This is a genomic window from Sphaerospermopsis torques-reginae ITEP-024 (genome assembly GCF_019598945.1).
Lineage (GTDB): Bacteria > Cyanobacteriota > Cyanobacteriia > Cyanobacteriales > Nostocaceae > Sphaerospermopsis.
Genome location: NZ_CP080598.1, coordinates 1,211,101 through 1,441,786, shown reverse-complemented (window position 1 = coordinate 1,441,786; position 230,686 = coordinate 1,211,101). Strand labels below are relative to the sequence as shown.

Annotated in this window: 197 protein-coding genes, 1 tRNA gene and 6 pseudogenes (2 of these 204 running past the window's edge); 97 read left to right on the top strand and 107 right to left on the bottom strand. The window is 37.7% G+C overall.

What is annotated here, in order from left to right; translation table 11 throughout:
• Nucleotides 1-1,635 carry the 5' portion of a phosphoribosylformylglycinamidine synthase subunit PurL gene (gene purL, locus K2F26_RS06615; RefSeq protein WP_220610836.1) on the bottom strand. The gene continues 771 nt to the left of window position 1, outside the view, so the window shows 1,635 of its 2,406 coding nt (coding positions 1-1,635); it begins with the start codon at nt 1,633-1,635; its stop codon lies off the left edge, out of view.
• A gap of 88 nt (nt 1,636-1,723) precedes the next feature.
• On the opposite strand from purL, the gene K2F26_RS06610 reads away from it, so the two are divergent.
• Nucleotides 1,724-1,918: a hypothetical protein gene (locus K2F26_RS06610; RefSeq protein WP_194056412.1), complete on the top strand. Its 195-nt coding sequence runs from the start codon at nt 1,724-1,726 to the stop codon at nt 1,916-1,918.
• A 120-nt stretch (nt 1,919-2,038) separates the two neighbouring features.
• Here the strand turns inward: K2F26_RS06610 and K2F26_RS06605 are convergent, their stop codons facing one another.
• The 3 genes from K2F26_RS06605 to K2F26_RS06595 form a co-directional block, all read right to left on the bottom strand.
• The gene (locus tag K2F26_RS06605; RefSeq protein WP_220610835.1) at nt 2,039-2,866 is read right to left on the bottom strand and encodes an Rpn family recombination-promoting nuclease/putative transposase; all 828 of its coding nucleotides are present in this window, start codon (nt 2,864-2,866) and stop codon (nt 2,039-2,041) included.
• Between the two features lie 67 nt (nt 2,867-2,933).
• Complete coding sequence (locus K2F26_RS06600; RefSeq protein ID WP_246605539.1) at nt 2,934-3,587, bottom strand: hypothetical protein; 654 nt, start codon at nt 3,585-3,587, stop codon at nt 2,934-2,936.
• Between the two features lie 494 nt (nt 3,588-4,081).
• Nucleotides 4,082-4,567, bottom strand: coding sequence for an allophycocyanin subunit alpha-B (locus tag K2F26_RS06595; RefSeq protein ID WP_096567504.1), 486 nt, complete (start codon nt 4,565-4,567; stop codon nt 4,082-4,084).
• Nucleotides 4,568-4,782: 215 nt separating this feature from the next.
• On the opposite strand from K2F26_RS06595, the gene rlmD reads away from it, so the two are divergent.
• Together rlmD and K2F26_RS06585 are read left to right on the top strand one after the other, a co-directional pair.
• Nucleotides 4,783-6,153, top strand: coding sequence for a 23S rRNA (uracil(1939)-C(5))-methyltransferase RlmD (gene rlmD / locus K2F26_RS06590; protein ID WP_220610834.1), 1,371 nt, complete (start codon nt 4,783-4,785; stop codon nt 6,151-6,153).
• A gap of 464 nt (nt 6,154-6,617) precedes the next feature.
• Entirely contained in the window at nt 6,618-7,067 is a 450-nt protein-coding gene (locus K2F26_RS06585) for an ATP-binding protein (protein ID WP_220610833.1), read from the top strand.
• Nucleotides 7,068-7,158: 91 nt separating this feature from the next.
• Here K2F26_RS06585 and K2F26_RS06580 read toward each other — a convergent pair whose 3' ends face one another.
• A complete protein-coding gene (locus tag K2F26_RS06580) occupies nt 7,159-7,419 on the bottom strand; it encodes a DUF6439 family protein (RefSeq protein ID WP_137667430.1) in 261 nt (86 codons plus the stop codon).
• Between the two features lie 94 nt (nt 7,420-7,513).
• Between K2F26_RS06580 and K2F26_RS06575 the strand changes: the two genes are divergently transcribed.
• Both K2F26_RS06575 and asnS read left to right on the top strand, forming a co-directional pair.
• Nucleotides 7,514-7,858 carry a sll0565 family protein gene (locus K2F26_RS06575; RefSeq protein WP_220610832.1) on the top strand — a complete coding sequence of 115 codons (345 nt, stop codon included), beginning with the start codon at nt 7,514-7,516 and terminating at the stop codon, nt 7,856-7,858.
• A gap of 166 nt (nt 7,859-8,024) precedes the next feature.
• Entirely contained in the window at nt 8,025-9,416 is a 1,392-nt protein-coding gene (gene asnS / locus K2F26_RS06570) for an asparagine--tRNA ligase (protein WP_220610831.1), read from the top strand.
• 167 nt (nt 9,417-9,583) lie between these two features.
• On the opposite strand, the gene K2F26_RS06565 is transcribed toward asnS, so the two are convergent.
• A complete protein-coding gene (locus K2F26_RS06565) occupies nt 9,584-11,368 on the bottom strand; it encodes a DUF3685 domain-containing protein (RefSeq protein WP_220610830.1) in 1,785 nt (594 codons plus the stop codon).
• Between the two features lie 97 nt (nt 11,369-11,465).
• Nucleotides 11,466-11,936, bottom strand: coding sequence for a Fur family transcriptional regulator (locus K2F26_RS06560; RefSeq protein WP_220610829.1), 471 nt, complete (start codon nt 11,934-11,936; stop codon nt 11,466-11,468).
• 577 nt (nt 11,937-12,513) lie between these two features.
• Between K2F26_RS06560 and K2F26_RS06555 the strand changes: the two genes are divergently transcribed.
• Nucleotides 12,514-12,996: a CRR6 family NdhI maturation factor gene (locus K2F26_RS06555; protein WP_220610828.1), complete on the top strand. Its 483-nt coding sequence runs from the start codon at nt 12,514-12,516 to the stop codon at nt 12,994-12,996.
• A gap of 157 nt (nt 12,997-13,153) precedes the next feature.
• Here K2F26_RS06555 and K2F26_RS06550 read toward each other — a convergent pair whose 3' ends face one another.
• Nucleotides 13,154-14,113, bottom strand: a complete 960-nt coding sequence (locus K2F26_RS06550) for a glycosyltransferase family 9 protein (protein WP_220610827.1) — start codon at nt 14,111-14,113, stop codon at nt 13,154-13,156.
• A 242-nt stretch (nt 14,114-14,355) separates the two neighbouring features.
• Here K2F26_RS06550 and ispD point away from each other — a divergent pair, with 242 nt between their 5' ends.
• The 3 genes from ispD to K2F26_RS06535 all read left to right on the top strand — a co-directional run bounded on the left by ispD (nt 14,356) and on the right by K2F26_RS06535 (nt 16,283).
• Nucleotides 14,356-15,054 (top strand): 2-C-methyl-D-erythritol 4-phosphate cytidylyltransferase, encoded by a 699-nt coding sequence (gene ispD, locus K2F26_RS06545; protein WP_220610826.1) that lies wholly within the window; start codon nt 14,356-14,358, stop codon nt 15,052-15,054.
• A gap of 170 nt (nt 15,055-15,224) precedes the next feature.
• On the top strand, nt 15,225-15,764 hold the full coding sequence (gene scpB, locus K2F26_RS06540) for an SMC-Scp complex subunit ScpB (RefSeq protein WP_220610825.1): 540 nt from the start codon (nt 15,225-15,227) through the stop codon (nt 15,762-15,764).
• A 174-nt stretch (nt 15,765-15,938) separates the two neighbouring features.
• A complete protein-coding gene (locus K2F26_RS06535; RefSeq protein ID WP_220610824.1) occupies nt 15,939-16,283 on the top strand; it encodes a DUF760 domain-containing protein in 345 nt (114 codons plus the stop codon).
• A 40-nt stretch (nt 16,284-16,323) separates the two neighbouring features.
• Here the strand turns inward: K2F26_RS06535 and K2F26_RS06530 are convergent, their stop codons facing one another.
• On the bottom strand, nt 16,324-17,526 hold the full coding sequence (locus K2F26_RS06530) for an HhoA/HhoB/HtrA family serine endopeptidase (protein ID WP_220610823.1): 1,203 nt from the start codon (nt 17,524-17,526) through the stop codon (nt 16,324-16,326).
• Nucleotides 17,527-18,046: 520 nt separating this feature from the next.
• Between K2F26_RS06530 and K2F26_RS06525 the strand changes: the two genes are divergently transcribed.
• Complete coding sequence (locus K2F26_RS06525; protein ID WP_220610822.1) at nt 18,047-18,928, top strand: LysM peptidoglycan-binding domain-containing M23 family metallopeptidase; 882 nt, start codon at nt 18,047-18,049, stop codon at nt 18,926-18,928.
• Between the two features lie 91 nt (nt 18,929-19,019).
• Here K2F26_RS06525 and K2F26_RS06520 read toward each other — a convergent pair whose 3' ends face one another.
• Both K2F26_RS06520 and K2F26_RS06515 read right to left on the bottom strand, forming a co-directional pair.
• A complete protein-coding gene (locus tag K2F26_RS06520; protein ID WP_220610821.1) occupies nt 19,020-20,051 on the bottom strand; it encodes an isochorismatase in 1,032 nt (343 codons plus the stop codon).
• Between the two features lie 879 nt (nt 20,052-20,930).
• Complete coding sequence (locus K2F26_RS06515) at nt 20,931-21,503, bottom strand: hypothetical protein (protein WP_220610820.1); 573 nt, start codon at nt 21,501-21,503, stop codon at nt 20,931-20,933.
• 234 nt (nt 21,504-21,737) lie between these two features.
• Here K2F26_RS06515 and K2F26_RS06510 point away from each other — a divergent pair, with 234 nt between their 5' ends.
• Nucleotides 21,738-23,225 carry an IS1380 family transposase gene (locus K2F26_RS06510; protein WP_220610819.1) on the top strand — a complete coding sequence of 496 codons (1,488 nt, stop codon included), beginning with the start codon at nt 21,738-21,740 and terminating at the stop codon, nt 23,223-23,225.
• 319 nt (nt 23,226-23,544) lie between these two features.
• Here the strand turns inward: K2F26_RS06510 and K2F26_RS06505 are convergent, their stop codons facing one another.
• Nucleotides 23,545-23,967, bottom strand: a complete 423-nt coding sequence (locus tag K2F26_RS06505) for a hypothetical protein (protein WP_220610818.1) — start codon at nt 23,965-23,967, stop codon at nt 23,545-23,547.
• Nucleotides 23,968-24,000: 33 nt separating this feature from the next.
• Entirely contained in the window at nt 24,001-24,198 is a 198-nt protein-coding gene (locus tag K2F26_RS06500; protein WP_220610817.1) for a type II toxin-antitoxin system HicB family antitoxin, read from the bottom strand.
• 54 nt (nt 24,199-24,252) lie between these two features.
• On the opposite strand from K2F26_RS06500, the gene K2F26_RS06495 reads away from it, so the two are divergent.
• Nucleotides 24,253-25,452 carry a Coenzyme F420 hydrogenase/dehydrogenase, beta subunit C-terminal domain gene (locus K2F26_RS06495; protein ID WP_220610816.1) on the top strand — a complete coding sequence of 400 codons (1,200 nt, stop codon included), beginning with the start codon at nt 24,253-24,255 and terminating at the stop codon, nt 25,450-25,452.
• Between the two features lie 52 nt (nt 25,453-25,504).
• Here the strand turns inward: K2F26_RS06495 and K2F26_RS06490 are convergent, their stop codons facing one another.
• Both K2F26_RS06490 and K2F26_RS06485 read right to left on the bottom strand, forming a co-directional pair.
• Entirely contained in the window at nt 25,505-25,882 is a 378-nt protein-coding gene (locus K2F26_RS06490; protein WP_220610815.1) for a GxxExxY protein, read from the bottom strand.
• 51 nt (nt 25,883-25,933) lie between these two features.
• Entirely contained in the window at nt 25,934-27,157 is a 1,224-nt protein-coding gene (locus tag K2F26_RS06485; RefSeq protein ID WP_220610814.1) for a methionine gamma-lyase family protein, read from the bottom strand.
• Nucleotides 27,158-27,243: 86 nt separating this feature from the next.
• Between K2F26_RS06485 and K2F26_RS06480 the strand changes: the two genes are divergently transcribed.
• The 3 genes from K2F26_RS06480 to K2F26_RS06470 all read left to right on the top strand — a co-directional run bounded on the left by K2F26_RS06480 (nt 27,244) and on the right by K2F26_RS06470 (nt 30,601).
• On the top strand, nt 27,244-28,065 hold the full coding sequence (locus tag K2F26_RS06480; protein ID WP_220610813.1) for an acyl-CoA desaturase: 822 nt from the start codon (nt 27,244-27,246) through the stop codon (nt 28,063-28,065).
• Nucleotides 28,066-28,319: 254 nt separating this feature from the next.
• Nucleotides 28,320-29,393, top strand: coding sequence for a fatty acid desaturase (locus tag K2F26_RS06475; protein ID WP_220610812.1), 1,074 nt, complete (start codon nt 28,320-28,322; stop codon nt 29,391-29,393).
• Nucleotides 29,394-29,521: 128 nt separating this feature from the next.
• Nucleotides 29,522-30,601 carry a DUF3474 domain-containing protein gene (locus tag K2F26_RS06470; protein ID WP_220610811.1) on the top strand — a complete coding sequence of 360 codons (1,080 nt, stop codon included), beginning with the start codon at nt 29,522-29,524 and terminating at the stop codon, nt 30,599-30,601.
• A 589-nt stretch (nt 30,602-31,190) separates the two neighbouring features.
• Here K2F26_RS06470 and K2F26_RS06465 read toward each other — a convergent pair.
• The 6 genes from K2F26_RS06465 to psbZ all read right to left on the bottom strand — a co-directional run bounded on the left by K2F26_RS06465 (nt 31,191) and on the right by psbZ (nt 35,462).
• Nucleotides 31,191-31,625, bottom strand: a complete 435-nt coding sequence (locus K2F26_RS06465; protein ID WP_220610810.1) for a DUF29 domain-containing protein — start codon at nt 31,623-31,625, stop codon at nt 31,191-31,193.
• Between the two features lie 168 nt (nt 31,626-31,793).
• Nucleotides 31,794-33,059, bottom strand: coding sequence for a glutamate-5-semialdehyde dehydrogenase (locus K2F26_RS06460; protein ID WP_220610809.1), 1,266 nt, complete (start codon nt 33,057-33,059; stop codon nt 31,794-31,796).
• 67 nt (nt 33,060-33,126) lie between these two features.
• On the bottom strand, nt 33,127-33,534 hold the full coding sequence (locus K2F26_RS06455; protein ID WP_220610808.1) for a hypothetical protein: 408 nt from the start codon (nt 33,532-33,534) through the stop codon (nt 33,127-33,129).
• 309 nt (nt 33,535-33,843) lie between these two features.
• Nucleotides 33,844-33,915, bottom strand: a tRNA-Gly gene (locus K2F26_RS06450).
• A 233-nt stretch (nt 33,916-34,148) separates the two neighbouring features.
• A complete protein-coding gene (gene ribH, locus K2F26_RS06445) occupies nt 34,149-34,700 on the bottom strand; it encodes a 6,7-dimethyl-8-ribityllumazine synthase (protein ID WP_220610807.1) in 552 nt (183 codons plus the stop codon).
• 573 nt (nt 34,701-35,273) lie between these two features.
• Nucleotides 35,274-35,462: a photosystem II reaction center protein PsbZ gene (psbZ, locus tag K2F26_RS06440; RefSeq protein ID WP_096568955.1), complete on the bottom strand. Its 189-nt coding sequence runs from the start codon at nt 35,460-35,462 to the stop codon at nt 35,274-35,276.
• Nucleotides 35,463-35,743: 281 nt separating this feature from the next.
• Between psbZ and K2F26_RS06435 the strand changes: the two genes are divergently transcribed.
• The 3 genes from K2F26_RS06435 (at nt 35,744) to K2F26_RS06425 (ending at nt 39,394) form a co-directional block, all read left to right on the top strand.
• Nucleotides 35,744-38,461 (top strand): CBS domain-containing protein, encoded by a 2,718-nt coding sequence (locus K2F26_RS06435; RefSeq protein ID WP_220610806.1) that lies wholly within the window; start codon nt 35,744-35,746, stop codon nt 38,459-38,461.
• A gap of 466 nt (nt 38,462-38,927) precedes the next feature.
• A complete protein-coding gene (locus K2F26_RS06430) occupies nt 38,928-39,152 on the top strand; it encodes a 2-oxoisovalerate dehydrogenase E1 subunit beta (RefSeq protein ID WP_220610805.1) in 225 nt (74 codons plus the stop codon).
• Nucleotides 39,149-39,394, top strand: a complete 246-nt coding sequence (locus tag K2F26_RS06425) for a type II toxin-antitoxin system HicA family toxin (RefSeq protein WP_220610804.1) — start codon at nt 39,149-39,151, stop codon at nt 39,392-39,394. The genes K2F26_RS06430 and K2F26_RS06425 overlap by 4 nt, the downstream gene beginning before the upstream one ends.
• Nucleotides 39,395-39,582: 188 nt before the next feature.
• Here the strand turns inward: K2F26_RS06425 and K2F26_RS06420 are convergent, their stop codons facing one another.
• Complete coding sequence (locus K2F26_RS06420; RefSeq protein ID WP_220610803.1) at nt 39,583-42,687, bottom strand: type ISP restriction/modification enzyme; 3,105 nt, start codon at nt 42,685-42,687, stop codon at nt 39,583-39,585.
• A 450-nt stretch (nt 42,688-43,137) separates the two neighbouring features.
• Between K2F26_RS06420 and K2F26_RS06415 the strand changes: the two genes are divergently transcribed.
• The 4 genes from K2F26_RS06415 (at nt 43,138) to K2F26_RS06400 (ending at nt 46,886) form a co-directional block, all read left to right on the top strand.
• Complete coding sequence (locus K2F26_RS06415) at nt 43,138-43,461, top strand: DUF6825 family protein (RefSeq protein ID WP_194053237.1); 324 nt, start codon at nt 43,138-43,140, stop codon at nt 43,459-43,461.
• Between the two features lie 210 nt (nt 43,462-43,671).
• On the top strand, nt 43,672-45,357 hold the full coding sequence (locus K2F26_RS06410; RefSeq protein ID WP_220611807.1) for an ABC1 kinase family protein: 1,686 nt from the start codon (nt 43,672-43,674) through the stop codon (nt 45,355-45,357).
• Nucleotides 45,358-45,375: 18 nt separating this feature from the next.
• A complete protein-coding gene (locus K2F26_RS06405; RefSeq protein WP_220610802.1) occupies nt 45,376-46,110 on the top strand; it encodes a Stp1/IreP family PP2C-type Ser/Thr phosphatase in 735 nt (244 codons plus the stop codon).
• 578 nt (nt 46,111-46,688) lie between these two features.
• The gene (locus K2F26_RS06400) at nt 46,689-46,886 is read left to right on the top strand and encodes an NblA/ycf18 family protein (protein WP_220610801.1); all 198 of its coding nucleotides are present in this window, start codon (nt 46,689-46,691) and stop codon (nt 46,884-46,886) included.
• A 408-nt stretch (nt 46,887-47,294) separates the two neighbouring features.
• Here K2F26_RS06400 and K2F26_RS06395 read toward each other — a convergent pair.
• Nucleotides 47,295-47,606, bottom strand: a pseudogene (locus tag K2F26_RS06395) (serine/threonine protein kinase); the annotation flags it as partial.
• A 747-nt stretch (nt 47,607-48,353) separates the two neighbouring features.
• Here K2F26_RS06395 and K2F26_RS06390 point away from each other — a divergent pair.
• The 5 genes from K2F26_RS06390 to K2F26_RS06370 all read left to right on the top strand — a co-directional run bounded on the left by K2F26_RS06390 (nt 48,354) and on the right by K2F26_RS06370 (nt 53,589).
• A complete protein-coding gene (locus K2F26_RS06390) occupies nt 48,354-49,025 on the top strand; it encodes a glutathione S-transferase family protein (RefSeq protein ID WP_220610799.1) in 672 nt (223 codons plus the stop codon).
• A gap of 93 nt (nt 49,026-49,118) precedes the next feature.
• Complete coding sequence (locus tag K2F26_RS06385; protein WP_220610798.1) at nt 49,119-50,078, top strand: sulfurtransferase; 960 nt, start codon at nt 49,119-49,121, stop codon at nt 50,076-50,078.
• 27 nt (nt 50,079-50,105) lie between these two features.
• Nucleotides 50,106-50,258 carry a hypothetical protein gene (locus K2F26_RS06380; protein WP_220610797.1) on the top strand — a complete coding sequence of 51 codons (153 nt, stop codon included), beginning with the start codon at nt 50,106-50,108 and terminating at the stop codon, nt 50,256-50,258.
• An 11-nt stretch (nt 50,259-50,269) separates the two neighbouring features.
• Complete coding sequence (locus tag K2F26_RS06375; protein WP_194057033.1) at nt 50,270-51,247, top strand: formylglycine-generating enzyme family protein; 978 nt, start codon at nt 50,270-50,272, stop codon at nt 51,245-51,247.
• A 200-nt stretch (nt 51,248-51,447) separates the two neighbouring features.
• Entirely contained in the window at nt 51,448-53,589 is a 2,142-nt protein-coding gene (locus K2F26_RS06370) for an arylsulfatase (RefSeq protein ID WP_246605538.1), read from the top strand.
• Nucleotides 53,590-53,715: 126 nt separating this feature from the next.
• Here K2F26_RS06370 and ssuE read toward each other — a convergent pair whose 3' ends face one another.
• The 9 genes from ssuE to K2F26_RS06325 all read right to left on the bottom strand — a co-directional run bounded on the left by ssuE (nt 53,716) and on the right by K2F26_RS06325 (nt 64,461).
• A complete protein-coding gene (gene ssuE / locus K2F26_RS06365) occupies nt 53,716-54,282 on the bottom strand; it encodes an NADPH-dependent FMN reductase (RefSeq protein WP_220610796.1) in 567 nt (188 codons plus the stop codon).
• Nucleotides 54,283-54,316: 34 nt separating this feature from the next.
• Nucleotides 54,317-55,486 (bottom strand): FMNH2-dependent alkanesulfonate monooxygenase, encoded by a 1,170-nt coding sequence (gene ssuD / locus K2F26_RS06360; protein ID WP_220610795.1) that lies wholly within the window; start codon nt 55,484-55,486, stop codon nt 54,317-54,319.
• A 164-nt stretch (nt 55,487-55,650) separates the two neighbouring features.
• Nucleotides 55,651-56,490, bottom strand: coding sequence for an aliphatic sulfonate ABC transporter permease SsuC (gene ssuC / locus K2F26_RS06355; protein WP_220610794.1), 840 nt, complete (start codon nt 56,488-56,490; stop codon nt 55,651-55,653).
• A 147-nt stretch (nt 56,491-56,637) separates the two neighbouring features.
• Nucleotides 56,638-57,681, bottom strand: a complete 1,044-nt coding sequence (locus K2F26_RS06350; RefSeq protein ID WP_220610793.1) for a sulfonate ABC transporter substrate-binding protein — start codon at nt 57,679-57,681, stop codon at nt 56,638-56,640.
• Between the two features lie 244 nt (nt 57,682-57,925).
• Nucleotides 57,926-58,789 carry a TauD/TfdA dioxygenase family protein gene (locus K2F26_RS06345; protein ID WP_220610792.1) on the bottom strand — a complete coding sequence of 288 codons (864 nt, stop codon included), beginning with the start codon at nt 58,787-58,789 and terminating at the stop codon, nt 57,926-57,928.
• A gap of 72 nt (nt 58,790-58,861) precedes the next feature.
• Nucleotides 58,862-59,977 (bottom strand): aliphatic sulfonate ABC transporter substrate-binding protein, encoded by a 1,116-nt coding sequence (locus K2F26_RS06340; RefSeq protein ID WP_194057046.1) that lies wholly within the window; start codon nt 59,975-59,977, stop codon nt 58,862-58,864.
• 233 nt (nt 59,978-60,210) lie between these two features.
• A complete protein-coding gene (locus tag K2F26_RS06335; RefSeq protein WP_220610791.1) occupies nt 60,211-61,017 on the bottom strand; it encodes an ATP-binding cassette domain-containing protein in 807 nt (268 codons plus the stop codon).
• A 686-nt stretch (nt 61,018-61,703) separates the two neighbouring features.
• Complete coding sequence (locus tag K2F26_RS06330) at nt 61,704-62,525, bottom strand: NADPH-dependent oxidoreductase (RefSeq protein WP_220610790.1); 822 nt, start codon at nt 62,523-62,525, stop codon at nt 61,704-61,706.
• Nucleotides 62,526-62,703: 178 nt separating this feature from the next.
• On the bottom strand, nt 62,704-64,461 hold the full coding sequence (locus K2F26_RS06325) for an iron uptake porin (RefSeq protein WP_220610789.1): 1,758 nt from the start codon (nt 64,459-64,461) through the stop codon (nt 62,704-62,706).
• A 457-nt stretch (nt 64,462-64,918) separates the two neighbouring features.
• Here K2F26_RS06325 and K2F26_RS06320 point away from each other — a divergent pair, with 457 nt between their 5' ends.
• From K2F26_RS06320 to K2F26_RS25120, 10 genes and pseudogenes are all read left to right on the top strand, one after another.
• Nucleotides 64,919-65,959 (top strand): NADP(H)-dependent aldo-keto reductase, encoded by a 1,041-nt coding sequence (locus K2F26_RS06320; protein WP_220610788.1) that lies wholly within the window; start codon nt 64,919-64,921, stop codon nt 65,957-65,959.
• Nucleotides 65,960-66,039: 80 nt separating this feature from the next.
• Nucleotides 66,040-67,020 (top strand): threo-3-hydroxy-L-aspartate ammonia-lyase, encoded by a 981-nt coding sequence (locus K2F26_RS06315; protein ID WP_220610787.1) that lies wholly within the window; start codon nt 66,040-66,042, stop codon nt 67,018-67,020.
• Nucleotides 67,021-67,229: 209 nt separating this feature from the next.
• A complete protein-coding gene (locus tag K2F26_RS06310; RefSeq protein WP_194057082.1) occupies nt 67,230-67,886 on the top strand; it encodes a class I SAM-dependent methyltransferase family protein in 657 nt (218 codons plus the stop codon).
• Nucleotides 67,887-67,889: 3 nt separating this feature from the next.
• Nucleotides 67,890-69,101 (top strand): glutathione S-transferase family protein, encoded by a 1,212-nt coding sequence (locus K2F26_RS06305; RefSeq protein ID WP_220610786.1) that lies wholly within the window; start codon nt 67,890-67,892, stop codon nt 69,099-69,101.
• A gap of 27 nt (nt 69,102-69,128) precedes the next feature.
• Nucleotides 69,129-69,569, top strand: a complete 441-nt coding sequence (locus tag K2F26_RS06300; protein WP_220610785.1) for a protein tyrosine phosphatase family protein — start codon at nt 69,129-69,131, stop codon at nt 69,567-69,569.
• Nucleotides 69,570-69,779: 210 nt separating this feature from the next.
• A complete protein-coding gene (locus K2F26_RS06295) occupies nt 69,780-70,580 on the top strand; it encodes an SDR family oxidoreductase (RefSeq protein ID WP_220610784.1) in 801 nt (266 codons plus the stop codon).
• Nucleotides 70,581-71,029: 449 nt separating this feature from the next.
• Nucleotides 71,030-72,295 (top strand): annotated as a pseudogene (locus K2F26_RS06290) (FAD-dependent oxidoreductase); the annotation flags it as partial.
• A gap of 205 nt (nt 72,296-72,500) precedes the next feature.
• Nucleotides 72,501-72,647, top strand: a pseudogene (locus K2F26_RS06285) (DUF4277 domain-containing protein); the annotation flags it as partial.
• A 138-nt stretch (nt 72,648-72,785) separates the two neighbouring features.
• A pseudogene (locus K2F26_RS06280) lies at nt 72,786-74,370 on the top strand (IS1634 family transposase).
• Nucleotides 74,371-74,595: 225 nt separating this feature from the next.
• The gene (locus K2F26_RS25120; RefSeq protein ID WP_302850043.1) at nt 74,596-74,721 is read left to right on the top strand and encodes a hypothetical protein; all 126 of its coding nucleotides are present in this window, start codon (nt 74,596-74,598) and stop codon (nt 74,719-74,721) included.
• A 4-nt stretch (nt 74,722-74,725) separates the two neighbouring features.
• On the opposite strand, the gene K2F26_RS06275 is transcribed toward K2F26_RS25120, so the two are convergent.
• The 8 genes from K2F26_RS06275 to K2F26_RS06245 form a co-directional block, all read right to left on the bottom strand.
• The gene (locus K2F26_RS06275) at nt 74,726-76,351 is read right to left on the bottom strand and encodes a PAS domain-containing protein (protein WP_220610782.1); all 1,626 of its coding nucleotides are present in this window, start codon (nt 76,349-76,351) and stop codon (nt 74,726-74,728) included.
• The gene (locus tag K2F26_RS06270) at nt 76,293-76,856 is read right to left on the bottom strand and encodes a phosphate/phosphite/phosphonate ABC transporter substrate-binding protein (protein ID WP_220610781.1); all 564 of its coding nucleotides are present in this window, start codon (nt 76,854-76,856) and stop codon (nt 76,293-76,295) included. The genes K2F26_RS06275 and K2F26_RS06270 overlap by 59 nt, the downstream gene beginning before the upstream one ends.
• A gap of 333 nt (nt 76,857-77,189) precedes the next feature.
• Nucleotides 77,190-77,720 (bottom strand): MgtC/SapB family protein, encoded by a 531-nt coding sequence (locus K2F26_RS06265; RefSeq protein WP_194057100.1) that lies wholly within the window; start codon nt 77,718-77,720, stop codon nt 77,190-77,192.
• Nucleotides 77,721-77,897: 177 nt separating this feature from the next.
• Complete coding sequence (locus K2F26_RS06260) at nt 77,898-78,542, bottom strand: HAD family hydrolase (protein WP_194057102.1); 645 nt, start codon at nt 78,540-78,542, stop codon at nt 77,898-77,900.
• 91 nt (nt 78,543-78,633) lie between these two features.
• Nucleotides 78,634-79,242 carry an MFS transporter gene (locus K2F26_RS25050; RefSeq protein ID WP_251073315.1) on the bottom strand — a complete coding sequence of 203 codons (609 nt, stop codon included), beginning with the start codon at nt 79,240-79,242 and terminating at the stop codon, nt 78,634-78,636.
• Between the two features lie 16 nt (nt 79,243-79,258).
• Complete coding sequence (locus K2F26_RS25045; protein WP_251073312.1) at nt 79,259-79,936, bottom strand: MFS transporter; 678 nt, start codon at nt 79,934-79,936, stop codon at nt 79,259-79,261.
• A 34-nt stretch (nt 79,937-79,970) separates the two neighbouring features.
• A complete protein-coding gene (locus tag K2F26_RS06250) occupies nt 79,971-80,720 on the bottom strand; it encodes an SDR family NAD(P)-dependent oxidoreductase (RefSeq protein WP_194057165.1) in 750 nt (249 codons plus the stop codon).
• 73 nt (nt 80,721-80,793) lie between these two features.
• On the bottom strand, nt 80,794-81,864 hold the full coding sequence (locus K2F26_RS06245; protein ID WP_220610780.1) for an Mrp/NBP35 family ATP-binding protein: 1,071 nt from the start codon (nt 81,862-81,864) through the stop codon (nt 80,794-80,796).
• A 201-nt stretch (nt 81,865-82,065) separates the two neighbouring features.
• Here K2F26_RS06245 and K2F26_RS06240 point away from each other — a divergent pair, with 201 nt between their 5' ends.
• The 7 genes from K2F26_RS06240 to K2F26_RS06210 all read left to right on the top strand — a co-directional run bounded on the left by K2F26_RS06240 (nt 82,066) and on the right by K2F26_RS06210 (nt 89,260).
• On the top strand, nt 82,066-83,121 hold the full coding sequence (locus tag K2F26_RS06240; RefSeq protein WP_220610779.1) for a sulfonate ABC transporter substrate-binding protein: 1,056 nt from the start codon (nt 82,066-82,068) through the stop codon (nt 83,119-83,121).
• Nucleotides 83,122-83,251: 130 nt separating this feature from the next.
• On the top strand, nt 83,252-84,967 hold the full coding sequence (locus tag K2F26_RS06235) for a fumarate reductase/succinate dehydrogenase flavoprotein subunit (RefSeq protein WP_220610778.1): 1,716 nt from the start codon (nt 83,252-83,254) through the stop codon (nt 84,965-84,967).
• 82 nt (nt 84,968-85,049) lie between these two features.
• Nucleotides 85,050-86,360 carry an O-acetylhomoserine aminocarboxypropyltransferase/cysteine synthase family protein gene (locus tag K2F26_RS06230; protein ID WP_220610777.1) on the top strand — a complete coding sequence of 437 codons (1,311 nt, stop codon included), beginning with the start codon at nt 85,050-85,052 and terminating at the stop codon, nt 86,358-86,360.
• 77 nt (nt 86,361-86,437) lie between these two features.
• Entirely contained in the window at nt 86,438-87,499 is a 1,062-nt protein-coding gene (gene metX, locus K2F26_RS06225; RefSeq protein ID WP_220610776.1) for a homoserine O-acetyltransferase MetX, read from the top strand.
• A gap of 30 nt (nt 87,500-87,529) precedes the next feature.
• Nucleotides 87,530-87,757 carry a 4Fe-4S dicluster domain-containing protein gene (locus tag K2F26_RS06220; protein WP_027401230.1) on the top strand — a complete coding sequence of 76 codons (228 nt, stop codon included), beginning with the start codon at nt 87,530-87,532 and terminating at the stop codon, nt 87,755-87,757.
• A 10-nt stretch (nt 87,758-87,767) separates the two neighbouring features.
• Complete coding sequence (locus tag K2F26_RS06215) at nt 87,768-88,727, top strand: HEAT repeat domain-containing protein (RefSeq protein WP_220610775.1); 960 nt, start codon at nt 87,768-87,770, stop codon at nt 88,725-88,727.
• A 2-nt stretch (nt 88,728-88,729) separates the two neighbouring features.
• Nucleotides 88,730-89,260 carry a protein-tyrosine phosphatase family protein gene (locus tag K2F26_RS06210; protein ID WP_220610774.1) on the top strand — a complete coding sequence of 177 codons (531 nt, stop codon included), beginning with the start codon at nt 88,730-88,732 and terminating at the stop codon, nt 89,258-89,260.
• A gap of 46 nt (nt 89,261-89,306) precedes the next feature.
• Here K2F26_RS06210 and K2F26_RS06205 read toward each other — a convergent pair whose 3' ends face one another.
• Nucleotides 89,307-89,849 (bottom strand): DUF2808 domain-containing protein, encoded by a 543-nt coding sequence (locus K2F26_RS06205; RefSeq protein WP_194057120.1) that lies wholly within the window; start codon nt 89,847-89,849, stop codon nt 89,307-89,309.
• Nucleotides 89,850-90,163: 314 nt separating this feature from the next.
• On the opposite strand from K2F26_RS06205, the gene K2F26_RS06200 reads away from it, so the two are divergent.
• Nucleotides 90,164-90,934 carry a DUF4058 family protein gene (locus tag K2F26_RS06200; RefSeq protein WP_220610773.1) on the top strand — a complete coding sequence of 257 codons (771 nt, stop codon included), beginning with the start codon at nt 90,164-90,166 and terminating at the stop codon, nt 90,932-90,934.
• Between the two features lie 65 nt (nt 90,935-90,999).
• Here the strand turns inward: K2F26_RS06200 and K2F26_RS06195 are convergent, their stop codons facing one another.
• A complete protein-coding gene (locus K2F26_RS06195) occupies nt 91,000-91,794 on the bottom strand; it encodes an HNH endonuclease (protein WP_220610772.1) in 795 nt (264 codons plus the stop codon).
• 175 nt (nt 91,795-91,969) lie between these two features.
• Between K2F26_RS06195 and K2F26_RS06190 the strand changes: the two genes are divergently transcribed.
• The 6 genes from K2F26_RS06190 (at nt 91,970) to K2F26_RS06165 (ending at nt 96,053) form a co-directional block, all read left to right on the top strand.
• Entirely contained in the window at nt 91,970-92,191 is a 222-nt protein-coding gene (locus tag K2F26_RS06190) for a hypothetical protein (protein ID WP_220610771.1), read from the top strand.
• Complete coding sequence (locus K2F26_RS06185) at nt 92,188-92,607, top strand: type II toxin-antitoxin system VapC family toxin (protein ID WP_220610770.1); 420 nt, start codon at nt 92,188-92,190, stop codon at nt 92,605-92,607. Before K2F26_RS06190 ends, K2F26_RS06185 begins: the two co-directional genes overlap by 4 nt.
• A 71-nt stretch (nt 92,608-92,678) precedes the next feature.
• Nucleotides 92,679-93,533 (top strand): ATP-binding cassette domain-containing protein, encoded by an 855-nt coding sequence (locus K2F26_RS06180; protein WP_246605537.1) that lies wholly within the window; start codon nt 92,679-92,681, stop codon nt 93,531-93,533.
• On the top strand, nt 93,490-94,344 hold the full coding sequence (locus tag K2F26_RS06175; RefSeq protein ID WP_220610769.1) for an ABC transporter permease: 855 nt from the start codon (nt 93,490-93,492) through the stop codon (nt 94,342-94,344). Before K2F26_RS06180 ends, K2F26_RS06175 begins: the two co-directional genes overlap by 44 nt.
• Before the next feature lie 19 nt (nt 94,345-94,363).
• Nucleotides 94,364-94,822 carry a MarR family winged helix-turn-helix transcriptional regulator gene (locus tag K2F26_RS06170; protein ID WP_220610768.1) on the top strand — a complete coding sequence of 153 codons (459 nt, stop codon included), beginning with the start codon at nt 94,364-94,366 and terminating at the stop codon, nt 94,820-94,822.
• The gene (locus K2F26_RS06165; RefSeq protein WP_220610767.1) at nt 94,788-96,053 is read left to right on the top strand and encodes an MFS transporter; all 1,266 of its coding nucleotides are present in this window, start codon (nt 94,788-94,790) and stop codon (nt 96,051-96,053) included. Before K2F26_RS06170 ends, K2F26_RS06165 begins: the two co-directional genes overlap by 35 nt.
• A gap of 156 nt (nt 96,054-96,209) precedes the next feature.
• Here the strand turns inward: K2F26_RS06165 and K2F26_RS06160 are convergent, their stop codons facing one another.
• From K2F26_RS06160 to K2F26_RS06135, 6 genes are all read right to left on the bottom strand, one after another.
• The gene (locus tag K2F26_RS06160; RefSeq protein ID WP_220610766.1) at nt 96,210-97,049 is read right to left on the bottom strand and encodes a hypothetical protein; all 840 of its coding nucleotides are present in this window, start codon (nt 97,047-97,049) and stop codon (nt 96,210-96,212) included.
• Nucleotides 97,039-97,554, bottom strand: a complete 516-nt coding sequence (locus K2F26_RS06155; RefSeq protein WP_246605536.1) for a helix-turn-helix domain-containing protein — start codon at nt 97,552-97,554, stop codon at nt 97,039-97,041. The genes K2F26_RS06160 and K2F26_RS06155 overlap by 11 nt, the downstream gene beginning before the upstream one ends.
• A gap of 170 nt (nt 97,555-97,724) precedes the next feature.
• A complete protein-coding gene (locus tag K2F26_RS06150) occupies nt 97,725-98,519 on the bottom strand; it encodes a TIGR04255 family protein (protein ID WP_220610764.1) in 795 nt (264 codons plus the stop codon).
• Between the two features lie 356 nt (nt 98,520-98,875).
• Nucleotides 98,876-99,475 (bottom strand): thioredoxin family protein, encoded by a 600-nt coding sequence (locus K2F26_RS06145; RefSeq protein WP_220610763.1) that lies wholly within the window; start codon nt 99,473-99,475, stop codon nt 98,876-98,878.
• Between the two features lie 85 nt (nt 99,476-99,560).
• The gene (locus K2F26_RS06140) at nt 99,561-100,469 is read right to left on the bottom strand and encodes a TauD/TfdA dioxygenase family protein (RefSeq protein WP_220610762.1); all 909 of its coding nucleotides are present in this window, start codon (nt 100,467-100,469) and stop codon (nt 99,561-99,563) included.
• Nucleotides 100,470-100,513: 44 nt separating this feature from the next.
• Nucleotides 100,514-101,185 carry a glutathione S-transferase family protein gene (locus K2F26_RS06135; RefSeq protein WP_220610761.1) on the bottom strand — a complete coding sequence of 224 codons (672 nt, stop codon included), beginning with the start codon at nt 101,183-101,185 and terminating at the stop codon, nt 100,514-100,516.
• 407 nt (nt 101,186-101,592) lie between these two features.
• On the opposite strand from K2F26_RS06135, the gene K2F26_RS06130 reads away from it, so the two are divergent.
• Together K2F26_RS06130 and K2F26_RS06125 are read left to right on the top strand one after the other, a co-directional pair.
• Nucleotides 101,593-101,937, top strand: coding sequence for a DOPA 4,5-dioxygenase family protein (locus tag K2F26_RS06130; protein ID WP_220610760.1), 345 nt, complete (start codon nt 101,593-101,595; stop codon nt 101,935-101,937).
• A 146-nt stretch (nt 101,938-102,083) separates the two neighbouring features.
• Complete coding sequence (locus tag K2F26_RS06125) at nt 102,084-102,737, top strand: HAD family hydrolase (protein ID WP_220610759.1); 654 nt, start codon at nt 102,084-102,086, stop codon at nt 102,735-102,737.
• A gap of 41 nt (nt 102,738-102,778) precedes the next feature.
• Here the strand turns inward: K2F26_RS06125 and K2F26_RS06120 are convergent, their stop codons facing one another.
• The 3 genes from K2F26_RS06120 to K2F26_RS06110 all read right to left on the bottom strand — a co-directional run bounded on the left by K2F26_RS06120 (nt 102,779) and on the right by K2F26_RS06110 (nt 104,389).
• The gene (locus K2F26_RS06120; RefSeq protein WP_220610758.1) at nt 102,779-103,162 is read right to left on the bottom strand and encodes a hypothetical protein; all 384 of its coding nucleotides are present in this window, start codon (nt 103,160-103,162) and stop codon (nt 102,779-102,781) included.
• Nucleotides 103,159-103,701, bottom strand: a complete 543-nt coding sequence (locus K2F26_RS06115; RefSeq protein ID WP_220610757.1) for a hypothetical protein — start codon at nt 103,699-103,701, stop codon at nt 103,159-103,161. Before K2F26_RS06115 ends, K2F26_RS06120 begins: the two co-directional genes overlap by 4 nt.
• Before the next feature lie 109 nt (nt 103,702-103,810).
• Nucleotides 103,811-104,389 carry a hypothetical protein gene (locus tag K2F26_RS06110; RefSeq protein ID WP_220610756.1) on the bottom strand — a complete coding sequence of 193 codons (579 nt, stop codon included), beginning with the start codon at nt 104,387-104,389 and terminating at the stop codon, nt 103,811-103,813.
• A 695-nt stretch (nt 104,390-105,084) separates the two neighbouring features.
• On the opposite strand from K2F26_RS06110, the gene K2F26_RS06105 reads away from it, so the two are divergent.
• A complete protein-coding gene (locus tag K2F26_RS06105) occupies nt 105,085-106,428 on the top strand; it encodes an LLM class flavin-dependent oxidoreductase (RefSeq protein ID WP_220610755.1) in 1,344 nt (447 codons plus the stop codon).
• Nucleotides 106,429-106,958: 530 nt separating this feature from the next.
• Nucleotides 106,959-108,497 carry an amidohydrolase family protein gene (locus tag K2F26_RS06100; protein ID WP_220610754.1) on the top strand — a complete coding sequence of 513 codons (1,539 nt, stop codon included), beginning with the start codon at nt 106,959-106,961 and terminating at the stop codon, nt 108,495-108,497.
• Nucleotides 108,498-109,285: 788 nt separating this feature from the next.
• Here the strand turns inward: K2F26_RS06100 and K2F26_RS24625 are convergent.
• The 9 genes and pseudogenes from K2F26_RS24625 to K2F26_RS06060 all read right to left on the bottom strand — a co-directional run.
• Nucleotides 109,286-109,783 carry an RNA-guided endonuclease InsQ/TnpB family protein gene (locus tag K2F26_RS24625; protein WP_246605535.1) on the bottom strand — a complete coding sequence of 166 codons (498 nt, stop codon included), beginning with the start codon at nt 109,781-109,783 and terminating at the stop codon, nt 109,286-109,288.
• Nucleotides 109,777-110,367, bottom strand: coding sequence for an RNA-guided endonuclease InsQ/TnpB family protein (locus K2F26_RS24620; protein ID WP_246605534.1), 591 nt, complete (start codon nt 110,365-110,367; stop codon nt 109,777-109,779). The genes K2F26_RS24625 and K2F26_RS24620 overlap by 7 nt, the downstream gene beginning before the upstream one ends.
• A 61-nt stretch (nt 110,368-110,428) precedes the next feature.
• Nucleotides 110,429-110,611 carry a MerR family transcriptional regulator gene (locus K2F26_RS06090; RefSeq protein ID WP_375539909.1) on the bottom strand — a complete coding sequence of 61 codons (183 nt, stop codon included), beginning with the start codon at nt 110,609-110,611 and terminating at the stop codon, nt 110,429-110,431.
• Nucleotides 110,612-110,642: 31 nt separating this feature from the next.
• Nucleotides 110,643-111,809, bottom strand: coding sequence for an anhydro-N-acetylmuramic acid kinase (locus K2F26_RS06085; RefSeq protein ID WP_220610753.1), 1,167 nt, complete (start codon nt 111,807-111,809; stop codon nt 110,643-110,645).
• Between the two features lie 749 nt (nt 111,810-112,558).
• Nucleotides 112,559-112,738 carry an adenine nucleotide alpha hydrolase family protein gene (locus tag K2F26_RS06080; protein WP_220612032.1) on the bottom strand — a complete coding sequence of 60 codons (180 nt, stop codon included), beginning with the start codon at nt 112,736-112,738 and terminating at the stop codon, nt 112,559-112,561.
• 446 nt (nt 112,739-113,184) lie between these two features.
• Nucleotides 113,185-113,787 (bottom strand): K(+)-transporting ATPase subunit C, encoded by a 603-nt coding sequence (gene kdpC, locus K2F26_RS06075; RefSeq protein ID WP_220610752.1) that lies wholly within the window; start codon nt 113,785-113,787, stop codon nt 113,185-113,187.
• Between the two features lie 213 nt (nt 113,788-114,000).
• A complete protein-coding gene (gene kdpB / locus K2F26_RS06070) occupies nt 114,001-116,109 on the bottom strand; it encodes a potassium-transporting ATPase subunit KdpB (RefSeq protein ID WP_220610751.1) in 2,109 nt (702 codons plus the stop codon).
• A gap of 120 nt (nt 116,110-116,229) precedes the next feature.
• Nucleotides 116,230-117,915 carry a potassium-transporting ATPase subunit KdpA gene (kdpA, locus tag K2F26_RS06065; protein ID WP_220610750.1) on the bottom strand — a complete coding sequence of 562 codons (1,686 nt, stop codon included), beginning with the start codon at nt 117,913-117,915 and terminating at the stop codon, nt 116,230-116,232.
• 626 nt (nt 117,916-118,541) lie between these two features.
• Nucleotides 118,542-118,892 (bottom strand): annotated as a pseudogene (locus K2F26_RS06060) (helix-turn-helix domain-containing protein); the annotation flags it as partial.
• A 476-nt stretch (nt 118,893-119,368) separates the two neighbouring features.
• Between K2F26_RS06060 and kdpA (K2F26_RS06055) the strand changes: the two are divergent.
• From kdpA (K2F26_RS06055) to K2F26_RS06035, 5 genes are all read left to right on the top strand, one after another.
• Nucleotides 119,369-121,048, top strand: a complete 1,680-nt coding sequence (gene kdpA, locus K2F26_RS06055; RefSeq protein ID WP_220610749.1) for a potassium-transporting ATPase subunit KdpA — start codon at nt 119,369-119,371, stop codon at nt 121,046-121,048.
• 93 nt (nt 121,049-121,141) lie between these two features.
• Nucleotides 121,142-123,208 carry a potassium-transporting ATPase subunit KdpB gene (gene kdpB / locus K2F26_RS06050; RefSeq protein ID WP_220610748.1) on the top strand — a complete coding sequence of 689 codons (2,067 nt, stop codon included), beginning with the start codon at nt 121,142-121,144 and terminating at the stop codon, nt 123,206-123,208.
• A 36-nt stretch (nt 123,209-123,244) separates the two neighbouring features.
• Nucleotides 123,245-123,463, top strand: coding sequence for a K(+)-transporting ATPase subunit F (gene kdpF, locus K2F26_RS06045; RefSeq protein WP_246605533.1), 219 nt, complete (start codon nt 123,245-123,247; stop codon nt 123,461-123,463).
• 86 nt (nt 123,464-123,549) lie between these two features.
• Nucleotides 123,550-124,158, top strand: a complete 609-nt coding sequence (kdpC, locus tag K2F26_RS06040) for a K(+)-transporting ATPase subunit C (protein ID WP_220610747.1) — start codon at nt 123,550-123,552, stop codon at nt 124,156-124,158.
• Between the two features lie 18 nt (nt 124,159-124,176).
• A complete protein-coding gene (locus K2F26_RS06035; RefSeq protein ID WP_220610746.1) occupies nt 124,177-125,298 on the top strand; it encodes a sensor protein KdpD in 1,122 nt (373 codons plus the stop codon).
• An 83-nt stretch (nt 125,299-125,381) separates the two neighbouring features.
• Here K2F26_RS06035 and priA read toward each other — a convergent pair whose 3' ends face one another.
• Nucleotides 125,382-128,042, bottom strand: coding sequence for a primosomal protein N' (gene priA, locus K2F26_RS06030; RefSeq protein WP_220610745.1), 2,661 nt, complete (start codon nt 128,040-128,042; stop codon nt 125,382-125,384).
• Between the two features lie 990 nt (nt 128,043-129,032).
• On the opposite strand from priA, the gene K2F26_RS06025 reads away from it, so the two are divergent.
• Both K2F26_RS06025 and K2F26_RS06020 read left to right on the top strand, forming a co-directional pair.
• Nucleotides 129,033-130,202, top strand: a complete 1,170-nt coding sequence (locus K2F26_RS06025; protein WP_096569022.1) for an RpoD/SigA family RNA polymerase sigma factor — start codon at nt 129,033-129,035, stop codon at nt 130,200-130,202.
• Between the two features lie 114 nt (nt 130,203-130,316).
• On the top strand, nt 130,317-130,808 hold the full coding sequence (locus tag K2F26_RS06020) for a GNAT family N-acetyltransferase (protein WP_220610744.1): 492 nt from the start codon (nt 130,317-130,319) through the stop codon (nt 130,806-130,808).
• On the opposite strand, the gene K2F26_RS06015 is transcribed toward K2F26_RS06020, so the two are convergent.
• Nucleotides 130,794-130,943 carry a hypothetical protein gene (locus K2F26_RS06015; RefSeq protein ID WP_194053259.1) on the bottom strand — a complete coding sequence of 50 codons (150 nt, stop codon included), beginning with the start codon at nt 130,941-130,943 and terminating at the stop codon, nt 130,794-130,796. The genes K2F26_RS06020 and K2F26_RS06015 overlap by 15 nt on opposite strands.
• 368 nt (nt 130,944-131,311) lie before the next feature.
• Here K2F26_RS06015 and petJ (K2F26_RS06010) point away from each other — a divergent pair, with 368 nt between their 5' ends.
• The 5 genes from petJ (K2F26_RS06010) to K2F26_RS05990 all read left to right on the top strand — a co-directional run bounded on the left by petJ (K2F26_RS06010) (nt 131,312) and on the right by K2F26_RS05990 (nt 136,730).
• Complete coding sequence (gene petJ / locus K2F26_RS06010; RefSeq protein ID WP_220610743.1) at nt 131,312-131,644, top strand: cytochrome c6 PetJ; 333 nt, start codon at nt 131,312-131,314, stop codon at nt 131,642-131,644.
• A 350-nt stretch (nt 131,645-131,994) separates the two neighbouring features.
• On the top strand, nt 131,995-132,336 hold the full coding sequence (petJ, locus tag K2F26_RS06005) for a cytochrome c6 PetJ (RefSeq protein ID WP_220610742.1): 342 nt from the start codon (nt 131,995-131,997) through the stop codon (nt 132,334-132,336).
• Between the two features lie 116 nt (nt 132,337-132,452).
• A complete protein-coding gene (locus tag K2F26_RS06000; RefSeq protein ID WP_220610741.1) occupies nt 132,453-133,799 on the top strand; it encodes an energy transducer TonB in 1,347 nt (448 codons plus the stop codon).
• 108 nt (nt 133,800-133,907) lie between these two features.
• Nucleotides 133,908-136,010 (top strand): TonB-dependent receptor plug domain-containing protein, encoded by a 2,103-nt coding sequence (locus K2F26_RS05995; RefSeq protein WP_220610740.1) that lies wholly within the window; start codon nt 133,908-133,910, stop codon nt 136,008-136,010.
• Between the two features lie 423 nt (nt 136,011-136,433).
• Nucleotides 136,434-136,730: a hypothetical protein gene (locus tag K2F26_RS05990; RefSeq protein WP_220610739.1), complete on the top strand. Its 297-nt coding sequence runs from the start codon at nt 136,434-136,436 to the stop codon at nt 136,728-136,730.
• Between the two features lie 44 nt (nt 136,731-136,774).
• Here the strand turns inward: K2F26_RS05990 and truB are convergent, their stop codons facing one another.
• The 4 genes from truB to ligA form a co-directional block, all read right to left on the bottom strand.
• Nucleotides 136,775-137,653, bottom strand: a complete 879-nt coding sequence (gene truB / locus K2F26_RS05985; RefSeq protein WP_220610738.1) for a tRNA pseudouridine(55) synthase TruB — start codon at nt 137,651-137,653, stop codon at nt 136,775-136,777.
• Between the two features lie 122 nt (nt 137,654-137,775).
• Complete coding sequence (locus tag K2F26_RS05980; protein ID WP_220610737.1) at nt 137,776-139,542, bottom strand: alpha/beta hydrolase; 1,767 nt, start codon at nt 139,540-139,542, stop codon at nt 137,776-137,778.
• A gap of 523 nt (nt 139,543-140,065) precedes the next feature.
• Nucleotides 140,066-140,989 (bottom strand): DMT family transporter, encoded by a 924-nt coding sequence (locus tag K2F26_RS05975; protein WP_220610736.1) that lies wholly within the window; start codon nt 140,987-140,989, stop codon nt 140,066-140,068.
• A 525-nt stretch (nt 140,990-141,514) separates the two neighbouring features.
• Nucleotides 141,515-143,560 carry an NAD-dependent DNA ligase LigA gene (ligA, locus tag K2F26_RS05970; protein ID WP_220610735.1) on the bottom strand — a complete coding sequence of 682 codons (2,046 nt, stop codon included), beginning with the start codon at nt 143,558-143,560 and terminating at the stop codon, nt 141,515-141,517.
• Nucleotides 143,561-143,633: 73 nt separating this feature from the next.
• Between ligA and K2F26_RS05965 the strand changes: the two genes are divergently transcribed.
• From K2F26_RS05965 to K2F26_RS05955, 3 genes are read left to right on the top strand one after another with little or no spacing between them, the layout of a single operon-like run.
• Nucleotides 143,634-144,638, top strand: coding sequence for a glycerophosphodiester phosphodiesterase (locus K2F26_RS05965; RefSeq protein WP_220610734.1), 1,005 nt, complete (start codon nt 143,634-143,636; stop codon nt 144,636-144,638).
• A gap of 60 nt (nt 144,639-144,698) precedes the next feature.
• Entirely contained in the window at nt 144,699-145,892 is a 1,194-nt protein-coding gene (chrA, locus tag K2F26_RS05960) for a chromate efflux transporter (RefSeq protein ID WP_220610733.1), read from the top strand.
• Between the two features lie 60 nt (nt 145,893-145,952).
• Nucleotides 145,953-146,690: a class I SAM-dependent methyltransferase gene (locus K2F26_RS05955; RefSeq protein ID WP_220610732.1), complete on the top strand. Its 738-nt coding sequence runs from the start codon at nt 145,953-145,955 to the stop codon at nt 146,688-146,690.
• Nucleotides 146,691-146,718: 28 nt separating this feature from the next.
• Here K2F26_RS05955 and K2F26_RS05950 read toward each other — a convergent pair whose 3' ends face one another.
• Nucleotides 146,719-148,128: an MFS transporter gene (locus K2F26_RS05950; protein WP_220610731.1), complete on the bottom strand. Its 1,410-nt coding sequence runs from the start codon at nt 148,126-148,128 to the stop codon at nt 146,719-146,721.
• A 73-nt stretch (nt 148,129-148,201) separates the two neighbouring features.
• On the opposite strand from K2F26_RS05950, the gene K2F26_RS05945 reads away from it, so the two are divergent.
• Nucleotides 148,202-148,723: a phosphoribosyltransferase gene (locus tag K2F26_RS05945; RefSeq protein WP_220610730.1), complete on the top strand. Its 522-nt coding sequence runs from the start codon at nt 148,202-148,204 to the stop codon at nt 148,721-148,723.
• Nucleotides 148,724-148,844: 121 nt separating this feature from the next.
• Here K2F26_RS05945 and K2F26_RS05940 read toward each other — a convergent pair whose 3' ends face one another.
• Both K2F26_RS05940 and K2F26_RS05935 read right to left on the bottom strand, forming a co-directional pair.
• Nucleotides 148,845-149,288: a DUF29 domain-containing protein gene (locus K2F26_RS05940; protein ID WP_194057504.1), complete on the bottom strand. Its 444-nt coding sequence runs from the start codon at nt 149,286-149,288 to the stop codon at nt 148,845-148,847.
• A gap of 494 nt (nt 149,289-149,782) precedes the next feature.
• Nucleotides 149,783-150,700: an AEC family transporter gene (locus K2F26_RS05935; RefSeq protein ID WP_220610729.1), complete on the bottom strand. Its 918-nt coding sequence runs from the start codon at nt 150,698-150,700 to the stop codon at nt 149,783-149,785.
• A gap of 299 nt (nt 150,701-150,999) precedes the next feature.
• Between K2F26_RS05935 and K2F26_RS05930 the strand changes: the two genes are divergently transcribed.
• The 4 genes from K2F26_RS05930 (at nt 151,000) to K2F26_RS05915 (ending at nt 155,379) form a co-directional block, all read left to right on the top strand.
• A complete protein-coding gene (locus K2F26_RS05930; protein WP_220610728.1) occupies nt 151,000-151,794 on the top strand; it encodes a M15 family metallopeptidase in 795 nt (264 codons plus the stop codon).
• 98 nt (nt 151,795-151,892) lie between these two features.
• On the top strand, nt 151,893-152,330 hold the full coding sequence (locus tag K2F26_RS05925) for a DUF29 domain-containing protein (RefSeq protein ID WP_246605532.1): 438 nt from the start codon (nt 151,893-151,895) through the stop codon (nt 152,328-152,330).
• A 164-nt stretch (nt 152,331-152,494) separates the two neighbouring features.
• Nucleotides 152,495-153,247 (top strand): S-layer homology domain-containing protein, encoded by a 753-nt coding sequence (locus K2F26_RS05920; protein ID WP_220610727.1) that lies wholly within the window; start codon nt 152,495-152,497, stop codon nt 153,245-153,247.
• Between the two features lie 224 nt (nt 153,248-153,471).
• A complete protein-coding gene (locus K2F26_RS05915) occupies nt 153,472-155,379 on the top strand; it encodes a WG repeat-containing protein (RefSeq protein ID WP_220610726.1) in 1,908 nt (635 codons plus the stop codon).
• A gap of 69 nt (nt 155,380-155,448) precedes the next feature.
• On the opposite strand, the gene mrdA is transcribed toward K2F26_RS05915, so the two are convergent.
• A complete protein-coding gene (mrdA, locus tag K2F26_RS05910; RefSeq protein WP_220610725.1) occupies nt 155,449-157,260 on the bottom strand; it encodes a penicillin-binding protein 2 in 1,812 nt (603 codons plus the stop codon).
• A gap of 230 nt (nt 157,261-157,490) precedes the next feature.
• On the opposite strand from mrdA, the gene K2F26_RS05905 reads away from it, so the two are divergent.
• The 3 genes from K2F26_RS05905 (at nt 157,491) to K2F26_RS05895 (ending at nt 160,800) form a co-directional block, all read left to right on the top strand.
• Entirely contained in the window at nt 157,491-158,639 is a 1,149-nt protein-coding gene (locus tag K2F26_RS05905) for an ABC transporter ATP-binding protein (RefSeq protein WP_220610724.1), read from the top strand.
• 15 nt (nt 158,640-158,654) lie between these two features.
• A complete protein-coding gene (locus K2F26_RS05900) occupies nt 158,655-159,752 on the top strand; it encodes a polyamine ABC transporter substrate-binding protein (protein WP_220611802.1) in 1,098 nt (365 codons plus the stop codon).
• A gap of 172 nt (nt 159,753-159,924) precedes the next feature.
• A complete protein-coding gene (locus tag K2F26_RS05895) occupies nt 159,925-160,800 on the top strand; it encodes an ABC transporter permease (RefSeq protein WP_246605594.1) in 876 nt (291 codons plus the stop codon).
• 266 nt (nt 160,801-161,066) lie between these two features.
• Here K2F26_RS05895 and K2F26_RS05890 read toward each other — a convergent pair whose 3' ends face one another.
• The 9 genes and pseudogenes from K2F26_RS05890 to surE all read right to left on the bottom strand — a co-directional run bounded on the left by K2F26_RS05890 (nt 161,067) and on the right by surE (nt 173,237).
• Entirely contained in the window at nt 161,067-162,209 is a 1,143-nt protein-coding gene (locus K2F26_RS05890; protein WP_220610722.1) for an IS4 family transposase, read from the bottom strand.
• 207 nt (nt 162,210-162,416) lie between these two features.
• Entirely contained in the window at nt 162,417-163,559 is a 1,143-nt protein-coding gene (locus tag K2F26_RS05885) for an IS4 family transposase (protein WP_220610571.1), read from the bottom strand.
• 568 nt (nt 163,560-164,127) lie between these two features.
• On the bottom strand, nt 164,128-166,917 hold the full coding sequence (gene secA / locus K2F26_RS05880; RefSeq protein WP_220610721.1) for a preprotein translocase subunit SecA: 2,790 nt from the start codon (nt 166,915-166,917) through the stop codon (nt 164,128-164,130).
• Nucleotides 166,918-167,274: 357 nt separating this feature from the next.
• The gene (locus K2F26_RS24615) at nt 167,275-167,748 is read right to left on the bottom strand and encodes a cytochrome C (RefSeq protein ID WP_437441053.1); all 474 of its coding nucleotides are present in this window, start codon (nt 167,746-167,748) and stop codon (nt 167,275-167,277) included.
• A 255-nt stretch (nt 167,749-168,003) separates the two neighbouring features.
• Nucleotides 168,004-168,465, bottom strand: a pseudogene (locus K2F26_RS24610) (AAA family ATPase); the annotation flags it as partial.
• A 108-nt stretch (nt 168,466-168,573) separates the two neighbouring features.
• On the bottom strand, nt 168,574-169,482 hold the full coding sequence (locus tag K2F26_RS05870) for an AAA family ATPase (RefSeq protein WP_220610719.1): 909 nt from the start codon (nt 169,480-169,482) through the stop codon (nt 168,574-168,576).
• A 194-nt stretch (nt 169,483-169,676) separates the two neighbouring features.
• Complete coding sequence (locus K2F26_RS05865) at nt 169,677-170,762, bottom strand: bifunctional riboflavin kinase/FAD synthetase (protein WP_220610718.1); 1,086 nt, start codon at nt 170,760-170,762, stop codon at nt 169,677-169,679.
• Nucleotides 170,763-171,104: 342 nt separating this feature from the next.
• Nucleotides 171,105-171,995 carry an MBL fold metallo-hydrolase gene (locus K2F26_RS05860; protein WP_220610717.1) on the bottom strand — a complete coding sequence of 297 codons (891 nt, stop codon included), beginning with the start codon at nt 171,993-171,995 and terminating at the stop codon, nt 171,105-171,107.
• A 444-nt stretch (nt 171,996-172,439) separates the two neighbouring features.
• Nucleotides 172,440-173,237 carry a 5'/3'-nucleotidase SurE gene (gene surE, locus K2F26_RS05855; RefSeq protein ID WP_220610716.1) on the bottom strand — a complete coding sequence of 266 codons (798 nt, stop codon included), beginning with the start codon at nt 173,235-173,237 and terminating at the stop codon, nt 172,440-172,442.
• 488 nt (nt 173,238-173,725) lie between these two features.
• Here surE and pheS point away from each other — a divergent pair, with 488 nt between their 5' ends.
• From pheS to K2F26_RS05840, 3 genes are all read left to right on the top strand, one after another.
• A complete protein-coding gene (gene pheS, locus K2F26_RS05850; protein ID WP_220610715.1) occupies nt 173,726-174,718 on the top strand; it encodes a phenylalanine--tRNA ligase subunit alpha in 993 nt (330 codons plus the stop codon).
• Nucleotides 174,719-174,848: 130 nt separating this feature from the next.
• A complete protein-coding gene (locus K2F26_RS05845; protein ID WP_220610714.1) occupies nt 174,849-175,964 on the top strand; it encodes a DUF262 domain-containing protein in 1,116 nt (371 codons plus the stop codon).
• Nucleotides 175,961-176,632 carry an MAE_28990/MAE_18760 family HEPN-like nuclease gene (locus K2F26_RS05840; protein WP_220610713.1) on the top strand — a complete coding sequence of 224 codons (672 nt, stop codon included), beginning with the start codon at nt 175,961-175,963 and terminating at the stop codon, nt 176,630-176,632. Before K2F26_RS05845 ends, K2F26_RS05840 begins: the two co-directional genes overlap by 4 nt.
• Before the next feature lie 41 nt (nt 176,633-176,673).
• Here the strand turns inward: K2F26_RS05840 and K2F26_RS05835 are convergent, their stop codons facing one another.
• From K2F26_RS05835 to labA, 6 genes are all read right to left on the bottom strand, one after another.
• Nucleotides 176,674-178,119 (bottom strand): RecQ family ATP-dependent DNA helicase, encoded by a 1,446-nt coding sequence (locus K2F26_RS05835; RefSeq protein WP_220610712.1) that lies wholly within the window; start codon nt 178,117-178,119, stop codon nt 176,674-176,676.
• A 91-nt stretch (nt 178,120-178,210) separates the two neighbouring features.
• On the bottom strand, nt 178,211-178,873 hold the full coding sequence (locus K2F26_RS05830) for an ester cyclase (protein WP_220610711.1): 663 nt from the start codon (nt 178,871-178,873) through the stop codon (nt 178,211-178,213).
• Between the two features lie 181 nt (nt 178,874-179,054).
• Nucleotides 179,055-179,765, bottom strand: coding sequence for an HNH endonuclease (locus tag K2F26_RS05825; protein WP_220610710.1), 711 nt, complete (start codon nt 179,763-179,765; stop codon nt 179,055-179,057).
• 5 nt (nt 179,766-179,770) lie between these two features.
• Nucleotides 179,771-181,072 (bottom strand): AAA family ATPase, encoded by a 1,302-nt coding sequence (locus K2F26_RS05820; RefSeq protein WP_220610709.1) that lies wholly within the window; start codon nt 181,070-181,072, stop codon nt 179,771-179,773.
• Between the two features lie 174 nt (nt 181,073-181,246).
• Nucleotides 181,247-182,839, bottom strand: a complete 1,593-nt coding sequence (locus K2F26_RS05815) for a 2-isopropylmalate synthase (protein WP_220610708.1) — start codon at nt 182,837-182,839, stop codon at nt 181,247-181,249.
• A gap of 269 nt (nt 182,840-183,108) precedes the next feature.
• Entirely contained in the window at nt 183,109-183,630 is a 522-nt protein-coding gene (gene labA, locus K2F26_RS05810) for a low amplitude/bright protein LabA (RefSeq protein ID WP_096572205.1), read from the bottom strand.
• A 1,073-nt stretch (nt 183,631-184,703) separates the two neighbouring features.
• Here labA and K2F26_RS05805 point away from each other — a divergent pair.
• The 3 genes from K2F26_RS05805 (at nt 184,704) to K2F26_RS05795 (ending at nt 187,309) form a co-directional block, all read left to right on the top strand.
• The gene (locus K2F26_RS05805; protein WP_375539909.1) at nt 184,704-184,886 is read left to right on the top strand and encodes a MerR family transcriptional regulator; all 183 of its coding nucleotides are present in this window, start codon (nt 184,704-184,706) and stop codon (nt 184,884-184,886) included.
• Between the two features lie 61 nt (nt 184,887-184,947).
• The gene (locus K2F26_RS05800; protein WP_220610707.1) at nt 184,948-186,027 is read left to right on the top strand and encodes an RNA-guided endonuclease InsQ/TnpB family protein; all 1,080 of its coding nucleotides are present in this window, start codon (nt 184,948-184,950) and stop codon (nt 186,025-186,027) included.
• Between the two features lie 523 nt (nt 186,028-186,550).
• Nucleotides 186,551-187,309 carry a hypothetical protein gene (locus K2F26_RS05795; RefSeq protein ID WP_220610706.1) on the top strand — a complete coding sequence of 253 codons (759 nt, stop codon included), beginning with the start codon at nt 186,551-186,553 and terminating at the stop codon, nt 187,307-187,309.
• Nucleotides 187,310-187,424: 115 nt separating this feature from the next.
• Here the strand turns inward: K2F26_RS05795 and K2F26_RS05790 are convergent, their stop codons facing one another.
• A complete protein-coding gene (locus tag K2F26_RS05790) occupies nt 187,425-188,558 on the bottom strand; it encodes a quinone-dependent dihydroorotate dehydrogenase (RefSeq protein WP_220610705.1) in 1,134 nt (377 codons plus the stop codon).
• Between the two features lie 546 nt (nt 188,559-189,104).
• On the opposite strand from K2F26_RS05790, the gene K2F26_RS05785 reads away from it, so the two are divergent.
• Nucleotides 189,105-189,260 carry a DUF2256 domain-containing protein gene (locus tag K2F26_RS05785; RefSeq protein ID WP_220610704.1) on the top strand — a complete coding sequence of 52 codons (156 nt, stop codon included), beginning with the start codon at nt 189,105-189,107 and terminating at the stop codon, nt 189,258-189,260.
• Nucleotides 189,261-189,322: 62 nt separating this feature from the next.
• On the top strand, nt 189,323-190,276 hold the full coding sequence (locus K2F26_RS05780) for an isoaspartyl peptidase/L-asparaginase (protein ID WP_220610703.1): 954 nt from the start codon (nt 189,323-189,325) through the stop codon (nt 190,274-190,276).
• 199 nt (nt 190,277-190,475) lie between these two features.
• Here K2F26_RS05780 and queC read toward each other — a convergent pair whose 3' ends face one another.
• On the bottom strand, nt 190,476-191,150 hold the full coding sequence (gene queC, locus K2F26_RS05775; RefSeq protein WP_220611801.1) for a 7-cyano-7-deazaguanine synthase QueC: 675 nt from the start codon (nt 191,148-191,150) through the stop codon (nt 190,476-190,478).
• A 532-nt stretch (nt 191,151-191,682) separates the two neighbouring features.
• Between queC and K2F26_RS05770 the strand changes: the two genes are divergently transcribed.
• From K2F26_RS05770 to fcmC, 4 genes are all read left to right on the top strand, one after another.
• Entirely contained in the window at nt 191,683-192,762 is a 1,080-nt protein-coding gene (locus K2F26_RS05770) for a Gfo/Idh/MocA family protein (protein ID WP_220611800.1), read from the top strand.
• A gap of 175 nt (nt 192,763-192,937) precedes the next feature.
• Nucleotides 192,938-193,561 carry a DedA family protein gene (locus K2F26_RS05765; protein WP_220610702.1) on the top strand — a complete coding sequence of 208 codons (624 nt, stop codon included), beginning with the start codon at nt 192,938-192,940 and terminating at the stop codon, nt 193,559-193,561.
• Between the two features lie 251 nt (nt 193,562-193,812).
• Nucleotides 193,813-194,958, top strand: coding sequence for a filament morphology actin-like protein FcmB (fcmB, locus tag K2F26_RS05760; protein WP_220610701.1), 1,146 nt, complete (start codon nt 193,813-193,815; stop codon nt 194,956-194,958).
• A gap of 8 nt (nt 194,959-194,966) precedes the next feature.
• Entirely contained in the window at nt 194,967-195,455 is a 489-nt protein-coding gene (gene fcmC, locus K2F26_RS05755) for a filament morphology membrane protein FcmC (RefSeq protein WP_220610700.1), read from the top strand.
• Between the two features lie 548 nt (nt 195,456-196,003).
• Here the strand turns inward: fcmC and K2F26_RS05750 are convergent.
• The 5 genes from K2F26_RS05750 to K2F26_RS05730 form a co-directional block, all read right to left on the bottom strand.
• A complete protein-coding gene (locus K2F26_RS05750; protein WP_220610699.1) occupies nt 196,004-196,585 on the bottom strand; it encodes a CPBP family intramembrane glutamic endopeptidase in 582 nt (193 codons plus the stop codon).
• Between the two features lie 142 nt (nt 196,586-196,727).
• A complete protein-coding gene (locus tag K2F26_RS05745; RefSeq protein WP_220611799.1) occupies nt 196,728-197,765 on the bottom strand; it encodes a DUF3326 domain-containing protein in 1,038 nt (345 codons plus the stop codon).
• Between the two features lie 236 nt (nt 197,766-198,001).
• Nucleotides 198,002-198,184 (bottom strand): DUF8621 family protein, encoded by a 183-nt coding sequence (locus K2F26_RS05740; protein ID WP_220610698.1) that lies wholly within the window; start codon nt 198,182-198,184, stop codon nt 198,002-198,004.
• Between the two features lie 120 nt (nt 198,185-198,304).
• Nucleotides 198,305-198,622: a 2Fe-2S iron-sulfur cluster-binding protein gene (locus K2F26_RS05735; RefSeq protein ID WP_194054965.1), complete on the bottom strand. Its 318-nt coding sequence runs from the start codon at nt 198,620-198,622 to the stop codon at nt 198,305-198,307.
• A 109-nt stretch (nt 198,623-198,731) separates the two neighbouring features.
• Entirely contained in the window at nt 198,732-199,607 is an 876-nt protein-coding gene (locus K2F26_RS05730; RefSeq protein ID WP_220610697.1) for a hypothetical protein, read from the bottom strand.
• A gap of 39 nt (nt 199,608-199,646) precedes the next feature.
• On the opposite strand from K2F26_RS05730, the gene K2F26_RS05725 reads away from it, so the two are divergent.
• Nucleotides 199,647-200,549 carry a metallophosphoesterase family protein gene (locus K2F26_RS05725; protein WP_437441047.1) on the top strand — a complete coding sequence of 301 codons (903 nt, stop codon included), beginning with the start codon at nt 199,647-199,649 and terminating at the stop codon, nt 200,547-200,549.
• Nucleotides 200,550-200,766: 217 nt separating this feature from the next.
• On the opposite strand, the gene K2F26_RS05720 is transcribed toward K2F26_RS05725, so the two are convergent.
• From K2F26_RS05720 to K2F26_RS05710, 3 genes are all read right to left on the bottom strand, one after another.
• Nucleotides 200,767-200,985: a PIN domain-containing protein gene (locus tag K2F26_RS05720; protein ID WP_220610696.1), complete on the bottom strand. Its 219-nt coding sequence runs from the start codon at nt 200,983-200,985 to the stop codon at nt 200,767-200,769.
• Entirely contained in the window at nt 200,985-201,260 is a 276-nt protein-coding gene (locus tag K2F26_RS05715) for a hypothetical protein (RefSeq protein ID WP_194054969.1), read from the bottom strand. Before K2F26_RS05715 ends, K2F26_RS05720 begins: the two co-directional genes overlap by 1 nt.
• Before the next feature lie 445 nt (nt 201,261-201,705).
• Nucleotides 201,706-202,275: a TM2 domain-containing protein gene (locus K2F26_RS05710; RefSeq protein ID WP_220610695.1), complete on the bottom strand. Its 570-nt coding sequence runs from the start codon at nt 202,273-202,275 to the stop codon at nt 201,706-201,708.
• A gap of 217 nt (nt 202,276-202,492) precedes the next feature.
• Here K2F26_RS05710 and K2F26_RS05705 point away from each other — a divergent pair, with 217 nt between their 5' ends.
• Nucleotides 202,493-203,851, top strand: coding sequence for a helix-turn-helix domain-containing protein (locus tag K2F26_RS05705; RefSeq protein WP_220610694.1), 1,359 nt, complete (start codon nt 202,493-202,495; stop codon nt 203,849-203,851).
• 429 nt (nt 203,852-204,280) lie between these two features.
• On the opposite strand, the gene K2F26_RS05700 is transcribed toward K2F26_RS05705, so the two are convergent.
• Nucleotides 204,281-205,120: a prephenate/arogenate dehydrogenase gene (locus K2F26_RS05700; RefSeq protein ID WP_220610693.1), complete on the bottom strand. Its 840-nt coding sequence runs from the start codon at nt 205,118-205,120 to the stop codon at nt 204,281-204,283.
• 84 nt (nt 205,121-205,204) lie between these two features.
• Between K2F26_RS05700 and K2F26_RS05695 the strand changes: the two genes are divergently transcribed.
• Together K2F26_RS05695 and K2F26_RS05690 are read left to right on the top strand one after the other, a co-directional pair.
• Nucleotides 205,205-205,798, top strand: a complete 594-nt coding sequence (locus K2F26_RS05695) for a DUF1517 domain-containing protein (RefSeq protein WP_220610692.1) — start codon at nt 205,205-205,207, stop codon at nt 205,796-205,798.
• 165 nt (nt 205,799-205,963) lie between these two features.
• The gene (locus K2F26_RS05690; protein ID WP_220610691.1) at nt 205,964-206,848 is read left to right on the top strand and encodes a hypothetical protein; all 885 of its coding nucleotides are present in this window, start codon (nt 205,964-205,966) and stop codon (nt 206,846-206,848) included.
• A 96-nt stretch (nt 206,849-206,944) separates the two neighbouring features.
• Here K2F26_RS05690 and aroF read toward each other — a convergent pair whose 3' ends face one another.
• The 11 genes from aroF to K2F26_RS05635 form a co-directional block, all read right to left on the bottom strand.
• Complete coding sequence (gene aroF, locus K2F26_RS05685; RefSeq protein ID WP_220610690.1) at nt 206,945-208,003, bottom strand: 3-deoxy-7-phosphoheptulonate synthase; 1,059 nt, start codon at nt 208,001-208,003, stop codon at nt 206,945-206,947.
• 224 nt (nt 208,004-208,227) lie between these two features.
• The gene (locus K2F26_RS05680; protein WP_220610689.1) at nt 208,228-208,698 is read right to left on the bottom strand and encodes a PAM68 family protein; all 471 of its coding nucleotides are present in this window, start codon (nt 208,696-208,698) and stop codon (nt 208,228-208,230) included.
• Nucleotides 208,699-208,710: 12 nt separating this feature from the next.
• On the bottom strand, nt 208,711-208,980 hold the full coding sequence (gene rpsO, locus K2F26_RS05675; protein ID WP_220610688.1) for a 30S ribosomal protein S15: 270 nt from the start codon (nt 208,978-208,980) through the stop codon (nt 208,711-208,713).
• Nucleotides 208,981-209,182: 202 nt separating this feature from the next.
• Nucleotides 209,183-209,986, bottom strand: coding sequence for an SDR family NAD(P)-dependent oxidoreductase (locus tag K2F26_RS05670; protein ID WP_220610687.1), 804 nt, complete (start codon nt 209,984-209,986; stop codon nt 209,183-209,185).
• Between the two features lie 74 nt (nt 209,987-210,060).
• The gene (locus K2F26_RS05665; protein ID WP_220610686.1) at nt 210,061-211,578 is read right to left on the bottom strand and encodes a thioester reductase domain-containing protein; all 1,518 of its coding nucleotides are present in this window, start codon (nt 211,576-211,578) and stop codon (nt 210,061-210,063) included.
• Nucleotides 211,579-211,580: 2 nt separating this feature from the next.
• Nucleotides 211,581-213,251, bottom strand: coding sequence for a PfaD family polyunsaturated fatty acid/polyketide biosynthesis protein (locus K2F26_RS05660; RefSeq protein ID WP_220610685.1), 1,671 nt, complete (start codon nt 213,249-213,251; stop codon nt 211,581-211,583).
• Between the two features lie 153 nt (nt 213,252-213,404).
• Nucleotides 213,405-216,725, bottom strand: coding sequence for a PfaB family protein (locus tag K2F26_RS05655; protein WP_220610684.1), 3,321 nt, complete (start codon nt 216,723-216,725; stop codon nt 213,405-213,407).
• A 31-nt stretch (nt 216,726-216,756) separates the two neighbouring features.
• A complete protein-coding gene (locus K2F26_RS05650) occupies nt 216,757-218,109 on the bottom strand; it encodes a beta-ketoacyl [acyl carrier protein] synthase domain-containing protein (RefSeq protein ID WP_220610683.1) in 1,353 nt (450 codons plus the stop codon).
• A gap of 79 nt (nt 218,110-218,188) precedes the next feature.
• Nucleotides 218,189-218,353, bottom strand: a complete 165-nt coding sequence (locus tag K2F26_RS05645) for a hypothetical protein (protein ID WP_220610682.1) — start codon at nt 218,351-218,353, stop codon at nt 218,189-218,191.
• A 47-nt stretch (nt 218,354-218,400) separates the two neighbouring features.
• Nucleotides 218,401-220,131 (bottom strand): SDR family NAD(P)-dependent oxidoreductase, encoded by a 1,731-nt coding sequence (locus K2F26_RS05640; protein ID WP_220610681.1) that lies wholly within the window; start codon nt 220,129-220,131, stop codon nt 218,401-218,403.
• 316 nt (nt 220,132-220,447) lie between these two features.
• The gene (locus K2F26_RS05635; RefSeq protein ID WP_220611797.1) at nt 220,448-225,925 is read right to left on the bottom strand and encodes a type I polyketide synthase; all 5,478 of its coding nucleotides are present in this window, start codon (nt 225,923-225,925) and stop codon (nt 220,448-220,450) included.
• A gap of 1,642 nt (nt 225,926-227,567) precedes the next feature.
• Here K2F26_RS05635 and K2F26_RS05630 point away from each other — a divergent pair.
• The 3 genes from K2F26_RS05630 to K2F26_RS05620 form a co-directional block, all read left to right on the top strand.
• Entirely contained in the window at nt 227,568-228,776 is a 1,209-nt protein-coding gene (locus tag K2F26_RS05630; RefSeq protein ID WP_220610680.1) for an ABC exporter membrane fusion protein, read from the top strand.
• Between the two features lie 126 nt (nt 228,777-228,902).
• Nucleotides 228,903-230,081, top strand: a complete 1,179-nt coding sequence (devC, locus tag K2F26_RS05625; RefSeq protein WP_220610679.1) for an ABC transporter permease DevC — start codon at nt 228,903-228,905, stop codon at nt 230,079-230,081.
• A 41-nt stretch (nt 230,082-230,122) separates the two neighbouring features.
• Nucleotides 230,123-230,686, top strand: the 5' portion of a protein-coding gene (locus K2F26_RS05620) for an NAD-dependent epimerase/dehydratase family protein (protein ID WP_220610678.1). The gene runs 441 nt beyond the window's last position; the window shows 564 of its 1,005 coding nt (coding positions 1-564); its start codon is at nt 230,123-230,125; its stop codon lies beyond the right edge, outside the window.

Sequence of the window (230,686 nt, the reverse complement as noted above, 5' to 3'; positions counted from 1 at the left end):
TAATCCTTTACAAGCTGATGCTAACTGCCAATAACCGATAGGTTTTTCAGGACTGCCAAAATTCAGATTATCAGTCACCGCTAAAGGTTCAGCACCCACACAACTTAGATTTCTTGCAGCTTCAGCTACCACCGCCTTAGCTCCCTCATAAGGATCTAAATAAACATAGCGAGAATTACAATCAACTGTAGCTGCTACACCAGATTTTAGATTTTGGATTTTGGATTTTAGATTGGGGTTTGCTTCTAAAGGACGTAAGCGCACTACAGCCGCATCTGCCCCACCAGGCAATAATACAGTATTATTCTGCACCTGATGATCATATTGGCGATATACCCAACTTTTAGAAGCAATGGTAGGTGTATCCAGCAAAGTTAATAAAACATCCTGCCAACTTTGTAACTTACCATTAACTGTAATTCCCGTAATATCACAACTTGGCAAACTATCTACACTCCAAGCCCAGGCTGCTTTTGCATATTCTGGCGGTTCGGCTAACAGTTCTCTTTCATACAAAGGCGTATTTTCAGCCAAAGCATCCGCAGGAATTTCCGCAGCAACTTCACCCTTGAATAAAATTCTCACCATCGGTTCAGCAATTACCGTACCTGCAACCACCGCTTGCAGTCCCCAACGGTGGAAAATATCAATTAATTCCTGTTCTCTACCTTTTTCCGCGACAAACAGCATTCTTTCCTGAGATTCGGAAAGCAGATATTCATAAGGTATCATTCCATACTCACGTGCCGGAACTTTATCAAGGTCAAATTCAATACCTACGCCGCCTTTAGCTGCCATTTCCGAAGTAGAACAAGTGATACCCGCAGCACCCATATCTTGAGCCGCTACCACTGCCCCGGTTTTAAATGCCTCTAAACAGGCTTCAATTAAAGACTTCTCTAAAAATGGATCGCCCACTTGCACCGCAGGACGGTTATCCATTGATTCATCGGTTAATTCTGCACTGGCAAAACTCGCACCACCCATACCATCCCTACCAGTGGTTGAGCCAACATATAATACAGGGTTGCCAATTCCTGAAGCACCGGATTTTACTATTTCTGGTGTTTCCATTAATCCCAGTGCCATGACGTTAACCAAGGGATTTCCTGAATAAGCTGGATCAAAATAAACCTCGCCGCCTACCGTGGGAACACCGACACAGTTACCATAATGTGAAATACCCGCTACAACGCCATTAAATAATCTTTGAGTTTTGGGATCATCCAAACTACCAAAACGCAGAGAATTTAATAACGCAATTGGACGCGCCCCCATTGTAAAAATATCTCTTAATATACCTCCTACACCTGTAGCAGCACCTTGGAATGGTTCAACTGCTGAGGGGTGGTTATGGGATTCTATTTTAAATGCTAGTTGCAGTCCATCGCCTAAGTCTACCACACCGGCATTTTCACCGGGTCCGACAAGAATGCGGGGTCCTGTGGTGGGAAACTGTTTGAGGAGGGGACGGGAATTTTTATAACAACAATGTTCTGACCACATTACCCCAAACATACCTAGTTCGGCTTTGTTGGGGTGACGGCCTAAGCGGCGGACAATTTCGGTATATTCTTGTGGTTTAATGCCTTCTGAGGCGATTTCTTGGGGAGAAAAGGGACTTTCGGTGGTCATGGTTTGTTATGCACCAAGAGGACAGATGATTATTGTATCTGAGAACCCTAACTTCTTTATAATTAATTATGTAGATCGCTGATCCAATATGCAAGATACTTTAACCATTACCATTAACCCAGAACTAAAAGCAGCACTTTTAGAAATGACTCAAGCTGAAGGTATATCTGCTGATAGTTTAGTTGGTAAAGCTATTGAGGATGGCATCTTTACTCACAAATTCCGTGCATTGCGTTCTTATTTGATGCAGAAGAATAAAACGGTAGGAATTTGCTGTTTCTGAAGAAATGAATATGCGGTAGAAATTAGTCTGGGTGTGGGGTATGCTAGGAGAGCGATCGCCATTTTTAATATTAGCGATCGCCTATCATATTAAACAGTAAATTTTAATTTCTCTCTCAACCTACTCCACAGAATTTTGATCCCCAGATTTTTCCGCAACCTTCCTCACTGCTTCAATATCTACATCTAACCTTGTCGCTATTTCTTCCACCGTCAAACCTAACTCTATTAATAGAGGTACTGTTTCTAACCTACCTTCTAACCTACCTTGTAACCTACCTTTTTTTCTTTCTTCTTCCGCAACATCTCGGAAATATCTTGTTTGCTTTAAATCTTCAAAAGTAAACATTGCTTCTATCTCCTGACGAGTTAAATTATTGAATTTATAAACTAAGATCGTCTCTAACAATTGTAAGACTTTTTGCCTTTGGGCTGCATCTGTAAATTGTTGTCGAGATTTGTCCATTAACTGTTGACTGTGATCAATTGCAGTTTCTTCTTTCTCTACTACTAACTGTACCATACCCAACCCTACAGAGTTATCATTTGTGACTTCTAACTCATCTAAATAAATGATTGTTACTTGCTGACTCATTAGCAAACCTCGATACTGGATAGGTACACCAGGATCTAAACTGCGTTTAGCAAAAATTGCCACTGCATGAAAATCATTTTTTGGTTTATATTGATTGAGGTAAACAAAGATTTCCGCAAATAATTTCCAGTAAAAATCCGTTTTTGGTTGAAATTGCACCTCAACAAAATAAATCGGTTGTTGAGGTATATCTGAATTTGGTATGAATAACCCATCAAACCGAAATGCTAACTCTTTTATTTCTACAGATGTAAATTGATAATTTTCTGCTTCTGTAGCTGGTTTACCAATCAATTCAAAAAGAATATTTGGTAATGTTTGAAAGAGTTGATAGAAGATAGTATCTGTTTTCACCCTGCGAAAAATTCCTATTTTTTAAACTACGACAAAAATAAAAAGGTGCCAGTTAAACTATTTGACATTATCCACCTATTTCCAAATTACTTAAAATCAAATCTGCTCTTGGTTCAAAACCATCTCCATATTCTGCTGGATAATGGGTAATTACATAAAATACTTTACCCTTTTCTTCTCCAATATAAATATTACCAAAAATCTCTTGACCTTTACTAAAAGTAATCTTTTCTTTTGCCCAAGGATAGGTTACTGTATCGCTACGACTGCCAACTTTCCAACCATTAGATGCAATTATCCCATCTTTACTATTAATAAAATTTTTGACTTCTTCTAAAGTTTTTAAATCATCAGGAAAAACAAATTTAACATAAGCATCTTCATTTTTTACACCCCCAAAATTAACAATAAACTTCGCTGCTTTTCTTTGATTTGCATCTTCTGATTTAACTACAAAATCTTCTTCAGGAAAGTAGGTACTGAACACATTTTTCTCCTGGTAAAGTTTTAAGGAAATGCTGGTTTTTTCCCCTTCCACAGAAATAGTAGCTGTTTTATTATTTGGTCTATTTTGTGCAGATTTATTACTATCTACAATGGGTTTATTTTCGGTAATGCGGCTATTGTCCGCAGAAATTTGGTTTTGGGTAGGTGTAGTACAAGCAGTAATTCCACTTAATAAGATTGTTGCTGCTACTACTTTAATAAGATTCAGATACATTTTACAAAAATGTGTTAGTGTTTACAGAAATTTGACCCATATATGCAATTGACTGTTGCTGCTGCCATCAAAATGATGTATTGTCCTCTTTCAATCAATTGCTCAAAGGTATACATTTTTTCTTCAATTCTTCAGTGATTAAAATCACCAATGAATATGATTACAATCACCATTATCCATGATGAAGATCCTCCTCTAAGAATGAGCATCTTGGGATAATTACTTATAACTGAACTCTAGCCGAGTCATTAATAGGGAACACAACTAATGTCCGACAGCCTCCTGTCGGTCTTTTTTGTTTTTGGTGAGTGTCAGTAGATGCACATAAAATATCCCCACAACTTTATAATAACTTGACAAATATGTTGCCATAATTTTGCCATAGCAACTATCAAGTGTGGGGAAAGAGTGATCAAATGAGCAAGATCACCAGTAGCTTTACGCAAAGCGTCAGCCGTGATGGCGATCGCTAATGTTGCAGAGAAACCTTATGATTAGGACATCGCTTGAATGATGTAATCAAAGTAAGGCTCTGCTGCTGCTGCATCTTCACCACTTAGTAAGCCCAAGGATGCTTGTTTAAGGCAGTTGATAGCTTCTACCATTCCCGGTACAGGAACACCCAGAGAATTGTACATTTCCCGTACACCAATCAACCCAATTTTTTCAATTGGTTCTTTGTCACCTGCAAGCACACCATAGGTAATTAAGCGCAGATACCAGCCGAAGTCACGGATACATAAAGCGCGTTGCTTATCTCCGTAAGCATTGCCACCGGGAGCGATAAAGTCAGGGCGCTTTTGCCAAAGTTTTTTGGTTGCTTCCTGAACTATCTTTTTTTCGTTTTCTGACAGGGTAGCAGCGATTCTAGTCCGCTGTGCGCCTGTTTGCAAAAATTCTTTGATACTTTTGAGTTCGCCACTGCTAGGGTAACGCAGTTCGTCGTCAGCTTGGAGAATAACTTGGCTAATTACAGTCATGATTATGTAATCACGGAAATTATATTATTTGTTAGTTTAACCAGTTCGCGGTACAGAAGTGAAGGGTATATTGGTAATTGGTAATTGGTAATAGGTAATTGGTAATTGGTGTAAATTATGCAAATTAAATTAATATTTTGTAACTTTTGCCTATTCTCTATTTCCACCAACTAATAACTAATGACTAATGACTAATAACTAATAACTAATAACTAATGACTAATACAGTTTGGCAACAGGGTGAAGTAATAGAACTGGAAATTTCTGATTTAAGCGACACTGGCGATGGTGTAGGGCGCTTTGATCAGCGTGTGGTTTTTGTTCCCGATACAGTAGTGAGCGATCGCACTTTAGTCAGACTTACACACGTTAAACCCAAATATGCTCATGCTACCCTCAAACAAATCCTCCAACCCTCTCCACAACGTATCCGACCTAGTTGTATTGTTGCTGATAAATGTGGTGGTTGTCAGTGGCAACATATAAATTATGATTATCAGCTTACAGCAAAGCATAATCAAGTCACTCAAGCTTTAGAAAGAATAGGCGGTTTTGTTAACCCCCCAGTAGCTCCCGTCTTATCAACATCATCATCTTTAGGTTATCGCAACAAAGCCACCTATCCCGTCCGTATCTCAGCTACCGGACAAGTTCAAGCCGGTTATTACCAAAAAGGTAGCCATCAACTCATTAACTTAAATCAATGTCCAGTTCAAGACTCCCGTTTAAATCCTTTATTAGCTGAAGTCAAGCAGGATATTCAAAAGCGGGGTTGGTCAATTTATGACGAAAACCGCCACCAAGGACAAATTCGCCATTTAAGTTTACGCATAGGTCGCCGCACAGGGGAAATGCTACTAACTTTAGTAGTCAAAGATAGAAATTTACCAGACATTGAAACCCAAGCACAGCAATGGTTACAGCGTTATCCCCAGTTAGTAGGAGTTTGTTTAAATCGCAATAGCGATCGCACAAATGCTATATTTGGAAAAGATACAACTTGTATTGCAGGGATTCCTTACCTGCGAGAAAAATTCGCTGGTTTAGAATTTCAAATCCGCCCGGATACATTTTTTCAAGTTCATACAGAAACGGCTGAAGCACTGTTACAAGTCATTCAGTCAGAATTAAATTTACAAGGTCATGAAGTTTTAGTAGATGCCTATTGTGGTATTGGTACTTTAACTTTACCCCTAGCAAAACAAGCACGCCAAGTTATTGGCTTGGAAGTGCAATCAGCAGCCGTAGAACAGGCAATTTTCAATGCCCAACAAAACGGAATTAATAATGTTACATTTCAAGTAGGAGCAGTGGAGAAAAATTTACCAAATTTGGGAATTATACCAGATATTGTCTTACTTGATCCGCCACGTAAAGGATGTGAAGCTAATGTCATCAAATCTTTACTGAACCTGAAACCTTCGCGCATTATTTACGTCAGTTGTAAAGTAGCCACCTTGGCTCGTGACCTAAAATTATTGTGTGAACATGGACAATACCATCTTACAAGAGTACAGCCAGCCGACTTTTTTCCCCAAACCGCTCACGTAGAAACAGCAGCCTTTCTCCAGCGATATCCATGCTAAAAGCAACTATTAACTTTGGCTTATATGTTAACCGATTGTTTACAAAAACTTAAATGGAAAATTTGTAGTCCAGTGCATACTAATAATGCTAAAATAAAATTAACCTAAAAATAGAAACTTCTTTTTTAACCATTAAAGTTGCATGACTCTGATTTGAAAAAGTGAAATAAATTGTGCAAATTATGAAGCGGCTACAAAGAAAGTTGAATATTTATATACTTTCCCAAAGTAATAAATAGCAACACAGAAGTTGTTAATTGTATTAGCAAAACAATTACAGCCAAATTTTAATTAGGCAATTTTCACACATTCACACATATTTTAGAGTCAATGCTCCCTAGCAATTTCATAAATTTAGTTTTACAGACGCAAGTTTAAAGACAGCATGACTACCTTTATTTTTATCAGGGTGTCTGTAATAGCGAACTGATGTCTAGCTAACTAAAAGCTACGGGGTTTCTCTTGTGATTACCATTTCTCTTCGTCCACTTGGGCGCTCTTGGGGTACTATTAGTTTTGCCTCCACTCTTTATCTATGCCCAATATTAGATTTATTATTGGCAGATATTCCCACAAAATTACACGCCGAACTGCGTTTAGGACTTCAAGAAGCCCTAGTAAACGCAGCTAAACACGGCAATAATCTTGATCCCAGTAAACTAGTAGTAGTTCGTTTTTCCTTGATAGATAATCAATATTGGTGGATTATTTCCAATCAAGGTAATGGTTTTACTCCCTGTTGTAATCCTGATAGTGATCCCACTGACTTTTTACCACCAGATGAATCAGAAAATGGTCGAGGAATGTCTCTACTGCATCTAATTTTTGATCAAGTACAATGGAACCGTAAAGGAACAGAATTAAGACTTTGCAAGCAAATAGAAAATCGGCGTTTGTTATCTTTAAGAAGATAGAAAATGGGTAATTGGTAATGGGTAATGGGTAATTGGTAATTGGTAAATTGGTAATATTATTCCCAATCACCAATCACCAATCACCAATCCCTCAATGTTTACCGTGAGTGGGACAGGGAGGGGCAGAAATAGACTTATCTAACCAGCCTATAGCCTGTTCTAACCTAGCTTGAGCCTCTTGAGGCTCATTTTTGACCAAAAACACCATAGCAGCCGCTACAAGCTCACTAGCGCGGGCATTGCGGTTAGACTTGAGACGATGCCAGTCATCAGGAGAAATAGTCAATTTTTCCATCAAAGCTTGGGCAAGTTCCAGAGTAGTAACATCATTTAATTGACTGGTTTGATACATAAGACTAAGTGCTGAGTTAAGAGTAAAAGTTATGATGTAATTATCATAGCCAATCACCCATCACCAATGACCCATCACCAATGACCCATCACCAATGACCAAACCAGAGGAAAACCAGCAACCCGACTTTGAACAGGAACTAGAGGAACTAGAAACCGGACTGCGACTCTTAAAAGAAAGATATGCCCAAGTGCAACGGGATCAACAGCAAAAGGCACAATGGCAACAAGAAATTAAAAATCTCAAAGAAAATAAAAATCAGACACCAGAAATCAAAGCCGAGTTAAAACGCCTGGAAAAAGAGTTAGAAGCCCTAGAAATTAACCTAGAAAGCCAATTATTTTCCTGGAAAAGCCTAAATCGGCCTTTTTGGCAAGCAGTCCGTTTTGGTGGTTTAGGAATTATTATAGGATGGGTGTTAAAATCTTTAGCTGGGTGATTGGTGATTGGTGATTGAAAAAGAAGGCAAGAGGCAAGAGGCAAAAGGCAAAAGTTTCTTAACTTTGACGTTTGACTTTATATCTTACCTGTTCCCTGTTCCCTGTTCCCTGTTCCCTGACTAAAATTAATGTTATATATAGTTAAAAAAATCCAAACTGTAAAAAATGATTAAACATCGAATTGCCGAAATATTAAGAAGTGGTCAACCAGAAGAAACCTTAACAGTACAAGGTTGGGTAAGAACCAAACGCGAATTAAAAGGATTTGCCTTTTTAGAAGTTAACGATGGTTCATGTTTAGCCAACTTACAAATAGTTATCAATCAAGAATTACCAAACTACGAAGCCATATTAAAACAGATAAATACAGGTGCTTCTGTCGAAGTTGCAGGAATATTAGTTGCATCTCAAGGAAAAGGACAGAGAATAGAACTAAAAGCAGATGCAGTAAAAGTTTACGGAGATGCTGATCCCGAAACTTATCCTCTGCAAAAGAAACGTCATTCCTTTGAGTTTTTAAGAAGCATTGCCCATTTAAGAGGTAGAACTAACTCCTTTGGATCAGTATTTCGGGTAAGAAATGCTTGTGCAAATGCCATACATCAATTTTTCCAAGAACGGGGTTTTATGTGGGTACATACTCCCATTTTAACCGCCAGTGATTGTGAAGGTGCAGGAGAATTATTTAGTGTTACAAGTTTGAATTTAAAAAATATTCCCCGCACAGAAAATAAAGAAGTTGATTATAGTCAAGACTTCTTTGGCAAACCAACTTATTTAACAGTAAGTGGACAATTAGAAGCAGAAATAATGGCAATGGCGTTTAGTAACGTCTATACTTTTGGTCCCACATTCCGGGCGGAAAATTCTAACACTTCTCGTCACTTAGCCGAATTTTGGATGGTAGAACCAGAAATGGCATTTTGTGATTTAGAAGGAGATATGAATTTAGCAGAAGATTTCTTAAAACATATTTTTAAATATGTGATGGAAACCTGTGCTGAAGACATGGAATTTTTCAATCAAAGAATTGATAATACTGTTTTAGAAACTGCTAACAATATTATTAACAATCAATTTGAAAGATTGACTTATACCGATGCAGTCAAACTTTTAGAAAAAGCGGATGTAAAATTTGAATATCCTGTAAGTTGGGGTGCGGATTTACAGTCAGAACATGAGCGTTATTTAGCGGAACAATTGTTTAAAAAACCTGTGATTGTGACAGATTATCCAGCGCAAATTAAAGCCTTTTATATGCGGTTGAATAATGATGAAAAAACCGTGAGAGCGATGGATATTTTAGCACCGAAAATAGGTGAAATTATTGGAGGTTCGCAACGGGAAGAAAGATTAGATGTGTTAGAAAAACGGGTTTTAGCACAGGGAATGAAAACAGAAGATTTGTGGTGGTATTTAGATTTACGTCGTTATGGTACTGTACCTCATGCTGGTTTCGGTTTAGGGTTTGAAAGACTGGTGCAGTTTATGACAGGTATGGGGAATATTCGGGATGTGATTCCTTTCCCCCGTACACCACAAAGCGCGGAGTTTTAATAGTTAGGAGTCTTAGGGGCGAAGCATTCGGAAAATAACCTGTGATAAAAATTGATAATTTATCGCCCGAATGCTGATGCTTCCAGCACGCTTCGCGAACGCCCTTACAGGAGTCAGGAGGAAAAATTAGCAGCGGCTAAGAATAGTCTCTTATAGATCAATCCCCGTTACAAAAACGGCCTCCTACCTTCGTTATTGTTTTGCTTGTCGCTATTACGTTTTAAAGTTTTTTCTGTTAAGGAAACACTACCAATACCTTGAAGAATACCACGGGCAACTAAACCTAAACCACGACCAATGATTTGTGTTAATACAAATACAATTCCATTACCGAAAAAAGATAATAGAGATTGTAACCGAGGTGCGATCGCATCCCGACATTCTAACAGTAATGTAACCGCTAAAGGAACTCCAGACAGTTTTGCTAACTCTTGGTTACGAGGAGAATAAATTGATATTTTGGCAATACCACGAGGTGCAAATACAAATAGTTCATAGCGACTTTCAAAAATTGCCTGGGCTTCATTCACATAATTATTCAATCTGTATTTCCAAGATAAATTATTTCTAAATCTTTCAATTTCTCTTGTAGAAATTAAATGACGATCATAAAAATTTTGTTTGATGGTTTCTACATCTGCCAAGGAATTTAGCAATGGTTGTAATACACCATTAGCAACTTGAATTAGTACATTCTCTAAAATCATTGATGCTTGAGAATTTGCAGGTTCAGTTCCTGCGGAATAAGAGATATTATCAACATATAAATCTGTTTGCCAAAGGAGATAAGAAAACAAGTCTTCGACTAAGGGAATTTTATTGAGGATTTCAGTTTCTACACCTGCTGCATTTTTCAATAAAAAAGTGACTATTTCTATATTGATATCTCCGACATTTATCCGGGAAGATTTACCGTAAAATTCGGTAATTGCTGATTCCCATAAATTATTGAGAATCTGATTTTTTAACTCAGGTATTTGTTGAATTTCGACTTTTGAGCTACGTAGATCATCTAATTTTTGAGATACTTTTTGTAAGATGATATAAAGAAGTTCTCTTTTTTTGTCTTCACGCAGAATATCAATTTCTAAAGGTATGTCTGTCAGATTTTGTAAAGGAAACTGGAGTTTATTAGTACAAGATGTAAATATTATAGATTGTAGTGCTTTTGGACTCAGTAAAGGCGGTATAACAGTTTCCATTTGTTGTGATTCTGCTTTACTAATGGCGCTATTTGAGTAAGAAATGGGTAGCGGTAATGGTTGAGATTTTTGTATTTCTTGTCTTTCTTCTGGTGCAGACAATAAGTTATTTACTACCCAACGCGCTGCTAAAAGTTCTCTTCTTTGTCCTGCAAGAATAGCTTTATCTAATAATGGTAATCCAGGAATTTTTAATTGTGCGGTAACTGCGGACAGATTATTATTAATATGATTAATTCCTGTTAACCTGATATTATTTCTGAGTCTGGCAAAAGGTAAATGAGATAAAGGGGAATTTATTCCTGTTGATCCTAACCAATAGTAACCACCTGATGCTATTTCTTGCATGATGGGTACTAATTCAGAAATAGATATACCTTTAGGACAATAGCCATTTACATCTGTATTTTTTGCTGCTGATAACAGTTCTGGTGTAGATATAGAACTAAGCAACAAAATGGGTATATGAGGGTATAAAGCTTTAAGTTGTCTGCAAAATTGTAACCCTAGCTGTTGAGATTCGCTAGAACTGCCATTTCCTAATTCTAAAACTATTAGATTGACTTGGTTTTGATCAGGTGCTACAATTTCCGCTAAAACCTGTAAGGCTGCGGTATCGGTGGGAACATCGGCTATTACTTGTAGGTGGGGGATTGTTTCTAGAGCTACCCTTAGTCCTAGACGAAAGATGGGGTCTGGGTCAATTAATAATAATTGTAAATTTAAACTACTTAAAGGGCGATCGCTCATAGTCAGGTCAAATAAAAATGGAATTTTTTCCCAGCCAAAAAACCGCAGTCATCCCAGCTGAGTCATTCCTATTTTCACCTGTTTTTGTCACTTTAATTTATTGCTGATGATAATGACCATTGTGATCTGGATGTAAGTTACGGTGTCCAAAAAAGTTGATGGTGTAGCCACTAATCTTCACTCCGGTTTGTGCCTCAACTTGCTGGATCAATTCTTCTGGTATTTCTATATGCACATCTAAAATTTGATTTGTATCTAAGCAGTTAACATGACTGTGAGCATCAGTCACATTACCATATAACCGCCCATCACAATGTTCAATACACTCAATAATACCTTGACTGGATAGAGCTTCTAAATTTTGATAAACAGAAGTATGGCCAATCTCTTTACCTTGTTGGTTCAAGCGATCGTAAATCTCTCTAGCGGAAAGATGTTCTTTAGCTTGCCATAGTAATTCTAGTATAAATCGGCGCTGGCGGCTAACACGCATACCTAGTATTTGACACCGATCTAGAGCATCTTCTAAAGAACGAATTGCTTTTGTAGAAATAGCTGGTTTTTGCATATTTCAGTTTTAACTGTAGGAACTGTAGGAATAGTTTTCTGCTTTAATGAAATAAATGTTGATTTTTATACGCAGGTATATTACATATTTACAATATATTCTTTGCTTATCCTGTGTATTTGATACTGACATCTTTGATTAACTACAGGTTTGAGCCGGTTTGGTTTTGGGTTATTTTATAATTAATTACATCTTAACTCTAAAACAAACTCATTACAACTTTAGCTTATCAAGACCATAAATGTCCAGGTGAGGGGGTTGTAGTTTGGGAAAATGTATATAAAATTATCAAATGTCAATAGTACAACTACGCAAAATAGAAAAAATAGCACATTCAATAATGGACAATTAACAATGAACAATTGACAATTACCTCTCCCTTGAAGGGAGAGGATTGAAAAATCGGAATTTTGCTCTTTTTTCCCCTTGAAAGGGGAGGTTTTAAACCTTGAATGAAACAATTATCAATTATCAATTGTCAATTATCAATTGATAAAGTAGCATTAATGCCTAAAAACTGCTACTGTGGATTCTGGATACCACATTTGAGCAATCAAAAAAGCAGCCAAAAAAGTCAATGACAATCACAATCAGCCTTCATAACGACTCTATAAATAATCTAGATTTGTCACCTGCATTAAAGGTAATTGAACCATTGCTGCAAGAGGAATCCATTACATCCCAGGAACAGCAATTGCGCTTTGAAATCAATTACTCACGGGAAGCAAATGATCCACGGGAGCTTTCGGAAATTCCAGAGGTCAGGTTGTGGTTTGTGCGTTTAGATGCCAAATATCCCTGGTTGCCGTTTTTACTAGATTGGAAAGCTGGGGAATTAGCCCGTTATGCTGCTATGCTAGTACCCCATCAGTTTATTAAAAAAGAAGGTATACAGTACAACCCTGAAGCCTTAGAAATCTTTTTGATGCACAAAATTTTTATTTTAAGTGATTGGCTAAAACAACAAAGTATTCCTACACCATTCCGACTTAAATCTTTCGCGCAAGTCTTGGGCTATGAATTAGAAGATGGCTTTTTTGAAATGATTGAAAAAAGATAGGAATTTAGGAGTCAGGAGTCAGTAGGGGCAATCCCCCTGTGGTTGCCCCAAGAGTCAGGAGTTAGAATGTTTGTCATCTGCTATATAAATTTCGGATTTTAGATTTTTCAATCAATCCAAAATCCAAAATCCAAAATCTAAAATCTAAAACTAATAGTTAACCGCCCCAGATTTTTTCTAAGACGGTTGCAGGTGCTATGTCAGCGGTTTTGCCAGTGGGGGATTTAATGGCGAGGAATTTATCACTGGTTGGTAATATCTTTCCTGGGTCTGTAGAACCAAGTAGGGCGATAGTATAGGTTTGTACAGCTACAGCCACTTGTAGGGGCGCACTGTTGAGAGAAAGCATTAAACTTGCTCCACCAATTATGGCAGTTAATTTGCCCACATCATCAATGGCAATTACTTTAATACCGGGACAAGATTGCACCAGGGAAGAAACAAATTTATCATCCTCAGTTTCTTTAATAACCACCACTGGTAAATCTGGTTGTTTGCGTTGACAATCTTGAATAATTTGTTGCCAACTAGCTACAGGATAGCTGGTATCAGCACCATTGATTTGGGACAACTTACCAGAACCGCCATAAATCAGGATGTAACCTGTGTCATTGATACCCAAACGTTTTTGTTGCTGTTGCGCCCATTCAATATCTGGTTTCAGTAGATTTACTGCTAACGGTGGGCAAGGTGTCTTGATTCCCAAAGGTTGCAACAAATCATGATACATGGAGGGTATATATTGGGATGTGTTGGGAGATACAACATTGGTGAGAAAATTTGCACCACTACCTTGGAAGCCAATGCGAGTGGGAATACCAGTCAACCAGAGAAACAAACCGACAAACCAACTTTCTCCAGCAGTGATGGCAACATCATATTCGCGATCGCGGATTGTTCCCACCAAGTTACCCCAATCTGCTAAACTATTACGATCCTTGTAATCAAAGGTCAATACCTCGTGAACTGACTTGCTCACTCGGTAGGCAGCCTTAGACCGGGGTTCCACAACGACATCTATCAAAGCGTCAGGATAGGAACGCTTGAGATCATCCAAAGTGGGGAAAAAAAGAACTTGGTCGCCAATTGAACCAGGTGCAAAAGCTACTACTCGCATAAATAATATATTTATTGAAGCTTATCGTCCTTATTTTAGGTGAAATGGGGAATGGTAATTGGTAATGGGTGATTGGTAATTGGTGATTGGTGATTGGTGATTGGTGATTGGTGATTGGTGATTGGTGATTGGTGATTGGGGACTGGTGATTAGGGAGAAGAAAATACTTTATCCTGACTCCTGACTCCTGCCTCCTCCCTCCTGCCTCCTGCCTCCTGCTATTTAAAACATCGAGGAAAGTTGTGTATTTATTAATTCCGGCCGCAGGTAGCGGTAAAAGAATGGGTGCTGACCGCAATAAACTGTTATTACAGGTTCGCTCAAAAACTCTTATTGCTTGGACTTTGTTAGCTGCGGAAGCTGCTAGTGCTATCAGTTGGATCGGAATTATTTCCCAACCTCATGACTGGGAGGACTTTAAGGCAATTTTGGCTGATTTAAAGCTAACTAAACCTGTGGAGTTTATTCCTGGTGGTGCTACCCGCCAAGAGTCGGTTTATAACGGATTACAGGCATTACCAGAAAATGCTGAACAGGTATTAATTCATGATGGGGCGCGATGTTTAGCTACACCGGACTTATTTAATGCTTGTGCAGCAGCTATTCTTCATTGTCCAGGGTTAATTGCGGCTATACCTGTAAAAGATACAATGAAAGTTGTGGGGGAAAGTGGCATAATTCAAAGTACACCTAGCAGAGAGCAACTTTGGGCAGCGCAAACTCCCCAAGGATTTGATGTGAAGTTGTTAAAAGAATGTCATGCTGAGGGTGTGCGTCAAGGTTGGGAAGTGACAGATGATGCCGCTTTGTTGGAAAAATGCGGGATTGAAGTACGGATAGTACCAGGAGAGGAGACTAATTTGAAAGTGACAACTCCTCAAGATTTGGCGATCGCAGAATTTATTCTCTGTCACAGGGAACAGGTGACAGGTGACAGGTGACAGGTGACAGGTGACTGGGGACTGGGGACTGGGGACTGGGGACTGGGGACTGGTGATTTTATTTTGGATTTTTGATTTTGGATTGTATTTCATGAATCCAATCTAAAATCTAAAATCTAAAATCTAAAATTCTCCTGCCTCCTGACTCCTGATTCCTATAACTTTTAAATATGTCCAAGAATATAGCCATAGCAATCAAAATAGAAGCGATTTTGTATTTAAAGGGTAAACCTTTGTCTGTGAGTGAAATAGCCGAGTATGCTGGGTGCGATCGCCATACAGCAGAAGAAGGTATAATTGAACTGATGGATAATTATGCCCGTCGAGATAGTGCGCTAGAAGTTGTCGAAACCGCAAATGGTTATAGTTTGCAACTGCGGTCAGATTTTCATGATTTAGTACAGACTTTGATCCCTGTAGAGTTGGGTGTGGGAGCTTTACGGACTTTAGCAGCGATCGCTCTTAACAGTCCCATTTTGCAAAGTGAGTTAATAGAACTGCGGGGTTCAGGTGTATATCAGCACGTTCCTGAACTGGTAGAATTAGGATTTGTGCGTAAACGACGAGACAATGAATCCCGGTCATATTCATTACAAGTCACGCCAAAATTTCACCAATATTTCCAAATTGATCAACTTCCCGAAATTATTCCCAAAACCGACAAAGAACAACAATTAGAACTAGAGTTAGATGGGACAGGTGATGGGTGACTGGGGACTGGTGACTGGTGACTAGGAAGATGGGGTGATGGGGTGATGGGGAGAAAATTCTTTACCTGTTCCCTGTTCCCTATTCCCTGTTCCCTGTTCCCTATTCTGATAAATGCGCTAGGCTTGTGATATGGTTTAAAGTAGAATTAGCAACTAAGCTAAGAAGAATTGCCAATGGTGTTTGATCCTGATTTTTTGAATAACAACTCTGAGGAACACACTCATCAGCTTCTGAACGAACACTTGGGGGAAAATCCGAATCAGTTATTGAAATATTTACAGCATCAATCTCCCGACGTTCTAGCCCGTGTAGCCCAGTCTGCCAGTCCAGAAATTAAACAAATCATTTCCCAAAATGTCCAAGGACTGGTAGGAATGCTCCCAGGAGAGAGTTTTAATGTGCAAGTTACTACAGACCGAGATAACCTCGCAGGACTGTTAGCATCAGCAATGATGACTGGTTATTTTCTGCGGCAGATGGAACAAAGAATGCAATTAGAGCATTTGTCTAATCAATAGTTTCGAGTACAGACGTGATCAACTACGCCTGTACTAATAACTAATTTGGGGTCTCAGTTCCTGAGCGTACTTTAAAGGTTTGAATTTTGCCATTACGGTTAACTTCAATTTTGAAAATGTCTCCGACTTGACTTGAATCAATCATTTTCTGCAATTGGGCTGTAATTTTCACTGGTTTACCGTTGATTTTTTGAATCACGTCTCCGGGGAGCAGTCCTCCCTCCTCTGCCGGTGAATTTTTGAGAACTTTCTTAATCACAATCCCAACATCTGGCTGAATGTTGAGTGTATTGTCTTGATTCAATTGCTGTTTTTTGGTCGGTGAAAGGTCTACCATTTGAATGCCCAAAAAAGGGTGATCTGCTTTTCCTTTGGTAAATAGTTCATGAGCTATGCGGGCAGCGGTTTCAATGGGAATAGCAAAACCCAGTCCTTGAGCATCGGCACGAATGGCAGTATTAACGCCAATCACTTCACCTTGGGCATTTAAAAGCGGTCCACCGGAATTACCAGGGTTAATTGCCGCATCGGTTTGAATAAAACTAACTCGCTTATCGGGAACGCCTACTTGGGCGCTGGTGCGGTCGGTGGCACTGATAATACCAATGGTGACGGTATTATCTAAACCTAAAGGATTACCAATGGCGATCGCCCACTGACCAGGAATTAAGTTTTGTGAATTACCTAATTTAACGGTAGGCAATTTATCCGCAGGAATTTTGACCACTGCTACATCGGTGACAGTATCAACTCCCACCACCTTACCTTCAAAAGTGCGACCATCTTTGAGGGTGACTAATACCGTATCTGTTTGGGCGACTACGTGAGCATTTGTTAATAATTGACCATCTTCGCTGAGTATAAACCCTGAACCAGTACCGCGCTCAATTCGTTCTTGGGGAATTGGTTCTTCATCCTCACCAAAAAAACGCTGCCATACAGGATTTTTCAAAGCGTCAAAAATTGGATTTGCTACTTTACGAGTAGCATTAATTCGCACAACCGCAGGACCTACTTTTTGTACAGCAGCAGCAATAAAATTTACATTATCGCCACCAGAAGAATTAGGCAAGCCCTTAGAAGGATAGGTAATCACAGATTCTGAAGGTAAAGCCGCTGTAACATTTTTCAACTCTTGAAACGAACCATTACTGGGCAAAAATCGACTACCAAGTACACCCAGACTACCACCCATAGCCACTAAAAACAGATAAACTGCTAATTGCTTTATGGACAACTTCATATTAGATATTAGTTAATTACGAATAATTGCGATCACAGTCAGACAGTTACTAGGTAAGAATTCAGGAGTCAGGAGTCGTAGGGGCGAAGCATTCGGAAAATAGCCTTGGACGAAAATTGATAATTGATTGCCCGAATGCTTCGTCCGTAAAGGAGTCAGGAGGCAGCTTTGCTGGAGGCAGGAGGTATAGGTGGAAATGTTTGATCAATCAGTAGATAATCAAATAGTGGGTTTGGAAGTAAGCTGGAAAAAGCTGACTGCTGACTGCTGATAGCTGAATGCTTACATTACTAATTTCTAAGTTTAGTCAAGTAAATGATAAGTGAACAGATTAGTTAACAGAAATTGAATACATTATTTGGGATCATCTTCAGTTTTCGGATTTTGGATTTTGAATTGACTCTGGGGTTAAGTTTGGGGACTTATACCATGAAAGAATTATCGGTCAAGCAAAAAAATGATCCCATCTTGAAAATTCCCCAACTAAAATCTAGAATTAGCTATTTCTTTCTTAGTTGACATGACTTTTCGCTATCGTCCAATGTTTCTCTGTAGCTTAATTAGCAGCTTGGGGCTAATTTCCACAATGCTACAACTGCAAAGCGCGAATGCAGTACCAAGTTGTCCAACTCCAGCCTTATCGAGAATTCAAAAACATCAAGTTACTGGTGGTGAGACTTTAGATAGCATAGCCGAGCGATATAAGCTCATGCCAGAAACAATTATTAACATGAATCCCTTTGTTAATAACGGTACTTTGACACCTGGTACTCAATTGCAAATTCCCCCCTTTGATGGAATTGTGGTACAAGTTCCCAGTGGTCAAAATTGGAGACAAGTGGCAGCAAAATACAAAGTTCGTCCAGATACATTGTTTGAAATTAATGGTTGTCAACAAAACCCCAGAGTTGTTTTTGTTCCTGTTTTACCAGGAATGAGAGAAAGACAAAATCGGATAATTGCTAGTTCTCCTGTACAAACTGCATCATCAGCAAGTATAACCGGATATCCTTTAGCTAATTCTACAAATGTAGCCTTACCTTATGGGTGGCAAATTCACCCGATTACAGGTAAAGTTTTTTTTCATAGTGGTGTAGATTTAGTAGCAGAAGTTGGTACATCTGTGCAAGCGATCGCTCCTGGGATTGTAGTCTTTGCTAAAGATCAAGCCAGCTACGGAAAATTAGTGATTATTAATCATGCAGGTGGACTACAAACTCGTTACGCTCAATTAGAAACCATACAAGTTAAACTGGGACAAAATGTAAAACCAGGTGACATATTAGGAACTGTTGGTGCTACAGGTCAACCAACTTCTAGAGAACCACATTTACATTTTGAAATTCGTGCTAATGAACCCCTTGGTTGGACTGCAAAAGATCCAAAAAAATATTTGAAATAGAGGAGAGGTGACAGGTGACAGGTGACAGTAATAATGCAAGAAGTAAGAGGCAAAAGTTTATTCTTCCCAATTACCAATTACCAATTACCAATTACCAATTACCAATTACCCATTCTGTTGATTTAATCATGTGCATTCCTGCTGCTGCAAATTTAGCAAAAGTAGAGTTAGCTTGTTCTGTGTAGTCAACAACTCCCGGTACAACAACAGGTGAGGTGCAATCTTCTAACAAATAGATTTTATTTGTCAGGGTGCTATCTACCTGTTGAATTTCTGTTAATAAATCGTCAATTGTCCACGCCACACAATGACTTTTTGCTTGTCCTGTAATAATCACTGCATCATATTCTAAAAGTTGTTTAATCAAATTTGTGTTTTTCTGTGCAATTGGTTTTTCATCAAATCCTGTTAAAACTTCGGGACGTAAAATAGAATAATTTTCTGTTAAAGCATTTTCTCCTTTTAATTCAAATTGGGTTTGACTTTGACGAGCAATACTATGAAAAAATATTGCTTGTTCCACTGCGGAAACTAAAGCATGACCAATTCCCCCTAACATAGAATGATAAGGCCAAATTGTCAAGGGATATTTACCATCTTTATCTAGTTGTTTAACATAGTGAACAGCTTGTTTTTTCAGAAGTTCATAATCTCCATTAGTCACACTATGAGCAACTGCTGGGTTAACTTGCCAAATCCCTTTTTCAATATCTGCGAAAGTGATATTAGTTGCTGCTGGTGTGGGATGTTCTCCATTTGCATTGATCCAAAAAATCGGATGGAAAATTTGCATTGCTGTGTGAGTATCTAAGGTGGGGATAATTTTGGTAATTCTTCCCAAGTTGCGATAAATAAACTCACACAATCTTCTGTTATCATCAACAGCACCAGTTCCAGTTTCTCCACCTACAAATAATTCAAATTCTGGAATACAAAAGGTGTTTTGGACATCTATTAATAATAGACAAATGCGGTTTTTATCGGTTGCTGCTGGGGGAATATTATATTGTTTTGTCCATGCTTCTGCTTCAGATGCTAGTTGTTGATAAGGTACGCGGTATATTTCACCGACTTTACTGGGGTGGAAGTGGGGAGGAATAGGGAGTAGGTTTGGTTGTGTCATGGGTTTATTTAATCTTTTTCTATTTACAGCTATTTTCAGGTAAATGAACCACATTTTGATCCAGATTGCGCGCAAAGGTACAAAGGTGCAAAGGTGCAAAGGCGCAAAGTTAGAATTAATCTCGCTTTTTCAAAACTCGTATATTTTTAGCCTTAATAAATCCCTATAATATATAAAAGCAGACTGCAAAAAAGCTGATTTTAACTTTGTTGGTTAATTGAGTTATAATTTAAAGTTATAATAATACTATTAATAGTTTAAATATTCCTAACTTTAGAAATTTCCTCTTTATATTTTCTTAACAATTACTTGAGAATTATTTTTATTTATCCACGATCTTGCAATACTTTCGGCGATTTGCTATAATTTTTCAAAATTTCATAATCAAGGCTTAGTATGTCATTTAGTAAAAACAAGGTTTAGATATAGCCAAAACCCTTGATTTTACGTTATTTGAGAAATGCTCAAAATCTGCATAGAAAAAAAGCAGTGATTTCGTAAACTTTTTTTCGGGTGAAATGAGAGGTTGATTCATGTCTTGTAAAAAGGTGGGTTGACAAAATAGACATTCTATGTATCAGGGGTGAGTGAGAGTCAAGATCAACAGTGGGAAGCGATACATAGCCAGATCCCCAACTTTTTCAAGAAGTCGGGGATCTATTCGCTCTCTCTTTATTCATATTTCAAAAATCATAATTCATAGATTATAAATGGCGAATTTTTTGGATCTGTAATTTATTGATAAAAACAGATATCTTGCTTTCAGGTTTGACACCAAATTAAAGTAATTAGAAAATTTAAAGAGGTAAGGAAGTAGAGAAATAAATTTATTATAATTCAAGATAATTCTATATTTCTCTACCTCTGTTTTTTCTACTATTACTCTTGTGATGTTGGTAATTTAGAATTAACTAAATTGGTAAATTCTTCCAAAGAAGTAATCGTAATTGATGATACAAATAATTCTTCTAAAGCGGTTAGATCATCAATCTTCTGAATATTTTTGCTCAGTATTTCGGGAACATCACCAAACTTGACTTGCAGAAGTTTAATAATATCTTGTTTGCGACCTTTTTTTTCGCCTCTTTCTAGGAAAATTTCTTCAGTGGGTGTTAAAAAAGGCATTTCTCTCTCCTTTTCATACTCGGTTATTTTGGTGAGCAATTTCTGTTGCAATTCCTGAGTTAATGACATCATTTTGTCAATAAATATAAAGAGGTTTTCAATGTCATATCTGCTTAAACCTCGCTCATATAAACTTCTAATTAATTGCCATTTCCACTGCTCCCTATCTGTGAGTTTGTTGGTAGTAGTTTTGGTTTTTAAATGTGCCATTACTAATATAGCAAAGAGATTGCTGCTTTGCTCTAGTTCTTCCCATTTGTAATCTATGAGTTTGACTAAACCATAACCCGACTGGGAATGAATTCCCAGTCTAATAGCAAAAGTCATCTAAAGATGACTAAATACAGAAAAAATCTTCTAGTAAACTTTAGTTTACTTTGGTTATTAGCCCTGAAATTCATTTCTGGGCGGGTGTGGAAGCTAACAGATCAGCCATTTTTTGATTAAGTTGACACCACACCATTAAGCATTTTTAACCCGGATTTCTCACAAAGAAAAAGAAAAAAAGGGTCAAAAACTGAGAAAATGTATATGTAGAAACCATTTCAACAGTTATAAAGTATGACCCAAGTATCAACAGATTGTACACCAAAACAGTTCAAATTTGAAAGAGAAAAAACCCGCCCAGTAGTAGTAAATTTCCAAGGTGGGAAAGTAACATCAGATGCAGGACTAAGTTTAATTGCGGAGATAGACAGGAAACTACAGATCACAGCAAGACTAGCACAATGTTTCCAAGATTACAGGCAACCAAATAAAAGACAACATTCGATAGAAGACCTAATAGCACAAAGAATATATGGGTTAATCATGGGATATGAAGACCTAAACGACCATGAAGAACTACGTCATGACCCCATGTTTGCCATAGCAGTAGGAAAAAGAATAGGGCAAGAAAAAGAACCAGTAACATTAGCTTCAAAAAGTACATTAAATCGGTTAGAACATTGTCCTCTAAACATAGAACAGGGAGCAGAAAGTAGATATCATCGCATCGGACATTCTACCGCAGAAATAGAAAAATTATTTGTGAAAATATTCCTAGAATCATATTCTAGTGAACCGAAACAAATAATCCTAGACTTAGACGTAACCGATGATTTAGTACATGGGAATCAAGAACAAGTATTTTTCAACACATATTATGGAGCATATTGTTATGCACCACTTTATATATTCTGTGGAAAACATCTATTAGCAGCCAAATTAAGAGCGTCAAACGTAGACCCAGCAGAAGGGGCATTATCAGAACTCCAGAGAGTAATTAAACAAATAAGAACAGAATGGAAAAACGTAGAAATATTCGTGCGAGGAGATAGTGCTTACTCCAGAGAAGACATCATGAACTGGTGTGAATTACAAAGGGGAGTAGAATATGTATTTGGGATGCCACAAAATAGTCGGTTAATCAAAATGACAAAAAATACTCAAAATCAAGCCCAGCAAGAGTTTGAGCAGAAGCTGTTTAAAGTAGTTTCATTTTTAGAAACCCTATTTACCCCAGATGTTCAACTCAAAGAAATGGCATCTCAACTCATTGACAATTCCATTTGGTATCGGTCTATAAATTATCAAACTATTACTTCTTGTAGTCATCCTCGTCGTGTAGTTGCCAAAGTCGAACATGGGTCAAACGGAACTAATGTTCGCTTTGTTGTCACATCAATTCCCACAAATAAAATACCTCCTGGTGAACTTTATACTCAAAAGTATTGTCCCAGAGGTGAGATGGAAAATCGGTTTAAGGAACAACAGTTAGAACTGTTTAGTGATAGAACCAGTACCCATACATTTGCGGGTAATCAATTACGTTTGTGGTTCTCTTCTATTGCTTATGTTTTGATGAATGCTTTGCGAAATAAATGTTTGGTGAAGACGGAATTAAAGAATGCTCAAGTTGGAACTATCCGTACCAAGTTGTTGAAGTTAGGGGCTTTGATTACTGTCAGTAGCCGCAGAATTTTGATTGCAATTAATAGTTCTTGTCCTTACCAGGATATTTATGCTGCTGCTTACCGTTGTTTGCAGTTATTACCCAATCCTGGTTAATTATTCGGCAATTCAATAGCTCATTTTTAGTTTTTATTTAGGGTTGAGAAATAAGTTTTTTCTTAACTCTGTTTTCTGATGTCTGATTTCACTAAAAGAGTCTTTGTCTCCGTATTTGGGTGCTAATTTACATAGAATTTATTATAACTTTTATTGAATTTATACTGTGGCATCTATTTTTTATCATCGCTGCGCTTCATGTATCAAATAAATTTCACTTGGTGTAGCTTTTCATCAATTATTTTTCCTCTTGTGAGAAATCCGGGTTAAAAAATTAGTGATTTACAAAATTGTACAAACTACAGGAAATAAGAAACTGCTAATTTGCATTTTGACTGTGGTTATCATTGAAACTGTTTACTACCTGAGATGCAACGTATCCACCTACTGCTCCTACTGCTACTGTTGCTGCTACAGGAACTAGAACTGGTGCTGATACAACAGTTGTAGCAGCAGTACCTAATGTAGCTAAAGCTGTTACAGCTGTTTGTCCAATAGCAGCCCCAGTAGCAACTAAACTTGTTGTATTAGTAGTAAGAGCAATAATCGTTACTGCGCTACCAGAAACCATTCCGGTTACAAATGAAAAGATATTACCGCAGTCTGAGGTACATTCGATTTTTACCACATTATTATCTGCACTAGCTGTAGATGGAAAAATAGTTATAGTGCTTACCACAATTAGCAATGTAGCTAGGCACACTGATATTAAGCGTTTTGCATTTTGGAATATACGCAGCATCTAAATTCCTTGGTGTATTAATTTGCTTACTCATTAGAGAGTAATTGAATATAAATCATATTTTAACTTATCATGTGCCAGTTTATCAGCTACAACACGCAAAGCCAAAGCCTGAACCTTAGCCACCGCTTCCTGTCTTGTGCTTCCGTAGGCCAAAACACCGGGAATATCAATCACCTCAGCAATAAAACGCCCGTCTTCCTCTTGTTCAATCTCAATCTTCAAGTTCATAGCTTGTAACGGTAAGGTAATAAAAGCAATATTTGAGTAAAACAAACAAAATAAATGACATCCATAGACACCAACAAACACAAAAAAGCCAAAGCCCTCAAACCCGGAAGCGTGCGCCCCGCCAAAGAACTTTGTAGCGAATGCGGACTATGCGACACCTACTATATCCACTACGTCAAAGAAGCGTGCGCCTTCATTACCCAAAGAATAGACGAACTAGAAACCAGCACCCATAACCGCCCCCGCAACCTGGAAAACGAAAACGAACTATATTTTGGCGTACATCAAGAAATGATGGCTGCCCGCAAAATACAACCCATAGAAGGCGCACAATGGACAGGAATAGTCAGCACCATCGCCATAGAAATGCTTAACCGGGGCTTAGTAGAAGGAGTAGTCTGTGTGCAAAACTCCAAAGAAGACCGCTTTCAACCCATGCCCATCATCGCCCGCACCCCCGAAGAAATACTAGCAGCTAAAGTAAATAAACCTACATTATCCCCCAACCTATCCGTATTAGAACAAATCGAAAAATCGGGAATGAAACGCCTCCTAGTCATCGGAGTAGGATGTCAAATACAAGCATTACGCGCCGTAGAGAAAAAACTCGGACTAGAAAAACTCTATGTCCTGGGTACACCATGCGTAGATAATGTTACCCGCGCTGGACTGCAAAAATTCCTAGAAACCACCAGCAGATCCCCCGAAACCGTAGTTAGTTACGAATTTATGCAAGACTTCCGGGTACATTTTAAACACGAAGACGGATCAGAAGAAAAAGTACCCTTCTTTGGCCTCAAAACCAACGTACTTAAAGACATCTTCGCCCCATCATGTATGAGTTGCTTTGATTACGTCAACTCCCTAGCAGACATAGTAGTGGGATACATGGGCGCACCCTTCAACTGGCAATGGATAGTAGTGAGAAATGATACCGGCAAAGAAATGCTAGAACTCGTCAAAGACCAACTCCACACCCAACCGGTGATGTCCAAAGGAGACAGAAAAGCCGCCGTACAACAAGGAATAGAAGCCTACGATAAAGCCGTCACCTTACCGATGTGGGTAGCGAAATTAATGGGAGTCGTCATAGATAAAATCGGACCACAAGGACTGGAATATGGTAAATTTTCAATGGATTCCCACTTTACGAGAAACTACTTATATGTTATGCGGAATCATCCAGAGAAATTAGAAGATCATATACCGGAGTTTGCCAAGCGGATCGTAGCGCAGTATAAATTACCGGAATAAAAGCTCACGCAAAGACGCAAAGGTAAGAAGTCTTTGTGTCTTTGGTGTGATTTTACAAGTTATTGACAACGCGGCAGATTCCGTCTTTGATCAGGGATGCACCGAAGTTGATCAGTAAACCGAGACGTTTATCAGCTACAACAAGGTAAGTGAAAAGTTGCTTTTTGTGTACAGGATGTATATTTTCCACAGACTTTAGTTCAACAATCACCTTATTTTCCACAATCAAATCTGCTCGAAAACCATCACCCAGATGTACACCATCATAAACTAAAGGTATGACTTTTTCCGCCTCTACCCTTAATCCCCGCTTTTCCAACTCATATTTAAGAACCACTTGATATGCAGATTCCAACAACCCAGGACCAAACCTGGTATGAATCTTGTAAGCAGCATCAACAACTTCCTTACCGATCTCATTCTCATTCATCTTCACTTCTTACCTTTGCGACTTTGCGCCTTTGCGTGAGCTTTTTTAAGCTTATTCCACAGCCTCAATAGCAGCCTGTAACGCAATAGATACATGAGTCCAATGTGTACCACCTTGGCAATAAACAATATAAGGTTCTCTTAATGGTCCATCGGCTGATAACTCCAAGGTGCTACCCTCAATAAATGTACCCCCAGCCATCACAACCTTGCTTTCATATCCCGGCATCGCATCAGGTACGGGATCTAAATAAGAGCCTATGGGCGAATATTGTTGAATCGCCTTACAAAAGGCGATCAGTTTTTTCGCTGAACCGAGTTTAATCGCTTGAATGACATCGCCTCTTGGTGCTAAGGGTGCAGGGTTTACAGGATAACCCAACTTATCAAATACGTATCCTGTGAGGTATGTTCCTTTCATTGCTTCCCCAACTATTTGGGGTGCTAAAAATAATCCTTGGTATAATAAGCGGTTTTGATCAAAGGTTGCTCCTCCCGCACTACCAATACCTGGGGCGGTAAGTCTACACGCTGCTGCTTCTACTAGGTCAGCTTTTCCGGCTATGTATCCCCCTGCTGTAACCAGTGTACCACCTGGGTTTTTGATTAATGACCCGGCCATGAGGTCTGCACCTACGTGTGTGGGTTCTTTTGTGTCTATAAATTCTCCGTAACAGTTGTCTACAAAGCAAACTGTATTGGGGTTTTGTTGTTTGACTATGTGAACTATTTTTTCTATTTCAGCTATGGAAAGACTTGGCCGCCATGAGTATCCGCAGGATCTTTGAATCAGAACTAAACGAGTATTTTCTTTGATAGCAGTGCTTAAAGCCAGCCAATCTATTTTTCCTTCTGGGGTTAGTTCTAATTGACGGTATTTTATGCCAAAATCAATAAGAGAACCTTGGTTTTGCCCCCGCAAGCCAATTACCTCTTCCAGTGTATCGTAGGGAGAACCAACTACTGCTAACATTTCATCCCCAGGACGGAGTACACCATACAGCGCACAGGCGATCGCGTGAGTTCCTGAAACAATCTGCACTCGCACCACAGCAGCTTCTGCCCCCATCACTTGGGCAAAAACCTGATCTAAGGTATCTCTTCCTAAATCATCATGTCCATAACCGCTGACACCTGCAAAATGGTGCGCCCCCACACGATGATCACGAAAGGCATTCAGAACTCTTTGTAAATTATGCTTGACCTGAGCGTCAATACCATAAAAAATTTCTAATAGTGCCTGTTCTGCTTCCCGAAGCTGCTCTAAGCTGTTCATTGTTTCCTCATTAAAAAAAATAATCTAAATATGCGGATTCCTAAATCACGCAGATTAGGCTAGACAATTCCTATAAAGGTTACTGCATGACAATTGCTACTTCAACTAAACTTAAAATTAACTGGGTTAATACCCTGTTTTTCATTGGCCTGCACATCGGCGCTTTATTTGCTTTAATTCCCAGTAACTTTAGCTGGAGAGCAGTTGGTGTTGCATTATTCCTCTACTGGGTTAGCGGTGGTTTAGGTGTGACTCTGGGTTTTCACCGTCTTGTTACCCATCGCAGTTTTCAAACTCCTAAGTGGTTGGAGTATTTCTTGGTCTTCTGTGGAACTCTCACCTGTGAAGGTGGACCAATTGAATGGGTGGGTATACACCGAATCCATCATTTACATTCCGATACAGGTAATGATCCCCATGACTCAAATAAGGGTTTCTGGTGGAGTCATCTTGGTTGGATGATTTATCACTCACCCGCTCATGCTGAAGTTCCTCGCTTCACAAAAGACATTAGTGATGACCCAGTTTATCAGTTTTTACAGAAATATTTCATTTTCTTACAAATTGCCCTGGGATTGGTACTGTTTTTCTTGGGCGGCTGGTCTTTTGTGGTTTGGGGTATTTTTGTCCGCATCGTTTGGGTTTATCACTGCACTTGGTTGGTAAATAGTGCGACTCACAAATTCGGTTATCGCACATATCCAGATTCTGGTGACAATTCTACCAATTGCTGGTGGGTAGCTTTATTGGTATTTGGTGAAGGGTGGCACAATAATCACCACGCTTTTCAGTATTCAGCCCGTCACGGTTTGGAATGGTGGGAAATTGATATCACTTGGATGACTATTCAATTACTTCAATTGCTAGGTTTAGCTACAAATATCAAGCTGGTAGAGAAAAAAGCATAACGCATAATTGATGTTTAAAGTCAATAGTTTTAGTCTCATTTTTTGGTCATGAAACTATTGACTTTTTGCGTGTAATTACGGAAATTAAAAATAGAAATTATGAATTTTTGAATTTTAATTTTTTATTTTGAATTTTCATCTATCCTAAGTTGCTCTTAGGTTGCTATAATCTCAGAAATTAATGTTACAAAACTTTGCTGTAAGCTCATTTTCTAAATGAATTTGCAGTTCATTTTGTTGTTGTTTAGGTATTCATGACTACATCACTTATCAAAGACCAGGAAACTTTCGTCTACGCAAACCTTGGTAAAGACGAAATCAAACTAAAACATATTATCAAAAGTCTACCCAAGGAATGTTTCCAGAAAAATAGCCGCAAAGCGTGGACTACTGTAATTATCAGTTTATCTATGGCAGCGTTAGGCTATTATTTTTTGGCCATTTCTCCCTGGTTTCTTTTACCCATAGCATGGATTTTTACAGGAACGGCTTTAACAGGATTTTTTGTTATTGGCCATGACTGCGCCCATCGTTCATTTTCCAACAGTCGTCGGGTAAATGATGTGGTTGGTCATTTTTTCATGATGTTTTTAATTTACCCTTTTCACAGTTGGAGAATTAAACATAATCATCACCATAAACATACAAATAAATTAGATGAGGATAACGCTTGGCATCCCATCAGACCAGAGGTTTTTGAAGGTTGGGATAAAAATAGACAGTCTGCTTATGAGTTGTTTATTCGCAAGCGTTTTTGGTGGGTAGGTTCTATCGGACATTGGGCGGTGGTGCATTTTGATGCGCGGAAATTTCAACCCAAAGATAGAGCTAATGTAAAACTTTCTGTGGCTGTAGTTGTAGCTTTTGCAGCTATTGTTTTTCCCACTTTGATTATTACAACTGGTGTTTGGGGCTTTATTAAATTCTGGTTTATTCCTTGGATGGTTTACCATTTTTGGATGAGTACCTTCACCATTGTTCACCATACAACCGCAGATGTTCCTTTTAAAACTGCTGATAAATGGAACGAAGCAATGGCTCAATTATTTGGAACTATTCACTGTGATTATCCTCGTTGGGTAGAAATTCTTTGTCACGATATTAATGTTCACGTTCCCCATCATATTTCTACTGCTATTCCTTCCTACAATTTGCGGATGGCTTACGATAGCATTAAGAAAAATTGGGGTGAATATCTCCATGATGAATGTAAATTCTCTTGGGATTTAATGAAAAAAATTACTAACGAATGTCAACTTTATAAAACTGACATTGGTTATACAAATTTTGATGAATATTACGCGGAGAAAGCTAAATCTCTAGCTTAATTTCCAGATTTACCCTAATGATTTAATCAAGCAAAATTTATTAAATCATTTTTCTCAACTTTGACTGTTTTGGTGGGCAATGCCCACCCTAACTTAATTCCTGTTCGTTTTAGAGATTCACAAATCCAGTGCAATTAGAATCAATTCAATTCAATCAAAATTCTGCGGTTAACACTGCTCAGGGTGAAGATACACTTCCGTTTACTCTTGCAGATTTAAAAGCTGCTATTCCGGCTGAATGTTTTCAGCCGAGTGTGGTTAAATCACTCTATTATTTTTTCCGTGATGTTGCCATTGTTGCTGGTCTTTATGCACTGGCAAATTATCTAGATTCTTGGTATTTTTGGCCAGTTTTCTGGGTGATGCAAGGAACTATGTTTTGGGCTTTGTTTGTAGTAGGTCATGACTGTGGACACCAATCTTTTTCTAAGCATAAATGGCTGAATGATTTGGTTGGTCATTTATCCCATACACCTATTCTTGTACCTTATCACGGTTGGAGAATTAGCCACAGAACCCATCACAAAAATACTGGCAGTGTGGAAAATGATGAAAGCTGGTATCCTCTGAGTGAATCTCAATATAAGCAATTACCTTGGCTACAAAAGCTAATCCGCTATTATCTGTTTTTGCCTCTAGCTTATCCTATCTATTTGTTTCAACGTACTCCTGGTAAAAGTGGTTCACATTTTGACCCCAGAAGTTCACTGTTTAAACCTTCCGAAAAGTGGGATATTATCACTAGCACTACCCTTTGGATAGGTATGGTAGGTTTGTTAGGTTTCCTCACCTATCAATGGGGTTGGATGTGGTTACTTAAATACTACGCTGGTCCTTACGTTGTGTTTGTGATTTGGTTGGATTTGGTTACATATTTACACCATACTGAACAAGATTTACCTTGGTATCGTGGTGATAATTGGACTTTTTTAAAGGGTGCAATTTCTACCATTGATAGAGACTATGGCATTTTTAACCATATCCATCATGATATCGGTACTCATGTTGCCCATCATATCTTTTTGAATATGCCTCATTATAATTTGTTGAAGGCAACTGAGGCTATTAAACCTGTGATGGGTGAATATTACCACAAGTCTGATGTTCCCATCTGGAAGGCGCTATTGCGTTCTGCTCAAGTTTGTCGTTTTATTCCAGATGAGGGTGGTAAGGTTTATCACACTTATTATCAAGAGAATGCGAAGTAATATCTAACCCACATTCCGCACCCTCAACTGTCACACAACGAAAATTGGTCATTTGGAGATTTAGAATTGGCGATCGCCTACCAATATTCATTATCTTTGGTACAAAATACAACATTTGGTCGTAATGAAATTACGAAAAAACCGATTGTGACACCGGGGGGTGCGGAAGGTAGGATCTAAGTGATTGATATTTATTAAGTCCGCCGAGTGCGGGCTTTTTTTGTCTGAATCAGGATTGGAGGATTTTGTTTATTTTTTTGATTTTTGATATTTGTTATAGTATTTGATATTTGTGATAGTGAAAAAAATCAAAGGATATAAAGTTGGAAAATGAACAACATTCATTTTTCTTATTATTAAATAGATAACTGTATAACTTTCAGCAATAGCAAAAAACAAATCCTGAAAATCCTTAAATCCTGGATATCCTGATTCTGACAATATTTAATATTTGATTCTCATACCCAATTTAAAAAATCAAATCCTGTACATCCTTATAGTTTACACTGTTTTGAAAATTTTACTTAGTTGTAAAATTCGAGTTAGGGTTACACAACCGGAGTCAGAAGACTAGATTTTACAGCTATAGCTATGATTCTGGTAAAAACTCATTATCTAATATTTGTGAAATTCCATAATTACAACTCTGTGAAAATGTCTCATAAGGTAAGTTAGTTTCCTTAACAGCTAAGTTAATTCCATCTTCATAACTTAATTGCAAAGCTTCTTCTAAATAAGATTTTAAACTGGGACTATCTGTTAATATTCTTTTGACTTGAGTGCGCTGTTCTCGAATTGTTGCCAACCAACTATTACTGCGTTTTTCTGGTTGGTATTGCCATTTTAGTAAATGTCCTAATAACAAAGCTAAACGGTTAACTAATTCCCTTCTTTCTTGTCTTCCCAAGGCTTCTATTTCCTCAATTACGTTTAACTTATCAAGTATTTCCCATTTTTCTTCTCTTAGTAGTTGGGCTTGTTCTTTTGTCCATCCATAAAAATCAGAGTTGTAAAGTGTATTCATGGATTTTATCTATAAACTACGCTATAAACTACTACTTAGGACTTACGCAAGATCAGACTAAAAAACTGATTCTTGCTTAGGAGTAATTCATGAATTACCCCTACGTTCGTTCTGTTTTGCGTAAGTCCTGTACTGTTGATGATAGAAGATTAACCACAAATTCATCTGTTAAAACCTTCCATTTCCCTGAATGATATGCTTCACCGTCGTCAATGTTTCCAAACTAATAAACCCTCTACGGTGTCCTTTTTGATTGGACATTCCCAAAAATACGGAATCTCCCCGTGAGGGGTTACGGGCAAAACGAGGGGAAGCATTAATATAAGTAGAGGCGCTATTGACTCCTAATGCAAATTGGCGACTTTCTTGGTAAGAGTCTGTAACTATTGCATCTGCATGACTGCTACTATATTGATTAATCCAAGCGATCGCACTTTCTAAGCTATCTACTAATTTAAACGCTACGGTTTTATTTAAATACGGTGTTCCCCATTCTCCATCTTTTGCTAGTTGTAATTGGGGAAAGGCTTCTACTAATTCTGCATCTGCTTTGAGTTCAAAGCCTTTTTCTTTTAAGCTATTCCACAGCACAGGCAAGGAAGATGGTAAAGCTTGACGATGAATTAAAACTTTTTCAATGGCATTGACTGGATCTGGTTCGCTTTCATGGCTATCTAAAATCATCCAGCGTACCATCTCTAAACTACCATTGAGTGACCAGTACAGGTAACAATTGCCCATTGCTGATTTTAATACTGGACAAGTTGCTTGTCTAACTACCTGTTGAATTAAGCTAGAACGTCCGTAGGGTATGACTAAACTTAAATACTGGTCTTGAGTGACTAAATCCCGTAAAGAAGTACCATGTTCAGTGGTGACTAATTCTATACAACCTGGGGGTAAACCAACTTCACTAATGGCTGTTTGCAGAACTTCGGCGATCGCCGCATTGGAATGACTAGCTTCTGTACTGCCTTTGAGAATCACTGTATTACCAGTTTTCAAACAAAAGCCAGCGGCGATCGCCCCTAGTTCTGGAAACGCCTCATAAATAAATCCAATCGCACCCAAGGGCATCAACTGAGTATAACTTTGAGAATCTTCCTGCTGATAATCAGCATTTCTCACCCGTCGCAGGGGATCGGATAATTCTCCCAAGCGTTGCAGAATCTCAACAGTATTCTCTAACCGAGAGGGAGTTAATTTCAACCAATCCAAAATTAATTCTGGTACTGCCATTTCCCGACTCGCTTCTAGATCCAGGGTATTGGCTTCGAGAATGTCGTCAAATGAGCGTTTTAGCGCCCGTGCCATTGCCAACACAGCGCGACTTCGGTCTGCCCCTTTGGTAGTTCCTAACTTCAGGGAAGCTTGATAAGCGCGTTTGGCGCTGTTCATTGGTTCGGGATAATCATCAAAAGCTTCAACAGTCATCCGATTTTGGATTTTAGATTTTAGATTTTGGATTAGTTCCTCGGATAAATCCGGGGCGCTGATGCAGTTAACGTCTGTAAGTAAGCCAGACCATAATTGCTGGCAGAATAGCTAATAGTACCGCCACTATTGCCCAAGCAATAACACTCGAACCATTTGCCAAGCGTAATGCTAATGGTAGCCATATAATGACTAACACGAAAATAATGCCCAACGCTATCGGCAGATAACTTTCTCCAAATTTCGGTTGAACCAAATTCCAACTTTTCCCTGTCCAGCGCCAAGCCCGCTTATAGGGATAGGTGGTAGAAAGTTGCTCTAGTACATATCCATTATCTTCAACGACAAATATTTGCTGACAGCGATCGCAGCCAAATGCTTCTGTCAGGGTAATGGGAATTAACCGCCCCCGACGACGACAAGGACAAGTATAATCCGTATTTAAGTCTATTTTTTCAGGTTTTTGAGATGGCACAAGCAGTCTAAATAACTTGAGCGAGTTTTTGTGAACGGTTTTGGGTGGGGATGACAAAAATTGCTTTTTGGTCAACATACCCACACTTAGCACTATTTCTAGTATATTTCTGTCAACATGGTAGCCGCTATTTTTAATTAGACAAAATAGGAAGGAGGCAGTAGGGGCAATCCCCCCGTGGTTGCCCCAGGAGGCAGTAGGCAGGGGGTAGGAGTTTATAAAATTAAAAATTTTAGGTCTGAGAATCTAATTATGATTTCCCAGACCTAATGATTTTGTTTGTTACTTATTTTGATATTATTTTTTCAGAGCGGGTAACGCGATTCGAACGCGCGACATCAACCTTGGCAAGGTTGCGCTCTACCACTGAGCTATACCCGCGACCTCAACATAATCTTAGTATTTCAGATTTATTTTGGTTTGTCAACCCCTCTTTGAAATTTTTTTTTGGAAATGGGAATAGGTGACAGGTGACAGGTGACAGGTGACAGGTGACAGTAGAGATGGGGAGGTAGGAGAGGTAGGGGAAGTAGGGGAAGTTAATAACCCAATCACCAGTCACCTCTTCCCCAATCACTAAAACTGTTCTGCTAGGTTGGAGCGTAGTTGACGCATCAAACTTCTCTACCACCTTCACTACCACCAAACGCAGCCAGAGCTTTTGAAAGTTCATCAGGGTCTGGTAGGTTGGAACGTAGTTGACGCATTAAACTGGCCATTTCTATGGCGTTCATGGCATAATCCCAGCCGTGATTACTTTTAATCCCTGCTCTTTCCAATGCTTGCTGCATGGTATCTGTGGTCAAAATGCCAAAAATTACGGGTACACCAGTTTGAAAGCTGGCAGCAGCAATACCCTTGGCTACTTCAGCAGATACATAATCAAAATGGGGTGTTTGTCCTTTAATTACCGCACCTAAGCAAATTATGGCATCATAACGTTGAGAGAGTGCCAACTGACGGGCGACGGTAGGAACTTCAAAACTGCCTGGAACCCATACATAATCTACTTGATTGCCTTGGGGGTCAGGATCTATACCGTGACGTTTTAGGCAATCTTGACATCCTTCTAAAAGCTTAACGGTAACTAGGTCATTGAATCGACCGATCACCATCGCAAACTTTAAAGGTGCTGTTTGAGTAAAGTTACCCTCAAAAACTGCCATGACTGCCTCTTATAACTATAAATTCTTAGCCAATACTCTTTTCTGGAAGGAAATAGAGGAGCAGGAAAGCAATATCAGCACGGAAAAAGAACCAGGACTTACGCAGAGCAGAACTAAAGTAGGGGTAATTCATGAATTACCCCTACGCAAGAATCAGGTTTTGAGTCTTATCTTGCGTAAGTCCTAAGAACAAAGAAATTTTTGCTTTCCTTTCCTGTGAGTTCAGCTTTTCTGCTGCTATATAAAACCTAGACAAAGCTAGACTTTACTTTCTACTTCAACGGGAGCATGGGAGCGGTTATCCCTCAGTAGACTTGCACGCTGTAGCCCAACGCGACTTTCTCAGGTTAAGATTTGGAAACAGACTATCACTATCAATGCTTGGTTTTCGCGTCGGTAATAGTCTTATTCAATACTTGATATCTGAGGATTATATATCAAGTTGGCATTTTTCTGAGCTAACTTATGTCAATGTTTGTCAACATAAGTATAGTTTGGTCTATAAAATTGTCAACTTAGGACAAGCTCCTCTGGTTTTTATGTTATGTGTGAACGCTTGTGTGCAGCCGTTGTCTACACCACAAAAAAGTTTAATAAACCAACTAAAAGCACTAAAGCAATCCAAACACCAGAACCAACCCACAGCAGCTTTTTAGATTCCACCCAGTTTTGAGGGGTTGCGTAAGCAACAGGAACACCAATAACCAGGACGAAGGACATGAGAACGAGAGATACTAAAGCAAATTGAAATACTATGGTCATTTTTACTTTTCCCAACACAGCGAAATCGTAACTTTCACCAAGGCTGTCACGATATGATAGACAGACAAGGTTGATCAGTGACCTTTGTAAACTCACTTGGTCTTCTGAACAATTAATATTTTACGTCCGGTTTGTAACAGTTGATCAGTTATTAGGAAATAGGGAACAGGGAACAGGGAACAGGGAATAGATAATTATTTATTCTCCCTATCTCCCCGCTTCCCCACCTCCCCTGCTCTCTTCACTGTCACCTGTCACCTGTCACCTGTCACCTACTCCCTATGGATATAATTCTTTGTCACACAACTGCTGATTTTGATGCTTTAGGGGCGGCTGTGGGGTTAACTTGCCTCAAGCCGGGTAGTAAGATTGTCTTGACTGGGGGAGCGCATCCACCGGTGCGGGATTTTTTGGCTTTGTATCGAGATGAATATTCCCTGATTGAAAGGCGTTCTGTCAATCCTGAAAAAATCCGTTCTTTGATGGTGGTGGATACTCAACAGCGCGATCGCCTGGGTAAAGCTGCTGCATGGTTCGATTTACCCAATGTCCAAGAAATTGTAGTTTACGATCATCATCTCGGACAAGATAGCGATATTCCCACGACAAAATTATATGTTGATAAAGTGGGCGCTACCACAACTTTAATGGTGGAAGAATTACAAAAACGGCATATTTCTATTAATGCTGCTCAAGCAACAGTGATGGCGTTAGGTATTCATGTTGATACTGGTTCTTTAACATATAACCAATCTACATCTAGAGATGCTTTTGCTTTGGCTTGGTTGATGCAGCAAGGGGCAAGTTTATCTGTAATTTCAACTTATCGTGAGCCGGGTTTATCGCCTCAGTTGCAACAATTATTATCTGAATCTCTGGAAAATTTAGAATATGTTTGTTTGCGGGGATATACCATTGGTTGGGTTATTCTAAAAACTGATAATTTTGTACCTGGTTTATCAGCTTTAGCATCAGAATTGGTAGAGTTAACAGAAATTGATGCCTTACTTTTAGCCAATGAATATCTTTTAGATGATGGAAAATTTAGATTAACAGTAATTGGTAGAACCCAAATTCCCCATACAAATCTTAATAGTTTATTCCAAGTTTTTGAAGGTGGTGGACATTCTCAAGCCGCATCTTTCAATATGAAAACCACTCAATCACAATCAATTTTACAACAATTATTAGCAGGATTAAAATCACAAATTCCCCATCCTCCCACAGCGAGAGATTTAATGTCTTCACCTGTGCGAACTATTCGCCCAGAAACTACTATTGCTGAAGCCCAAAGAATTTTACTGCGTTACGGACATTCTGGGTTATCTGTTGTGAATAATCAAGATAAATTAGTAGGTATTATCTCTCGACGTGATTTAGATATTGCTTTACATCACGGCTTTAGTCATGCACCAGTCAAAGGTTACATGACCACTAGTTTAAAGACAATTACACCAGATGCTACCCTACCACAAATTGAGTCTTTAATGGTGACTTATGACATTGGACGTTTACCAGTTCTAGAAAACGAAAATCTTGTTGGTATTGTCACTCGCACCGATGTTTTAAGGGAACTACATCAAGCTGATGTAACTGATGAAGAAATAGATCAAAAAAGTGAAAATAATATTACTTTACCGCAATTACAAGCTAAATTAAAACCCGAACTTTGGCAATTATTAAATATAGCATCTCAAGCAGCAGAAAAACGCGGTTGGCATCTTTATTTAGTCGGTGGTGCAGTCCGAGATTTACTATTAGCAGAAGCCCAAACCGGCACATTAATGATTAATGATATTGATTTAGTAGTTGATGGTTTTCATCAAGCAGCGGATGTGGGTGCAGGTGTAGAATTAGCAAAAGCATTGCAATCAATTTATCAAGATGCTCGTTTAGAAATTCATGGAGCATTTCAAACTGCTGCTTTATTATGGCATAAACACCCAGAATTAGATTCATTATGGGTAGATATTGCCACTTCCAGAACAGAATTTTATCCTTATCCTGCTGCTAACCCAGAAGTAGAAGCTAGTTCTATTCGGCAAGATTTATATAGAAGAGATTTTACCATTAATGCGATGGCATTAAGATTAACATCTCCTCGCAGTGGTGAATTATTAGATTTTTTTGGTGGTTTATTAGATTTACAAGCCAAGGAAATCAGAGTTTTACACGCTAACAGTTTTATAGAAGATCCGACTCGTATTTATCGCGGAGTGCGCTTTGCAGTACGGTTTGGATTTGCCATTGAACAGCGAACAAAAGAGTATATTAACTATGCCATAAATAGCGGAGTTTATGATAGAATAACTCAAGAAAATGTCAAAACTCCCGCTTTACAAACTCGGTTAAAAACCGAATTAAAACATATTCTTGAAGCTACCTATTGGCAATCTACTTTACAGTTATTAGATAACTTGGGGGCTTTACAATGTATCCATCCTAGTCTAAAATTAGATATTGATATTTTACGAGAACTACGTTTATTAGAAAAATTAATTATCATCTATTTGCGAAGCTGTGAAAAACAACAAATATTACATCCTTTTTCACATCCTTGGCAAATGCGTTTAGAGTTATTAATTGCCCATTTAGAACCGCAATATCGAGCAAAGGTAGCTAAAAACCTACAATTAGCTGATGATAGTATTAATAGATTAAAGAAATTAGCAGAAATGCAAACAGAGGTAATTCAATTATTACCAAGTTGTGAATTACCGAGTCAAATTGTCCACTTATTGAAAAAATATGATGCACCAGCTTTGATGTTAGTTGCTTTGAAAAGTCCCCGCAAAGTTAGACGTAAAATCTGGTATTATTTAACTAATTTGGCAAATGTCCAACCTTTGTTAAATGGCAATGATTTAAAAAAATTGGGTTATAAACCCAGTCCAATTTTTAAGCAAATATTGGATAATTTATTGACTGCTACTCTTGATGGTACAATTAAGGATGAATCTGAAGCGCGGGAATTTTTAGCTAAACATTATCCTCGTTAATTTTAGTTAATTTTCATCTTGTCAGAATCAGGATGTCCAGGATTTTAAGATTTACAGGATGTTGATTTTAAAATTTTTAATTTGAATTAGTAATTTATATTTAGAAAAATGCTGTTATCTAATTCTGAAAAATACTACCTTAAACACCAAACAAAAATTAATCAATTACCATCATGTAAATCCTTTAATCCTGGTTATCCTGATTCTGACAATTTCTATTTTTTTATCTCACGCAGAGACGCAGAGAAAACAGAGAAAATGCAAAAATTATCTGCGTTTATCTGCGTTTATCTGCGTTTAATTTTTGATATTTCATCCTGTACATCCTTTAATCCTGGATATCCTGATTCAGACAATTTCTATTTTTTTATCTCACGCTCCAGACGTAGATAGAAAAAGAGATAAAATATCAATAATATGATATTATAATTATAACCTAAAATTTCATGATTGAAAATTACACATCATGCCAGAAAATAACATTAAAGAAATTATTTTTTTAGTGGAAGAAGATGATGAAGGTGGTTATATTGCTAAAGCAATTAATCAATCAATTTTTACTCAAGCTGACAGTCTTCCAGAACTACGAGAATTAATTAAAGATGCTGTTCATTGTCATTATCCTGATGCACAAAATCGTCCTCAATTAATTCGTTTACATATTGTGAGAGATGAGGTAATTGCTTCATGAAATTACCTAGAGATTTATCAGGGTCAGAACTTGCTCAAGCTTTGCGTAAACTAGGATATATGATTGATCATCAAACAGGTAGTCATATTCGCTTAACTACTCAAGAAAATGGTGAACATCATATTACTATCCCTAATCACAGTCCTATTAAAGTTGGAACTCTGAGCGCAATTTTACGAGATGTGGAAAATCATTTTAATTTGACTCGTGAACAATCTATAAATCTATTATTTTATAGCTGAAGAAATAGAGATCAATTACATCCTGTACATCCTTTAATCCTGGATATCCTGATTCAGACAATTTCTTTTTTTTATCGAACCACTCCAGACACAGAGAACACAGAGAAAATACAAAAATCATCCGCGTTTATCTGCGTTCATCTGCGTTTGATTTTTGATATTTCATCCTGTACATCCTTAAATCCTGGTTATCCTGATTCAGACATTTCTTTAATAATATTCATCGTCTCTACACTCACTGTACACACTCTCATCAACAGTTTTATTACCTGTTCTTTATAATCTGCAAACCGATAGGTATTAAACTTTTCCGCAATGGTGGGATCTTTGGGTTTCTTTTCTTTATATTGATCTAATATCCATTCTAATGCACTCCGATTTCCTAGCATATATTCCCAAGCTATTTCAGGAACTCCTGTTAATGTGGTGACATCATCTAAGATAATGACACCTTGATTTTTATCTGCTTTCAATTTGACTTTAATGGTTTTTTGGGTGTCTTTTAAGGGAATGTCAACACGGGTTAAATTATAAGGTGTGACTGTTTCATAATTTATATGTAATTCCATAAGTTGTTTTCCCCAGTTCACCCATTTTTGGAAGTTTTCATAATAGGGTAAACGGGGAAATTCTCGTTTTAAATTTAGTTCGTATTTTTTGCGGTATTCTGGGTTATGTAATACTGCATAAGTATAATGGAAGATGTCTATTTTGGTGATTGTTTCATCTTGATAATGGGTTTGAATTTGTTTTAATCCCCAGTCTGTTATATTATCAATGCGGTTTCCTTCTTTGTCGTAACGGTAGAGTGGGAGACATTGATTAGCACCCGTAAAATGAACTTCTGGAAGTAAATCACTAGCTAAAGTATTGAAAGGACGGTTACTACCAAAACTCTGAAAGGTAATCACAATATTAAAACTATTCAAATTATTTGAAAACATATCATAGTGATTTTGAGTTAATCTATGACTAAAGATTTTTTCTGTATATAAATAAAGTTTACAAAATGGTCTATATGCAGAGAATATAATTAAATTTTCATGACGGGAATTATAAAGAAATATAATCCCAGCTATACAGTTTATTTCACCAAAAAGTAGCCAAATTATAGGTATAGTATTAAGTTTAAAGTCAGTAAGTTTACTTTTAACTTTAGAAATCATAAATTGTTCTAAAGAAGAATTCCATTTAATACATAAGTCTTTTTCTTGATTATCTACAGAATAATTATATTTGACACTCAAAAAAAGTATTTTATTTTTTAAACTAGCTCTGTTAAAATCATAAACCCATTCATCTCGATTTGTTTCTATACCTCTAGAAAATAACTTAAATACTGCTGCTTCTGCTTTACCTGCTTTTACATCTTTATCAACCAAAGGTAAAAGATCATCAAAATCATTATCCGCTTGATTTATCCAATTACCATTAGCATCTGGTTTAATATGAGTAAAACCTAAATCCCTAAATTTCTGAGAACTAAAATATTTTTTCTTCTCCTCTGCATCTATATAATCATCAATTGCATTATAATAAACCTTGAAACCATCTGCTTTTTCATTCCTGACTAAAAAATAAACAGCTACACCTACTCTAATTTCATTACTAAAAACATTACCTCCTTCTTTTCTTCTTCGTTCTCCGCTAGTTCTCGCATTACCTTTAGTGTCAATAATATAAATTTCACTAAATTCTTTAGCTACAACTTTTCTGAAACCATCATAAGTCAAAGAATCTATAAATGAACTATTGGAAACAAATGCAATAATCCCATTTTTACCTAGTCTATCAGAAGCCCATCTAATAAATCTAGTGTACATATCATAAAGTACAATATTATTTTGCGCCTTACTATATTTTACATAACTTTCCTTAATCAACTTATCAATATTCTGATAACTCCGATTTGCATTATTATCATTAAAATTTTCCTGCTTTGCATTATAAGGAGGATTCCCAATAATAACCGAAATAGTCCGATCATTCTGTCTTTTAATCCTCTCCGTATTCTCCAAAGTCATCGCAAACAAATCCATTTGCTTACCTGCAAACAATGTATTATCTAAAGTATCGACAAAACAAATATTTTCAAACTCCTCATACACCCCCATCTTCTGTTTATAAGTATATTCAATATTCAAATTCGCTATATAATAAGGTAAAATTGCCACCTCATTACAATGAATCTCCTGTTTATATTTATGCTGTAAACAATGGGGAGGTAAATAATCAATCAACTCTGTAATAAAAGTACCCGTACCCGTCGCAGGATCTAAAATTTCTACATCTTTATCTGCTAACAACTTACCAAAATGCTTATGTACTAAAAAATCCACACTTTCTATCATAAACCTGACAATTTCATTAGGAGTATACACAATACCCAACCTATCCGCAGCTTTAGGATTATATGCTTTATAAAAATTCTCGTATAATGCTTTTAAAAACTTCTGTTTTTCTTGATGGTTGACAATATTAGCAGCAGTTCTTTTAATTACCGCATAATATCTTTCAATACTTCCTAAAGTATTCCGCTTTAAACTTCCCGTGAAAAACGTCGAAATTACCCCTTGTAACTCCCTTGCAACATTATTTTCTTGATGAAACTGCGACTCACTGAAAATATTAATAAAAATATCCTCAGTCAAAATATGTTGAATCATCATTTCCCGAATATCTAATAATGTAATTTCCGGGTTAATAGACTTTTTACAAAGTTCCCAAAATTTGTTTCTAGCAGTTTCAAATAAAGTATTATTTCCCTCTTGACAATCAATCAATTTTCTGAGAGAATCTAATATAATGGGAATATCCTGTTTAAATACCTCTATCGCTGATCGAAAGTCCTGCACTTCAGGACGAACAAAATTTATAAAATTATTAATAATACCATCTAGCGCGTCTGCGTCTTGCATAGAAACGCGCATAGTTTCCGTACCCGCTTGAATTAAAACGGCGGTTTGGGAATCTTCAAATAAAATATTACTATCAGGATAACCCTTATTTAATTTCTTCTCAATTTCCTGATCTAAATTATCATATTGATCCTTACTTTCCCAATAACCCCAATCTAACCGCAAAGCATCTTTAATTGTTCCGTCGGGATAAACGACTTTACCATTTGGTAATTTAAAATCTAATTCAGGAATAAGTAAAAAATCACGGGGTTTACAATATTCATTTAACAGGTTTTGAAAAGCAACGCGAATAGATGTTTCTTTGCGAGAACCACCAAATTGAATGATTTTTTGGACTTCGGTTTGATATTGGGTGACTAAGAGTCTTGACATATTACACCTTAACAATCAACTAAAAATTAATCAATTACTATCCTGTAAATCCTTAAATCCAGGAAATTCTGATCATCATCTAAAAATCATCTGCGTTTATCTGCGTTTATCTGCGTTTAATTTTTAATATTTAATCATGTAAATCATCTAATCCTGGACATCTTGCATTCTGATAAATCCTAATTGTGACAATTTAATTATTATACTTAATTTAAATTGAACTAATAAATATTTAATATTAAATTAAATATATTGCAATAAATATTTACGTATGTATTCATAATTATTTAGATATTAAAATTATTGAATAATTCCAGTATTTGAGGGATTACCAGCTAAAATTATACAAATTCATTAGCAGCCCAATACTGATAAACTTCTGAATGATAGTCAACACCTGATGCTGAATGCAAGTTATAATTTTCTTGCGGAGCAACTTTACAAAAATTTATGAGTAATCCCCTTGTGCAAGCCTTTTTTGTAGGCAGAGCAGTAGCAGAAGTAATTAATGAGCGTGTAGAAGTCGCCTTGACCGATGCTTTGAGCGAACTGGGTAAATTTGATGCTGAAGCCAGAGAACAGCTACGCCAGTTTACAGAGGAAGTCATAGCACGAGCTAATCGGGCTGCCGAAGCCTCAGAAACTGGAACAACCACAGGTAGCGGTGCATCTGGTGTAGGTTCAACAGACTTACAAGCAGAAATTGACGAATTGCGGGCAGAAATCGCCTTATTACGCACTGAATTACAAAAATATCGCAGTGCGTCAAAATAGAGGTGACAGGTGCTACGCCACGGTGACAGGTGACAGTTAAGAGGGAATAGGGAATAGGGAATAGGGAATAGGGAAAAATAACATTTATTACCCATTACCCATTACCCATTACCCATTACCCATTACCCATTACCCATTACCCATTACCCATTACGAAGAGTGTCTGTTATTAGTGGAGATTCCGTGAATACCCAACGGTACGAAAAAAATATGGAACAAGGTTATTCAGGTAAGGCTTACCGTTGGAATCGGGAAACATACTCTAGCAAACGCCGCTTTGTGGATATTTGGTCTTTTGTTTTGACTTTAATGTTCAAAATTTGGCGGTATAATAAAGCTTGGAGTTATCCTGGGGGTGTAACGGAAGCTAAACAAGCTGCTAGACGTAAAGCCCAAGCTATCTGGATTAGAGAGACCTTTTTAAATTTGGGACCGACTTTTATTAAAGTTGGTCAGTTGTTCTCTACCCGTGCTGATATCTTTCCTAGTGAATACGTGGAAGAATTATCTAAGTTACAGGATAGAGTACCAGCTTTTAGCTATGAACAAGTAGAGGCAATTATTGAACAGGAGTTAGGTAAAAAAATTCCTGAGTTATTCCACAGTTTTGAACCAGTTCCCCTGGCTGCTGCTAGTTTGGGACAAGTTCACAAAGCTGTGTTACATTCTGGAGAATCGGTAGTTGTCAAGGTGCAACGTCCGGGACTCAAAAAGCTGTTTGAAATAGATTTACAAATTCTCAAAGGTATTGCCCGCTACTTCCAAAATCATCCTAAATGGGGACGGGGACGAGATTGGATGGGTATTTATGAAGAATGTTGTCGCATTCTCTGGGAGGAAATTGATTACCTAAATGAAGGGCGCAATGCTGATACTTTTCGCCGAAATTTCCGCGCTTATAACTGGGTGAAAGTACCCAGGATTTATTGGCGTTATGCTACTTCTAGGGTCATTACTTTGGAATATGTCCCCGGAATTAAAGTGAGTCAATATGACGCTTTAGAAGCTGCGGGTGTGGATCGGAAAGCGATCGCTCGTTATGGCGCTCAAGCATATTTACACCAATTACTCAATAACGGTTTCTTCCACGCTGATCCCCACCCTGGTAATTTGGCAGTTAGTGCCGATGGTGCTTTGATTTTCTACGACTTCGGGATGATGGGAACAATTAAATCCAATGTCCGCGAAGGACTAATGGAAACTTTGTTTGGGATCGCTCAAAAAGATGGCGATCGCGTGGTGCAATCTCTGATTGATTTGGGTGCGATCGCACCAATAGACGACATGGGTCCGGTGCGGCGTTCTGTCCAGTATATGCTGGATAACTTCATGGATAAACCTTTTGAAGCTCAATCAGTGGCCGCCATCAGCGAAGACCTGTATGAAATAGCTTACAATCAACCATTTAGATTTCCAGCAACTTTTACCTTTGTCATGCGGGCTTTTTCTACCCTGGAAGGGGTGGGAAAGGGTTTAGACCCAGAATTTAATTTTATGGAAGTTGCCCAGCCTTATGCAATGGAACTTATGACTAATAGTAGTGGTTCAGAGGGGAATAGTTTCTTGAATGAATTAAGTCGTCAAGCAGTACAAGTCAGTAGCACTGCTTTAGGTCTACCACGTCGATTAGAAGATACACTGGATAAACTGGAACGGGGTGATATTCGTCTGCGGGTTCGTTCCCTAGAAACAGAACGTCTGTTAAGGCGACAAACTAGTATTCAAATGGGAATGAGTTATGCTTTGATCATCAGTGGATTTACAATTTCTGCTACGATTCTTTTGGTGAATCATTATGTATGGTTAGCAGCAGTAGCAGGTTTAATTGCTGCCGGAGTTTCACTTGTGCTTCTCCGCCTAATTTCACGCCTTGACCGTTATGATCAGAAGTATTAATTATTGCTGCACAAATTTATGAAACTTAACTTCGCGGGTTTGACCGATCCGGGACTTATTCGTTCTAATAATCAAGATGCTTACTATATAGACCCGGAAGGACGGTTTTTTATAGTTGCTGACGGTATGGGCGGTCATGCAGGAGGAGAACAGGCAAGTCACATTGCTGCCCAAGAAATTCGGGCGTATTTAGAAGCAAATTGGCACTCTAGCAAATCTACAAAGGAATTATTAGAAAAAGCTTTTTTGGCAGCTAATCAAGGAATTTTGCAGGATCAGCAAAATCATCCTGAACGTGCTGATATGGGGACTACTGCTGTTGTAGTGGTTTTTAGTGACTCAGATCCACCTTTGTGCGCTCATGTCGGCGATTCAAGATTATATCGTTATCGGGAATCCCAATTAGAGCAAATCACAGAGGATCATACTTGGATCGCTAGAGCTATCAAACTTGGTCATATCTCCGCTGATGAAGCCCGGTTACATCCCTATCGTCATGTGTTATCACGCTGTTTAGGTCGTGAGGATTTGTATCAGGTTGATATACAAACACTAGATATCAAGGTTGGCGATCGCTTACTTTTATGTAGTGATGGACTCACGGAAGAACTCGTCGCTCCCCAAATTAAAACTTGCCTTGACAATTTTCCCATATTGGATAAAGCTGCTTTCTCTCTGGTTGAAGCAGCAAAAGAGGAAGGTGGACACGACAACATCACAGTTGTCCTTGTAGTTGTTGAGGCAGATTCCTAATTTCCTCAATTGTCAGGAATATCTGACAGGTAGCAGGTGACTGGTGCATGGGAACGAGAGTTATTAATTTTGATTTTTGAATTGATACTTGCTCATGCGCCTATTTTCCCATACCCAAAGCTAACAAAGTAAATATACTTATCATTTTGTTCAATTTGAGCATTTTTTATGTTAGCAAATTGCTAAAAATATCTTTAAGCCTTTCAATTCACCTGATGAGGCTAAATTTACATAATTTAGGCGGTTGACATTCTGCTCATTTCACCCTTGTCACTTTCAAAGACAGGGATAGCAATCAAGCTAAAACAAGTCTACTGTAAAAACCCTTGTTCTGTTTATCAATCTATTTAACCAATGTTGCTTTTGCTAACCAGGTTTTTAGCACAGTAGGTTTAATTAAGCTTTGTTGCCAAATCAATCAACAGAAACATTAACCATCAGATACTGGGCAATTTGTCAAACAACTGTTATCTTTCTTAATATAGAAAATAACAAGTTGTGAAGATAGATCACATCTCCGTTAACACTCTTGGTTTTTCTGTCAGCAATATCACAGCGTTGTTTTTTAGGTATTAACCATGAATCAACCAATAGAGCTTTCCTTGGAACAGCAATTTAGCATCCGTTCATTTGCTACACAGGTCAAGAACATGAGCCATGAACAAGCACAAGAGTTTTTAGTTAAACTATATGAGCAAATGGTTGTAAGGGAAGCAACTTATAAAGAGCTTCTCAAGCATCAGTGGGGATTAGATTCAGGTTCCACTATGGCATAGAGTAGGTTTGCTTTTGTCGCAGTGGGCGACCTCCTTCTCTTGCTTGATTCCACCAGCGGAAAAAAGCTGGGGATGTTGGGGCGTCAACTTCGATTACCAATCACCTAACTCTCGATCTCACAGTATCTGACACAAGTAAATTCAGTAATCATATTTCAGTCTAATAATGCCCAGACCAAGTTTGTAGAAGATGCTATTGTATATAGCTGAAACTAATTTAGTGGAATACAAAAATTACCCAAAAAGCTCATATCTCAAAGAATAGAGCCGTTTGTTGTTTGCTTCCTCCTGCTGCCAAGGATGTCGGCATCTTTTTCTTACTTCGAGAGTGCAGTTAAATTCAGCTTTCCATTTTATATAACTATAACTTGCGTTAATCAAGAAATTTTATTTACAAAACTTTACTTATTATCCAGATATATCAAAGGATGAACCAGTATCACTTGTTTGCAGTTTAGCTAATATTTGCCGTTTTATCTTTTCATACTCCTGTTTAAGAAAATTTTTACTAACTTGAGCATCTGCGGATGATGTCAATACTTTGCTGATTTCTAGCCACTCTTGCAGTCTTTCGCGTTGAATAGGGGCAATACTAGAGGAAAGAACATGAGTGCAGTGACTGGGTGATTCTCGTGCAAAAAACAACAAGCGATAATTACCGATATGGTGCAGCAAGCGCACAGTTTCCTGACCGAAATAGGTTTTTAGATCAAGGTAGTAACTGGACTTTAGACTAAAAGCACAAAATGACTCAGGGAAGAGTTGAAAAAAAAGCGTTGAATCATCAGTTGCAACGTCGCAATTGCTTGTTGCAGCTTTCTTAACCGAACAGTATTGGCATGAGACATTGGCTTAACAGATGCAAGTTCGCTAAGCGACCCGGCAATGAACGCGGTACTGAAGAGAAGCAAGCTATGGACAAGTGTTAAATTGTTGGACATTTTGGTTCTACATTTTGAGAAAAATGTTTGCTAAAAGACTTGTTTTTTAGTAAAAACTATGAAATACTCCTAAGATAATACTTTAACCCGACCGATAAACCGTAGTTAGTTGTAAGCCCTGGTATTTTGCCAGTCAAAAAAATGTAACTCGTAGAAGTGAAATTGCTTCACTTCTATCTTTGGCTGTCATTCAAGTTGCAATTTTTATAATTAGGAGATGCGGAATAAATGTAAAACATAGATAAATCAAAGGATTGAGGCAAAAAATAGAACAATGAGGTGCAAGGCTTCGCCGTGAGCGTCAGCCGATAGCGTAGCGTGGCGTTAGCCATACGGTTTTTCAAGATAGGAGTAGCAAAATTGAAAATAGTGAGCGTGAAATAGGGAAAAATTTGTTGCCAACAGATAGCCCAAACTCTTGTTTTTTGCTTGTCTATACGAGAATACTTTTATGGCTTACGCCACGCTATCAGCAAGCCCTAATTAACTAAAAAATCAAACAAATTCCAATCAAGGAAAGGACTAAATGAGTACATTACAACTTTATTTCGCTAAAGCCTCTACTTTTTCCCAAAGAACCCGTGTAGTCTTGCTGGAAAAAGGAATTGATTGTACACCAGTTGAAATTGATTTACAGAATAAACCAGAAGCTTTTACCCAAGTTTCTCGCTATGGAAAAGTTCCAGCGATCAAACATGGTAATGTGGAAATATATGAATCCGCAATTATCAATGAATATTTAGAAGAAGTATTTCCCGAACCAGCTTTATTACCTCATGATCCTGCTCAAAAAGCGGTTGCAAGAATTTGGATAGATTATGCTAATACCCGTTTAGTTCCAGCTTTTAATAAATTCCTACGTGGTAAAGATACCCAAGAACAAGAACAAGGAAAGAGGGAGTTTTTAGAGTCTCTTTTGTATATTGAAGAAGAAGGATTAGGTAAACTTTCTGGTAATAGTCCTTACTTCTTAGGTGAAAATCTGAGTTTAGTTGATATTAGTTTCTATCCTTGGTTTGAAAGATTACCAGTTTTAGAGAAATTCCGTAATTTTACATTCCCCACAGAAACACCTAAATTACAGGAATGGTGGCATAATTTACGTCAACGGGAATCTATTCAACAAGTTGCCAATCCTACAGAATTTTATGTAGAAAGATTCGCTAAAATTCTTGGTTTAACAGTGCCAAAGGCTTAGAATACGGTTTTTGAGATTACTTTAATATTCCTGCTAATTAAAGTAATTTCACTAAGTAATGAAGATTTTGATGAAATAGAAATAAAGGTGAAAATGATGTTTAAAAGTTTTTCTTTAAAGAATCTGAAAAAACCTAAGTTATTTGCTTTGGTGACAGTGTTTTTTGCATTTTTAGTAAGTATTCCCTTGTTACCTTTGCCAGTATTATCAGCTAATTCTCGCGCTAACATTCAATTTGTTTTGCCAAATTGGGTAGCTGAAAACGCCAAAGATCCTAACCTCAGAATTTTAGATGTACGTAATTTTCCTCTCGACTATATAGAAGGACATCTTCCTAATGCTGTAAACATTGCTGATACGGCTTTTAGAGGTCCAAAAGAAGGATTACCAGTACAATATTGGAACAATCAAAAATTAGGAGAAATATTTGCTAATTCAGGAGTAACAAATAACAGTCGTGTACTTGTATATTCAGATGGGAGAGATGTTTTAGGTGCAACAATGGTTGCTTATTTACTAGAACGTTCTGGATTGAAAGATATTGCCGTATTGGATGGTGGCTATGCAGGGTATAAAGCTGCTCAAGATGTAACTAAAGAGTTTCCTAAATATTCCGTTGGTAAATTCACAGTTAAAGATAATCCTTCAGTGCGTGTGAATTTAAATGATGTGAGAAAACTTATTGGTAGACCAGGAGTTGTTTTTATTGATCCTAGACCAGAAAAATTGTTCCGGGGTGAGGAAAATATTTGGATACGCAATGGACATATTCCTGGTGCGCGGAATATTCCTTGGGTAACATTTACAGATGCTAAAAATCCTCACAAATTAAAGTCATTAGATGAGATTAAAAAAATTCTGGCAGATAAAAAGATTACTCCTGAAAATGACATTATTGTTTCTTGTAGTACAGGACGAGAAGCCACATTACAATATGTGGTTTTAAAGCATCTGCTTAATTATCCCAAAGTCAGAATTTATGAAGGTTCTTGGACAGAATATAGCACTCACAAAGATTTACCAGTGGCTACTGGAGAGGAGAAATTAACTTAGAAAAGAGAACAGGTGAAAAATAAATCCATGAGATATGCAATTTTGTTAATTACTGCTTCAATTTTCATCTTTAGTCCAGTATTTGCTGTTAATAATCTCGATCAAGATAACTTGGTCAGTTGTAGAAGTAGTCAAGAAGAACCTCCCAGTGATTCTACAAGCGATCGCTCAGGAGCTTAATACAACGTAAAATGCGGTTTTTAATATTGCTCCTCATTCAAGTAGTTGCACTGATATCGCTATTTACCAATTCACCAGCATTTGCCGTTAACCCCTGTCCTCCAGGAATGGTAATGATTTCTGGAGGTACATTCAAAATGGGAGCAGATGATTCTGGTTTTGAGAAAGAGCAAACAGCAGAAAATGTCACAGTTACATCGTTCTGCATTGATAAATACGAAGTGACAAACGCCCAATTTACAGAGTTTGTCAAAGCCACAAACTATGTAACGGTTGCCGAACGCCCTTTATCTAAACAGCAGTTTCCCGACTTATCAGATGAAGAAAGATTACCCGGTTCTCTAGTTTTTCAAATGCCAAAACCAGGAGTTAAGCGAGTTCAGCTTCTTAGTTGGTGGCATTGGACACCCGGTGCTAACTGGCAGCATCCCTTCGGCAGTGATAGCACAATTGTCGGTAAAGAAAACTATCCAGTTGTGCATATTGCTTATGAAGATGCACTAGCCTACGCCCAATGGGTAGGAAAATCACTACCAACAGAAGGACAATGGGAATATGCTGCTCGTGGTGGTTTAGAAGGTGCAACTTATACCTGGGGAAATCAGTATTCAGCCAAAAAAGCCAATACTTGGCAGGGGATTTTCCCATTTTTCAATACCAAAGCTGATGGTTATGTAGGAACAGCAAAAGTAGGCTCTTTCCCACCTAATGGTTATGGACTTTACGACATGACCGGTAACGTTTGGGAGTGGACTTCCGATTTATTCAACGATAGATCCCCGACTTCTCAAAGAAGTGGGGGATCTGTTAACCAAAGTTTTGATCCTAAAAAACCCACAGAAACCGCCCTGCACGTCATCAAAGGTGGCTCTTACCTATGTGCGCCAAACTATTGTAGCCGTTATCGTCCAGCCGCAAGGGAATCAGAATCTCCTGATACCGGAACAACCCATATCGGATTTCGCTTAGTCAAGAACTTGACGAGGTGACAGGTAACAGTCAGCAGAAGAACTTTATTAGTCTTCCTCATACAAGACTTATAAGAAAAACTCTCTGAAACCCTCTTTTCTTCGTGTTCTTTGTGTTCTTCGTGGTTCGTTTTTCTCTTATTTGTACATAAGTCTTAACACTCTTAATCTCTCTTTGCACCTCTGCGTGAGACAAAAAAATAGTCCTAAAAGGTTATTGTATGTTCCATTCAACTTTACGTGCGATCGCCTCCGGCGCTGCGCTCCGCGCAATCGCCCTATCTCTTTCCATCATCTTTCTAATTACAACAAACCCCGCCCTAGCCGCAACATCAAAAGTTTTACCAGTAAATCCACCATCTTTTGAAGGTAAAATTGGTATAACTTATCAAGAATCAACACCGGATTTTCCTGCACCTATTAAAGCCCCGGGAAAAGCCCCCAATGTACTATTAGTATTGTTGGATGATGTAGGTTTTGGGCAAGCGAGTACCTTTGGTGGACCCGTAGATACCCCGAATTTAACTCTTTTAGCTGAAAAAGGATTACGTTATAACCAATTCCACACTACAGCCCTCTGTTCACCTACACGGGCAGCTTTATTAACTGGACGCAATCATCATTCAGTCGGTACAGGTGTAGTTGCAGAGTTAGCATCAGGCTTTCCTGGTTACACAACTATTTTACCTAAGAGTGCGGCTACTGTAGCGGAAGTATTACGGCAAAACGGATATAACACCGCAGCTTTTGGTAAATGGCATAATACACCAGATTATGAAACCAGTGCAGTTGGTCCCTTTGATCGCTGGCCAACAGGGTTAGGATTTGAGTATTTTTACGGTTTTTTAGGTGGTGATACTAACCAATGGAGTCCGGCTTTAGTAGAAAATACTAAGCGAGTTGCACCACCAACCAATAACCCTGATTATCATTTGACACCAGATTTAGTAGATCATGCCATTAGCTGGATTCATTCTCAACAGTCTATAGCTCCTGACAAGCCCTTTTTTACCTATTTGGCTACCGGTGCTACCCATGCACCCCATCACGCCCCCAAAGCCTGGATAGACAAGTATCAAGGCAAGTTTGACCAAGGCTGGGATAAATTACGAGAAGAAACCTTTGCACGTCAGAAACAACTGGGTGTAATTCCTGCTAATGCCCAACTTACCCCCCGTCCCAAAGAATTGCCAGCGTGGGATTCCTTATCTCCAGATGATCAAAAAATCTATGCCCATGAAATGGAAGTATTTGCGGGATTTTTAGCACATACCGACCATGAAGTAGGAAGATTAATTGATGCCATTGACCAAATTGGTGAATTAGACAATACCTTAATTTTCTACATCGTTGGTGATAATGGTGCTAGTGCTGAAGGTGGTTTAGCTGGTAGCGTTAATGAATTAAAAGTTTTCAATAAAGTACCCGAAAGTCGAGAACAACTGTTAGCTTCTTTAAATGACTTAGGTAGTCCCAAAACCTTTAATCATTATCATGCAGCTTGGGCTTGGGCTGGTACAACTCCCTTTCAATGGACTAAACAAATAGCCTCTCATTTTGGTGGTACTCGTAACCCCTTAATTATTGCATGGGGGGATAAAATCAAAGATCAAGGTGGACTTCGTAGCCAATTCCATCATGTTATTGATATTACACCAACTATTTTTGAAGCTGCGGGAATTACTGCACCCACCCAAGTTAACGGGGTAAAACAACAGAAAATTGAAGGAACAAGTCTCGTTTACACATTTGATGATCCTGAAGCTGATTCTAAACACGAAACCCAGTATTTTGAGATGTTTGGAAACCGGGCTATTTACGATGATGGATGGATAGCTGCGGCGCGTCATCCCCGATTACCTTGGCAGGGTACAATCAATGCAGACTTCGAGAAAGATCCTTGGGAACTATACAACATTGAGGAAGATTTCAGCGAAGCCAATAACCTAGCATCTGAAAATCCAGAGAAACTGGAAAAACTGCAAAAGTTGTTTTTATCAGAAGCGCGTAAACACAAAGTTTTACCATTAGATGATCGCGTTTCTGAAAGATTTGATGTTCAAAGTCGTCCTTCTCCGGCCACAGGACGCACCACCTTTACTTACTATTCTGGTGGAGTTAGCATTCCCGAAGGTAGCGCCCCAAGTTTAAAAAATAGATCCTTTAGTATTACTGCTGATGTAGAAATTCCAGAAAGTGGTGCGGAGGGTGTTTTATTAACTCAAGGTGGACGTTTTGCTGGTTGGGGATTTTTCCTAGAAGATAGTAAACCAACCTACGTTTATAACTTTGCTAATTCCGAACGCTACATTATTCAATCTCCTGAAAAATTAGCCCCTGGTAAATCAACAATTAAACGGTAAAAAAGAATGGTCTCGTCAAATTAACAAGACCACAAAAATAAATGTTACCACTATTTTATCAAACAATCCTGCAAAAATACCTGAGCAATAGCTATGATGCCAAGTAACTGGTATAGAGAAAGTTAACTAATTGGCATAAGCTAACTTTTTGACATCTGGTTGGGCATTATTTACAGCTTGCACAAAGTTTTTTACAACATCTTGTAGGCGTTGTTCAAGTTCTTGATCTAACTGCAAGCTACCATCAGCTTGAATTTGAATTTGCTTATCCACTGCGTAAACTGTACTTAAAATATGCCTTGCACCTAATTCACCTAAAACTGGTTTTAGGGCATATTCAATTGATAACAAATGAGCAATTGTTCCACCCGTAGCTAAGGGTAAGATAATCTTATCTGTCAAAGCTTTCTGTGGTAGCAAATCTAAAAAAGATTTCAGTAAGCCAGTATATGCAGCTTTGTAAATTGGGGTGGCAATAATTACGCCACTTGCCTGTTCTAGAAGTGCTTTTGGCTTTTCTAAAGCTGTACTATTGTAACGCCCATAAACTAAATCTTCCGCAGGTAAATCCCGCACAGAAATAATCTCTGTTTCTAACCCTTGATGAGAAAGAATTTGAGTTGCATACTCTAAAAGTCCATAGGTTCTAGAAGGATGAGAAGGACTACCAGAAATTGCTAAAATATAAGCCATATTACAAAAACCTCTTGATTTAATTAATTTTTAACTAATCTACAGTTGCTACTGTTGTTGTTCTAAGTTGTTCTTTAAGCTGTTTGGGAAATTCCCGGTTAGCAACAATCTCGCCAAAAGGACTCAATAACTGCGGTTCTACTATTGGTAAATTATCCAAAGGTAAACGAGGAAAAAGCAATTCAGCTACTCGATAAGCTTCCTCTAAATGGGGATAACCAGAGAAGATAAAAGTATCAATTCCTAAGTTTGCATACTCCTCCATTCTTCTAGCAACAGTATCAGGATCACCTACTAATGCAGTCCCAGCACCACCACGCACTAAACCAATTCCTGCCCATAAATTCTGGCTAATTTCTAATGCTTCCCGACTACCATTATGTAATTCCTTCATCCGCTGTTGTCCAACAGAATCCATTCGGGAGTATGCTTGTTGGGATTTCTTAATAGCATCTTCATCCACATAACGAATTAAATCATTAGCTGCATCCCAAGCTTGACTTTCAGTTTCTCTAACGATGACATGAAGACGAATCCCAAACCGTAAGGTTCTACCTTGTGCTTCTGCTAAACGTTTTACAGAGGTGATTTTTTCTGCTACTTGTTCAGGTGGTTCACCCCAAGTTAGGTATACATCAACGTGCTTGGCAGCAATTTCTTGGGCAATAGGAGAAGAACCACCAAACCACAAAGGTGGATAAGGCTTCTGAACATTAGGAAATAGGATTTTTCCTTCTTTGATATTGAGATAATCACCTTCAAAGTTAGAAATTTCACCTGCGGCTATTTCTCGCCAAACTGTTAAAAATTCATCAGTTAGTTGATAGCGATCATCATGATTTAGGTGCAAACCATCACCCGCTAATTCAACAGGATCACCACCAGTAACTACGTTAATTAATAGTCGTCCGCCAGAAATTCTATCAAAAGTTGCTGCCATTCTTGCCGCTACTCCTGGCGACATTAAGCCCGGACGGATTGCTACTAAAAACCGCATTTTCTTGGTGTGAGTTACCAAGGTTGAAGCTAAAATCCAGGCATCTTCACAGGAACGACCTGTAGGTAATAAAGCCCCTGTAAACCCTAATTGATCAACCGCTTGGGCAATTTGTCGCCAATAATCAAAGTTGACTGAACGACCACCTATAGCAGTTCCTAGATAGCGTCCATCGCCATGTGTGGGAATAAACCAAAGAACTTGCATGATATTTAAGTGTAAAACTTTGTAATCAAAAACTCAATCAATAACTACGGTAATTCTATCGGTGAACCGTATTATTGGGGTAATGTTTAAGAGTATTGCACAAATGAATCAAGAAAAGCAATACTTTTACAAAAAATACTGTAAATTTATCGAGTATTAGTAGATTAACCCTTTAAATAACTGGGATTCCACTGCAACCAGTAGTTTTCCAAAGCTCTAGCTACAACATCAGCCAGCTTACCAAACATAGCATATATTACAATGCTTAAAACCACAACGTCAGTTTGCATAAATTCTCTAGCATTTGTTGCCATATAGCCAATGCCAGAATCAGCCGCAATTGTTTCTGCGACAATCAGTGTTAACCACATAATCCCTAAAGAAAACCGCACACCAACTAAAATTGAAGACATTGCACCTGGGAGAATAATTCGCCAGAACAAACCCCAAGTATTTAAACCGTAAATTTTACCCATTTCAATTAATCCCCTATCAACACTACGAATCCCATGAAAAGTGTTTAAATAAATGGGAAACATTACACCCAAAGATACCAGAAATAATCGCGCCTCATCACCAATACCAAACCATAAAATTACCAAAGGAATTAATGCTAAGTTAGGAATATTCCGCAACATTTGCAGAGATGTATCTAACAATTTTTCGGCAATGGGAGAAATACCATTAAGTAAACCTAAACTAAATCCAATACTTCCTCCGAGTAAAAACCCAGATATTGCCCGTAGAGAACTAATACCAATATTTCTGAAAAGTTCACCTGTTTGAGCCAATTTAATCGTAGCAGCAACAACTGCTAAAGGTGCTGGTAATATTCTTGTAGGAATCATACCAATTGAAGATAATAATTGCCACGATATAATTATTGTTATCGGAACAACCCACGGTATAAATGATTGAAAATAGCGATTTTTGATAAATTTCAGATGGAACTTATTTTTTTTTGTTGAATACTTTGATGAAAAATCAGTAGAAGAAAGTTTCATGACCATTTATTAATTGATGATGAGGATGATTAGGGAAAAAGTTTAGCTGTTGCTACACACAAATATTCTGACTCCTGACTCCTGACTCCTGAATTCTTACCAAAAAATTATGATTTCTTCTCAGAAGTCGGGGATCTGAATTTTTGCTTATTTTTTACTAATTCTTTGCGGTGTAATAGCTGCATATTGTTGAGAACTGAGAACAGATTCCCTAATTGCAATCTGTTTAGGAATAACTTTTTCCTTATAAAATAAATCTGCAATGCGTTGTTGTTCAGCAATCAGAGATGAGTTAATTGGACGTAAACGGAATGTGCGTCTACGAACTACCACAGATAAAAGTGACGGATCAAGTTTTAATTCAGGAGCAAGAATTTTCACAACTTCATTAGGATTAGATTCTGCCCATTCCCCTAACTTATCCACTTCTTCTAAAACTATACGCACAACTTCTGGATTTTCAACGGCAAAACTACGTCTAGCCATATAAAAACCACCTTGGGTAGCAATACCTGACGCATTTCTTAAAACACGAGCATTAGCATTTTTCTGGACAAAGGCAATAAAAGGGTCCCAAGCTACCCAAGCATCAATCTTCTTTTGAATAAAAGCATCACGAGCTTCTGCTGGAGTTAAACTCACTGCTTGAATATCACTAAATTTTAAACCGACTTCAGCTAATGCTCTGAGTAGTAAATAATGTGAAGCAGATCCTCTTTGAAAAACAACTTTTTTACCTTTAAGATCCTTAACCGTCTTAATAGGAGAATCTTTTTGAACAACAATTGCACTACCTTCACCCTTACTAGGTTTACGTCCAGCAATATAGACAAGTTGAGCGCCAGCAGCTTGAGCAAAAATTGGTGGTGTTTCTCCGACAGAACCAATATCAACTCTGTTGGCATTCATCGCTTCCATAAGTTGGGGTCCAGCAGGAAATGGAGACCATTCTACCTTGACACCTAAAGGCTCAAGACGCTTATCTACTACTCCTTTTATCTTCACAATATCGCCAGAAGTTTGATAAGCAAGTCGGACTACTTTGGTTTTAATACCTGTTTTCTTAGTTGTATTTTGGGCTTCGACTATTTTACTGGAAATTGCTACAGAAAGAGAAACTAAAGCTAATGCTGATACTGAGTATTGAAGGAATTTTTGTAAAAATGTGCGTCGTGGTAAGTTAAACTTCATGCTTCTGTCTCCTCACTAAATTTAAATTGAAATTGTTTTCTTACTGTAAGTATTCAGCTATCAGTAATCAGTAATCAGTAGCTATTCTCTAGAAAGAGACTGAGTTAGTAATAAGGATGCCCCCGTTTTGTCAAATTCCACCAGTGTTAATGAGAGCAATTTCAATGCTATTATTGATGGTTTTCTTCTTTCTTACTGACTGCTGATGGCTGAATGCTTACTTCTTAGTGTTTTATTACAAAACCTAAAATGGGCGACTACCCGCTAAACTAATCCGTTTTAAAACTCGACGTTGTTCAGGATCAAAAGCTTGACGGTAATGCAATGTAGATTGATTATCCCAATAAACAATATCGCCTACAGACCATTTATGTTGATAATAAAATTGACGCTGATGCAGATGATATCGCAACTGTGCAATTAATTCTTGACCCTCTTGGGGATCTAAACCTACAATTTCAACTTCTGTGGCGTAATCTAAATATAAAATCTTCTTGCCACTTTCTGGATGTGTTCTTACTAATGGGTGAGGAAATACAGGACTAATGAGAGGAATATTCTTATCCTCACGATATTTTTTACGCGGTTCTCCTGGTTTATTTAAAAATGGATTATAAGTAATCAACTGTAAATTAGCAATTCGTTTTTTTGTTGATTCATCCAGAGTTTCATAAGCTAAATTCAGGTTTAACCAGGAAGTATCTCCCCCTTCAGATGGAACTTCTAAAGCATAAAGTAAAGAACCACTGGAAGGAAAAGGAGTCCATTTGTGGTCAGAATGAAAAGCTAATTCACCTGTTCCTGTATAGCCACCATCAACATTAGAAACAGGAATTATAACTGGTGTTAATCCGGGCTGAGAAGCTAGAACTGGAATATTATCTGGAGGGACAAAAAGAGAACCAAAGTAAAAACTAAAGTTTAGAAATTGCTCATCAGTCAAACTTTGATTTTTGAAGATGAGAATATGATAATCCCGCAGTGCTTGTTTTATCTGTAAAATGACTTCAGGTGCAATGCTTTGACTAGCATCTAGTCCAGTAACTACTGCTCCCAAGGGTGCATCAAGAGGAGTAATTTGAAATTTTGTTAAAGTTAGAGTTGTCATAGTTGAAATTTCAAAATCAATACTTGCAAATTGAATCAGCTATTTAAGCGAAATACTAAATCAGACCCATTATTACTTACTAGCTAACACTTCTTTGGGAGTAATTTCTGCATATTGTTCCGGTGTTAAAAACCCATCTTTAACATTAACTTTCTTGGGTATTAGTCCCAAACTGTACCATTTATCTGCAACTTCTTGTTGCTTGTTGATCACTGCATCGGTAATAGGCACTAATGCAAAATCATATTTGCTGTGCATTTTTTCTAATGTTGGTGGATCAAGTTGAGTCACAGGAGCTAACAATTGAGCAATTTCTTTGGGATTGTTCCTAGACCAAACCTGTGCTTTTTGTAATTCTTCCAAAAAGATTTTAATCACTTGAGGATTTTCTTGATAGAATTTACGGTTTGTGGAAATAAAATTATTAGTATCTCTTAAACCATTACTACCATCTATCAATACACGACCAACTTTGTTCTGCACATTTCTGGTAACGAATGGCTCCCAAATAAACCAAGCATCAACTTTACCTTGACTAAAGGCTGCATTAGCATCTGGAGGTGCTAGGAAAACAGACTCAATATCAGTTAGTTTTAAACCTTCTTTTTCTACGGCTCTAACTGTCAAATAATGCCCAATTGATGCTTTTTGAAAAGCAATTTTTTTACCTTTTAAATCCTTGACACTTTTAGCAGGTGAATTAACTGGAACTAAAAGAGAAACTGATTGACCATCTGAAGAATTAGCAGCTAAATAAACGAGAGGTGCGCCAGCAGCTTGGGAAAAAATAGGAGGTGATTCAGCAGTGGAAGCAATATCGAGTCCACCTGCATTTAAAGCTTCTAATTGTTGTGGACCTGCGGCAAATTCAGGCCATTCAACTTTATAACCTAGAGGTTCTAAGCGTTTTTCCAGAGTACCTTGTTTTTCTAGAACTGCTAAGGCAGTAAGTTGTTTAGAACGAACTATCCTCACTACTTTTTGGGTAGAGGTAGAACTATTCCCAGAGGTGGATGTATTAGTTGTATTAGATGCTGTATTATTTGTCTCTGAATTATTTTTTTGCGGACTATTGCAACTAAATAGTGTAGTTGATAGAACTAAACTATAACCAAAGGCAAATAAGGCATGACGACGAGTAATCCGTCGGTGTTTCCATGATTCAATTTTATCTTTCCAATTTGGCATTATTAAACTACCTTTTATTATTGATTAGGTCAAAAATTTGTCAGCTATTTAAGTTAAGAAAGTGAGGTGGGAAAGGAACACCCACCCCGTATAGGTGCGAGAAAAACTAACTGCCACTGACTGAGAAGAAAACTGAGTAATACTAGATGAAAGTTGCTAGTTATTGATTAATTAACCAATTTATGGGTATACAGAGTCCTGTAGAGTAAAGTTGCGAGTAAAGTTGTGGGCATTTAGGCGATCGCAGAACTAACAGAACTAAAAACGTATTCTACTTCTGGCTGTTGATGTTGATGTTCTGGTTGACCCATAACTCGGTTTAAAATCTTCTCCACTGTCTTAGCAAACTTTGCATCTCCTCTAGCCCGTGGACGTGGGAGATCAATTTTCACATCCATACTAATTTGACCATCTTCAATTAAAACTACCCGGTCTGCTAATACCACAGCTTCTTCTACATCATGGGTAATTAACAGTGCTGTAAACCCTTGTTCTCGCCACAAACGTTCTAATAATTGTTGCATTTCAATTCTAGTTAGGGCATCCAACGCCCCCAAAGGTTCATCTAGCAACAATAAAGAAGGTTTACTTGCCAATGCCCTGGCTAAAGCCACCCGTTGTCTTTGTCCACCGGAAAGGACAGAAGGCCATTCGTGGGCGCGGTCTTCTAACCCCACCTCACGCAGCACTTGTAAAGCTGTTTGCCGAGCATAAACTTTAGAATTAGCACCTATTAAACCTAATTCTACATTTGCCAAAACTCGCTGCCAAGGTAACAGACGGGAATCCTGAAACATCATCCGAACGGCTGGATTAATAGGTTTATCACTATATTTACCGTTTAACAAAACATGGCCATCACTGGGCGCATCTAGCCCAGCCACTAGACGCAACATTGTACTTTTACCACAGCCACTCCGACCAACAATAGCTACAAATTCTCCCGGCTGAATCTCCAAATTAATTCCTTGTAAAACAGTTTTGTTACCGAAAGACTTTCTCAGTCCTTCAAGATTTAATTGCATTCCTTTATTAGTCATGTTCAAAACCTCTTACTTTTGGATTGTTTACTTGTTAGTGGGAGTAAAGCTGTCAAATAAAAATAGGCAATGCTTATGTAGCAGTTTTCTAAGCCGAAATCCTTAGAAAATCAACATATTTATGCTCAGGCTTTAGGAAATATGTAAGATTGACAGCAATTCCTCTCTTTTATTAGGTCGAGTATCGTATCTCTGGACAAAAAGCCTTAGTAAACAAGCATCTGGCATTACTGCCAATATGCTTGTTTCTGTGTTGCTTGGTTTAATCTACTGTAAATCGGTAGGAATACCGTGGCTTTACTTTAGTGTTGCACAATTATATAAAAATTGCAAGCATCTTTGAGAAAAAATATTAAAAATAGACATAAAAAAAATCCCCACTTACTTATGAGGATTTATTCCATACAAAAATTTTGCAATTAATAGATTAATTGCCTACATCAAACAATAAGAAAAATTTATTTTTGAATATTCGTTAACAAATTCTGATCATAGGACTGAGGTCTAAGGGACTTCCAAAAAAAAATATCCCATCGTTTTGATAGCAGAGGAGCAGGGAGCAGGGGGAGGAAAAGTCGTTTTGATGACAGTAATTCGTATAATTTATTTTTTGGAGTTCCCTAAACTGAAAATCAAGACTTTAACATCAAGCGGCTTTCACTCCTGACTCTTGAATTCTGCTATAATTATCGTAATTCAAACCCCAAATTATTCAGAATTTCCTTTAACCTATGACGACCAGATAAAGATTCAGCCGATGCTACTCTTTTACTAGAATGTTCCGACCAATCACCAGGAATATTGATATGTTGTGAATTGTAAAAATTTTCCATGATTTGGTTATATTCTGATATTCCTTGCTCTTGTTCTGCCAGGTTATATGTTTCTCTATGTAAAACTACAGTTTGTGGTAAACGTGGTTTAATTGCCACATTGACAACGGGATCTGCATAGCCCACACACAAACCAAAAACAGCAACTACATGAGGAGGTAAATTCAAGATTTGGGCTACCTCTTCTGGTTGATTTCGCAATGCACCGATATACACAGTTCCTAATCCCAGAGATTCTGCGGCGACTACTGCATTTTGCGCTGCTAAGGCTGCATCTATAGCCGCAACCAGAAACATTTCTAAATAATCTAAACCTTGATATGGTAGTCCGCGAATTTCGGCAATGTGAGTTAGTCTGGCTAAATCTGCTAACCACACTAAAAACAAAGGACTTTGGCGAATATGTACTTGATTATTAGCTAGTTTTGATAATTCTTCTTTACGATTTCCATCTTCAACTGCTACCACACTCCATGTTTGAAGATTGGAGGAAGTAGAAGCAGATTGAGCAGCAGCGATTAAAACTTCTAAAGTTCCTGGGGGTAAAGCATCAGGTAAATAGGCGCGAATAGAACGATGGGATAACAGAGTTGCTAATGTGTCACTCCAAGGAATATCTGGATTAAATTTGTCATTACCATACCGATAATTTAGTAATTGAGTTAGGTTAGTCATAACTTTTAACTTTCGGAAAAATAATGATAGCAAAGAATGAAAATGTCTGAATCAGGATGTCCAGGATTAAAGGATTAACAGGATTAAAGACTTTTAATAAATACGGAATCCTGCCAATCCTCAAATCATGTAAATCTTGATATGGCTTGCGCTATATTATCAGAGGTATTGTACTAGGTTAAAACCTGAAAGTTGTACGCAGCCAACCGACTAAACTTGCAGGATTGCTGGCATCTGAATCTGGTGCTGTTACCCAAATAAATCCAGGTGTAATCTCAATATTATCAGTGAGTTTATATTTATACCATCCCTCAATGTGCAGAGAGGTATCTTTGTCCGCTTGACCCTTACCTGCTCCTAAATCTACATTTGAACTTAAACGAGTCAGTGTTGGTGCTTGACCCACAAAAATAGCGCCTAAGCTACCTTTTTTACCCAAATCGGGAAATGTTATTCCTGCTCCCCAGTTCCAGACTTGACCATCTCCATTCCCTAGATAACGATGGGCTGAATAGCCTACAAAAGCATTAGCGGTTAACTTTGGATTTAGTCTGTATAATGCCCCAAGTCCATAGAGATTTCCCACGGTTCCCGCACCAGGTACGGTACTATTTGCTAAGTTACTACCAGCAGCAGGTCCAAAGTTTGTTCCCCCTTGACCAATTGCACCTGGTGGACTGTAGGTATTAGCATAACTCAACCCCACGCGAAAATTTTTATCGCGGCTAAAGTAGGTTAATTGTCCAAAAGCCACATATCTGCCTGTAAATAAACCATTATTAGGTAAGGGGTTATTACCATTAGGCGCACTATAGGATGCTCCTAATTGCCACTGGTCACTGAGATTATGGAGAATAGCAATTCCTGGTCCTGTATCTCCATAGTTATAGACCATATTGCGTCGGGAAAATCGTGTTATCCCATTAGTGAAAGAGCCTTCAAAGGGGTTAGTTGGTCCACTTAAACCTATTTCATTAGCTCCATCTGACTGAGCAAAAATATTAAATTGCGTCTTTTTACCAACAGGAAAACGATAACGAATACCACTAACAAAAATCTGATTGGGTTGAGCAGGATCAGGTCTACGATTATCGGCGGTTCTGCCATCAAATGTTCCAAGAAGGCCAGTCCTAGTTTGTCCCAAAGATTCAATATTTCCACCTGAAAGGACTAATCGCAGTTGATCTTTACCAGTAAAACTTGTGTTTAATGCTAATTGAACTGCATTTTGAAATGTGATAATATTAGGTGCTGGTTTTTTGGTGATCACGTTATTGCCCGCTAAAACACCTCCCAGCACGAACTGAGCCTGACCGCTCAGTGTGGTTGTTGTCGAAAACTGATTGGCTTCTATTTCTGCTGTTCTTGCTTCTAAGTTATCTAGTCTTCCGCGTAATTGAGCAAGTTCGGTACTAAATTCTTCAGTTAGACGCTGTATGGCTTCCAAATCTTTTTTTAAAGCCAAATCTGATGTAGAGGATGCAATAAGTTTATTGACTTGATCTAAGCAAGCGTTTAAACCTGCTGCAAATTCATAGCGACTCAAGGCACGATTACCTTTAAATTTACTATCTGGATAACCAGCAATACAACCATAACGTTCTACTAAAGATTGCAAAGCTTGAAATGCCCAGTCAGTTGGTTGGACATCTGAAAGCTGGGATACCGATGTCAGTTGTGACTCACTATCTTGAAACTCATCAGATGAATAGGAAAGTTCTGGGTTAGGTTCTTTTTGGGCAATTATTTGAGTAACTTTTTGAGTAACTTTTTCAGAGTCAGGGATATTTATGCTGACAGTTGATAAGGTCTCTTTACCTGTCGTCTCCTTTTCTTTTCCTCTTTCACTAGCAAAAGATTTTGTACTAGCTGCTAAGACTAACAGGAATATAGACATTGGTAAAGTAAGCAATAAATTCCAAGCAGTTTTTTTCATTTTGGTTGATAACCCCACACACACACAGAATTAGAGCCGATACGAAATTACATGGAATTTCACACTGAATCACAGGAAAAAATCGAACTTCTCAGATAGAACTTTCTTGTAGGTCTATCTGGGTTAGTTTTGTATTCTTAATGACATGAAAACCTAGAGTAATGACATAATTACCTTATGTATAAAAATAATATACGGTAATTTGGTCGAGATACTGTAGTTAATGATTGATAAGTAGCACTATTTCATAAAAAAACTAAAATGTGAGTATTGATGGATACATTTTTTAGAATTTTAAATTAATTGCTACAAAGGGTTGTCTATCTCGTTTGGGTATGATAGGATAAGTTTTAAACTATTAACTCCGACAAATCAGTAGACTTAGTGTAGTTTCAGAAGATAGCCATATTTTTAGTTTTTGTAGCAAAATGGAATTAAGGAGCATTATTCAAACATTATGAAATACAACCAACTTGGTGCAAGCGACCTCAAAGTTTCAGAAATTTGCTTGGGAACGATGACCTATGGACATCAAAATACTATTGAGGAGGCGCATCAACAACTTGACTATGCTGTTGCCCAAGGGATAAATTTCTTAGATACTGCGGAAATGTATCCAGTCCCCCCTCGTGGTGAAACCCAAGGAAAAACTGAGGCTTATATTGGGGAATGGTTAAAGAAACAGCAACGAGATCAACTAATAGTTGCGACTAAAATTGCAGGTCCCGGTCGTCCTTTTTCCTGGTTGAGAGGTGGAAATAATAAAGTTGACCGTGAGAATATTACACAGGCAGTAAATGATAGTTTGCAGAGATTACAAACTGATTATATAGATTTGTATCAAATTCATTGGCCTGATCGTTATGTTCCTACTTTTGGACAGACAAGTTATAATCCAGAATTAGAAAGGGAAACTGTGCCTATTGCGGAACAGTTACAGGCTTTTGCTGATGTGATTAAAGCGGGGAAGATTCGCTATTTAGGTTTAAGCAATGAAACGCCTTGGGGGGTAAGTGAGTTTGTTCGCATTGCTAATGATTTGGGATTACCTAAAGTTGTGACAACTCAAAATGCTTACAATTTACTCAATCGTAATTTTGAATCAGGTTTAGCTGAAGTTTCTCGTTATACAGATGTGGGTTTATTGGCTTACAGTCCTCTTGGGTTTGGGTTTTTAACTGGTAAATACATAGAAAATCAACAATTAGAAAATACGAGAATATCTCTGTTTCCAGGTTTTGGACAACGCTATTTAAAGCCCAATGTACAAGAAGCGGTTAAGGCTTATGCAGAACTGGCTAAAAAGTATAATCTCTCACCTGCTCAATTAGCGATCGCCTTTGTCAAGAGTCGTTGGTTTGTGAAAAGTACAATTATTGGGGCAACAACTTTGGCACAATTGCAAGAAAATATAGATAGTGTCAATGTGGTTTTGGATAAAGAGATTTTCGCAGAAATAGATGCAATTCATACTCGTTATCCTAATCCAGCACCTTAACCGAGTTTTGTAAAAAAATACAAAACTAGATTCTCACCTCACTTAATATTAGGGGTGGTGAGATTCACTTTAGAAAAACAATGTTACTATCTGATTCGGTTACTATTACTGATGTAGAAGCAGCGCAAAAACGGCTTTTGGGTATTGCTCATCAAACACCAGTAATTACATCTGGTACTGTCAATGAACTGACTCAAAGCCAAGTATTTTTTAAATGCGAAAACTTTCAACGGACAGGAGCATTTAAGTTTCGTGGTGCTTATAATGCCTTAGTTCAATTATCAGTAGAACAGAAAATAAAAGGGGTGATTACCTATTCTTCAGGAAATCATGCCCAAGCGATCGCTCTTGCTGGTAAATTACTCAATATTCCCACCATTGTAGTTATGCCCGATGATGCACCCGCAGTCAAACAAACTGCTACTCGCGGCTATGGTGCAGAAGTCATTTTGTACAACCGTGACACAACTAACCGGGAAGAATTAACCAAAAATCTCGCAGCAGAAAGGCAATTAACTTTAATTCCACCTTATGATCATCCTCATGTAATTGCTGGACAAGGTACAACTGCATTAGAACTAATTCAAGAAGTAGGACAACTAGACTTGTTATTAGTATGTTGTGGTGGAGGTGGATTAATTTCTGGTTGTGCCGTTGCAACAAAAGCACTTTTACCTAATTGTAAAATAATTGGTGTGGAACCGAAATTAGCTGATGATGCTACTCGCTCTTTTTACACCAAAACCCTGCAAACTGTCCATAATTCTAATACTATTGCTGATGGTGTCAGGACTCCCAGTTTAGGTAAAATCACCTTTCCCCTAGTCTTACAATACGTAGATGATATGGTAACTGTATCGGAAGCAGCCATCATTCGCACCATGTTCTTTATTTGGGAACGGTTAAAAATCGTAGTTGAACCCACTGGAGTCATAGCCGCAGCCGCATTATTAGAAGGTGTAGTGAAAGCACCAGCAGCAAGAATTGGCGTAATTATCAGTGGTGGAAATGTAGACTTGGCGCAAGTTATTAAGGAGGCAGGAGGTAATCTCCGTAAATAAATTGAGGGGTTAATAGGTATCCTACACCCCACACCCTTTTTAATAGCTAAATAGCTAATTATTTAACTACTTGATTTTCTGTGAATTGATATGTTACTCTGTATTTATCCTTAATCTACTAATTCTCGATAGGTTTACTGTATATTAAAAATGTAGTGATAAAAACACTCTCCAAAATCTGAATTTTTAGCAATCGGGAATCTTCTTTTATGCCAAAAGATTGGTTAGAATGGCACGAGCTTTACAACACTGAAGCCAAATTACAGCAACGGCTAGAAATCGTGCGGGAATATATTTCCTATAGTTTAGATAACTCACCAACAGGGGCTATTCGGGTAGTTAGTGCTTGCGCTGGTGATGGACGAGATTTATTAGGAACATTAGCAAATCATCCCCGCACTAAAGATGTATATGCAAGATTGGTAGAAATCAATCCTGAGTTAGTTGAACGTGGCCGCGCAACTATAGAATCATTGGGTCTAACAAAACAAATTGAGTTTATCAATGATGATGCAACTGCTGCTGATAATTATGTAGGAGCAGTACCAGCAGATATTGTCATTGTTTGTGGTATTTTTGGCAATTTAGCTGATGAAAATGAACTTAATCGTTTATTAGGAAACTTGAGTTTTTTGAGTAAAAAAGGCACGTTTGTGCTTTGGACTCGTGGACATTCTAACGGTATTGCTTATTCAGAAACCGTGCGTAAATACTTCCGCGATTTTGGATTTGAAGAAGTTAACTTTAAACTCACAGCAACAGGAGATATGGGAGTGGGGATTCATCGTTATTTAGGTGAAAATATACCTACACCCAAAGAAGAAAAACTATTTGTATTTTCTGGCGTTCCAAATAAGGCGAGGTAAGAAATGACCATTGCAAGCACTACCATATCCAGTTGGGAACAATTATTAGAAAAAGCTCGACAAAATACCCCCGCCCGTCGAGTCAAAAGACCAGGACAAGCACCTTCTACTGCGCCTATTCCTAGTAGTTTGTATAAAATTCCCCCTGAGAGAAAACCACCAGTATTGTTATATAGAGATAGTAACTCTTGGTGTCCTTTTTGCGAAAGAGTTTGGTTTGCGTTAGAAGAAAAACAAATTCCCTTTGAAACAGAATTTATTGATCTGAGTAATAAACCTAAATGGTACACAGATTTAGTACCAACAACCCTTGTTCCTGCCGCTAAAATTGAGGGTAAGTTAGTTTATGAGTCTAAAGACATTCTTTTAGAATTGGAAGAACACTTTGGCGAAACGTTGTTACCTGAAAATCCAGAAGAAAATGCGATCGCCAGACAATGGGTTGAAGATGCAGAAACTAATGGTTTTCGGGATATTGCCTACAAATTTCTGAGACAACCTCCAGAAGATGCCAAAGAATTAGCAAATTTACAGGCAGAATTTGAAGCTAAATTAGATGAAATTGAAAAAACTTTAGGGAGATATCCAAAACCCTATTTTTTATCAACATTTAGTCTGGTAGATATCATGTATAGTCCCCATTTAGATAGATTGGCGGCTAATTTACCAGTATATAGAGGGTATCACATCAAAGGAAATCCTCGTTTTCCTCTCATTAATGTTTGGTTTGCAGCACTTAAAAAACGTCCTGCTTACAACAGAGTTAAATCAGACAATATTACTAATAATTTACTTTTACGGCGCAGATTTGGGGTAGAACCTATTGGTAATCCCTTACCTTTAGATTTAGCTGATGCTGAATTTATTGAATATCGTGCAGAAGCAGCAGAAAGATTGAGTGATAATCGGGAAGTTGCTATTAGCGATATTCTCAAAAATTCAGGATTACAATCTTTAGGTGATATCTCAATAATTAAAGAAGTTGTTGATTTTCACCTCAGATTACTAGCTGATTATCTCCTTAATGGTAATAACGAACTATTACTAGGAGGAAGAACTGGAGGTAAAGAAAGTATAGATCCAATTATCGCTGCTACAGGGGCTATTACACTAGCTTATCTCAGAAATAGAATTTGTGCGCCACGAGATATGAGTGCTGGTGCTGCAACCGCTTTACGAGTCGGCGCAGATAAAGTTTTAGCATCTATTTATTAATTTTGTCTCACACCAAGAGGAATAAAAATGAGCGACGTAAAAAAGGTTAATGATGATTTGAGTATTGCTGAACAAATTTCATCCAAGGAATTACAACAATTAGCGGTAGAAGGTTTTAAATCAGTTTTGAATTTACGTTCTCCTGATGAAAATGGTTTTTTCCACGATGAAAAGCAAGAAGCACAAATTTTAGGATTGGAATATACAAACATTCCCTTAAATTCTCAAGCACCAAATCCGAAATTAACAGCACAAGCAATTCAAGCTGTTGAGAACTTACCTAAACCAATTTTAATTCACTGTGCTGGTGGTGCAAGAGCGGGAGGAATAGCCTTAATTGCAGAAGCAATTCAAGCAGGTTTAACTTATGAAGAAATTGCTCAAAAAGCTAATGAATTAGGAATTAATTTAGAACAGCCACATCTCAAGCAATTTCTCTTAGAAAAATTTGCAGCTAGACAAAATTAAATTGTAGGCTTTGGCACATATAGCAATTCCCATTCAAGTGAGGTACAAGCGTTAATAATCAAACGCAGATGGACGCAGATAAACGCAGATAATTTTGTAGTTCATTAGACTAGGAAATGCTATGAATAAAAATTCAAAATCTACAACCTTGCTTCTTTGCTCGAAATACATTAACGAATCCCTTGGGTAAATTTATCAGGTGCAACTGTTATGAGTTTAGAACTAAATCTATCAGGTAAAACGGCAATTGTTACAGGTGGTAGTGCGGGAATTGGATTAGCTACCGCAAAAGCTTTGTATAGTGAAGGTGTGAATGTAGTTATTGCTGCTCGCAATCAAGAAAGATTAGAACAAGCAGTTCTTGATATTCAATCTTTACCAATAACTGGGACTAAAATTATTGGCATTAGTGCTGACTTAACTAAAGCAGAAGATGTTGAGAAAGTTATCTCTACAACAATTGCAAAATTCGGTAAAATTGACATCTTAATTAATAATGCTGGTTCAGCCCGTGCTGGCTCATTTTTAGAATTGAGTGATGAGGCATTTTTAGATGCTTGGAATTTGAAACTTTTGGGTTACATTCGATTAGTTAGAGCCGTAGTCCCCTATTTGAAAAATCAGCACGATGGACGCATTGTTAATATTATTGGTGGTGCTGGACGTACACCCCGCCCCAACTTCCTACCAGGAGGAACGACAAATGCAGCATTGCTCAACTTTACACGGGGAATTTCTAAAGAATTAGCCCAAGATAATATTAGAATTAATGCCATTTCTCCAGGATTAACAGACACAGAAAGAGCCAAAACTTTAGCAGTACAAAATGCCGAAAGTTTGGGTATTAGTGTGGATGAATATAAAGCGCAAGCTGTGAAATCAATACCTTTAGGAAAAGTAGTTAAACCTGAAGAAATTGCATCTCTAGCTTTATTTTTAGTTTCTGATTTAGCTGCTTCTATTACTGGTGCAGAAATTTTGGTAGACGGGGGAAGTACACCTGGAGTTTAAGTTATTGCGTAGGTTGATTTGACGTAAAGAAAACCAACATTTTCGGGATCTTGTTGGGTTGCGCTATGGGAGCATCCCAAATGTGTAAGTTTATTTTTTTATGAGCTTCCAACTTAAACAAGACCTGAAATGAACGAACCACGAAGGAGCGAAGGACACGAAGGTAAGAAGAAAGAAGAGAGTTTTTAGATACTTATTCTGTATTTTTGCAAAATTGGGATGCTCCCTGCGCTATCGCTTAACCCAACCTACGATTTTCTCATAAATTCGATCAGGTACTTCCAGGAAATAAATTATCTAATCTTGTGGTATGGGCTTCTAGCCCGTCCGAGTTTAAGGGCAGACTCCCGGATTTCTCACAAGAATTAATTGAATATTTTTTTATTTGGAAGTCACTAAATCCTATGGTTTTTCAAAAAAATATTCATCTTAAAAAAAGAGGAATTTCCATGACTCAAAAACAATTATTTTCTCAAGATAGCGATGTTGATCAAACCTTATTAGCTGATGTATTAGTAATTGGTGGTGGTCCTGCTGGAACTTGGTCAGCTTGGAGTGCTGCTAATAGTGGTGCAAAAGTGGTCTTAGTAGATAAAGGCTATTGTGGTACAAGTGGCTGTGCAGCCGCATCAGGTAACGGTGTGTGGTATGTTCCACCAGAACCCGACAGTAGAAAAGCAGCAATGGCTTCTAGGGAAGCATTAGGAGGATTTTTATCTAGTCGAGATTGGATGCAACGGGTACTAGATCAAACTTATGCGAACGTCAATCAACTAGCTGAATGGGGTTATCCTTTCCCTACAGATGAAGAAGGTAGACCCTATCGGCGCAGTCTCCAGGGTCCAGAATATATGCGTTTGATGCGATCGCAAGTAAAACGGGCAGGAGTGAAAATTTTAGATCACAGTCCGGCTTTACAGCTATTGGTAGATGCAGAAGGTGCTGTAGCTGGGGCGACAGGAGTTAACCGTCAGACTGGTGAAAAGTGGGTTGTGCGATCGCATTCAGTGATCATTGCTACCGGAGGCTGTGCTTTCTTGAGTAGAGCCTTGGGTTGCAATGTGCTAACAGGGGATGGATACCTGATGGCAGCAGAAGCGGGTGCAGATATGTCAGGAATGGAGTTTTCCAACGCCTATGGTATCGCACCTGCTTTTTCTTCTGTAACTAAAACCTTATTCTATAATTGGGCAACTTTCACCTACGAAGATGGGACACCTATCCCTGGTGCTGGTTCGCAAAAAGGGCGTTCTGTCATTGCCGAAACTTTGCTAACTCAGCCAGTTTACGCCATTATAGACAAAGCTTCAGAAGAAATGCGGGTGACAATGCGTTTATCTCAACCCAATTTCTTCCTACCTTTTGATCGTGCAGGTATTGATCCCTTTACTCAACGTTTCCCTGTGACTCTGCGTTTAGAGGGGACTGTTCGTGGTACAGGTGGGATTAGAATTACTGATTATACTTGTGCTACTTCTGTGCGTGGACTTTATGCTGCTGGCGATGCAGCCACAAGGGAATTAATTTGTGGTGGCTTTACCGGTGGTGGTAGTCATAATGCAGCTTGGGCGCTATCTTCAGGGTATTGGGCAGGACAGTCTGCGGCTACATACTCCCGTGATTTAGGTGTGCAAGCCAACCAAAGACCAGTTCAAGCTGTAGGTGGTGCAGGATTTATTTCTGGTAGTCAGCGCCAAACTGACAGTGAAGAAATAACCCACATTCCGCACTTCAAAATGTAGTACATATACAAGTATCATAAGCAGCATAGAGTGTTAAATATAAATACGCAATCAAGAAAGTAAAAATATAGACTTTAATTCCCATTTGACTACTAAAGAGAAACTCATAAGGCATTGAGAATAAATTCAGGAAAAAATGAGAGAATGAGACTGAAGTACCTAAAAATGCCTTCATAATATGAATTACCAAACAGAAGAAATTGAGAGTAAAAACATAGATCACTTAGGAATAATCGCAGGAATAATAGATGAAATAGGAATAGTAGAAAAAATCAACGAGATATTTTCAATAGATATCAGAGAGAAAGTAAACACAGGAGAAGTATAAATACGCAATCAAGAAAGTAAAAATATAGACTTTAATTCCCATTTGACTACTAAAGAGAAACTCATAAGGCATTGAGAATAAATTCAGGAAAAAATGAGAGAATGAGACTGAAGTACCTAAAAATGCCTTCATAATATGAATTACCAAACAGAAGAAATTGAGAGTAAAAACATAGATCACTTAGGAATAATCGCAGGAATAATAGATGAAATAGGAATAGTAGAAAAAATCAACGAGATATTTTCAATAGATATCAGAGAGAAAGTAAACACAGGAGAAGTAGTCAAAGCAATCATTCTCAATGGACTAGGCTTTGTATCAAGACCACTATATTTGTTCCCAGATTTCTTTAAAGACAAAGCCGTAGAACATCTAATAGGAACAGGAATAAAAGCAGAAGATTTAAACGACGATAAAATAGGTAGAGTCATGGATAAACTCTATAAATATGGATTAACTAAACTATTCTTAATCATTGCCTTAAGACACAAAATATTCCCATTTAGACTCAAGCTCATTACATTTACACGGGGAATATAAGAATTGCGTAAATAATCTAGAGAAAGAACTAGGAATAAATCGAGAACATCCAATAATGATTACACAAGGATATTCTCGTGACCATCGCCCAGACCTAAAACAATGTATATTAGATTTAATAGTAAGTAGTGATGGGGATATACCATTATTTTTTAGAGGGGCATCAGGAAACGAATCAGATAAAGCAGTATTTGCTCATATCTTAGTAGAATATTCTAAACAAATAGATTTTGAAAGTATCATGGTGGCTGACAGTGCATTATATAGCGAAAGTAATTTAAAATTAATGTCAAACATGAAATGGATAAGTCGAGTACCATTATCCATTAAAAAAGCAAAAAATTTAGTGAAAGCCTCCATAAATAATGAAATGAAAGCCTGTAAAATCAAAGGTTATAGCTATATCGAAGAGAAAGTATCTTATGGAGGAATAGAGCAAAGATGGTTATTAGTAGAAAGCGTAGAGAGAAAAAAAGCAGACTTAAATAAACTAGACAAAAAAATCCAAGAAGAGTTATTAAAAGCTAACAAACAAGTAGATAAATTAGAACAGGAAGAATTTGCTGATAAATCTTTAGCCGAGTTGAAAATCAAAGAAATAACAGCTAAATTAAAATATCATCAAATATCAGACTATCGAATTACCGAGACATTAAATCAAGGGAAAACAGCAGTTTATAGAGTGAAATGTAAATTAAGAGAAAATCAGGAGTTAATTACACAACAGCAAAACTCTTGTGGCAGATTTATTTTAGCCACCAATATTTTGGATGCTCAGGAGTTAGAGTCAGAAGAAATCCTCAAAATATATAAAGAACAACAATCTACAGAAAGAGGATTTAGATTTATCAAAGACCCGTTATTTTTCGCGGATAGTCTGTTTGTGAAAAATCCCCAAAGAGTAGAGACAATGATGATGTTAATGGCATTATGTCTTTTGGTTTATAATTTAGGACAAAGACAATTAAGAATGTCATTGAAGGCACAAAAAGCCACAGTTAAAAACCAACTGAATAAACCTACAGAATCTCCCACATTAAGATGGATATTTCAGTGCTTTCAAGGTATTCATCTTTTGATGGCACAAGGATTTCAACGAATTCTTAATTTAACGGAGTCGCATTGTCATATCTTGCAATTCCTACCTACTACTTGTCAAAAATATTATTTATTATCTTAGTTTTCTCTCTATTTTTACTATTTCATCGGTTATCTTTTTGATAACTGATTCCACACCTTGAATTAAATATTGTTATTGCAATAGCTTTTAAACACCTTCTAAAGCTCAACTTTGTGTGTCCATAATTTTGTTTTACATTGATACGTAATTGTTCAAACCATAAGTTTTAATTTACCGTCAATGTAGTTTGTTTATGCTACTTTTTGAAGTGCGGAATTAGATATTTTGGGGATAGCGATCGCACTCATTTCCATAGTTTTGATTACTCGCTACCGCATCAATGCTGCTTGGCTAGTTTTAGGTAGTAGTTTAATTGGTTATGGTGCTATGGCTTTAGGTTATATCAATTGACAATTCATATCACCAAGTCTCGACAAAGGGGAAGCTGAATCTGAAATTCTGTTCCCTTTCCTGGTTCTGAGAATAAATCAAGTTTGCCACTGTGTCGTTCTACCACAATTTGATAGCTAATTGATAATCCTAGTCCTGTTCCTTGCCCCACTGGTTTGGTTGTAAAGAAGGGATCAAATACTCGTAGCTTCGTATCTTCTCCCATACCTAATCCATTATCTGCAATGTAAACCAAAACCCAGCGATTATCTATCACATTAGTCCTAATAGTAATGGTAGGAATAAAATTATTTGGCTGATGAGTAATAGTTTCTTCTAAAGCATCTATGGCATTACTCAAAATATTCATAAATACCTGGTTGAGTTGTCCTGGAGAACAATCTACTAGTGGTAAAGTACCATATTCTTTATTAATAACAATTGTAGATTTATGATACTTTGATTTCAACCGATGCTGCAAAATTAATAATGTATTTTCAATGCCTTCATGAATATCAACTGGTTTAATTTCTGCTTCATCCAAACGGGAGAAATTTCGGAGAGAATGGACAATATTTCTAATTCTTTCGCTACCTACTCGCAGAGAATTGAGTAATTGTGGCAGGTCGTCACTAACAAATCCCAGTTCAAATTTTCCTATTGCTACTTGAACTGCATTTACAGGTTGAGGATAGCATTGTTGAAAAGTTTGAATTATATTTAATAAGCCTTGAACATATTCTTCTAAATAGTTGAGATTGCCATAAATGAAATTTACTGGATTATTAATTTCATGAGCAATTCCCGCTACTAATTGCCCTAAACTTGACATTTTTTCACTGTGAATCAATTGCATTTGTGTTTGTTGCAATTCTTTCAATGCTTGTTGCAAATTCTGAGTTTGGGTTTTTAGCTGTAATTCAGATTCTCGTAATTCTGCCTCGGCTTGTTTGCGTCGGGTGATATCAGTGTGAGAACCTGCCATGCGGTATGGTTTGTTCCAAACATCTCGCAATAATGTTCCTCGGCAAAGTACCCAGAGATAGTTACCATTGCGATGTTGCAAACGATATTCTTGTTCGTAGGTGGCAAGTTGCCCTTCAAAATATTGCCGAAAAGTTGTTAAAACGCGATCGCTATCATCTGGATGTAACCGCTGTTTCCATTCTTGAAAATGATTTGGGATTTCAGCTTCTGTATACCCTAACATTTCTTTCCAGCGAGTAGAAAATAAGACTTCATTAGTGTCTAAATTCCAGTCCCACAGCCCATCATTTGATCCTTTAACAGCTAGTTGAAAACTGGAAGTTATTTTACCAAAATCTTTATAAGGATGAACTTGCAAAACTTGAAAGCACTCATGAATGGATTGATAATTGAGGGGAATTGTCCAGCCTTCAGATTCTGCGGCTTTTGCTGCTGGATGATCCTTTGGTAATTTTAGCAGGGCGATCGCCACTTGTTCAGCCAATTCACTCGAAGTTTTTTGAGTAACTGCAAACGTCCATTCAGGATATAATCGCGTACTTAAAGCAAAAGGAAACTTTTCTCCATACTGCGTCTGCTGATTGATAATTTTGAAGTTTTTTAAATCAACTTTTCCCTCTAAAGCCATCTGTTCCAAATACATTTGTAGAAATAGTCCCCGCATCTGCCTTACCTTCTCCAACAGCATATATCACTGCATCATGACTATTCGTAAATTGCAAACTTTGAAAATCCCGGTAAGGATTGATCCCTGCTTCTACAATTTCTCGCCATGCTGAACGCCAACCTCCAAAAGAATTTTCCGCAACAGCAACAAAGTTTTTACCCCGTAAATCTGTAAGATTTTGAATATTATCACAATCAGCCTTACAGAAAATTACCCCACCAAACATAGTGTAAGCTCGTCCCATTCGCAAATGCTTTAAAGTTGCCAGCCGATTTACTCCATAAAGGGCTTCAAATTCCACATATATAGCCGGACTCGTAATCACAAACTTCACAACATTCTGTTCAATAGCAGCCTCAATCTGGGTGAAATTTAGAGGAACAATAGTAAAGTGATATTCAGATAGTTCAGAGGTAAGATAATCTGCTGTTTTTTGCCAAGTTTGTAGAGTATTCTGGATATCTCGATGTGCTAAAACACCGATTTTAATCAGGAGTTTCATTGCTTAGTATTAATTGTATAATAATGGAATTGAGCCTCCGGGCATAATATTTGCTGTTATGCTGATAGAATCACGAGATATTAATTGTTAATTAGGGGATGCTGAAAAAATGTAAAACCCAGATAAATCAAAGGTTACAGGCTGATAAAGAGGAAAAAAATGCAAGGTTTGTGAAGGGTATACCGGAAAAAGTGTGCATTTTTTGGGATTTCGAGAGATGGCAAAGAAATTTTCAAACCTCCTCCTGACTCCTGACTCCTGACTCCTATTCCTTCATGAAAAGACTTTTTCAGCAAACCCTAATTAGACCAGTATTTTTTGACTTATTTACTGTTAATCATCATCATCAGCAGGATCATTTAGCTGTGAAGCAATTGGTTGACTATTTTGACCAGTTAAAAATCTCAAAAAACGATTAAGTCGCTTCATACCACTCAGAGTAATTAAAGTTAAAAATCCTCCCAATAATCCCATTTGCCACAAACCACAACCAATGGCTGCTCCTAATCCTGCTGCTGTCCAAACACAGGCCGCTGTAGTCAAACCCCGGACTTTTGGCACTTCAGATTTTCTAGGAGATTCTTGCAAAATTAATCCTGCACCAAGAAAGCCTATACCAGTAGTTACACCTTGAATGGTACGACTTAGGGCATTAGTCGCAGCGAAGGAACTTTCACCTTCAGCTTGCAAAGGAATCATCACAAATAGTGCTGCTCCCATACTCACTAACATGAATGTCCTCATCCCTGCTGGTCTACCACCTTTCTGACGGTTCAATCCAATGATGCAACCGACTAAAAGAGCCAGTATTAGTCTAAAACCTATATGTATCCAATCATCGGCAGCCAAAAACATTGCACTCATGGATTGATTCCTCTGTAAGATGGAACGGAGTTTTGCACCTATTACCCGCAGGGCGAAAGATTACCCACTCGTCATCGGTGTCAGTCCAACTCCGGTAAGTTGATAGGCTTAAAGTAGTTTGTTGCTACTTTAGCAGAAAATTAAAAATAAGTAAAATAACTGAGGTACGCCCAATAGCTACAGCAATTGAGAAAGCTGCCGCATATCATTAAAAACTATCTTCGCTCCAGCAGCAGTAAGAGCGGTAGCATAGCTATGTTGGGCATAACCAAAAACAGTCATTCCTGCCGCACATCCGGCTTGCACACCTGGTACAGAATCTTCAATCACAACACAATGTTCTGGATTTGTGTTCATTTGCTCGGCTGCATGAAAATACACATCAGGAAAAGGTTTAGGACGCGGAACATCATAACAGCTATATATTTTTCCTTCAAATTGATGTAGAAGTCCTGTTAATTTCAAAACCAGTTGAATATGACGGTGGCTGCTATTCGATGCCACACATTTTGGTAATGTAATTTGTTCCAATAGTTCGGTAATGCCTGAAACTGCCTGTAATTCCTGCTGCAATGCAGGAAATTCTCTTTCCTTACAAATTTTGATAAAGTTTTTGGGCAATGGTTTCTGGTAGGATTGCTCAATAATTTCTAAACAGGTTTTCAAAGACTTGCCTATAAATTTTTGAGTCACTTCTGCATGGGTGATAGGAAAACCAAATTCAGTGAGCGTTTCTGCAAAAATGCGATTGATAATTGGTTCGCTATCAACTAACACTCCATCACAATCAAAAATTACAAGTTTGAACCCAGTTTCACCCATATTGTTACCTCAAATTTACTATTGGATTGCTAATCGGCGCATTTGGACTATCTCACTTAGTATATAACCGAATATTATAACTGAATGCTCATTAAGAAAGTAATCCCATTTCTTGATATATTGGATTTACCAATTTTCTAATATTTGATAATTGTCTAGCAAAAAAATAAGTTCCCAAAATACAACAAATACCGCCAAATAATAAAGCATTATCAACCCCAATATAATTTGCTAATCCTCCGAAAAATAAATTACCAAAAGGTAATATTCCCAAAAAAGTAGTCATAAATATACTGGTTACTCGTCCTCTTTTATCTTCTTCCACTAAAATTACTTGCAGAAAATTACTAATAGAAGCTAGAGTCAGGGTGTTTGTTAATCCCACAATAAAGATTAATACCAAACAAATTTCTAGCTGTGTGGAGCGAGAAAATAATATTAACGATAATCCCAGCACTAGAGTAGAAATTGCCATAACTTTCTCTAATCCTATTGCTTGTTTACGCTGCATTAGATAAATACCGGAAAATATAGAACCAAAAGCTGTAGCAGTCATGAGAAAACCCATTGTTTCTGCATTGCCTTTTAATACTTCCTTGGCAAATATTGGCATCATATTTATATAAGTCATTGCCATAAAACAAACTATAATTTGCAAGATTAAAATGAATTTAATCGGTGTAAAATTATATGCAAAAATAAATCCTTCTTTAAGGTTATGCCAAATTTTTTTTAGAGGAAGATTCTGTATTAATGCTGAGGTTAATTTTCATTGTTAAAATAGCTGATATAAAAGGTAAGTAGCTAATAGCATCTACTAAAAAGCATGAAGCTGCACCATTTTTTGCAATCATCAAACCCCCAATCATGGGACTAACAAATTTAGCGGTATTAATTAAAAATGAATGCACAGCCATCGCACTATATGTATCACTTCTATTTTCTACTAATCTGGGAATTGTTACTTGACGTGCTGGTAAATCAAAAGCTTTGACAATTCCTTGAAGAGTACCAATGATAATAATAGCTATAAAATTAATATGATTACTAACAGTTAAAAAGGTTAATAACAAAGATAGAAAAATAGAAACTATCTGAGTAGTTAATAACACATATCTTAAATTCCATCTATCTAGTAATACTCCTATTATTGGTGTAATAACCAAACCCATAGCTTGATTTGTAAAGCCAGCGATACCAACTAACATTGGTGAATTTGTTAATTGATAAACCATCCATACTAAAGCAATTTGTGTCATCCAAGATCCAAAAAAAGACAGGCTTTCACCAATCACAAAACAAGCTAAGTTGGGTGATTTAATTGCAGGTAGAGCTTCCAAAAAAGCAACTATTTTGTTACTTTTCTTGAAAGAAGTTCTATTTTGTTTTAACATTAAAACTACCTAATTTTTGATATGATTTTGGTGATTATCGATCTTGCAGAGTAGGCCGAATCAAGATTTCATTCACATTTACGTGCTGTGGTTGGGTAACAGCATAAATTATTGCTGCTGCTATATCTTCACTTTGTAATGGTGTAATTGCTTTTCGTCTGGTTTCAATTTCCTGCTTTGCCACTACATCGGTAATATGCTGATCAATTTCTGTTTCTACCAAACCAGGCTCAATAATAGTAACACGGATATTATCTTGATACACTTCTTGCCGTAATGCTTCCGAAAAGGCGTTTACACCCCATTTAGTCACATTATAACCAGCCATTCCTGCACGAGCGATGCGACCAGCTACGGATGAAATATTAACGATATGTCCTGATTTCTGCGCTTTGAATATAGGTAAAACTGTGTAAGTTGCGTACATTAACGCCAGAACATTAATATCAATCATTTTTCGCCAGTTTGCGGGATCTGCATTTTCAATCCTGCCTGGAAATGATATACCTGCATTGTTTACCAAAATATCTACGCGCCCAAATTCTGCATTAGCTTTTTGGATCAAATTTTTAACCTGTACTTCATCGGTAATATCTGCAACAACAGGTAATGCTTGTCTACCATTTTCAGTAATATGTTTTGCTACTGCTTCTAAACGCTCTCCCCTTCTGGCAGCAATTACTACTTTTGCCCCTTCTGCTGCTAATGAAATAGCCGTAGCTTTACCAATTCCCGAAGAAGCTCCGGTAATAATAGCCACTTTACCATCTAATTTACCTGCCATAGTAAACACCCATTGATTAATTAATAAAATACGGTAACTTGATAGAGATTTTGTAGATTTAAAATCAAGCATCTCATAGATCACTAGAAAAAGCAAGAAAAGTATTCTCTAAAGCCGCAGCAATATCTATAAATACCTGACTTGTAGCTAAACTAGAGTCAGCAAGGGTAAGAGGTTGACCAGTATCACCACCATTACAAATACGCGGATCGAGGGGAATTTTGCCTAAAAGCGGTGCTTGGAGTTCATTTGATAACTTTTCACCGCCGCCACTGCCAAAAATCGCAGTTTCTTCCCCATTTACGCCGATAAAATAGCTCATATTCTCGATAATACCGAGAACAGGAACACCCACTTGACGAAACATATAGATACTGCGACGCACATCAGCAACAGCCACTTGTTGAGGTGTTGTTACCAATATCACCCCACAAATCGGGCTTTCTTGCACAATCGTGATTTGAGCATCACCAGTACCGGGAGGCAAGTCTATCAACAGATAGTCCAATTCTCCCCACTCAACTGCATGGATAAATTGAGTAATGATTTTATGTAAGACGGGTCCACGCCATGCTAGAGGATGATCCGGTTCTGCCAACAATCCTACAGATATGACTTTGATACCATGAACTTCTAAAGGTAAAAATTTCTGACCATTAGCAGTATCAATAACTGTAACTTCCGATTGTCCTAATCCCAACATCTGAGGAACATTAGGACCATAAACATCAGCATCTAATAACCCAACTTTCGCTCCTGTTAACCTCAAAGCCGCGGCTAAATTAACTGCGGTTGTGGATTTACCCACACCCCCTTTACCGCTAGATATGGCTAATGTCGTTTTTACCCCTGGAATTGTACAAACTTGAATGTAGGTTTTTTTACACCAAGTTAATGATGATAAAACGGTTTCTATTTCTGCTTCTAAGTGCTGCTGACGAGAACCTATATACAAGCGCAAATAAATATATTGATCAACTATCCGCAGATTTCGTACCATTCCTAAACTAACGATGTCGTTTTTTAGGGTAGGTTCAATTACTTGTTTCAGGAGTTGAATAACTTCTTCTTGTGGGAGATGGGAAGAATCTGTTTGTACTTCCTCTTGCAAAAGGCTATTGTTCAAATCTGATTTTTTCAGCATTTCACGGCGATCTGGTATATAAAATTACGAAGTGAATAACTAAATGACAGAATAATTACTTTTTTTAAAGAAAAGCTTGCATTTCAATTTCCTCTATGTGATATTTTAAGAGTAAAATACGGTAACTCGATTGACATACTGTAGTTTTATCATGAATTGACTTAAAGTTTGAATATTTTATTGACCTTTACAAGTAGGGTAATGTTGAGTAAATTCTCTCTATTCCGATTATTTGAAGTTGGAATCACTTTTCTTAAAAAATCGAACTTTCGCAATTTTTTCTTACTGTTTGCAGTTGGATTAAGCTTGACTTTAGCTATTTCTGCTTGTTCTCCCAACACAACCGAAACAGCTAGTCCAAATCCAACTTCTAATGCAGCAAATAGCAATACCGTAATTCGCATTGGCTACCAAAAAGCTGCAACTGTTCTTTACGCACTCAAAGCAAAAGGGGAATTAGAAAAAGCGTTAAAAGCCTCTGGTGCTTCTGTGACATGGACTGAATTTCCCGCAGGTCCACCGATGTTAGAAGCTTTAAATGCTGGTAGTATTGACTTTGGTTACACGGGAGAAGCACCACCAATTTTTGCTCAAGCAGCAGGTACACCATTTGTATATGTTGCCTATGATCCTTGGACTCCCAAAGCAGAAGCGATTATTGTTCATAAGGATTCACCTATTAAAAATGTGGCTGATCTTAAAGGTAAAAAAGTTGCTTTTGCGAAAGGATCAAATACTAACTATTTAGTAGTCAAAGCCCTAGAAAAAGCTGGATTAAAATACACCGATATCAAACCAACTTTCCTTCCTCCAGCAGATGCTCGTGTAGCATTTGAAGGTAGAAATGTTGATGCTTGGGCAATTTGGGACCCATTTTTAGCCGCAGCCGAAAAAGCAACTGGCGCACGCACTCTCACAGATGCCACTGGATTAGCTCCCAATTTAGGTTATTATCTGGCTGCTAAATCTTTTGTAGATAAAAATCCAGAAGGTTTAAAAACAGTTTTGGATGGGGTAAATAAAGTTAGCGATTGGGCAAAAAATAATCCTACTGAAGTAGCTCAGTTACTTTCACCTGTATTGGGTATAGATGCGGCTGTTTTAGAAACAGCAGAAAAGCGGCGTGATTATGGTGTACTACCTCTGACAGAGGAAGTAATTAGCAAACAACAAGAAATTGCTGATACTTTTTATCAAATCAAATTGATTCCTAAAGAAATTAAGGTTAAAGAAGTAGTTTGGCAAGAAAAGAAATAATTTATAGTTGGTAATTGGTAATAGAAAAATTACTAATTATCAATTATTTCTAAAAATCTTCCTTGACTTTCTCTGCGCTCTCTGCGCCTCTGCGTGAGAAAAAAATTTTGAATTCTTAAAAGAGTGGTATATGGTAACAAACATCAATACACAGTGGCTAAAAACCGACGTTTTAGTAATTGGTGGTGGGACTGCGGGGACAATGGCAGGAATTAAAGCCAAACAAGCAAATCCTGATGCTGAGGTGTTAATTTTAGAAAAAGCAAATATTCGCCGTAGTGGGGCGATCGCAATGGGAATGGATGGAGTTAATACAGCCGTTATTCCTGGCAATTCCACCCCAGAACAATATACCCGCGAAGTCACCATTGCTAACGATGGTATTCTGCACCAAAAAGCCGTTTATCAAACAGGTAAATTAGGTTTTGAAACCATTCAAGAATTAGAGAATTGGGGCGTTAAATTCCAAAAAGATCCCCAAGGGAATTATGACGTTAAACAAGTGCATCGGGTAGGAAAATATGTCTTACCCATGCCAGAAGGTAAAGACTTAAAAACCATTCTTACCCGCCAAGTTAAACGCCATAAAGTGAAGGTTACAAACCGCGTTATGGCAACTAGAATATTAGTAAAAAATGGTAGAGCCATTGGTGCAGTTGGGTTTGATGTGCGCGGTGGAGATTTTGTAGTTATTCAAGCTAAAGCTGTTATACTTTCTACAGGTGCTTGTGGACGTTTGGGTTTGCCTGCATCTGGCTATCTTTATGGAACTTATGAAAATCCTACAAATGCCGGAGATGGTTATTCAATGGCTTATCATGCAGGAGCAGAATTAAGCAATATTGAATGTTTCCAGATCAACCCATTAATCAAAGATTATAATGGTCCAGCCTGTGCCTATGTTGCGGGTCCATTTGGTGCGTATACAGCCAATGCTGAAGGAAACCGCTTCATTAATTGCGATTATTGGAGTGGGCAAATGATGTTAGAGATTTGGAAAGAATTAAACTCTGGTAAAGGACCAATTCAAATGAAAATGACTCATTTGGATGAGGATACAATTTCCGAAATTGAGTCCGTTTTATGGGCAAATGAAAGACCGAGTAGAGAACGTTTTCATGAGGGTAGAGGTGAAAATTACCGTACTCATGGCGTAGAAATGAATATTTCAGAAATAGGATTATGTAGTGGACATAGTGCTTCTGGTGTGTGGGTGAATGAAAAAGCAGAAACTACAGTACCCGGACTTTATGCAGCCGGAGATATGGCCAGCGTTCCTCATAATTATATGATTGGTGCATTTGTCTTTGGTCGGTTAGCAGGAGAAAATGCCATTAATTATATTGAAAATTTAGAACATATAGAACCTGATCCTGATTTTCTGGAAACAGAAAAAGCGAGAATTTATGAACCATTAAATCAACCAAATGGTATTCCTCATACTCAAGTTGAATATAAGTTACGCCGAATAGTGAATGATTATCTACAACCACCAAAATCCGGTAATAAAATGGAAATTGGACTAAATAATTTTGTGCGTTATCATGAAATATTAGCCCAAATGGGAGCGCGTGACCCTCATGAACTGATGCGGTGTATGGAAGTACATTTTATCCGTGATTGTGCAGAAATGGCAGCACGAGCATCTTTATATCGTCGGGAAAGTCGTTGGGGTTTATATCATTATCGGTTGGATTTTCCAGATAAAAATAATGAAGAGTGGTTTTGTCATGTAAATTTGAAAAAGAATGAATTAGGAGAAATGATTTTATTCAAACGTCAAATTGAGCCTTATGTTGTGGAGGTTGATTTACAGCAAGAAGTTTATGATGTTGCGGTTAGATAATTAGATAATTAGTAAATCAGAAACTAATTAAAAACCTCCTTATTTTTTGATAGTCAACCTACTTGAATAACTAGAACTACCCATGTCAGAAAACTATCGTTTTGAAACCCTACAAGTCCATGCTGGACAAGAACCTGCACCTGGTACTAATGCCCGCGCTGTACCAATTTATCAAACCACTTCCTACGTTTTTGATGATGCTGAACATGGAGCGCGGTTATTTGCTCTCCAGGAATTTGGTAACATTTATACCCGGATCATGAATCCGACAACGGATGTATTTGAAAAAAGAATTGCAGCATTAGAGGGTGGTGTGGCAGCTTTAGCCACTTCTAGCGGTCAAGCGGCACAATTTTTGGCAATAAGTACGATCGCTCAAGCAGGAGATAATATTGTTTCTACCAGTTTCCTCTATGGGGGAACTTATAACCAGTTCAAAGTTTCCTTACCACGATTGGGAATAAATGTCAAATTTGTGGAAGGAGATGACCCAGAAAATTTCCGTCAAGCAATTGATGAAAACACAAAAGCTCTCTACGTTGAAACCATTGGTAATCCCCAATTTAACATCCCCGATTTTACAGCCTTAGCCCACATTGCCCACGAAAATGGTATTCCTTTAATTGTAGATAATACCTTTGGTGCAGGTGGATATCTAGCACGACCAATTGAACATGGTGCAGATATTGTTGTGGAATCTGCAACCAAGTGGATTGGTGGACATGGTACATCTATTGGCGGTGTAATAGTTGATTCTGGTAAATTTGACTGGGGTAATGGCAAATTTCCCCTCTTTACCGAACCTTCCCCTGGTTATCATGGATTGAATTTTCAAGAAGTATTTGGGAAAGGTAGTCAATTTGGTAATATTGCTTTTATTATTCGCGCCAGAGTCGAAGGATTACGAGATTTAGGAGCAGCATTAAGTCCATTTAACGCTTTTCTATTACTGCAAGGATTAGAAACCCTTTCCCTGCGTGTAGATCGTCATGTTAACAATGCTTTAGAATTGGCTAAATGGTTAGAACAACAAGAGCAGGTAGCATGGGTTAATTATCCAGGACTTCCCAATCATCCATATCATGAACGAGCTAAAAAATATCTCCGACATGGTTTTGGGGGAGTTCTCAATTTTGGTATCAAAGGTGGACTAGAAGCAGGTAAAGCTTTTATTAGTAATGTGAAATTAGCCAGTCATTTGGCTAATGTTGGTGATGCAAAAACCCTTGTTATTCATCCTGCTTCTACAACTCATCAACAGCTAAGTGATAGTGAACAAATTTCGGCTGGTGTAACACCAGATTTAGTGCGGGTATCTGTGGGAATTGAACATATTGACGATATTAAGGAGGATTTTGAACAAGCATTTAAGAAGGTGACAGGTGACAGGTGACAGGTGACAGTAAAAGAAAGTAAGGGTACAGAGGAAAAATTGTCTGTTCCCTATTCCCTATTCCCTATTCCCTGCTTATGAAATACCTAGACTTCATTTCACCACAAACCCAGTTTTACCAGTTATCAAAACCATTTCCATTAGAATCTGGTGAAGTATTAATTAATGTTCAGGTTGCTTACCGTACTTGGGGAAAATTAAACATAAACCGCGATAATGGAGTCTTAATTTGTCACGCGCTTACTGGTTCTGCGGACGCTGACGACTGGTGGGGAGATTTGTTTGGTTCTGGGAAAGCCTTTGATCCTGCTCAGGATTTTATCGTGTGCAGCAACATTTTAGGAAGTTGTTACGGTACAACTGGAGCAACTTCTATTAACCCAAATACAGGAAAGGTTTATGGTGCATCTTTTCCCAGAATTACAATTCGGGATATGGTTCACCTCCAAGCTGCACTTTTAGAATATTTAGAAGTTAAATTTCTACAGTTGGTAATTGGTGGTTCATTGGGTGGAATGCAAGTTTTAGAATGGGCTTTATTATATCCAGAAAAGGTGAGAGCGATCGCACCAATGGCATCACCTGGAAAACATTCAGCATGGTCTATTGGTTTAAGTGAAGCACAAAGACAGGCAATTTATACAGATCCAAATTGGCAAGGGGGAAACTATACAAGTGATGCACCACCGAACCAAGGACTAGCTGTAGCACGAATGATGGCAATGATTACCTATCGTTATTGGGAGAGTTTTTCAAATCGTTTTGGCAGACAGCAGGATGAATCCAATCAGTTTGCTATGGCTAGTTATTTACATTATCAAGGTCAAAAACTAATAGAACGTTTTGATGCTAATACTTATATTACATTAACTCATGCAATGGATAGTCATGATGTGGGATGGAATAGAAAAGATTATCAATCGGTTTTGCAAAGTATCAATCAACCAACTTTAATTATCTCCATTGATTCTGATGTTCTTTATCCTCCAGTAGAACAACAAGAATTAGTAGATTTAATTCCTCATGCTCAATTGGGTTTGCTCAAATCAATCCACGGACATGATGCTTTTTTAATTGATCTGGAAGCATTGAATGAAATGGTGGTTTCTTTTAGGGAAGAATTGGAATTTTTTGTTTAATTTTTAATCAAATTAGGAAGTTACACAATTATGGCTTTAATTAATCAAAGAGTAGATGTCCCAGTAATTGTGGATGAATCTAAATGTTTAGAAAAATGTGTTGCTTGTATTGAAGTTTGTCCTTTGGATGTGTTAGCAAAAAATCCAGAAACAGGAAAAGCGTACATGAAATATGATGAATGTTGGTTCTGTCTACCCTGTGAGAAAGAATGTCCAACAAATGCGATTACAGTACAAATTCCTTTTTTATTGCGGTAGAGGTGCAGAAATGTTTACAGATACAGATTCAGAATTAAATCAATGGTTGGAAATGTTGCGATCGCCTGATGTGAGCGATCGCCTAGTTGCGGTAAAATCTCTACAACATCTAGGAGAAGACGCAGCAGTTGACGCTTTAATTATCGCTCTCCAAGATGAAAGCACCGCAGTACAAAAAATAGCCGTATCTGCACTTTGGGAACTTGCTAATCCTGTTGCTGTACCCGCTTTATTAAAAACTCTCGCTTCCCCAGATATAGAAGTTCGCACTGAAGCATTATCAGCATTAGGTGAATTAGTCACCACAGATCATTTATTGCTTTTATTGGATGCACTGAATCAAGAAAATATCAATCTCCAAATTAACATCTTAATCTTATTGCGGAAGATACATGATATTCAATCTTTACCTGCGGTGTTATCTTTTTTTGATTCCAAATATTCAGAACTCCGAGAAGCTGCTGTGACAACTTTACGTTATTTAAACCAAGTACAAATCTGTCCACCAGCTTTATCTTTAATTAATGATTCTGATGATAATGTCCGTCGTGCAACAGCATTAACTTTAGGACATTTAGTAGATCAAGAAATTGTCACATTATTGAGTCAATTATTAACTTCCGATCCTGATTGGCAAGTACGACGCAATGCAGCTAAATCTCTAGCAATTCACGCTAATTCAGAAGCAATTACAGCTTTGAAAATTGCTCTAGAAGATGAACATTGGCAAGTGCGAAAATTCACGCTTCAAGTATTACAAAAAATGCCAGATCAAAATTTATTGCCTGATTTGATTAAAGCACTAACAGACGAATATTCTGATGTCAGAAAAGAGGCAGCTATAGCACTTGGTAACTTAGAAAATGCTGATGCTTTAAATGCACTTCAACAAGCACTAGATGATCCTGATAGAGATGTTTCTATTTACGCGGAAAGAGCAATTAAAAAGATTGAAAATTTGGCTATTTAAAGATGTACAAATTTGCCCCTGCTTGGGAACAAGAAACAATAGTTTTTGGTGCTTCTCGACCTGGATATACTGATAATCAGGTATATGATTGGATTGAGTTTATGAAATTCCAAAATATCAGGCGAGTTTGCTGTTTACTTAGTGAAAAACAACTAGCTAATTATGCCCACCTTTTAGATAAATATCGGCAAGAATTTGGTAATAAAAAAATTTGTTGGACACCAATTGAAGATTTTTATTTATCTGATTTAGAAACACTCACAGAGAAAATTATACCTTTTTTGATCACAGCAAATCAACAAAATGAAAAAGTAGTTGTGCATTGTGCTGGTGGAATTGGCCGCACTGGACATATATTAGCAGCGTGGTTAGTTACTATGCGGGGATTTTCTAATCAAGATGCAATTTCTGCTGTTATAAGAACAGGAAGAAATCCTCATGAAGCTGTAATGTTAAGTGAAAATCCATTACAAGTTGCACGAGAATTAAATGTGCTGCTGAATAATTGTCGTCTAGCATTCTTAACTAATTGATGGATATTGCTGAATTTGTCTGAAAAATCAGCAATTTATCAACACTTTACCTTTGATAAAATAGGTGATTATCAAAATCATTGTAAAATTGCAACCGACCAGTTCCCACAACTAAATTATTCGTCTTTTCACCAGAGGAAATAACATGAACTCGAAATAGATAAATACCTTCACTGACGGGATTATAAAAAGGTTTTAAAGCAATAGTAATTGTTTGATTTGCAGAAATTGGTTTATCAAAAGTAGCAATGATAGTTTGTGGTTGAGTTGAACTTTTGGTTAGGGTAATACCTAGCTTTTCTTTTTGTCCATCTGCTTCTACAAAAGCAAAACTGTTTTTCTGATTGAATTTGATATTTTCTACACCTTCTATTTGTGTCAAAACAACTTGTTTTAATTGCCAATTAGCCAGAGATTCTGGTAATTTGATTGTAAAATAATAAGTTGCGTTCCAAGAACCTGTTTGATTGTAAGTTGTTTTGGCAGTCAATAATTTTGTTGCTGGTATTCCATAAGTAGCAGGTACAGATAACAAAAAGATTCCTGTACTAATAGCTAGGGTTTTACATAAAGTTTGAAAGCTGTTCATATTTTTGAATTGGATGTTTTAAATGGGTTTTTATATTGAATTACACTCTTTTAGTTTAGCAAGTGGAAGTCACTAATAATTACACATATTAGTTAATTTTAATCGTCCTAATTCCTATCTGATTAGGTGGATTAAATGAGAGGTTATATCGCAATACTGCTCACTTAACTAAATATACTTTAGGTTATGCGATCGCTAAACTCGCCCCAGGCATCGCACAATCCAAGCATAATCCAAAAAAATTGTCAAGCCAACCTACAGAGCGATAAAATAATTCTATCAAAGGAGATGTAAATAAGTTGGAGACAGTGCAAATGCAAAATCCGTTTCCTGGTATGAATCCGTATTTAGAACAACCTGAATTATGGCATCAAGTACATAATCGTTTAATTGTCGCTATAGCTGATGATTTAACTCCTCAAATTGCCCCTCAATACAGGGTTTCTATTGAGGAGCGAGTTTACACAAGTGTGGATGATATTTTCCTAGTGGGAATTGCTGATGTAGCTGTTGCGAAAAGAAATAATAATGCAGAAACTGGGACAACTTTAACTACTACAAAACTAGCAGAACCTAGTAAAGTTAAAGTTCCCATGTATGAAGAAGTAATTGAGCGATTTTTGGAAGTGAAAGCCACACAAAGCCGGGAAGTAGTGACTGTAATTGAAATACTTTCTCCCAGAAATAAACGGTCTAAGGAAGGTAGAACAGTTTACGAAAATAAGAGACAGAAAATTTTAGCATCTGCTACTAATTTAGTGGAAATTGACCTATTGAGATTAGGTGAATCTTTGCCAATTATAGGAGCAAATAAAAGCGATTATCACATTTTAGTTAGCCGCAGTCATCAACGACCAGATGCAGACCTTTACAGTTTTGATTTACAAGATCCTATTCCTGTTTTTCCCGTTCCTTTGCGTTCGGGAGAAAATGAACCTGTGATTGATTTACAGAGGTTACTTAATGAAATCTATGAACGGGCTAGATTTGATTTAGCAATTGATTATTCACAAGTTCTAAAACCTGGTTTATCTTCTGATCAGGAAGCTTGGGTAAGGGAGATATTGATGAAGGTATTGCTTTAGGAATCTAATTTCATTAGGAATCTAATTTCATCAGGAAAATTTTGAACCTAAATAGAACTCCTGACTCAAAAGCCAGTATACCCACACATATAACCTACTATGACACTTGAATAATCAATTGAAAATGCTGTACGGCATGAAACTCCTTTAAAATTTGAACTACCAATTGAAATAGTAGATTTATCTGGAGCAGTTGCCCTCAATCCATTTTGATCTCCAAAAATTCTAGCTCCTTTATAGTACATATTGATTTTAGTGATAATTATTTCACTGGGCGGTTTGTATTGAAGTTGAAGTGCTATGTCACGCAATTTTCTTCTTATAGTAACTTTACCTCCAGAAAATGTTATGTCCCAGTTACTAGTTGAACCAATCCACTCATTCTTAACAATGCGAAAAAGTTCATTACCTTCCTCGTCACAGAATACACCTGTTATCAAGTAAGGAGTATGAGCTTTTTCCGGTGGTTCAATCTGGAGTATAGGTTCTCCAAACACTTCAAATATAGTTATAGTTTTTTCCCATCTTGTTGTCCCTACCACAACTACTGGATAATCATTCTCCATTTTCAATCTATGAGCAGTATAACCTCTTCTTAAACAAAATGGATTCTTTGAATTCTCACTAACCAGAAGTTTAGATCCAAATCCTGTTGTTACTTCATTATGACAACCTCCACAAAGTAAGGCAATACCATCTGGGTCGTGTTGTTTTGCTTGTGTAAAAGGAGGATTAAAATGTTCATATTGAACTATAGCATTACCACAGATTACACAACCAAATCCACATCTCTGTCTCACTTTTCTCTTTACATCTTCTGGTATATCTCTTGAAAGTCCGTGTTTATTGTAGTCAGTCAAATTAAAAACCTTCCTTATTTTTCAACTAACTAATTTATAAATATTTGTACTTACATTATACGTGATCGCTCAGTAAGTATAGCGATCGCTTCCAGCACTGCTAGAGGCGATCGCTCTATTTAAATTGAGTAGACGCTGAAAGTACAATAAAATTATCCTGCATTTAAACCCCATCATGGTTATCCCAGAACTCGAACAACAACTCCTTCAGCTTTCACATAACGATAAACTGTATATTATTCAACTCCTTGCCCAAAGCCTAACTACAAGCAATACCAACTCAGAACAACCTACTAAAATCTCAGAATTTTTCCGTCAATCCCCCTTGGCTGAACTCGCTGAAGAACTCGACTTAAACCGCGATCGCAGTCTACCCCGCGATACCTTTACCCCATGACCTACCTCCTTGATACTTGTCTAATTTCTGAACTTGTTGCCAAACAACCAAATCAAAAAGTTTTAGATTGGGTAGATGCCCAAGTTCCAGAAACACTTTACCTCAGTGTAATTACTGTTGGCGAAATCGCTAAAGGCATCTGCCAACTTACTCCATCTAAGAGAAAAGACTCTCTCACAACTTGGCTAAACGAAACCCTACCCAATCGCTTTGAACACAGAATCTTAACTGTAGATGTTTCAACAATGGTCTTATGGGGAAATTTGGTTGCGTCACTTGAACAGAATGGCCGACCTATACCCGCTATGGATTCTCTCATTGCAGCGATCGCACTTCAACACTCTCTATCACTTGTCACTCGTAACGAAAATGATTTTGCTGGTACTGGGGTTGTCATCATTAATCCTTGGTCTTGACTTTTAGAAAAAATATGCCAAACTAATATTTAGGCAATCTAAATATTTGAAAAAGGAAGTGTCTCCCAATCGTGAGTAAACAAAGGGGAAGCGTAGACTCTTCGTTAAAATCTGCACAAGTTTCGCCATCAGTGATATTGCAAACCCTGGAACTGACGCGACGCTTTGACAACTTCACCGCCGTTGATGGCTTAAATATATCCGTAACATCGGGAGAAGTTTTCGGTTTACTTGGTCCTAATGGTGCTGGTAAAAGCACAGTAATTAAAATGTTAACCACCTTGCTACCAGTCAGTAGCGGGAAAGCATACTTAGCTGGTTATGATGTGACTCGTCAACCTGATGCTGTGAGAAGGGTGATAGGTTATGTACCTCAAGCTTTATCAGCAGATGGAACTTTGACGGGTTATGAAAACCTTTTAATATTTGCCAAGTTATACGATCTACCGACTCGAAGACGACAACAGCAAATTAAGGATGTGTTGGAATTTATGGGTTTGGAGGATGCTGCACATCGCTTAGTGAGAAATTACTCTGGGGGGATGATTCGTAAATTAGAAATTGCCCAGGCTATTTTACATCAACCGCAGATTTTATTTTTGGATGAGCCGACAGTGGGATTAGATCCTGTAGCGCGATCGCAAGTTTGGCAGCTGATGGAACAATTGCGAATTGAGTACGGTACAACCATCTTTTTAACTACCCATTTTTTAGAAGAAGCAGATACTCTGTGTCATCGAGTAGTAATTATGAATCAGGGTAAAGAAATTATCACTGGTTCACCATCAGAATTAAAAGCAGCCATAGGAAAACCAGACGCAACTTTAGATGATGTGTTCATCCACTACGCAGGTAATCAATTAGTATCAGGAGTGAGCTACAGTGAAACCGCAAGAACCAGACGTACCTCTCAACGGTTGGGCTGAACCCAGATATAATCGCCCTAAAGGGATTTTTTTTGGCATCCAAGAACTATTTACTAAAACCCTGGTAATTACTGAGTTAGAGGTAAGAAAACTCCGCCATGATCCCAGTGATTTAATTATCAGGGCTGTACAACCAGCTTTATGGCTGATCATTTTTGGGCAAGTGTTTACTCGGACTCGTGCTATTCCTACAGGTGATATACCTTACTTGGATTTCATGACTCCTGGTATTCTGGCTCAAAGTGCGCTGTTTATCGCCATTTTTACCGGGGGGATGACGTTAATCTGGGAACGTGATTTAGGGGTTGTCCACAAGTTCCTAGCTGCACCTATCCCCCGCGCAGCAATAGTTTTAGGTAAAGGTGTGGCTTCTGGTGTGCGTTGCTTTTCCCAAGTAGTGTTTATTTACCTTTTAGCTTTGTTTTTAGGCGTACACCTCAATCACAATCCTATAGCTTTTTTACAAGTAGTTTTGATTGTGTTTTTAGGTGCTGGGTGTTTTTGCACATTTTCGTTAATTATCGGCTGTTTAGTGAAATCACGGGAAAGATTTACGGGAATAGGACAATTAATTACAATGCCGTTATTTTTTGCCAGCAACGCGATCTATCCTATTTCATTGATGCCAGGTTGGTTAAAGGTCATTTCTCACATTAATCCTTTGACTTATGAAGTGGATGCTTTACGCGGTGCGATGCTGGCTAATGGCTCAAGTATTTATGGGTTCGGGTTAGATTGTACAATTCTCTTGCTAACATTAATAGGTTTAATCTACATCTGTGGACGACTTTATCCACGGGTGGCGATGTAATCTGGAGAAAAACGGTCTTATGAGTTTGGATAAACCCTCTGAAAAATGTGCCGCTAGGGTGATGGAAACTGTCCCCTTATTGATGCGGTTTATCCGAGCCGAAATGCGATCGCACAGTTCTGACTCTTTATCTATACCACAATTGCGATCGCTCGCTTTTCTGAATCGCAATCCTGGTGCTTCCTTGTCTGAGGTAGCAGATCATTTAGGTGTCACCTGTGCTACAGCATCCACAACTATAGAAAAATTAGTCCAACGAAATCTGGTGCAACGTACAGATAATCCTCAAGAACGACGGCGAGTAGTCCTGAATTTGACGAGAGAGGGAAAACTGCTTTTAGAGCAATCCCAGGAAAAAACTCGCGGGGAAATTGCGGAAATTATAGAGAGTTTAACACCAGAACAAGTATCAAAAATTGAAGAAGGGTTAAGTCTACTAAAAAATGTCTTCGAGCAAACAGAAACAAATCCCCCCTAATACTAAGGCTGCACACGATCCTTTTGCAGCCATGAGATTTCGAGATTATCGGTTATTTACTATTGGGCGTGTTCTCTTGTTTACAGGGGGACAAATGCAAACGGTGGCCATTGGTTGGGAACTTTATGAGCGCACCCATTCCCCTTTGGCGTTAGGTGGAGTGGGATTAGCCCAAGTAACACCCATGATTTTACTGACATTAATAGCAGGTCATGTTGCTGACAAGTATAATCGCCAACGCACTACTTTACTAGCAATTTTCCTGCTGGCTGTTTGTTCACTGGGTTTAGGAGTGATTTCCTACACTAAAGGGGCAATTTTCCTAGTTTATGCTTGTTTAGTGTTAATGGGTGTAGCAAGGGCATTTCTTAAACCTGCCAGTGATGCTTTAATGTGGCAATTGATACCAACTAATGTGTTTGCTAATGCCGCGACTTGGGTAAGTAGTAGCTTTCAGTTAGCATCAGTGATTGGTCCAGCCTTGGGAGGATTTGCCATTGCTATTTTCAAGAGTGCCACCCCAGTGTATATAGTAGCTGCGATCGCCTCTTTATTATGTTTAGCCTCAGTTGCAGCTATTAAACCTCAAAAAACCAACTTTGCCAAAGAACCAATATCTTTAAAATCCTTAGCTGCTGGTGCTGAGTTTGTTTGGAATAATCAAATTATTCTGGCTGCTATTACCTTAGATTTATTTGCAGTTTTATTTGGTGGTGCTGTGGCATTATTACCCGTCTATGCCAAAGATATTTTGCAAGTTGGGCCAGTGGAACTAGGCTATTTACAAGCAGCACCATCCATAGGTGCATTAATTATGGCAGCCTTGCTAGTATATTTACCACCTATCAGCAAAGCTGGACCAGCATTACTGTGGTCAGTTGTGGGATTTGGGGTTGTAACAATTATCTTTGGTTTGTCTCGTTGGGTGTGGTTGTCGTTGTTGATGTTGGCATTAAGTGGGGCGTTAGATAGTATTAGTGTGGTGATTCGCCATACTTTGGTGCAAATTAAAACCCCTGATCATTTACGGGGTCGAGTTGCGGCTATTAACAGTGTGTTTATCAGTGCTTCTAATGAGTTGGGGGGTTTTGAGTCTGGTGCAGTTGCGGCTTTATTTGGGCCTGTTTTCTCTGTGGTTAGCGGGGGAATAGGTACAATTTTGGTGGTAGTTGCTACGGCGTTGATTTGGCCGGAGATACGCAAGTTGGGGGCGTTGCATGAGGATTTATAGGGGAAATAGTCTCACGCAAAGACGCAGAGAGGAAGAAATCTAGACACAAAAATAGTAATCTACATAGCTGCTCACAAATTTAGTCTATTTCAACGAACTTTGGCTCTTAGCCTGTAACTTGATATGGGCTGTTTATGTCGAGAATGATTTCAGATTTCAGGATGATAAGTTATCCAAATCTAGCGGATCACTCTCAACATATTCCTTTGCTGTCATGTCTTCCAAAGATACTACCAAGCCATCTACAGATTGAAAACGGCCGGATGGTGGAATTAATTTCAACCAATTTTCACAAAGTTGATCCCATCTTATATCTTGAAACTGAACTTGTTCTTCATCACGGATAAACAAAAAAGTTAGGTTGATTGCAGTGTCATTCCAAGAAGGTTCTGCATATACTCTAATTTCACGTAAAGCACGAAGAGCTTCACCTTCAGGGCTAGATTTATCATGCTTATCTTGCATTCGTATTTGCAACTTTTTAGAAAATTGATTGAAGTCATCAGGAAAAGCAAATCTAGCTCGCTTCCGGGCTAATGCTTGCCCTAATGCCCTAATCTCTTGATCATTTTGGCATCCAGACTTGCGCTCCCATTCTGCAACAACGGCTTTCTCCACTGTCATCACACGATCAAGATCAGCCACTAGATTCAGTTCTGCTACTCCTGGAATATAAGCATATTGAGGTCGTCTATTTCGTTGAATTTGATATAATTGTTCTTCATCAACCTCCACCAAAGGAACTACTTCAACAAACGGACGAGTGCCACAAGTACGCACAATATCGCAAGTTTGCGTAACCACTACAAAACCCCTGACTTCTGACTCAGCAAGATCAGTCTCCTCTTGTGCTACACCAGTAGATTCTTGTGTCAGAGGACGCTGAGGGTGAAAACGTTGTACAAACCAATGTTCGCCAAGCACATAATCACCTTGCTGCCATTCTTGAAGAGCAGCATCCACTTCCTTAATCAAAACATCACGCTCATTGTCCACTACCGTTTTTGCGGCTCCTTACCGCTCTAGCAGGTTTGGATCGTCCAACTTCACGATGGATAGGCTCTTGTAGAGCATCAACTAGATCAGCCGGATTGGGTGGTCTACGTGACGCACGTGCATCCTCAGATAAGGGAGCTAATTGTGGTCTTTCAGGAGCATTACCATAACCAATAATTCGTTTTACCTCTTCATATTCATCAGCTACCAAGAGATCGAAAGGAAGTTGACTATCACTACCAGGAGTTAATAAAAGACTACGATTAAGACTGGCACTTCCCCGATTAATATACTGAACAGTAGCCAAAAGGCGATTAAGCTTCTCCTCATTAAAACGAGATAATGGCTGGCCACTAGCCCAAAAGTGAATACTTCTACGTGAAACATTAAAAAGCCTAGCAAGTTGATCCCAGGTCAATCCACTTAACTTTCTCAGTTGGTTAAGAGCAATTTGTGTTGTTTCCGCAGAATTAGTTGATGGAAAAGTCAACCCACTCGTTGTCATCTCCAAAGTAGGTAATAAATTTCGATCAAATGTTGCTGTCGTACTTGCTGTAATAGGAATAGTTGAAAAAATTTTATATATAATAGTGGGGCGGTAATTATGTTGAGGACACATTGAGCCACGGGCAGAAGTACCCGATAACTGCTCAGGTTTTCTATCTAAAAGAGAAGTCATGGTTCACCTCCAAAATGCTGCAAAAATTCATCAGTTACTGCCCATCTGAAAAAAGTATAAATTCTTTCAGCAAAACGCTGTGCTTCATTCAGAAGTTCTTCAACATCAAAATCTCGTTGTTTTGAAAGAGACATATCTAAATCAAGTATCCAGCTAGGTTCATCAACTGGTTCAATTGCATCTGGATCAAAAGTTCCATTAGGAGAAATTAACCCCCAACGCGCAATTATCTGGTCTTCTCCCCCAGGTAAACTAAACAAAGATTCATTGATACTCTGATGAATATATTCTCCAAAGTCTAATGCTACAATACCTGTAATTTCTGAGCGTACAAGCTTAGATATATCATTTACTGCTTGTCCAACGAGCCGATCAATATATCTCACACCGAATCGTTGAACAATTTTAGGTTTAATGTGTTCATTAAGTGCTATTAGCAAGTTTTCTAACCGTGCTATAAAATCACTACGACTTGTATAAGCAGTTGTTTCAAGTGCTACGAAGTCAGGTGATAGTGATAAGCGCCAATTACCTTGAGCATCTACAAATCTCCAAGTTACTTGTTCAGACTGCGTAACACCTTGAGAACCAAAAACTAAGCTGCGGGTCTGCTCTTGTTGTAATATTGGATACTTATCTCTAATAGCTTCTTGAAATCCTCCTATAAAGCTTTTATTTTCAATTGACGTAATCAGAGGAAAGCGTATTTGTGCAATAACACGAACTAGAGGTGCTTTTTTTAAAGACACCTCGTTTGGCGGTTGTGCAATAAGTGGATTGATTATGGCCACTGCTCTCCATCCTTTGTTTGTTGGTTTTCAGGAAACTGTGTATGCTCCCAAAGCAGGAAATACTGCCTTTAGTCTCGTGAATCTATAATAGAGCAAAAGTGTGAAGTATAGTGTGAAGTTTAAACAAAATTTATCTAAGACAGAATCCTGTCACTAAACTCAACATTATAAGGTGTATATGACAGCAGGTAATATCTAGCAATCTGATCTACGTATATAAAATTTGAAGGTTATCTATTAAGCGATCGCACTGTATAAATAAATTTTCCCAAATTTTACAGCAGTAAAGGCCAGGATAACTTCCTGGCTGATGGAAGAGAGGCTGAAATAATCACCTTTCGACTGAAAATCCCTAACTACCCCACCGCTACCGAAACTTTATAATAAACCGGCTCATTCCCTGCTTTCCATTTAATATTACAACCAATACTCGGCTTTTGTTCCCAAGTAATTACCTCATCTGCTAAAACATAATTAATCGCTTTCCGCAAATCTTGTCCAGTTACAGGTAAACCATTTTTTGGACGACTATCATCTAATTGTCCTCGATAAGCCAGCTTTCTGTTTCTATCAAATACAAAAAAGTCAGGAGTACAAGCTGCAAAAAAATCTTTAGCCGCTTTTTGACTTTTATCATAAAGCAAAGGATAGGATAAATCTATTTCTTGGGCAAACTCTTTAAGTAATTCTGGTGCATCATCAGGATGAGTATTAATATCATTAGAACTAATGGCTACAATACCCACATTTTTATTTTTGTAATCTTGTCCTAATTTTGCTAATTCAAATTTTATATGCTGCACAAAAGGACAATGACGACTAACAAAGATAACTACTAAAGCTTTTTTATCAGCAAAGTTTGCCAATGAAATAGTTTTCCCTGAAACCACATCTGGGAGAGAAAAATTAGGTGCTAAAGTCCCCAAAGGTAACATTGTCGAAGGTGTTAAAGCCATAAAATCCAACTCCTTAAATTATCAAATTCATGCTCAAAGTGGTGCATTACCTTTTGCGGTAACACACCCTACATTTAGCCAGTGATTAAGCTGCTACAAGATTGGGAATATATGCCGCAGAATCGCCTTTAATGGCTTGACTATATTTACCATCAATACCTAAAGGAAGATCACCGGCAATGGTTACACGCTGCACGCGACGAGGTTGATCTCCGTAGTCGGCGATCGCATAATGTTGAGTAGCACGGTTATCCCAAAATGCCACATCCCCAACCTGCCAACGCCAACGCACTGTATTCTCAGGTCGTGTAATATAAGATTGCAATAAGCGAATAATATCCCCTGATTCAGTTGGAGATAAACCGCGAATTTGACGCACAAAACCACCAATAAATAAACCTTTTTCCCCAGATTCAGGATGAATTCTCACCACTGGATGCAAGGTTTCATACACCGTTGAAGTAAACACATCCCGGTAAGATTTCACTTCTTCAGGTATATCAAAGGCTGTGGCATAATCATAAGCATTACTATGTACAGCCCAAAGTTGATCCGCTAAATTCCGCAAATGCTCCGGTAAATCTTGGTATGCAGTCACCGAATTTGCCCAAATAGTATCCCCTCCCGCCGGCGGAATTACCAATGCCCGCAAGACTGAGCCAAGGGGCGGACGATCTACAAATGTAACATCGGTGTGCCAGCTATTAGCACGGGCAACGGTACGGCTGTAATCTAAATCTAATACTTCTGGATGTCCAGGAAGTGATGGAACTGTCGGATGTGCGGTAGTGATTTCACCAAAACGCCGTGCAAAAGCTACTTGTCCATCGGCATCAAGTTCTTGGTTACGGAAGAAAATAACTTTATATTGAACTAAGGCTTTTCTAATTTCGCTGATGATTTCATCACTGAGGTTTTCAGCTAGATTAACACCTTTAATTTTTGCACCGATGCGTCCAGCAATGGGTTTGATTTCTATGTTTTGATAACTCATAAATTTGTCTTCTCAATTTAGGAATATTTGAATGCAGCGTTTGACTAAGCAGCGACAGGAACAGGAGCAGCAAATTTAGCATATCGCTCAATATAGAACTCTTTGGAGTTAGCGATCGCCTTTACAGATTCACGTTCCTTGAGCGCGTGTTTCCACTGTTTCAAACGAGTAAATTCAGCAGGGATACCAAAGCCACGATAATGTTTAAGAGCAGCCCATCTTTCAAACCAGGGGAAAAAGGTAAAATCAACTAAACTGATAGATTCACCAAACCAGTATGGACCATCTCCAGAAAGTTTTCCTAAACCTTCATTTTCAATAAATTCTAGATGTTTGTAGAGTTCTTGTTTGGCTTCTTCTTGTTTTTGGAAATCTGGACTGCGTAAAAGAGTAGAAAAAGCAGGAACTAATCTAGTATTAGCAAAATCTATCCAAATTCGAGCCTGAGCTTTTGCAATGGGGTTACTAGGTAAAAGCGGTGGGTTAGGAAATACTTCATCCAGATATTCATTAATAACTGCTGATTCCCAAATCCGATTTTCTCCATGAGTAATTGCAGGTACTTTTCCATAAGGAGAAACTTTTGTAAAACCTTCTGGTTTATTCTGTAAATCAATTTCAATCAAATCAAAATCAATACCCTTTTCTTGAAGTACCAAGCGGGTACGGTGAGCATAAGGACAAACAACCGCACTATAAATCTTAATGTCAGCCATGTTTAAATTCCTTAGTAAATTAGGATTTGTGCTTGGGGAATTTGTTTACATCAAAAACCCAAATCTTAAATAGTCAGTAGCTAATTGATTTATGCTCACTAGCTTTCACCCCTTGACTCAATAGTTACTTCCAATACCAAGATCAGCGCAGACATAACTATTGCCAGTTATCTGTGTATCACCCTTGACGGGTTTGAATAATTTATGGACGGCTTGAGACAAAATAGAAACTACAGTTTATTGACCGAGTTACTGGTGATTGTTTTAGTAGTATTACATGACCAGAAAGAAAATTCAAGTGGTTTGACAAAAAATCTGTGTTTCACTAAATTTATGGCTTACGAATGATTAGTATATCTAAATAATTATTGAGCTATACTTCATAGGAAGAGGTGAAATCAAGAACTATGAATAAAAATACTGATATTACTGGGTTTCATGCACATATTTATTTTGATACTGTTAGTCGTGAAGCTGCTGCTCGTATAAGAGAAGGTTTAGGTGCTAAATTTGATGTAAGATTGGGACGCTGGCATGAACAGCCTGTAGGACCACACCCAAAATCAATGTATCAAGTAGCTTTTTTACCACATCAGTTTGGTGAAGTTGTGCCTTGGTTAATGCTTAATAGAGAAGGTTTAGATATTTTGGTTCATCCAGAAACGGGAGATGATGTCAAAGATCATACAGATAATTCTCTGTGGTTAGGGGAAAAACTACCGTTGAATATTGAGTTTCTGCAAAGGTTATAGCAGGTGACAGGGAACAGGTGACAGGTGACAGTGTTAAAAGTTTCTTGGAGTCTAAGTTTTATCAACGACCTTACGTCAACGTGCGCTATCATTTGATATCTTAACCCCCTTAGTGGTTGCTATAAAAACTATCTAATTTCACCAAAATGCTTTTTCGCACAGTCCTTTTTGACCTAGATGGAACTCTAACTGATCCTAAACCGGGAATTACTTGCTGTATTCAGTATGCTTTATCGGAACTTGGTTATAAACCACCGGATGCTGAGGAATTGCTTTGGTGTATTGGACCACCACTGAAAAGCAGTTTTTCCCAATTATTGCAAACCTCTGATGATACATTGCTTGAGGAGGCAGTTTTACTATATCGTAGTCGCTTTTCTACAATTGGGTTATTTGAAAACTCCCTTTATCCGCAAATTCCCGAAACCCTAAAAATTATTCGTGCTGCTGGTTATCAAACTTTTGTAGCTACTTCCAAACCTCAGATTTATGCTGCACGCATTATTGAATATTTTGATTTAGCACCTTTATTTGATGGTGTTTATGGTAGTGAGTTGGATGGGAATAGAAGTGTGAAAGGTGATTTAATTTCCTACATTATAGAGAGGGAAAGTCTTTTAGCTTCTACTGTTGTTATGGTAGGCGATCGCTCTCATGATATCATCGGAGCTAAGAAAAATAATATAACTTCAATTGGTGTGACTTATGGCTATGGAAGCAGGGAAGAGTTGGAAACTCACAAAGCTGATTTAATTGCTGATTGTCCAGATGAGATTCCTATATTACTACCTTTGATTTGATTAAGATAGCAAATTTAAACCTATTTATTAACAGCTAATTCCTAGCTAAAAATCTGAAGTTTAGATTCATCAAATACCAAACCTCGACGAGCAAAATATTTATGAATATTGATTTGTACAAATAAATCTCTGAGTTCTTCGGCAATTTCAGATGGTGGATTTCCTGATAAAGCAGTTGTAATTAAACGTTCTGCAATGTGAATTTCTCCACAGTCAATTGCTAGGCTGGCAGCACTACGATACAATATTGAACGAGTTGGTTCTGCTGCAAAATCATTTGTTATTAATTCTGCTGCTAATCGTTCTTTTTCAAATGCTTGTCGGGATAATTGAGAAGCTAAATCTAAGTTATTTTTAAGTTTAGCAACTTGTGCCATTTCGGCTAAATCCATAGCTTGTTTATGTAATTCTTGAATCTGACTCATTTTTTTACTACGAACGCTAAAGGATTACTAAATTCAACTACCACGATGTAAGCTGGGAGTGTACCATCTGTGGGGCTGACTTGCTCAAGTTTCTGTTTAATTCTAGCTTTTATTCGGCTGTCGTCGCCTTTACGAATGCCGGAAACTTCTAAACGCACTGCATTTTGAAATGGTAGTTCATTGTTATCACCTTTTTTACCCAACCAGTAATCAAATCCTGTTCCTCTGCGAGAACGTTCGATAACTGTATAGTCCGTAAGTTCTTGTATAATTAAAAAAGCAATTCCATAAGCCGCCTGTTCTGTAGTATATTCGCTATCGTTCCAACAACGTAGCATTTGGTCTGTTACCTCTTGCCAATATAGTTTAAAAACGGCGGTAAACTCTCCTTTGACTGTGAGTTCTATACCCTGAATATAACCTTGATTGTTTAAACAAACCGCACAGGCTTCTGCTAATGTTGCACCAAAGGCTGGAGTAATAGCGGGTAATCCTTGTTCAAGTTTGGTGATTACCAATTCTTTCGAGTTTGAATTCATCAGTTAATGAATATTTTAATTGTAATATCTTAAACTTTTAAGATGATAGTGCGTTTCGCGTTGCAACTACACATCTTACTTCTGTTAGATGATTGTTATATGCTCCTTACTACACTTCACTTGGTTTGATGCCAAGTTGCCACAGCATATTTATTGTTTGAAGGTACTGAACAACTTTTTCCGAGTCATCATTAATAATGCCATAATCGCGTGAATTAATGGATGCAACTGTAGCCGCCCAAGGATCATAAAGTGATTGTGTTATTTTTTCAACCGCTTTTTGATAGGCACAAAGCCACTTTTTACCAGCCTCTTCAACGGTCTGTTCAGAAACTAGCAGTGTGAAACTACCTTTCCGTTCTCCAACAATAATAGCGGGTGTGAGAAGTCCTGCAAAATAAAGCAACTTAACAACTTCAATTACCCTGATATCGTGATCTTCATCCCAAATAATAGCTAAATCATGGTAAACAGCCTTGGTTAATGGATGCTGCAAATTGTTATGCCAGACAACAGATCGAAGCACTGAATAATGCGAACCCCGACCTAAATAACCTGTTGGTGCAACCTCATCGTGAAGAGTTTGGAAGAATTCTAAATACTTGTTCATTGCAACTCCTTTCGAGAGTGTAGTGGTTTCTGCCACAAATGCATTGATTTCGTCAATACATCGTTTCACCTTGAGCATAACACACACCTGCATCTAACTATTTACTATTTATTTAGTTGTCTTGCTTACAAAACTTCTACCTTTTCTAAATCTACACTCTATCCTTGATCTAATTCTGGTAACTTATCCCCATAATCACACTTATCACATTCGGATCATCAAAATTGCTCGTACCTATAATAAAGCAGCAGCAAAATTCCATTGTGCAGTTCGTACTCCTGACGGACTGATACTCTAGAGTTTCCATACTTATATTTTAAGCTACTTTGCTCTTACCCAGTAGTCAAATATAAGTACATTTGTTTTATATGTTGTATTCAAATTCAGCGATGGCATTCCGCACACCAGAGGCGATTGGCTACGCCAGTGCCGGAGGCGATCGCCTACTTTGCACACTCCAAAGCCATCAAATACTTTGAATATCTAACAATTAGCCACCAACAAATTTAGTTCACCATATTTTTATGAAAAGGTACTTGCTTTTTCAGGAGAGTTATGAGATTCTACTATTAATTTACGATAAATCAGTCGAGATACAGTAGTTTGATCAGCAACCCACCACTAACGCTAATGCCTATAGCTATGGCTAAGGAGTTGAAAAAGCTTTCTCAAAAAATAAATATGCGGTAGTCACATTGATATATATGACAACTGCCATACCAGTTTTTATCATCCTATATTCATTTAGTAAAAAATATTACTTGGAGTCTGATATGGGCAAACAACAAAAACAACTAAGACTAGGTGCATTTTTACCCGGAGCAGGTCAGCACGTAGCAGCTTGGAGACATCCTCAAGCACGGAGTAATGGCGCTCTCAACTTTGAGCATTATAAACAAATAGCCCAGACAGCCGAGCGTGGTAAATTTGACGCATTTTTTCTAGCCGACGGTTTAGCCTTACAACAACGTCCCGGTGCAGAAGGGCGTACAGCCTTCGGTGGCGACTTTGAACCTGTTACCCTATTTTCAGCTTTGTCTGCGGTGACAGAAAAGATTGGTTTTATCGCCACTGCCTCTACCACCTACGAAGATCCGTATATTCTGGCACGCAAATTTGCTTCTTTAGATCATATTTCTGGGGGAAGAGCAGGCTGGAACGTAGTCACAACGGGTAGTAGTGAAGCTGCTGGGAACTTCGGTCTAGAAGCCCATCCTATTCATGCAGAACGGTACATCCGCGCCCATGAATTTATTGATGTAGTCAAAGGTTTGTGGGATAGCTGGGAAGATGATGCTTTTGTCCGTGATAAAGAAACAGCTTTTTACTACGACCCCAACAAAATACATCAACTTAACCATAAAGGCAGATTTTTCTCCGTGCGCGGACCATTGAACATTGCCCGTCCGCCCCAAGGTTATCCTGTAATTGTGCAAGCTGGTTCTTCTGAAGATGGTAAAGAACTGGCTGGTAAAACTGCCGAAGTTATATTTACTGCTCAACAAACCCTAGAAGATGCCCAAGCCTTCTATGCAGATGTTAAAGGTAGATTAGCAAAATATGGACGTACCCCGGATCAACTCAAGGTTATGCCTGGTGTTTTTCCAGTCGTGGGACTAACAGAAGCAGACGCAAAAGCCAAATATCAAGAACTACAAGATTTAATTCATCCCCAGGTTGGTTTGGCTTTATTGCAAGGACTCATAGGCACGGATCTTTCCGGTTATCCCCTTGATGGACCACTGCCAGAGTTACCAGAAACCAATGATAACAAAAGCCGCCAAGCATTATTAATTGATATTGCTCGCAAACACAATTTTACCATTCGTGAGCTTTATCAATGGATTGCAGGAGCGCGTGGTCATTGGACAATTATTGGTACACCAGTACAAATTGCAGATCAACTTGAAAGCTGGTTTGTTAATGATGCTGCTGATGGTTTCAATATTATGCCTCCTTATCTTCCCGGTGGACTAGATGATTTTGTTGATTTAGTAATTCCTGAATTACAACGTCGGGGTTTATTCCGCACTGAGTATGAAGGTACAACTCTGCGGGAAAATCTCGGTTTATCTCGTCCAGTTAATCAATTTCAAAAGGTATTAGCAGCAGTTTAAATAAATTTAAGGAATTACGCAAAATCTCTCTCAAAACCTCCTTTCTCTGTGTCCTCTGTGCCTGGAGTGGTTCGTTATTCCATAATTCGTGCGTAAGTCCTGAAATTTGTCTCACGCAGAGGCGCAAAGAGTAAGAGCTTGAGAAATGGAATTTTCAATTTTCATACCTCAATTCAGCACCGCCAGAATTTTTAACTTTATACAAACAAAAGATGGTGTTGGTGTAAATAAAAAAGTATGGTGCGTCAGTAGAAAATTTGTTCACAATAACCAATTTATCACATCTGACGCACCCTACAAGAGACCGTCAGCACAGACGTTAAAAGCCTACCGGAGTCCATGCAAACTATCGGAAAGTTATGCTTGTCAAAAAGACAAGAATCTTCAATTTCACGGATTAAACTCAAGTCAAAATCAACAGCACGATTTCCCTCAGATACCCGATTTTTTGAAAATTCATAACTTTTAGATTCTGCAATTGTTTGAGAAATCAGGGATCTAAATTGTCTTGTAACTTTTCTAAGGAAAATATGAGTAAATATAGCAAGTTGAAAAGCTCTCCCTCCGCTGCAGTTAGAGCCAATCTGGATTATCCTGTCATTGATACTGATGTTCACACTAATGACTTTACTCCTGCCCTTGAGGATTATATTGCTCACTACGGCGGTGTAAAACTGGTAGATGAATTACGCAAGGCTGAATCTTCTCGTCTTAATCCCAAGAGTGAAGGTAAAGACTGGTATCAACAAACCCCTGAAGAGCGTCAATATAATCGGACATTGCGATCGCCTTGGTGGGCTAGAGTTACTCGTAATACCTTAGATTTAGCTACTTACACTCTCCCTGCATTACTCTATGAACGTCAAGCGGAGCAAGGATCAGATTATTCGGTATTATTTCCCAATAATGCTTTAGCTGCGGCTGGTGCAAGTAAAGAGAATCGTCAATTATTGCAACGGGCGATTAATCACTATCATGCCGATATTTACCGTCAATATAGCGATCGCCTGACTGTGGTAGCTGGTATCCCCATGACTACCCCCCAAGAAGCAATTGAAGAGTTAGAATTTGCTGTAAAAACACTAGGATTGAAGGTGGCAAATATTCCTGGTGGTGTGAGACGGCCAATTAAAGCGATCGCTGATAAATACCCAGCCGATCAATTCCCCGAAATTGGTAAATATGCCTCTTACATTGACTTTTTCGGATTAGATAGTGAATACGACTACGATCCCTTCTGGGCTAAAGCCGTTGAATTAGGCGTACCTCTCACCACCCATTATGGTAGCCAAGGATGGACAGGACGCTCCTCCATCAGTAACTACATGAACAACCACATCGGTCACTTTGCCGATGGTTCACAAGCATTTGCGAAAGCATTATTCTTTGGTGGTGTAACCAGACGCTTCCCACAATTGCGCGTTGGTATGCTAGAAGGTGGTGCAGATTGGGGCGCTCACGTCTACATTCATTTAGTGGATCGTTTCTCCAAACGCAATTTAGAAGGACTGCAAAATTACAACCCAGATTTAGCTAACCCCGATGAGTTGTTTGAGTTGTTTGCAGAGTATGGTGGAGAAATTACTCAAGGATATTCTCTCAGCAAAGAAGAATTGACCAAGAGTGTATTGGGTGCTTCCTTCAACCGTCATAGTCGTTCACCAGTGGGTAGTGAATTAGAAGATTTTGGTGCAGCTGGGATTCAATCAATTGAAGATATACGCGATCGCTGGGTGAATAGTTTCTTCTTTGGTTCTGAATCAGATGATCGTACTATCGCTGCGGCATTCAACGATAAAGCCAACCCCTTGGGAGTGAAGATCAACGCCATTTATTCCTCCGATGTTGGTCACTGGGATGTACCCGATCTCACCACACCCTTAGCTGAAAGCTGGGATTTGGTCAGAGAAGGCGTAATTTCTGAAGATGACTTCAAAGCCTATGTATTCGGCAATCCCTATAAATTCTACACCGAAGCCAATCCTGATTTCTTCAAAGGTACAGCAGTAGAATCCAAACTACCTAAGACCGAATCTCAAGTAGAGAACAAAACCTTAGTAGGTGTGTAAATGACCTTGTGAGGTTACGCCAAAAAATAGAGTATCTAATCTTGTGGGATGGGCATCCCGCTCACAGGGGTAGGTTTTTAATATTAACTGTGAAGGCAGGACTAGGTAGACAAGGAAGATTTGATACGCACAATGGTATTTTGACGGGCTGTTCTTGTTACCAAGAGCATCTGATTTTGTACGGTTTTCCTCCCTTGTCCACAGTCCTTCCAAGTCATCCAAGTCTTGCCCTGACGACAATGTAAAATACCTACCCTTGTGAGTGGGCATCCCGCCCGTCCTTGATTAGCGGGCTTTTCGTCCCACACCACCGGAAATTTTTGGATGTTAGCACCAACATAGGGCTTAGGCTTATACTAATTCATCAACAAACAGTGGTATAAACTGGAATTTTCTACCATCAAATAATCCTTGATCACTAAGTTTTAAATATTGATGAAACTGTACAATCACAAAATACCAAAACAAGGACGTAATGCCTTATGAATTTCTCTTTAGTAGTCAAATAGAAAGTAAAGTTTATATTTTTACTGTATTAATTCCGTATTTATATTTAAGCATTTATGCTGCTTATGATACTTGTATGTGTACTACAAATTGAAGTGCGGAATGTGGGTTATAAATTCCTTTGATTTTTTCAACAACAATAATCTTAGGAGTCAGGATAAAGACTTAATTTTGCTTCCCCTACCTTCTTCACTGTCATCTGCTATATAAAACCTAGACAAAACTAGACTTTACTTTCTACTTCAACGGGAGCATGGGAGCAGTTATCCCTCGGTAGACTTTCACGCTTTAGCCAAACGCGATAAATTAATTGCAGCATTCAGATCCCTATCCATCTCAAAACTACAGTTCTCGCAGTGATAAATTCTTTCAGATAAAGAAAGACTATCTTTTCTATGTCCACAGTGAGAACAGGTTTTACTTGATGGATAAAATCTATCAGCAATTATAATTTCACAACCAAACTTTTTAGCTTTATATTCTAGCTGACGCTTAAACTCATGAAACCCACAATCAGCTATTGCTTGGGCTAATTTATGGTTTGATAACATCCCTGAAACATTCAAATCTTCTACTACTATCTGAGCGTGGTTTTTGCATAAGTAAGTAGTGATTTGGTGAAGAGTATCTTTTCTCAGGTTTGCTATTCTCGCATGATGTCTAGCTAGTTTAATTTTGGCTTTATGCTTATTGCTTGAACCTTTAGCCTTTCTAGAGTAGATATTAGATAATCTTTGCAGTTTAGCTAGAGTTCTGTTTGTAGTGTTTAGGATTAGCAAATAGTAACACCAGTGCTTAGTGTAGCTAGTTCCTTTACTCCCAAATCAACACCAACAGCATCATGTTTTTTAATAGTTGGCTGACATTCTTGTTCATAAGAAAAGGCTATGTACCAGCTATCAGCAGTCCTGGAAATAGTAATACTTTTGCAGGTGGTGTGAGGTAATCCTTCATAAGTTTTTACCCATCCAATTGTTGGTAGTTTTATTGATGTACCACCTACAGGAATTGGTTTACCACCATTATCAATTGTAAAACTATCATTTTTCCCTTTCTTTTTGAAGTTGGGATATTTAGACTGTCCTTTAAAAAATCTCTGGAAAGCCTCACCTAAACTATCAAAGGCGTATTGAGTGATTTTCTGACAAATACCTTTTTCTTTAATCCATGCCAATTCAGGTTTTACATGGTTATTAAAGAATTTTTTGAGCATATATTTGTTTGGCTTTAATCCATCTTTATACAAATCCTGCCAAGTAGCTAAACCCCAATTATAGGTAAACCTTGCTATACCAGCGTGTTTAGCCATGAATATTTCCTGGGTTTTGTTTAACTTGAGTTTTGTTTTGATAGATAAAAGCATTGCTCGACCTCAACACTGTATTTCTTTGCTGTCTAAAACTGACATATCTTGTACAGGTTTGTCAATTTGAGTCTACAGGTTTTAATCCCTGGGTAATCAGTAAATCATCTTCAGTATAAAAACGATGCCCCGACAATGTTCTTTTGGCTGGAAGTCTTCCTTCAACATCCCATCTTTGCAAGGTCTTGACTGAAACTCCGATTTTTTTAGCAAATTCATGAGGTTTAAACATAAAGTCACTCATAGGTTTGTTTATGAGTGTACAGGTTTGTCTATTAAATTGTCAACTTAGGACAAGCTCTCACCTGATGTATTTCTCCTAAAACCACTTCTTGATCTGCTCCAGTTGCAACGCGTAAATTACCAGAAAGACCTAACTGTCTCCAGTAGGCTAAAACAGCGAAAGCGATCGCTTCTTTAAACGTTGCACTTAAACCGACTTCATCTGTAGTTAAAACTTTTACTGATCTCAACAATAACTCTAACCTGTGTTTTAAGTAAAGATTCTGACTACCGCCCCCACATAATAATACCCGTTCTGGCATTTGCGGTAAAAAAGCACGGTAACTATTAACAATCGAAGCAGCTGTGAGTTCTGTAATTGTTGCCAACACATCTGCGGGACTAAGTTGGTAGGCTTGGCAGTCCTGTAAACACTGATGTAGATAAGTTACACCAAATAACTCCCGACCAGTAGATTTAGGGGGTGGTAAACGAAAATAATCTTGACTGAGCCATTTTTCTACCAATGGATAGCAGGGACTACCACTAGCAGCCCAACTACCATTTTCATCGTAACTTTTATCACCATTAGTAAAGTATTGTACAGCCAAATCCAAGAGACTATTTCCAGGACCAGTATCCCAACCACGAATTTGAGCCAGCCAGTCATCACGCCGGGGAGGTAGATAAGTTACATTACCAATACCACCTATATTTTGAATACAACGTGCTTCTTGGGGATGACTGAGTAAATAGGCATCAACTCTAGGAACAAGAGGCGCACCATGACCACCAACAGCAATATCAGCTACACGGAAATTACTAATAGTAGTAATACCAGTCAGGCGAGAAATTAAAGCACCCCGACCAAGTTGCAAACTGTAACCGAGAGATTGCTGCTGAGGTGGTCGGTGGTAAACAGTTTGACCGTGAGAACCGATAAGGGAGGCTGGGGGATAACCGACTTGAATATTTTGGACAGCCTGGGCAAAAACGACAGCGATCGCATCATCTATGGCTGCCAGTTCTGCTATTGAGATAGACGCACCGGCACAGATAGCCAATATTTTTTCTCTTAGTTCAGCAGGGTAAGGATAGGTTTCCCCGGCTAATAATTCAACTTTGAGATTCAAATCTGTACCAACAATTTCTACCAAGGCAGCATCTATCCCATCCACAGATGTGCCACTCATTAAACCTACAACACGAGTCGGGTGCATTTACAGAGATTTTGGTGTGATTGCAACAGATAGTTTAACTTAAATGTTACCTTGATGAAAATCATTTATAAAATCGTGAATCTGTTAAGTCCTGATTTAAGTAGTCGTGCAAAATAAATTTTATATTTGGCAGTGGAATGATCAGGGAATAGGAATTAAGGAAAACAGACATTTTTGTTTTCACTCAATATGTTGACTTAATTTTGCTTAGGTACTTAGGGCTTGCTGAATAAATCCGAAAACTTTACAGGTAAAGGTTTTTAGCTATTTTGACTTTCAAAAAGTGCAAGCTTTTACGGGGTGGAAACTTAAAAACCTTGCATTTAATTCCTACTCAAAGGAAAAATCGTTCCTATCCAACTCTTGAAACTGTCACCTGTCACCTGTCATCACGACAAGACTTTCTCAGCAACCCCTAGGTACTTAACAATTATAGCCATTCCCATGCTAGTGAGGTACAAAGTTTTTTCGTTTTAGGGAACAGGGAACTCTTAACACGGAACAGTGAATAAATTGGTGTGTACTTCATTAGACTGGGAAACGCTATATTCTGATTCCTGACTCCTGACTTCTACTCAAGAGGGCAACCACAGGAGGTTGCCCCTACGACTGACTCCTGACTTTTAAATTTTTAATTTTTCCCAGTATAGGAATAATATTTGATATTTGAAATTGTTTGCGTAGTCAGATAAAACGCAAAAGGTAATAGGCAAAAGGGTTTCAGAAAATTTAGGTGTACGGATTTTTTTTCAAAAATCAAATATGAGTCCTATAGCAATAATATGTAAATCAATATTTTTGAGCAAACCCACCAACTTTTGAATTAAAGAACCTTTCAGCAGAATTTCCCAACGATAACGCCTACTCTCACCAATGAGATTATAAATCGCGGCTATACAGACGAAACCCTGCTGCGCGGGTTCTTTCATCAAGTCCACTCCGGTGGACTTTGATTATGTAGTAGCGAATTATATTCGCCGTTGAACTTTTGCATGAGTGCCTTTTGCATGAGTGCCTTTTGCAACTGATAACTGATAACTAGGGTTTGCTGAAAAAACCCAAAACCCAGATAAATCAAAGGTTGGAGGTGGATAAACAGGAAAGTAGGTGCAAAGATATAGCGTCTTGTGCCTCAAAAACCGTTCGGCTGACGCTCACGGCGAAGCCTTACACTTTTGTTGGGTTTGAGAGATGGAAAATAAATTTTGAAATCTCCTCCTGACTCCTGACTCCTGACTCCTGACTCCTGTAAGGGCGAAGCATTCGGAAAATAGGCTTGGACAAAAATTTATAATGAGTCGCCCGAATGCTTCGCCCCTACCACTCCTGACTCCTATGCCTTCACGACAAAACTTTCTCAGCAACCCCTAACTAATTATTGATTTTGCTGAAGGTTGATTTCTTGTAGATCAAGAGCATAATTTAAACGTAAAACATTAACTCCTGGTTCACCAAAAATACCCAAAAATCTGCCATCAGTATACTTATTAATTAAAGGGATGATATCAGATTCTTTGATACCCCGCGCCTGTGTGACTCTTGTTAACTGTTGTCGTGTGGCTTTCAAAGAAATATGGGGGTCTAAACCAGAACCAGAGGTGTAAATTAAATCAGCTACTGGTTGTATATTCTCATCTTCAAATTGAGTTGCTTCTTTAATAATTCTATTAGTTAGTTCTGAATTACTAGGAGCAAGATTACTACCGCCAGATATACCAGTTGGTCTGGCTTTGCTACCTTGACTATATCTTACCGCACTGGGACGGGTGTGAAAATATTTATCTGATGTAAAAACTTGACCAATCAAAGATGAACCTATGGCTTGAGCATCTATATTTAAAACAATACTACCATTAGCTGAAGAAGGGAATGCCAACTGACCAAACCCTAATATTGCCAAAGGATAAATAATTGCTGTTAACAACCAAAGTAATAAAATCATCCGCATAGCACGGATAGTTTCTCTAATCAACACCATAATTTAATTTTAGATTTTAGATTTTGGATTTTGGATTTTGGATTTTAAATTGGTAATTGGTAATTGGTAATTGGTAATTGGTAATTGGTAATTCAATGAAAGGATTTTGGATTTTGGATTTTGGATTGTTTTTGTCAATTCCAATCTAAAATCTAAAATCTAAAATCTAAAATTTTCTTCCCCAGTCAACAGTCACCAGTCACCAGTCACCGATTAAGCTAAACCAACAACTGTAATTAACATATCTATGAATTTAATAGCAATAAATGGAGCAATCACCCCACCTAAGCCATAAAGAAAAAGATTGCGTTGCAGAAGTTGATTAGCAGTCAAAGGTCGAAATTTGACACCCTTCAATGCTAAAGGAATCAAAACCGGAATAATCAAAGCATTATAAATCAGTGCCGACAATACCGCTGAATTAACACTGGTTAACTTCATAATATTCAAGCTTTGTAAATTAGCAGCGGCAAAAATTACCGGGATAATGGCAAAATATTTAGCAATATCATTAGCAATGGAAAATGTCGTCAATGCCCCACGAGTAATCAATAATTGTTTACCAATACTGACGATATCAATAAGTTTGGTAGGATCAGAATCCAAATCCACCATATTAGCAGCTTCCTTAGCAGCTTGAGTCCCTGTATTCATGGCTACACCAACATTAGCCTGTGCCAAAGCAGGAGCGTCATTAGTTCCATCTCCTGTCATGGCCACCAATTTACCTTCTGCTTGTTCCCCTTGAATGACGCTGATTTTATCTTCTGGTGTAGCTTCGGCGATAAATTCATCTACTCCCGCTTCTTTAGCAATAACATAGGCAGTGATGCGGTTATCTCCAGTTAACATCACGGTACGCACTCCCATGCGCCGCAGTTGCTCAAAACGTTCGCGGATACCGGGTTTAACAATATCTTTGAGATAAATCACCCCATAGATTTCATTATCGAGACAAACAGCTAAAGGCGTACCTCCTTGATGAGAAACTTCCTCATAAGCAGTATCTAATTCTGGGGTTTCCCGTCCATTGCGAGAACGAACAAAGCCTTTAATTGCTCCCACCGCACCTTTTCGCGCCTCATGTCCACCAGGAAAGTTAGTACCACTCATGCGGGTTTTGGCGGAAAATTCTATTCCTTGGGCTTGTTTGCGGTCTACATCAAATTTTGCGCCAAATTTTTCTGCTAGTCGGACAATAGACCGACCTTCTGGAGTATCGTCAAAGATACTAGCTGCTAAAGCCACATTAGCAATTTCCACCATTGAGTGACCGTTGATGGGGATAAAAGCTTCTGCTAATCGGTTTCCCAGAGTGATTGTACCTGTTTTATCCAAAACTAAAGTATTGATATCTCCACAGGCTTCCACTGCCCGTCCTGAAGTAGCAATAATGTTAAATTGGGCGACTCTATCCATACCTGCAATACCAATAGCACTAAGTAAACTGCCAATTGTAGTAGGGATAAGTGCTACCAACAGGGCAATTAATACGGTAACGCTAACGGGACTGTTGACATAATAGGCAAAGGCGGGCAGGGTTGCGACCACAAATAAAAAGGCTAGGGTCAGCACTGACAGCAAAATGGTTAAAGCAATTTCATTAGGTGTTTTAGTGCGTTCTGCCCCTTCTACTAAGTTGATCATCCGGTCAATAAATCCTTTACCGGGGTCAGCAGTAATACGGATGATTAACTCATCGGAGATGATGCGCGTACCACCAGTAACAGAACTGGCAACATCTGAACCTGATTCTTTAAGGACTGGTGCAGATTCACCGGTAATGGCTGATTCATCAACAGAAGCGACACCCAATATTACTTCCCCATCTGCGGGGATGATATCACCGGCAACAACGTAGACGGTATCACCTTTTTTAAGGTCAGTAGAAGGGATTTCTGTGATTGTGCCATCAACGACAATTTTTTTGGCGATGGTTTCTGAACGGGTAGATCGTAAAGCATCAGCTTGGGCTTTACCTCTTCCTTGTGCCAATGCTTCGGCGAAATTGGCAAAAAGCACAGTGAAAAATAAGATAATTGTGACTAAACCGTTGAAAAGCTGGGGGTTTTTCTGGGTGACGGGTCCAAATATGGGGGGATAAATTGTGGCGGCTAGGGTAATGATTGTTCCCAACCACACCAAAAACATGATGGGATTTTTAATGGCATATTGGGGATGTAACTTAACAAAGGCATCTCTAATTGCCCTGATGTAGAGTCCTTTGGTACTAATTCGCCGTGTTTTTTTACGTTTGAGACGGCGATCGCTAGGACGGGGACGAGAAGATTTAGGTCTTGGGGTAGTTGCAGCAGAGTTCATAGGAAGAGGTGACAGGTGACTGGTGACTGGTGACAGAAAGAAGGCAAGAGGCAAGAGGCAAAAGTCAAGAGTTGAAAAAATAATTCTTTCTCCTGACTCCTGACTCCTGACTCCTGACTCCTAACTTCCAGATGCTAATTTTAAACCTTCGGCGACTGGACCAAGGGCTAAAACTGGGAAGAAGGTGAGGACGGCTAAAATGATGGTGACAAAAGCTGTAACGGTGGTAAATAGTAACGAGTCGGTTCTGAGAGTACCACGAGTTTGGGGAACTGTCGCTTTACGAGACATACTATCAGCTAAAAGCAAGATGGCAATCATGGGAATGTAACGCCCTGCTAATATGCTGAAACTGCTACTCAAGTTCCACCATAAAGTGTTGTCTTTCAACCCCTCTAGGCCAGAACCATTGTTAGCTGCCGCTGATGCGTATTCATAAACTACTTGGGAAATACCGTGAAAGCCGGGGTTACTGATTCCTGATAGGGAAATGGGATAAGCTAGGGCGATCGCACTAGGCACTAATACCATGATCGGGTGGATCAGTAGGACGACGCTGGCCAGAAATATTTCCCGTTGTTCTATTTTGCGTCCTAAAAATTCGGGGGTGCGTCCTACCATTAACCCAGTTATAAAGACGGTCAGGATCAGATAAATAAATAGGTAGGCTGTTCCTGTTCCTTGTCCTCCCCAAATTATCTGTACAAATAAATTGAATAAGCTAGAAAATATACCTTGGGGCATTAAGGAATCGTGCATTCCGTTAATTGCACCAGTCATGGTAGCGGTGGTTGTTACTGCCCATAATGCTGTTTCTGCCCAGCCAAATCTTACTTCTTTGCCCTCTAAATTTGGTAGTTCTGTGTTTAATGCTTGGTTAATAATGGGATTTCCTTGTAGTTCACCCACTGCTGTAACCCAAATCATAACTATATATATGATAAACACCATCCAAAACAGTAACCAAGTTTGTTTTTTGTTGTTAGCAAATACGCCGTAGGTATAAATTAAGGATGAGGGAATTGCTATCATGGCGATGATTTCTAATAAATTAGATGCGCCATTGGGATTTTCAAAGGGATGGGCAGAGTTAGCTGCAAAAAATCCACCACCGTTTTCTCCCAATAGTTTAATAATTTCAAAGGATGCAACTGGTCCTCTAGCTATGTACTGAGTTCCTCCATCTAGGGTTTGGACTGCTAAAGTGCCTTCTAATGTTTGCGGTACACCTAAAGCCAGGAGAGCGATCGCCCCAATAATTGAAAGGGGCAACAATATCCTGGTAATGGCACGGGTAATATCAACGTAAAAATTCCCTAATTTTCTACCTGTTAACCCCCGAATAAATGCTATTCCTACTGCTAAACCTGTTGCTGCTGAGGTAAACATTAAAAACCCTAAAGCTGCTGTTTGGCTAAAATGGCTTAATGTTGTTTCCCCTGTGTAATGTTGCTGATCTGTGTTAGTTAAAAATGATATTGTAGTATGTAGCACTATATCCCATCTGGGCATTCCCAAACCGTTGGGATTCCAAGGCAGTATTCCCTGAAAAGAGATGAGCAAACACACAGAAATACCCATGATCAGGTTACTGGATATTACAGCCCGGATATACTGCCATGCTGTCATTTCTTCTTTTTCACCAACACCTCCCAATAGATAGAACATTCTCTCTATCGGGTTCATGATGGGATCAAGTATTGTGCTTTCTCCCAAAAAAACACGGGCTATGTATTGTCCCAATCGTGGTGTGATAGCTATGACAATACATAGGGTTAACGCAATTTGTAAAAAACCTTGTCCCATTTATTTATTACTCGATTACACTGAAGTTATAGCCAGTCAATTTTGAAAAATAATACCTAAACTACTGGTAAATTTGATTGCTAAGATTGGATGATGTCTTAATATCACCTCAATTTATCAATCTTGTTGCACTCGTTTCTGGATGTTTGTTGAATTTGTATTTAAGAATATTTCAATTTTATTCTTAATCATCTATTTTGCTGGTTAGAGTTATCTATTTATACATTAGATTCCGCAAGTTTATGCTTTCAATCATACAAAAACTCATAACGAAGGCAGGAGGGAGAAGATAGGAGTCCTTTTTTGTAACAGAGATTTATACCCCACTCCCACAAATTTTCGCCTTTAAAGGCATTAGCGTAGCGGTACGAAGTCCGGTTTTAGACCTAATTGTTTCGATCATAATTTTATTACATACTCATTGGTTTATAGTATAGGATTACACTTGTCAATATATTTGCTGCTAACCGTAGAGGTTAGCTGATGATTATATTCTATATTTCAGAATTTTGGTGAAAATGATGAGTTGTGCAATATATTGCCAGATTAGATATGTTAGCACACAGAGATTTTCAATAAAAATATACTGGTTTTTACTTATACTATTATTGATTTTTGATTTTACATTATCTTGACTCGTGAATTCTTATTGGAGGACTAATTAACTGTTTTTGTAAACCTACGGTAACAGCAGTCTGGCGATCGTCAACTCCCAATTTATGTAAAATTGCATGAACATGAACCCTCACAGTACCAGTGGTAATATACAGAATTTCCGCTATTTGATGATTAGTTTTTCCTGCTGCTAAAAGTTGGAGAATTTCTATTTCTCGATGGGTGAGAGGATTGAGAGTTTTAACGTTATGTTCTGAAGATAAATGAGCAGAATTTAAAGTCAAGGAAGAACGAATTTCTTGAGTTGCTATTTCATCCCACCAAGATGCACCAGCAGCGACAGAACGGAGAGCTAAAATCAATGTAATTGATTAGTTAATAATTTAAGTTGTAAATTTCTCATTTTGCACCTAACTGAAATCACGACATTAATTTACATTTTATAGAAAAACGATCCCTTTTACTTCTGACTCCTGACTTCTGCTGTAGCGTTTAGATTTTAACTAAACACCCTAAACAATGATATATACCTGGCAATAAACACATAAATAGAAAAAATAAACATTTTTTATATCCTTGTATCCCTTGTTTTCTACCTCAAAATCAATAATCATATAAATTCATCAAGCCCAGATCACGGGAGTATCCCAAATGTGTAAGTTTATTGTTTTGGAATCTTGAAATTACTACTTGATACGATTGAACCGCAAAGAACGCAAAGGACACAAAGGTAAGAAGGTTTAAGAGAGTTTTTAGTATCGCTGTGTTCATTTTTTTAATTGGGATGCTCCCCAGATCACAGCTATTTAATTTAGTCTTTAAGGAGTTTTAATCATTCATGATACAAGGTTTATTACAAATAGCATTGACATTAATAATTGTTATTGCCACCACGCCCTTACTAGGAAAATATATTGCTTGTGTTTTTCTAGGACAAAGAACATTATTAGACAAGGTATTAAATCCCATAGACAGAATAATTTACAAATTAATTGGAGTCAATATTGAAGATGAAATGACGGGTTGGCAATATGCAAAAGCCATACTTTCTAGCAATCTGGTCATGGCAATTTTGGTATTTTGTATATTCATGATTCAAGGATTTTTACCACTTAATCCTACAGGACTAAAAACACCGAGTTGGGATTTAGCATTACACACTACTATTTCGTTTTTAACTAATACAGATCAACAACATTACTCTGGAGAAACAACCTTTAGTTATGCCAGTCAAACCTTTGCTATTGGTTTTTTAATGTTCACCTCAGCCGCTACAGGTTTAGCTGTAGGAATTGCCTTTATTCGCGGTTTAACTGGTAGAAAATTAGGTAATTTTTATATTGATTTAACCAAATCAATTACCCGAATTTTATTACCTATGTCTGTGGTGGGGGGATTATTATTAATTATGTCTGGTGTACCGGAAACTCTAGCAGGAGTAGCAACAGCAACAACATTAGAAGGAGCAACACAAGCTATAGCTCGCGGACCAGTTGCCCATTTTGAAATTATCAAACAAATTGGCGAAAATGGCGGTGGTTTTTTTGGTGTTAACTCAGCCCACCCATTTGAAAATCCCAATGGTTTTTCTAACTTATTAGAAACTTGGGCAATGATTTCTATTCCCTCAGCTTTGATTTACACCTATGGGGTATTTGCTAATAATATCAAACAAGCATGGTTAGTATATTCGATGGTATTTATTATCTTTGTTTTCCTAGTAGGAATAACAGCTATTGGTGAATATCAAGGAAATCCTCTTGTTAATTCCCTCTTAGGTTCACAACAACCTAATTTAGAAGGAAAAGAAGTAAGATTTGGTTGGGCGCAAACAGCAATTTGGGCAGTGATGACAACAGCAACAATGTGTGGCGCAGTTAACGGAATGCTAGATTCATTTATGCCTACGGGGGGATTTTCCACCCTTTCTAATCTGTTTTTACAAATTATTTGGGGAGGACAGGGAACAGGTACAGCCTACTTATTTATCTACTTAATTTTAGCAGTATTCCTAACAGGATTAATGGTAGGAAGAACACCAGAATTTTTAGGGCGAAAAATTGAAAAACAAGAAATAGTTTTATCTAGTGTAGTTTTATTAGTTCATCCTTTCGCTGTTTTGATTCCTTGGGCAATAGTTTTTGCCTTTCCTGATCAGCTTTCAGGTATTAATAACCCAGGATTTCATGGCGTTTCTCAAGTAGTTTATGAATACGCTTCTGCTGCTGCAAATAATGGTTCTGGTTTTGAAGGTTTGGCAGATAATACTCTGTGGTGGAATCTTAGCACCAGTGTCAGTATTTTAGTCGGTCGTTATATTCCCATTATCGCATTATTGTTATTAGCAGATGGTATTTCTAGAAAACAACCAGTACCCATAACCGCAGGTACTTTGAGAACTGACACTGCTTTATTTACTGGAGTTACAGGGGGAGTAATTTTAATTCTAGGGGCGTTAACTTTCTTTCCGGTATTAGTTTTGGGTCCGATTGCTGAATGGTTTTTACTTGCTAAATAAACTTCAGATCCCCGACTTCTGAGAAAAAATCAGAATTTATAGAAAAGATTTAATCAAGAAGTCGGGGATCTTAACCTCACTAATAAAAAAGATATGAAAATTACAAAAACTCGACAACAACGTAAACATACACCCAAAATTAAAAGTTCTGGGCTGTATTCTAGGGCATTTACACAAGCATTTGTTAAATTAAACCCCCGCCATCTAATCAAAAATCCCGTGATGTTTTTGGTGTGGGTGGGGACAATTATTACAGCTTTAGTGACTATTGAACCTAATCTTTTTGGTGTTACATCTGGGAATAATCCGCGATTTTTTAATGGTTTAATTACCTTGATTTTGTTCTTTACTCTTATTTTTGCCAATTTTGCAGAAGCAGTTGCAGAAGGTAGAGGAAAAGCTCAAGCTGATTCTTTAAGAGCGACAAAATCAGATGTTACAGCTAAAAAACTTCTCCCTGATGGTTCTATTCAAGAAGTTAATTCTACTACTTTGCGTCGTGGCGACCAAATTAAAGTTATCGCTGGTGATGTGATCCCCGCAGACGGAGAAGTAATTTCTGGAGTAGCTTCTGTAGATGAATCTGCTATTACTGGAGAATCTGCACCAGTATTAAAACAACCGGGAACAGATATTGCTAGTTCTGTCACCGGAGGAACACGCATTATTTCTGATGAATTAATCATTAAAGTTACATCAGATCCGGGACAAAGTTTTATTGATCGAATGATTTCTTTAGTTGAGGGTGCAGCGAGAACTAAAACCCCTAATGAAATTGCTTTAACTGTGCTTTTAGCAGTTTTAACTCAGGTTTTTTTAGTGGTAATTGCCACTTTACCAACTGTGTCAGTTTATGTTAAATCACCTGTGAGTATTGCGGTATTAATTGCTTTATTAGTGGCGTTAATTCCTACCACAATTGGCGGTTTATTGAGTGCTATTGGTATCGCCGGTATGGATAGAGTCGCTCAATTTAACGTCATAGCCACATCTGGTAGGGCTGTAGAAGCCTGTGGAGATATTAATACTTTGGTTTTAGATAAAACGGGAACTATTACTTTAGGAAACCGCATGGCTGAAGAATTTATTCCGGTCAAAGATCATTCTTTAGATGAAGTTGCAAAAATTTGTTTAGCATCCAGTATTTTTGATGAAACTCCTGAAGGAAAATCTATTGTTAAATTAGCAGAATCATTAGGAGCAAAATTAGATTTTAACCCCCAAACTGCGGAGGGTATAGAATTTTCTGCTAAAACGCGAATGAGTGGCATTAATTTACCCAATGGTGTGGAAATTCGCAAAGGTGCTGTAGATGCAATTAAAGGATTTGTGCGTTCTCGGAATGGACAATTCACACCAGAACTTGATGCTGCTTATGAGCGAGTTTCTAAGTTAGGTGGTACACCTTTAGCAGTTTGTCAAAATGATGAGATTTACGGTGTAATTTATCTCAAAGATATTATCAAACCAGGGATTAAAGAACGATTTGCCCAAATGCGAAGAATGGGTATTAAAACTATAATGTTAACAGGAGATAACCGCCTTACAGCTTCAGTTATTGCCCAAGAAGCAGGGGTAGATGATTTTATTGCCGAAGCAACTCCAGAGGATAAAATTGAAGTAATTCGCGCTGAACAAGCTCAAGGAAAATTAGTTGCTATGACTGGAGATGGTACTAATGATGCACCAGCTTTAGCTCAAGCAAATGTGGGTGTAGCGATGAATTCTGGTACACAAGCGGCAAAGGAAGCTGCTAATATGGTAGACTTAGATTCTGATCCCACAAAATTAATTGATATCGTGACTATTGGCAAACAATTACTCATTACTCGTGGAGCTTTAACCACTTTTTCTATTGCTAATGATGTCGCTAAATACTTTGCAATTATTCCGGCAATTTTCCCTGGTATTGGTGTGAGTGGATTAAATATTATGGGTTTAGCTAGTACCCAATCTGCTGTTTTATCAGCTTTAATTTACAATGCTTTAATTATTCCGGATTTGATTCCTTTAGCATTAACTGGTGTGAAATTTCGTCCTTTAACTGCTGACCAACTTTTGCAAAGAAATATCTTTATTTATGGTTTGGGTGGTGTGCTTGCTCCTTTTATCGCTATCAAAATTATTGATGTTTTAATTGTGTCTGTGGGTTTAGCTTAATCAATTTTAGAATTTTAGATTTTGGATTTTAGAATTATGGAATATTTACAAATGGCATTTTCTAAAGGTCATCGTCTTCCTCTGATTTTGTTTTTACTGCTTTGCGTTAATGTATTATTAGCTCCAGCAGTTCAAGCAGCGATACCTGGAACAGAATCACGTTTTTCTGCTTACACAATTACTTTATTAGGACTTGTTACTCTCTGTCTTTGTGTTTATTTGTTTGTTGTGATTTTTCAACCTGAGAGGTTTTAATTACTAATTTGTAATTCGTAGGTTGGGTTAAGCGATAGCGCAACCCAACAAAAACTTTAATATTTTTGAAATGGAGAGATTTTAATATGAGTCAGAGACACCAAATTAGTAAAGCTATTCGTTCAACTTTAGTTTTATGGGTGATAACAACCTTTATCTATCCCTTATTTATGTTAATTTCAGGACAGGTTGCTTTTTCTTTTCAAGCAAATGGCAGTTTAATTACAAATTCCCAAGGTGTGGTGATTGGTTCTGCTTTGATTGGTCAACCTTTTACCAGTGAAAAGTATTTTTGGAGTCGTCCTAGCACTACTAACTATAGCACCACAAACCCGAAAAATGATGAAGCTGGAATTTTGAAAACTGGTGTATCTGGTGCTAGTAATTTAGCTCCTAGTAATCCCGCATTGTTAGCAAGAATTAATGGTAATGAAGGTGAAATTAATAAACTAAGAAAAGCAGAAATTCAACCAACGGCTGATTTAGTTTATACTTCTGGTTCTAGTCTTGATCCTCACATTACTCCTGAAAGTGCAAAGGTGCAAATTTCACGCATTGCTAAAGCAAGAGGAATTGAATCACAGCAACTAGAAATTTTAATTTCTCAAAACACAGATAGGCGTTTTTTGGGTATATTTGGTGAACCTGGAATGAATGTTTTAAAATTGAATCTTGCATTAGATAAAATCAGGTAATTATTAGGAAATTAACTCATGTTTTATTCTTCTACTCGCTCCCCTGATAGTTCTTATATCCGTCCTGCTCGTCGAGGGAAACATAAAATTTTTATTGGTATGGCTCCCGGTGTGGGTAAAACTTATAAAATGCTAGAGGAAGCACATCAACTGAAACAAGAGGGGATTGATGTTGTTATTGGCATTTTAGAAACTCATGGACGCAAAGAAACTGCTCTCAAAGCTGAAGGATTAGAAGTAATTACCAGAAAATCCATTATTAAACAGAATATCAAACTGCTAGAAATGGACACGGAGGCAATTTTAGAACGCTCTCCCCAACTGGTGTTAATTGACGAATTAGCACATACAAATATACCGGGTTCTGATAGAGAAAAACGCTATCAAGATGTGGCAGTAATTTTAGAATCTGGCATAGATGTTTACTCGACTTTAAATATTCAACATTTGGAAAGTTTAAATGATTTGGTGGCAAGAATAACAGGTGTTGTAGTGCGAGAACGCATTCCAGATCGGGTGCTGGATGAAGCAGATGAGGTGGTTGTAATTGATGTGACTCCAGAGACTTTGGAAGAGCGTTTGCTTGAAGGAAAAATCTATGCTGCTAACAAAATTGAGCAATCTTTAGAAAACTTTTTTCAGCGTCGAAATTTGATTGCTTTGCGGGAATTAGCATTAAGAGAAGTAGCAGATACAGTGGAGGAGGAAGCAAATACTTCAACTGTTGTTGGACAAATTTATAATATTCATGAACGAGTTTTAGTTTGTATATCTACTTATCCTAATTCTCTACAATTATTACGCCGTGGGGCGCGACTTGCCAATTATATGAATGCCCCACTTTATGCTGTATTTATAGCTGATCCTGAAAGATTTCTCACTAAACAAGAAAGTTTACACATAGATACTTGTGAAAAACTTTGTCGAGAGTTTGGTGGTGAGTTTCTGCACGTTAAAAGTAGTAATGTTCCTAAAGAAATAGCTCAGGTTGCTGCTACCCATCACATTACACAAATCGTTATTGGTGAAAGTCAACAACCCAGATGGAAAAGATTTATTAAAGGTTCTTTTACTCAGCGATTAATGGATTTAATTAGAGATAAAAAAATAGATTTGCACATTATCGCTACTGAAAAATAGAAGATTAATAGCAATTAAAGCAGAGGCAGATCCTCTGAATAGCATTCCCAGTCAGAGACTGGGAACGAGATCATCTGTTTTAATTACATGATATTGATGGGATCAACATCAATTGTTAAGCTGACTGAGGCAGAATTACTAATCTTTCTGATTTCTTCCCAATCTGGTAAATTAGGCAGTGCATCAGGGGCAAATTTTAATAATATTTGCCAGCGATAACGATTAGCTACTCGTAATATACTAGCTGGTGCTGGTCCTAATATCTCTAATCCTTCTTGTTCGCTAAAATTTGTCGCTATTAGTTGGGCTGTATTTTCCACTTTTATGGGATCAGAACTACTCAAACGCAATAATATTAATCTGCCATAGGGGGGATAATTAAGTGCTTCTCTTTGTTCTAATTCTGCATCACAAAAAGATTGATAATCATGGGTTTTCACCGCTTCAATAACTGGATGTTCTGGGGTGTAGGTTTGAATAATTACTCTACCTGGATCTTCTCCTCTTCCCGCCCTTCCTGCAACTTGGGTTAAGGTTTGAAAAGCTCTTTCACTAGCGCGATAATCTGATAAATGTAGTAACCCATCAGCCGCAACTACTCCTACTAGGGTAACTTGGGGTAAGTCTAAACCTTTAGTTAACATTTGTGTACCCACTAATAAGTCAGCTTCACCGTTGGCAAATTGGCTGATCAGGCTGCGATGTGCGCCTTTTTTGCGGGTGGTGTCGCTATCAAAACGAATTGGTTTAATGTGGGGAAATTGGCGTTGTAGTTCCTGGGTTACTCTTTGAGTACCACTACCAAAGAATTTGAGGTAGGGTGAACTACATTGAGGACAGTGTTTAGGGTGTGGTTGACCATAATTACAATAATGACATTTTAATAACTGGGGTGCGCCTTCTTCTACATGATGATAAGCTAGGGAAACATCACAGTTTGGACATTCCAGCACATAACCACAGCTACGACAGGAAACAAAGGTGCTATGTCCCCGACGATGAATAAATAATATTCCTTGTTGTTTTCTTTCTTTTAATTCTTCTAAAGCTTGTTGTAGGGATCTACTAAATATTGATCTATTTCCTTCTTTCAACTCTTGACGCATATCCACTATTTCTATAGGTGGTAGGGGTTTGGAGTTGATGCGTTCAGGAAGGGAGAGGTATTGGTGATTGGTGATTGGTGATTGGTGATTGGTGATTGGGTTATTGATCTCCCCTTGTTCTCTGCTTTCTTTGATACTTACCCAACTTTCAAGGGAGGGGGTAGCTGATCCCAGAATTAAAGGACAATTTTCTAATTCTGCACGCCATTGGGCTACTGTGCGGGCGTGGTAGGTGGGGATGGGTGAGTCTTGTTTAAAGCTGCTGTCGTGTTCTTCGTCGAGGATGATTAATCCTAAGTTGGGTAATGGGGAAAAAATGGCGCTGCGTGTTCCTATGACTACTTGCGGTTCTCCGGTAAACATTTGTCGCCAGGTGTCGTAGCGTTCACCGTCGGAAAGGGCGCTGTGATAAACTTGCACTTTGTTACCAAAACGGGCGCGAAATCTGTCTGTGAGTTGGGGTGTGAGGCCAATTTCTGGGACTAATACTAATGCTGATTTTCCTTGGTTGAGGAGGGGGGCGATCGCCTGTAGGTAAACTTCGGTTTTTCCTGAACCTGTTACCCCATGTAATAAAATTTGTGCAAATCCATTTAATGATTTGATGCTTTCTAAAGCATTAGTTTGGGCTGGTGTTAATAATTTGGCTTGATCCCCGGCTATTTTGGGTCCTTGTTCTCTGCGTAATTTTTCCCTTTCTTCAATGACAATACAACCTTTTTGTTCTAATCCTCTTAAAGTTGGTAGTGTAGTTTGACATATCTCTACACACTCTGTCACCCATAATTCACCACCATGATCTCCCAGTATTTTCAATATTTCTTGTTGCCTTTGAGAGAGATTCATGTATCTTCCATGATCAACTAGCGTTACTGCTAGTTTCATCTGTGGTTTAGATTGGGTGAATTTGAAATAGCTTTCTGCCCAGTTTCTATCTATTAATTGTTTTTTTGCCCAATAAAAACCTTTGACTTGACGTTTGAGGTATTGAAAACTGTAATCTCCATCTGGTTGCGATTCAAGTATTTTCAGGATTTCTTTGGCAGCTTGAGAACGTAAAAATTCGGCTGCACCATTGGGAATATTTTCTGGTTTTAGTCGTAAACGACTTTGCGATCGCCCTAATAATCCTGGTGGTAATGCTACCCGAATGACTTGAATTAATGGTGTGTAGTAATAAGCGGCGATGCGATTCAGTAATTCCCAATAAGTCCTAGAGAAAAATTCTTTGCTGACTACATCTTGTACTTCCCGAATTTTCTCTAGTCCTAAATTTGCTGGTGGTTGGGATAATAAACGAATCGCTATTCCTCCTACCTGTTGCGCTCCAATGGGAACTGTTAAAATGTCCCCTGGTTTAATATCTAAATGTTCTGGTATCTTATAAATCAATAGGTCTTTGTTAGCTATTTCATCAACTAATAATTCCTGTTCTGGTATTACATCATTTAATAAGTCTTTTTCTACTGTTTCATCATTTGCTACATTCTCTTCTGGTGTCTTATTTGTCTTTGGCGCTAAAGGTTTTGACAAATCTACCAATACTTCAATCCAAGGATAAAGATTTGTTTTGGACTGATATGATGATCCTGGTTCAGCAACTACGAGAGAAGATAAACTTACATCCTGAATATACATACTTTTTGGCTTTTTAAATAGATATTTGCTCACCCAAATGGATAAAATTAACCTGGATTACTTAACTGTAACTTTTTAAGTTTACTACAAGTAAACTGTATTTGGCAATACTTTTATTACTCTGGAGACTTGATAATTTTAATTAGGTGTAATCTACTAGACAAATTAATTTCTACAGTATGTGCAATAAATATTTGATGCTAACTACACAAATGGCAGTATCTTAGATATTAATGGCAAGTATTCAGCCGTCAGCTTTCAGCTTTAAACGCTAAAATACAAAGAACAATAACAAATGCACAGAGTGTAAATTTCCTCAATTAATGCTGCTAAATCTTTGTTTTTTCTGTTATAAGCTGATTACTGATTACTGATTACTGATTACTGATAGCTGAATGCTTACTACAAGAGCTATCTAGATTATAGGTGTAAGCTGATTACTAATTACTGATTACTGATTACTGATAGCTAAATGCTTACTATTAATGATTTTTTTTTATCTACTAAATAAGCAGTAGAGATTTTCCACCTATTGATAGATATTCAATAGTTTTTGTATATGAGATGCTTTTATGCAATCAAGATTGTCCGGATTTTAAGCTAAGATTTTTGTAATTTAGATCATTTGGGAAGCTTTAACTTTCTAACTGTAAATCCAACAAAACTTCATGAAAATACATGAAAATTTAACGTATAGGGTCTTTAGATGGAATTTTTATATTTGTTAAGCTGGAGAATGTTTGAGGGGGGTTTGACATATTTGGTGATGAAGAAAAAAATTAGAAATATGTCTGCTGGTAGTGGGGAAAGATGGTATTTTGGGTGCAAAGACCATATAAATTGTATCTAGATGTAACCAAAATATGGCAGACAGATACATATTTTCCTTCCGAATCAAGAATTTTCAAGAAAATTGTATTTGGCTGGGTAAATGGGTGTATATGTCGGTAAAAACTAACTATTCTCAAACGAGCAGCTGTCACTAAATTTATGTACCAAACCAAGCAACTATCCCAAAAGGAAACTATGAATCTTGCTGAATTGGGAACAATGGAAATACTGGATAACGCTGCTGATCATGAAGAACCATCACTTGATAGTTTAGATGCAGTAGTATTTGAAGACTCTTCAATTGTGGAAAATTTGGAGTCAGATGAACGAGATGGGGATGAAATGGCAGCGGCACGTCCTTCGGGATATAATAAAACCGAACATGACGATGCTGTGGGCGCTTTTTTTAAGGAAATGGCGCGTTATCCTCTCCTTAAACCTGACGAAGAAGTAGAGTTGGCGCATCGGGTAAGATTTTTAGAAGAAGTAAAAGACTTACAAGCGGCTTTAGAAGCAGAACTGGGACACAACCCCAGCAAAAGCGAGGTAGCTGCTAAGTTTGATATGACGGAAAAACAACTGGAAAGTCGGTTGTATCAAGGTAGGGTAGCGAAGCGGAAAATGATTCGCTCTAACTTGAGATTGGTAGTATCTATTGCTAAACGATATCTTAACCGGGGAGTGCCTTTTCTGGATTTAATTCAGGAAGGGGCTATGGGTTTAAATCGCGCTACAGAAAAGTTTGATCCCGATAAGGGCTATAAGTTTTCTACTTATGCTTATTGGTGGATTCGACAGGCGATTACACGGGCTATAGCTAATGATGCCCGAACTATCCGCCTACCAATTCACATTGTTGAAAAACTCAACAAGCTGAAAAAAGCTCAAAGGGAACTTAAACAAAAACTCGCTCGCAACCCGACGGAAGCGGAAATGGCCGAGTCGTTGGAAATAAGCGTTCAACAATTGCGTCAACTGCAACAACTACGCCGTCAAGCATTATCCCTTAACCACCGTGTTGGTAAAGAAGAAGACACGGAACTAATGGACTTGCTAGAAGACGAAGATAACCAATCTCCAGAAGCAAAAATGAATGAAAATATGATGCGTCAGGAAATATGGGAAGTTTTAGGTGATGTACTTACTCCCAGGGAAAAAGATGTAATTTCTTTACGCTATGGACTGACAACCAGCGAACCCTGTACTTTGGAAGAAGTGGGTAATATGTTTAACCTTTCCCGTGAACGAGTGCGGCAAATTCAAAGTAAAGCGATGCGAAAATTACGCCGTCCTCATATCGCTAAACGCTTGAAGGGTTGGTTAATTTAGGGCAGGAGTCATTAGTCATTAGTCATTAGTCATTAGTCATTAGTCATTAGTTAAGAAAAATTACACACTTAGCTATAAACTATTTATAGACGTTGAACTATAAGCTAAAAACTAATGACTTTTGATAGTGATTTAATGATCCGGTTTGCTGAACCTGGTGATAGTGCTGTATTGTTTGAATTGATACAGGGCTTGGCAGAATATGAAAAATTATCTGCTGCTGTTACTGGTAATGCGGAAACATTAAACGATCATTTATTTGGTGAACGAAAATATATAGAGGCAATTTTAGCAGAAGTCACAGGTAAAGCTGTGGGTTTTGCTTTATTTTTTCACAATTATTCTACCTTTCTGACCAAGCCAGGAATTTATTTAGAAGATATTTTTGTTTTACCAGAATATCGTCGTCAAGGTATTGGTAAAGCACTCCTGACTAAATTAGCACAAATAGCTGTTGACAGAAATTGTGGACGCTTAGAATGGAGTGTTTTAGATTGGAATATTTCCGCCCAGGAATTTTACCGCAGTATGGGCGCGGATATTTTAGAAGATTGGCGCATTTGTCGCGTAAGTGAAACTGCAATCACTAAATTAGCAAATCAATAAACATCTTTTGGGAGCATCCCAATACAAGAAAAAATAACCGCAGCAACACCAAAAACTCTCTTCTTCCTTCTTCCCTTCGTGTCCTTCGTGTCCTATACCCTTAGGGAACACCTCCGGTGTACGTGGTTCGTTCATTTCACGTCTTTACCTCGCACAAAAAATCAACTTACACATTTGGGATGCTCCCCATCTTTTCACCTAAGCATTCAGCCTGGATCAGTCGATTTCCGTCAGTAAAAACCTAATTATTAGCATTAATGTTAGCATTTTTTAGATATGAATTTTTAATTTTTAGTTAAAAAATGATTTTTTGGCTAATTAAATTTATGTTTAATATAAATTAATATATATTCCCAACCATTGCAATCATAAGTCTTACATCTATTATGCTCAATAATTTAGTTCAATTTTTACAGTTATTCTTTGGATTTATAAAAGACAATAACAAGAGAATGATGGAGCAAGTACCTCCTCATCAGCAATCGTTGTAGAGAGAACACAAAATGAAAAAGATTATTTCTGTATTACTATTAGGCATCACTATCTTCACTTTTGCCTTCATTAATCCTGCTTTCGCTGCTGACACTGTTGCTGGAGAAAAAATATTTACAGCTAATTGTGCTTCTTGTCATGCAGGTGGTAAAAATTTAGTTAATGCTGCTAAAAGTTTGAGTAAGGCAGATTTAGAAGAGTACAATATTTACTCCGAATCTGCTATTATTGCTCAAGTTACAAACGGTAAAAATGCTATGCCAGCTTTCAAAAATAATTTGTCAGCTGATGATATTGCCAATGTAGCTGCTTACGTCATGGAAAAAGCGGAAGCTGGCTGGTAAATAGGTTTGTCAGTAAGTTAATAATAGTTATACCTGAAAGGGTAAGACAAAAGATTCCCAACTGTTTTGGCAGTTGGGAATAATGCTTGATAATTCAAAAATTATGAATCAGAATCAGTGTTTATTCATCTATATGATTCCTCAAAAATTCTGACTTTTGAATCCTGAATGCTGACCTTTACATAAATTTACATCTTTCCCAAACCCTTGATATGAAAAGAAATTAATCTCAATTTTGCCAAAATTCCCTCTAAGTTTTACAGCTTGTCGTTTGACTCATACAACAGAATCCAAAGAAAATTATGGAGCATATTGCACCAACTCAACGATTGTTGTAGAGAGAACACGAGATGAAAAAGATTATTTCCGTATTACTGTTAGGCATTACTATCTTCACTTTTGCCTTCAGTAGCCCCGCTTTAGCGGCTGATGCTGCGGCTGGAAAAGCAGTATTTGCAGCTAATTGTAATGCTTGTCATTTGGGTGGTAAGAATGTAGTTGCAGGACCTAGCAAGAGCTTGTTCAAAGAAGCTTTAGAAGCGAATGGTATGTACTCAGCAGAAAAAATTATTGCTCAGGTTACAAATGGTAAGGGTGCAATGCCAGCTTTCAAAGGTCGGTTAAAACCTGAGCAAATTAACAATGTAGCTGCTTATGTGTTGGAACAAGCAGAAAAAGGCTGGCAGAGGTAAGTTTATTTCTGAATTGAAATAATTATTGGCGGGGCTTTTTGTCTCGCTAATTAATCCAATTATTAGATAAGTAGAAACAACTAATAAATTATAAAAACATAAGCAATAATTAAAATATGGGTTTTTCGATTGTAATTGTAGAGCAGCGAGAAAAAGAAGCTAAAGCACTTAAATCTTTTTTATTTTATAGTCTCATCGCTTCTTTAGTATTTCATATTGGGGTTTTAGCTTTAGGGATTGGCCAATTTATACAAAGAGTTTCTCAAACTCAAGAAGAACCAATTGAAATCACATTTATTGAAACTGTACCGGAAATAATAGCCAAACCACAAGAGATAAAAAACTCTCAACCAAAGATAAATTCTGCTAGTGGTGGTAGTGGTGGTAGTGGTGGTAGTGGTGGTAATAACAATTTTAAAAGTTCTCTTCCAGAAAAAACTACCTTGAGCGTGAGTAACGCTGCTATTCAACCTGTAGTTAAACAACCCCAACTGAAAACTACTCAAAATTTTGTTGTCAAACAACGCCAAACACTAACTATTCCTGAACCGACGATAACACAACCAAGTTTAACCACTACACCTATTGCTAAAACTATTCCTGAACCGACGACAACACAACCAAGTTTAACCACTACACCTATTGCTAAAATAAGTGAAAAAATAACTGAAAAAGTAGAAACTGAAACAACCACTCAACCCACAGTTGAACAACCTGAACAAACTGTCATACCAGATACCAAACTTTCAAATGTTCCAGCACCAAAGTTAATCACTCCTAGCAGTGTTAGTGTTAGTTCCAACAATACTTCTACTACTTCATCTAGTCAAAATAGTTTAAGTAATTTAGGTAATCGTTTGCGGTCTGGTTTAAGTAAAGGTACAGAAAACGGGACTGGAAATGGTGAGGGTAGCGGTACTGGAGATGGTATTGGAAATGGTGAGAGAAATATTGCGATCGCCCCAAAACCACGTCCTGTCAACGGTACACAATTAAATAGAGCAGATTGTATTAGATGTAATATTAAATACCCAAATAGAGCTAGGCGACGGGGTATAGAAGGTCGTACTGAAGTTGCTATTGATACGGATGATAATGGTAATGTTACCTTTGTGCGGTTAATTCGTTCTAGTGGTGATAGCGAACTAGATGAAGCTGCTCAAGAAGCTGTACAAGAGTGGAAATTAACACCTTTGGATGGTGGTAGACAAGGAGTGAGAGCATCAATTAATTTTGCGATCAAAGGATCACAGCGTCACCGTCAAATTAAAGACAGAAAAAGAGAAAAACCGCAAGAAGTTTCTCAACCAAAACCAAAAATCACCAATTCTCAAGAATCTACATCTTCACTAGAATCAGTTAAATCTGATACAGAAAATCAGGTTAATGAAAGTAAAAACCCGGAAGTAACACTTCCTGATTCTACCTCTCCTGAATCTCATAGTGATCCAGAAAATAATTAGGTGATCTGAAATTAGGTGATCTGAAATATGACAGCTTGTCTTTTGACAGTTTTTATATAAATAGAGAAAATACTTACATTTGTTTTTACCGGGTGTGAGTTAAGAAAGATGAATAACAATTTTGCTTTTCTGCCAGTTTTTTTACTGACTTTACTGGTAGCTTTTCCTGCTGTCGCTAATAATAATAAAACTAAAGATCAGGTAGTAAATTCAGATATTCCTAGTTTAAATGAAATTCAACTACCTGCCACAAATGCGAATCTATTAACTCAACAACCTGCGAAAACTGAAGTTAAAGAAGAAACAGAAATAGAAGAAGATTTAAATCCTACCAATGATGCAGATGAAGCTGATATTTCCATTGAAGCAATAGGAGAAAAAGACGCTTTACCCGAATCTACACCAACTCATGTAATTGAAAAAGAAGAAATCGCAAAACAAGGATCTACCAGCGTTGCAGATGTCTTAAAAAGAATGCCTGGTTTTGCTATTAATAATGTGGGACATGGAGCAGATATTCACACAGGAACATATTATCGTGGTGCTTCTATTAATCAATCTGTATTCTTAATTAATGGCAGACCATTTAATAATGATATCAGCACTTATCATGGTGGAACTGACTTAAATAGTATTCCTGTGGAGGCGATTGAAAGAGTAGAATTATATAGCGGTGCGGCTTCATCTTTATATGGTTCTTCGGCTTTTGGTGGAATTGTGAATATTATCACCAAAGAAGGTTTTAGTAAACCAAAATTAACTGGTAGTGCAGAATTTGGATCTTTAAATTTAAATAATCAACAGATAACTTACGCTGGTTCAACTAATAAAGTCAAATACAATTTTAGCTTTGAAAGATTTTTTATAGATAACCGTTATCCTGTTCCTGTGGGTGCAGCAAATCGTAATCCTGCTGATGGTTATTTATTTAATGCTGATACTGCCACGAGTACCTATTTTGGTAGTATTGGTTTAGATTTAGATGCTAAAAATTCTCTGAATTTAGATGTTACTGCTCTTAGCAGTCGTCGGGGTTTAATTTATTTTGGTTTTCCTTTGCAAAGAGATAGATTAGACCATGATAGTTTAAATGTTGGTTTATCTTGGAAAACTAGACTGGGTAAGGATAACGATTCAAATCTGACAACTACTATCGGTTATAACCAAAATTACTTTAGTACCTATGGACCGGGAACAGGAGGAACAGTTTACCGCACGGGAATTTTAGATACTAAACAAATTACTGCTAGGGTAGATCATGAGTGGAAACTGAGCGCGAATAATCAATTACGTTGGGGTTTAGATTTAAAAAATACTGATTTAATGGGCGATGTTGTGAGTACAGGTCCTCTTGCCGTTGAAAATGAAAAGGAAGATAGAAGTGTTTTAAATACGGCTTTGTTTGCTGTGAATACTTGGAAAATTAGTGATGATGTTCTGATTGATTTGGGTTTAAGACAAAGCTTTGATAGTCAGTTTGACAGTTATTTAAATCCCAGTGTTGGTTTCCGTTATGGAATTAATTCTGTAGTTGCTGTGCGTGGAAGTTGGGCAGGGGCGCGACGTAATCCTGGTTTAGATCAATTATATGTTTTTGACACTGTTCATAATTGGAATCCAAACCCAAATTTAAAACCGGAAACTGGTTCTACTTGGACTGCGGGAGTTGATTTTAATTTATCTAGTAATTTGCTGGCGCAGTTGACTTATTTTGGTAGTAGTTTGGATAATCGTTTGGCTATTGACAATCGTACTAGAACATGGACAAATGTAGGTTTAGTAGATACTAATGGTTTAGAAGCTGCTTTGCAATTAAAATTAGCTCGTGATTGGTCTACTTTTATCAACTACACTTATACAGATGCCGAAATTAAAACGGGAACAGAAAAAGGTTTACAATTAGGTTTGATTCCTTATTCTTTGCTGCAAGCTGGTATTGGTTATCAAAAGAATGGATGGCAAGCTAATTTGTATCTGACTTATAATAGTGGTACTCGTCGTTCTATTTTTACTAATACTGCTGCTGGTGAGAAAAATACAGATTTTTCACCTTCTTTTGTGAATTTAGATTTGAGTGGTCGTATTCCTGTGAGTCAAAATTTAGGATTGACTTTTTACTTGGAAAATTTGTTGGGTGAACAATATGAAAAGGTGAATCGTATCTATAGTCCTGGTTTTACTTTTCGTTTGGGGTTAACTTCTAATATTTAGGAGTCAGGAGTCAGGAGGAGATGTCAAAATTTCTTTTCCATCTCTCAAACCCAACAAAGTGCAAGGTTTTTGAGGCACAATACCCTATATCTTTGCACTTACTTTTCTGTTTATCAACCTCTAACTTCTGATCCAATACTTTTCGGTTAAGCCCAAAACAACGAAATAACGTAGGTTGGGTTTACCGTGTGGAAACCCAACAAACCCTTGTAAATGTTGGGTTTCGTTCCTCAACCCAACCTACAAAAATCCTTAACCGAACAGTATTGACTTTTGATCTATCTGGGTTTTGCATTTTTTCAGCAAACTCTATGTAAATATTCAATTTACAATATATAGCTGATGGCTGATGGCTGACGGCTGAATGCTTACAAAATCTAAAATCTAAAATCTAAAATCTAAAATCTAAAATCTAAAATTATTATGAGAGCAAGAATTGAAAATAATGTTTTATTTATTCACCATGAGGATGTACCGGAATTTAAAAAAGGTGGTTCTGTGGTGAGAAATTCTTATTTTTGGGCGTTACGTTCTATTGCTGGTCGTGCTAGACGTGATAAAGATTGGGAATATGAATCTGAGGTATGGTTAGCTTTAGCAAGAATGTTAATGTCTTTTACTGAGTCGGGATATTTGGGATATAGAGAAACGATTTTAGAGTTTCCTTTATCCCAAGGTGAGATTCCCAGTATTTTACGGGATGTGGCAACTTGGGAATAATTTTTTATGGCTGGTTTTCAGATTTTGCTGATGGCTGATAGCTGTTAGGAAATCGGTTCAAAAACCATTTGGGGTATTAATATTTGATCTTGGATTTTTCCAACTCCTAAAAAGCGGTTTTCTTGTTCATAAACTCTGACTAAATCTGAAACGTCAAGATTTACAGGAACTTTTTGACCTTGACACCATTTTTTGGCTAATGTGTCTGGTAGGTTTACGGGTGATAGTTGTTGTAATGCTGCATCTGAGGGGATGGTTTGAAATGTGCCGGTTTGCAGTTGGGTTTCTAAGTCTGTTAAGGTAAGACTATCTTGTAAGTAAAATCCGCTGCTTTCGGTTCTGGTTAAGGCGGCGAGGGTTGCACCTGTGTTTAAAATTATGCCTAAGTCACGGGCGATCGCTCTAATATATGTTCCTGCACCACAGGCGATCGCCAGATCCAATTCCGGGAAATCACTATTACGCCAGTCTAAAATCTCTATTTTTAATACTTCTACCGTTCTCACTGGTGCTTGTACAATTTCCCCTTGACGTGCTAAATCATACAGGCGTTTACCTTCTACTTGAATAGCGCTATAACTAGGGGGAATTTGCTCAATTTGACCGATAAATTGGGGTATTTCGGTTTCTATGGCGGTTAAATTTAAGCCAGGACAAGGTTGAGAGGTGATAACTTCCCCTTGCAAATCATCAGTAGTAGTACGCAGACCAAAGCGGACAGTGGCTTTATAAGCTTTTTCACCGGGTAAATATTGTAATAATCTGGTGGCTTTACCCAAAGCGATGGGTAAAACTCCTGTAGCTGCTGGATCTAAAGTTCCTGCGTGTCCCACTCGTTTTAAACGCAACAGTTTTCTGACTCGTGCTACGCAGTCATGGGAGGTCCAGTCATAAGGTTTGTTTAAATTGATAAAACCCTGCACAAATAATTCGTAATTGTTAATTAGAAATAGAGCCTACGGAACGCTGGCGCGAACGTAATTAATTATATAGCATTTTCTATTTAATTACAGTGTAGGAATCAAGAGTTAAACAAACAACATCACTAAAAAATCAACAAATGTAGTAGGGAGACACCAATATTTAATATCCAAAATCCCCATCTGACTATTGTTAAAGAGAGTTTTTTTTTGGGTATAGCTGGTTGATTATTATGCTCTAATATTGGTGCTAACTGTGGACTTTTCAGATATTTTACGAGATTCAAACCTAAAGATTGACTGGAAATAGTTTGAGCATAACCAGCGTTGAGGTAGGGAAGATATTGTGGTTTTTGATATACAAAAGTTTGGAAAAAAGGCAAACTTAAAGAATTGATGTAAGCACGCGCTTGAGAAGCATTACCAACCATGTCTGGGGGTAATGCTATTTGTTGACTTCCAGGGTTACTATTACCAATGCTAGAAAAATGAGTTGCACCAACAAGCATAACAAGATATTTGTGGGGATTAGTTAACCAAGAAAAAGGTAGGATTTGTTCATATAAAGCTGGTGCTACAGTATCTTCACTGCTACCAATAAACATCACAGGAGTTTGCATTTGATTTAAACCAGATTCACCAAATATAGAACTGGTGATGGGGTTAACAGCTATCGCGGCTTTTATTCTCTGATCTCGTAAATTAATATTCTCTTGTTGTGTAGATTTATTTTGCAATTCCAAAGCGCGACATTGCAACAATAAAGACATATTCCAGGTATCTTGTAGCGCATCTGGTTGACAATCTTGTTGTAGTTGTTGAAAATTGATTTTTGCCCCGGCTAAAGCTAATGCAGTATAACCACCAAAAGACTGACCAAATATTCCCACTTGTTGCAGATTTAATTTACCTTTAAATTCACCATCAGACTGGTTAGTTTTTTCTAGTTGATCTAATATATATTTTATATCTAAAGGTCTATTGATAAATTCATTTGCTTCTTGTAATTTCCTCTTATTTCTATTGTTGAAAAATAGATGAGGATGATTAGGGACGACAACGGAAAATCCATGAGATGCTAAGTGTTTGGCTAAATAACGAAAGTTACTGCTATCTAAACCCAATCCGTGAGAAATCACAATTACTGGTGTGGTATTTTGAAGATTGGGAATATAAATATCCGTTAATAAATGTCGTTCTCTGGTGAGATCAAAAAATTCCAGCGTAGATTTTTTAAATGTAAAAATACCAGGATTTTGTAAATTCGCTAAGAAGGATAAATTTTTCTTGGGGATAGTAGCAGCTTCTATTTTTGATTGTTGTTGAAGTATGGCGATCGCTTGCTGAGTTTCATTAATTATATTTTCTATTTCAGCAGCTATTTCCAAGCTATCAGCCAAGTTAAGACGAATACTACTACTAGGATAATTTCGTAATAAATTTAATAACGTTAATCCTTCTGGTTGCCCAGATGCTGAAATAATTGCAGTACGTAAATCCTCAATTTCTGATTCATTTTCAGGAGATTTAGATGTAATTAGTTTAGCCAAACGTTGCACTATAAATTCACCTTGCTGTGTGTGGAGAAATTGTGATGCAACTGCGGGAGTAATTTTGACATTCCTGAGTAAAATTTGGCGTAATTCTTGCAGTTTATCAGATGAAATATATTGTTGATAAACCGCTAATTTATCATCAATTATTCCCGTTTTTGTATAGGTTTCTAAACTCATCACAGGAATGGTAATTTCTAGGACAGAATAAGAAACATAAATTTTCTCGGCTGCCATCACAGAATTACTTATTCCAAATGTCGGCAGCAAAATTGACAGCACCAGCAATAAGGATTTTTTTTTCAAGCTGCTGAAAAAATTACCAAATAAACTATTCATCGCTCAAATTTTTCAGTGATATTGTTTAGCACGGCGTTAAATTTGGTAGTTATTCAAACACCCTGTAGATTAATTTATATACAATTGGTTGTCTATGTTTTCTGGATAGTTTTGAGCTTTTTTATCTGTTGACATAAAATTTACCTATTTAATGAACAGGGCAATATTTACCTGAATTTACTAGGTTATATTGATTTATATAGATATATATTCAGCTAGAATTTTAGTAAATCAAATAAACTCTTACCTCAGTATTTATGATGTAGCTTTGAAGCGCAAATCAATCTAAAAAATGTTTAATTTTTTATAAAAATTATGTTTTTTGTATTGCAGGATACTGCCAAATCAGATATTTTTGTTTTTGAGCAGTAACTCAACATTAAAAAAACCTCAGACTCAGATCACCGACTTCTTCAAGAAGTCAGGGATCTATCCACATATTATTTTACGTTTAATTATGTTGATCTATTTAGAGAAGAACTATTTGAAAAAACTTCGTAAATTCTGAATTTTCCAGTAAATTCTATTTTCCAGACTTACCCAAAGCGATCGCCACTGAACCAGAAACAACTAATAAAGCGCCAATAATTCCTATTAAGGTAATGTTTTCTGGGGGAATAAGCTGGGGAAAAATACCCGCTACCAACTCCACAGCTATTAAAGTGACTATGGGAGCTAAAGCTAAAACTGCACTGACTCTGGAAGCTTCCCAATGTTCTAAAGATTCAGCAAAAGAACCATAGGCAATTAAGGTATTTAAACCACAAAATAATAACATTGATAAATGCAAAATATCGAGAGTAAAAATTTTATTTATTTTCGTAAATGGCGTAAATAATAAAGTACATCCGCCATAAATAATTAGCATAATATGATAAGAAGATAAAGATTGTAATAGTTGCTTTTGTGCCAAGGCATAAATAGCCCAGGAAACAGCACCTAATACAAGTAATCCACTACCTACAAGATATTGTCCTTGGGCTGTAATTAAATTGGTAATTTGAGCTTTAAAAAATAACAAAAACCCTAAAGTTAAGACACTAACACCAAACCATTGCCATAATGTATAACGTTCTCTAAAAATAACTAAACCCCCAAAACCTAATAACACAGTAGATAACTGAATTATCACTTCCGCATTAGCAGCAGTTGTTAATGCTAAACCTTGCATGAAGAGAAGATAATTTCCTCCCAAAAATATTGTCGCTATTGCTAATAATTTTCCCGAACTAGAGCGTAGTTGTTCTACTGTTGGTAATTTTTTTTGTACAGATAAATAAATTGCCAGCAATATAAACGACATCAAAAACCGAAACCAAATAACGGTGTAGACATCTAAAACTTGTAGTGTTACCTTTAAGGCAATTGGTAAAATTCCCCATAAAAAAACTGTGAGTAACGATAAACTTAGTCCTAAACGCCAGCGGCCAGAAGTTTGATGTATCATATTAATTTCATGGGATTATTTATCATATATTTTAGGTTTGGGAATGGGGAATAGGAAAAAAGTGATTATGAGTCATTAACCCGTGATGATATCATTTTTTTAAAAGAATACAAGGGGAGCATCCCAAATGTGTAAATTTATTTTTATCTAACGACATAAAATGATCCAAGGGTCTGATATGATTGAACCGCAAAGGGCGCAAAGGACACAAAGGTAAGAGAGTTAAGCGAGAGTTTTTGGTGTGGGTGCGTTTATTTTGGCAAACTTGGTATGCTCCCAATACAAGTTAGATCACTGGCAGATTCAGGATTGAAGAATAGATAATTATTTCCTGCCATTGATTATGTGATACGGGTATATTTCAACATGATTAATCATTAGTAATTAATAGTTCATAATTTAAAACATCATTTACAAGGGTTGGATTCCTTGTACTGTTGTCAGAGGACTGGTTTCAAGTAGATTTTAAATCATTATTTGTCACCTAATTATGAATTATTGATTATCAATTATGAAGTTTTCATATTACCCCTTTAACATTTCTAACAACTGTGCCTCATTTAACTGTTTAATTCCTAAAGATTGGGCTTTTTCTAATTTAGATCCTGCATCAGCACCTACCACTAAAAAATCTGTTTTTTTACTCACAGAGTCAGTGACTTTACCACCAGCTTTTTGAATTAATGCTTTTGCTTCATCCCGTTTTAAATTAGGTAAAGTACCTGTAACTACAAAGGTTTTACCTGCAATATTGGGATTAGTTTCATTTGTTGTTTTCGGTGTTTCGGTGTTAGCTAATTGTAACCCAATGGCTTGAAGACGAGAAATTAAAGTTTGATTTGCACTGATGCGAAACCACTGAGAAACTGATTGGGCAATTTCTGCACCGATACCATAAACACCTTCTATATCAGATTGTTTTGCAGCGGCTAATTTTTCCACTGTGGTAAATTTCTCGGTTAATAATTGGGCGTTGACGCTACCTACGTGACGAATACCTAAACCGTATAATACCCTGGACCAAGGTTGATTTTTGGATTGGGCGATCGCACTGATTAATTTTTGCGCTGACTTTTTACCCATCCTTTCTAATGCACATAACTTATCTTCTGTCAAGTCGTATAAATCGCCAACAGAATGGATTAAACTTTTATCTACCAGTTGATGTACCAGTTTTTCACCCATTCCTTTAATATCTAAAGCATCCCGACTTACCCAATGTTCAATCTCTCCTTTGAGAATGGCAGGACAGGAAGCATTTACACATCTAGTAACAGCTTCACCTGATTCTCGCACCACCGGTTGATCACATACGGGACAATGGGTAGGCATAATAAAAGGTTCGGTATCTGCGGGGCGTAGTTCTTTTATTACCCGTACTACCTCCGGGATAATTTCCCCAGCTTTGCGAACAATGACGGTATCACCGATGCGGATATCTAATTGGGCAATGCGATCGCTATTATGTAATGTAGCACGAGAAACAGTAGTACCTGCTAATTGTACTGGGCGCATTTCCGCTAACGGTGTTAATGCTCCCGTTCTGCCTACATTGACAGTAATATTTTCTACACGGGTAGGGGCTTCTTCCGCTGCATATTTGAGAGCGATCGCCCAGCGGGGAAACTTCTGTGTAAACCCTAGTTGTTCTTGCAGCTTAAAAGCATTCAATTTTACCACCACCCCATCCGTCATATAGGGTGAATTGAGCCTTTCTGTGTCCCAATATTGGTAATATTCCGCAACTTCACTGAGAGAATGACAGAGTTTATGATTAGTATCAACGCGAAAACCTAACTTTTGCAACAATTCCAAAGCTTCCCATTGGGTATTAGCAATACTGGCATCATCCAAACCGGGAATATGCAGAGTATAAGCGAAGAAATCTAACTGACGTTGGGCAACAATACGCGGATCTAACTGTCTTAGCGTACCAGCTACAGCATTACGCGGATTAGCAAATAACTGTTCACCTGCTTTTTGCCTTTTCTCATTAATTTGCTTAAACACCTCCAAAGGTAAAAATACCTCTCCCCGTACTTCCACCTTTTCAATTTCTGCCAAACCGTCAAAATTCAAACGCAAGGGAATAGAGCGAATAGTCCGCACATTTTGGGTAATATCTTCACCCATCACCCCATCACCCCTAGTTGCACCTCTTACCAGAATACCATTTTGGTAAGTCAACGCCAAAGCCGCACCATCAATTTTCAACTCTGCTACATAGTCCACTTCTACTAGGGAATACTGAGAAGGCAAGTGTCGCTGCCAACGTTGATCCCAATTTTGCAACTCTTCAACATTAAAAGCATTTTCCAAACTATACAGAGGTATATTATGCCGTACTGATGTAAAATGAGTTGTTGGTCGTTCACCCACACGCTGAGTAGGACTATCAGGAGTGATTAATTCTGGATATTTCGTTTCTAATTCCTGTAATTCTCGATACAGTCTGTCATAAACCGGATCTTCCATTATTGGTGCATCGAGTACATAGTAAGCATAGCTGGCTTGTTGTAATAAACGTCGCAATTCTTCTACACGTTTAGCTTCAGGGTGGGTTTGGATCATAAAAATCATAGCAAAATATCTAGTAAATAATTAATAATTATCCCTATTCATGGAAAATAATAAACACTATCTTATGGACAATTTTAGAGATTCCACATTCACAAATCAAGTACCTATTATTATAGCTCATCGTGGTGCAAGTGGATACCGCCCCGAACATACATTAGCAGCATATCAATTAGCAATTGAATTAGGTGCTGATTATATTGAACCAGATTTAGTGATTACCAAAGATGGAGTTTTAATTGCACGTCATGAAAATGAAATATCAGCAACTACAGATATTGCTGAACATCCTGAATTTGCTCATTTGCGAACTACGAAAATCATTGATGGGGAAATTATAACAGGTTGGTTTACCGAAGATTTTACCTTAGCAGAAATCAAAACATTAAGAGCGCAAGAACGCATTCCCCAACTACGTTCTTTTAACACAAAATACAATGGAATTTACACAATTCCCACCCTAGAGGAAATCATTGATTTAGCTGAAAAGAAAAGTATAGAAAAAAATCGCAAAATTGGGATTTACCCAGAAACAAAACATCCAACTTACTTTCAATCAATTGATCTACAATTAGAAACACCCTTATTAACAGCTTTAGAAAAGACTCATGTACCAGTATTTATTCAATCATTTGAAGTTAGTAACCTGAAAACATTAGCCAAAAAAACAAATATACCTTTAGTACAATTAATCAACGACTCAGGTAAACCCTATGATTTTGTCATGAGTGATAATCCCCGCACCTATCAACACATGAGCAAACCAGCAGGATTAAGAAAAATCGCTGAATATGCACAAGCAATAGGAGTCAATAAAAACTTAATAATTCCCAGAGATAGTCAAGGGAAATTAATATCACCCACATCCTTAGTTAACCATGCCCATAAAGAAAATTTATTAGTTCATGCTTGGACATTCCGCAATGAAAATTACTTCTTACCTTTAGATTTTCAAGATAATCCTCAAGAAGAATATAAACTATTTTTTGAATTAGGGATAGATGGGCTATTTAGTGACTTTACAGATACTGCTGTAAATGCACGAGCAGCAATGTTTTCTGAATTTACTTAGTTTTTGCAAATGTTTTAAAAATTCAGTTAAAATACATATTTAGGAATTGCTATAAACAATATGAATCACTTACCATTAACTCGGTTAAGTGAAGTCGCAAAACTCTTTTTTAAACTAGGTGTGATTGGTTTTGGGGGTCCAGTTGCCCATATTGCCATGATAGAAGATGAAGTTGTAAAACGTCGTCAGTGGTTAACACAGGATCATTTTTTAGACTTGTTGGGTGCAACTAATTTAATTCCTGGTCCAAATTCCACGGAAATGGCCATTCACATTGGTTATATTTACGCTGGATGGTTAGGGTTAATTGTTGCGGGTGTTTGTTTTATTTTACCTGCGGTTTTAATTACAGGTTTATTAGCTTGGGTTTATGTTAATTATGGGACTTTACCCGAATTTTCACCCTTACTTTATGGAATAAAACCTGCGGTTTTAGGGATTATCTTTAATGCCCTTTGGAGGTTGGCGAAAAAAGCAGTAAAAACCCAAAAATTACTAATAATTGCGGTTGCAGTTGGTTTAATTAATTGGTTGGGTAATATTAATGAAGTTATTGCTTTATTAATAGGTGGAATTTTGGGAATGATTTGGTTACATAAAAGTAATCAAAACAATCATCAAAACAGTAATCAAACTAATTTAATAATTACTGCTTTTACTCTGGCTACAACCTTGCCAAAAATAACTATAACTCCCGTTGTTCCTTTGTGGAAATTGGGTTTATTTTTCCTTAAAGTTGGTAGTGTGTTGTTTGGTGGTGGTTATTTGTTAATAGCATTTTTGCAAGGTGGGTTAGTAGATGAATATCAATGGTTAACACAAAAACAATTATTAGATGCTGTTGCAATTGGTCAATTTACGCCTGGTCCTGTGCTTTCTACTGCTACATTTATCGGATATATAATTTCCGGTTTACCTGGTGCAGTTGTGGCAACGGCGGGAATTTTTCTTCCTTCATTTTTATTTGTTGCTATTTTAAATCCTCTCATTCCTAAATTACGTGCTTCATCTTGGACAAGGGCTTTTTTAGATGCGGTTAATGTTAGTGCTGTAGCTTTGATGGTAGTGACTACCTTAGAATTAGGAATCACAACTTTAACTTTTGAAAAAGTGCCTTATGTGGATTTTTTAGGATTAATTATTTTCTTAATTTCTGCGGTTTTAGCTATTCGTTATCAAATTAATGCTGCATGGTTAGTTTTAGGTGGTGGTTTAATTGGTTGGGGTGTTAAAATTTTAGGATATATCCAATAACAGATGGATAAATTTGCTTTAGTAATTTAACTATAAATATAGTTATTCAGTGATTGAAAAATGGTACAGTATTACGATAGCATAGCCCAAGAATATAAAAAATCCAAAGAGTTGCCGATTCGCCTATATATTGAAACATATACATATTTTAATATGCTTGGTGATTTAACAGAAAAATCAGTTCTTGACTTAGCTTGTGGAGAAGGATGGTATAGTAGACAGTTTAAAGAAAAAGGTGCTTCTCTGGTGGTTGGGGTTGATATTTCTGAAAAAATGGTAGAACTAGCAAGAAAACAAGAAAGCAAACAAAAACTTGATATTCAATATATTGTTGCTGATGTGCTAGAACTAGGAAAAATTGGAGATTTTGATCTAGTTGTTGCTTCTTATTTACTGAATTATGCCCAAACTAAAACACAATTATTAAAAATGTCACAAACCATATTTAATAATCTCAAAATAGGAGGGCATTTTGTGACATTAAACAATAATAGTGAACAGCCTCCAAGTTCTTATCTTAAAACTGAGAAATATGGATTTATTAAAACTATTTCCCAACCTCTGCAACCAGGAACAGCAATCAAGTATACATTTTTTGTAGATGGTCAGGAATTTAGTTTTGATAATTATTACATCAGCCAAGATACACATCAGAAAGTATTTGCAGATGTTGGTTTTAAAAATATTCGTTGGCAAAAACCGCTAGTTTCTCCTGAAGGTATAGCAGAATTTGGGCAAGAATTTTGGCAGGATTTTCTAGAGTGTATCCCTTTAATTGGGATTGAGTGTTGGAAATAGTTAGTAGGTAACATTTACATTTTCACTATTACCCAATTTTATCTCTCCTCTCTTGTAACTTCAACATAATTTCCGCGTGCATTTCACGGGTAATAGGATAGAAAAAAGTCAAAATTAAACCGAAAATTAAACAAATTGTGGGTACTGGTCCAACTATAATTCTAATAGCAGACAATGCGGAATCGGGTTGTATGGGTGTACCTTGTCCGGCTATAGTTTCCTTAAACCCAGAAACTTGTAAAGCATTACCGACTACAAATAAACCAAATGCTAAACCAAATTTTTGTAATAAGACCATAAAACCATAAAATACTCCTTCCCTTCTTTGTCCGGTTTGCAGTTCATCTAATTCTATAACATCGGGAATCATAGACCAAGGAATTAAATAAGCTGTGGAAACTCCACAACCAGCCATAACAGCCATAAAATACATTAAACCTATTTGATTTGATTGGAGAAAAAATAATCCCGCAGCAGCAATGATCCATAAAGTCATACCCAAAAAATAAACGATTTTTTTACCAAATCTTTTACTTAAATAACTCCAAACAAATAACATTAATAAAGCAGTTCCTTGAACAGCAATTAATACTGTAGGAACTTGAGAATCTTTGAGTTTCATACAGTAGATGACAAAATAGGGAATGACTGTAGCTGTAATTTGTACCCCTAACCAAGAAAAAAGATAAATGGCGATAACGAATAAAAAAGGTTTGTTACTGAAAGCAATTTTGATTTGTTCTATAAAAGGAATTTCTGCTGGTTGTTCTAATTGAATACGTTTAGATTCAAAAGCAAGAATCCGCTTTCTTGTTCCATAGACGCACCAATATAAGGATAACACCGAAATCACAGTACATATTGCTGCTAACACTAAATATTGTTGTTGTGGTTCACGAATTACAGCAAATACAATTTGTGCGAAAATCAATGATAAAATACTGCCACCAATAGAAAACGTAAACCGAAAACTATTTAAACTCGTTCTTTCATCATAATCTTGACTTAATTCCGGTGTCATTGCTGTATAAGGCAAATTCACAATCGTAAAAAAAGCCTGAGACATGATCCCAATTGCCACATAATACCAAAACAATGGCCAAATATTATTACTTTGATTGGGGCTAAACTGTGGTACAATCCATTGTAAGAAAAAGAATAAACCAAAAGGAATTGCACCATAAAACATCCAAGGTAAACGACGACCCCAACGACGGGATTTAGTTTTATCTGTTAATACCCCCACAATCGGATCATTGACAGCATCCCAAATCTTACCAATCATCAAAATACTGCCAGCTAAACCCGCTGGAATACCAGCTACATTAGTAAAAAACAACAGTAAATAAAAGATGGCAATATTAGAAGTAATCGCCGGACCTAAATCTCCAGCACCATAAGCCAATTTAGTCTTCAAATCTAATTTTTCACTGTTCATAATTACTTACACTCATATTAAAATAGTTGGGATTTGCTTACAGTGCTAACTAAAAACTACTTCCCTAAGTCCTATGTCAGACCTTTACGTTTCCTGGTCAGATTATCACCATAAAATTGAACAATTAGCAGTTAAGATTTATCAATCAGGTTGGCAATTTAACCAAATAGTCTGTCTTGCTAGAGGAGGATTACGAGTAGGAGATATTCTCTCACGGATCTATGATCTACCGTTAGCAATTTTATCTACATCATCTTACAACGGTGCGGGTAAACAGGAAAGGGGCGGTTTAATCGTTTCTCCTCATTTAACCATGACTACTGAAAGTTTAGGTTCGCGGATTCTTTTGGTAGATGATTTAGTAGATTCGGGTATCACTCTAAAAGAAACTATTCCTTGGTTAAAAGAATATAGCCTGGTTGCGATTGAAGAAATCCGTACTGCGGTAATTTGGTATAAAGCTTGTTCTGCGATCGCCCCGGATTACTATGCTGATTATTTACCGGATAACCCTTGGATTCATCAACCTTTTGAGATGTATGAACATATAACCCCGGAGGAGTTGGCGGAAAAGCAAAATTTAGCAATTACATAATCAACACAACCGGATTTTAATATGTGCTAAGAAGTCAGGAGTCAGGAGTCAGAATATTTTTTATTTATCACCCTCAAACTCTTGATTTCTCAGGCTTTTGACTTTATTCATCAAGCCCTATTTATAAATAAATTTCATCTAAAATTTGTTCTAAAGTATAAGGACAAGACTCGGGGAAATCTATTTTAAATCTAGTTTTCTGCTTAACATATTTTAAAGCACTTCTATAAATTTTTTCTAATTCACTATTGAGATAATTTTGTAAATTATTGGTTAATAATCTCTCTATTTGGTTACGAAAACCAATAATTTCTGTTTGCCAATGATTACCATTTATTTCATTTTCTTCTGTCCAATAGTGTAATAATAAAAGATGTCTGATTATTTGTTCTAATAAACTAGCAACAGCATTTTTATCTCTTCTACCCAAAGCTTCTAACTCCTCAATTAAATTATTTAAGTCTAAATCTTGAAAGCGTTTTTCTTTGAGTAAAGTAATTGTTTCTTCTAACCATAAATTTTCATCTATTTCATATAAAGCTTGTAAATTTGTGTTAATGTTCATAATTTACCTCTTATTTGATGAATTAGTAACTATTTTGCTCCGGTTTTACATAATTATCTTTATTTTACCAAAATTCATGAATTGTTTACATTAATTTGCAGCCACTTATTTAAGTTTTTCTTTTTTTGTCACTATACAACTTTCCTAGAATGAGGTACAAAATTATCGGGAGCATCCCAATGAAAGAAAAAATAACCACAGCAACACTAAAAAATCTCTTAAACTCTCTTACCTTTGTGTCCTTTGCGCCCTTTGCGGTTCAATCATATTAACCCTTGGAGCATATTATTTCCATAGATAAAAATAAATTTACACATTTGGGATGCTCCCAAATTATCTGCGTTTATCTGCGTTTATCTGCGTTTCAATTTTGTCTGATAGCGTAGCGTGGCGTAGCCATATCAGGATGTCCAGGATTGCCTCCTACGGAGGAGCTACGCTAACAGGATTTACAGGATGTAGTTTACCAATTACCAATTACCCATTACCTATCTTCAAAACAACCACAACCAAACAGGCAAAGTAACCAACAATACCATAACGCCCACTGCTAAAGTAGTCACAGCCAAATCACGATCTAAATCAAAGGTTTCCGCTAATACCACGGTAGCAAAAGCCGGAGGCATGGCCATTTGCAAAACTACTACCTGTGCTGCTTCTCCAGTTACACCAAAAAACCGTAAACTACTACCCAAAACCAAAGGTACTAATAGCATTTTGATAAAAATACTGATTGTTGCTGGTTTGAGTTTGTACCAAGAATCAAGCCGCGCCAACCTCATCCCAATTAAAATCAAGGATAGTGCTAAAGCTAACCAAGCTAATGTATTTAAACTAAATTCTATCAGTGGCGGAATACTAACTTGGCGAAATAATAACCCAAAACCAAAACTCCACAGGGCAGGATTGATTAATATGGCTTTAGTCATTTGTTGATGATTTTGGGCGTTGTTGCTAAAACGGGCTGCTAGTAACACACCTAAACCATAAGCACCAAATAGAGTCCCTAATAAGTCGTAAAATAAAGCCCAGGCAAAGTATTCTTTGCCGACCATTGCTAAAGTGATAGGAAAGCCCAGATAACCTGTGTTACCTACCATTGAGGCTAGAATTAAACTACCTTGGGTTGACGCTGGGGGGTGAGAATTTGTCAAATAGGCTTGACCTTTGATCACCAACCAGGCTAAAAATGCTCCTAGTAAAATGGCCAAATAGGCGATCGCAGGAGCAATCCAAATCTGTCCTGATAAGTCGGTTTGCCGTAAAAAAGCAACAATACTGATCGGTACTCCTACCCAAAACAGAAATTGACCTAAACGAGTAGGAAATATGGCAGGTAATTTGCGTCCCAGGATAACTCCCACTAGGACTAATCCTACCAATTTGACGTATAGTTCTAAGAGATTTATCAAGATTTTGCTGAAAAATAGATATGTAAAATAATACTTATTATGTTGATTTTTTTAGTAGGACTTTGTGATTAAATGTCAGCACTCAGCTAACAGCCCTCAGCAGTCAGCTTTTTCCAAGGTACTCCGAAACTCACTATTTGATCATCTACTGATTTATCAAACATTCCCACTTGTACTTCCTGACTCATGACTCCTGAATTGTTACGTTTAAATGTTATACCTTATTTACCAATCTAAAATCTAAAATCCAAAATCCAAAATCTAAAATCCAAAATCTTATATTAAACAGGAGTGGACTCTTGAAAAACGCTGGATTTCCAGGAAAACCCCAAAACTCATCACCATCACCAGGTGATGATATTCCAGCAGCTTTGCGCGATACTCCTGATAGTGGATCTCAGATGCGCGTACAACCGCTAGTTTTAATGATTGGGGGAATAGTCGGATTTGTGGTGATGGCTGTAGGTAGTGGTTTTTTATTTTTTATTACAGCACCTAAAAATAATGCTGATTCTCAATCAACACCTGTTGTTTCTACACCTACACCAATAAAAACTCCAGCAGCTAACAATGATGTAGTGTTGGGACATTTGGCTTATCCTGAAGCACCAGAGTCAGAATTGTTACCAATTACAGCCGATGGACGGATTAGATTGCGACAAGCGGCCGCCCAAAGATTTCAAGCGATGGCACAAGCAGCACGCAGCGCGGGTGTAATTTTAGTGCCTATTTCTGGTTTTCGTTCCGTGAAAGAACAGGAACAGTTATTTTTTACTATTGGCGCTCAACGTAATCAAACCCCCGCCGAAAGAGCAGCACTGAGCGCCCCTCCAGGTCATAGTGAACATCATACTGGCTATGCCGTAGATATAGGAGATGGGGCAGTACCAGCAACAAATTTACAAACTACTTTTGAAAATACCAAAGCCTATCAATGGTTAGAAGCTAACGCTGCTCGTTTTGGTTTTGAGTTGTCCTTTCCTCAAGATAATACTCAAGGTGTGAGTTATGAACCTTGGCATTGGAGGTTTGTAGGCGATCGCCATAGTTTAGAAACTTTCTACAAAGCCAGAAATGTCAAACCTGTACAGTAGTCAGTAGGCAGGGGAAGATTAATAACCTAGTCACCAGTCACCAATCACCAGTCACTTGCTATAAATAGTATGTGATGGTTATTGCTAGGTTTTTATTTATGAATAATTCACTCTATGAACAGGATTTTGTTCTCTGGACAGAACAACAAGCAAAAACTATTCAAAATCAGGCTTTAGATGCCATTGACTGGGTGCATATTCAAGAGGAGATATCGGCCTTGGGGCGTAGTGAAAAACAAGCATTACAAAATCGCTTAGAAGTTTTACTAGAACATTTATTAAAACGGTGTTATGTAAATAGTGTTTATGATAATCGTGGTTGGGAATTAACCATTAAGGAACAAAGAAAGCAAATTCGACGTTTAGTAAAAGTCTCACCCAGTTTAAAAAACTATTTTACAGAAATTTTCCCAGAAACATGGGAAGATGCTTTATCAGATGTTCAAGATATCTATCCCAGTATTGTTTTTCCTGAAAACTGTCCTTTTCCCGAAGATATAGATAGTTTATTAACTGATGCTTTTTGGGAAAAATAAACTAAACTGATACCCAGATCCCTGACATCTGAGATCAATTCCTAAATTATTAATCCTAAATTATTAACACGATAATAAAAGAAGTCGGGGATCTTATCTTGTCACCAGTCACCAGTCACCTGTCACCAGTCACCTGTCACCTGTCACCAGTCACCTATTTCCTTATGTTCACAGATATAGAAAACCACTGGGCAAAAGCATCTATTCTTACTGCTGCGGCAAAAAATATCCTCAAAGGTTATCCAGATGGCACATTTCGCCCCGATGCACCTGTTACCCGTGCGGAATTTGCAGCCATTGTGTATACAGGTTTACCCAAAAATCCCTCATCTCGCCCAGCAATTAAATTTACAGATGTACCCGTTAATCATTGGGCGGTAAATGCGATCGCCTCAGCATATCAAACAGGTTATCTCTCAGGATATCCCAATCGTACCTTTAAACCTAATCAAGCAATTCCCCGTGTACAAGCTTTAACAGCTTTAGTTTCCGGGTTAGGTTATCAAGTTACAGGAGATGCGATCGCCACCTTAAAAAAATATTACAATGATTTTGGACAAATTCCTAGTTATGCTATAAATGCGATCGCTGCTGCCACACAAAAACGCATCGTTGTTAACTACCCAGACATCCAACGTTTACAACCCAACATCAACGCCACCAGAGGCGAAATAGCAGCCTTTATTTGTCAAGTATTAGAAATTTCTACTGTACCTTACAAATATATTCCCGGTTTAGAATTATTTGTGATTCCCCCACAATTTGATACCGCCGATCCTTTTGTGGCAGAATTAGCAAGAGTACAGAAAGATAATCAATGGGGTTATATCGACAAAACCGGAAAATTTATCATTCCTCCAACACTAAAAGAAGCAAATACTTTTTCTGAAGGATTAGCATTATTTAGGAATCAGTAATTAGCTATCAGCTTTCAGCTTTCAGGTTGAAAATTGTTGTTAGATGTTGAACATTTAACTTGCATACTATCTCCAATTAAAACTCTTGTGGGGTGGGCATCCTGCCCGCCCTGTTTATGCAAATTAAAGGTTTATCAACTTAGTAAATATATCTTGGAAAATCCAAAATCTCAAATTTTCCTCTCCTGACTCCTGACTCCTTATTTAAAAACTAAAATTGAACTATGGAAATTCGCGGTATTTGGATCACGGTTACAGACAGTAATGTGTTAGACAAAAGAGAAAATATCCAAGAAGCAATGGAATTTCTCGCCAAAACAGGATTTAACGTTGTTTTTCCCGTTGTTTGGAATAACGGTTTAACCATCTATCGTAGTCAAGTAATGAAAAAACTAATAAACATAGAAATCAATCCTCGCTTTGATGGTGAAGATAAAAAGCGAGATCCTTTACAAGAAATAATTGAAGAAGCCAAAAAAGTTGACATCGCGGTTATTCCTTGGTTTGAATACGGTTTTATGAGTTCTCATGTAGCCAAGAGATCCAAATTTAACATTATTGCAAACGAAAAAGATTGGGTTGCTCGTGATATATTTAACAATGAGCTAATTAAAAATGAATTTTGCTGGTTAAATTCCCTAGATATTCAAGTTCAAGAATTTATATTAAGTTTATTTTTAGAAGTTATCAAAAAATATGAGATTGCTGGGATTCAAGGAGATGATCACTTCATTGCTTTACCCAGTGAAGGCGGTTATGATGCTAAAACTCTTGCACGTTATCAACAAGAATTTCAGCCTCAACCTCCAAACAACTTTAAAGATCCTGATTGGTTAAAATGGAGAGCAGATATTTTATCCCATTTTTTCAATCGTTTTCACAGAGAAATAATTAAAGTAAATCCCGATTTAATCATTTCCATGTCTCCAAGTGTTTTCCGTTGGGGTTATGAAAACTATTTACAAGATTCAGTCACCTGGGTTAACTGGCGATTAGTAGATTTAATTCATCCCCAAGTTTATAGAGAAGATATTAAAGCTTATCAATCGGAAATTACCCGAATTTCTCAATCACAATTTACCCAAGAACAACTATCACAACTAATTCCAGGTATTACTATTTATAGAAAAAAACCATATTATATGGTTAAACCAGAAGAATTAATTACAGTCATAGAAACTAACAGACAACTTGGTATTCAAGGGGAAGTTTTATTTTTCTATGAAGGTTTAAAGCAAAATGATGAGCTTTTAGCTAAAAGACTGCAATCTACTGTTTATTCTCAAGCGCCAGGAAAATTTGACATCAGAGAAATTAAAAGTAAAAATAGCATTTTTACCCAACAAAGACTAAATCCCTATAACTACATCAATCTATCTACTAATAAAGAAATTGATCCAGATCCCCAGTTTTCATTAAATTTATTTGATAAAATTGAGGCTTTTTCTCAAGGTATAGCCGCAGTCAGAATTGGTGAAAAATGGGGTTATATTGATAAACAAGGTAAGCTAATAGGGCGCATTGAATATGATAGTGCTGCACCATTTTATGAAGGATCAGCAGTAGTCAAACTTAAAGATAAATACGGTTTTATTGATATGAATGGCAACCTTATTACAGATATCAAATTTGATGACGCAAGATCCTTTTCTGAAAACATGGCAGCCGTCAAAGTGGGGAATTTTTGGGGATATGTAGCCAAAACAATTGATGAAAAAGGACAATTTACAATTCCTGCAAAATTTGTAGAAGCCAAATCATTTTCTCACAATCTAGCAGCAGTCAAAATACCAGAAACGAATAAATGGGGATATATTGATAATAGTAATAGAACTATCATTTCCTTTAATTTTGATGATGCCGATAGTTTTGCAAATGGTGTAGCCGCAGTGAAAGTTAGTAATCAATGGGGATATATTAATCAAACTGGTTACTTTGTGATCCAGCCACAATTTGAAGAAGTGGGTATTTTTGCAGAAGGATTAGCACCTGCAAAAATTAACGGTAAATGGGGATATATTAATAAATTGGCTGAGTTTATAATTTACCCAGAATTTGATTTTGCAAAACCTTTTTCTCAGGGTTTAGCATTAGTGAATGTGGGTGGTAAATGGGGATATATTAGTAGGTGACTGGTGACTGGTGACTGGGTAATCAATTTTATATTTCCCAATTACCAATTACCAATTACCAATTACCTATTACCTATTACCTTTTTTATACTTCCCTGGATACTTGCGGGCAAAATAATCCTCCATAATTTCTAAAATCATTGGTGCGGCCACACTACCACCACCACCACCAGAATGTTCTCCAAAAGCCACAACCAAGATTTCTGGTTTATCAGCAGGTGCATAAGCACCAAACCAAGCATGATTTTGTTTGATTCCACGACGATTCCAAGCTTCTGCTGTACCACTTTTACCGGCTACTGGGGGAAGAGTTGGTTGATTCAAAACTTTACCCGTACCCTCAGATACAACTTTTCGCAATCCCTCACGAAGAACTTTAATAGTTACTGGTTTCATATTCAGAGATTCGCGCCATTTTTTTGCGTCTCCATCGTCTTTAAGCAGATGTGGCTGGACTCGATAACCACCATTAGCCGGTACAGCAAACATTACAGCCACTTGTAGAGGTGTAGTCAATAAAGCACCTTGGCCAATAGTCATATTAATAGTGTCGCCTATAGTCCAAGGCATTTTCCAGGCTTTGCGCTTCCAGTTGTCATCAGGAACTAAACCTTTTGCTTCTTCTGTGACAAAATCAAAACCAGTTTTTTCACCAAAGCCATATTTACGAGTCCATTCAATCAAAGTAGGACCACCGATACCTTTACCAATTTGATAAAAGAAAGTATCACTACTCCATTGCATTGCGCCTACAAAACCTAATGGACCAAATCCCGCATGATTCCATTCACCAAATCTTGTGCCACCGATAACCAAATAAGGATAGGTTGGTAGAATCACATTAGGAGAAAATTTACCTGATTCTATACCTGCTGTGTTAGTGACAATTTTAAAGGTACTAGCTGGGGGAAAAGCACTTAAAGCCCGATTTACTAAAGGATGTTCTTCACCTTGCACGCTTTCCCAATCTTTTTGAGAAAGTCTTTGTTTAGAAAAAATATTCGGGTCAAAAGTAGGATGGGATACCATCGCTAAAACTTCACCGTTGTTAGGGTTAAGTGCTACGATTGCCCCATTACGTCTACCTAAAGCTTTTTCCGCTGCTTTTTGGATATCTAAATCTATAGTTAAGTGTAAATCGTTACCAGCTTTTGCCTGTTTTTCTCCCAATACTCGCAGCGGTCTGCCAGCACCATCGACTTCTACCTGCTGACCACCCCATTCACCTCTAAGGGTTTTTTCATAAGCTTTTTCTACACCCATTTGGCCAATGACATCACCGAGACGATAGCCTTCTGATTTGCGTTTTTTTAGCTGTTCTGCTGTGAGTTCGCGGGTATAGCCAAGTATATGCGCTAATTGTCTACCATCAGGATAATAACGTACTGCTTCCGTATTTATTTCCACATTTGGTAGCTCGTTTTCATATTCCTTTAAGGCTGTGACTTGGGCTTCATTTAAGTCACGAGCAATACGAATCAGAGAAGAAGAATTAGCTCCAGCTTTTTCTAGTTTCTGTTCCATTTCCTCTTGCGGAATATCGAGGATTTGGGACAGACGCGAACCGACAACTGACCAGGAGGGCTTGGTATGTGCCATTGGCCACAGGTGAACAGAGTGAGGATAACGAGTAGTAGCTAACAGTTTGCCATTACGGTCAAAAATGTTGCCTCTTTCCGGTTGTTTGGGAATCATGCGAATCCGGTTAGACTCTGCCCTTTGCCGGAGTTTTGGACCTTCAACGATTTGTAAATAAGCTAAACGAGCGCCTATTCCCGATGTCATCAGCAAAGTGAATAGTATTAAGAATAGTGACTGGGAACCGCGCCCAACTGTGCGAGTATTTTTTTGATTACTCAGTAGTGGTGGTAATATAGCCATAAGATTAATAAGGAAGTATGAAATTTATATTATCTGTAAACAATGCTTTTAGTCGCTATCCGGCATCGAGTTCAAAACAATGGCAAGTATTGGGTTTATATTTTTAATAAGTATATTTTTAACAAGGGTGTTGTTGCCAGATACAATAAACAAAAGTCTGATTTGTAGTCTATTTCATAGCCTACATAGCTAACCAGGTTTCACAAAATCAAGGCATTCTACTGAAGACTATGGCTCAAACTGTGATGCAAACTCAGAGGGGTGTAACTAATTTTCAGCCACTGGATGTTGAACTGCGGAACGTCTTCAAGTTTTTCAACCAAGAACCAGCAGTACATGGTGTGGACTTAGATGTGAGACAGGGAGAGTTCTTTAGTATTTTAGGACCTTCTGGTTGTGGTAAGACAACCATCTTACGGTTAATTGCTGGCTTTGAAAGAGTTGATGCAGGTAAGTTGTTGATTCAAGGAAAGTCAATGACTCATGTACCTCCTTACCAAAGACCTGTGAATACTGTATTTCAAAGCTATGCTCTGTTTAATCACTTGAATGTGTGGGAAAACATTGCTTTTGGACTGCGGTTAAAAAAATTATCTCCATCAGAAATTAATAGCAGGGTAACGGAAGCTTTAAAACTGGTGAAAATGGAAAGTTTGCGATCGCGCTTTCCTTTTCAGCTTTCTGGTGGTCAACAACAACGAGTTGCTTTAGCTAGAGCTTTGGTTAACCGTCCCGCTGTTTTACTCTTAGATGAACCTTTGGGAGCTTTAGATTTAAAACTGCGGAAGGAAATGCAGGTTGAGTTATGCAACATCCATAAAGAGTTAGGATTGACTTTTATTATGGTGACTCACGATCAGGAGGAAGCACTCAGTTTATCTGATCGAATTGCAGTGATGAATCAGGGCAAAATTGAACAAGTTGGTACTCCTAGCGCCATTTACGAACGTCCGCAAACTGCTTTTGTTGCGGATTTTATTGGTGATACCAATTTATTTAGCGGCGAAATTACTACTATTGATGCCGAGTATGTTAAAGTTTTGACTAAAACCGGATTTTCTATTGTTGCTTCTCGTACAAAAGATACACCCTGGGAATTATTACAGGCGGTAGTTTTAAGTGTGCGTCCTGAGAAAATTCAGATTTCCCTTTATCATCCCAATCTACCCACAAACTGCTTTGAAGGTCGGTTAGTTAATGTTATGTATTTGGGTACTCATGTTAATTATGTCGTGGAATTAGCCAATGGCATTAATGTTAATGTTTTACAACCTAACACCTTTGGTAGTTTACCGGACAGGAACAGACCTATTTACATTTGGTGGGCAGAAACTGACTGTTTAGCTATTAGTCAAACATCAAAGGTGAATCAACAATAAACCATGATGATGAAAATAACCAGGAGAAGGGAATTTATCAAAAAAATGGTGTTGCTTTCTAGCTTGTCTTTAAGTAGTTGTGGCTGGAGATTAGCTAATGTCAGCGCCAATAATTATACTGGTTCAGTTTCTGGGAAAAGTAAAAGTGATGAATTGTATCTATATACATGGAGTCAATATACTGATCAAGAATTACTATCTATCTTTACTACCCAAACCGGCATCAAAGTTTTGGCAGATGTGTTTGATTCTAACGATGTGATGCTGGCTAAATTCCAAACTGGAGGAGGTGCTCGTTATAGCGTTATCTATCCATCTGATTATATGGTACAGAAGATGGTAGAAAAAAAATTATTAGCAGAAATTAATCACGAGCGTTTAATAGGGTTAGAAAATTTATTTCCTCAATTTCAGAATCCTACTTATGACCCGAATAACCGTTATAGTTTACCTTTTAATTGGGGAACAACGGGATTCATCTATAACTCGGAAAAGCTGAAAACTCCCCCTGAAGATTGGGAGTATCTTTGGCAAAATCAACAGCAACTTTATAAGCGAATGACTTTATTAAATGATGTGCGGGAGGTGATAGGAGCAACATTAAAAATGCTCGGTTATTCTTATAATTCGCAAAATGCCACAGAAATTCACGCAGCTTATGAAAAATTGCGGTCATTAAAACCAGCGATCGCTGCTTTTGATACTGATGCTTGGCAAAACCAAATTCTGGCAGGAGATTTATTATTAGCTATGTGTTATTCTGCCGATGGCGTGAAGATATCCAAGGAAAATCCTAAACTTAAATATGTAATTCCTCGCAGTGGTTCTTCTCTCTGGACAGATACTATTGTTATTCCCAAAACAGCGCCTAATATTCCTGGTGCTTATAGTTGGATTAACTTCCTTCTGCAACCTGATGTAGCTGCCGAAATCAGCAAAAGATTGAAAATTGCTACTCCTAATCGTGCAGGATTTGAACAATTACCAAAAGAAATTCAAAATAATACTAGCTTATTTCCTCCTGAATCAATTTTAAACAAATGTGAACGCCTCACTCCTGTAGGTGATTTTGAAGCAGTTTATGAGCGATATTGGACTCAATTACTGGCGTAAGCTACCTAAAATAATGGCTGTTAATTGATTTGTTCCAATTACCAATTACCAATTACCAATTACCAGCCCAAACAGATAAGATAGAAATAAGATAGAAAATCTAAAATCTAAAAATTGGTATCAGGCTGTGTCTATTCAACTTCCTAAATCTCCCGTAGCATCCCCTAGCAATATTGCTAAAAAACCACCACAATTATATCGTCATCCTTTCCAATGGTTGCCTCCTTTATCCTTACTTGCACCATCGGGTATTTGGTTATTACTCTTATTGTTGCTGCCCACATTAATAATTTTACAATTGAGTTTAGTTAAGGATATCCGACCAGGTGATCTTGTCAATCCTAATGGTATTGATAACTATATTCGTATTTTAGAACCGCTTTATTTACGAGTCATTTTCAACTCCCTGTTTTTGGCAGTTAACACAACAATTATTTGTTTAATTGTGGGTTTTCCGGTGGCTTATTGGATTGCTCAAATGTCACCAAAACGCTGGCGAAATTTATTATTATTAGGCTTTATTTTGCCTTTATGGACTTCTTCTTTACTACGTTCTTATGCTTGGATTACTATTCTCCGTCCTACTGGATTATTAAATAGTTTACTTACCAGTATAGGTTTACCAGCTTTGGAATTGTTGAACCGGACTCCAGCAGTTTTAATTGGCATGAGTTACAGTTTATTACCTTACATGGTTTTAGTATTGTATGCTTCTTTAGAAAAATTAGATCGACGTTTATTAGAAGCTGCTGCTGATTTGGGTGCAAACCCAGTACAAACTTTTTTGAGAGTGACAGTACCGCAAGTTTTTCCCGGTATTGCTGCTGGTTCTTTGTTGGTATTGATTACAGCATTGGGAGATTTTATTGATCCAGAATTATTGGGTGGTGCTTCTAGTATGACTGCTGCAAGGTTGGTTTATAATCAGTTTCTTGGTGCTACTCAAAATTGGGGTTTTGGTTCTGCTTTAAGTATGACTTTAATTTTAGTAGTGAGTATTGCGCTCGCCTTGGTGATTAAATTTGGTGAGGTAACACCCCAAAAATAATTTGGCCGTCTTAGGGGTTTGGTAATGGTCAAACCCTACAAAAGTCAGGAGGAAAAGTTGAGCATTTTTCAGAATCATTGAAAACCTGAAAAAATGTTTGACCAAACCCTGAGATTTTTTCTATGGTAATTTTAGAGCAATGATAAAGGCAGTATTACGAGATATCGAGGAAATGGAATAATGTAGTCAAAATTGGGGTTTTGGTTCTGCTGGATGTTTTAAAAGTCTCTCATCATATATCAAATATTGAGGGGGCGACAAAGGAGTTAAAGAGGTTGCTGGATAAGGATCACAGCCCTCATACCCTGCTGATAAAATGGCATCTTATTGCGAACTAACGCCATCATCTCCAAGACCAATTCTTGACACTCATTCATAGAAACTATCCAACTAGAACCATACAAACCTATCCAAAAATCACTATGTCTTCTTCTAGTTCTTTGATGTTCACTCATCCGACAAACATAAGATTGTTGTCTTTGAGATTGAGTTTTTTTACCTTGTAACCATGCAGAAGTCATTGCTAAAGCAATCAATAAAATTATCCGCACAAGTCTATCAGGAGAAGCCTGAGAACCTTCTAAATTATAACCCCCAGTTTTACAATCTTTAAACATAGCCTCAATCCCAAAACGTTGGCTATATATTTTGATAGTTGTTGATATATCTGTGAGATTAGTTGATAAATACCAAGGTTCTAATTCTTGCTTACCGCGATACTTTCGTTTCCAATAAACGGCTAAATTACAACGACCAAAACCTTTCTCCTGTGTGAGATTAACATTTTCATAAAATCTCCGACCTCCCGGATAAATTGGAATTGTACTCAATGGTTGGAATTTTTGTCTTTTTTCTCGAAATGTGGTATCTTTTTTCTGTCTGAAGATATACTTCAAACCCTGACCTTGTAACCATTTTCTTAATTCAGCACCATGAAATTCCCTATCGCCAATAATGACTAATTGATAATTTTTCAATAACCTAATTACCGGACGTAATACTTTTTGTTGTTCCTGGAGGTTACTGCAACCTTCTTTATCTAGCAGACACCAATATATTGGTAATGCTCTTTTTTGATAAATTACACTTGCCATCAAAATGTTATTGTTTTTCCATTGCGTTCTGTCTATAGCAATTACCAATTGGGAGAGCGGTTTAAAGAATCGTGCTAAAATGGCTGTAATAATTGGAAACCATAACAACACTACACTCAACTTATTAGAGTTCAAAAATCTTTGTATATGACGACGACGGCTATTTTCTTGTATTGGTAAGGGTAGATTAGCAGCCAATCTTTCTATTCTGACTTCTTTCTGTGTTTGAAGTACCCACACCAGCATTTTTAGGGTGATGAACTGTCTGTTGCTCAGGTATTTTTCGAGGATTTCTTGATAAAATGATGGTAGCATTTATTTTTGTGGTCTTGTTATTTTGACGAGACCATTCTTTTCTACCATCAAACTGCACCCTCTAGATAGCTGCTTAATAACCTCACATTATTGTCAATAAGCACCAACTTTTTTCAGAGAGTCTATCATCTGTAACCCTTTGCCTGTCTTGGTTTCACCTTGCTTGTCGCCCCCTCAAGTAGTTTACTTGAGGGGGCGACAAAGGAGTTAAAGAGGTTGCTGGATAAGGATCACAGCCCTCATACCCTGCTGATAAAATGGCATCTTATTGCGAACTAACGCCATCATCTCCAAGACCAATTCTTGACACTCATTCATAGAAACTATCCAACTAGAACCATACAAACCTATCCAAAAATCACTATGTCTTCTTCTAGTTCTTTGATGTTCACTCATCCGACAAACATAAGATTGTTGTCTTTGAGATTGAGTTTTTTTACCTTGTAACCATGCAGAAGTCATTGCTAAAGCAATCAATAAAATTATCCGCACAAGTCTATCAGGAGAAGCCTGAGAACCTTCTAAATTATAACCCCCAGTTTTACAATCTTTAAACATAGCCTCAATCCCAAAACGTTGGCTATATATTTTGATAGTTGTTGATATATCTGTGAGATTAGTTGATAAATACCAAGGTTCTAATTCTTGCTTACCGCGATACTTTCGTTTCCAATAAACGGCTAAATTACAACGACCAAAACCTTTCTCCTGTGTGAGATTAACATTTTCATAAAATCTCCGACCTCCCGGATAAATTGGAATTGTACTCAATGGTTGGAATTTTTGTCTTTTTTCTTGAAATGTGGTATCTTTTTTCTGTCTGAAGATATACTTCAAACCCTGACCTTGTAACCATTTTCTTAATTCAGCACCATGAAATTCCCTATCGCCAATAATGACTAATTGATAATTTTTCAATAACCTAATTACCGGACGTAATACTTTTTGTTGTTCCTGGAGGTTACTGCAACCTTCTTTATCTAGCAGACACCAATATATTGGTAATGCTCTTTTTTGATAAATTACACTTGCCATCAAAATGTTATTGTTTTTCCATTGCGTTCTGTCTATAGCAATTACCAATTGGGAGAGCGGTTTAAAGAATCGTGCTAAAATGGCTGTAATAATTGGAAACCATAACAACACTACACTCAACTTATTAGAGTTCAAAAATCTTTGTATATGACGACGACGGCTATTTTCTTGTATTGGTAAGGGTAGATTAGCAGCCAATCTTTCTATTCTGACTTCTTTCTGTGTTTGAAGTACCCACACCAGCATTTTTAGGGTGATGAACTGTCTGTTGCTCAGGTATTTTTCGAGGATTTCTTGATAAAATGATGGTAGCATTTATTTTTGTGGTCTTGTTATTTTGACGAGACCATTCTTTTCTACCATCAAACTGCACCCTCTAGATAACTGCTTAATAACCTCACATTATTGTCAATAAGCACCAACTTTTTTCAGAGAGTCTATCATCTGTAACCCTTTGCCTGTCTTGGTTTCACTTTGCTTGTCGCCCCCTGAAGTAGTTTACTTATGCTACTTTTTGAAGTGCGGAATGTGGGCTAGAACTGACAAATTTTTACGACCTTGTAAATAATACTTATGGTTAAATATACTCCATATAAATGCCTCTATAGTTTTAAATATTACAACAGATTTAATACTACAACAGATATAATATTTTTTTAGGGATCTCCAAAAAATAAATTATTCAATATTTTGGAATCAAAACGACTGTTTCTCCCCCTGCTCCCTGCTCCCCTGCTTGCAAAACGGTGGAATATTTTTTTAATTGGAAGTCCCTTATTCTTCCTGCTCTTCCTTCGTGTCCTTCGTGCCTTCGTGGTTCAATCATCCTAAAACAAAAGACGCAGAAAGAAACTCTCTCTCCGCGTCTCTGCGTGAAAAAAACCTAAACCATCTCCGAAGTCTGCACCGTAGGTTGTGGCTGAGGCTGGAACATAAACAGCGAATAAACCACATCTCTACGGATATTCACCATCATATCCAAGAACAACTCATAACCCTCACTCTTGTACTCAATCAGAGGATCTTTTTGCCCATAACCACGCAAACCAACCGACTCCCGCAAAGCATCCATTTGTTGCAAATGTTCCCTCCACAAAGTATCTATGCGTTGGAGAATAAAAAACCGTTCCGCTTGACGCATCAAACCCGGTTGAATCTGATCAATTTGCGCTTCCTTAATATCATAAGCTATCCGCGCTTGTTCATGGAGGAAAGCCTTAATTTCTGGAACTCCCATATCCTCCAACTGACTAGACTGCATATCCGCCAACAGGTAAACAAACTCCTTCACCTTATCCACCAACTTCTCTAACTCCCATTCTTCCGAAGGTAAATCAGGGTTGATGTAATAATCAACGATGTCATCCATCGTTTTTTCAGCGTATTTAATCACCTGTTCTTTGAGGTCTTGACCTTCCAACACCCGGCGACGTTCCGCATAAATAGCACGACGTTGGTTATTCATTACTTCGTCATACTCAAACACCTGTTTACGGATGTCATAGTAATAGGTTTCAACTTTCTTCTGTGCGCCTTCCAAACTGCGGGTTAACATACCTGACTCAATAGGCATATCTTCTTCTACTTGGAACGCATTCATTAAACCTGCAACGCGATCGCCTCCAAAGATCCTTAACAAGTTATCCTCTAAACTCAGGAAAAATCTCGTTGTACCAGGGTCGCCTTGTCTGCCCGCCCGTCCGCGCAACTGGTTATCAATGCGTCGTGATTCATGACGTTCAGTGCCAATCACGTGCAAACCGCCACGACTTACCACGTCATCATGCTCAGTGCTGGTAAACTCTTCATACTCATGCTTAATGCGCTGGTAAGCTTCCCGCAATTTCTGAATCACAGGATCATCAGTCGGTGCTTTTTCCGCAGCTACAGCGATTTTTTCTTCCGCTTCCAACTCCGGTAAACTTCTTTCACCGTAAGCTTTTACCGCCACTTCCACCGCTTCTTTTAACAGTTGTTCTGTTTCCTTTGATATCTGAGTGGGGAAAATTTCCGGGGAAGCACGCCAAGTTTTCACCTTTTTCCCAGGCACAAAACCCTGTCCTCCACCGTGACCGGTAGGCAGTCCAGAAGCCCTTTGAAGACCAAAAGTATCTTCATCTTCTGGGCTAACGATCCGGGGCATAAAATATTCCCGCAGTTTTAACCGCGCCATATATTCGGAGTTACCACCCAAGATGATATCTGTACCCCGTCCTGCCATGTTGGTAGCGATAGTTACAGCCCCTCTGCGTCCAGCTTGGGCGATAATTTCCGCTTCCCGTTCTACGTTTTCTGGTCTAGCGTTCAGCAACTCATGGGGAATATCTATTTCCTTCAGCAGTCGGCTGAGAAGTTCGGATTTTTCCACGCTGGTTGTACCTACTAACACAGGTCTACCATTTTCGTGCATTTCCGCACATTCTCTAGCGATCGCCCGCCATTTACCCATTTCCGTTTTAAACACCATATCCGATAAATCTTGGCGTTTTCTCACCCGGTTGGTAGGAATAATGGTTACTTCCAACTTATAAATCTTTTCAAATTCTACCTCTTCCGTCTTCGCTGTTCCTGTCATTCCCCCCAACTTGGGATACAGCAAAAACAGGTTTTGATAAGTGATAGTTGCCAAAGTTTGGGTTTCTGGCTGAATATCTACGTGTTCTTTAGCTTCAATGGCTTGGTGTAAACCATCACTCCAACGTCGTCCCGGTAATACCCGACCGGTAAATTCATCAACGATCACCACTTCCCCATTACGGACAATATAATTCACGTCTTTGAGGAATAATTCTTTAGCCTTAATCGCATTAAACACAAAATGCGCCCAAGGATTTTCCGGATCAAACAGATCAGTTACATTTAACAGGTTTTCCGCCTCTGCAAAACCTTCATCAGTTAATAGTACATTACGCGCCTTCTCATCTACTTCGTAATGTTCATCTTTTTTAAGAGTGAAAGCAATTTCCGCCGCTTGTAGGTATTTTGCAGTTGGTCTTTCTACCTGACCAGAAATAATCAGCGGTGTCCGTGCTTCATCAATGAGAATAGAATCTACTTCGTCAATAACGCAATAATTAAACGGACGCTGCACCACCTCAGCCATAGAAGTGGCCATATTATCCCGCAGGTAGTCAAAACCGATTTCACTGTTAGTTACATAAGTAATATCACAGTCATAGTTTTTCTTCCGTTCTGTGGGACTCATGTTAGCTTGAATCAGACCCACACTTAAACCCAAGAAGCGGTGAACCTGTCCCATCCATTCCGCGTCCCGACGTGCCAGGTAATCGTTCACTGTAATAACGTGAACACCTTTACCCGTGAGGGCATTTAAATAACTCGGTAAGGTGGCCACCAAGGTTTTACCCTCACCGGTTTTCATTTCGGCAATTTGCCCAGTATGGAGAATAGTACCACCGAGTAGCTGGACATCAAAGTGTCGCAATCCTAACACCCGGCGAGCAGATTCTCTAACTACTGTAAAAGCCTCTGGCAGAATATCATCAAGGGTTTCACCTTTAGATAGACGTTGTTTAAACTCAGTAGTTTTACTTCTTAACTCATCATCCGAGAGTGCTTTAATTTCTTCCTCTAAGAGATTAATTTCTGTAATGTAAGGCTGGTATTTTTTTAGTTTACGAGCGTTGGGATCGCCCAACAATAGTTTTAGCATGGCAGTTTATAGAACTAGAACAAGGGGAATGGAAATTAAAGGTTTGGCTATATGATTATAAACATTTAAACCAACCCAGCCTTTTGGCTGATAAATGGCTGAGAAAACAAAATTAACTCAAAAACCAAATGAAAACATCCCAATCACCTAAATTTTGATGATTGGTTTCAACTTATATTCTATAATTAAAGTTTCTTCATGGTATCATAACAGGCGATCGCCAACTGGGTTGAATTTTTCAGTTTTAGAGTGCGTCAGACATCAACAATCAGTTTATTTACACTATTTATGCAATATGATGCACCCTACCAAAGTTCTTTAATTTTCCTGTAATTTTGAACTTTTAATTTTTAATTTTTAATTGTTTTCTGGTGTCAGTTTGCGGAAATTATACTCATTTGCACCAGGATGACAACTAACACAACTACCCATTGTTACAGGATTTGGTAATTCTACACCAGGATGTAAAGCTTTAAAATAACGGGATCTATTGAGGCGATAGGGTGTGTTTTCGTCTTCTAGTTGCACACGGGAAAAGGTAGAAACATATTTCCAGACTAAAAAGCGTTGTGGATCTACCAAAGGAGTAATTGTTGCGCCATAATGCTGGGAGTCTTGAAAAAGATTTTTCCAGGTTTGGGTAGGAAATACCTCTGGTGGTAAAGCTAAATGACAGGTTGAGCAGTTTTCTATATATAATTCTTTTCCTAATTGGTATTGTGCGGGTACTACGTCCACTGTACCAATTTCTGGGGGTTTTGCTGCGCTGGTGCTGGTAGCTAAACCTAGTATAAATCCTATGGCAAGACTCCAACCGAAAATAATCAGCATCACGATCAGCAGTTGGCGTTTGAGTTTTTTGTGGGATGATTTAGGTTTAGGTTTAAGTATACTAGGCATAAATAGAATTATGGTAAAAGTGAATATTTTGGTTTGAACACTTGCAAACAGATTTTTTTCCAAAAAATCAGAATAGCTTACTGTGGCATTCCTACCTGCAATTACAAATAATAAATCTGTCTGATATGTTTCAAAAAAATCATTTAATAGTGTAGAAAGTATTTGAACATATTTCATCTTATTTTGTTCATAAGCCAATTGCTCATAAATATTATTTGTACTTATATTCTGTTGGAATAGTTTTTTAATCTGAGTGGCAGAAGCTTTAAAGTCTTCATTCAACAAATTCTCACTAAAGCGAGAATTCAGCCTTTTATTTTCATTCAGAGTTAATGTTAAGTATTTATCCTGCTCGACGCTGTAATAAAATGTTATTTCAAAATCAGGTAAGTGAAATGTAGAACCGAAAAAATCATAAAATTTATCTCTTATAGGAAATATCAGGTCAGAAGGGGTATCAAAATAATCTTTGTGTGTATCCTTATAAATTTGACTAAATAAATCATCTCTTAGGGATTTAAAAAAGTAAATGAGTTTAGCAATAGTGCTTTTACCACTCGCTTGCTCACCAATCAAAACCAAGATTTTCTTAACTTCAATCTCTGCATATTCAATAGCAGCGAAATTTTTAATAATAATTTTCTGCATAATTATAAACTATCTTTTTATCCAATAAATTTATTATAGTTGTAACAGGTGCAAGATGTGACCATACAAAAACAAACTTTTACATCTGTCACCTGTCACCTGTCACCTTTAAGGAATCGCCACAGATCGCAATAATCTATCGACTATAGTTTTAGCATTCCTTCCCCCTCTAGGAATTAAACGATGACTCAAAACATAAGGTGCTAAAAATTTCACATCATCAGGTATTGCATATTCTCTACCTAAAATAAAAGCTAATGCTTGGGCAGCTTTTTGTAATGCCACCGTACCACGAGGACTAACACCCAAAGTAATTTCTTCATCCTGTCTCGTAGTCCGCACTAATTCTAAAATATATTGTTGTAAAGAAGTTTCGACTTTTACCTGTGAACAAAGTTGCCGTAATTTTGTCACTTCTTCCAAAGTAATACAAGGTTGTAAATCACTCAGTTGTACACCTTGCTGAAGATTTTGCAACATTTGTAATTCTTCTGTTTCCGAAGGATAACCCAAACTCAAGGACAACATAAACCGATCCATTTGTGCTTCTGGTAAAGGGAATGTTCCTTGATATTCAATCGGGTTTTGAGTTGCAATGACAAAAAACGGTTGCGGAACAGCACGGGATACACCATCAACTGTTACCTGATGTTCTTCCATCACTTCCAACAAAGCTGACTGAGTACGGGGAGTAGCGCGGTTAATTTCATCTGCTAATAAGACATTAGCAAATACAGGACCCGGCATAAAAGAAAATTCGCCGCTTTTGGGATTCCAAATATTTGTACCTGTGATATCTGTTGGTAGTAAATCGGGTGTACATTGTAATCTTTGAAATTTGCCATCTACAGAACGCGCTAAAGATTTCGCCAGCAAGGTTTTACCAACACCAGGTACATCTTCTAACAAAGCATGACCACCACCAAGCAAAGCAACTAAAACCAAGCGCACAGCTTCATTTTTACCGACAATGGTACGAGCCAGATTTTGGGTTAAAGCGTCAATTTTTTCTCTCATTATCTTTAGGTAATGGGTAATTGGTAATTGGTAATTGGTAATTGGTAATGGGTAATGGGTAATGGGTAATGGGTAATGGGTAATTTAATTAATTGGTAATAAATTTTTTATTCTTCCCAATCACCAGTCACCAATCACCAATCACCAATCACCAATCACCAATATATACATTGTTCCCCAGTTATCATCCAAATTCAGTATGTCCTATTTAAAAATTCTTTGGCTATGGTGCAGTCAAGTTGAATTTGGGTTTTCAAAGCTTCTAGATCAGCAAATTTTTGTTCTGGGCGTAAAAATTTTACTAACTCAACTACTAATGTTTGATCGTATAAATCACTAGACCAATCAAACAAATGTACTTCTACTGTTGAGTATGTACCGTTGACAGTGGGACGGTTGCCAATATTCATCACGCCTAATTTTACGCCTAATTTTTCCACAGGAGTGGTATCAGAGGTTTCACTGTGAATAAACACCCTTACAGCGTAAACTCCCAGACGGGGTAAAAATTTATCTTTTGGAAGTTGCAAGTTAGCAGTAGGAAAACCAATGGTTCTACCTAATTTTTGCCCTGCGACTACTTGACCAGTTAAACTATAAGGTCTTCCTAGTAAGCGGGTTGCTGTTGTCATATCTCCTACTTCTAAACTTTGGCGAATTGAGGAAGTGCTAATACGACCATCTTCTGTGAAATCATTGGGGATATTATCAGTATTGTTGGGAAAATTTTCTGTATCAGTTTCTATGGGAACTATAGTTACAGGTATATTGTACTGAGCGGCGATGATTTGCAAATCTTTGGCGTTACCCATGCGTTTTTTGCCAAAACAGAAATCTTCGCCAACACTGATTTTTTGACATTGCAGTTGTTGGACAAGGATTTTTTTGACAAAATCTTCTGGTGATAGAGCAGATAATTCTCTATCAAAGGGTAATAATACAAGTTGTTCTACTCCTAGCGATCGCAGTTGTTCTACTTTTTCATCCAGTGGAGTTAACAAAGCGCGGGGTTGTCCGGTAAAAAACTCCTGGGGATGAGGATCAAAGGTAACAACCGTTGAATATGTATGGTTTGGGGATGATGGTACGGTTGATAATTGAGAGGGATGATCTGGTGAGTATTTTGGTAATTTATCCCCATTTCCCCGCCCATTTTCACTTACTGCTGAATGCAAAATTGGTTGAATTACTCTTTGATGACCAAGATGAACACCATCAAATTTACCAAGAGCAACAGCAGTTGGTGTTAGTAGCTGTTCGCCAGAAGCAGCAACCCACATAGAACACCCCCAAAAAAAACAACCAGCCTCAGACAAATTTAGCACTTGGATTCAGGGATTTTAAGTTTATTTTCGTTATCAGCGTTTGCCAACCTCTGCCTTTTAGACGTATTTGAGGCTTGGATCAGGTGTAGGGTAACGGGTGCAGGATGCAAAATTAGTTAACCCATTACCTTGTTTACCAATTACAAATTAGTAATTATCCTAAAAAATTAGCTTTTTTAACATTTTTGAATAAGTATCACCTTGAGGAAGTTATGTGTTGTCCAGTGATGAGGGTTATCAATCAAGAACTGTTTACTCTGTCACCTGTCAAGAGTTAAGTGTCACCTAACTATTATTTTATGACTTACCTAAAGGCAAGGATTCAGAGAAAGCATCTAATATAGGAACCTCAAGTATTAATCCCTCTCTGGCCATAATTGCACCAGGAAATTTCTCCGCCGCTTGTTTACCCACATTATCTAAAAAATCATCATTGTGGGCAGGATCATGGTGATAAATGACCAATGTTTTCACGTTGGCTGCTTGGGCTATTTTCACCGCTTCTTGCCAAGTAGAATGTCCCCAACCAATTTTTGGTGATTTAGCTGAATAGTATTCTTCATCTGTGTAGGTGGAATCGTAAATCAAAATATCGGCATTGCGTGAGAGCCAGAGGACATTTTCATCTAACCTATCGGGAAAATGTTCTGTATCTGTGACGTAAACGGCTGCACCACCACGCCAGTTAACGCGATATCCTACAGCTTCACCTGGATGGTTTAAATGTGCTGTTTCGATAGTGATGTCCTCTATGTGGATTGGTTGCCCTGGTTTCACAGTATAAAAATTCAAGTTGGCCTGCATAATCTGCAAGGGTACAGGGAAGTTGGGATGAAGCATCTGGTCATTGAGACGTTGCTCAATGGTTGAGCCATCGGGGGCGATCGCACCGTAGATATTAAATTTATTTCCTTTGATAAAAGCCGGAGTAAAGAATGGAAACCCCTGTAGATGATCCCAATGGGAGTGAGTAAAGAAAATATAACCCTTTACAGGCATCTGGGACAATAAAGATTGTCCCAAAACGTGAACTCCTGTACCACAATCAAAAATCAAACGTTTACCCCCCACTTGCATAGCAACACAAGGGGTATTACCTCCATAACGGACCGTGCGTGAACCAGGACAGGGTATACTACCCCTAACGCCCCAAAACTGCACTGTAAATTGATTCTCCATCCTAGACATGGGTTTTGGTTGCTGGACTGAACGGGCGATAAATCAAAAAAATGCTGCTTATAAGGAAAAAAGGCTGAAAACCCTTGAGGTTAAGTTTTGGAGCTTGGCGGAAAAACTTAACCGTCCTTTAGGCAAGCAGGGCTGAATAAATCTGAGAACTTTACAGGTAAAGGGTTTTAGCTATTTTGACTTTCAAAAAGTGCAAGCTTTTATGAGGTGGCAACTGAAAAACCTTGCACTTAATTCCTACTTAAAGAAAAAATCGTTCCTATCCAACTCTTGAAACTGTCACCGTCGCGTAGCACCGTGGCGTAGCACCTGTCACTGGTCCTTCACAGATAACTTTTTCAGCAAACCCTATATAGTTATCCCAATGTAGCTCCTCAATTTATAGCGTAAATTGTACGGTAATAGTTTTAATTTAGACTAGAGTCTTAGTAAATACAGAAAAATTTAAGTAAAGTTAAAATTCCATGTAGACAATTTATGCAGTCCATTGGTATAAGTCAGATTGTATTGTAAGGGCGTGATACTAATGAAGTTTTTACGGATAACTTCTACATCTATAGGAATATCTGAGGGTAAATTTAACCCTGGTGGTGGTTCTACATCTTCTAATACCTCTCCAGTTAACCAGTAATAAGTTTTGCCACGGGGGTCAACTCGCTTGTCGAAAACATCAATATAACGCCGCACTCCTTGACGAGTCAGAGTGACACCAGCTATTTCTTCCCAAGAGATTGGGGGAATGTTGACGTTAAGTAACATTAAATCTGGTATGGGTTGTGATGCCAGATGCTCTAATAAGAGTTTGGCAAATTTGGCGGCTGGTTGAAAGTCTTTGTGTGTATGACTGGTCAGACTCAGAGCAATGCTAGGAATGCCTTCAATCATTCCTTCCATTGCTGCCGAAACAGTTCCAGAGTAAAGAATTTCTGTTCCTAAATTCGCACCTTGGTTAATTCCCGATAATACCAAATCTGGGGGGGAATCGAGTAACGCCCACAATGCCAATTTTACACAATCGGAAGGTGTACCGTCACAAGCCCAAGCATTAACAGCCGGATGAAACAGGGCTTCAACCATTTCAGCGCGAATTGGTTGATGTAAGGTTAATCCGTGTCCGGTTGCCGATCGCTCTCGATCTGGACAAACTACACTCACTTGATGGCCTGCTTCGGCTAGGGTGTTGGCTAAGGTGCGAATACCTAACGCGGAAATGCCGTCATCGTTGCTAATTAGTAATTTCATCTGTTATTGGTCATTGGTGATTGGGGAAGAGGTGATTGATGATTGATGATTGGTAATTAATAATTAGTTCATAGTCTGTTGTCAGTGTTTTTGGTCACAACTGCAAAAAAAACTTTTCTCATACTGGATAGCTTCTAAACTGTAAACAGAGGAAAGTTTCACCTTGTGGCATTGACTGGTTTATGGCACATTGCTAAGGTTAATTGTCCTTTGTCAGTTGTTGGTTGTTTGTATTTTGCCATTAACTACTGACTACTAACCACTGACCGAAAAATTTTAGATTTTGGATTTTAGATTGTGGATTGGGAATTTTCAGTATAAACTCCGCCTTTTCAGGGCAGAATTAATCCAAAATACTCCCTGCGCTGCCTACGCTGCGCTAACGCCAATTTAAAATCCTCAAGCTCCACATTTTAGGGTGGAGTAAATCCAAAATCCAAAATCGTAAATCTAAAATTGATTGACCCCTGACTAATAATTAATCACGAATGACTAGCAATTTAGAGGAACAACTTTTAGCATTACGGCAGGAAGGAGAAACAGCGATCGCCTCTGCTGATACCCTGGAACGCCTGGAAGAACTGCGTGTTAACTATTTGGGCAAAAAAGGTCAACTGGGGGCGCTGTTACGCAGCATGGGACAAATGAGTGCTGAGGAACGTCCTAAAATTGGGGCGATCGCCAATACAGTTAAGGAAGCTTTACAAAACAGTCTTGACCAGCAACGCACCGCTTTAGAAACTGCCCAAATTCAAGCACAGCTAGAGGCGGAAACTTTAGATGTGACTATGCCCGGTATTTACCGTCCCCAAGGTCGCATTCATCCCCTCAATGGTATCATTGACCAAGCTCTAGATATCTTTGTCGGTATGGGTTACACCGTCGCCCAAGGGTCAGAGATGGAAACAGATTACTACAATTTTGAAGCCCTCAACACCCCTCCTGACCACCCAGCCCGTGATATGCAGGATACTTTCTATTTACCAGATGGGAATTTACTGCGGACTCACACTTCTTCGGTGCAAATTCGCTACATGGAAAAAGAAGAACCACCATTTAAAATTGTTGCCCCTGGTCGAGTTTACCGCAGAGACGATGTAGACGCTACCCACTCGGCTGTTTTCCATCAAATTGAACTTTTAGCAGTTGATGAAGGTTTAACTTTTACAGATTTGAAAGGCACGGTAAAGATATTTTTACAAGCGATGTTTGGTGATTTACCTATTCGTTTCCGCGCCAGTTATTTTCCTTTTACCGAACCTTCTGCGGAAGTTGATTTACAGTGGAATGGGCGCTGGTTAGAAGTCATGGGTTGCGGAATGGTTGACCCCAATGTATTAAAATCTGTGGGTTATGATCCAGAGATTTATAGTGGTTTTGCTGCTGGTTTTGGTGTAGAACGTTTTGCAATGGTTTTACATCAAATTGATGATATTCGCCGTTTATATAATAGCGATTTGCGCTTTTTAAGGCAGTTTTAATTTAGGGTTGTTCATGGTAAATTAGAGTTAATCAACTACTAATTTACCAAACCCGAAAAGGTTCTAAATATCAATAGCTTGCAAAAGTTGGTTTTTCAGATTTTCTAAATTTAAAAATGGGAGTAAGAACATGGGACTTCAGGAAGAAATTGACAAAATGAGGTCAGAGATTAGATCCGATCACTATTCAATGTCTATTGGGGAATGGATCAGTCTATATGAAGATGAATCAATTAATTTACATCCTGAGTTTCAAAGCTTTTTTCGCTGGACTTCTAGCCAAAAAACAAGGTTAATAGAATCTATTTTACTGGGTATACCTATTCCACCAATTTTTGTGGCTCAACGTGAAGATGGAGTTTGGGATATTGTAGATGGTCTTAACAGATTATCTACGATCTATGAATTGATTGGAAAACTAAAAGATGAAAATAACAACTGTGTTACACCATTAATTCTTGAAGGTACTAAATATTTGCCAAGTCTAGCAGGTAAAAAGTGGGAAGATAATGATAATCCTCAAAATTCTCTAACACAAAATCAGCGTCTTTTAATAAAAAGAGCTAAAATTGATGTGACTATTATTCTTGAAGAAAGCGATGATAACGCAAAATATGAGTTATTTCAAAGATTAAACACTGGAGGGTCAATAGCTACTGTACAGGAGGTAAGAAACTGCATTCTTGTAATGAATAATCAGAAAATGTTTCATTGGATGAAAAAATTAAGTCAAAGTGAAATTTTCAAAGATTGTGTAGGACTAAGTGAAAAATCAATTGCAGAACAATATGATATGGAACTATTATTAAATTTTTTAGTTTTTAGGGATTTAGAAGAAGATGAAATAAGGAATATAAGCAATAATTCCAATGAATTTTTAACAGATAAAATGATTGAAATTTCTGAAGATCCACATTTTGATTATTCAGAAGCAGAAATGGCATTTAATAAGACATTTGAAATTTTAAATGAACAAATGGGTATTGATAGTTTTCGTAGGTATTCTCACACGAAAGACAAGTTTTTAGGAGGGTTTTTAGTATCAGCTTATGAAATTATCGCGTTAGGTATTGGTTACAACTACAAAACTTTATCTAATTCATCTATCAATGTAAGGGAAAAAGTTAAGAAATTTTGGATAGATCCTGAAAATCCAATTGTGTCAAGTCAAGGTTGGTCAAATGCAAATGCACAGCGAAGAATGACAAAATTAATTCCCCGGGGACGTAAGATTTTCCAGCCATGAAAATACGAACTTTAGAGCAGCTTAGTGATAAATTATCTGAAGAACTGGCATGGCGAAAAAAAGAGCTTTCAATATTGAAAAGTTTGATTGATTCAAAATCCTTTGAATCAGGAAGAAGAAAAGTATTGCTTCGTAGTGGGGTCACTATGCTTTATGCTCACTGGGAAGGATTTGTTAAAGTATCAGGTAATAACTATATAGAATTTGTTGCTATGCAAAGGCTACCTTATAATCAACTAGCAAATAATTTTATAGCCTTGGCAATGAAAGATCAATTAGATGAAGCTAAGGACACCAAAAAAGCAACTATATATAATGAAGTTGCAGAATTTTTTATGACTAGATTAAATGAGCGAAGTGTGATCAAATATGAATTTAGAATTGCTACATCTAATTTATCAGCATCAGTTTTTAAAGAAATAATATCTATGCTGGGTTTAGATTATTCACTCTATGAATCAAAAGAAGTATTTATAAATAAAAGATTACTTGAAAAAAGAAATCTTATAGCTCATGGTAATTATCTTGATATAGATGAAAAAGATTACGATGAATTGCATACAATAGTAATAGGAATGATGGATACACTCAGAAATCAAATAGATAACGCTGCTTCAATAAAACAATATTGTTGTCAAAGTCCATCTAATACATCTACATCATCATAAAATTTTTCACTATTTATTAATTACCTAATTAAATAGACTATCTATTTCCGACAATTATCACAATGTCCACAACGCCAATTTTCCGCTTCTTTCCCAAACCCAAAAGCATCTAACAAAAATTGCCAACGACATTTTTTACTATACAAATATTCACTCATTTGTTTAGCAGCTTGTAATTGCATTTGTGGCTGACTTCCCGACTTTGCAGAAATCTTATAATGAAAAGGATCAAGCCATTGCAGTTGTCCGCTACTATGAAGTAAAGAAAGCGCCGTTGCACCATCAGGAAATTGTTTAATTACAGATGTTACTTCTCCTTGTTTTGGTAACTTTTTCGCTAAATGTTGTGCTTTTTGTTGTTGTTTCAACATCTGTTGTTCAAAAAATTGCTGTCTTTGTTTATCTTCAGCATCTAAAAAACCCGTCGGTTCACTTATTAAAGTTAACGCTTCCGCTGGTTTTCCATCTCTTCCCGCACGTCCAATTTCCTGCACATATTCTGATAATAAATGTGGTGCATGAAAATGAACAACCCAACGAACATCTGGCTTATTTATCCCCATGCCAAAAGCACAGGTACAAACAACAAACGGCATTTTTCCATTTAACCAACTTGCTTCTACTGCGCGTCTTTCTGTAGCACCTAAACCCGCATGATAACTAGCAGTATTATACCCTAATTCTGTTAACCATGCTGCTAATTCTTCGCTATCTTTACGAGTTCTCACATAAATCAAACCTGCTTGATTTTGATACTTTTGAATAAATTTTAATAATTGTTGTTTTCTCCCTTTTGGAGTCCAAGCAATTTTCACACTAGGATGTAAATTAGCACGATAAGGATTGAGTTTATAACTATCAGGTTTTTGTAACTGTAAAACATCAGCAATTATCTTTTGTGCAGCAGGATCAGCAGTGGCAGTAAAAGCTGCTATACTAATTTTTGTTCCCGGTGGTTTTGTTTTTAATAAAGCTGGACGTACAGCACCCAAACGTCGATAAGCTGGACGAAATGTATCACCCCATTGTACTAAACAATGAGCTTCATCTAATATCAAACCATTAATTTGTAATTGGGGATGAGATAATCTTTCCCACACAGGAGGACTGAATAAAGTTTCTGGTGATAAATATAATAATCTTAATTGTTGTTTTTCTAAAGCTTGCAATGTTGCCCGACGTTGATATGTAGGTAGTTCACTATGTAAAAGTGCAGCTTTTTGATTTCGTTGTTTGAGTTCTTCAACTTGGTTTTCCATCAATGCAACCAAGGGAGAAACTACTAAAGTTAATCCTGTTTTTAAGAGTGCAGGAAGTTGAAAACAAATGGATTTTCCCCCTCCTGTGGGCATAATAATTAAAGCATCTTTTTGGGATAATAAACTGTTGACAATTTCTCCCTGTGGAGGACGAAAATCATCATAACCCCAGATTTGTTTTAATACGGTGCGAATTTCGGTTAATGATGTATTATTGGGTTGATTCATATTAAAATTAGACCTAAATTATGGTAAATAAAATCTATATATAACTTTAAATTTGTAGGGGTTTAGCAGTGCTAAACCCCCAACCTATATTTTAGGAATGAAATGGACAACCACCAGCAGTTAATTTTTGCAAAAAGGCATTATTATCAAAGTAATGCTCTAAAGATTCAATTTTTAAATCTTCTGTGACGCGAGCAATACTCATCCCTGTAATTTCTATGGTTTCTCCTGTGGGTGCATAATCTTTATATGTGCCTGTAAATGTTCCCCAATGTCTCCATTTAAAGGTAACGCTAGGAGGTCCAGAAAGCACTTCTGTTAATTCCCATAAAAAGCCGTTGGGAAAAGCTTTATGAAATAATTCAAATGAAGATTCAAAAGTTTCCTTTGCTGGGCAATAATGCTCATTTTCAACTATAAATAAGTTGTATGTTCCTTGTTCTACTACTTCCTTTGCTGTGTATTGTGGTCCACCGTTACTACTCATTCTAAACTGATCCGCAACAATAGAAAGCCATTGTTCGGGGTTAAGTTTATGGGATGCTTCCATTTCAAAGGTGCGAACTAAATTTTGAGCGATCGCCTCTAATGAACCTTCTGGATGATTATATTTACTTTCTTTATGCAAATATTCATTAGTAAAAGAATAGTCTGGCTTTTGTCCTTCTCGCCATTGTACACCCTCATCATGGGCTAATACTACTTCTCTATCTTGCACCCAAAGGGGTAATTCCGTGGTCTTATCGGTACTCATGGATGTTTAGTTGTTAAAAACAGCTTTTAGCAGTATAGACTGTTTCGGTGACAGTTTTAATAATTTTTTAATATTTTATGTAATAAAATTACTAATTAATTGTAAAAGCAGAGTATATGGATAATTTTTGTAATCCTCAAAACCCAGATATTTCGCTTTTTTATATTACAGGTTTCATTGTTTATACTCTTCCTTTAGGACGATGAATAGGCTTACCTTCATGATCAAAACAATCTCCAGCAGTTCCCGGAAATGCTGCAATGAACCGTTTGATCATTTCAGGATCATCTTTAAATACAGTCATCCAAACAGAGAAAAAACCTATTCCTTGAGCAGTACGAACTATTTGTTTTCTCATTTCAGGAGTATCATTTTTTTGTAAATCAGAAAATGCTTCTTGAGCTATTCCTACAGCTACAAGTCTTTCTTTCCAACGCAAATCTGCTGAGGTAGGTTTATATTTAGGATGTCCAGGTTTTCTATCTAAGCCAACTAAATCTAATGTGTTTTTTGCGATTGCTTTTTCTGCATCAGAAAGCAAGGAATTGACGTTTATATCTCCGCTTTCAGGATGATATTCAAAAATTCGGAATGTATTATCTACATCAGCCCAATAAAAGTTTTTTCTCCTAATGAGAGAATGTCCTTTAATATCATTACAAACTCTACATAAAAGTAGAAAATTATACCAATTAGTTTTTAATTGAGGATATTTATGTTGTGATAAAATATGTTCTACATCAAAAAGTTGTGTAACACGCTTTTCGCAGTAAGAACAATAATTTCCTATTCTCTCTATAAGATAAGATTTAGCTTTTGGATGTTTACTGAAAACAATTTTTTGACCTGTTGTTGGATCAGTTGGTATACTACCTCTTTGAATTGGACGCACTGTGATTATTCTCCTAATTTTGCTAAACGCTTCATTTTCAAAAAAGCATGATAGGCAACATCATCACTATATGGTTCTATTAATTCATCCAGTTGTGATTTTAAATTCTCTAATTCTTCTGGAGATGAATTATTGGCATTTTCTAACATTTGATAATATCTTTCTGCCGTTTCCATCATCTGTTGATATCGCTCATTTCTATTTACATTTTCAACACCCATCACATTTTCTGTGATATATTCTATATATTTGTTTTCATATTCTGCTGTTGGTATTAAATCGGGATTATTTAGATCAATTAGTTCTCGATCTCTTAAAGATTGAATAATTAATGGTGAATGGGTAGTTGCGAAAAATTGAATCTTAGGAAATGTTCTTTTTAAATCTTCAATAACTCGACGTTGCCATTTAGGATGTAGGTGTAAATCAATTTCATCAATTAAAACAATACCCGGTGTAAGTTTTGCGGCTTCACCTTCAAATTGCGGATTTAAGGTAACACAACGATAGGCAATATCAGCAACCATTCCTATCATATTTTTTACACCATCACTTAACATTCTAAAGGGTAAAGTTCTTCCATCTTGTGAAGTAGCAACCAGTTCTTTTTGAAGTACGTCATATTTGACATCTTGCCAATCTTCCATACAACTTTTAATGGCTTCTTTAACTCCTGACAAAGTACCTAAAGTTTTTCCTTGTTGTAAAGATGTCAATTCCCACGTTTTAAACCACTGCATTATTTTTTTCAATTCATAGGATTTTGTCAAACAGTTCTTATATCCTAGAAATCGAGAATCAGGAGGAAGTGTTTTAAGATTTTTTATTTCCCTATGTTGAACCCAAAGACGACCTGTACTGTAATATGAAATTACTGGCAAAATAATCTTTTCCCTATCTTGTTCTTGAACACGAACTTTTTGCTGTAATTCTCTAGCATATTCTAATATTTTTTTTGCCCCTTCACGGGTTGTAGTACCACCATCAGTTTTGATTTCTCTTGTCCATGAAATCTCTGTAACATCTAAACAACCTTGACAAGATACAACTACTGGTAAAATCGGTTCTAGTGTTGGTGTTTCTCCTTCTTTTCTGAGAATACGACGAATTTCATCTTTATGAATATTCACTGAGTCTATTTTGTCAATTCCTAAAAAAAAGCTTCCTGCACCAATAGCTAGTGCATCAAGAATAGCCGTCTTTCCTGTAGCATTATCACCAATAAAAACGTTAAACTGATCTGAAAAATCAAAAACTTTATGCTCAAAGCATCGAAAATTTTGAAGTTCAAGTTGTCGAATTTTCATGTTAGTCTTCCCAAATCCAGTGCGGGAAATTAATAAAATTAACAAACGCTGCAAATAAAAACAGGTATTGCTTATTTTAAACTCGCAGAATTTTTATAAGATGTTATGTATTGGAATTTTAAATTTCTAATTGTGGGTCAAATGACGAATTACCGGATCTAACCCACTCTACCACTAAGCTGTCACTTCTTTCTTCACGGTTTGCTGTAGTGCAGCATACAACCTATTCAGTGCATTCACATAAGCCTGAGCCGAGGCCACAATTATATCTGTACTGGCTGCATGACCGGAAAATACACGGGATTCATAACGTAAACGAATCGTCACCTCTCCCAGAGCATCAATTCCGCCTGTTACCGATTGTACAGAAAATTCAATCAAATCATTCGGTACATTCACTACCCGATTGATAGCTTTATAAACTGCATCTACTGGACCAGTACCGATCGCCGCATCCGTTAATTCTTGTCCGTCGGGTGTCCGCAGGGTAACAGTTGCGGTGGGTTTGGCGTTGCTACCACAGGAAACTTGCACCAATTCGATTTTAAATAAATCTGGTGCTTGTTTAATTTCGTCGTTAACGATCGCCTCTAAATCCCAATCAGAAATTTCTTTCTTTTTGTCTGCAACTTCTTTAAACCGAAGAAAGGCTTTATTCAGATCATTTTCTGACAACTCAAAGCCCAATTCTTTTAAACGAGTACGGAACGCATTTCTACCAGAGTGTTTACCCAATACTATTTGATTGTCTGTTAACCCAATCAATTGGGCATCCATAATCTCATAAGTGAGTTTATTTTTTAACACTCCATCTTGGTGAATACCTGACTCGTGTGCAAAAGCATTAGCACCGACAATAGCTTTATTTGGTTGTACCAGCATTCCTGTCAAGCTGGAAACCAAGCGGGAGGTTTTATAAATTTGCTTGGTGTCAATATTAGTTAATGATTCTTCAGAATCAGCAGGTCTACCAAAGAAAGAGTTAAAATATTGCCGTCTGACGTGCAAGGCCATCACCAATTCTTCTAAAGCCGCATTTCCTGCCCGTTCTCCTATACCATTGATGGTACATTCTAGCTGTCGTGCGCCGTTTTTCACAGCTTCCAGGAAGTTGGCCACAGCTAAACCCAAATCATTATGGCCGTGGACGGAAATAATCGCCTGATCAATGTTGGGGACGTTTTCTTTGATACCTTTGATAATAGCGCCAAATTCGCTGGGGGTAGTGTAACCTACAGTGTCAGGAATGTTAACAGTTGTTGCACCAGCAGCGATCGCCCTTTCCAAAACTTGATACAAAAATTCTGGATCGGATCTACCAGCATCTTCAGGGGAAAATTCTACATCATCGGTGAAGCTTTTAGCATAAGCTACCATTTCCTCAGCGATCGCAATTACTTCTGGTCTGGTTTTCTTTAACTTATATTGCAGGTGAATATCAGAAGTAGCAATAAATGTATGAATCCTCCCCTTAGCTGCTGGTTTGATCGCTTCCGCTGCGGCTTTGATATCATTGTGTCTAGCTCTAGCTAAACTACATATCACAGGACCATCTTCTAAACCCACAGTCTGGGCGATTTTGCTCACTGCTTCAAAATCACCCGGACTCGCAAAGGCAAAACCAGCTTCAATTACATCTACACCTAAACGGGCTAATTGTTTGGCAATAATTAGCTTTTCGTCTATGTTTAAGGTCGCTCCTGGACACTGTTCTCCATCTCGCAGTGTCGTATCAAAGATGATAATTCTGTCTGCTTGATTGCTCATTGGTTTTGGGTTGTGGTTTGTTTAGTTGTGACTGTGGGCTTAAAATACCTTGAACTTTATTAAAAAGAATACAGGAGTCAGAATTCAGAATTTAGAATTAATTATATAGGACTAGCTTATGTATAACTGGGATTAAGATACCTAGCAAATCTATGATTTGGTAGTTCTAACTTTTGGTGATGCTTCGCCTCAATAATTTCTTCTCACTCCTGGTTACAGACTCCTTCTTCAGTTTTTAACTTTTGCTTTGTAAATAATTATTAATTTTACTAAGCTTCGGTCTTTTCTATTTGGTCTCTAATATCGTTCAAGTCTATATATCTATCCGTAGCATTACGCAATTCTCTGGCTATCATTCCTTCTGTCGATACCACTGTAATATGCGTATTTTTGGAACGTAATAACTCGATCGCTCTTTCAAAATCTCCATCTCCACTGAATAAAACTACTCGGTCGTACTGGTCAACGGTATTGAACATATCAACAACAATTTCAATATCTAAATTAGCTTTTTGTGAATAACGGCCAGAGACATCATCATAATATTCTTTGAGAATTTTAGTCCGTACTGTATATCCCAAACTAATGAGTGCATCTCGAAAGCCACGTTGGTCTTGTGGGTCTTTTAAGCCGGTGTACCAAAAAGCATTGATTAATGTTGTCTCAGGTTGTTCGTTCTTAAAATATTCTAACACTCGTCGCGGGTCAAAAAACCAGCCATTTTTTTGTTGAGCATAGAACATATTGTTTCCGTCTACGAAAATAGACAGACGATTCATTGGCAAAACCATAGAAATTTACACCTAAATAATAGATAAGAATGTAAGATTGAACAATAGATTATAGCAATTCTTAATTGACAAGCTCGCTAATATCTATAATGGTAGTTATCATGTATAGCTTTTATCTTACCTCTGGCAAAGCATAAACTTGCCTGAAACATTGCTAAACATTTAATTTGAGTCCTGGGGACTGAACTTGTTTAACCTCCGACTCTTGCAAATACAGCCTGTGATCAAAATCTACCAATAAAAATGACCCAGTAATACCCGGATTTCTCACCAAGATCCTCAAACCCTTATAACATCTGGATTCTGGGTTTTCACACTGTGTCAAAAATTAGCCCTATGAAAAATGCCCGAAACCGCTTCTCTATAAGGATTCTATAGATTGCGATCGCATTGTTTGTGAGAAATGCGGGTAATAGCATTTTGATCTGTATATCAGTCAAGTTTACTCCTAAAGAGGTATGGTATCTGGCTTTGGTTACAATAGAGGCAGATTTCCATCTCTAGATTTTCTCATCAACATTAGGGCTTTCCTATGGTAAGTATAAATATTGCTTTTGATGGGAAAAAACTTATTGAATATCATCTGCCATTGCATAAACTCTGTCAACCAAATTTAGACGTTTTACTGAAAGGCAGATAAAATTTTTCTCTACTGCTTCCCCTTTGGTTGAGTGAAATCTATGGATAGGATATAATTTCACAGTCGCCTATTGCCAAGGTGCAGCAGTTCTAGTTCATAGTGCAGTGCAACAATCATTGATAGGAATTTAGTCAAACACCGAGTTGGACTTTATTTGTATAAGGCGTGCGTAGTAGCAAATGCACTAATGCAAGTTTGGGATTGATTTAAGCATATTGGTAAAATGTACAGGATTTTAATTTAAGTTTGATGTCAAAATATATATTGTTGCTAAAAAAGTGTCTAAATAAATAACATTGTTGTACTTACAGCAGTTTTCATCTATTTGTACCACATCATTCTTGTTATCTTCCTTTCTTCCTTTGCGTCTTTGCGTGAGCTTGTCCTAAGTTGAAAATTTAATAGACAAACCTGTACACTCATAGACAAACCTATGAGTGACTTTATGTTTAAACCTCATGAATTTGCTAAAAAAATCGGAGTTTCAGTCAAGACCTTGCAAAGATGGGATGTTGAAGGAAGACTTCCAGCCAAAAGAACATTGTCGGGGCATCGTTTTTATACTGAAGATGATTTACTAATTACCCAGGGATTAAAACCTGTAGACTCAAATTGACAAACCTGTACAAGATATGTCAGTTTTAGACAGCAAAGAAATACAGTGTTGAGGTCGAGCAATGCTTTTATCTATCAAAACAAAACTCAAGTTAAATAAAACCCAGGAAATATTAATGGCTAAACACGCTGGTATAGCAAGGTTTACCTATAATTGGGGTTTAGCTACTTGGCAGGATTTGTATAAAGATGGATTAAAGCCAAACAAATACATCCTCAAGAAATTCTTTAATAATCATGTAAAACCTGAATTGGCATGGATTAAAGAAAAGGGTATTTGCCAGAAAATCACTCAATACGCTTTTGATAGTTTAGGTGAAGCTTTTCAAAGATTCTTTAAAGGACAGTCTCAATATCCTAACTTCAAAAAGAAAGGAAAAAATGATAGTTTTACAATTGATGCAGGTGGTAAACCAATTCCTGTAGGTGGTACATCAATAAAACTACCGACAATTGGATGGGTAAAAACTTATGAAGGATTACCTCACACCACCTGTAAAAGTATTATTATTTCCAGGACTGCTGATAGTTGGTATATAGCCTTTTCTTATGAACAAGAATGTCAACCAACTATCAAAAACCATGCTGTTGTTGGTGTTGATTTAGGAGTCAAGGAACTAGCTACACTAAGCACTGGTGTTATATTTCCTAATCCTAAACACTATAAACAGAATCTAGCTAAACTACAAAGATTATCCAAAGTCTATTGTAGAAAAGCTAAAGGTTCAAACAATAAGCATAAAGCTAAAATTAAACTGGCTAGACATCATGCAAGAATAGCAAACCTGAGAAAAGATACTCTTCATAAACTTACTACTTACTTATGCAAAAACCACGCCAAGATAGTAGTAGAAGATTTGAATGTTTCAGGGATGTTATCAAACCATAAATTAGCCCAAGCAATAGCTGATTGTGGGTTTCATGAGTTTAAGCGTCAGCTAGAATATAAAGCTAAAAAGTTTGGTTGTGAAATTATAATTGCTGATAGATTTTATCCATCAAGTAAAACCTGTTCTCACTGTGGACATAGAAAAGATAGTCTTTCCTTGTCTGAAAGAATTTATTGCTGCGAAAACTGCAAGTTTGAGATAGATAGGGATCTAAATGCAGCAATCATGTTATCGCGTCTGGCTAAGGCGTGAAAGTCTACGGAGGGATAACTGCTCCCATGCTCCTGTTGAAGTAGAAAGTAAAGTCTAGCTTTGTCTAGGTTTTATATAGCAGATTAAAATATGTGCTTAATTTACCAGAAAATAGATGAAATTAAAAACAAAAAACGGCGGGTGCGGGGTTTGAAACCGCAAGTTTTCGTTTAAAAGATGATAAATATTAATATTTCGGACTAAAAAGGCAATGGATGCGCTCTAGCAATTGAGCTATCCGCTACTTTTTAAAGCTAACTTTTTTGGGAATCTCGCTTGTATTGTTTTTGTAGTATATGTATTTTCATCTGTCAAGAGCCTGGAGAGAAAATTTTTGCATTTATCATAATTTTGCCCTTTTGCACTGTTACCAATAACCTGTCAACTGTCACCTATTGCTTATTTCAGTAGCTTTTGCCAAATAATTTGCTGTCATTTTGCCAAGGGATACAAAAAATGTCCCAATTTTTGCCAAGATAATAAATAATATTATTTTGCAAAAGTTCACTTGGCAAAAATCAGCATGAGTGAAAAAACCATAGAAAATTACGGGAAAAGTTTTCTCGTTCTCATTTTGCCGATATCGTTTTTGATTGTTTTCGTCGTCAATACTTGGAGGTTTTTGCTGATAGGCTTGTTGCTGCTGATGGTTTTCAACCTTTGGCATCAATACAGATGGGAAAAGTGGGGTGAGCAAGTTAACCCTCTTTTTTATCAGTTGATTCGGGAAAACCAGGGAAAGATCACACCTGTTGATTTAGCTATCAAGGGTAATTTTTCTGGGAATCAGGCAAAACGCTACTTAGAGGGAAAAGCAAAGGAATTTGGCGCTAGTGTACTAGACTCTGAAAATGAGAGTCCTGCCTACTACTTTATAACTGCCAGTATTCTTGGCGACATATTTGATAGTAGTGAATCGGTGGAAAAACTTCCCCCTCGGCCTGTGACGAAAGAGGCGCGATCGCTCTTAGCTCCACCTCCTCCCATTCCACAGGAAGAAGAACAGCAAAAGCAACAGCAGGAAGAATTACAACCAGAATTATTACCTGAAGCCACAGATGTAGCAACCCATCAGGAGGTACAAAAACCTCTGGAAGAACAGTTAGTTTTTGGTTCTCTGATTCAATCTGAACTAGCCAAGCGGTTGGGTGTTTATTCCAGTACAGTTTATAAACGCAGGAATGACCCAGATTTTCCTGAATGGAGTCGCAGCCGTGATCCAGATGGTATTGCTTGGTCTTATTCTCGTAAGTCTAGGGAGTTTTTCCCTTTGGAAAATTAGGTGACTAGTGATTGGTGATTGGTGATTGGTGATTAGTGACTAGGGACTGGGTAATAAATTTGATGTTTCCCAATCAACTATCAACTATCAACTATCATCAATTACCCATTACCTATTACCTATTACCTATTCCCACTGCTTCACTGATGGAATTTAAGCCGTTTTCTTCTAGTTTGGTTAACAAACCGGCAAGAGTGCGGCGCACCATCATTGGTCCTTCATAAATCCAACCTGTATAAACTTGGATGAGACTAGCACCTGCTGTAATTTTTTCCCAAGCATCCTCAGCCGTGAAAATGCCACCAACGCCAATGATGGGTATCTGTCCTTGGGTTTGTTGATAAATAAATCGTATGACTTCGGTGGAACGCTGGCGTAATGGCGCACCGCTAATTCCTCCGGCTTCTTCTTGGGGTGTTTTACCGGTTTTTTCAATGATTTGGGTTTTTAGTCCCTCACGGCTGATGGTAGTATTGGTGGCAATTATTCCCGCTAGTTGATAGGTTTTGACGAGATCAACAATGTCAGCGATCGCTTCCCATTCTAAATCCGGTGCTATCTTGACAAATAAGGGTTTTTGTGCAATGTTTTCTGTTTGCAGAAGTTCCAAAATTTGACTGAGCATTGCTGCATCTTGGAGCGATCGCAATCCTGGTGTATTAGGAGAAGAAACATTAACCACAAAATAATCACCTAAATTTTTCAGCAAGCGAAAGCTTTCTAAATAATTTTCTGCTGCCGTTTCTAATGGTGTAATTTTAGATTTACCTAAATTTATGCCTATGGGTATTGACCGAGATTTTTCCTGACTCAACATTGTTAATCTCGTTGCCATTGCCGCAGCACCAGCATTATTAAAACCCATACGGTTGAGGGCTGCTTGATCTAAAGTTAAGCGAAACAAACGCGGAGGAGGGTTGCCTGGTTGTGCATGATAAGTAACAGTACCCAACTCAGCAAAACCAAAACCAAAACTAGACCAAAAATTAGCACCTACTCCATCTTTATCAAATCCCGCAGCCAAACCTAATGGGTTAGGAAAATTTAACCCGAACAGATTTTGTTCTAGCCGTGTATCATAAAGGCACAAAGACTTTTCTAGAAGAGAGTTAAACCATCTAGCATACTGATGATAGCTTGTTTTTGACAGCAAGTTCAAACTACCAATTGCTTGTTGGTGTAACCACTCTGGATCTGCTTTTACCAGAGTAAATAAAAAAGGACGAATGACTGCTTTATAAATATCCAATCTGAGTTAATATCTACCAGTTATTACAACAACTATGATCAGATGCCAAATCCAGGATTAATCTGAATTTTTTTAAGAGGATGTTTTAAAAGTGGTATACCGTGATTTTCATCACATTGCTACCCCCCTTAATCCCCCCTTGTAAAAGGGGGAAACAATAAAAATCCAGTTCCCTCCCCTTTATAAGGGGAGGGTTAGGGAGGGGTAAAAATATTTGATACACCATGAGAGACTTTTCAAACAACCTCTAAGGCATCTTCAATAATATTAACCCAAGTTGCTAGTTAGGAATAGGAGTCAGGAGTCAGGAGTCAGAAGTCAGGAAAAAGAATGAATTATGATGATGTTCCCTGCTTTTTTGCTATCTACTTATCCTTGTTATTTCGATTTGAGAGCCTTTCTTGCATAACTAGCAACTTACGTTAGTATATGGTGACAGGTGACATTAGAGACAGGAACTGAAGACCATTGACTGGGTAATTAATTTTATTTTTCCCAATCAACTATCAACTATGAAGTATTACCAGTCTAAAATCTAAAATCAACATGGGACGTACTCGTTCTAAATCTGACCTGCCTGAAAAAATTTGTCCAGTATGTCAACGTCCCTTCACTTGGCGAAAAAAATGGCAAGATTGTTGGGATGAAGTTAAATATTGCTCAGAACGTTGTCGTCGTCGCCGTTCTCAGACCAAAAAATAATTGACAATTGACAATTGATAACTGATAACTAATAACTGTTAAAACTACACAGAAACAAATAAATGACTTTACAAGTACAACCTAAATTAATTATTCATGGTGGGGCTGGTAGTTCTCTCCAAGGAAAGGGAGGATTGGCGGCTGTCAGGCGATCGCTGCATACTGTAATACAGGAAGTATACTCACTATTGATCACAGGCGCAACTGCTCCTGATGCTGTAGTCCGGGGTTGTCAAATGTTGGAAGATGACCCCCGCTTTAATGCAGGTACTGGTTCTGTATTACAATCTGATGGTCAAATCCGCATGAGTGCTTCTCTGATGGATGGTACATCAGGGCGGTTTAGTGGTGTGATTAATGTTGCACGGGTAAAAAACCCGATTGAAATGGCGCTATTTCTGCAAAAGTCTCCAGATCGGGTATTGTCCGATTACGGTTCCTCTGAGTTAGCACGAGAGTTACAAATTCCTACCTATAATGCTTTAACTGATTTGCGTCTCAAAGAGTGGATGCAAGAACGGGAAGATAACTTTAAAAGGACAATGGCTGGAGTTGTCGCCGAACCGGAAATGGCAGAAAGTTCTCATGCAGGACGGGGTACAATTGGTGTAGTCGCCTTAGATGGCTATGGTCAATTAGCCGCTGGTACTTCCACAGGTGGTAAAGGCTTTGAGCGCATTGGGCGAGTCAGTGATTCTGCAATGCCAGCAGGTAATTATGCTACTCAATATGCAGGAGTAAGTTGTACTGGTATTGGGGAAGATATCATTGATGAGTGTTTAGCCGCTAAAATTGTCATCCGGATTAGTGATGGAATGTCTTTAAAAGAGGCCATGTTGCGCTCATTTACCGAAGCTAGTAAAAATCAAAGAGATTTAGGGGCGATCGCTCTTGATGCTACTGGGGCAATATCCTATGGCAAAACCAGCGAAGTTTTACTGGCTGCCTATCATAACGGTGATACCATTGGCGATACATTAGAATGGAATGATGGCGAATTGATTGGTTATTGCTAAGTAGTGAAGTAGCCATTCATTCATGAAACGCCCAAGACAAGAGGATTTTACTCCTGACTCCTGACTCCTGTACGGGCGAAGCATTCAGGTGATCAATTCTCGATTTTTCCCCAATATTTTTGTCCGAATGCTTCGCCCCTACTTACTCCTGCTATAGTGGTGGATTGAAATCCACTACTAACCTAGATATTGCGTCCTGCTACACATAATCAACAGGATCTTGTAAACCCAACTGTGCAAAAGCAGCTAACCGCAACCGACAAGAATCACAAACCCCACAAGCTTGATCACCACCAGCATAACAAGACCAAGTTAACTCCCAAGGTACACCCAACTGATTACCTATTTGGATAATTTCCGTTTTTTTCAAATTAATTAGCGGTGCAATAATATCAATAGGTTGTCCTTCCCGACCTTGTTTAGTTCCCAAACGAAACACTTCCTGCATCGCTTGGATATAATCAGGACGACAATCAGGATAACCAGAGTAATCTAAAGCATTAACACCTATATATACTCGTTGTGCGCCGATAGTTTCTGCATAACCCAAAGCAAAACTTAAAAAGATAGTATTCCGGGCAGGAACATAAGTGACAGGAATACTTTGTGACATTTCATCAAGGGAACGTGCTTGAGGGAGAGCGATCGCCTCATCCGTCAAAGCAGAACCACCCCATAACCTTAAATCAAAATTCACTATCTGATGTTGAACAACCCCTACAGATTGCGCTACAGATATAGCTGATTGTAACTCTCGTCGGTGTCGCTGCTGGTAATCAAAAGAAATGGCGTAACATTCACAACCATCAGCCCTAGCTTGATAGAGAACCGTAGAAGAATCCAATCCGCCAGATAATAGAATTACAGCTTTCATCATGCAAAAAAATCTCAAAAAATCCCTAACATCAATCTCACCCAAAAGGTGAGACAATCAACAAAATGCAACAAACAAAAAATTAAATTCAAAATGCAAATCAAAATGCAAAAAACAATTTACAGTATCGTTGGCAAAATTTTTACAGACAACCTTGCAGCCAATTACAGTCACTGATAATTTTACTGAAATTAAAATGTCATAAATTCATACAAAGACCAATTAAGTAGTTATCTGAGTTATTAATTGCCTAACTGCCATCCCAGAAGTATCACGTAAGTATTTTTGAGATGGTAAGTCAATAAAAAAAACACATATTCTTTTGTGTCAACTATAAACCATAGGATAATTAATAACTAACGATCCAAAAGTTAGCAAGATAGTGGGAACTGAACATAAACTTTGAAATTCTTCATAAATAGAACCACTATGTTACCATCTGGATGGTTTTAGACGGATCACACTTGGCAGTTCAGTATAAATGCCAACGACCGTAGCGTTTTTAAATTTGGTGGTTGAGGAGAAAATAATAGTGCAAAATAGCATATCAGTGGCAGAACCAAATCTATATTCACAGCGCAACCAGCCACGATCAATCCGCATAGGCGTGATTGGGGTGGGTAACATGGGACAACATCACACCCGCGTACTCAGTTCAATGAAAGATGTTGAACTGATAGGCGTTTCTGATATCAACGTTGAACGAGGCTTAGAAACTGCCAGCAAATACAAAGTCCGTTTTTTTGAAGATTACTGCGATCTCCTACCCCATGTAGATGCAGTTTGTATTGCTGTACCCACTCGCTTACATTATGCCGTTGGCATCAACTGCTTGTTAGCGGGAATTCATGTTTTGATTGAAAAGCCAATTGCTGCCAGTATTTCCGAAGCAGAATCACTCGTCAACGCCGCCGCTGAATCTCAATGTATTTTACAGGTAGGACACATTGAGCGTTTTAATCCCGCCTTCAGAGAACTGAGCCAAGTGCTGAAAACAGAGGAAGTTTTAGCATTAGAAGCGCATCGGATGAGTCCTTATTCAGCTAGGGCGAATGATGTTTCAGTCGTGCTGGATTTAATGATCCATGACATTGACCTACTTTTAGAATTAGCTGGTTCACCCGTTGTCAAGTTAACAGCGAATGGTACTCGTTCCCTAGACTTTGGTTATTTAGATTATGTGACTGCCACTTTAGGCTTTGCCAACGGTATTGTCGCCACTCTCACCGCCAGTAAAGTCACTCATCGTAAAATTCGCCGTATCGTCGCCCATTGCAAAAATTCATTCACAGAAGCCGATTTTCTCAAAAATGAAATTTTGATTCATCGCCAAAATACTCATCCTCATCATGACCACCGGCAGGTACTTTACAGGCAAGATGGTTTAATAGAAAAAGTCTATACTAGTAACGTTCAACCTCTGAGTGCAGAGTTAGAGCATTTTGTCAACTGTGTGCATGGAGGCAATCAGCCTTCTGTGGGTGGTGAACAAGCCCTCAAAGCTCTGAGATTAGCCAGTTTAATTGAGCAGATGGCTGTAGAAGAGCGAGTTTGGAATCCATTAGAATGGGAATCCGAATCAAGACTACAATCATTAACGCCAACTGTCTAGAATAGGTGACTGGGGACTGGTGACTGGTGAATGGGGACTGGGGACTGGTGACTGGGACTGGGGACGGGTGACTGGGAAGATTTATTTTTTTAGTAGATACAGATTTTTAAGGATTAATTTCCTAATTACCAATTACCAATTACCAATTACCAATTACCAATTACCAATCACCAATATGCTCGAATGGATAACTGACACTATCAACTCTCTGGGATATTTGGGAATTGCTCTGCTGATGTTCGTAGAGAATCTATTTCCCCCCATACCTTCTGAATTGATTATGCCACTGGCAGGATTTACAGCCAGTCCCTATCAACCAGGAGGGGCAAAATTAAATATATTAGGCGTATTTTTATCAGGACTTTTGGGTTCTGTAGCGGGCGCACTGATCTGGTACTATCCAGGTAAGTTTTTGGAAGAACGACGGTTGAAAAAATTAGCCAACAAGTACGGTAAGTGGCTGACTATATGTAGCGAAGATATTGATAAGGCTAAAAGCTGGTTCAACAGACAAGGTGGTAAAGCAGTTTTAATTGGTCGTCTAGTGCCGGGAATTCGTACCTTAATCTCTGTTCCCGCAGGTATGAGCAATATGCCCTTGCTGCCGTTCTTCTTCTACACCACCCTTGGTAGTGCTGCCTGGGTCGGCTTGCTCACATATTCCGGATACTTGCTAGGAACTCAGTATGAACTTGTGGACAAATACCTTGCCCCTGTATCTAAAATTGTGCTGGGGGGTGTAGTGCTAGTATTCTTTCTTTGGGTACTCAAGCGCAAACGCCAAGGAACTCGCAGATAAATCTAGTTCGGTTTTCAAAATATGGTTGCTGTAGAGACTTTCCGGGGAAGACTTTTGCACTTTCCGCTTGCTATAGGTGAAAATTTTGCCTGTACCATAAATCCAAAATAATGCTACATTTTCAATCGTCTACAATAAATTTTGACGTATTTCTGGCTACACTTGACCCATCTGAAAATTTTTCTGATCTTGCATTTTTGTAAGATGGGCATGATAACTTTTTACAGTTAAGTCACCACATAGGAGCTTTCATGACAGATCAACCTCCCGTAGCTAACCCAATGAATGCCGCTGCTATACCCATGAATCGAGTTGCGGCCACCCCTATAAATAATAATGCTAATAAGCCAACCTCAATTTCCGGTAAAAACGTTCTCAGTGTTGACTTAGGTAGAACCTCTACTAAAACTTGTGTCAGCCGCGAACCTGGGAATGTGGCCTTCATCCCTGCGAATGTCAAGCAGATGTCAATTGAAGAAATACGCGGTGGGGTGTTTGAATCCAAGGCAACTGATCCTTTAATGGATTTGTGGCTGGAATATCAAGGCAATGGCTATGCTGTAGGTCAGTTAGCAGCAGACTTTGGCGCAAATCTAGGAGTCGGCCAATCTAAGGTAGAAGATGCACTGGTCAAAGTATTGGCTGCTGCTGGCTACTTTAAACTCAAAGACGAAATTTCTGTTGTCTTAGGTCTACCTTTCCTTTCCTTAGAACAATTTGAAAAGGAAAAAGCACAGTTGATCAGCTTGGTAACAGGACCTCATGTTTTTAACTTCCGTGGGGAATCTGTTTCCTTGAATATCACTAAGGTTTGGGTCATGCCAGAAGGTTATGGCAGTCTTTTATGGACAGAAGTTCAACCCAACAAAGGTCCAGGAATTCCTGATTTGACCAAAATTTCTGTAGGCATTGTGGATATAGGACATCAAACCATTGACCTAATTATGGTTGATAACTTCCGCTTTGCTAGAGGTCTTTCTCAAAGTGAAAATTTTGGTATGAGTGAGTTCTATGAACTTGTTGCTAAGGAAATTCCAGGGGCTGATAGCCAGTCTCTAGCACTGATTTCTGCTGTCAACAAACCCAAGGGTGAGCGTTTTTACCGTCCCAAAGGTGAAAGCAAGCCAACAAACCTAGACGATTTTCTCCCTAACCTTACCGAAATGTTTTCACGGGATATTTGCTCTCGTGTGTTAGCCTGGTTGCCAGAGCGTGTAACTGATGTGATTATTACTGGTGGTGGTGGTGAGTTCTTCTGGGAAGATGTACAACGTTTGCTCAAAGAAGCCAGAATTAATGCCTATTTAGCTGCACCTTCCCGCCAAGCCAACGCTTTAGGTCAGTATCTTTACGGAGAGGCGCAATTGTCTGCTTCTGCTGTTCGCGCTGCTAGGTAATAAAACTGATGTTCCAATGGTCAAAAAAGGTAGTGAAATCCGTCACTTTCAATCCAGAAATTGGTGATGAGAGCTTGTTAGCACAGGTAGAAAGTTACTTGGAGGCACAGCCAGAAAAGACTTTCAGTGACCTCTGTAAAGAGGCTCTTTGGCAAGCTTTATGTGTACCGGACTCTGTACGACCTTCTCCGAATACAGCAGCATCGCAAATGGAACAAAAACTCGGTGAGTTGCAACGTCAAATAGCTGGACTTGAGGAACGTTTTTTTGCTAAGGAATCTAATCGTTTGCAGGTGATGGAAAGCCAGATATTCCAACTTAGTCAACAAGTTGCACAACTGGCTATCATGGTCAATCAAGCAGCGTCTATTCAGCCTGCAACTTCATCAGTGCCAACGGTGGAGGTAGTTAATGAACCTGCTCCTGCTCCCGATCCCACTCCCCAAGAGGTTGACCCTGTAATCAGTCGCCTGAGTTCTTTGGTTGACGATTTCTAAGGAAAAAGCCGGTTATCAATTGATAATTGATAATTGATAATTGACAATTGACAATTGTTTTATTCAACGTTTAAAATATCTCATTTCAAGGGGAAAAAAGCAAAAAATTCCGCTTTTTCAATCCTCTCCCTTCAAGGGAGAGGTAATTGTCAATTGTTCATTATTGAATAAGCGTTTTTACAAAAAAGATCGGGAAGTGTGAGAAGTTTATCCGTTATACCCAGAGTTTTTTCGGAATTTCTGGGTGTAATCTTTTTTTAAGGAGGCAGGAAGGAGGCAGAAGGTAAATAGGGCTTGCTGAATAAATGTAAAACCCAGATAGAACAAAGGTTACAGGCTGATAAAGAGGAAAAAAGTGCAAGATTTTTCAAGGGTATACCTGAAAAACCGTGCATTTTGGGGATCGCAAACCCAAAAATTTGGGGATGACAGATAGCTGAAACTGTTCCCTGTTCCCTGTTAAGAGTTCCCTGTCTTCACGACAAGACTTTTTCAGCAAACCCTAAATATTTCTCACCAGTCACCAATCACCGATTACCAGTCCCCTGCTATAATTGCCGAGTTTTCCACAAATAGCTGGATAGCAAATTTGTGACGATATGAGCCATTATTGGCACTAACAAGTTGCCACTTAATAGGGCGCTATATGCCAAGATGATACCGATAATAGTTGCCCAAATTACATAAGGCCATTGTTCAGCACCACTAAGGTGTAAAACTCCAAAACAAAGACTGGAGACAATGACCGCTACATGATCTGCTCCTAAAGCGGGTAGCATGACACCGCGAAATAACAATTCTTCACTTAAACCCGGTAATAATCCTAACCAGAGCAAGTCTGGTAAAGCTAACGGTTTAATTACCATTTCTAAGTAATAATCTGCGCTTTTACGATAGGGAGGAGAAAAGCGATAAGCTAAACCACTAAAAATAGTGATGAATAAACCCAACCCCAAACCCCAAAATAAATCTTTGGGTTCCCAGTACAACTTAAAAAGGGCAACGTTACCAAAGCGCAACCATAACTTGGCGACTATCCATAAAATAATCGCTGTTGCGCCCATAGCTACCAGGACTTGGGTGCGTGAGAGTTCAGGAATTTCTGGTTCTTGCTTTTGTTGTTCAACCACAGGCGTTTAAATAATGAGGACTGGACTGGGGACTGGGGACTGGGGATACTATTTTGGATTTTGGATTTTGGATTGTTTCTGTCAACTTCAATCTAAAATCTAAAATCTAAAATCTAAAATTATTCTGCCTTTTGCCTTTTCCTTATTCCCTAACTAATGAGTAAGGATTAATACCTGCTTTGTTGGCGACTAAGACACCGACTGCTTCTAAATATGAGTTTACCTTTATGGATTTGATTCCTAACGCTGGAGCAGGAACTTGTATTAAAGTTTTATTTTCTGTAACAGTTATTATTTGGCATTGTTTTTGGCTTAAACCTAGTAAGGTGCTACTCCCACAGGCGTTTGCAGGTACTATAACGGCATCTACTTGATCTGCCCAAATGTCTGCTTGTAAAGAATTGATAAATTCTCTGTTGACGATAAACTGAGGGGCGCGACTTAAACCGACAAGGACGCATGGTAAAAAAGTATATCCTATTTCTTCGGCGGCGGAACGGGGTGATAAATGGGGATCGGGGGGTGCTGGTGCTAGGGCGGGTGCATGGGCGCAAGGTATTTTAAAGGTTCTCACTAATAAATGGCTAATTACTGCTTCTGCTCCTGCTAGGGGGTCTACTCCTTTCCCATGACGGTAATTTTGCGTTGCTTGTTCATCTATGTTATCTGGAAAACGGGCTACTACTGCGATCGCTTCTGCTTTCTCTTTTTTAATCAATTTTTCTGCTGCTCGCAATAAACTGTCTGGGTTGCCTATTGTTCCCCAACTTGCACCGGATGAAGATATGCGTAATTCTACGTCTAATGGAGCATCTGTAATTACATGATTTGTAAGATTTAATCCTAGTGTGGCTCTGGCTGCGTCTGCGGTTTGCAGGTGTCGCAGCATTAATTCTGGTTCTATTCCCTGGTCTAAAAGTAAACCTACTCGGTTACTATGCACGGGTCTTAAACCCCATTCCCCAGCGGCAAATTTATCTAAACCATATCCTTCTACATAGAAGGCGTTGGGAATATTCCAGTATAAACTTGCACCGTTGAGGACGTTGGGATGGGTAATCAGGCGATCGCATACCTGTGATATAACTCTAGCTACTGGTAATGCGTCACCTGCATAACCGCCAATGTCCGCACCTATGCCGGTAGGTATAATTAAAATCGCTGTATATGGGCGTTGCATCATGGCAGTATTAATTATGTTTCGCGCAAAGGCACAAAGGAGCAAAGTTGCTAATTTTGAATTTTTAATTTCTTGTAAGTATTCAGATGTAGCACCTGTAGATATCCAGATCCCCGACTTCTGCGATCAATTCACAGTTTATTGACACGATCATAAAAGAAGTCGGGGATATTATCACTCTATTCCTGAATGCTGACAATTTTTTTCATGCTCATTCAGCAACGCTTTAATCTTTATTATTCAGGGTTTGCTGTGGTGACAACTGCTTCTACTGTGGCTTTTTCCTGTTCTGTATCTACGGAAGTAACCGCCCAGCGCAGGGGTTCACCTTGTTTTTTCAGTTCCGCTTCAATAACTTTTTGTAATTCTGTAGGTGTTTCTTGCAGGTCAATTTCAGCAGTAATAAAATGAGTGGTCATGATGGTAAAATATAGGGTTTTGGTTATTTATAGAATACAGCTATTTTTGGGTAATTGGTGATTGGTGATTGGTAAACATTTATTACTTATCCTATCACCCATCACCCATTAACCAGTTGACTAACTTTTACCAAATTGCTTTTGATAAACTACTTCTTCTTTGTCTGTTTCGATCTTTAAATCAGAAAGAGGTTTAGCTACACAAAGTAAAGCATAACCTTCTTTTTGCAATTCTGGACTTACACCCATTCCCTCAGATTGATCTACGCTTCCTTCTGTGATCAAAGCAGCACAAGTTGTACAAACTCCAGCATGACAGGAAGCTGGTAACTCTAAACCTGCTGTTTCTGCAACAGCTAAGACGGTTTCATTTTCAGGAACTTGCAATTTATAAATTGTGCCTTGGTGGTTAATTTCGACGGCGTAAGTTTTGGTCATATTTAAAAGTAGAGTCTTTCAACTGATAAATTACTTATTTTATCTCATAAGATGCAAATTTCACAATGGTTACTTTTAACTACAAATTTTGCTATTTATGAATCCTGATTCATGAATGTTTACTAAAGATTATCATTTCACTGCCTACAACTGGACTACGTGCAATTAATTTATTTTCAGCATCAACAAGTTGTAAATGTGTAAAATCTAGTTCTTGAGAGCGTTTTAATATATCCGCTGCTAATTGTTGCTGTTGTGATGGTTCTAAGGTGTACCAGTTATCACTAATTGTTATGGTTAAGTCGCTGGTGCGAAAATTAGCTTGGATTGATTTTATCAGATTAATAGCAATATTTTCATCTTCTTTGGTTTGTACGGTGATAACGGTAATTTCCGCAAGTTGCTGTTCTATTGCTGCTATTAAAGCTTGTTCTGGTGTTAATTGTACTGGTTCTGGTTCTGGTTCGGGTGTGGGTGTGGTTTCTGGGATAGGTTCGGGTGTGGGTTCGGGTGTAGGTTCTGGTGTAGGTTCGGGGGTAGGTTCTGGTGTAGGTTCGGGTGTGGGTTCTGATGTGGTAACTTCTGCAACTAGAGGAATATCTGGGGGAATGGTTGCTACTTGAGTAGGTTTAGGAGTCAAAAAAGTTGCTGTAACCCCGACTATCACCACTGCACAAATGGCGAAAATTGCGGTTAGAGTGGAATCTGATACATTATTAGCAACTTTTGATGGCAAAAACAAGCGGAATGTTTGTAAAAATTTATCCCATGTTAATAAAACCCGTGCTAAAAGATTAGGTTTTTTTTCAGTTGTTGGAGGTGCTTCTGTTTCTAGTTTGACTACTGTATTTTCTAAAATTCCTATTGTTCCTCGGAGAAATTGAATTATTGCTATTTTCCAAATAGGTTGATTTTTTGGATCAGGTTGTGAAGCAGGTGGAGTGTTTTGTGGTTTTCTGGGTTTGCGTTTTCTATCTTGTGACATATAATTGATATTGACTTGTTGATTTATTGATTTATAAATATGAAACGTCGGAAATTTTTGGTTTTAGGTGGTTTGAGTGGGTTGGTTTCGGGTTTGTTTGCTGGTAAGTTTGTGGATAAAAATATTAAAAATCCTGTTTTAGAAACTGCTATAGCTGCAAATTCTCAACCAAAAGATTTATTATTGAGGTTTGTGTCGGTTGCGGATACGGGAACGGGTGCTAAAGGACAGTATACTGTTGCTAGGGCGATGAATTTTTATCATCAAAAAAATCCTTATGATTTAGTTATTTTAGCTGGTGATAATATTTATAACAATGGGGAAATTGAGAAAATAGGGGTAGTTTTTGAACGTCCTTATCAACCTTTGTTGAAAAAAGGTGTGAAATTTTATGCTTGTTTAGGTAATCACGATATTAGAACTGATAATGGTTTTGCACAGGTAAATTATCCTGGTTTCAATATGAAAGGAAGGTACTATACATTTATCAGGGATAATGTACAGTTTTTTGGTTTAGATACTAACGGGAATGCTGATTGGAAAAATCAGCTAATTTGGTTAGAGAAAGAATTGAGTTTGAGTAAAGCTGCTTGGAAGATTGTATTTGGACATCATCCGATTTATGCTTCTGGTGTTTATGGGAGTAATCCTAATTTTATCAAAGTGTTTACTCCTTTATTTCAAAAGTATGGGGTGCAGCTTTATATTAATGGTCATGAACATCATTATGAACGCACTCGGTCTATTAATGGTACAACTTATTTAATTTGTGGTGCGGGTGCGGGAAATCGTCCTGTGGGTCGTTCTGAGTGGACTGAATATTCTACAAGTAATTTAAGTTTTGCTGCTTATGATGTGTATGCAGATAAAATTGAGGTGAGTGGTATTGGTACTAATAATCGTGTTTTTGATAAAGGTTTGATTAGGGTTAAAGGTGTTTGATAATAATTGTTTGAATGAGGATTTTCAGGATGTGATTTTGTCTGAATCAGGATATCCAGGATTTTAGGATTAACAGGATGTAATTTTGTTAGAATCAGGATGTCCAGGATTTAAGGATTAACAAGATCAGAACGCAGATAAACGCAGATTCTCTGAATCAGGATATCCAGGATTTTAGGATTTTCAGGATGTTTGATTTGAGGAAATGTTATAAGTATTAACCAGCAATTAAGTTATCAATATCTTTTACCAGTAATTTTTCAACTAATTCCTCTAACATTTGTGGAGAAATTACTAAGTTAAATCTACCTTCTCGCCAGTATATGATAATTTTACAAGGCGCACTATTGGGGTTTTTACTCAGTAAAGCAGAGACAAAAACTGATGTATCTAAAATTACTAAAGGTATTGGTGAATCAAATTTTTGAAAAGACATTATAATAAATCCGATTCATTTAATTTTGCTGATATTTTTCCACTTGCGACATAAAATTTTTGCCAAACTTCCTCTTCGCAGTCGTTGGATAAAGCTAAAACTTCGCTGATGGTTTCTGCAATAATTTCTTTAGCTTGTTGTTTATAATTTACTGGTGGTTTTTCTTGATTATTTAATCCCAGTTGTTGAATTAACTGCTGTAATAACCATTGTTTATCTTCAATGGAGTAATTTTGTAATATTTGTTCAATTTCAATAATCTTAGGTGATGGCATAAGATTTTTATCAGGAAAGTTTAGTTAGTTTTATTATAGCAAATGGTTGGGTAAAACGGAATTGAGATCATTAATATTGACTAATATCCTACAACTAAAGGATAAGTAAATTGCTCAATTATGGGTTATAGCGTGTTCCTGTAGGTTTGTAAATTTGATTATTGATTTTATCAATTTGTCTGAATCAGGATGTCCAAGATTTAAGGATTTTCAGGATCAGAACGCAGATAAACGCAGATTGTCTGAATCAGGATGTCCAGGATTTAAGGATTTTCAGGATGTTTAATTGATTAATTACTACTAAATTCTGATAGTCTGTTTTAACAGACTTTCGCTATGAGACTGGGAATTAATTCCCAGTCGGTGATTTTGTCTGAATCAGGATATCCAGGATTTAAGAATTTACTGTTGTGGGTTACGCCCTCACTAACTCACCCTACTATACTTATAGTAATCTGTAAATTATTGCTCCTGTGGATTTATCGTTGGTAATTTCCATGAGTCCATCAGTACAAATATTTTCTAAAATTGAGCGCACTTCTGAAGTAGGTTGACCAAGTTCAATCACTGCATCAGTGAGTGATATGCTACCACCTTTACTTTGAGCTAACTTTAAAAGGGTGACAACATCATTTTTGGTTGAAGGTGCAGGTTTGATTTGTCCTTGGGGAAACTGTTGTTGTGGTAGTTGAATATTAGAAGGATGATAACCTGATTCTGGTATTTGTCCGGTGACTTGTCCACCAAGGTTAACTACAACAGTTTGCGTGTTTGATTGATTATTGTTTTGATTACCACCACGTAAGGCCAGATATTTCAAGTTTTTTTCATCCACCATTCCCGGAATAATTAACAAATCTGCAAATTGGCCAAATCCAAGTAATCCCCATGTAAAAAGATAAATCAAGCCTGATAGTGGTTTCCCACAGTAAAAACGATGAATTCCTGCGAATCCAATGAAACACAGTGACCACAATAAATAAGCAGTACCTTTGTTAATCATTATTAATACCATTAGTTTATTTGCTCATACTTAATATTATATTTATCTCTTTTGTATATGTGGTATCATATAGTGAGTAATTTGACGGTGTAATATAGTAGCAAATAGTGTGCTATAGTGTTTCTGCCTATTAAAATTGTTAAAAATATTTACTTTTAGTGCTAATAAGTGGTTTTTAGTGTCTAGACTAAGTAAAATTTAAAAAATTACTCAATTCACATAATGATATATGAACATCAAAGAATTATCAAAATGGGCTGATGATCAAGTTTTTTATCAAACGGGAAACCGTCTTAGTTCATTGCAAAAGTCTATATTAGAAGGTGTTTTACAATCTCAAGATTTTTGTGAAATTAAAGATAATAATGGATATAGTTATGATCATATAAAAAGAGAAGGTGCAAAATTATGGAAACTTCTATCTGAGATTTTTAAAGAAGATATTAAACAAAGTAATGTTCGTTCTATTTTAGAGAATCAAGCTACATCTACTATTTACAATTATGGTAATTCTTCACAAATTATTAGTAGTAATATTAATAGTCATATAAATATCTGTAAAGAAAACTCCCAATATTTAGAAGATATACAAAATCAATCATCTTATTCTCAAAACCAAACTCCCAGAATTGACTTATCAAAAGCACCAGAATTAAACTATAAATATGGACGCACTTCAGAAATTGCTACTCTCAAACAATGGATATTAGAAAATCACACTAGATTAATCACAATCTACGGATTAAGTGGAATTGGTAAAACCGCATTAACCCTGAAATTAATCTCAGAAATTACCACACAATTTGATTATATTATTTATCGCAGTCTTGATAATCTTCCTAAACTGATAAATCTGAAAAACGACCTTCAACAATTCCTTTCTCAATCACAAAACCCATTACCTGAAATCCTAGATTATTTGAAATCATCTCGTTGTTTAATTATCCTTGATGATGTAGAGAATATTTTTCAATTTGGTAATTTAGCAGGTCAATATTTAACAGAATACAAAGATTATAGTAGATTTTTTCAACAAATTGCTACCTCACATCATGAAAGTTGTGTAATTTTAATCAGTTGTGAAAAACCCGCAGCTATCGAAACTTTAGAAAGTGAAAACCAACATACAAAAACATTACATCTGCAAGGTTTAGGAGAAGATGCTAAAGCAATATTGAAAGAAAAAGATTTAAAAGATGATGATAAATGGGATGAACTAATCAAACTTTATCAAGGTCATCCTTGTTGGTTAAATATTATCACATTAGCTATTAAAGAATTATTTAATGGTCAAGTTTCCCAATTTTTAATAGATGAAGATGAGGTATTTTTAGGAGATATAGAAGCACTGTTAGAAAATCATTTAGAACGTTTATCAGATTTAGAAAAGCAGGTAATTAACTGGTTTGCAATGCTGGATGAACCCATAGATATTTCTCAAAAACTTGCTGAGTTAGAATTATCCAATGCTAGATTTTTGAAAGTTTTACAGTCTTTAAATCGTCGGTGTTTGGTGGAAAAAGTGTTAATAGAAGAGAAAGTAAAATTTCAGGTAAATTCTTTAGTCAGGATATATCTCAATAATTAATATTATGGTTGATTGAAAAGATTTTATTATCTGAATCAGGATGTCCAGGATTAAAGGATTAACAGGATTTTCATTTGAAAGTTAACATATATGAATTTATATTCTATTGATTATCATATTTCTATAATCAATTTTTACCTTTTCTATACCATCCATAAATAACCAACAGATAATAAATAAACAACATCCTATAAATCCTCAAATCCTGGACATCCTGATTCAGACAAACACAAATTTCACCACCTACAAAAAATCATCAAACAACATCCTGAAAATCATCAAATCCTGGACATCCTGATTCTGATAAAATTCAAATTATCTCAACAAGCAACAAAATTACATAAATTTGATATTTATAAAACCCGTCAAGTATTCAGGAATTAGTAGGGGTTTAGTAATGCTAAACCCGTACATAATTCAGGATATTATCTATTCCACAAATTTAGGACGATTTTGTTGATTTAACTTGAGCTTTTGCTCTAAAACTTCCCAGTTTTCCTCTTCTATCAGATTAATAAATGTGTCGAGGTTTTGACGATATTGATGTAGTGAATTTATTAATGCTTGACGATTATATTGTGCCATCATCACCCCTAATTCTGGATTTCCTGCACCAACGCGGCTGGTATCTCGAAATCCTGAACTAGCAAGGTTTTGAGCTAATTGCAAAATTTCTGGATCGGTTTCACCCAAACAAGCAGCTATCAAAGAGGCGCTAACCATTACAGGTAAATGGGAAATCCAACTCACAGCCCGGTCGTGTTTTTCTGGTTGACAATGGTAGATAATAGAACCGAGCGATCGCACAATTTCCTCTAAAACAGTAATGGCAGTAGTTGGCGTTGTCTCTATTGGTGTGAGTACATAAGGCCGATTCACAAATAAATTGCGCTGTGCGGCCTCTATACCCACATCAGTGTTTCCCGCCATAGGATGACCGCCAATAAAATTATTCCATAGAGGAGAAATTGCATTGACTATAGGTGCTTTTACTGAACCTACATCAGTCACAATAGTAGTCTCAGGCAAATGAGCAACCAACTGTTCAACTTGAGGCACAATCAGTCCTATAGGAGTACAAATAAACACAACTTCAGCACTAGCTAACAAACTCAAATCAATTGATGCTTGATCGACACTGCCAATATCAACAGCTTGTTGACAGGTTGATTCACGACGGCTAACTCCTAAAACATAATGTCCTTGAGAACGTAAATCAAAACCTAATGAACCCCCTATCAGTCCCAGTCCTAAAATACCAATTTTCATTTTTGCCTTTAACAACTAAACTTTGAAATATTATCTGTATTTCTGACTCCTGCTATAACTAAGAAAATTATATGGAGAAGAAAAATGAGCAATTTTTTTAATAAAATGATGGGTAGAACTCGCTATGTAGTTTGTCGTCTATTTGTGCATTTAGCAGGCAGTGAAGTAGCACCAATTTTAGGAGTTTTAAACCGCGCCGCCAGAGAAGCAATTGAAGCTGACGGTGATTTAGAAGTTTTGGGCGAAGAATTAGTAGAAATTTGTGAAACTTTGCTCAGATATGATGAATACTGGCTTTCATCAGCTAATGAAGGAGATGTTTTTTGGAATGAAGGAGAAGCGGGAGATTATGTCAATGAATTATTTACCGACTGCGCCCAAAGATACGGCGCTGAATTTGATTTAGGTTCTTCCTCTAGTTACGATCAACCTTTATCTATTCCTGTCACCCGCAACATTGTGATTATGCTAACAGTGGCATTTGAAGGAGAAGTACCAGAATTAGAAACAGACCTTTCCAACATTGCAGCCTTACAAGAAGGGTTAAAAGCATTAATCAACTTACAGCAAAAACGTAAATTCCGCGCTATCCAAGTGCATTTTTCACCAGCCCAACTAGGAGACGAACTCACAAACGATCAATTGTTGCAGTATTTTCCAGAATTGATCCCATTGTAACTTGTTGTTAGTCTTTAGTTATCACACCTAACATCGGCAATGAGTAAGTATTCAGGAGTCAGCCAGGGGTTTTAAAATTATAGGTTGAAGCTGATAGCTGATAGCTGATTACTGATAGCTTAATGCTTACTGCAATGATAACTAACACATAAGGACAATTATCTAATGATCAGGACTATAATGCGTAAACTAACAATTTTTTGTTTAGCACTAAGTTTGTGCTTGACAAGTGTCGCCTGTGGGGGAGGAAACCAAACTACCTCTTCTCCTCAAAGTGGTAGCCAAAGTACCAGCCAAAGTGCAACCCCCACCAAATTGAATGATGGACAGTATCAAGTACAACAAGCCACTTATAATGATGCCAATGGGGAGTATACCCTGTTCTTACTGGGTAGTCAGCCGCCAACCTTTGCTACAGAAAAATTACAAATGGCAAGGCTGACAGAGGAAGAAATCAAAGAGGGCAAAAAAAGTTACTTGAAGGTAGAAAATGGTCAGCCAGCCTTATATCTGACAGAAGACTTTAAAATTGAGTACGTTCACAACGTCACTGAAACCAAAACCAACCCTGCAACAGGACAAACAGAAACCGTAATTGTACGTAGAGAATCTAACTTCTGGACACCTTTTGCAGGGGCTGTAGCTGGTAACTTAGCAGGTCAAGCTATTGGTAGTCTGTTATTTAGACCTCAATATTATGTACCTCCCGTTTATCAGCCCGGTGGAATTATGACCGGTTATGGTGGATATGGTTCTAGCTATGATGCAGCAGTTTCCAGCTATCGTTCACGGTATAATGAACCACCCGCATCTGTAAGAAATCGTACAGCTTTCCGCACTACAGGTTCAATTAGATCCTCTGGTGGATCTACTTCTACAACGAACCGTACAAATACCAGCGGTCGGGCTACTGGTTCAGGTTTTGGTAGCAGTAACCTCCGTCCTTCTGGTAATTCCAGTTCTACTCGCCGTAATTCTGGTAGTAGTTTTGGTAGTGGCAGCCGTTCTTCAGGCCGTCGTTCTTCTGGTTTTGGTAGCAGAAGAAGATAATTTATAGGAGGCAGGGAGCAGGGAGCAGGGAGCAGGGAGCAGGGGGAAGTTAATAACCCAATGCCCAATGCCCAATGCCCTGTCACCTGTCACCTATTAAACGGTTGCCAAAGCAGGTTGTGGCCAACGTCCCATAGCTTTACCAATAACTGCTAATTCTGACATCAGTTGATCAAACCTGTCTGGGGTTAAAGATTGGGGTCCGTCAGATAAAGCTTTGGCTGGGTTGGGGTGAACTTCTATCATTAAAGAATCTGTACCAGCGGCGATCGCTGCCATTGCCATTGCAGGTACAAACTCAGACCAACCTACACCATGACTAGGATCAATCATAATCGGCAGGTGAGTGAGTTTTCTTAATACCGGCACAACGGACAAATCTAAAGTATTGCGCGTATACTGACGATCAAAAGTTCTAATTCCCCGTTCACACAAAATCACATTCGGATTACCAGCAGCTAAAATGTACTCAGCGGCCATTAACCAATCTTCAATAGTCGCCGCCATTCCGCGTTTTAAAAGAACTGGTTTAGATTGCGCCCCTACTTGTTTTAAGAGGGAGAAATTTTGCATATTTCTCGCCCCTACCTGAATCACATCAGCAACTTCGGCGATTTTTTCCAAATCTCCAGCGTCCATCACTTCAGTAATAATTCCTAGTCCACTGACTTCCCGCGCCTTAGCTAATAATTCTAAAGCACTTTCACCGTGACCTTGGAAAGCATAAGGAGAAGTCCGGGGTTTGTATGCACCACCACGGAGGAACTTAGCACCAGCAGCCTTAACCCGCTTTGCTGTTTCCACAATCATGGTTTCATTTTCCACCGAACATGGTCCAGCAACCACAACTAAAGGATGATGTTCACCAAAAATTACAGGACCATCGGGAGTATTTACCACCACCTCAGAAGCTTCACCGTGGCGAAATTGACGACTAGCGCGTTTATAGGGTACTTCCACCCTTAATACTTGTTCGATCCATTGACTGAGTTCTTGAATTTGCAGGGGATCTAAATCCGCCGTTTCACCTACTAAACCTATTACTACCTTATGTTTACCAATGATTTTTTCTGGTGTTAAACCCCAGTCAGCTAATTCTTGAGTTAAACGATCTATTTCTGACTGTGGGGAGCCGACTTTCATTACAACAATCATTTTAAAATCCCTGTATTTTTGAGTAAACTTTGAGTCAAATATTTACCGAGTCAGGAATGTTGATTTAATTTTTGGCTACTGGAATTACTAAATAATTAAGCGAGAAGATATATAAAAAATGTAGCGTCAGGTACTTTATCTGCATATTGGGTATAAATCAGATAAAATTCATTCCCTAATTTACCCAATATGGCAGTTATCTCAAGATACCTGATCGCCGTTGATCAGACGTTCTTTTTGCGTGTTTCTCGCCAACCTTCGACCATTCTGCCCCAATTGGTACTAAATTCACCGAAACCTAGTAAAGTACCAGGTCTTTCTACATCCCAAGAGGCGGAAAATACACCGTAGGTTATGCCTAAAACTCCTAATCCAAATAATCCCATGTTCACCAATAATACTGCGATGGGAGGTAATTGGATATGAGCGTAACTGACCAACAAATAGCTGACCACCAGAGTAGTAATACCTAAAGCTGTAGGTATCCCACAAAATGCAGCGACTCTGCGGATCATCCGCTGGCTGACCACTTCAGGAATCGCCATTTCCTCTTTCGTGTAAGGTGGTTGCTTTGGCGACTTTTGATTAGATTCCTGTGTTTTTACTATCGGTTGAGTTTTAGTTTTTACAGGTTTTTGACGCTTTTTATTTGGCTCAAAAGGTAAATTACTGCGTTCTGATCCTTCAGCAGACATAAGCAATAATTCCTAACCACGAATGCCCAGGCGAGAAATCAAAGCCTGATACTTTTCCCGGTCGTTTTTGAGAACATAAGCTAAAAGACGCTTGCGCTGTCCGATCATCTTTAATAGTCCTCGGCGGGAGGAGTGATCTTTTTTGTTAGCTTGCAGGTGTTGGCTGAGGCGGTTAATACGATCAGTCAACATAGCGATTTGGACATCCGCAGATCCGGTATCGGTTTCGTGTACTTGGAAGCCAGAGATGATTTCTTGTTTGCGCTGTTGCGTAAGAGCCATGATTGATTAAACTTCGATTTTTGCTAAATGTATGCAGCAGTCTCTTATAATATCACAGCAATCAAAATCTGTGGTAATTTTAGGTGATTGGTGACTGGTTATTGGTGATAGGGTTATTTACCTCCCCATCTTCCCCCTGTTCCCTACCCATGACTTTCGTTCTGTTTTGCGTAAGTCATGAAGTATTTAATCGAACTGAATATTAGTTATTTTCTTGCATACTTCTCACAATTTTTGTCACCAGCTTTCGAGGGAAAAATCTGACACTTTTTGCCAATACTTGATTTAAAATTCCAGGAATAACTATTGTTTGACCACGCATTAAGGCATCATATCCAATCAAAGCCACAGTTTCCGCATCCATCATTTTTTGACCCTTCACCAGCTTAGAATCTGCCATTCCTGTGCGTTCATGAAACGCAGATACAGTTGAACCTGGACACAAAACTGTTACCGTTACACCTGTACCTTCTAACTCATTAGCAATAGCTTCTGAAAAGGATAAAACATAAGCTTTAGTGGCAAAATAAACCGCCATTAAAGGACCAGGTTGAAAAGCAGCAGCAGAGGCAACATTTAATATTTTACCTTTACCTTGCTTAACCATATTTTTGAGAAATAACTTAGTTAAATGAGTTAAACAAACTAAATTTACCTGCAACATTTCTAATTCATGATTCAAGCTAGTTTCATTAAAGAAACCATAAGTACCAAATCCGGCATTATTCACAATTACATCAACTTGAATATTATCTTGTTGCAATTCTGTGAAAATTTCTTGGGGAGCAGTAGGGATAGATAAATCCTTGACAATAATTTTAACAGGAATATTAAATTTCTCTTTGAAATCAATATCGATTTCTAAAAGTTTGATTTCGTTTCTATCTACTAGGACTAGATTGTAATTCTCAGAGGCAAATATACAGGCTAATTGGTAGCCAATTCCACTTGCTGCTCCAGTAATCAGAGCAGTTTCTTTACATTGTAATTGACCTTTGATGTTCATATTATAAACTGATATTCTTCACATAAAATTATGAGATTTTTAGGTGGGATATACCCACCTTAACCACCTTACAATTATGCAAGAGTGAGGAAACCTGTTTGCATTAAATAGGAAGTGTAAGTGATTAATAATTGTGAGTCAATTTGCGGACAAGCAATAGAACTACCTTTCAATGCTTCCAGGGTTTTTTCACAGCTAATAATTGGTCTTCTTGCTTGCAAATACAAATCAGGAATGGTGATTTGTTCATCAGACCAACGCTCTAATAAAAATGGTTTCAGGGTGTATAATGGATTCTCTTGATCAGTGACATTATTGATTAATTCATTTTGCCATTGTTCGTAGGAAATCATTTCTAATTTAAAGCCAAAGGTGCGTATCCATTCCACCAATGATTTTAAAGAAGCGGGTTGGGGATGTTGCAAATGGAAAGCTTGTCCAAGAGATTTTTCCTGTCTAGATAAGTAAACTACTGCTTTACTTACATAGTCTACAGGGGACATATCCAACATATAATCTACATCAGGAAAAGACCCCATTTGTAGACAACCTTTAATCATTAAATTGATAAAATCATGGGTGTTACAAATCCCAGTTTGACTATCTCCAGCAATTAAAGGTGGTCTGTAGATTGTAATCGGCAATCCTCTGTCACCAGCAATTTTAACTAACTTTTCAGCTACCCATTTTGTTTGGGAATAACCTAAGAAAATACCTTGCCAATCATCAAATCTATCTTGTTCTTTAACCACCTTACCAGCGTAAGCGGTAGATTCAAAAACAGCAACGCTAGAAACGTAATGTACAGGTTTAACTTTGGTTTTACAAGCTAACCTTAAAACTTCCTGAGTTCCTAATACATTAGCTGCTTTTAATGCTGAATAAGGATAAACGTAATTCAGCAAAGCACCACTATGATAAATGGTGTCAATATTAGCAGCTAAATTTTCAAATTGTTCAGCACCAATACCTAAAAGTGGTAGTGATAAATCACCAACAATAGGAATTAAACGATCACTATACTGATCATCCCAAATTGCATACTGTTGGAGATTTTTAATTAATTTGCTCTTAGCTTCAGCAACATCAGCACCGCGTACCAAACAATAAATAGTTGCTGGGGTTTCTGCTAGAAGTTCCTTGATAATAAACGCCCCTAAATAACCAGTTCCCCCTGTTAAAAAGATGTTTTTAGGATTGGTAATATCAACGGTATTCTTACCCACTGGTTGAATAGTGGGATCTAGTACCACTTCCGCACCTAAATCTAAAAATGGTACAGGAATATTGACATTATTAACAGTACCATTAGCTGAATTTTCTAACTGGGCATTTTCGGGATTTTCTTCCGATAAACGTTGAGAAAGTGCAGCGATGGTAGGATAATGCCACAGTAAAACCGGAGAGGGTTTAAAACCTAGTAAATTTTCTAATTTACTAATAATAATCATAGCTTGGGCAGAATCCAAACCATAATTTTCTAGATGTTCTTGAACGTCAATTTCTTCTGGTGTTGTTCCTAAGACTTCTGCTAAGTTGGCAACCATGAAATCTTGAATTTGAGCAGCACTATAAGTAGTTGTTAAACTCATTTTTACATCTCCAATGTAGAGTTAACGGGTTGATATTGACTGTAAAAACTGGGAAGTTGCAAACCTTGGAATTTTAGGTTTTGAATACGATATAAAAAGGCAGTTCCTAACATAATGTGATGGGCAACATCAACAACGTGACGGTTTTCTGGTGCTGCTAAATAAGAACCTTTTACCCAGTCGTTAAAACTGCCCATTGCAGGACCGCACCAAATTTGATAATCTACTTCTCGACCTTTTTCACCACTACTAGACCAGCGAGAAGATAAACCTAAATACCAACGGAAAATTAAAGCCATTTTTAATTTAGGATTATTTACAGCTTTACCTAATTTTTCAGGGTTTTTCTGAGATAAATAAGCGGCTGTACCTTCCCAAACTTCGGCGATAGTTTTACGGAAGATTTGTTTTTCTAATTTCTCTCTTTCTGCTTGGGGAATTTCTTCAATTGAGTCATAAGCGCGGTATAATTCATATAGTTTTTGCGCCCGCATGGGAAACATTGTTCCCCGTTTTAAGACTTGTAATTTGACTCCCATTTCAAACATATCGGCGGCTGGTGCCATCATCATATCTGCCATTTCTGCTTGTGCTAATAACTTTTTGGTGTATTCACAAGCTCCTGATTCGATGCAAGATTGATTGATAGAACCAGTGACGATATAAGCCGCACCCATCATAAATGCTGCTAGGGCGGATTCTGGTGTACCAATACCTCCTGCTACTCCCACTCTAATGGGTTTTTCGTAATTATATTTAGCTTGAATTTCGTCCCGTAAACTAATAATTGAAGGTAGTAAACATACGAGGGGACGATTATCTGTATGACCGCCAGAATCAGCTTCTACGGTAATATCATCAGCCATTGAAACTTTGCTGGCTAAATTTGCTTGCAGTTCGGTAATTAATCCTTGGGTAAGCAATTCTTTAACCATTCTTTCTGGGGGTGGCTGCATAAATTTGGTAGCAACTTCCCGCCGAGAAATTTTAGCAATGACTTTATTTTTGATTTCAATTTGATGATTAGAATTTAAACTTAATCCAGCAATGCGATAATAAACAATGTTAGGAGTTAAGTCTAAAAATGCCGATGCTTCGACGATGGTAACGCCATATTTTAAGTATAATTCTACAGCGCGGCTTTCTATTGCTGGTTCGTTGGGACTGTGAATTAAATTAAAAGCATAAGGTCCATTGGGTAGAGCAGTTTGGATGTTTTTAATGGCTGTTTCTAGGCGTTCTGGAGGTAAACCACCTGCACCAAATGAACCTAAAAGTTGTTGTTTTCCTAGTGCAATGACCATTTCTTCAGATGCTATTCCTCCAGCCATTGCACCAGTCATGTAGGCATATTTTACATTATAGGTGGAGAGGAAAGAGCGATCGCCAAATTGTTGCAGTTCTAATGCTGGTAATGATATTAATAGTTCTGCTTGTTCGGATGCACCATTGTTAGCAGGTGTTAAATATCCGTCGTTGGTTACGCCGATGTTACCTGCTATTTTGACTATATGACAGGGTTTTTCTAGGGTGAGAAGTTTTTGTTTGATGGCGTTTTGTTCAAAGGCAATATAATCTAATGAACCTCTCCAAGTTTGGGTTTGATGTTGGGAAATGTGGGAGAAGGTAAGTCCGTTGTTGGGTTTGTTGAGTACCGTATTAAATGTTGTCACGGTAGTTATTTCCTCAAGTTCTCAAGGTTTGTAGCTATGTTTATGGTTTATAAACCGCAAAGTTCGCAAAGTTCGCAAAGGTAAGAAGGGAAAAGATGTAAAGGGTTTTTTGTGGTTCTATTTCTTTGCGTTCTTTGTGGTTCGTTTTATTGATTATTTTTCCTGTTGCAGTAAGTTTTGAGCGCAAGCTAATTGTAGTTTGATGATTTCGCTCATTTGTTGGCTGAAGTCTTTTCTAGCTTCTAAAAAGCTGGTGTGTGCTTTTGTTAATTTGGAGTTGTTGTTGGTCAGTTTTTGATACTGCGCTATTTTTAAATCGTTCATGTGAATTTTACGAAGTAGTTTTTTAGGTTTGGGTTTTTGAGTGCTGGTTAGTTCAGAAGATTTTAATTCTTCTTGGGGTTGGAAACGGTTATCTATGAGCGTTTTTACTTCCGGTTTTTCTGGTTGTGGATAAATGTCTTGGGGTTGAATTTGATAGGATAGTTTGAGAGAGTTAATGATTTTATACTCTCGGTAATTAGTGTGTGATTCTGGATTTTGCTGTGTATCTTTTTGGAACAGTTGGCGGTTTTCTGCTTTCAATATTTCGGCTGTGATGGAGTTACCACCAAGGGTTACTTTTCTCCAGGTTGCTTTGTTGATTTTAGTGGTAGCTAAGGAAAGATTATACAGAGGAGAAATATCTAATTTAACTCCATGACTGAGCAGTTTTGCTAATGCTTTGACTATTGATGTATGGTCATCTAAGCCACGACGATTTAAGGATACGGTAATATGTTCTTGGTTACTGAGAATTTTATCTATCCACCGTGAACAAATGCCACCAGCACCAGCTTCAATAAATACTTTTGCACCGTCTTGGTAAACACGATTTACTAAGCGAGGAAAGTCTAATTGTTGACATAATCCTTTGGCGATATTATGGGCAATTACTTCACTTTCTAAAGTAATTGGTTGATATTCTGCCGCAGAATAACAGATAACTCCGGGAATTTTTTGTGCGGGTAAGTTGTTGAGCTTGAATAGTTCTGGGTATTCTGACTGCATCGCTGGAGCGTGAATAACGTGGTCAAAAGGTGCAGGAAAAGCGTTACATCCTAGTTTTTTGATCACTCGTTCACACGCTGCTGGTTCACCGGCAATTAATACTTCTTCTGGTGTATTAATTTGGCTGAGGTAGACACGGTTTTCACCTTTTAAAACTTCTCTGACTTGGGCAGGAGTGGACATTAAAACGTAGTTACTCCACAAATTATTATCATGATTTGTAGAATTTTTTGGTAGTCCCCAATACTCTCTGACTGCATTTTTTTGTCCTGATAATCTATCCCCAAATAATGATGATGAATTGAAGGTGTTACTGCCTTGATAAAAGTTACTCCAAACGCCTTGGGCAACCATCATACTGGTTTCACCTAAGCTGTACCCAAAGATGTATTTGGGTTTAACTTTGAAGTCTTCACTAATAATTGTGGTGATGAATCTGGTAAAGAGCATTTCTGCTTCAAACATTGCCAAAGAATCATCTAACAATTTCTTTTCTAATGTTTCTAATTCTCTGGTAGTTAGTTTCTTTAAACTCCTGGGAAATACTAATTTCTCTACATCTGCTGCCCGTTTGTACAAACTTTTAACAATTACGTCGTCAAAGGCTTTAGGAAATAGTCGGAATAATGTCCGTCCAATACCGACATAAGTGTTAACAGCCGCAGGATAAACAAAAGCAATTTCGCTATTTTTTCCTAATGGTTTGGGTGTAAAATAACTGCCTATTGGTGTTACCCAATCTTTACCATTTATAAAGGCATTGGTTACACCTTTTTTAGCAGAATTGATTTCTTTAAGTAGTTCTTTTTGGTTGCGTCCGGTGATGGATAAGGTATAATTGGCGTTAGTTTGTTGTTGAAAATTGATAAATGTTTGACTGGCTGCGGTTTTCAAACATTCAGCATTGGCAATGGTTTTTTCTAGGTTATTTAACGCAGTTAATAAGCTAGTTTCATCATTTCCATTGATGGGGAAAAGATGATAGGGACGTGATTCTAAATATCTGCTATTGCGTTCTTCTTGTTGAGTTTCTTCTGATAAAATCACGTGAGCAAAAGAACCGTCACAACCGATACTATTAATAGCAGAAATTCTGCACTTGACCTCTTTTTGTAAAAACCAAGGTCTGGACTCGGTAGCGATATAAAAGGGGCTTTCTTCCCATACTTGCGGTGTTTTTACACCTGACCAGTTGGGGGTTGCTGGTATATATTTATAGTACAGGCTGAGGGCAGTTTTGATTAAACTGGCCATACCGGAAGCGACAAAAGTATGACCAATGTTAGCTTTGACGCTACCAATGGCGCAGTGTAAACCATCTCCCACCGAGGGATAAGCCTGTAACATTCCTTGAATTTCAGCTTCATCCTCTTGGGGTATGCCACTACCGCAGACTTCTAAGTAGTTGACCTCTTGGGGTTGAATGTCGGCTTGTTTAAATGCTTGTTTGCAGACTTGTTCAATGGTATCTGCATCTATAGCCATTGAATGAGATTGACTAATACTTAAACCATCAATTACTGCATAGATGCGTTGATTATTTTGCAAAGCTGTATCATGTCGTTGCAAAACTACCGCACCTGCACCTTCTCCCACATTCCAACCGTCTGCATTTTGATCAAAACTGAGGGTATTTATGCCTGTATTTAGCTTACCAAATTGATTTTTGAGTAAGACATTTTCTACACCTCCTGCTAAGTCAACAGCACCAACAACTACTGCTTCAACTTCGTTAGTTGCTAATAGCATTTCTGCTAATTCTAAAGCTTTAAATGTGGCAGTTTCTACCGCGCTAATAGTGAAGGATGGACCAGAGAAATTCCACAAAGAAGAAACTCGACTGGCCATAATATTGCCGACATAACTGAGATATTCGCCAATATCAACTTGATGGTGAAGACTATCTTTAACTATGTTTTCTAATTGGGTGATTTTTTCTGGTAGTAAGGCAATTTCCGCAGCATTCAAACCATCTTTTAATTGCCAAGCAGAATTCCACCTTTGTTGTAGTTGGTGTACAGATAATTCTGTATCGGCGGCGATAATGACAGCGACATTACTATTAGGTTGAATGTTACTATCTTTGAGGGCGCGATCGCACACTTTTAATAATAAAGTTTGCTGCGGGTTGATTTTTTCAACTTCGTTGGGTGGAATTTTGTAAGCTAATGTGTCAAGTTCAAAATCTTGAATGTATGCACCATTGGGTGCTGTTCCTGTTTCTAAACCGTAACCTTGCAATAATTTTTCTTGTTCATTAATCCCGTGCCATCTTTTTTCAGGTAAGGGAATAAAATGCTGTTTTCCGTCGTAAATACTGCCCTCAAAAGCATCTAAACCATCACATTCCCCAAAAAAGGCATCCATGCCAATAATTGCCATTTTCGCTGCCATTTTTGCGTTCATTCTTTCTTGATTATTCATTATCTGACTTTCCCCTACTCAAGAATTATGTTCAAGAATTATGTTCAAGAATTAAATGAGAGTTTGTTCCACCAAATCCAAATGCACTTAAAGCTACACGCTTAGTTTCTTTACTCGCCCAAGGTGTGGCGTTTCTGACTATGTTTTGAGGCGATATCACATTATTTTCAGAACCCATCGGATCACTGACATTAATAGTTGCAGGGATAACGTTATGAGACATTCCTAAAATCGTTTTTGTTATCCCCACCATGCCAGCAGCAACGAGTAAATGACCGACATTATTTTTAGTTGAACCTACTAAGGGTTTGGCATTTTTCGCGCCAAAAAATCCTTCAATAGAGTTAGATTCGGTGGTATCTCCTAAGAGAGTGCCGGTTGCGTGACACTCTAAATAATCTATTTCTTGGGGGTTAAGTTTTGCTTCGTCATAAGCTCTTTGATAGGCAGTCATTTGCCCTTGAGCATTAGGACTTAAAAGATGTTTACCCTTGCCATCATTAGATAAACCATTACCGCAGATTGTTGCTAGAATTTTGTCACCATCTCTGACAGCATCACTATATCTTTTGAGCATTACCATCCCAATACCTTCGGAGGTAATTAAACCCCGTGATGACTTATCAAGAGGGCGACTAATGCCATTTTCTGGATATCCTTGAATACCCGAAAATAACATTCTTAAAAACAACGGATCTGAACAACTAATAGCACCAGCTAACATTAAATCTGCTTTACCTGATTGCAGATAATGGGATGCTAATTTAATGGCATAAAATGATGATGAACAGGCAGCATCTATACAGAAATGAGTTCCAGAAAGATTGAAAGCACGGGAAATTATGGCAGCAGGTAAACCGGAAACCATCGCATTATAGGGGGATGCTTTGGCTGCGGTTAATGTACCACCTAAACGGAAATCTTTTTCCTGTAAAAGTTCACTAATTGCTGGTTGTATTGTTTGCTGATAAATAGGGGCAAACAATTGATTTGATGCTTTAGTTGGTAAAGCAAGAGTACCTAAAATTACGCCACATTCAGAGAGTGCAGATTCATTTCCCCAATAGCCACTGTTAATAATTGCTTGTTTAGCTGCATACAGTGACCATTTAAAAGTATTGTCCAGACTTTGGACAAATTCCCCAGGTAAATTATATTCTTTGGGGTTAAAGTCAAAGTTGCGGATAAATCCACCTTTTAAAAAGTAGAATTTTTCCGGTTTGCCTTTGGTTGTATCGTAGAATATGCTAGGATCTAAACCTAATTCGGTTACGCTAATATCAGAAGTTGAGTCTTTTTCTGCGCTGAGATTCTGCCAAAATTGCTCAGGATTGTTTGCGTCTGGAAAGAGGCAGGATAATCCGATAATGGCTATTTTTTCCACTTTTGAAATCCTCGTTGGGGTATGAGGGGAAAGAGTAAGTTTTTCACGCAGAGGCGCAGAGGCGCAGAGAGAGAAAATTTTACTTCTTTTCCCAAGTTTCTAAGGATTTACGCGATTCCCCCAAACGTGGTGTTTCAGTTATTAGCTTATCTGTTGGCTTCTGCACCCGCCCAGAAATGAATTTCTGGGCTAATAGCCAAAGTAAACTAAAGTTTACTAAAAATTTTTCTGTTTTTTTAGTCATCTTTAGATGACTTTAGCTATTAGCAAGGAAATTCATTTCCTTGCGGGTTACTTCTTACTTAACATTTTCATCGGCCAAATTACTGCTTTTGCTCCTAAAATTTGGGAGTAGATTTTCCCTTCTCGACTATGTAAGATAAAATTGGCGGTTACACCTGTATCTGTTTTATTTTCCACTTCACAGGAAACATAAAATGGTGAGTTACAAGGAACAGCTAAAAATTGTTCTGAATAGGTTAATTGTCCTGGTAAACATACTTCTTGATGAAAGTGATTTAACCATATCCAAAGCGACTGAGTGCTGATGTCTGTAGTATAAGGATTATGGGTTTTTACGGGAAATTGTCCCTGTGCTTGGGCTGATATTTCTTGCCAACAACATTCAGCAGTAATTTTATCAGGGTTAACATTTAATACCCTGGTAATTTCCTGGAATGCTGGTCCATGAAATAAGGATGAATCACCATTTTGATAAAATCCTTTACCTATGGTGGTAATAATATTATCTTCTGTTAAATTCAATCCTTGATAAATTGGTGCTTCTGGAACTTTCCCCACTACTTTAATAATAGCAGAGAAGTGAAAATGGGTTTTACCTTGAGCATTTTTACTTAATATTTTGGTTTGAAAGTCAATAAATTCACCATCAGCTTTGGCAAGTTCTTGAATTTCTAAAATGTATTCATCTGCCAGGGTAGAATTAAAGGATATACCTTTTAAAACCTTAAATTCTCGACAGTTTAAGTAGTGATATCCGGGATAAATTTCTTCACAAGCATGAATCATCCAAGACATAGCACAGGTAGCAGGTAATACTTGCACCCCGGCAATGGTATGATCATATAAAAAGGGATTTTCTGCTAAAGTCATCCGTCTACGAAGACGATAACTTTTTAGGTCGCTTTCTAGGGGTGTGGGTGGTAAATTCATGGGACTACCAATCACCACCTGAGATTGATTTTGAAAAGCGGGATGGAGTTCATTCACTAACATTTGTGTACCGATTTCTACGGGAATAATATCAATTCCGCGTTCAGCAAATGCTTTTTTTAATTGTGGTGTCACCATCCCACTATCCCAACCACCCCAGTTAATAGCAACTACATGAGTTTGAGGATAATGTTTTTTAAATTGGTGGGCTGATTTATTGAGAATTTCATTAGCTATAGCATAATCACTTTGACCAATATTCCCATAAAAACCAGTCACAGAAGAAAACAAAACTAAATGCTGTAATTGTTCAGGATGAATACAATTAAGTAAATTTTGTAAACCTTGCACCTTAGCAGTATAAACCTTTTCAAAATCCTCAGATGTTTTCTTTTCAATTAACTTATCTGCTAAATTTCCAGCACCGTGAATAATACCTGTAATTTGCCCAAACTTTTGAGCAACAGTATTGAGTTTTTCTTGTAATGCTACTGTATCGGTGACATCAACACTGATATATTCAGCCTTTCCCCCTGCTGCTTCAATTGCTGCTAAAGTCTTTTTAATTTCTCTGCTGGAAGTAATTTGATTAAATATCTTTTGTACCATCATGGGCGTTGGTTTCTCACCTTGAGAAATCAAATTTTCCATGATCCTTTTTTTCAAAGCTGCATCTTCTAAACAATTACGCGCATAATCTGGTTCTTCTGTAATTTCTGAACGACCCAAAAGAATAAACTTACAAGGTTGATTTTGTGCTAATTTAATTGTGCATTGTGCAGTGATTCCCTTTGCTCCACCACTGACAACAAATACAGATGATGGGCTAACTTGAAGTGTTGCTGTCATAATTCCTCGGTAATGAGATAAAAATTAAAAAATTAAAGTAAGGAGTCAGGAGTCAGGAGTCAGAATATTTAATAGAGGTTTTGATGTGGTGAGTAATGCTTTGTGAGTAAGTCAATTTATTTTTTTCTCACGCAAAGACGCAAAGACGCAAAGAGAAGATTTAATGAACCACGAAGAAGCGAAGGACACGAAGGAAGAAGAAAAGAAGAAAAGAAGAAAAGAAGATCATCCTTATTATTAACTCAGATGCTTTCTAAAGAATAGCTGATTACTGATAGCTGAATACTTATGTGGTGGGCAATGCCCACCTTACAAATTATTCGGCTTCAGCTATGAGTGTTACTCTTCCCTTTGAGCTATAACCAACTTCACCAATATATCGGTTAGAATCGTGCAATTCTGCTACTATATATTCTGCTGATTGGTGTGGGTCTAAGTTGGGATGTAAATCAATTGCTCTCAAGAATACTTTTGGCCATTCCCATCTCAAACTTTTGGTTAATCCAAATAATCCTGCACCGATAATTCCGAAGTTTTCTGTGTAGTCTAATCCAAATGCACCGTCAAGATGGGCAACTGTACAAAAGCTAACTCTTCCTTCTAAATCGGCGGCTGTGTTGAGCGATTGTTTGAGATGTTTTGCCATCAAAAAGATGTGTTTTACAATCGCTTTTTCTGTTTCTGAATAGCCGAGATTTGCTGTTGTGAATTGTGGATGTAGGTGAATAAATGCCCCAATCTTTCCATGTTGAATAGTGATACTTTGCAGTAGTAGTTGTAGGTGTTCTTCACTCATGTTTGCTAAGGTGAGGCGGGTAACTCCTACTGGTAAAGGCGACTGTTCGGGAACTATTGATTGGGGGAAACTTAAAACTACTACTTTCCAACCTTTTTCTATTAGCGCGTGAGCTAATTTTGTGGTAGTTAAAGAACCGTCATCTGTGATTAATCCAATGTGTTCTTCTGGTAATTTACATTCCCAAAAATCAGGTCTGGGTAATGTTTTGAGTTTGGCTGGACGACGGGGTAAATTTGGGTCTGCTGGTAGTGGTGGGGTTAAGTCCACCACTTTTTCTATTGTTTCTATTTGTGGTTCTATCTGGTAAGAATCAAGCTTTTTTTTTTCACCTGCCACCAGTTTTTGGAGGTAGTTAACTATCTGTCCAATTGTCCGCAGGTCGCCTAATTCTTCGATGTTTGGTTTGGGTAAATCGGGGTATGCTTCTTGCATTCCTCCTAATATTTCTACCCGTTTAATGGAGTCTATTCCCAGGTCGGCTTCCATGTCCATGTCTAGTTCTAACATTTCTACTGGATAGCCTGTTTTTTCACTGGTAATTCTTAACAGGGTTTCGGCTATATCCGGGTGTTCGGTACTGAGGACTGGGGACTGGGGAATAATGACTAAATCTTGTTTTACTTCCTCTATTTCTGTCACCTGTAACCTGTAACCTGTCACCTCTTCTGTCACCTGTAACCTGTCAACTGTCACTTCTTCTGTCACCTGTAAACTGTCACCTTTCACCTCATTTTTAACTTCTGAACTGTTAACCGCAACCTGCTTTCCTAGATATTCAACTATTTGACCAATGGTGCGTTTTTCTGCCAGTTCTTCTAAGTTTGGTTTGGGTAAATCAGGATATAATTCTTGCAATCCTCCTAATATTTCTACCCGTTTGATGGAGTCAATTCCCAGGTCGGCTTCCATGTCCATGTCAAATTCTAACATTTCGATGGGATAACCTGTTTTTTCGCTAGTAATTGCTAGGAGATTTTTACCTAGTTCATCAATATTAACTGCGGGTTTTGTTGGCTCAGAAATTAATGCTACAGGTGCAACTAGTTCTGCAACTGGGGTAGGTGTTTCGATTACAGGTTCAGCAATTTTTGTAATGGGAACTTGTTCTATTACAGGTGCAGTTTGAGTTACAGTTTCTATGACTGGTTCAGGAGTTTCTACTATTTTGTTAACAGGAGTAACTACTGTTTCTGTAATAGTTGGTTCTGGGTTTTGGGGGATAAATTCCCGTAAACTTTGGGTGTGTGTTTCGGTAAATTGTGGGGGAATGACGGGTGTGGTTTCTGTACCGTCAATTAGTAATGAATATTCTTGTTGAATGAGTTGGAAGAAGTTTTTGGTGTATTCTACTTGTTCCCGTAAATATTGTTCATGGATGCGGAGAGTTTCGGCTTGTTGGTTGTGAAATTGCATCATGCTGCGCTCGAAACTTTCCATGATTGATTGTTTAATTTGGGCAGTTTCGGCAGCTTGACTGTTCATTAACAGGGCGTTTTGTTGCTGCATCAATTGGAAAAATGTTTTCGCATATTCCATTTGATGATTTAGATATGTACCGTGAATTTCTAAGTTATCACTTTGATTATTTTGAAACTGGTTGAGGAGGTTTTCTAAACTTTCCAAAACCTGTTGAAAGTTGGTGTTTTTATCTGGTTTTTCCATGTTCCCTCCTAGACTCTCTGCCAGCGCATAAGTCACTGTAGGTAATTTTTCTTTGGTGGCTGGATTTGAATTTATAGATGTAGCAGGATTCATCTGAGAAACTTGAGAAACTGTTTGCAAAGAAGTAATTACTGGTGTTTTTTTGTTGCCGTTACCGTTACCATTGCCGTTGCCGTTTCCGTTGCTTCCATTGCTAGAAGAAACTACAGGAAGTACAGCCTTGGGAATTTCTAAAGTTTTAGAATCTTTAATTTCTAAAGTTTTAGATTCCTCAATTATTTTCACTGTTTGAACTTCTTTAACTTCTTGCGCTCCTTGAATTTTGAAGCCGTCATTTAATGCTTCTGTAAAGGCGTTTTTGGTTTTTTCGGAAACGTAGTTAATGCCTCTGAGTTTGACGTTTAAGGCTTTTTTGGTTTCTTTGGTGGGTAATGTTTCTGGTAGTTGATAGGGGTCAAGATTACCTAAAGCCATACCAATTACCCGCAGTTGTACTGCTGCTTCTCTGAGAGAGCGATCGCTATTTTTCTGTGTACTAGGATTGAGAGAAATAGTAATATGTGGACGCTCACCCAAAATATCTTTTACCAAGTTGGTAAGAATGCGTTTTGGTCCAAATTCTACGAAGCAATAACCACCACCAGCATAGATATTTTCTATCTCTTGTTTGAAGTGAACTGAGCTAGAAAGATGACTTTCTAATACTCTTTGAATGGCTGAAGGTTCTTGGGGATATTGTTTACCAGTAACGTTACTAAAAACGGGAACTTTGGGATTTTGGAACGCAACAGATTTAGTTGCAATGGCAAAGGATTTCTGTGCAAAGGCAATTAATGGTGTGTGGAAAGCTGCGGAAACTGGTAAAGGTACAGCACCATATCCTAACTCTTGAAATTTCTGGTGAATTTTTTGAATTTCCGCAGTTGGACCAGCTAAAACAATTTGAGTGGGAGAATTGAAATTAGCGATCGCAATTTTTGGGAAATTCTTCAGCACTGCTTCCACTTTGCTGATATCTTCTTTCACCGCTAACATACTACCTGCATCATGGTCAGGATCTTTCGGTGCGGCCATCGCCTGTCCTCTAGACTTAACCAAGTACAAATAATCTTCTTCACTCAACACTCCCGCTGCCCACAAAGCGGTTAATTCACCAAAACTATGACCGGCAGTAAAATCAGATTTAAACCCAGCTTGTTGGAAAATAGAATACAAACCGGCACTAAAAACACCAATCGCCGGCTGTGCATATTCTGTTCTTTGTAAAGCTGCAATTTGGGAGTTTTTCTCAGCTTCATTAAAAGTTGGATGGGGGAAAACAACTTCCGAAATAGGCTGCAAATTATCTTTAATTAACAACCCATCCATCAACCCATACAACCTTCTTAAAGCTGGGAAATTCATCACCGCTTCTCTACCCATTTCCAGGTATTGAGAACCTTGACCAGAGAATAAAGCTACAACTTTTCCAGCTAATTCTATACCAGAAGCACGGTAATAAATCCCTTGAGGATGTTCCCAAGAAGTTACAGATTGTTTATTTTTCAGTAAGTCAATACTAACCTTTAGTAACTTACAAGCCTCTGCTTTATTCTCAGCAACAAAACCAATTCTGGCAGCAGTTTTAGGAATACTTAAAGCTTGAGATTCTTGAACTAATTGCGAGTAATATCTATCGCCTTCGTTAGATTGCAAATTATTAAAAGTTGCTTCTAACTTATTGATTAATTCACTAGGATTGGTAGCAAATAATAACATTTCACTTGCCACATTATGTAAACGATAAGCCTCTTGTTGTTCCCCTTGATATTCTTCCAACACTACGTGATAGTTAGTGCCACCAAAACCAAAGGAACTTACACCCGCACGTCTTGGTGCTTCACCTTCTGCACGTATCCAAGGTCTAGTTTCAGTGTTTAAATAAAAGGATGAATTTTCAATATCCAGCTTAGGATTTGGTTCAGTAATATTGATAGTTGGTGGTAAAATCTTGTGATGTAAAGCTAGGGCAGTTTTCACTAAACTAGCTGCACCGGCGGCGGCTTTTGTATGTCCAATTTGGGATTTTACACTACCTAAAGCAATATGCTGTTTCTTATTATCATATTGACTAAAGAAACTATGCAAAGATGCAAATTCTGTAGGATCTCCCGCCATTGTTCCCGTACCGTGAGCTTCCATTAAACCCACAGTTGCCGGTGAAAAACCAGCATCATTATAAGCACGTTCTAAGGCTTTAACTTGTCCTTCTTTTCGTGGTGCATAAATACTCTTATAGCGACCATCGCTAGAAGTACCAATACCTTTAATTACAGCATAGATTTTATCGCTATCTCTTTGGGCATCTTCTAAGCGTTTGAGAACTAACATAGCGATCCCTTCACCTAACATCATTCCATCTGATTTGGCATCAAAAGGTTTGACATTTTCGCTAGGAGAAACCGCCGGAGTTTTGCTAAAAGAAATGTAAGCCATGATGGTGTTATCGGTATCTACACCACCGGTTAACATCATATCGCTGCGATGTTCTACCAGTTCACTAATAGCCATTTTCAAAGCACCAAAGGAACTAGCACAAGCAGCATCAACTACACAATTCATACCGCCAAAATTGAGACGGTTGGCAATACGTCCAGCCACAACATTGGCTAACATTCCAGGGAATGCGTTTTCATCCCATTTAACGTAAGCACTCTTAATTTTTTCGACGATTTTCTGAGTATCTTCGTCAGATAAACCGCTACTTTTAAGAACTTTTTCCCAAACAGGGTATTCTAATCTGGCTGATAATGGCATACCCAATTGTTTAGCCATTGCCACACCTAAAATTACCCCCACATTTTCCCTGTTAAAATCACGAGATTCACCATAACCAGCATCTTCCATTGCTTCTTTAGCAACTACTAAACTTAATAGTTGTGATACATCAGTAACTTCTAAAATGCTGGGAGGAATCCCAAATTCCATCGGGTTAAAATCAACTTCAGGAATAAAACCACCACGTTTACAATAGGTTTTATCCTCTGGAGTTCTGGGGTTAGGATCGTAATAATCTTTGACACTCCAATGAGTTTCAGGAACATCAGTAATACAGTCAGCTTTATTAACAATATTTGCCCAGTATTGTCTAAGGTTTCTAGCTTGTGGCAATAGAGAAGCCATACCGACAATAGCGATAGGATTTTGTTGCAGTTGTCTGTTAATTTTGTGAGTTGACATTTGATTTTCTGGGTTCATTTTTCTTTCCTCTATAAACTTAATCAAATCCTTTTCACAACTGTTAATTAGGCTCTCTAACTCTGCCAAGGCAGTATTAATTGAATCAGCAGACATCATGGCATAGAGTAATTTTGAGGATTGTAAATTGTTTAGCTACAGAACTTACTTAAATTTCTGTGGCTTACACATAAATAATTAAGCCATTTGTTCTTACCAGTATTAGTTAATTTAGCTGTGTAAGAAATCAGGCATTTTCATCCATCATATTCATCCATCAACACCACACGGTAAATACTGCCTTGATTTCCCTTTTAATAATTAAATTCTTTGGTGTTTTGATGTAATTGGCTAACACTGTAAACCTGAAACGATACTATACAATGTTGTCTTTCCTTTTCTTGTTTGTTTAGAGACATTATCAGTAAAAACTCGCGTGTGTGAGAAAAGACAGCAGGATTTAGAAAACTCCATCCAAAGAACTTAGGATATTGTAGAAACTGGTAAAATTTTCTGAACTTGTTTGGTTACTAATTGGTTAGTAAATTGGTTAGTTGTCTGATCACGGTAGATATGATCTCAGCATTTGTGTGAGCATTAAATTACCAGTGATTAGGAAAACAAGTTAATATATTTTATGACATTCAACCAATAAAAGCTGCCAAACTCGTTACAGAAATAACATCACCTTGAATCTAAATTCATGCAATGTGAAAAAATACTTAAACAGTTTTATCGAGATAATAACAGGGTTGGTTTATGGTATTTTTTCCTTTTTACTTGCAACTCATTGAATAATTGACTTGCTGCTTTTCATTATTGAATTAATACAAAGAATAGCACAATTTGAAAAAATAGAATAGTTCACAGACAGTAAGTTTTGAAAAATATTTTTGGCTCATGAACTCAGTTTTCAATATTCTATCAGGATCATGGTATATCCCTTTACTCGAATTTGGACAATAAAAGTTTTGTTTTAGGTGTATTATTGTCATTTGCGCTTGCATTATCAAGAGTTTTAGAGCAACTGTCTTGTAAGTAACAAATCATTAAATACACACATTGTTGATTTGAACATAAATGTTTTTTTCTCAGAGAAACATGATAATTAAGCTGTGGTATTTGATGAATTTATAAGATAACTCAGTTTGTTAATCAAATTGGTTATTTATAAAGCAAATCTTAATTTAGTAGCTGTAATTAATTGTATTAAGACCACAGGAGCAACTTGTGATGAAATCTTTATATTTTGACAACATCAATCGTTATTTGATCACAAAAATACAGATTTCACAGTTGATTCATGAACCTCTTATGTCATGTTTTCAATAAAATCTCTTATTTGAGTTATTTTCAGGAACAATAACAAATAGGTTGATTTACTTTGTTGACAAAATTCAACTTTTTTGGCAGAATTAAATTGAACTTTTACAGATTTTTAGACTCATTTACTCGGAAATTCGTTCTATCGGAAACACAAAATTATTAGTTAGCCATCTTGTATTTCTCGCTACTTTATCAAAGGCTAATTAAAGATAAAACAAAGGATAATTGCCAGCTAAATCACCGAGTTAAATCACTGTTGATTTTCCGGTTCATCTTGTTACCTGTAAAGATTGCTATAAACTATCATAACAATTCATACCCACAAGTAATGCGACTTATCCATTAGCTAAACGTCAGATGATAAAGGATAAGTTATTTTAGGTAATTTGCGCTATTAAAACTATACCTGAGTCAAATTAATGGGAATAAAAATATGGCAGTAAATAAAGAAAGCCAACTATTAAAAAAAGCTACCAAGCAGTGGAAAATTATTTTAGCCGTTGCAATTGCTTTAACTGCTGGTTTAGGATCTTTCTACAGTTTTTCTCAATTAAAGGGAAAATCTAATTCTCCACTTCCCGCTACTGAAAACCCATCCCCTCAACCCACTCCTGTAAAATTTGCTGTCACTGCTTTAGGAAGACTACAACCCCAAGGAGAAATTACTTATTTATCTGCTCCTAATTCCATCAACGGTGTGCGTGTAGAAAAACTATTAGTAGTAGAAGGGGATGAAGTAACAGCAGGACAAACATTAGCTTATTTAGAAAACTATGAACGTTCAAAAACTGCAATCAAACAAGCTTTTGATAAATTATTAGTTGCTAAAGCTAAACTAGCACAGGTAAAAGCTGGAGCAAAACCCGGAGATATTAACGCTCAAAAAGCAACAATTACCCGGTTAGAATCACAATTAAAAGGTGAAATTGCAGCACAAAACGCGACAATTAACCGCATTCAAGCTGAAGTAGATAATGCTAAAAAAGAGAGCGATCGCTATCAGAAATTATACAAAGATGGCGCAATTTCTGCTTCTATTGCTGATGCCAAAACTTTACAACTAAAAACCACACAACAACAATTAACAGAAGCAAAAGCGACACTGCAAAGAACCAAAAACACCTTACAAGATCAAATTCAAGAAGCAACTGCCAAACTCAACAGTATCAAAGAAGTACGCAGTGTAGATATTGCCTTAGCAGAAAGTGAAGTTAAAAGCGCAGAAACTGCTGTTCAACAAGCCAAAGCAGACCACGAATTAACTTACATCAAATCCCCCATAGATGGCAGAGTATTAAAAATTCATGCCAAAAATGGCGAAGTAATAGCAACTTCTGGTTTTGCAGAACTTGGTAAAACCTCAGAAATGAATGTCATTGCTGAAGTTTATCAAACAGATATTCAAAAAGTGAGAGTTGGACAAAAAGCTAATCTTACCAGTGCTGCATTTTCAGGAAAACTACAGGGAACAGTCAAAGAAATTGGCTGGCAAATTGACAAACAAAGTATCTTTAGTATTAACCCTAATTCAGATACAGATCGCAGAATTGTCGAAGTAAAAATCGCCATTGATAACCCAGCAGACAGCGAAAAAGTATCTCGTTTAACTAACTTACAGGTAGACGTTGCTATTCAGATTTAGTCATTGGTAGGTGACAGTTTACAGGTGACAGGTGACAGTAAGAAGGAAACAGGCAAGAGTTTATTATTACCAATTACCAATTACCAATTACCCATTACCCATGACCAATAACTAAAAACAAAATATATGACCATAAAAATACCTTTAGCATGGCTACAGTTAGCCCAGCAAAAAGTGCGTTTTGTTGTCGCTGTAGCTGGCATTGCTTTTATTGTGCTGCTCATGTTTATTCAACTTGGTTTCCAAGATGCACTTTATTCTAGTGCTACAGCAGTACATCAAAATCTCAAAGGAGATTTATTTTTAGTTAGTTCTCAATACAAATCTTTGACCTCAAATCAAAGTTTTTCTCGCAATCGTTTATATCAAGCATTAGGGTTTAATGGTGTAGAATCAGTTAGCCCGATGTATTTGCAATTTGCAAAGCTAAAAAATCCAGAAACTGGCGAGAAATATTCAATTTATGTCATTGGTTTTGACCCAGGTAGACCAGTGATGAATATTCCCGAAGTGCAGGAGAATTTAGATAAACTTAAAATTCCCGATGTCATGTTATTTGACAGAGCTTCACGCCCAGAATTTGGTCCCATAGCCAAAAATTTTGAGAGAGGAAATACAGAACAAAAAATAGAAATATTTGCCTTTGATGCCTTGCAAGGTTATCGAGTCAGAGTAGGAGGTTTATTTAGTTTAGGTCCCTCCTTTGGTGTCGATGGCAATTTAATTGTCAGTGACTCAACTTTTGTAAAAATCAATCCCCTTGTACGTCCATCAGAAAAAATAGATGTAGGTATTGTTAAACTTAAACCAGGTGTTGACCCCCAGGAAGTGTTAAAAAACTTGCGGGACAATATACCTAATGATGTCCAGATTTTCACCCGTCAACAATTCATTGATTTTGAAAAAGAATATTGGGCTTCTAGAACACCCATTGGTTTTATTCTTAACTTAATGTTGACAATGGCTTCTGTAGTAGGTGTGGTCATTGTTTATCAAATTCTCTACAGCAATATTGCTACTCAATTCATTGCCTACGCCACTTTAAAAGCTATCGGTTATGCCAATGGATATTTATTAAATGTTGTTTTTCAACAGGCACTAATTCTAGCTTTACTAGCTTATTTTCCAGGATTTATTATTTCCGTAGCCTTATATGATTTTGCAATGGAAGCAACTAAATTACCCATCATGATGACTTCTAATAATGCCCTACTTGTCTTAACTTCAACAGTTTTAATTTGCATCACTTCCGGCGCATTAGCAATTAATAAACTGCGCTCCGCAGATCCAGCAGATATTTTCTAAATCGTCAAGAAATTAACTCAGAATATTCACTAATCAATATTATGGACATCAAAAACAAAACCATTCTCATCACTGGAACTGACGAATTTATTGGCTCTCGTGCAGCAGAATTAGCAGTATCTCAAGGCATGAAAGTCAAAGGTTTACAAACTTCTCAAGTACAGGATAAAAACCTCGAAAACTTAGGAGTAGAAATTATCTTTGGCAGCATCACTGATGAAAAAATAGCGCAAAAAGCTTGTCAGGGAGTAGACATTATTTTACACACTGCCCAACTAGCAGAAGAAGCAGGAGATATTAAACGTTTTCAAGAAATAAACGTAGGAGCTACTGTCAACATAGCTAAAGCTGCTAAACAAGCTGGTGTGAAAACATTTGTTCATCTTTCCACTGTCTTAGTTTATGGCTTTAACTATAGCGATAATATTGCCGAAAATGGAAACTTATCTAGTGATAATAACCCCTATTGTCAAACTAAAATTGAGGCAGAAACAGAAGTTTTAAAACTTAACTCATCTCCTGATTTTGGAGTAATTATAATTCGTGCAGGAGATGTTTATGGTCCAGGTAGTATTCCTTGGATAGTGCGCCCAGTATTAATGATG

What these genes read in the sequence shown, in the direction of transcription:
- K2F26_RS05705 (WP_220610694.1), top strand. Translation starts at nt 202,493, where the DNA reads ATGAACATCAAAGAATTATCAAAATGGGCTGATGATCAAGTTTTTTAT.
- K2F26_RS06520 (WP_220610821.1), bottom strand. Translation starts at nt 20,051, where the DNA reads ATGACACAACCAAACCTACTCCCTATTCCTCCCCACTTCCACCCCAGT.
- K2F26_RS05835 (WP_220610712.1), bottom strand. Translation starts at nt 178,119, where the DNA reads ATGAATCAACCCAATAATACATCATTAACCGAAATTCGCACCGTATTA.
- K2F26_RS05640 (WP_220610681.1), bottom strand. Translation starts at nt 220,131, where the DNA reads ATGACAGCAACACTTCAAGTTAGCCCATCATCTGTATTTGTTGTCAGT.
- pheS (WP_220610715.1), top strand. Translation starts at nt 173,726, where the DNA reads ATGACTAGCAATTTAGAGGAACAACTTTTAGCATTACGGCAGGAAGGA.
- K2F26_RS06315 (WP_220610787.1), top strand. Translation starts at nt 66,040, where the DNA reads ATGTTACTATCTGATTCGGTTACTATTACTGATGTAGAAGCAGCGCAA.
- K2F26_RS06485 (WP_220610814.1), bottom strand. Translation starts at nt 27,157, where the DNA reads ATGAACAGCTTAGAGCAGCTTCGGGAAGCAGAACAGGCACTATTAGAA.
- K2F26_RS06505 (WP_220610818.1), bottom strand. Translation starts at nt 23,967, where the DNA reads ATGCTGCGTATATTCCAAAATGCAAAACGCTTAATATCAGTGTGCCTA.
- K2F26_RS05870 (WP_220610719.1), bottom strand. Translation starts at nt 169,482, where the DNA reads ATGAGAGAAAAAATTGACGCTTTAACCCAAAATCTGGCTCGTACCATT.
- rpsO (WP_220610688.1), bottom strand. Translation starts at nt 208,980, where the DNA reads ATGGCTCTTACGCAACAGCGCAAACAAGAAATCATCTCTGGCTTCCAA.
- K2F26_RS06145 (WP_220610763.1), bottom strand. Translation starts at nt 99,475, where the DNA reads ATGGCTTTAACACCTTCGACAATGTTACCTTTGGGGACTTTAGCACCT.
- K2F26_RS06250 (WP_194057165.1), bottom strand. Translation starts at nt 80,720, where the DNA reads ATGGCAGGTAAATTAGATGGTAAAGTGGCTATTATTACCGGAGCTTCT.
- ligA (WP_220610735.1), bottom strand. Translation starts at nt 143,560, where the DNA reads ATGATCCAAACCCACCCTGAAGCTAAACGTGTAGAAGAATTGCGACGT.
- K2F26_RS06240 (WP_220610779.1), top strand. Translation starts at nt 82,066, where the DNA reads ATGTTGAGTAAATTCTCTCTATTCCGATTATTTGAAGTTGGAATCACT.
- K2F26_RS05950 (WP_220610731.1), bottom strand. Translation starts at nt 148,128, where the DNA reads ATGAACAGTGAAAAATTAGATTTGAAGACTAAATTGGCTTATGGTGCT.
- K2F26_RS06600 (WP_246605539.1), bottom strand. Translation starts at nt 3,587, where the DNA reads ATGTATCTGAATCTTATTAAAGTAGTAGCAGCAACAATCTTATTAAGT.
- K2F26_RS05655 (WP_220610684.1), bottom strand. Translation starts at nt 216,725, where the DNA reads ATGAATAATCAAGAAAGAATGAACGCAAAAATGGCAGCGAAAATGGCA.
- K2F26_RS06210 (WP_220610774.1), top strand. Translation starts at nt 88,730, where the DNA reads ATGTACAAATTTGCCCCTGCTTGGGAACAAGAAACAATAGTTTTTGGT.
- kdpC (WP_220610752.1), bottom strand. Translation starts at nt 113,787, where the DNA reads ATGGTGTTGATTAGAGAAACTATCCGTGCTATGCGGATGATTTTATTA.
- K2F26_RS05785 (WP_220610704.1), top strand. Translation starts at nt 189,105, where the DNA reads ATGGGACGTACTCGTTCTAAATCTGACCTGCCTGAAAAAATTTGTCCA.
- fcmB (WP_220610701.1), top strand. Translation starts at nt 193,813, where the DNA reads ATGACAGATCAACCTCCCGTAGCTAACCCAATGAATGCCGCTGCTATA.
- K2F26_RS06275 (WP_220610782.1), bottom strand. Translation starts at nt 76,351, where the DNA reads ATGCGGGGACTATTTCTACAAATGTATTTGGAACAGATGGCTTTAGAG.
- K2F26_RS06135 (WP_220610761.1), bottom strand. Translation starts at nt 101,185, where the DNA reads ATGGCTGACATTAAGATTTATAGTGCGGTTGTTTGTCCTTATGCTCAC.
- ssuD (WP_220610795.1), bottom strand. Translation starts at nt 55,486, where the DNA reads ATGCAAGTTCTTTGGTTTATTCCCACACATGGCGATGGACGCTATCTA.
- K2F26_RS05630 (WP_220610680.1), top strand. Translation starts at nt 227,568, where the DNA reads ATGGCAGTAAATAAAGAAAGCCAACTATTAAAAAAAGCTACCAAGCAG.
- kdpB (WP_220610751.1), bottom strand. Translation starts at nt 116,109, where the DNA reads ATGAACTCTGCTGCAACTACCCCAAGACCTAAATCTTCTCGTCCCCGT.
- K2F26_RS05780 (WP_220610703.1), top strand. Translation starts at nt 189,323, where the DNA reads ATGACTTTACAAGTACAACCTAAATTAATTATTCATGGTGGGGCTGGT.
- K2F26_RS06140 (WP_220610762.1), bottom strand. Translation starts at nt 100,469, where the DNA reads ATGAGTTATCAAAACATAGAAATCAAACCCATTGCTGGACGCATCGGT.
- K2F26_RS05635 (WP_220611797.1), bottom strand. Translation starts at nt 225,925, where the DNA reads ATGTCTGCTGATTCAATTAATACTGCCTTGGCAGAGTTAGAGAGCCTA.
- K2F26_RS06405 (WP_220610802.1), top strand. Translation starts at nt 45,376, where the DNA reads ATGAAACTTAACTTCGCGGGTTTGACCGATCCGGGACTTATTCGTTCT.
- K2F26_RS05925 (WP_246605532.1), top strand. Translation starts at nt 151,893, where the DNA reads ATGAATAATTCACTCTATGAACAGGATTTTGTTCTCTGGACAGAACAA.
- K2F26_RS06475 (WP_220610812.1), top strand. Translation starts at nt 28,320, where the DNA reads ATGACTACATCACTTATCAAAGACCAGGAAACTTTCGTCTACGCAAAC.
- K2F26_RS05965 (WP_220610734.1), top strand. Translation starts at nt 143,634, where the DNA reads ATGGACAATTTTAGAGATTCCACATTCACAAATCAAGTACCTATTATT.
- labA (WP_096572205.1), bottom strand. Translation starts at nt 183,630, where the DNA reads ATGGTTTTGCCAATGAATCGTCTGTCTATTTTCGTAGACGGAAACAAT.
- K2F26_RS05990 (WP_220610739.1), top strand. Translation starts at nt 136,434, where the DNA reads ATGAGAGCAAGAATTGAAAATAATGTTTTATTTATTCACCATGAGGAT.
- K2F26_RS05830 (WP_220610711.1), bottom strand. Translation starts at nt 178,873, where the DNA reads ATGAGTACCGATAAGACCACGGAATTACCCCTTTGGGTGCAAGATAGA.
- K2F26_RS06575 (WP_220610832.1), top strand. Translation starts at nt 7,514, where the DNA reads ATGACCAAACCAGAGGAAAACCAGCAACCCGACTTTGAACAGGAACTA.
- K2F26_RS06410 (WP_220611807.1), top strand. Translation starts at nt 43,672, where the DNA reads ATGGAACAAGGTTATTCAGGTAAGGCTTACCGTTGGAATCGGGAAACA.
- K2F26_RS05645 (WP_220610682.1), bottom strand. Translation starts at nt 218,353, where the DNA reads ATGACTAAAAAAACAGAAAAATTTTTAGTAAACTTTAGTTTACTTTGG.
- K2F26_RS05665 (WP_220610686.1), bottom strand. Translation starts at nt 211,578, where the DNA reads ATGAGTTTAACAACTACTTATAGTGCTGCTCAAATTCAAGATTTCATG.
- K2F26_RS05800 (WP_220610707.1), top strand. Translation starts at nt 184,948, where the DNA reads ATGCTTTTATCTATCAAAACAAAACTCAAGTTAAATAAAACCCAGGAA.
- K2F26_RS06025 (WP_096569022.1), top strand. Translation starts at nt 129,033, where the DNA reads ATGTACCAAACCAAGCAACTATCCCAAAAGGAAACTATGAATCTTGCT.
- K2F26_RS06260 (WP_194057102.1), bottom strand. Translation starts at nt 78,542, where the DNA reads ATGGGTGAAACTGGGTTCAAACTTGTAATTTTTGATTGTGATGGAGTG.
- kdpA (WP_220610750.1), bottom strand. Translation starts at nt 117,915, where the DNA reads ATGGGACAAGGTTTTTTACAAATTGCGTTAACCCTATGTATTGTCATA.
- metX (WP_220610776.1), top strand. Translation starts at nt 86,438, where the DNA reads ATGAAATACCTAGACTTCATTTCACCACAAACCCAGTTTTACCAGTTA.
- K2F26_RS06245 (WP_220610780.1), bottom strand. Translation starts at nt 81,864, where the DNA reads ATGCTGAAAAAATCAGATTTGAACAATAGCCTTTTGCAAGAGGAAGTA.
- K2F26_RS06295 (WP_220610784.1), top strand. Translation starts at nt 69,780, where the DNA reads ATGAGTTTAGAACTAAATCTATCAGGTAAAACGGCAATTGTTACAGGT.
- K2F26_RS06020 (WP_220610744.1), top strand. Translation starts at nt 130,317, where the DNA reads ATGACTTTTGATAGTGATTTAATGATCCGGTTTGCTGAACCTGGTGAT.
- K2F26_RS06510 (WP_220610819.1), top strand. Translation starts at nt 21,738, where the DNA reads ATGACCCAAGTATCAACAGATTGTACACCAAAACAGTTCAAATTTGAA.
- K2F26_RS06375 (WP_194057033.1), top strand. Translation starts at nt 50,270, where the DNA reads ATGCGGTTTTTAATATTGCTCCTCATTCAAGTAGTTGCACTGATATCG.
- K2F26_RS05695 (WP_220610692.1), top strand. Translation starts at nt 205,205, where the DNA reads ATGAGCAATTTTTTTAATAAAATGATGGGTAGAACTCGCTATGTAGTT.
- K2F26_RS25045 (WP_251073312.1), bottom strand. Translation starts at nt 79,936, where the DNA reads ATGTTAAAACAAAATAGAACTTCTTTCAAGAAAAGTAACAAAATAGTT.
- K2F26_RS05915 (WP_220610726.1), top strand. Translation starts at nt 153,472, where the DNA reads ATGGAAATTCGCGGTATTTGGATCACGGTTACAGACAGTAATGTGTTA.
- K2F26_RS05840 (WP_220610713.1), top strand. Translation starts at nt 175,961, where the DNA reads ATGAAAATACGAACTTTAGAGCAGCTTAGTGATAAATTATCTGAAGAA.
- K2F26_RS06380 (WP_220610797.1), top strand. Translation starts at nt 50,106, where the DNA reads ATGAGATATGCAATTTTGTTAATTACTGCTTCAATTTTCATCTTTAGT.
- K2F26_RS24620 (WP_246605534.1), bottom strand. Translation starts at nt 110,367, where the DNA reads ATGCTTTTATCTATCAAAACAAAACTCAAGTTAAACAAAACCCAGGAA.
- K2F26_RS05865 (WP_220610718.1), bottom strand. Translation starts at nt 170,762, where the DNA reads ATGTGGGTTGCTGCTTCTGGCGAACAGCTACTAACACCAACTGCTGTT.
- K2F26_RS06465 (WP_220610810.1), bottom strand. Translation starts at nt 31,625, where the DNA reads ATGAATACACTTTACAACTCTGATTTTTATGGATGGACAAAAGAACAA.
- K2F26_RS06330 (WP_220610790.1), bottom strand. Translation starts at nt 62,525, where the DNA reads ATGACTAACCTAACTCAATTACTAAATTATCGGTATGGTAATGACAAA.
- K2F26_RS05995 (WP_220610740.1), top strand. Translation starts at nt 133,908, where the DNA reads ATGAATAACAATTTTGCTTTTCTGCCAGTTTTTTTACTGACTTTACTG.
- K2F26_RS06200 (WP_220610773.1), top strand. Translation starts at nt 90,164, where the DNA reads ATGCAAAATCCGTTTCCTGGTATGAATCCGTATTTAGAACAACCTGAA.
- K2F26_RS06535 (WP_220610824.1), top strand. Translation starts at nt 15,939, where the DNA reads ATGGTGTTTGATCCTGATTTTTTGAATAACAACTCTGAGGAACACACT.
- K2F26_RS06090 (WP_375539909.1), bottom strand. Translation starts at nt 110,611, where the DNA reads ATGAGTGACTTTATGTTTAAACCTCATGAATTTGCTAAAAAAATCGGA.
- K2F26_RS06035 (WP_220610746.1), top strand. Translation starts at nt 124,177, where the DNA reads ATGTTTTATTCTTCTACTCGCTCCCCTGATAGTTCTTATATCCGTCCT.
- K2F26_RS06525 (WP_220610822.1), top strand. Translation starts at nt 18,047, where the DNA reads ATGACTTTTCGCTATCGTCCAATGTTTCTCTGTAGCTTAATTAGCAGC.
- K2F26_RS05920 (WP_220610727.1), top strand. Translation starts at nt 152,495, where the DNA reads ATGTTCACAGATATAGAAAACCACTGGGCAAAAGCATCTATTCTTACT.
- K2F26_RS06155 (WP_246605536.1), bottom strand. Translation starts at nt 97,554, where the DNA reads ATGACAACGAGTGGGTTGACTTTTCCATCAACTAATTCTGCGGAAACA.
- petJ (WP_220610743.1), top strand. Translation starts at nt 131,312, where the DNA reads ATGAAAAAGATTATTTCTGTATTACTATTAGGCATCACTATCTTCACT.
- K2F26_RS05980 (WP_220610737.1), bottom strand. Translation starts at nt 139,542, where the DNA reads ATGAATAGTTTATTTGGTAATTTTTTCAGCAGCTTGAAAAAAAAATCC.
- K2F26_RS06350 (WP_220610793.1), bottom strand. Translation starts at nt 57,681, where the DNA reads ATGAAGTTTAACTTACCACGACGCACATTTTTACAAAAATTCCTTCAA.
- K2F26_RS05735 (WP_194054965.1), bottom strand. Translation starts at nt 198,622, where the DNA reads ATGACCAAAACTTACGCCGTCGAAATTAACCACCAAGGCACAATTTAT.
- chrA (WP_220610733.1), top strand. Translation starts at nt 144,699, where the DNA reads ATGAATCACTTACCATTAACTCGGTTAAGTGAAGTCGCAAAACTCTTT.
- K2F26_RS05725 (WP_437441047.1), top strand. Translation starts at nt 199,647, where the DNA reads ATGAAACGTCGGAAATTTTTGGTTTTAGGTGGTTTGAGTGGGTTGGTT.
- K2F26_RS06385 (WP_220610798.1), top strand. Translation starts at nt 49,119, where the DNA reads ATGATGTTTAAAAGTTTTTCTTTAAAGAATCTGAAAAAACCTAAGTTA.
- K2F26_RS06190 (WP_220610771.1), top strand. Translation starts at nt 91,970, where the DNA reads ATGGTTATCCCAGAACTCGAACAACAACTCCTTCAGCTTTCACATAAC.
- K2F26_RS05805 (WP_375539909.1), top strand. Translation starts at nt 184,704, where the DNA reads ATGAGTGACTTTATGTTTAAACCTCATGAATTTGCTAAAAAAATCGGA.
- K2F26_RS06460 (WP_220610809.1), bottom strand. Translation starts at nt 33,059, where the DNA reads ATGACTGTTGAAGCTTTTGATGATTATCCCGAACCAATGAACAGCGCC.
- K2F26_RS05845 (WP_220610714.1), top strand. Translation starts at nt 174,849, where the DNA reads ATGGGACTTCAGGAAGAAATTGACAAAATGAGGTCAGAGATTAGATCC.
- K2F26_RS06490 (WP_220610815.1), bottom strand. Translation starts at nt 25,882, where the DNA reads ATGAATGAGAATGAGATCGGTAAGGAAGTTGTTGATGCTGCTTACAAG.
- kdpF (WP_246605533.1), top strand. Translation starts at nt 123,245, where the DNA reads ATGGAATATTTACAAATGGCATTTTCTAAAGGTCATCGTCTTCCTCTG.
- K2F26_RS06310 (WP_194057082.1), top strand. Translation starts at nt 67,230, where the DNA reads ATGCCAAAAGATTGGTTAGAATGGCACGAGCTTTACAACACTGAAGCC.
- K2F26_RS05710 (WP_220610695.1), bottom strand. Translation starts at nt 202,275, where the DNA reads ATGGTATTAATAATGATTAACAAAGGTACTGCTTATTTATTGTGGTCA.
- K2F26_RS05730 (WP_220610697.1), bottom strand. Translation starts at nt 199,607, where the DNA reads ATGTCACAAGATAGAAAACGCAAACCCAGAAAACCACAAAACACTCCA.
- K2F26_RS06565 (WP_220610830.1), bottom strand. Translation starts at nt 11,368, where the DNA reads ATGAGCGATCGCCCTTTAAGTAGTTTAAATTTACAATTATTATTAATT.
- K2F26_RS06400 (WP_220610801.1), top strand. Translation starts at nt 46,689, where the DNA reads ATGAATCAACCAATAGAGCTTTCCTTGGAACAGCAATTTAGCATCCGT.
- K2F26_RS06110 (WP_220610756.1), bottom strand. Translation starts at nt 104,389, where the DNA reads ATGCTCAAGGTGAAACGATGTATTGACGAAATCAATGCATTTGTGGCA.
- K2F26_RS06345 (WP_220610792.1), bottom strand. Translation starts at nt 58,789, where the DNA reads ATGACAACTCTAACTTTAACAAAATTTCAAATTACTCCTCTTGATGCA.
- K2F26_RS06480 (WP_220610813.1), top strand. Translation starts at nt 27,244, where the DNA reads ATGACAATTGCTACTTCAACTAAACTTAAAATTAACTGGGTTAATACC.
- priA (WP_220610745.1), bottom strand. Translation starts at nt 128,042, where the DNA reads ATGTATATTCAGGATGTAAGTTTATCTTCTCTCGTAGTTGCTGAACCA.
- K2F26_RS05795 (WP_220610706.1), top strand. Translation starts at nt 186,551, where the DNA reads ATGAGTGAAAAAACCATAGAAAATTACGGGAAAAGTTTTCTCGTTCTC.
- asnS (WP_220610831.1), top strand. Translation starts at nt 8,025, where the DNA reads ATGATTAAACATCGAATTGCCGAAATATTAAGAAGTGGTCAACCAGAA.
- K2F26_RS05745 (WP_220611799.1), bottom strand. Translation starts at nt 197,765, where the DNA reads ATGCAACGCCCATATACAGCGATTTTAATTATACCTACCGGCATAGGT.
- mrdA (WP_220610725.1), bottom strand. Translation starts at nt 157,260, where the DNA reads ATGGCTATATTACCACCACTACTGAGTAATCAAAAAAATACTCGCACA.
- psbZ (WP_096568955.1), bottom strand. Translation starts at nt 35,462, where the DNA reads ATGACCATAGTATTTCAATTTGCTTTAGTATCTCTCGTTCTCATGTCC.
- K2F26_RS05885 (WP_220610571.1), bottom strand. Translation starts at nt 163,559, where the DNA reads ATGCTACCATCATTTTATCAAGAAATCCTCGAAAAATACCTGAGCAAC.
- K2F26_RS06335 (WP_220610791.1), bottom strand. Translation starts at nt 61,017, where the DNA reads ATGACTAATAAAGGAATGCAATTAAATCTTGAAGGACTGAGAAAGTCT.
- K2F26_RS06340 (WP_194057046.1), bottom strand. Translation starts at nt 59,977, where the DNA reads ATGCCAAATTGGAAAGATAAAATTGAATCATGGAAACACCGACGGATT.
- K2F26_RS06425 (WP_220610804.1), top strand. Translation starts at nt 39,149, where the DNA reads ATGAAATTACCTAGAGATTTATCAGGGTCAGAACTTGCTCAAGCTTTG.
- K2F26_RS06205 (WP_194057120.1), bottom strand. Translation starts at nt 89,849, where the DNA reads ATGAACAGCTTTCAAACTTTATGTAAAACCCTAGCTATTAGTACAGGA.
- K2F26_RS06550 (WP_220610827.1), bottom strand. Translation starts at nt 14,113, where the DNA reads ATGCGAGTAGTAGCTTTTGCACCTGGTTCAATTGGCGACCAAGTTCTT.
- K2F26_RS06120 (WP_220610758.1), bottom strand. Translation starts at nt 103,162, where the DNA reads ATGAGTCAGATTCAAGAATTACATAAACAAGCTATGGATTTAGCCGAA.
- K2F26_RS06215 (WP_220610775.1), top strand. Translation starts at nt 87,768, where the DNA reads ATGTTTACAGATACAGATTCAGAATTAAATCAATGGTTGGAAATGTTG.
- K2F26_RS06435 (WP_220610806.1), top strand. Translation starts at nt 35,744, where the DNA reads ATGGATATAATTCTTTGTCACACAACTGCTGATTTTGATGCTTTAGGG.
- ribH (WP_220610807.1), bottom strand. Translation starts at nt 34,700, where the DNA reads ATGGCAGTTTTTGAGGGTAACTTTACTCAAACAGCACCTTTAAAGTTT.
- K2F26_RS05940 (WP_194057504.1), bottom strand. Translation starts at nt 149,288, where the DNA reads ATGAACATTAACACAAATTTACAAGCTTTATATGAAATAGATGAAAAT.
- ssuC (WP_220610794.1), bottom strand. Translation starts at nt 56,490, where the DNA reads ATGAAACTTTCTTCTACTGATTTTTCATCAAAGTATTCAACAAAAAAA.
- K2F26_RS06420 (WP_220610803.1), bottom strand. Translation starts at nt 42,687, where the DNA reads ATGTCAAGACTCTTAGTCACCCAATATCAAACCGAAGTCCAAAAAATC.
- K2F26_RS06595 (WP_096567504.1), bottom strand. Translation starts at nt 4,567, where the DNA reads ATGACTGTAATTAGCCAAGTTATTCTCCAAGCTGACGACGAACTGCGT.
- K2F26_RS05690 (WP_220610691.1), top strand. Translation starts at nt 205,964, where the DNA reads ATGATCAGGACTATAATGCGTAAACTAACAATTTTTTGTTTAGCACTA.
- surE (WP_220610716.1), bottom strand. Translation starts at nt 173,237, where the DNA reads ATGAAATTACTAATTAGCAACGATGACGGCATTTCCGCGTTAGGTATT.
- K2F26_RS06125 (WP_220610759.1), top strand. Translation starts at nt 102,084, where the DNA reads ATGCTTTTTCGCACAGTCCTTTTTGACCTAGATGGAACTCTAACTGAT.
- queC (WP_220611801.1), bottom strand. Translation starts at nt 191,150, where the DNA reads ATGAAAGCTGTAATTCTATTATCTGGCGGATTGGATTCTTCTACGGTT.
- K2F26_RS06415 (WP_194053237.1), top strand. Translation starts at nt 43,138, where the DNA reads ATGAGTAATCCCCTTGTGCAAGCCTTTTTTGTAGGCAGAGCAGTAGCA.
- aroF (WP_220610690.1), bottom strand. Translation starts at nt 208,003, where the DNA reads ATGATTGTTGTAATGAAAGTCGGCTCCCCACAGTCAGAAATAGATCGT.
- K2F26_RS06130 (WP_220610760.1), top strand. Translation starts at nt 101,593, where the DNA reads ATGAATAAAAATACTGATATTACTGGGTTTCATGCACATATTTATTTT.
- K2F26_RS06100 (WP_220610754.1), top strand. Translation starts at nt 106,959, where the DNA reads ATGAGTAAATATAGCAAGTTGAAAAGCTCTCCCTCCGCTGCAGTTAGA.
- K2F26_RS06555 (WP_220610828.1), top strand. Translation starts at nt 12,514, where the DNA reads ATGACAATCACAATCAGCCTTCATAACGACTCTATAAATAATCTAGAT.
- ssuE (WP_220610796.1), bottom strand. Translation starts at nt 54,282, where the DNA reads ATGGCTTATATTTTAGCAATTTCTGGTAGTCCTTCTCATCCTTCTAGA.
- K2F26_RS06270 (WP_220610781.1), bottom strand. Translation starts at nt 76,856, where the DNA reads ATGAAACTCCTGATTAAAATCGGTGTTTTAGCACATCGAGATATCCAG.
- K2F26_RS06170 (WP_220610768.1), top strand. Translation starts at nt 94,364, where the DNA reads ATGAGTTTGGATAAACCCTCTGAAAAATGTGCCGCTAGGGTGATGGAA.
- kdpA (WP_220610749.1), top strand. Translation starts at nt 119,369, where the DNA reads ATGATACAAGGTTTATTACAAATAGCATTGACATTAATAATTGTTATT.
- K2F26_RS06230 (WP_220610777.1), top strand. Translation starts at nt 85,050, where the DNA reads ATGTCAGAAAACTATCGTTTTGAAACCCTACAAGTCCATGCTGGACAA.
- K2F26_RS24615 (WP_437441053.1), bottom strand. Translation starts at nt 167,748, where the DNA reads ATGCTGATTATTTTCGGTTGGAGTCTTGCCATAGGATTTATACTAGGT.
- K2F26_RS06115 (WP_220610757.1), bottom strand. Translation starts at nt 103,701, where the DNA reads ATGAATTCAAACTCGAAAGAATTGGTAATCACCAAACTTGAACAAGGA.
- K2F26_RS05905 (WP_220610724.1), top strand. Translation starts at nt 157,491, where the DNA reads ATGGCTCAAACTGTGATGCAAACTCAGAGGGGTGTAACTAATTTTCAG.
- K2F26_RS06370 (WP_246605538.1), top strand. Translation starts at nt 51,448, where the DNA reads ATGTTCCATTCAACTTTACGTGCGATCGCCTCCGGCGCTGCGCTCCGC.
- K2F26_RS06305 (WP_220610786.1), top strand. Translation starts at nt 67,890, where the DNA reads ATGACCATTGCAAGCACTACCATATCCAGTTGGGAACAATTATTAGAA.
- fcmC (WP_220610700.1), top strand. Translation starts at nt 194,967, where the DNA reads ATGTTCCAATGGTCAAAAAAGGTAGTGAAATCCGTCACTTTCAATCCA.
- kdpB (WP_220610748.1), top strand. Translation starts at nt 121,142, where the DNA reads ATGAAAATTACAAAAACTCGACAACAACGTAAACATACACCCAAAATT.
- K2F26_RS06185 (WP_220610770.1), top strand. Translation starts at nt 92,188, where the DNA reads ATGACCTACCTCCTTGATACTTGTCTAATTTCTGAACTTGTTGCCAAA.
- K2F26_RS05955 (WP_220610732.1), top strand. Translation starts at nt 145,953, where the DNA reads ATGGTACAGTATTACGATAGCATAGCCCAAGAATATAAAAAATCCAAA.
- K2F26_RS06325 (WP_220610789.1), bottom strand. Translation starts at nt 64,461, where the DNA reads ATGAAAAAAACTGCTTGGAATTTATTGCTTACTTTACCAATGTCTATA.
- K2F26_RS06530 (WP_220610823.1), bottom strand. Translation starts at nt 17,526, where the DNA reads ATGAAGTTGTCCATAAAGCAATTAGCAGTTTATCTGTTTTTAGTGGCT.
- K2F26_RS06105 (WP_220610755.1), top strand. Translation starts at nt 105,085, where the DNA reads ATGGGCAAACAACAAAAACAACTAAGACTAGGTGCATTTTTACCCGGA.
- K2F26_RS06610 (WP_194056412.1), top strand. Translation starts at nt 1,724, where the DNA reads ATGCAAGATACTTTAACCATTACCATTAACCCAGAACTAAAAGCAGCA.
- K2F26_RS05680 (WP_220610689.1), bottom strand. Translation starts at nt 208,698, where the DNA reads ATGTCTGCTGAAGGATCAGAACGCAGTAATTTACCTTTTGAGCCAAAT.
- K2F26_RS05720 (WP_220610696.1), bottom strand. Translation starts at nt 200,985, where the DNA reads ATGTCTTTTCAAAAATTTGATTCACCAATACCTTTAGTAATTTTAGAT.
- K2F26_RS05945 (WP_220610730.1), top strand. Translation starts at nt 148,202, where the DNA reads ATGTCAGACCTTTACGTTTCCTGGTCAGATTATCACCATAAAATTGAA.
- K2F26_RS05740 (WP_220610698.1), bottom strand. Translation starts at nt 198,184, where the DNA reads ATGACCACTCATTTTATTACTGCTGAAATTGACCTGCAAGAAACACCT.
- K2F26_RS05820 (WP_220610709.1), bottom strand. Translation starts at nt 181,072, where the DNA reads ATGAAAATTCGACAACTTGAACTTCAAAATTTTCGATGCTTTGAGCAT.
- K2F26_RS05765 (WP_220610702.1), top strand. Translation starts at nt 192,938, where the DNA reads ATGCTCGAATGGATAACTGACACTATCAACTCTCTGGGATATTTGGGA.
- kdpC (WP_220610747.1), top strand. Translation starts at nt 123,550, where the DNA reads ATGAGTCAGAGACACCAAATTAGTAAAGCTATTCGTTCAACTTTAGTT.
- K2F26_RS06165 (WP_220610767.1), top strand. Translation starts at nt 94,788, where the DNA reads ATGTCTTCGAGCAAACAGAAACAAATCCCCCCTAATACTAAGGCTGCA.
- K2F26_RS06080 (WP_220612032.1), bottom strand. Translation starts at nt 112,738, where the DNA reads ATGAAAGAACCCGCGCAGCAGGGTTTCGTCTGTATAGCCGCGATTTAT.
- K2F26_RS06580 (WP_137667430.1), bottom strand. Translation starts at nt 7,419, where the DNA reads ATGTATCAAACCAGTCAATTAAATGATGTTACTACTCTGGAACTTGCC.
- K2F26_RS06390 (WP_220610799.1), top strand. Translation starts at nt 48,354, where the DNA reads ATGAGTACATTACAACTTTATTTCGCTAAAGCCTCTACTTTTTCCCAA.
- K2F26_RS05815 (WP_220610708.1), bottom strand. Translation starts at nt 182,839, where the DNA reads ATGAGCAATCAAGCAGACAGAATTATCATCTTTGATACGACACTGCGA.
- K2F26_RS06085 (WP_220610753.1), bottom strand. Translation starts at nt 111,809, where the DNA reads ATGCACCCGACTCGTGTTGTAGGTTTAATGAGTGGCACATCTGTGGAT.
- K2F26_RS06220 (WP_027401230.1), top strand. Translation starts at nt 87,530, where the DNA reads ATGGCTTTAATTAATCAAAGAGTAGATGTCCCAGTAATTGTGGATGAA.
- K2F26_RS06320 (WP_220610788.1), top strand. Translation starts at nt 64,919, where the DNA reads ATGAAATACAACCAACTTGGTGCAAGCGACCTCAAAGTTTCAGAAATT.
- K2F26_RS06515 (WP_220610820.1), bottom strand. Translation starts at nt 21,503, where the DNA reads ATGACTTTTGCTATTAGACTGGGAATTCATTCCCAGTCGGGTTATGGT.
- K2F26_RS06500 (WP_220610817.1), bottom strand. Translation starts at nt 24,198, where the DNA reads ATGAACTTGAAGATTGAGATTGAACAAGAGGAAGACGGGCGTTTTATT.
- K2F26_RS06495 (WP_220610816.1), top strand. Translation starts at nt 24,253, where the DNA reads ATGACATCCATAGACACCAACAAACACAAAAAAGCCAAAGCCCTCAAA.
- K2F26_RS06430 (WP_220610805.1), top strand. Translation starts at nt 38,928, where the DNA reads ATGCCAGAAAATAACATTAAAGAAATTATTTTTTTAGTGGAAGAAGAT.
- K2F26_RS05670 (WP_220610687.1), bottom strand. Translation starts at nt 209,986, where the DNA reads ATGAACATCAAAGGTCAATTACAATGTAAAGAAACTGCTCTGATTACT.
- K2F26_RS06300 (WP_220610785.1), top strand. Translation starts at nt 69,129, where the DNA reads ATGAGCGACGTAAAAAAGGTTAATGATGATTTGAGTATTGCTGAACAA.
- K2F26_RS06015 (WP_194053259.1), bottom strand. Translation starts at nt 130,943, where the DNA reads ATGAACGAACCACGTACACCGGAGGTGTTCCCTAAGGGTATAGGACAC.
- scpB (WP_220610825.1), top strand. Translation starts at nt 15,225, where the DNA reads ATGTCCAAGAATATAGCCATAGCAATCAAAATAGAAGCGATTTTGTAT.
- devC (WP_220610679.1), top strand. Translation starts at nt 228,903, where the DNA reads ATGACCATAAAAATACCTTTAGCATGGCTACAGTTAGCCCAGCAAAAA.
- K2F26_RS05975 (WP_220610736.1), bottom strand. Translation starts at nt 140,989, where the DNA reads ATGATACATCAAACTTCTGGCCGCTGGCGTTTAGGACTAAGTTTATCG.
- petJ (WP_220610742.1), top strand. Translation starts at nt 131,995, where the DNA reads ATGAAAAAGATTATTTCCGTATTACTGTTAGGCATTACTATCTTCACT.
- K2F26_RS06000 (WP_220610741.1), top strand. Translation starts at nt 132,453, where the DNA reads ATGGGTTTTTCGATTGTAATTGTAGAGCAGCGAGAAAAAGAAGCTAAA.
- K2F26_RS05715 (WP_194054969.1), bottom strand. Translation starts at nt 201,260, where the DNA reads ATGCCATCACCTAAGATTATTGAAATTGAACAAATATTACAAAATTAC.
- K2F26_RS05700 (WP_220610693.1), bottom strand. Translation starts at nt 205,120, where the DNA reads ATGAAAATTGGTATTTTAGGACTGGGACTGATAGGGGGTTCATTAGGT.
- K2F26_RS06560 (WP_220610829.1), bottom strand. Translation starts at nt 11,936, where the DNA reads ATGCAAAAACCAGCTATTTCTACAAAAGCAATTCGTTCTTTAGAAGAT.
- K2F26_RS05860 (WP_220610717.1), bottom strand. Translation starts at nt 171,995, where the DNA reads ATGTCTAGGATGGAGAATCAATTTACAGTGCAGTTTTGGGGCGTTAGG.
- secA (WP_220610721.1), bottom strand. Translation starts at nt 166,917, where the DNA reads ATGCTAAAACTATTGTTGGGCGATCCCAACGCTCGTAAACTAAAAAAA.
- rlmD (WP_220610834.1), top strand. Translation starts at nt 4,783, where the DNA reads ATGACTAATACAGTTTGGCAACAGGGTGAAGTAATAGAACTGGAAATT.
- K2F26_RS06265 (WP_194057100.1), bottom strand. Translation starts at nt 77,720, where the DNA reads ATGAGTGCAATGTTTTTGGCTGCCGATGATTGGATACATATAGGTTTT.
- K2F26_RS06235 (WP_220610778.1), top strand. Translation starts at nt 83,252, where the DNA reads ATGGTAACAAACATCAATACACAGTGGCTAAAAACCGACGTTTTAGTA.
- K2F26_RS05890 (WP_220610722.1), bottom strand. Translation starts at nt 162,209, where the DNA reads ATGCTACCATCATTTTATCAAGAAATCCTCGAAAAATACCTGAGCAAC.